201 protein-coding genes, 2 other RNA genes, 1 pseudogene and 1 riboswitch (1 of these 205 cut by a window edge) are annotated in these 226,447 nt (G+C 63.9%); of the genes and pseudogenes, 116 read left to right on the top strand and 88 right to left on the bottom strand.

The window, feature by feature from the left end; translation table 11 throughout:
* Together M2267_RS05465 and M2267_RS05470 are read right to left on the bottom strand one after the other, a co-directional pair.
* On the bottom strand, positions 1-270 hold a 270-nt coding region (locus M2267_RS05465; RefSeq protein ID WP_429113056.1), incomplete at its 3' end, for a hypothetical protein.
* A 45-nt stretch (positions 271-315) separates the two neighbouring features.
* Complete coding sequence (locus tag M2267_RS05470; RefSeq protein WP_043624604.1) at positions 316-1,599, bottom strand: cystathionine gamma-synthase family protein; 1,284 nt, start codon at positions 1,597-1,599, stop codon at positions 316-318.
* A 126-nt stretch (positions 1,600-1,725) separates the two neighbouring features.
* On the opposite strand from M2267_RS05470, the gene M2267_RS05475 reads away from it, so the two are divergent.
* From M2267_RS05475 to M2267_RS05485, 3 genes are all read left to right on the top strand, one after another.
* Positions 1,726-2,184, top strand: coding sequence for an Lrp/AsnC family transcriptional regulator (locus tag M2267_RS05475; RefSeq protein WP_043624607.1), 459 nt, complete (start codon positions 1,726-1,728; stop codon positions 2,182-2,184).
* A gap of 137 nt (positions 2,185-2,321) precedes the next feature.
* Positions 2,322-3,611, top strand: a complete 1,290-nt coding sequence (locus M2267_RS05480; RefSeq protein WP_429113059.1) for a mechanosensitive ion channel family protein — start codon at positions 2,322-2,324, stop codon at positions 3,609-3,611.
* A 255-nt stretch (positions 3,612-3,866) separates the two neighbouring features.
* Positions 3,867-5,552, top strand: a complete 1,686-nt coding sequence (locus tag M2267_RS05485; protein ID WP_429113062.1) for an alpha/beta hydrolase — start codon at positions 3,867-3,869, stop codon at positions 5,550-5,552.
* A gap of 98 nt (positions 5,553-5,650) precedes the next feature.
* On the opposite strand, the gene M2267_RS05490 is transcribed toward M2267_RS05485, so the two are convergent.
* Positions 5,651-6,562, bottom strand: a complete 912-nt coding sequence (locus M2267_RS05490) for a LysR substrate-binding domain-containing protein (RefSeq protein WP_429113065.1) — start codon at positions 6,560-6,562, stop codon at positions 5,651-5,653.
* A gap of 136 nt (positions 6,563-6,698) precedes the next feature.
* On the opposite strand from M2267_RS05490, the gene M2267_RS05495 reads away from it, so the two are divergent.
* The 4 genes from M2267_RS05495 (at position 6,699) to M2267_RS05510 (ending at position 9,245) form a co-directional block, all read left to right on the top strand.
* A complete protein-coding gene (locus M2267_RS05495) occupies positions 6,699-7,364 on the top strand; it encodes a cysteine hydrolase family protein (protein WP_429113068.1) in 666 nt (221 codons plus the stop codon).
* 62 nt (positions 7,365-7,426) lie between these two features.
* The gene (locus M2267_RS05500) at positions 7,427-7,729 is read left to right on the top strand and encodes a GYD domain-containing protein (RefSeq protein ID WP_429113069.1); all 303 of its coding nucleotides are present in this window, start codon (positions 7,427-7,429) and stop codon (positions 7,727-7,729) included.
* 11 nt (positions 7,730-7,740) lie between these two features.
* Complete coding sequence (locus M2267_RS05505; protein ID WP_429113072.1) at positions 7,741-8,556, top strand: transporter substrate-binding domain-containing protein; 816 nt, start codon at positions 7,741-7,743, stop codon at positions 8,554-8,556.
* Positions 8,557-8,573: 17 nt separating this feature from the next.
* Positions 8,574-9,245 (top strand): amino acid ABC transporter permease, encoded by a 672-nt coding sequence (locus M2267_RS05510; RefSeq protein ID WP_043624625.1) that lies wholly within the window; start codon positions 8,574-8,576, stop codon positions 9,243-9,245.
* On the opposite strand, the gene M2267_RS05515 is transcribed toward M2267_RS05510, so the two are convergent.
* Positions 9,242-10,117 (bottom strand): LysR family transcriptional regulator, encoded by an 876-nt coding sequence (locus tag M2267_RS05515; RefSeq protein WP_429113075.1) that lies wholly within the window; start codon positions 10,115-10,117, stop codon positions 9,242-9,244. The genes M2267_RS05510 and M2267_RS05515 overlap by 4 nt on opposite strands.
* Positions 10,118-10,240: 123 nt before the next feature.
* Between M2267_RS05515 and M2267_RS05520 the strand changes: the two genes are divergently transcribed.
* The 3 genes from M2267_RS05520 to M2267_RS05530 all read left to right on the top strand — a co-directional run bounded on the left by M2267_RS05520 (position 10,241) and on the right by M2267_RS05530 (position 16,618).
* Positions 10,241-12,688, top strand: a complete 2,448-nt coding sequence (locus tag M2267_RS05520; protein WP_429113078.1) for a GcvT family protein — start codon at positions 10,241-10,243, stop codon at positions 12,686-12,688.
* Positions 12,685-15,132, top strand: a complete 2,448-nt coding sequence (locus M2267_RS05525) for a GcvT family protein (protein ID WP_429113080.1) — start codon at positions 12,685-12,687, stop codon at positions 15,130-15,132. The genes M2267_RS05520 and M2267_RS05525 overlap by 4 nt, the downstream gene beginning before the upstream one ends.
* 253 nt (positions 15,133-15,385) lie before the next feature.
* Positions 15,386-16,618 carry an aromatic ring-hydroxylating oxygenase subunit alpha gene (locus tag M2267_RS05530; RefSeq protein ID WP_429113082.1) on the top strand — a complete coding sequence of 411 codons (1,233 nt, stop codon included), beginning with the start codon at positions 15,386-15,388 and terminating at the stop codon, positions 16,616-16,618.
* A 62-nt stretch (positions 16,619-16,680) separates the two neighbouring features.
* Here M2267_RS05530 and M2267_RS05535 read toward each other — a convergent pair whose 3' ends face one another.
* A complete protein-coding gene (locus M2267_RS05535) occupies positions 16,681-17,124 on the bottom strand; it encodes an Lrp/AsnC family transcriptional regulator (RefSeq protein WP_429113085.1) in 444 nt (147 codons plus the stop codon).
* 113 nt (positions 17,125-17,237) lie between these two features.
* Between M2267_RS05535 and M2267_RS05540 the strand changes: the two genes are divergently transcribed.
* On the top strand, positions 17,238-17,822 hold the full coding sequence (locus M2267_RS05540) for a cysteine hydrolase family protein (RefSeq protein WP_429113088.1): 585 nt from the start codon (positions 17,238-17,240) through the stop codon (positions 17,820-17,822).
* A 60-nt stretch (positions 17,823-17,882) separates the two neighbouring features.
* On the opposite strand, the gene M2267_RS05545 is transcribed toward M2267_RS05540, so the two are convergent.
* From M2267_RS05545 to lepB, 11 genes are all read right to left on the bottom strand, one after another.
* Positions 17,883-18,407 carry a hypothetical protein gene (locus M2267_RS05545; protein ID WP_429113089.1) on the bottom strand — a complete coding sequence of 175 codons (525 nt, stop codon included), beginning with the start codon at positions 18,405-18,407 and terminating at the stop codon, positions 17,883-17,885.
* 251 nt (positions 18,408-18,658) lie between these two features.
* Positions 18,659-19,768 (bottom strand): ABC transporter substrate-binding protein, encoded by a 1,110-nt coding sequence (locus M2267_RS05550; RefSeq protein WP_429114494.1) that lies wholly within the window; start codon positions 19,766-19,768, stop codon positions 18,659-18,661.
* Between the two features lie 32 nt (positions 19,769-19,800).
* Entirely contained in the window at positions 19,801-20,556 is a 756-nt protein-coding gene (gene fhuF, locus M2267_RS05555) for a siderophore-iron reductase FhuF (RefSeq protein ID WP_429113090.1), read from the bottom strand.
* Positions 20,557-20,773: 217 nt separating this feature from the next.
* Positions 20,774-21,268 (bottom strand): ester cyclase, encoded by a 495-nt coding sequence (locus tag M2267_RS05560; RefSeq protein ID WP_402319370.1) that lies wholly within the window; start codon positions 21,266-21,268, stop codon positions 20,774-20,776.
* Positions 21,269-21,327: 59 nt separating this feature from the next.
* Complete coding sequence (locus M2267_RS05565) at positions 21,328-22,755, bottom strand: gamma-aminobutyraldehyde dehydrogenase (RefSeq protein WP_429113092.1); 1,428 nt, start codon at positions 22,753-22,755, stop codon at positions 21,328-21,330.
* A gap of 24 nt (positions 22,756-22,779) precedes the next feature.
* Positions 22,780-23,592 carry an ABC transporter permease gene (locus tag M2267_RS05570; RefSeq protein ID WP_429113093.1) on the bottom strand — a complete coding sequence of 271 codons (813 nt, stop codon included), beginning with the start codon at positions 23,590-23,592 and terminating at the stop codon, positions 22,780-22,782.
* Positions 23,582-24,532 carry an ABC transporter permease gene (locus M2267_RS05575; RefSeq protein ID WP_429113094.1) on the bottom strand — a complete coding sequence of 317 codons (951 nt, stop codon included), beginning with the start codon at positions 24,530-24,532 and terminating at the stop codon, positions 23,582-23,584. The genes M2267_RS05570 and M2267_RS05575 overlap by 11 nt, the downstream gene beginning before the upstream one ends.
* On the bottom strand, positions 24,529-25,527 hold the full coding sequence (locus tag M2267_RS05580; RefSeq protein WP_429113096.1) for an ABC transporter ATP-binding protein: 999 nt from the start codon (positions 25,525-25,527) through the stop codon (positions 24,529-24,531). The genes M2267_RS05575 and M2267_RS05580 overlap by 4 nt, the downstream gene beginning before the upstream one ends.
* 193 nt (positions 25,528-25,720) lie before the next feature.
* Positions 25,721-26,881 carry an ABC transporter substrate-binding protein gene (locus tag M2267_RS05585; RefSeq protein WP_429113098.1) on the bottom strand — a complete coding sequence of 387 codons (1,161 nt, stop codon included), beginning with the start codon at positions 26,879-26,881 and terminating at the stop codon, positions 25,721-25,723.
* Positions 26,882-27,064: 183 nt separating this feature from the next.
* Positions 27,065-27,973, bottom strand: a complete 909-nt coding sequence (locus tag M2267_RS05590) for a LysR family transcriptional regulator (RefSeq protein ID WP_043624663.1) — start codon at positions 27,971-27,973, stop codon at positions 27,065-27,067.
* Positions 27,974-28,039: 66 nt separating this feature from the next.
* Positions 28,040-28,981, bottom strand: coding sequence for a signal peptidase I (gene lepB / locus M2267_RS05595; RefSeq protein WP_082006196.1), 942 nt, complete (start codon positions 28,979-28,981; stop codon positions 28,040-28,042).
* A 159-nt stretch (positions 28,982-29,140) separates the two neighbouring features.
* On the opposite strand from lepB, the gene M2267_RS05600 reads away from it, so the two are divergent.
* Positions 29,141-30,067 (top strand): alpha/beta hydrolase, encoded by a 927-nt coding sequence (locus M2267_RS05600; protein ID WP_429113099.1) that lies wholly within the window; start codon positions 29,141-29,143, stop codon positions 30,065-30,067.
* Positions 30,068-30,120: 53 nt separating this feature from the next.
* On the opposite strand, the gene msrA is transcribed toward M2267_RS05600, so the two are convergent.
* Entirely contained in the window at positions 30,121-30,843 is a 723-nt protein-coding gene (gene msrA / locus M2267_RS05605) for a peptide-methionine (S)-S-oxide reductase MsrA (RefSeq protein WP_429113101.1), read from the bottom strand.
* A gap of 157 nt (positions 30,844-31,000) precedes the next feature.
* Here msrA and M2267_RS05610 point away from each other — a divergent pair, with 157 nt between their 5' ends.
* The gene (locus M2267_RS05610; RefSeq protein WP_429113104.1) at positions 31,001-31,402 is read left to right on the top strand and encodes an ACT domain-containing protein; all 402 of its coding nucleotides are present in this window, start codon (positions 31,001-31,003) and stop codon (positions 31,400-31,402) included.
* A 12-nt stretch (positions 31,403-31,414) separates the two neighbouring features.
* Here M2267_RS05610 and M2267_RS05615 read toward each other — a convergent pair whose 3' ends face one another.
* From M2267_RS05615 to M2267_RS05645, 7 genes are all read right to left on the bottom strand, one after another.
* A complete protein-coding gene (locus M2267_RS05615) occupies positions 31,415-31,834 on the bottom strand; it encodes a GFA family protein (protein WP_429113106.1) in 420 nt (139 codons plus the stop codon).
* A gap of 111 nt (positions 31,835-31,945) precedes the next feature.
* Positions 31,946-33,544, bottom strand: a complete 1,599-nt coding sequence (locus M2267_RS05620) for an MFS transporter (RefSeq protein WP_429113108.1) — start codon at positions 33,542-33,544, stop codon at positions 31,946-31,948.
* Entirely contained in the window at positions 33,537-34,001 is a 465-nt protein-coding gene (locus tag M2267_RS05625; protein ID WP_192446824.1) for an SRPBCC family protein, read from the bottom strand. Before M2267_RS05625 ends, M2267_RS05620 begins: the two co-directional genes overlap by 8 nt.
* A 162-nt stretch (positions 34,002-34,163) precedes the next feature.
* Entirely contained in the window at positions 34,164-34,730 is a 567-nt protein-coding gene (locus M2267_RS05630; protein ID WP_429113110.1) for a TetR/AcrR family transcriptional regulator, read from the bottom strand.
* Complete coding sequence (locus tag M2267_RS05635; protein WP_402319331.1) at positions 34,727-35,221, bottom strand: HPP family protein; 495 nt, start codon at positions 35,219-35,221, stop codon at positions 34,727-34,729. Before M2267_RS05635 ends, M2267_RS05630 begins: the two co-directional genes overlap by 4 nt.
* A 120-nt stretch (positions 35,222-35,341) precedes the next feature.
* Positions 35,342-37,336, bottom strand: a complete 1,995-nt coding sequence (locus M2267_RS05640; protein WP_429113112.1) for a CocE/NonD family hydrolase — start codon at positions 37,334-37,336, stop codon at positions 35,342-35,344.
* 75 nt (positions 37,337-37,411) lie between these two features.
* The gene (locus M2267_RS05645; RefSeq protein WP_429113114.1) at positions 37,412-39,016 is read right to left on the bottom strand and encodes an ABC transporter substrate-binding protein; all 1,605 of its coding nucleotides are present in this window, start codon (positions 39,014-39,016) and stop codon (positions 37,412-37,414) included.
* Positions 39,017-39,179: 163 nt separating this feature from the next.
* On the opposite strand from M2267_RS05645, the gene M2267_RS05650 reads away from it, so the two are divergent.
* Together M2267_RS05650 and M2267_RS05655 are read left to right on the top strand one after the other, a co-directional pair.
* Positions 39,180-39,974: a helix-turn-helix domain-containing protein gene (locus tag M2267_RS05650; RefSeq protein ID WP_429113116.1), complete on the top strand. Its 795-nt coding sequence runs from the start codon at positions 39,180-39,182 to the stop codon at positions 39,972-39,974.
* Positions 39,975-40,033: 59 nt separating this feature from the next.
* Positions 40,034-40,375 (top strand): PAAR domain-containing protein, encoded by a 342-nt coding sequence (locus M2267_RS05655; protein ID WP_429113118.1) that lies wholly within the window; start codon positions 40,034-40,036, stop codon positions 40,373-40,375.
* Positions 40,376-40,507: 132 nt separating this feature from the next.
* Here M2267_RS05655 and M2267_RS05660 read toward each other — a convergent pair whose 3' ends face one another.
* On the bottom strand, positions 40,508-41,482 hold the full coding sequence (locus M2267_RS05660) for an alpha/beta hydrolase family protein (RefSeq protein WP_429113119.1): 975 nt from the start codon (positions 41,480-41,482) through the stop codon (positions 40,508-40,510).
* A 155-nt stretch (positions 41,483-41,637) separates the two neighbouring features.
* Between M2267_RS05660 and M2267_RS05665 the strand changes: the two genes are divergently transcribed.
* Positions 41,638-42,531 (top strand): LysR substrate-binding domain-containing protein, encoded by an 894-nt coding sequence (locus tag M2267_RS05665; RefSeq protein ID WP_429113121.1) that lies wholly within the window; start codon positions 41,638-41,640, stop codon positions 42,529-42,531.
* A 15-nt stretch (positions 42,532-42,546) separates the two neighbouring features.
* Here M2267_RS05665 and M2267_RS05670 read toward each other — a convergent pair whose 3' ends face one another.
* On the bottom strand, positions 42,547-44,022 hold the full coding sequence (locus tag M2267_RS05670; RefSeq protein ID WP_429113122.1) for a LuxR C-terminal-related transcriptional regulator: 1,476 nt from the start codon (positions 44,020-44,022) through the stop codon (positions 42,547-42,549).
* Positions 44,023-44,244: 222 nt separating this feature from the next.
* On the opposite strand from M2267_RS05670, the gene M2267_RS05675 reads away from it, so the two are divergent.
* Positions 44,245-44,499, top strand: a complete 255-nt coding sequence (locus M2267_RS05675; RefSeq protein WP_429113124.1) for a DUF1127 domain-containing protein — start codon at positions 44,245-44,247, stop codon at positions 44,497-44,499.
* Positions 44,500-44,551: 52 nt separating this feature from the next.
* On the opposite strand, the gene M2267_RS05680 is transcribed toward M2267_RS05675, so the two are convergent.
* The 9 genes from M2267_RS05680 to M2267_RS05720 form a co-directional block, all read right to left on the bottom strand.
* The gene (locus tag M2267_RS05680) at positions 44,552-46,183 is read right to left on the bottom strand and encodes an ABC transporter ATP-binding protein (protein ID WP_429113125.1); all 1,632 of its coding nucleotides are present in this window, start codon (positions 46,181-46,183) and stop codon (positions 44,552-44,554) included.
* Entirely contained in the window at positions 46,176-47,003 is an 828-nt protein-coding gene (locus tag M2267_RS05685) for an ABC transporter permease (protein ID WP_043624703.1), read from the bottom strand. The genes M2267_RS05680 and M2267_RS05685 overlap by 8 nt, the downstream gene beginning before the upstream one ends.
* Positions 47,000-48,136, bottom strand: coding sequence for an ABC transporter permease (locus tag M2267_RS05690; RefSeq protein ID WP_429113128.1), 1,137 nt, complete (start codon positions 48,134-48,136; stop codon positions 47,000-47,002). Before M2267_RS05690 ends, M2267_RS05685 begins: the two co-directional genes overlap by 4 nt.
* On the bottom strand, positions 48,121-49,710 hold the full coding sequence (locus tag M2267_RS05695) for an ABC transporter substrate-binding protein (protein ID WP_192446814.1): 1,590 nt from the start codon (positions 49,708-49,710) through the stop codon (positions 48,121-48,123). Before M2267_RS05695 ends, M2267_RS05690 begins: the two co-directional genes overlap by 16 nt.
* A gap of 349 nt (positions 49,711-50,059) precedes the next feature.
* Positions 50,060-50,842: a carnitinyl-CoA dehydratase gene (locus M2267_RS05700; protein ID WP_429113130.1), complete on the bottom strand. Its 783-nt coding sequence runs from the start codon at positions 50,840-50,842 to the stop codon at positions 50,060-50,062.
* Between the two features lie 5 nt (positions 50,843-50,847).
* Positions 50,848-52,914, bottom strand: coding sequence for an acetate--CoA ligase family protein (locus M2267_RS05705; protein ID WP_429113131.1), 2,067 nt, complete (start codon positions 52,912-52,914; stop codon positions 50,848-50,850).
* Between the two features lie 237 nt (positions 52,915-53,151).
* Positions 53,152-54,312: an acyl-CoA dehydrogenase family protein gene (locus M2267_RS05710; protein ID WP_043624712.1), complete on the bottom strand. Its 1,161-nt coding sequence runs from the start codon at positions 54,310-54,312 to the stop codon at positions 53,152-53,154.
* 281 nt (positions 54,313-54,593) lie between these two features.
* Positions 54,594-56,084 carry a carnitine 3-dehydrogenase gene (locus M2267_RS05715; RefSeq protein WP_429113133.1) on the bottom strand — a complete coding sequence of 497 codons (1,491 nt, stop codon included), beginning with the start codon at positions 56,082-56,084 and terminating at the stop codon, positions 54,594-54,596.
* A 14-nt stretch (positions 56,085-56,098) separates the two neighbouring features.
* Positions 56,099-57,001, bottom strand: coding sequence for a 3-keto-5-aminohexanoate cleavage protein (locus M2267_RS05720; RefSeq protein WP_429113136.1), 903 nt, complete (start codon positions 56,999-57,001; stop codon positions 56,099-56,101).
* Between the two features lie 108 nt (positions 57,002-57,109).
* On the opposite strand from M2267_RS05720, the gene M2267_RS05725 reads away from it, so the two are divergent.
* Positions 57,110-58,081 (top strand): GlxA family transcriptional regulator, encoded by a 972-nt coding sequence (locus M2267_RS05725; protein WP_429113137.1) that lies wholly within the window; start codon positions 57,110-57,112, stop codon positions 58,079-58,081.
* Positions 58,082-58,126: 45 nt separating this feature from the next.
* Here the strand turns inward: M2267_RS05725 and M2267_RS05730 are convergent, their stop codons facing one another.
* A complete protein-coding gene (locus M2267_RS05730) occupies positions 58,127-59,350 on the bottom strand; it encodes a LysR family transcriptional regulator (RefSeq protein WP_429113139.1) in 1,224 nt (407 codons plus the stop codon).
* 209 nt (positions 59,351-59,559) lie between these two features.
* On the opposite strand from M2267_RS05730, the gene M2267_RS05735 reads away from it, so the two are divergent.
* The 6 genes from M2267_RS05735 (at position 59,560) to M2267_RS05760 (ending at position 67,264) form a co-directional block, all read left to right on the top strand.
* Positions 59,560-61,098 (top strand): aromatic amino acid lyase, encoded by a 1,539-nt coding sequence (locus M2267_RS05735; protein WP_429114496.1) that lies wholly within the window; start codon positions 59,560-59,562, stop codon positions 61,096-61,098.
* Positions 61,099-61,116: 18 nt separating this feature from the next.
* Positions 61,117-62,496: a dihydroorotase gene (locus M2267_RS05740; protein ID WP_429113140.1), complete on the top strand. Its 1,380-nt coding sequence runs from the start codon at positions 61,117-61,119 to the stop codon at positions 62,494-62,496.
* Positions 62,493-63,773: a Zn-dependent hydrolase gene (locus M2267_RS05745; protein WP_429113142.1), complete on the top strand. Its 1,281-nt coding sequence runs from the start codon at positions 62,493-62,495 to the stop codon at positions 63,771-63,773. The genes M2267_RS05740 and M2267_RS05745 overlap by 4 nt, the downstream gene beginning before the upstream one ends.
* 1 nt (position 63,774) lies before the next feature.
* Positions 63,775-64,872, top strand: a complete 1,098-nt coding sequence (locus tag M2267_RS05750) for a DUF917 domain-containing protein (protein ID WP_429113144.1) — start codon at positions 63,775-63,777, stop codon at positions 64,870-64,872.
* A 12-nt stretch (positions 64,873-64,884) separates the two neighbouring features.
* Positions 64,885-65,214 (top strand): TfoX/Sxy family protein, encoded by a 330-nt coding sequence (locus M2267_RS05755; protein WP_429113145.1) that lies wholly within the window; start codon positions 64,885-64,887, stop codon positions 65,212-65,214.
* A 391-nt stretch (positions 65,215-65,605) separates the two neighbouring features.
* The gene (locus M2267_RS05760; protein WP_429113147.1) at positions 65,606-67,264 is read left to right on the top strand and encodes a urocanate hydratase; all 1,659 of its coding nucleotides are present in this window, start codon (positions 65,606-65,608) and stop codon (positions 67,262-67,264) included.
* Between the two features lie 36 nt (positions 67,265-67,300).
* Here the strand turns inward: M2267_RS05760 and M2267_RS05765 are convergent, their stop codons facing one another.
* Complete coding sequence (locus tag M2267_RS05765; RefSeq protein WP_429113149.1) at positions 67,301-67,744, bottom strand: cupin domain-containing protein; 444 nt, start codon at positions 67,742-67,744, stop codon at positions 67,301-67,303.
* A gap of 71 nt (positions 67,745-67,815) precedes the next feature.
* Here M2267_RS05765 and M2267_RS05770 point away from each other — a divergent pair, with 71 nt between their 5' ends.
* Together M2267_RS05770 and M2267_RS05775 are read left to right on the top strand one after the other, a co-directional pair.
* Positions 67,816-69,441 carry a winged helix-turn-helix domain-containing tetratricopeptide repeat protein gene (locus tag M2267_RS05770; protein ID WP_429113151.1) on the top strand — a complete coding sequence of 542 codons (1,626 nt, stop codon included), beginning with the start codon at positions 67,816-67,818 and terminating at the stop codon, positions 69,439-69,441.
* Positions 69,442-69,606: 165 nt separating this feature from the next.
* Positions 69,607-70,413 carry a class I SAM-dependent methyltransferase gene (locus M2267_RS05775; RefSeq protein ID WP_429113153.1) on the top strand — a complete coding sequence of 269 codons (807 nt, stop codon included), beginning with the start codon at positions 69,607-69,609 and terminating at the stop codon, positions 70,411-70,413.
* Between the two features lie 15 nt (positions 70,414-70,428).
* On the opposite strand, the gene M2267_RS05780 is transcribed toward M2267_RS05775, so the two are convergent.
* The 6 genes from M2267_RS05780 to M2267_RS05805 form a co-directional block, all read right to left on the bottom strand.
* On the bottom strand, positions 70,429-70,806 hold the full coding sequence (locus M2267_RS05780; RefSeq protein ID WP_043624748.1) for a hypothetical protein: 378 nt from the start codon (positions 70,804-70,806) through the stop codon (positions 70,429-70,431).
* Between the two features lie 129 nt (positions 70,807-70,935).
* On the bottom strand, positions 70,936-71,697 hold the full coding sequence (locus M2267_RS05785) for an SDR family NAD(P)-dependent oxidoreductase (protein WP_043624751.1): 762 nt from the start codon (positions 71,695-71,697) through the stop codon (positions 70,936-70,938).
* A 4-nt stretch (positions 71,698-71,701) separates the two neighbouring features.
* The gene (locus M2267_RS05790) at positions 71,702-72,520 is read right to left on the bottom strand and encodes an ABC transporter permease (RefSeq protein WP_429113155.1); all 819 of its coding nucleotides are present in this window, start codon (positions 72,518-72,520) and stop codon (positions 71,702-71,704) included.
* Positions 72,520-73,386 carry an ABC transporter permease gene (locus M2267_RS05795; protein ID WP_429113158.1) on the bottom strand — a complete coding sequence of 289 codons (867 nt, stop codon included), beginning with the start codon at positions 73,384-73,386 and terminating at the stop codon, positions 72,520-72,522. Before M2267_RS05795 ends, M2267_RS05790 begins: the two co-directional genes overlap by 1 nt.
* A gap of 308 nt (positions 73,387-73,694) precedes the next feature.
* Positions 73,695-74,855, bottom strand: a complete 1,161-nt coding sequence (locus M2267_RS05800; RefSeq protein ID WP_429113160.1) for a polyamine ABC transporter substrate-binding protein — start codon at positions 74,853-74,855, stop codon at positions 73,695-73,697.
* Between the two features lie 70 nt (positions 74,856-74,925).
* On the bottom strand, positions 74,926-76,008 hold the full coding sequence (locus M2267_RS05805; RefSeq protein WP_429113162.1) for an ABC transporter ATP-binding protein: 1,083 nt from the start codon (positions 76,006-76,008) through the stop codon (positions 74,926-74,928).
* Between the two features lie 245 nt (positions 76,009-76,253).
* On the opposite strand from M2267_RS05805, the gene M2267_RS05810 reads away from it, so the two are divergent.
* The 18 genes from M2267_RS05810 (at position 76,254) to M2267_RS05895 (ending at position 95,937) form a co-directional block, all read left to right on the top strand.
* On the top strand, positions 76,254-76,997 hold the full coding sequence (locus M2267_RS05810; RefSeq protein WP_429114498.1) for a helix-turn-helix transcriptional regulator: 744 nt from the start codon (positions 76,254-76,256) through the stop codon (positions 76,995-76,997).
* A 277-nt stretch (positions 76,998-77,274) separates the two neighbouring features.
* Complete coding sequence (locus tag M2267_RS05815) at positions 77,275-78,240, top strand: sugar-binding transcriptional regulator (protein ID WP_429114499.1); 966 nt, start codon at positions 77,275-77,277, stop codon at positions 78,238-78,240.
* Positions 78,241-78,357: 117 nt separating this feature from the next.
* The gene (locus M2267_RS05820) at positions 78,358-79,800 is read left to right on the top strand and encodes an extracellular solute-binding protein (RefSeq protein WP_043615733.1); all 1,443 of its coding nucleotides are present in this window, start codon (positions 78,358-78,360) and stop codon (positions 79,798-79,800) included.
* A gap of 186 nt (positions 79,801-79,986) precedes the next feature.
* Complete coding sequence (locus tag M2267_RS05825; protein ID WP_043615736.1) at positions 79,987-80,910, top strand: carbohydrate ABC transporter permease; 924 nt, start codon at positions 79,987-79,989, stop codon at positions 80,908-80,910.
* Positions 80,911-80,921: 11 nt separating this feature from the next.
* Positions 80,922-81,779, top strand: a complete 858-nt coding sequence (locus tag M2267_RS05830; RefSeq protein WP_034792198.1) for a carbohydrate ABC transporter permease — start codon at positions 80,922-80,924, stop codon at positions 81,777-81,779.
* Positions 81,780-81,782: 3 nt separating this feature from the next.
* A complete protein-coding gene (locus tag M2267_RS05835) occupies positions 81,783-82,901 on the top strand; it encodes an ABC transporter ATP-binding protein (protein WP_429113166.1) in 1,119 nt (372 codons plus the stop codon).
* Entirely contained in the window at positions 82,898-84,022 is a 1,125-nt protein-coding gene (locus M2267_RS05840) for an ABC transporter ATP-binding protein (protein ID WP_429113168.1), read from the top strand. Before M2267_RS05835 ends, M2267_RS05840 begins: the two co-directional genes overlap by 4 nt.
* Positions 84,022-85,599 carry an FGGY-family carbohydrate kinase gene (locus tag M2267_RS05845; protein ID WP_429113170.1) on the top strand — a complete coding sequence of 526 codons (1,578 nt, stop codon included), beginning with the start codon at positions 84,022-84,024 and terminating at the stop codon, positions 85,597-85,599. The genes M2267_RS05840 and M2267_RS05845 overlap by 1 nt, the downstream gene beginning before the upstream one ends.
* The gene (locus tag M2267_RS05850; protein WP_429113172.1) at positions 85,596-86,633 is read left to right on the top strand and encodes a 2-hydroxyacid dehydrogenase; all 1,038 of its coding nucleotides are present in this window, start codon (positions 85,596-85,598) and stop codon (positions 86,631-86,633) included. The genes M2267_RS05845 and M2267_RS05850 overlap by 4 nt, the downstream gene beginning before the upstream one ends.
* Positions 86,633-88,165 (top strand): glycerol-3-phosphate dehydrogenase, encoded by a 1,533-nt coding sequence (locus tag M2267_RS05855; RefSeq protein ID WP_429114501.1) that lies wholly within the window; start codon positions 86,633-86,635, stop codon positions 88,163-88,165. The genes M2267_RS05850 and M2267_RS05855 overlap by 1 nt, the downstream gene beginning before the upstream one ends.
* A 10-nt stretch (positions 88,166-88,175) precedes the next feature.
* Positions 88,176-89,228: a class II aldolase/adducin family protein gene (locus tag M2267_RS05860; protein ID WP_429113173.1), complete on the top strand. Its 1,053-nt coding sequence runs from the start codon at positions 88,176-88,178 to the stop codon at positions 89,226-89,228.
* Positions 89,225-90,511, top strand: coding sequence for an FGGY-family carbohydrate kinase (locus M2267_RS05865; protein ID WP_429113175.1), 1,287 nt, complete (start codon positions 89,225-89,227; stop codon positions 90,509-90,511). The genes M2267_RS05860 and M2267_RS05865 overlap by 4 nt, the downstream gene beginning before the upstream one ends.
* The gene (locus M2267_RS05870) at positions 90,508-91,359 is read left to right on the top strand and encodes a TIGR01459 family HAD-type hydrolase (protein ID WP_429113177.1); all 852 of its coding nucleotides are present in this window, start codon (positions 90,508-90,510) and stop codon (positions 91,357-91,359) included. Before M2267_RS05865 ends, M2267_RS05870 begins: the two co-directional genes overlap by 4 nt.
* A 14-nt stretch (positions 91,360-91,373) precedes the next feature.
* On the top strand, positions 91,374-92,312 hold the full coding sequence (locus M2267_RS05875; RefSeq protein WP_429113180.1) for a sugar phosphate isomerase/epimerase family protein: 939 nt from the start codon (positions 91,374-91,376) through the stop codon (positions 92,310-92,312).
* Between the two features lie 100 nt (positions 92,313-92,412).
* Positions 92,413-93,192 carry a DeoR/GlpR family DNA-binding transcription regulator gene (locus tag M2267_RS05880; RefSeq protein ID WP_429113182.1) on the top strand — a complete coding sequence of 260 codons (780 nt, stop codon included), beginning with the start codon at positions 92,413-92,415 and terminating at the stop codon, positions 93,190-93,192.
* A complete protein-coding gene (locus M2267_RS05885) occupies positions 93,189-93,956 on the top strand; it encodes a triose-phosphate isomerase (protein ID WP_429113183.1) in 768 nt (255 codons plus the stop codon). Before M2267_RS05880 ends, M2267_RS05885 begins: the two co-directional genes overlap by 4 nt.
* 42 nt (positions 93,957-93,998) lie before the next feature.
* Positions 93,999-94,442: an RpiB/LacA/LacB family sugar-phosphate isomerase gene (locus M2267_RS05890; RefSeq protein ID WP_043615766.1), complete on the top strand. Its 444-nt coding sequence runs from the start codon at positions 93,999-94,001 to the stop codon at positions 94,440-94,442.
* A gap of 211 nt (positions 94,443-94,653) precedes the next feature.
* Positions 94,654-95,937, top strand: a complete 1,284-nt coding sequence (locus tag M2267_RS05895) for a low temperature requirement protein A (RefSeq protein ID WP_429113185.1) — start codon at positions 94,654-94,656, stop codon at positions 95,935-95,937.
* Positions 95,938-96,292: 355 nt separating this feature from the next.
* Here M2267_RS05895 and M2267_RS05900 read toward each other — a convergent pair whose 3' ends face one another.
* From M2267_RS05900 to M2267_RS05930, 7 genes are all read right to left on the bottom strand, one after another.
* Complete coding sequence (locus tag M2267_RS05900) at positions 96,293-96,766, bottom strand: 6,7-dimethyl-8-ribityllumazine synthase (protein ID WP_205238306.1); 474 nt, start codon at positions 96,764-96,766, stop codon at positions 96,293-96,295.
* A 94-nt stretch (positions 96,767-96,860) separates the two neighbouring features.
* Positions 96,861-97,011, bottom strand: a riboswitch (FMN riboswitch).
* A gap of 155 nt (positions 97,012-97,166) precedes the next feature.
* The gene (locus M2267_RS05905; RefSeq protein WP_429113188.1) at positions 97,167-97,508 is read right to left on the bottom strand and encodes a TfoX/Sxy family protein; all 342 of its coding nucleotides are present in this window, start codon (positions 97,506-97,508) and stop codon (positions 97,167-97,169) included.
* Between the two features lie 96 nt (positions 97,509-97,604).
* Positions 97,605-98,666, bottom strand: coding sequence for an ABC transporter ATP-binding protein (locus M2267_RS05910; RefSeq protein ID WP_429113190.1), 1,062 nt, complete (start codon positions 98,664-98,666; stop codon positions 97,605-97,607).
* Positions 98,667-98,676: 10 nt separating this feature from the next.
* Positions 98,677-99,459 (bottom strand): ABC transporter permease, encoded by a 783-nt coding sequence (locus M2267_RS05915; RefSeq protein WP_043615781.1) that lies wholly within the window; start codon positions 99,457-99,459, stop codon positions 98,677-98,679.
* A complete protein-coding gene (locus M2267_RS05920; RefSeq protein ID WP_043615783.1) occupies positions 99,456-100,337 on the bottom strand; it encodes an ABC transporter permease in 882 nt (293 codons plus the stop codon). Before M2267_RS05920 ends, M2267_RS05915 begins: the two co-directional genes overlap by 4 nt.
* Before the next feature lie 184 nt (positions 100,338-100,521).
* Positions 100,522-101,628, bottom strand: a complete 1,107-nt coding sequence (locus M2267_RS05925) for an ABC transporter substrate-binding protein (protein WP_429113191.1) — start codon at positions 101,626-101,628, stop codon at positions 100,522-100,524.
* A 204-nt stretch (positions 101,629-101,832) separates the two neighbouring features.
* Positions 101,833-102,711: a MurR/RpiR family transcriptional regulator gene (locus M2267_RS05930; protein ID WP_043615788.1), complete on the bottom strand. Its 879-nt coding sequence runs from the start codon at positions 102,709-102,711 to the stop codon at positions 101,833-101,835.
* A 175-nt stretch (positions 102,712-102,886) separates the two neighbouring features.
* Here M2267_RS05930 and M2267_RS05935 point away from each other — a divergent pair, with 175 nt between their 5' ends.
* The 8 genes from M2267_RS05935 (at position 102,887) to M2267_RS05970 (ending at position 113,258) form a co-directional block, all read left to right on the top strand.
* Positions 102,887-103,660 carry an N-formylglutamate amidohydrolase gene (locus M2267_RS05935; protein WP_429113192.1) on the top strand — a complete coding sequence of 258 codons (774 nt, stop codon included), beginning with the start codon at positions 102,887-102,889 and terminating at the stop codon, positions 103,658-103,660.
* Positions 103,661-103,773: 113 nt separating this feature from the next.
* Positions 103,774-105,321: an amino acid permease gene (locus M2267_RS05940; RefSeq protein ID WP_429113194.1), complete on the top strand. Its 1,548-nt coding sequence runs from the start codon at positions 103,774-103,776 to the stop codon at positions 105,319-105,321.
* Positions 105,322-105,470: 149 nt separating this feature from the next.
* On the top strand, positions 105,471-106,835 hold the full coding sequence (locus M2267_RS05945; protein ID WP_192446777.1) for a glutamine synthetase family protein: 1,365 nt from the start codon (positions 105,471-105,473) through the stop codon (positions 106,833-106,835).
* A gap of 213 nt (positions 106,836-107,048) precedes the next feature.
* Positions 107,049-108,434: an aldehyde dehydrogenase family protein gene (locus tag M2267_RS05950; protein WP_429113195.1), complete on the top strand. Its 1,386-nt coding sequence runs from the start codon at positions 107,049-107,051 to the stop codon at positions 108,432-108,434.
* Positions 108,431-109,576, top strand: a complete 1,146-nt coding sequence (locus tag M2267_RS05955; RefSeq protein ID WP_429113197.1) for an iron-containing alcohol dehydrogenase — start codon at positions 108,431-108,433, stop codon at positions 109,574-109,576. The genes M2267_RS05950 and M2267_RS05955 overlap by 4 nt, the downstream gene beginning before the upstream one ends.
* A 238-nt stretch (positions 109,577-109,814) precedes the next feature.
* The gene (locus M2267_RS05960; protein ID WP_429113199.1) at positions 109,815-110,561 is read left to right on the top strand and encodes an AAA family ATPase; all 747 of its coding nucleotides are present in this window, start codon (positions 109,815-109,817) and stop codon (positions 110,559-110,561) included.
* Positions 110,562-110,748: 187 nt separating this feature from the next.
* Complete coding sequence (locus M2267_RS05965; RefSeq protein WP_043615969.1) at positions 110,749-111,468, top strand: ParA family protein; 720 nt, start codon at positions 110,749-110,751, stop codon at positions 111,466-111,468.
* Between the two features lie 269 nt (positions 111,469-111,737).
* Positions 111,738-113,258, top strand: coding sequence for a methyl-accepting chemotaxis protein (locus M2267_RS05970; RefSeq protein ID WP_429113201.1), 1,521 nt, complete (start codon positions 111,738-111,740; stop codon positions 113,256-113,258).
* Positions 113,259-113,381: 123 nt separating this feature from the next.
* On the opposite strand, the pseudogene M2267_RS05975 reads toward M2267_RS05970, so the two are convergent.
* The 5 genes and pseudogenes from M2267_RS05975 to M2267_RS05995 form a co-directional block, all read right to left on the bottom strand.
* Positions 113,382-113,624: pseudogene (locus M2267_RS05975) on the bottom strand (N-acetyltransferase family protein); the annotation flags it as partial.
* Positions 113,625-113,651: 27 nt separating this feature from the next.
* Positions 113,652-114,182, bottom strand: a complete 531-nt coding sequence (locus M2267_RS05980; RefSeq protein WP_429113204.1) for a dihydrofolate reductase family protein — start codon at positions 114,180-114,182, stop codon at positions 113,652-113,654.
* A gap of 150 nt (positions 114,183-114,332) precedes the next feature.
* Positions 114,333-114,698, bottom strand: coding sequence for a hypothetical protein (locus M2267_RS05985; protein ID WP_429113206.1), 366 nt, complete (start codon positions 114,696-114,698; stop codon positions 114,333-114,335).
* A gap of 194 nt (positions 114,699-114,892) precedes the next feature.
* Positions 114,893-116,182: an NAD(P)/FAD-dependent oxidoreductase gene (locus tag M2267_RS05990; RefSeq protein WP_429113208.1), complete on the bottom strand. Its 1,290-nt coding sequence runs from the start codon at positions 116,180-116,182 to the stop codon at positions 114,893-114,895.
* 383 nt (positions 116,183-116,565) lie between these two features.
* A complete protein-coding gene (locus tag M2267_RS05995) occupies positions 116,566-118,023 on the bottom strand; it encodes a L,D-transpeptidase family protein (RefSeq protein ID WP_429113210.1) in 1,458 nt (485 codons plus the stop codon).
* A gap of 164 nt (positions 118,024-118,187) precedes the next feature.
* Between M2267_RS05995 and M2267_RS06000 the strand changes: the two genes are divergently transcribed.
* The 3 genes from M2267_RS06000 (at position 118,188) to M2267_RS06010 (ending at position 119,878) form a co-directional block, all read left to right on the top strand.
* Positions 118,188-119,033 carry a DUF4432 family protein gene (locus M2267_RS06000; protein WP_429113211.1) on the top strand — a complete coding sequence of 282 codons (846 nt, stop codon included), beginning with the start codon at positions 118,188-118,190 and terminating at the stop codon, positions 119,031-119,033.
* Between the two features lie 92 nt (positions 119,034-119,125).
* The gene (locus M2267_RS06005; RefSeq protein ID WP_043615821.1) at positions 119,126-119,464 is read left to right on the top strand and encodes a TIGR01244 family sulfur transferase; all 339 of its coding nucleotides are present in this window, start codon (positions 119,126-119,128) and stop codon (positions 119,462-119,464) included.
* Positions 119,465-119,527: 63 nt separating this feature from the next.
* The gene (locus M2267_RS06010) at positions 119,528-119,878 is read left to right on the top strand and encodes a cupin domain-containing protein (protein ID WP_043615823.1); all 351 of its coding nucleotides are present in this window, start codon (positions 119,528-119,530) and stop codon (positions 119,876-119,878) included.
* Positions 119,879-120,009: 131 nt separating this feature from the next.
* On the opposite strand, the gene M2267_RS06015 is transcribed toward M2267_RS06010, so the two are convergent.
* From M2267_RS06015 to M2267_RS06025, 3 genes are all read right to left on the bottom strand, one after another.
* On the bottom strand, positions 120,010-121,656 hold the full coding sequence (locus M2267_RS06015; protein WP_429113214.1) for a thiamine pyrophosphate-binding protein: 1,647 nt from the start codon (positions 121,654-121,656) through the stop codon (positions 120,010-120,012).
* A gap of 81 nt (positions 121,657-121,737) precedes the next feature.
* Positions 121,738-122,682, bottom strand: a complete 945-nt coding sequence (locus tag M2267_RS06020; RefSeq protein WP_371742517.1) for a DMT family transporter — start codon at positions 122,680-122,682, stop codon at positions 121,738-121,740.
* 20 nt (positions 122,683-122,702) lie between these two features.
* Positions 122,703-123,638, bottom strand: a complete 936-nt coding sequence (locus M2267_RS06025; RefSeq protein WP_429113215.1) for an alpha/beta fold hydrolase — start codon at positions 123,636-123,638, stop codon at positions 122,703-122,705.
* Positions 123,639-123,826: 188 nt separating this feature from the next.
* Here M2267_RS06025 and M2267_RS06030 point away from each other — a divergent pair, with 188 nt between their 5' ends.
* The 4 genes from M2267_RS06030 to metF all read left to right on the top strand — a co-directional run bounded on the left by M2267_RS06030 (position 123,827) and on the right by metF (position 129,064).
* Positions 123,827-124,606, top strand: coding sequence for a ribonuclease T2 (locus M2267_RS06030; protein WP_429113217.1), 780 nt, complete (start codon positions 123,827-123,829; stop codon positions 124,604-124,606).
* Positions 124,607-124,813: 207 nt separating this feature from the next.
* Positions 124,814-126,463 carry an energy-dependent translational throttle protein EttA gene (ettA, locus tag M2267_RS06035; RefSeq protein WP_043615834.1) on the top strand — a complete coding sequence of 550 codons (1,650 nt, stop codon included), beginning with the start codon at positions 124,814-124,816 and terminating at the stop codon, positions 126,461-126,463.
* A 604-nt stretch (positions 126,464-127,067) separates the two neighbouring features.
* Positions 127,068-128,087 (top strand): ArsR/SmtB family transcription factor, encoded by a 1,020-nt coding sequence (locus tag M2267_RS06040; RefSeq protein ID WP_043615837.1) that lies wholly within the window; start codon positions 127,068-127,070, stop codon positions 128,085-128,087.
* A gap of 2 nt (positions 128,088-128,089) precedes the next feature.
* A complete protein-coding gene (gene metF, locus M2267_RS06045; RefSeq protein ID WP_429113220.1) occupies positions 128,090-129,064 on the top strand; it encodes a methylenetetrahydrofolate reductase [NAD(P)H] in 975 nt (324 codons plus the stop codon).
* A 694-nt stretch (positions 129,065-129,758) separates the two neighbouring features.
* On the opposite strand, the gene M2267_RS06050 is transcribed toward metF, so the two are convergent.
* The 5 genes from M2267_RS06050 to M2267_RS06070 form a co-directional block, all read right to left on the bottom strand.
* Positions 129,759-130,697: a DMT family transporter gene (locus M2267_RS06050; protein ID WP_429113223.1), complete on the bottom strand. Its 939-nt coding sequence runs from the start codon at positions 130,695-130,697 to the stop codon at positions 129,759-129,761.
* Positions 130,698-130,994: 297 nt separating this feature from the next.
* On the bottom strand, positions 130,995-132,224 hold the full coding sequence (locus M2267_RS06055; protein ID WP_429113225.1) for a lytic murein transglycosylase: 1,230 nt from the start codon (positions 132,222-132,224) through the stop codon (positions 130,995-130,997).
* Positions 132,225-132,365: 141 nt separating this feature from the next.
* On the bottom strand, positions 132,366-133,157 hold the full coding sequence (locus M2267_RS06060) for a glycoside hydrolase family 25 protein (protein WP_043615848.1): 792 nt from the start codon (positions 133,155-133,157) through the stop codon (positions 132,366-132,368).
* A gap of 240 nt (positions 133,158-133,397) precedes the next feature.
* Positions 133,398-134,033 carry a class I SAM-dependent methyltransferase gene (locus M2267_RS06065; protein ID WP_429114503.1) on the bottom strand — a complete coding sequence of 212 codons (636 nt, stop codon included), beginning with the start codon at positions 134,031-134,033 and terminating at the stop codon, positions 133,398-133,400.
* Between the two features lie 36 nt (positions 134,034-134,069).
* Positions 134,070-135,320 carry a DUF3419 family protein gene (locus tag M2267_RS06070; RefSeq protein ID WP_429113227.1) on the bottom strand — a complete coding sequence of 417 codons (1,251 nt, stop codon included), beginning with the start codon at positions 135,318-135,320 and terminating at the stop codon, positions 134,070-134,072.
* 178 nt (positions 135,321-135,498) lie between these two features.
* Here M2267_RS06070 and M2267_RS06075 point away from each other — a divergent pair, with 178 nt between their 5' ends.
* Both M2267_RS06075 and M2267_RS06080 read left to right on the top strand, forming a co-directional pair.
* The gene (locus M2267_RS06075; RefSeq protein ID WP_429113229.1) at positions 135,499-137,058 is read left to right on the top strand and encodes a putative bifunctional diguanylate cyclase/phosphodiesterase; all 1,560 of its coding nucleotides are present in this window, start codon (positions 135,499-135,501) and stop codon (positions 137,056-137,058) included.
* A 141-nt stretch (positions 137,059-137,199) separates the two neighbouring features.
* On the top strand, positions 137,200-138,552 hold the full coding sequence (locus M2267_RS06080) for a serine hydrolase domain-containing protein (RefSeq protein ID WP_429113231.1): 1,353 nt from the start codon (positions 137,200-137,202) through the stop codon (positions 138,550-138,552).
* A 67-nt stretch (positions 138,553-138,619) separates the two neighbouring features.
* On the opposite strand, the gene M2267_RS06085 is transcribed toward M2267_RS06080, so the two are convergent.
* The 3 genes from M2267_RS06085 to M2267_RS06095 form a co-directional block, all read right to left on the bottom strand.
* Positions 138,620-139,666, bottom strand: coding sequence for a transglycosylase SLT domain-containing protein (locus M2267_RS06085; protein WP_429113233.1), 1,047 nt, complete (start codon positions 139,664-139,666; stop codon positions 138,620-138,622).
* Between the two features lie 116 nt (positions 139,667-139,782).
* Positions 139,783-140,418, bottom strand: coding sequence for a LysE family translocator (locus tag M2267_RS06090; RefSeq protein ID WP_429113236.1), 636 nt, complete (start codon positions 140,416-140,418; stop codon positions 139,783-139,785).
* Between the two features lie 128 nt (positions 140,419-140,546).
* Entirely contained in the window at positions 140,547-141,764 is a 1,218-nt protein-coding gene (locus tag M2267_RS06095; RefSeq protein ID WP_043615863.1) for a pyrophosphate--fructose-6-phosphate 1-phosphotransferase, read from the bottom strand.
* 430 nt (positions 141,765-142,194) lie between these two features.
* Between M2267_RS06095 and M2267_RS06100 the strand changes: the two genes are divergently transcribed.
* From M2267_RS06100 to murB, 17 genes are all read left to right on the top strand, one after another.
* Positions 142,195-142,902: a J domain-containing protein gene (locus tag M2267_RS06100; protein ID WP_043615866.1), complete on the top strand. Its 708-nt coding sequence runs from the start codon at positions 142,195-142,197 to the stop codon at positions 142,900-142,902.
* Positions 142,899-143,663 (top strand): N-acetylmuramoyl-L-alanine amidase, encoded by a 765-nt coding sequence (locus M2267_RS06105; RefSeq protein WP_429113240.1) that lies wholly within the window; start codon positions 142,899-142,901, stop codon positions 143,661-143,663. The genes M2267_RS06100 and M2267_RS06105 overlap by 4 nt, the downstream gene beginning before the upstream one ends.
* Positions 143,664-143,886: 223 nt before the next feature.
* Positions 143,887-144,414 carry a lytic transglycosylase domain-containing protein gene (locus M2267_RS06110; protein WP_043615871.1) on the top strand — a complete coding sequence of 176 codons (528 nt, stop codon included), beginning with the start codon at positions 143,887-143,889 and terminating at the stop codon, positions 144,412-144,414.
* A 295-nt stretch (positions 144,415-144,709) separates the two neighbouring features.
* Complete coding sequence (locus tag M2267_RS06115) at positions 144,710-145,900, top strand: NAD(P)/FAD-dependent oxidoreductase (RefSeq protein WP_429113242.1); 1,191 nt, start codon at positions 144,710-144,712, stop codon at positions 145,898-145,900.
* A gap of 105 nt (positions 145,901-146,005) precedes the next feature.
* An RNA gene (gene rnpB / locus M2267_RS06120) (RNase P RNA component class A) lies at positions 146,006-146,405 on the top strand.
* Between the two features lie 605 nt (positions 146,406-147,010).
* Entirely contained in the window at positions 147,011-147,451 is a 441-nt protein-coding gene (mraZ, locus tag M2267_RS06125) for a division/cell wall cluster transcriptional repressor MraZ (protein WP_429113244.1), read from the top strand.
* A 14-nt stretch (positions 147,452-147,465) separates the two neighbouring features.
* Positions 147,466-148,491, top strand: a complete 1,026-nt coding sequence (rsmH, locus tag M2267_RS06130; protein WP_429113246.1) for a 16S rRNA (cytosine(1402)-N(4))-methyltransferase RsmH — start codon at positions 147,466-147,468, stop codon at positions 148,489-148,491.
* Positions 148,492-148,497: 6 nt separating this feature from the next.
* Positions 148,498-148,881, top strand: a complete 384-nt coding sequence (ftsL, locus tag M2267_RS06135; protein WP_043615877.1) for a cell division protein FtsL — start codon at positions 148,498-148,500, stop codon at positions 148,879-148,881.
* Complete coding sequence (locus M2267_RS06140; protein WP_429113249.1) at positions 148,881-150,629, top strand: peptidoglycan D,D-transpeptidase FtsI family protein; 1,749 nt, start codon at positions 148,881-148,883, stop codon at positions 150,627-150,629. Before ftsL ends, M2267_RS06140 begins: the two co-directional genes overlap by 1 nt.
* Before the next feature lie 66 nt (positions 150,630-150,695).
* Positions 150,696-152,159: a UDP-N-acetylmuramoyl-L-alanyl-D-glutamate--2,6-diaminopimelate ligase gene (locus M2267_RS06145; protein ID WP_429113251.1), complete on the top strand. Its 1,464-nt coding sequence runs from the start codon at positions 150,696-150,698 to the stop codon at positions 152,157-152,159.
* 1 nt (position 152,160) lies between these two features.
* On the top strand, positions 152,161-153,615 hold the full coding sequence (locus tag M2267_RS06150) for a UDP-N-acetylmuramoylalanyl-D-glutamyl-2,6-diaminopimelate--D-alanyl-D-alanine ligase (RefSeq protein WP_429113253.1): 1,455 nt from the start codon (positions 152,161-152,163) through the stop codon (positions 153,613-153,615).
* A gap of 232 nt (positions 153,616-153,847) precedes the next feature.
* Positions 153,848-154,948, top strand: a complete 1,101-nt coding sequence (mraY, locus tag M2267_RS06155; protein ID WP_043615886.1) for a phospho-N-acetylmuramoyl-pentapeptide-transferase — start codon at positions 153,848-153,850, stop codon at positions 154,946-154,948.
* A gap of 6 nt (positions 154,949-154,954) precedes the next feature.
* Complete coding sequence (murD, locus tag M2267_RS06160) at positions 154,955-156,346, top strand: UDP-N-acetylmuramoyl-L-alanine--D-glutamate ligase (RefSeq protein ID WP_429113256.1); 1,392 nt, start codon at positions 154,955-154,957, stop codon at positions 156,344-156,346.
* 96 nt (positions 156,347-156,442) lie between these two features.
* A complete protein-coding gene (gene ftsW / locus M2267_RS06165; RefSeq protein ID WP_043615892.1) occupies positions 156,443-157,597 on the top strand; it encodes a putative lipid II flippase FtsW in 1,155 nt (384 codons plus the stop codon).
* A gap of 3 nt (positions 157,598-157,600) precedes the next feature.
* Positions 157,601-158,725: an undecaprenyldiphospho-muramoylpentapeptide beta-N-acetylglucosaminyltransferase gene (gene murG / locus M2267_RS06170; RefSeq protein ID WP_429113259.1), complete on the top strand. Its 1,125-nt coding sequence runs from the start codon at positions 157,601-157,603 to the stop codon at positions 158,723-158,725.
* Complete coding sequence (murC, locus tag M2267_RS06175) at positions 158,722-160,131, top strand: UDP-N-acetylmuramate--L-alanine ligase (protein ID WP_192446742.1); 1,410 nt, start codon at positions 158,722-158,724, stop codon at positions 160,129-160,131. The genes murG and murC overlap by 4 nt, the downstream gene beginning before the upstream one ends.
* Before the next feature lie 2 nt (positions 160,132-160,133).
* Positions 160,134-161,108, top strand: a complete 975-nt coding sequence (gene murB / locus M2267_RS06180; RefSeq protein WP_429113261.1) for a UDP-N-acetylmuramate dehydrogenase — start codon at positions 160,134-160,136, stop codon at positions 161,106-161,108.
* 346 nt (positions 161,109-161,454) lie between these two features.
* On the opposite strand, the gene M2267_RS06185 is transcribed toward murB, so the two are convergent.
* Positions 161,455-162,765 carry an MFS transporter gene (locus M2267_RS06185; protein ID WP_043615905.1) on the bottom strand — a complete coding sequence of 437 codons (1,311 nt, stop codon included), beginning with the start codon at positions 162,763-162,765 and terminating at the stop codon, positions 161,455-161,457.
* Between the two features lie 324 nt (positions 162,766-163,089).
* On the opposite strand from M2267_RS06185, the gene aqpZ reads away from it, so the two are divergent.
* The 10 genes from aqpZ (at position 163,090) to ligA (ending at position 176,576) form a co-directional block, all read left to right on the top strand.
* Positions 163,090-163,776, top strand: coding sequence for an aquaporin Z (aqpZ, locus tag M2267_RS06190; RefSeq protein WP_429113263.1), 687 nt, complete (start codon positions 163,090-163,092; stop codon positions 163,774-163,776).
* A gap of 310 nt (positions 163,777-164,086) precedes the next feature.
* The gene (locus M2267_RS06195; RefSeq protein WP_429113264.1) at positions 164,087-165,013 is read left to right on the top strand and encodes a D-alanine--D-alanine ligase; all 927 of its coding nucleotides are present in this window, start codon (positions 164,087-164,089) and stop codon (positions 165,011-165,013) included.
* Positions 165,001-165,951: a cell division protein FtsQ gene (gene ftsQ, locus M2267_RS06200; RefSeq protein WP_043615914.1), complete on the top strand. Its 951-nt coding sequence runs from the start codon at positions 165,001-165,003 to the stop codon at positions 165,949-165,951. Before M2267_RS06195 ends, ftsQ begins: the two co-directional genes overlap by 13 nt.
* Positions 165,948-167,279, top strand: coding sequence for a cell division protein FtsA (gene ftsA, locus M2267_RS06205; protein ID WP_034792498.1), 1,332 nt, complete (start codon positions 165,948-165,950; stop codon positions 167,277-167,279). Before ftsQ ends, ftsA begins: the two co-directional genes overlap by 4 nt.
* 97 nt (positions 167,280-167,376) lie before the next feature.
* On the top strand, positions 167,377-169,164 hold the full coding sequence (gene ftsZ / locus M2267_RS06210) for a cell division protein FtsZ (protein ID WP_192446737.1): 1,788 nt from the start codon (positions 167,377-167,379) through the stop codon (positions 169,162-169,164).
* A gap of 334 nt (positions 169,165-169,498) precedes the next feature.
* Positions 169,499-170,452, top strand: coding sequence for a UDP-3-O-acyl-N-acetylglucosamine deacetylase (gene lpxC, locus M2267_RS06215; RefSeq protein ID WP_429113267.1), 954 nt, complete (start codon positions 169,499-169,501; stop codon positions 170,450-170,452).
* Between the two features lie 173 nt (positions 170,453-170,625).
* The gene (locus M2267_RS06220) at positions 170,626-171,492 is read left to right on the top strand and encodes an outer membrane protein assembly factor BamD (RefSeq protein WP_043615925.1); all 867 of its coding nucleotides are present in this window, start codon (positions 170,626-170,628) and stop codon (positions 171,490-171,492) included.
* A 36-nt stretch (positions 171,493-171,528) separates the two neighbouring features.
* Positions 171,529-173,202, top strand: coding sequence for a DNA repair protein RecN (gene recN / locus M2267_RS06225; RefSeq protein WP_192446735.1), 1,674 nt, complete (start codon positions 171,529-171,531; stop codon positions 173,200-173,202).
* A 155-nt stretch (positions 173,203-173,357) separates the two neighbouring features.
* The gene (locus tag M2267_RS06230; protein WP_429113270.1) at positions 173,358-174,347 is read left to right on the top strand and encodes a hypothetical protein; all 990 of its coding nucleotides are present in this window, start codon (positions 173,358-173,360) and stop codon (positions 174,345-174,347) included.
* Between the two features lie 75 nt (positions 174,348-174,422).
* Positions 174,423-176,576, top strand: coding sequence for an NAD-dependent DNA ligase LigA (ligA, locus tag M2267_RS06235; RefSeq protein WP_429113271.1), 2,154 nt, complete (start codon positions 174,423-174,425; stop codon positions 176,574-176,576).
* A 31-nt stretch (positions 176,577-176,607) separates the two neighbouring features.
* Here ligA and M2267_RS06240 read toward each other — a convergent pair whose 3' ends face one another.
* A complete protein-coding gene (locus M2267_RS06240) occupies positions 176,608-177,261 on the bottom strand; it encodes a CatB-related O-acetyltransferase (RefSeq protein WP_429113273.1) in 654 nt (217 codons plus the stop codon).
* Positions 177,262-177,463: 202 nt separating this feature from the next.
* Positions 177,464-177,874, bottom strand: coding sequence for a VOC family protein (locus M2267_RS06245; protein ID WP_429113275.1), 411 nt, complete (start codon positions 177,872-177,874; stop codon positions 177,464-177,466).
* A 324-nt stretch (positions 177,875-178,198) separates the two neighbouring features.
* Between M2267_RS06245 and M2267_RS06250 the strand changes: the two genes are divergently transcribed.
* Positions 178,199-178,555 carry a hypothetical protein gene (locus M2267_RS06250; protein ID WP_429113276.1) on the top strand — a complete coding sequence of 119 codons (357 nt, stop codon included), beginning with the start codon at positions 178,199-178,201 and terminating at the stop codon, positions 178,553-178,555.
* Between the two features lie 54 nt (positions 178,556-178,609).
* Here M2267_RS06250 and M2267_RS06255 read toward each other — a convergent pair whose 3' ends face one another.
* A complete protein-coding gene (locus M2267_RS06255) occupies positions 178,610-178,909 on the bottom strand; it encodes a hypothetical protein (RefSeq protein ID WP_429113279.1) in 300 nt (99 codons plus the stop codon).
* A 249-nt stretch (positions 178,910-179,158) separates the two neighbouring features.
* Between M2267_RS06255 and panC the strand changes: the two genes are divergently transcribed.
* The 4 genes from panC to M2267_RS06275 all read left to right on the top strand — a co-directional run bounded on the left by panC (position 179,159) and on the right by M2267_RS06275 (position 182,099).
* Positions 179,159-180,034, top strand: a complete 876-nt coding sequence (gene panC / locus M2267_RS06260; RefSeq protein WP_429113281.1) for a pantoate--beta-alanine ligase — start codon at positions 179,159-179,161, stop codon at positions 180,032-180,034.
* Between the two features lies 1 nt (position 180,035).
* Complete coding sequence (gene panB, locus M2267_RS06265) at positions 180,036-180,857, top strand: 3-methyl-2-oxobutanoate hydroxymethyltransferase (RefSeq protein ID WP_429113283.1); 822 nt, start codon at positions 180,036-180,038, stop codon at positions 180,855-180,857.
* 211 nt (positions 180,858-181,068) lie between these two features.
* Positions 181,069-181,782, top strand: coding sequence for an AzlC family ABC transporter permease (locus M2267_RS06270; RefSeq protein WP_043615959.1), 714 nt, complete (start codon positions 181,069-181,071; stop codon positions 181,780-181,782).
* A 2-nt stretch (positions 181,783-181,784) separates the two neighbouring features.
* Positions 181,785-182,099, top strand: a complete 315-nt coding sequence (locus M2267_RS06275; protein WP_043615991.1) for an AzlD family protein — start codon at positions 181,785-181,787, stop codon at positions 182,097-182,099.
* An 85-nt stretch (positions 182,100-182,184) separates the two neighbouring features.
* Here the strand turns inward: M2267_RS06275 and M2267_RS06280 are convergent, their stop codons facing one another.
* From M2267_RS06280 to M2267_RS06295, 4 genes are all read right to left on the bottom strand, one after another.
* Entirely contained in the window at positions 182,185-184,020 is a 1,836-nt protein-coding gene (locus M2267_RS06280; protein WP_429113285.1) for an aminopeptidase P family protein, read from the bottom strand.
* Positions 184,021-184,905: 885 nt separating this feature from the next.
* On the bottom strand, positions 184,906-185,781 hold the full coding sequence (locus M2267_RS06285) for a 50S ribosomal protein L11 methyltransferase (RefSeq protein WP_429113287.1): 876 nt from the start codon (positions 185,779-185,781) through the stop codon (positions 184,906-184,908).
* A gap of 161 nt (positions 185,782-185,942) precedes the next feature.
* A complete protein-coding gene (locus M2267_RS06290; protein ID WP_043626551.1) occupies positions 185,943-186,542 on the bottom strand; it encodes an SCO family protein in 600 nt (199 codons plus the stop codon).
* Positions 186,543-186,879: 337 nt separating this feature from the next.
* Positions 186,880-187,038 (bottom strand): hypothetical protein, encoded by a 159-nt coding sequence (locus M2267_RS06295; RefSeq protein WP_034792531.1) that lies wholly within the window; start codon positions 187,036-187,038, stop codon positions 186,880-186,882.
* A gap of 370 nt (positions 187,039-187,408) precedes the next feature.
* Between M2267_RS06295 and M2267_RS06300 the strand changes: the two genes are divergently transcribed.
* The 3 genes from M2267_RS06300 (at position 187,409) to M2267_RS06310 (ending at position 190,536) form a co-directional block, all read left to right on the top strand.
* The gene (locus M2267_RS06300) at positions 187,409-189,508 is read left to right on the top strand and encodes a methyl-accepting chemotaxis protein (RefSeq protein ID WP_429113289.1); all 2,100 of its coding nucleotides are present in this window, start codon (positions 187,409-187,411) and stop codon (positions 189,506-189,508) included.
* Positions 189,509-189,510: 2 nt separating this feature from the next.
* Complete coding sequence (locus M2267_RS06305; protein ID WP_034792537.1) at positions 189,511-189,975, top strand: chemotaxis protein CheW; 465 nt, start codon at positions 189,511-189,513, stop codon at positions 189,973-189,975.
* A 258-nt stretch (positions 189,976-190,233) separates the two neighbouring features.
* A complete protein-coding gene (locus M2267_RS06310) occupies positions 190,234-190,536 on the top strand; it encodes a hypothetical protein (RefSeq protein WP_043621430.1) in 303 nt (100 codons plus the stop codon).
* A 241-nt stretch (positions 190,537-190,777) separates the two neighbouring features.
* On the opposite strand, the gene M2267_RS06315 is transcribed toward M2267_RS06310, so the two are convergent.
* Both M2267_RS06315 and M2267_RS06320 read right to left on the bottom strand, forming a co-directional pair.
* Entirely contained in the window at positions 190,778-191,272 is a 495-nt protein-coding gene (locus M2267_RS06315) for a CreA family protein (protein WP_192446720.1), read from the bottom strand.
* Positions 191,273-191,425: 153 nt separating this feature from the next.
* Positions 191,426-192,670 (bottom strand): GGDEF domain-containing protein, encoded by a 1,245-nt coding sequence (locus M2267_RS06320; RefSeq protein ID WP_043621436.1) that lies wholly within the window; start codon positions 192,668-192,670, stop codon positions 191,426-191,428.
* Positions 192,671-192,999: 329 nt separating this feature from the next.
* Between M2267_RS06320 and M2267_RS06325 the strand changes: the two genes are divergently transcribed.
* The 3 genes from M2267_RS06325 to M2267_RS06335 all read left to right on the top strand — a co-directional run bounded on the left by M2267_RS06325 (position 193,000) and on the right by M2267_RS06335 (position 194,980).
* Positions 193,000-193,671: a phosphoribosyltransferase gene (locus M2267_RS06325; protein ID WP_429113293.1), complete on the top strand. Its 672-nt coding sequence runs from the start codon at positions 193,000-193,002 to the stop codon at positions 193,669-193,671.
* A 170-nt stretch (positions 193,672-193,841) separates the two neighbouring features.
* A complete protein-coding gene (locus M2267_RS06330; protein WP_429113295.1) occupies positions 193,842-194,477 on the top strand; it encodes a cysteine hydrolase family protein in 636 nt (211 codons plus the stop codon).
* A 41-nt stretch (positions 194,478-194,518) separates the two neighbouring features.
* Positions 194,519-194,980: an N-acetyltransferase family protein gene (locus M2267_RS06335; protein WP_429113297.1), complete on the top strand. Its 462-nt coding sequence runs from the start codon at positions 194,519-194,521 to the stop codon at positions 194,978-194,980.
* A 179-nt stretch (positions 194,981-195,159) separates the two neighbouring features.
* Here M2267_RS06335 and M2267_RS06340 read toward each other — a convergent pair whose 3' ends face one another.
* Both M2267_RS06340 and M2267_RS06345 read right to left on the bottom strand, forming a co-directional pair.
* A complete protein-coding gene (locus M2267_RS06340) occupies positions 195,160-197,625 on the bottom strand; it encodes an ATP-dependent helicase (protein WP_429113298.1) in 2,466 nt (821 codons plus the stop codon).
* 186 nt (positions 197,626-197,811) lie between these two features.
* Positions 197,812-198,219, bottom strand: coding sequence for a carboxymuconolactone decarboxylase family protein (locus tag M2267_RS06345; protein ID WP_043621451.1), 408 nt, complete (start codon positions 198,217-198,219; stop codon positions 197,812-197,814).
* A gap of 372 nt (positions 198,220-198,591) precedes the next feature.
* On the opposite strand from M2267_RS06345, the gene M2267_RS06350 reads away from it, so the two are divergent.
* The gene (locus tag M2267_RS06350) at positions 198,592-198,906 is read left to right on the top strand and encodes an EthD family reductase (RefSeq protein WP_043621455.1); all 315 of its coding nucleotides are present in this window, start codon (positions 198,592-198,594) and stop codon (positions 198,904-198,906) included.
* 197 nt (positions 198,907-199,103) lie between these two features.
* Here M2267_RS06350 and M2267_RS06355 read toward each other — a convergent pair whose 3' ends face one another.
* Positions 199,104-199,925, bottom strand: a complete 822-nt coding sequence (locus tag M2267_RS06355) for a cyclase family protein (RefSeq protein ID WP_429113301.1) — start codon at positions 199,923-199,925, stop codon at positions 199,104-199,106.
* 303 nt (positions 199,926-200,228) lie between these two features.
* Here M2267_RS06355 and M2267_RS06360 point away from each other — a divergent pair, with 303 nt between their 5' ends.
* Both M2267_RS06360 and M2267_RS06365 read left to right on the top strand, forming a co-directional pair.
* A complete protein-coding gene (locus M2267_RS06360) occupies positions 200,229-201,410 on the top strand; it encodes an efflux RND transporter periplasmic adaptor subunit (RefSeq protein WP_402319030.1) in 1,182 nt (393 codons plus the stop codon).
* 59 nt (positions 201,411-201,469) lie between these two features.
* Positions 201,470-204,580 carry an efflux RND transporter permease subunit gene (locus M2267_RS06365; RefSeq protein ID WP_429114505.1) on the top strand — a complete coding sequence of 1,037 codons (3,111 nt, stop codon included), beginning with the start codon at positions 201,470-201,472 and terminating at the stop codon, positions 204,578-204,580.
* Between the two features lie 24 nt (positions 204,581-204,604).
* On the opposite strand, the gene M2267_RS06370 is transcribed toward M2267_RS06365, so the two are convergent.
* A complete protein-coding gene (locus M2267_RS06370; protein WP_043621463.1) occupies positions 204,605-205,039 on the bottom strand; it encodes a DUF1772 domain-containing protein in 435 nt (144 codons plus the stop codon).
* Between the two features lie 193 nt (positions 205,040-205,232).
* The gene (locus M2267_RS06375; RefSeq protein WP_429113304.1) at positions 205,233-205,493 is read right to left on the bottom strand and encodes a hypothetical protein; all 261 of its coding nucleotides are present in this window, start codon (positions 205,491-205,493) and stop codon (positions 205,233-205,235) included.
* 315 nt (positions 205,494-205,808) lie between these two features.
* On the opposite strand from M2267_RS06375, the gene M2267_RS06380 reads away from it, so the two are divergent.
* The 3 genes from M2267_RS06380 to M2267_RS06390 all read left to right on the top strand — a co-directional run bounded on the left by M2267_RS06380 (position 205,809) and on the right by M2267_RS06390 (position 212,986).
* The gene (locus M2267_RS06380; protein ID WP_429113306.1) at positions 205,809-207,215 is read left to right on the top strand and encodes an FAD-binding oxidoreductase; all 1,407 of its coding nucleotides are present in this window, start codon (positions 205,809-205,811) and stop codon (positions 207,213-207,215) included.
* Between the two features lie 231 nt (positions 207,216-207,446).
* Complete coding sequence (locus tag M2267_RS06385) at positions 207,447-211,193, top strand: AsmA-like C-terminal region-containing protein (protein WP_429113308.1); 3,747 nt, start codon at positions 207,447-207,449, stop codon at positions 211,191-211,193.
* A 458-nt stretch (positions 211,194-211,651) separates the two neighbouring features.
* Positions 211,652-212,986 carry a TadE/TadG family type IV pilus assembly protein gene (locus M2267_RS06390; RefSeq protein ID WP_429113310.1) on the top strand — a complete coding sequence of 445 codons (1,335 nt, stop codon included), beginning with the start codon at positions 211,652-211,654 and terminating at the stop codon, positions 212,984-212,986.
* 74 nt (positions 212,987-213,060) lie between these two features.
* Here M2267_RS06390 and M2267_RS06395 read toward each other — a convergent pair whose 3' ends face one another.
* The 5 genes from M2267_RS06395 to ssrA form a co-directional block, all read right to left on the bottom strand.
* On the bottom strand, positions 213,061-213,849 hold the full coding sequence (locus M2267_RS06395; RefSeq protein WP_156134195.1) for a hypothetical protein: 789 nt from the start codon (positions 213,847-213,849) through the stop codon (positions 213,061-213,063).
* A gap of 267 nt (positions 213,850-214,116) precedes the next feature.
* Entirely contained in the window at positions 214,117-214,353 is a 237-nt protein-coding gene (locus tag M2267_RS06400) for a ribbon-helix-helix domain-containing protein (protein WP_429113312.1), read from the bottom strand.
* Positions 214,354-214,441: 88 nt separating this feature from the next.
* Complete coding sequence (locus M2267_RS06405; protein WP_043621476.1) at positions 214,442-214,654, bottom strand: DUF4169 family protein; 213 nt, start codon at positions 214,652-214,654, stop codon at positions 214,442-214,444.
* Positions 214,655-214,672: 18 nt separating this feature from the next.
* Positions 214,673-215,185 (bottom strand): SspB family protein, encoded by a 513-nt coding sequence (locus M2267_RS06410; RefSeq protein ID WP_043621479.1) that lies wholly within the window; start codon positions 215,183-215,185, stop codon positions 214,673-214,675.
* A gap of 139 nt (positions 215,186-215,324) precedes the next feature.
* Positions 215,325-215,683: a transfer-messenger RNA gene (gene ssrA / locus M2267_RS06415) on the bottom strand.
* A gap of 146 nt (positions 215,684-215,829) precedes the next feature.
* Here ssrA and M2267_RS06420 point away from each other — a divergent pair.
* The 10 genes from M2267_RS06420 (at position 215,830) to M2267_RS06465 (ending at position 224,401) form a co-directional block, all read left to right on the top strand.
* The gene (locus tag M2267_RS06420; protein WP_043621481.1) at positions 215,830-216,138 is read left to right on the top strand and encodes a DUF2853 family protein; all 309 of its coding nucleotides are present in this window, start codon (positions 215,830-215,832) and stop codon (positions 216,136-216,138) included.
* A gap of 99 nt (positions 216,139-216,237) precedes the next feature.
* Entirely contained in the window at positions 216,238-217,032 is a 795-nt protein-coding gene (locus M2267_RS06425; RefSeq protein ID WP_060515960.1) for a thymidylate synthase, read from the top strand.
* A 169-nt stretch (positions 217,033-217,201) separates the two neighbouring features.
* Complete coding sequence (locus tag M2267_RS06430; RefSeq protein ID WP_192446702.1) at positions 217,202-217,807, top strand: glutathione S-transferase; 606 nt, start codon at positions 217,202-217,204, stop codon at positions 217,805-217,807.
* Entirely contained in the window at positions 217,800-218,336 is a 537-nt protein-coding gene (locus tag M2267_RS06435) for a dihydrofolate reductase (protein WP_043621490.1), read from the top strand. The genes M2267_RS06430 and M2267_RS06435 overlap by 8 nt, the downstream gene beginning before the upstream one ends.
* 156 nt (positions 218,337-218,492) lie before the next feature.
* Positions 218,493-219,611 (top strand): FtsH protease activity modulator HflK, encoded by a 1,119-nt coding sequence (gene hflK / locus M2267_RS06440; RefSeq protein WP_034792611.1) that lies wholly within the window; start codon positions 218,493-218,495, stop codon positions 219,609-219,611.
* Complete coding sequence (hflC, locus tag M2267_RS06445) at positions 219,608-220,528, top strand: protease modulator HflC (protein ID WP_043621493.1); 921 nt, start codon at positions 219,608-219,610, stop codon at positions 220,526-220,528. Before hflK ends, hflC begins: the two co-directional genes overlap by 4 nt.
* A gap of 7 nt (positions 220,529-220,535) precedes the next feature.
* A complete protein-coding gene (locus tag M2267_RS06450) occupies positions 220,536-220,721 on the top strand; it encodes a DUF2065 domain-containing protein (RefSeq protein ID WP_034792618.1) in 186 nt (61 codons plus the stop codon).
* Between the two features lie 6 nt (positions 220,722-220,727).
* Positions 220,728-221,114, top strand: coding sequence for an ACT domain-containing protein (locus M2267_RS06455; protein WP_043621496.1), 387 nt, complete (start codon positions 220,728-220,730; stop codon positions 221,112-221,114).
* A 271-nt stretch (positions 221,115-221,385) separates the two neighbouring features.
* Positions 221,386-222,906, top strand: a complete 1,521-nt coding sequence (locus M2267_RS06460; protein WP_082006127.1) for a DegQ family serine endoprotease — start codon at positions 221,386-221,388, stop codon at positions 222,904-222,906.
* Positions 222,907-223,495: 589 nt separating this feature from the next.
* The gene (locus tag M2267_RS06465) at positions 223,496-224,401 is read left to right on the top strand and encodes a LysR substrate-binding domain-containing protein (protein ID WP_429113319.1); all 906 of its coding nucleotides are present in this window, start codon (positions 223,496-223,498) and stop codon (positions 224,399-224,401) included.
* A 79-nt stretch (positions 224,402-224,480) separates the two neighbouring features.
* Here the strand turns inward: M2267_RS06465 and M2267_RS06470 are convergent, their stop codons facing one another.
* Positions 224,481-225,056: a GNAT family N-acetyltransferase gene (locus tag M2267_RS06470; RefSeq protein ID WP_429113322.1), complete on the bottom strand. Its 576-nt coding sequence runs from the start codon at positions 225,054-225,056 to the stop codon at positions 224,481-224,483.
* On the bottom strand, positions 225,053-225,940 hold the full coding sequence (serB, locus tag M2267_RS06475; RefSeq protein WP_429113325.1) for a phosphoserine phosphatase SerB: 888 nt from the start codon (positions 225,938-225,940) through the stop codon (positions 225,053-225,055). Before serB ends, M2267_RS06470 begins: the two co-directional genes overlap by 4 nt.
* Here serB and miaA point away from each other — a divergent pair.
* Positions 225,939-226,447, top strand: the 5' portion of a protein-coding gene (gene miaA / locus M2267_RS06480; protein ID WP_429113328.1) for a tRNA (adenosine(37)-N6)-dimethylallyltransferase MiaA. The gene runs 403 nt beyond the window's last position; only the first 509 of its 912 coding nucleotides appear in the window; its start codon is at positions 225,939-225,941; its stop codon lies off the right edge, out of view. The two genes, serB and miaA, sit on opposite strands and share 2 nt — an antisense overlap.

Here is a 226,447-nt window from a genome sequence, read left to right on the forward strand (position 1 = left end):
AAAAGTGCGCAGCGGTTTTCCGTCCGGAATTGCGCCAGTCAAGCGAGCCAATTCCAGGAAAAGTGCGTAGCGGTTTTCCGTCCGGAATTGCGCCAGCCAAGCGAGCCAATTCCAGGAAAAGTGCGCAGCGGTTTTCCGTCCGGAATTGCGCCAGCCAAGCGAGCCAATTCCAGGAAAAGTGCGCAGCGGTTTTCCGTCCGGAATTGCGCCAGTCAAGCGAGCCAATTCCAGGAAAAGTGCGTAGCGGTTTTCCGTCCGGAATTGCGCCATTTGAATCAGCGAAGAGGCCGCCGGCTGGACCGGCGGCCGATTGCATCAGGCGAGTGACAGCGCGTTTGAAAGATCGGCGACGAGGTCGTCGGGATGCTCGATGCCGATCGACAGGCGGATGGTCGATTCGAGCACGCCGATGCGGTGGCGCACCTCGATAGGCACGCCGGAATGGGTCATCGCCGCCGGGTGGCTGGCGAGCGATTCCGTGCCGCCGAGGCTGACGGCAAGCTTGAAGATCTGCAGCGCATTGAGGAAGCGGAAGGCCGCCTCCTGGCCGCCCGCGATGTCGAAGGAGAAGGTCGAGCCGGCGCCGGTGCACTGCGCCTTGAAGGTGCGGCCGACCGGCGTGTCCTCGCCGTGGAAGGGCAGGTAGTGGATGCGCTCGACCTTCGGGTGGTCGCGCAGGAATTCGGCGACGATGCGGGCGTTGTCGTCGGCCTTCTGCATGCGCACAGACAGCGTTTCCAGCGAACGGCCGAGCATCCAGCAGGAGTGCGGATCGAGCTGGGTGCCGATTGCGCCGCGCAGCGCCTTCACCTGCTTCATCACCGCCTTGGAGCCGAGCGCGGCACCGGCGATGAGGTCGGAATGGCCGCCGACATATTTGGTCAGCGAATAGAGCGAGATGTCGGCGCCGTGCTCGATCGGCCGCTGGAAGACCGGACCGAGCAGCGTGTTGTCGCAGGCGACCACAGGGGTGTGGCCCTGCTTCCTGCCGATCGCATCGGCAACGCGGCGGATCATGGCGACGTCGACGAGGCTATTGGTCGGGTTCGCGGGCGTCTCGACCAGGATCACCGAGACCCGGCCCTTGGCCATCGCCTCTTCGGCGGCGGCTGATACGGCCGCTTCGTTGACGCCATCGGCAAAGCCGACGGCCGCGACGCCGAGATTGAGGAAGGTGCGGGCAAGCAGCGTTTCGGTGCCGCCATAGAGCGGCTGGCTGTGCAGCACCGCGTCACCGGGCTTGACGAAGGCGAGCAGCGTCGTGGCGATCGCCGACATGCCCGACGAGAACAATGCGCAGCTTTCGGTGCGCTCGTAGACGGCGAGGCGGTCCTCGACGATCTCGCTGTTCGGGTGGTTGAAGCGCGAATAAACGAGGCCGGCACCGACACCCGCCGGCGGCTCCTTGCGGCCGGAGACGAAGTCGAAGAAGTCGCGGCCCTCTTCGGCGGAGCGGAAGACAAAGGTGGAGGTCAGAAAGACCGGCGGTTTGACCGCGCCCTCCGACAGTTCCGGATCGTAGCCATAATTCAGCATCTGCGTTTCAGGATGCAGCTTGTGGTTTCCGATGTGGGTTTTGGAGGGATGCGGTGCGGTCATGGCTTGTCTCCTCAAGCGAAGCGGACTCGACTGACAGGCAAATTATATCAGATGCTTGGGCCGATCCTTGCTATTTCCGGCCGGATCGCCTTGAGTTGCGCAAAGATTTGGCTGAGTTGGAAAGATATGGCACAGAAAATTGCCGACGAGACGGATCGCAGGATTTTGAAGGAGCTGGTGGCGGATGCCCGGCTGACCAACAACGAGCTCGCCGAGCGGGTGGGGCTCTCGGCGTCGCCTTGTCTGCGCCGGCTGCGGCGGCTGGAAGAGACCGGTGTCATCCGCGGCTATACGGCGCTGGTCGATCCCGCAGTCGACGGCTGGACGATGACGGCGATTGCGACCGTCACGCTCAGCCGCCAGCACGAGGACGAGATCGTCATGTTCGAAGAGGCGGTGCGCGGCTGGGACGAGGTGCTCGAATGCCATCTGGTGACCGGCTCGCGCGACTACGTGCTGAAGGTGATGAGCGCCGGCCTCGATCAATACGAGCGCTTCATCAAGGAAAAGATTGCGAGGCTCAAATGCGTCGCCTCGATCGAGACGAGCTTCGTGATGAACACGATCAAGGAGCGGCGGATCTAGCGCCCACCCCTCCATTAAGCCTCTGGAGCGCTTCGATAATCGTCGATCGGCTTTGAAACCGTCAGGGATGCCCTACATTCGCGTTAGGAGGGCGTCCCACACGCTCGGCGGGCGCCTCGATCTCTCGGAGAGAGACGATGGATTTCGCAACAGCGCTCGATGCCGCCGCTTCGTGGCTGCAGACGGTCTTTTTGAACGCATGGACCTATTACCAGCTCGCCATCATCGCCGCCGGTTACCTGGTCTGCGGCGCGCTGGCAAAGCGGATAGAGCCGCGGGTCGAAGCCCGAGCCCGCACGATCAAGGGCAATCCGGATCTGCTGCGCGTCATCATCGCTTTCATGCGCCGGTTGCGCTGGCTGTTTCTGATCGTGTGGCTCTGGATCGCCGACGGGATGATCCTGCGCTTCGGCTGGCCGTCCTATCGCTGGCTGGTGGCGACCGCGCTGACGCTGACGGCGGCGTGGTTCGTCATCTCGGTGCTCACACGCATTATCCGCAACCAGATGCTGGCGCGCGTCACCGCCGTCGTCGGCTGGATCTATTTTGCGCTCTATGCGGTCGGGCTCGACCGGGTGATCCTGACGACGCTCGACGGCGTTGCCATCAATCTCGGCGCGGTTCGCCTGTCGCTGCTGCTCGTCCTCAAAGCCATCGTGCTTTCCTCCGCGCTGATCTGGCTTGCGGTTTTGATCGGCAATGTCTCGTCGCACTGGATCCAGCGGTCAGCAGACCTGACGCCCTCCTTCAAGGTGCTGATCAGCAAGCTGGTGAAGATCGCGCTGATCGGCTTTGCCGGCGCAATCGCGCTCTCGGCCACCGGCATCGACCTGACGGCGCTGACGGTGTTTTCCGGGGCGGTCGGCGTCGGCATCGGTTTCGGTCTGCAGAAGGTGGTTTCCAACTTTATCTCCGGCATCATCATCCTGCTCGACAAGTCGATCAAGCCGGGCGACACGATCACGCTCGGCGATACCTTCGGGTCCGTGCGCGACCTGCGCTCCCGCTTCGTCTCCGTCATCACCCGGGACGGCAAGGAATACCTCATTCCGAACGAGGACTTCATCTCGCAGCAGGTGGTGAACTGGTCGTTCTCCAGCGACTTCGTGCGCATCGAGATCGATTTCGGCACCTCCTATGACAGCGACCCGCACGAGGTGGCGCGCATCGCCATCGAGACCGCCGCATCGCTGCCGCGGGTTGCGAGCAGCTATGCCCAGCCGGTCTGCTGGATGACCGGCTTCGGCGCATCGTCGCTCGACTTCAAGCTAAGGTTCTGGATCTCCGATCCGAGCAACGGGCTCACCAACATTCGCGGCCAGGTGCTGATGGCGCTCTGGGATGCGTTCAAGGCGGCAGGCGTTTCGATCCCGTTCCCGCACCGCGAAATCATCATGAAGACGCCGGTCGAGGTGACACGCGCGTGAGGGCGAGCATGTCGCTCAAACGTCAGGAACCAAGCGTCTTGCGGTTGCGGCAATTGACTGGGCGCGAGGGGAAGGCGACATTGCAGCCAACGCCTGCTGCATGTTTCGTCAAATCGTCGCCGATTGGGGGATAAATGTGCAGCAATTCAACGTGATAAAGCGACCTTCGGCCGGCTGATAAGCCGCGGGCTCGAGGGTTGGCCCGGACGGCCTCCGACCGTTCCGGCGACAGGACTGCATGAGGTGGGACCGGCCATGGAAAATCTTCAACGGACGCGACTGTCGAGACTGCCGGTGCCGCGTTTCGTCTCCGCGCTTCTGGCTTCGTTTTCGACCACCGGCCTGATCGTCGGCGTCTTCTTCTTCGCCATGTCGCTGACGCCGAGCCTGATCCCGCGGCCCTATGTGGTACAGGCGGTAATCTCCGGTCTGTCGCTGTCCGCCGGCTATGCGATCGGCGTGCTCATGCGCTGGCTATGGTCCTTGCTCGACCTGCCGGAGATCCACGGGCGCACCGGTTTCACCGTGAAGGTGGTGGCGGCGTTCGGCTGTATCGCGGTTGCGCTCACCTTCCTTTGGCGCACCGCCTACTGGCAGAACACGGTGCGCGAAATCATGGGCATGCACCCGGTCGAAAGCGCCGAGCCGTTCAAGCTCGGCCTGATCGCGGCGCTCGTCTTCGTCGTCATCGTGCTGCTTGCGCGGCTCTTCCGGCTGACCTTCCAGTTTCTGACCCGGCGGTTCGAATATGTGCTGACGCGACCGATGGCGAAGCTCGCCGGCGTGGTTGCGGCGCTCGCGCTCTTCTGGTCGGCCGCCGATGGCGTCATCTTCCGCTTTGTGCTGCACGCTGCCGACAGCTCTTTCCAGCGGCTCGATGCCTTGATCGACCCCGATGTCGCGCCGCCGAGCGATCCTTCAAAGACCGGCAGTAGCGCCTCGCTGATGCGCTGGGACGAGCTTGGCCGACAAGGCCGCCAGTTCATCGCCTCCGGCCCGGCGGCAAAGGACATCGGCGGCTTCTTCAGCGGAGAGGCGAAGGAGCCCTTGCGCGTCTATGCCGGCCTCAACTCGGCCGAAACCGCCAAGGAACGGGCGAAGCTGGCGCTGGAGGAGTTGAAGCGCGTCGGCGGTTTCGAGCGCTCGAACCTCCTGATCGTGGTTCCGACCGGGACCGGCTGGATCGATCCGCCGGGCCTCGATTCACTCGAATATCTGCTGAAGGGCGATGTCGCGAGCGTCGCGGTGCAGTACTCCTACCTCACGAGTTGGCTGTCGCTGCTGGTCGAGCCGGAATATGGCGCCGAGACCGCCGATGCGCTGTTCGATGCCGTCTACGGCTACTGGACGACGCTGCCGAAGGACAAAAGGCCGAAGCTCTATCTCTATGGTCTCAGCCTCGGCTCGATGAATTCGCAAGGCTCGGTCGATCCCTTCGACATCATCAGCGATCCGTTCCAGGGCGCACTCTGGGTCGGGTCGCCGTTCCCGACGAAGACATGGCTGCAGATCACCCGAAACCGCAATCCGGGCTCGCCGGAATGGCGGCCGCTCTACCGCGACGGCTCGGTGATCCGTTTCACCAACCAGGAGAATGCGCTGAACATTCCGGGCGCGACCTGGGGCAATGTCCGCATCGTCTACCTGCAATATGCCAGTGACCCGATCACCTTCTTCGATCCCCATTCCTTCTACCGCGAACCGGACTGGATGAAGGCGCCGCGCGGAGCGGACGTCTCTCCGGCGCTTCGCTGGTTCCCGGTTGTCACCATGTTCCAGCTGCTCGCCGACATGGCGCTCGCGACCACCTCGCCGATCGGCTTCGGCCATGTCTACGCGCCGGAACACTATATCGACGCATGGATGCAGGTGATGGCACCGCCCGGTGTGACCGAAGCGGATGCCGAGCGGCTGAAGACGATGCTCAAGGGGCGCTACTAGAGCAATTCCAGGAAAAGTGTGAAACGGGTTTCCGCACGGAATTGCGTAATTTCAAAGAGTTAGATAATTTCATCCTTTCAAGGAAACGATGAAATGATCTAGGCCTGCTTGTCGCCGGATCGTTCGCCGCGCAGGTGTGCGGCGATCTGGTTGGCGAAGGCCTGGATCAGCGGCTCCTCCGCCTTTTCCGTCGGGCAGAGCAGGTAGTAGCCGGCCGACGCCGGTATCGCCGTCGGGAAGGGCTGGATCAGCCGGCCCTCGTAGAGATAGGAACGCGTCAGCACGTCGGAGACGAGCGCGATGCCCTGACCCTGCAGGGCCGATGCGACGGCGATCGCGACCGATTGCACGCGCACGCTGCGGCTGCCTTCGAGCGAGATGCGCGCGGCGGCCGACCAGCGCGTCCATTCCCGGCCGTCATCCTCATGCAGCAGCGTGACGTCGCGCAGCTTGCGCTCGCGCAGCGGCCCTTCGAGCCTGGGGAAGAGCAGCGGCGAACAGACCGTGCGCAGTTTGACGTCGCTGACTGCCTGCCACCACAGGCCGTCGAAGGGCGGGTTGTCGTAGACGACGGCGAGGTCGACATCGTCCCAGACCACGTCGCTGGCGCGGATGCAATTGCGCATCGAAAGATCGGTGACGCCGCGCGCACCTGCGAACTGCACGAGGAGGCCGGCCATCCAGGCAATCGCCAGTGCCGGCGGTAGGCCGACCGTCAGCTTGCGCTGGTGGCTTTCGAGCCTTCGGTCGGTGCCGTCCTCGACGGCTGCGGCAAGATTGCCGATCGCGTGGGAGACCGTCTGCGCGAATTCGCGGCCGGCGGCCGTGAGCTTGATGTTGCGCCCGGATTTCTCAAGCAGCGTCAGTCCCGTCGTTTCCGAGAGCCGGCGCAATTGCAGCGAAACGGCGCCGGGGCTGAGGCCCAGTTCGTCCGCCGCCTGGCGCACGGAACCGATGCGCGCGACCGCTTCGAACGCCCGGATATAGGGCAGGAAATGCAAAGCCTTCACGTGAGTTCTCCTGCTCTGATCGCGCCCTCATGGCGTGAAATCGTTTAGCCAGACTGCACAATATCAAGCATAAAAAATCGCTATTCCCAATCGATATTTGTTCCTATGACTCTGTGCGGAGAGAGGGAGAACGATGATGATCGAGGCACAACCGTTTGATTTTCCTTATGATGGAAAGCTGGTACCGGCGCAGACTGCGCTGATGGTGATTGACCTGCAGATCGACTTCTGCTCGCCCAACGGCTACTTCGCGTCGATGGGCTACGATCCGGCGCCGCTGGCGGCCATCGTGCCTGCGGTCAACCGGGTGATTGCGGCGGCACGTCAAGCCGGCTGCCTGATCATCCACACGCGCCAGGGCTACCGCGCAGATCTCGCCGACATGACGCCTTACGAGAAATGGCGCCGCAAGCGCTCCGGCCTTGAGAACACGCAGGTGCTGTTGCGCTCGAGCCCGGGGTTCCAGCTCTTGCCCGAACTCGATGTCGCCGACACCGACGTCATCATCGACAAGACCTGCAACAGCTCCTTCACCTATACGGATCTCGAGCACGTGCTGAGATCGCAAGGCATCACCCACATGCTTCTTACCGGCTGCACCACCGATGTCTGCGTGCACACGACGCTGCGCGAAGCCTGCGATCGCAATTTCCAATGCCTGACGATTTCGGACTGCTGCGCCAGCGGCGAGCAGTGGGCGCATGAGGCGGCGATCAACATGATCTCGATCGAGAACGGCATCTTCGGCACGGTCTCGACCAGCGATGCGGTCATCGCGGGTCTTGCGAGAGCAGCGCGCTAAGCGCGACGCCAACTTCACATCGTCAAAGCCTTTTGCCAACCGTTTCAACGGAATGATGCCCCATGCAACGATATATCTCGCTGATGCGCCTGACCTCCAAGGGACTGGCCGAGCTCTCCGACAGCGGCGCCCGGCGCAAGGTGAGCGAGGATCGGGTCGCCGCACTCGGCGGCCGCTCGGTCGCCTTCTATGCCACGCTCGGGACCTATGACTTCGTCCAGGTTTTCGAGATGCCGGACAATGCGTCGATGATGCAATACGTGCTGACGGCACGGCGCGACGGCTTCGTGGATCCGCTTATCCTTCCTGCCTTCGACAGCCAGACCTATGGCGACATCGTCGGCCGCGTTTCACCAGCACAATGAGGGGAATGAAGATGATCAGACTGGTATCCTGCGCAACCCTTCTTGCAACCGTCGTGCTTTCTGCCGGCGTCGCACAGGCCGAGCCGCCGGCTTTCGCCGCCGATGGCGAGGTCGGTGTCTGCACCACAGCGGCCTTTCCGCCGCTTTCGTTCAAGGAACATCCGGCCGATGCCGCACCGACCGGCATCGACATCGAGATCGCCGAAGCGCTGGCAGCGCAATGGAACGCGAAGGTGAACTACACCGTCACCGAATTCGCCGGCCTGTTGCCGACGCTTGGGGCAGGGCGCTGCGACGTCATCGTCAGCGGTATCTACATCAACGCCAAGCGGCGCGAGACCTATGACGGCGTGCCCTACATGAAGTCGGCGACGGCGATGGTCACCAAGGCGGGCAGCGATACGATCAAGGTGCCGGAGGACCTGAGCGGCAAGGTGATCGCGCTCGAAGCCGGTGCCTACTACAAGGAAGAGCGGATCGGGCCCTTAAACGAAGCGCTGACCGCCAAGGGCTTGCCGCCGGTCGAGGTGCAGGAATACCCGACCCAGCAGGCAGCCTACCAGCAGGTGCTCGTCGGCCGCGTCGATGCGACCGTGACTGAGGAGGCCGAGGGCGCCTATCGCGCGTCGCGTTCCGACGGCGCACTTACACTCCCTTACATCTGGGCTTCCGATTTCAAATACGGCATCTACAGCCGCCGCGACGGTGGCGATGCAGCCGCGGTAAAGGCAGGGCTGAAGGCGCTCAAGGAGAAGGGCTTCTTCGGCGATCTCGCCAGGAAATACGGGCTCGATCCGGCGCTCTTCGACGTCGACTACGACTCCTGATCTGAAGGAGGCGGGGCATGAACTTCGATACGAAACTGTTTTTCGATGCCCTGACCATGCCCGTCATGCTGCAGGGGGCGGGCATCGCCATCCTGCTGTCGATCCTGGTGCAGGCGGCGTCGTTTCTGCTCTGCCTGCCTCTTGCCGTCGCGCTCAACTCGATGGCAACGGTCCGGCGCACGGCAGCGCAGCTCTATGTCTGGCTGTTCCGCTCGTCACCGCTGATCCTCGTGCTGCTGATCGTCTGGAACGGCGCGCCGCAGCTTTTTCCGGGCCTGACGCGCGCACCCTGGTACACGCCCTTCGTCGCCGCCTTCATCGCCTTCACGCTGGTGACGGCCGCCTACATGGCCGAGGCGATGCGCGGCGCGCTTGCGGCGATCGGCCAGGGGCAGACGGACGCCGCCCGTGCACTCGGCCTCAACCGCTGGCAGACCTTCTTTCTGGTGGTCTTGCCGCAGGCGCTCCGGATCGTCATGCCGGTGCTGGTCAACGAGTTCATCAACCTGATCAAGCTGACGTCGCTTGCCTATGTGATTTCGATGCGCGAGATCATGGCGGTGGTCAACGACGCGATTGCGTCGAGCTTCCGCTTCGTCGAGTGGTATTCGGCAGCGCTGGTCTACTACCTCGCGATCGTTTCGATCCTGATGTTTCTGCAGCGGCTCATTCAAAGCCGCATGGCCTAACCCGTTTCCGAATTTGGCACCGGCAGCGTTGCGAGCAGATCGGCCATGGCCGCGATGATCTTGCGGTGTTGGTGGGCGTGGCGGGTGCGCAGGCTCGTGGCGGCATAGACGGTCTGCGCAATGACGGGCGCATCCTGAACGCGCGCGGCAAATCCATCGCCCGCCAGTCGCTCGGCCGTCGCGGCCGTCACATAGGCCGATCCGCCGAGTGTGGACAACAGCCGGGTGATCGCCATGTTCTGCCCGGCGGCAAGTAGCGCTGCGGAGAGATGCGGCAGCGCCAGTCGGTGGGCGCGATCGAAGCCCGGCGAATAGCTCGAGCGGATGTAGCTTTCGGAGCGGATCTCAGCGAGCGTCTGCGCCTCCGTGCTCACCATGACGTAATGCAGATCGCCGATCCGTTCGTAATAGAGATCGGGCAGGTAGTGGGGCGTATAGAGGATCGCCAGATCAAGGTCGCCGGCGCCGAGATCGCGGTTCATTTGGTTGGAGTAGTCCGCCTCCATGTAGATCTCGATGCCGGGCATCTCCCGTCGGATCGTTGCCATCCATTCCCCGGCAAAGGCTTCCGCCAGATCATGCTGGACGCCAAGCCGCATGGAGCGTTCGAGCGCGCCGGCATTGGTGACCGCGCGCGTTGCTTCATGCCATTGGTTTTGCAGGGCTTTCGCGTAATCGAGAAAACGCAGTCCGGCGGCCGTCGGCACGGTGCCGCCCTTGTTGCGGGTAAAGAGCTTGCGGTTGAACTGCGCTTCCAGTGCCTTCACCCGATGCGAGACGGTCGACTGGGTAAGGTTCAGCCGCTCGGCGGTGCGGTTGAAGGAGCGGCTCTCCATCAGGTCCAGGAAGGTTTCGATCAGCTCCACCTGCATGCCGTTCTCTCCCGCTGCGATCGCTCCAATCTAATCGAAAACATCGATCAATAAAGACTGTTTCCGTTGCTTGATGACGCCCGGCTTCAGCGGCAAGAATTCGCCAAAACGAGGGAACAGTTGATGTCGAATTTGCCGTCGCACGCGCGTGTCGTGATCATCGGTGGGGGAGCGATCGGCGCTTCCTCGCTCTACCATCTCGCCAAGGCCGGCTGGACCGATTGCGTGCTCCTGGAAAAGAACGAGCTGACGGCGGGCTCCACCTGGCATGCGGCCGGCAACGTGCCGACCTTTTCGTCCTCCTGGTCGATCATGAACATGCAGCGCTATTCGGCGTCGCTCTATCGCGATCTCGGCACGCTCGTCGACTATCCGATGAACTATCACGTCACCGGCTCGATCCGGCTTGGCCATTCGAAGGAGCGGCTGCAGGAGTTCAAGCGTGTCGTCGGTATGGGCCGCTATCAGGGCATGGATCTCGACATCCTTTCGCCCGACGAGATGCGCGCCCGCTACCCGTTCCTCGAAACGCATGAACTGACCGGCGCGCTCTATGATCCCTATGACGGCGACATCGACCCGGCGCAGCTGACGCAGGCGCTTGCAAAGGGCGCGCGCGACATGGGTGCCAAGATCATCCGTTTCTGTCCGGTCACGGGCGCGCGCCGCGAAAACGACGAATGGGTGATTTCGACGCCGCAGGGCGAGATCCGCTGCGAATATGTCGTCAACGCCGCCGGCTATTATGCCCGCGAAGTGGGCAAGATGTTCGGCCGTGACGTGCCGATGATGGTGATGAGCCACCAGTACATCCTGTTCGACGAGATCCCGGAGCTTGCCGCATGGTCGAAGGAGGCCGGCCACAAGCTGCCGCTGCTGCGCGATGTCGACAGCTCCTACTATCTCCGCCAGGAAAAGAACGGCATGAACCTCGGGCCCTACGAGCGCAATTGTCGCGCCCATTGGGTTACGCCTGACGACCCGATGCCGGAGGACTTCTCCTTCCAGCTCTTCCCCGACGATCTCGACCGGCTGGAATGGTACCTGAACGACGCCGTCGAGCGCGTGCCGATCCTGGGAACCGCCGGGCTGTCGCGCATCATCAACGGCCCGATCCCCTATGCGCCCGACGGCAACCCGCTGATCGGCCCGATGCCTGGTGTCCCCAACGCGTTCGAGGCCTGCGTCTTCACCTTCGGCATCTGCCAGGCGGGCGGCGCCGGCAAGGTGCTGGCCGAATGGATCACCGAGGGCCAGACGGAATGGGACATGTGGTCCTGCGATCCGCGCCGCTACACCGACTACACCGACCAGGACTATTGCATCGCCAAGGGCATGGAGATCTACGGCCACGAATATGCGATGCATTTTCCGAAGCATTATTGGCCCGAGGGTCGGGGCAAGAAGCTGTCGCCGATCCACGACCGGATCGCAGCGCTTGGCGCCCAGTTCAAGCCCTACAACGGCTGGGAGCGTGCCATGTGGTACGCCAAACCAGGCGACGACACCTCCGAAGAGGCGACGCAGACCTGGGGCCGCGAAGGCCCGTGGGCGGAGCGCATCAAGGAGGAGTGTCTCGCCGTTCGCGACGCTGCCGGCATTCTCGACCTGCCGGGCTTCTCGCGCTTCCGGGTGAAGGGCGAGGGCGCGACCGAATGGCTGTCCAGCCTCATCACCGGCCGCGTGCCGAAGCCAGGGCGCATCGGCCTTGCCTATTTCGCCGACGACAAGGGGCGGATCGTCACCGAAATGTCGGTCATGATGCTGGACGAGGACTTCTTCTTCCTGATCACCGCCGCGACGGCGCAGTGGCATGATCTTGAATGGCTGCGCAAGCATGTGCCCGGCAACGCCGCCTTCAGCATCGACGACGTCACCACCTCCTTCTCCTGCCAGATCCTCACCGGGCCGAAATCGCGCGCGATCCTTTCCGACGTCAGCGAGGCCGACCTCGCCAAGGGCTGGCTTACCCATCAGACGACGCAGATCGCAGGGCGCTACTGCCAGCTGGTGCGCGTCTCCTTCGCCGGAGAACTCGGCTGGGAGATCCACACGAAGGTCGAGGACACGGCCATCATCTTCGACGCCGTCTGGGCGGCCGGGCAGAAGCACGGGCTCAAGCCCTTCGGCATGGAGGCGCTCGACAGCCTGCGCATCGAGAAGGGCTACCGCGCCTGGAAGGGCGATCTTTCCACCGATTACACCATCCTGCAGGGCGGACTTGAGCGCTTCGTCGATTGGGGCAAGCCTGGCTTCAAGGGCAAGGCGGCGCTGGAGCGTGAAAAGCAGCAGGGCGTTTCCAAGCGCTTCGTCACGCTGACGGTTGCCGCCGACGGCTGCGACGCGCCTTACATGTCGACGCTCTGGTCGGGCGGAGAGGTGGTCGGCGAGACGACGTCGGGTAACTGGGGCCACCGCGTCGGCAAGTCGATCGCGCTCGGCATGCTCAGGGCCGATCTCGCCGTGCCCGGCAAGGAAATCGAGGTCGAGATCTTCGGCGACCGCTTCAAGGCGACGGTCGAAGCGGACCAGCCGCTCTGGGATCCCTCCAACGAAAGACTGCGCGCATGACCAAGCCCATTCCCTTGAAAGCCCGTGCGGTCATCATCGGCGGCGGCGTCTCCGGCTGTTCGGTCGCCTATCACCTGGCCAAGCTCGGCTGGACCGACGTGGTGCTGCTCGAGCGCAAGCAGTTGACGTCGGGCACCACCTGGCATGCGGCTGGGCTCATCGGCCAGTTGCGCGCCTCGCAAAACATGACGCGGCTCGCGAAATACTCGGCCGACCTCTACGTCAAGCTCGAGGCCGAGACCGGCATTTCCACCGGCATGCGCCAGAACGGCTCGATCACCGTGGCGCTGACCGAGGAGCGCAAGGAAGAGATCTATCGCCAGGCTTCCTTGGCGCGCGCCTTCAATGTCGACGTGCGCGAGATCACGCCTGACGAGGTGAAGGCGATGTATCCGCACCTCAACACCTCTGATGTGAAGGCGGCGGTGCATCTGCCGCTCGACGGCCAGTGCGACCCGGCCAACATTGCTATGGCGCTTGCCAAGGGCGCGCGCCAGAACGGAGCAACGATCCTCGAAGGCGTCAAGGTCACGTCCGTCCTGAAGAAGGACGGCCGGGTCACCGGCGTTACCTGCGAGCAGAACGGCGAGACCTATACGATCGAGACCGATCATGTCGTCAACTGCGCCGGCATGTGGGGCAGGGAGTTTGCGCGGCAATCGGGCGTCACCGTGCCGCTGCACGCCTGCGAGCATTTCTACATCGTCACCGAGGCGATCCCGGAGCTGAAGCGTCTGCCGGTGCTGCGCGTGCCGGACGAGTGTACCTACTACAAGGAAGACGCCGGCAAGATGCTGATCGGCGCCTTCGAGCTGAAAGCCAAGCCCTGGGGCATGGAGGGCATCCGCGAGGACTTCTGTTTCGACCAGTTGCCCGACGATTTCGACCACTTCGCGCCGATCCTCGAAATGGCGGTCAACCGCATGCCGATGCTGGAAACCGCTGGTATCCACACCTTCTTCAACGGCCCGGAAAGCTTTACCCCAGACGACCGCTACTATCTCGGCGAAGCGCCTGAGGTGAAGGGCTACTGGGTCGCGGCCGGCTACAACTCGATCGGCATCGTTTCCTCCGGCGGCGCCGGCATGGCGCTCGCGCAATGGATGAACGACGGCGAGCCGCCCTTCGATCTCTGGGAGGTGGATATCCGCCGCGCGCAGCCATTCCAGAAGAACCGTGCCTATCTGAAAGACCGCGTCTCCGAGACGCTCGGCCTGCTCTATGCCGACCATTTTCCCTATCGCCAGATGGCGACGGCCCGCGGCGTCCGCCGTTCGCCGCTGCATGAGCACCTGAAGGCCCGCGGCGCCGTCTTCGGCGAAGTGGCGGGCTGGGAGCGTGCCAACTGGTTTGCGAGGGAGGGCCAGGAGCGCGAGTACCGCTATTCCTGGAAGCGGCAGAACTGGTTCGAGAACCAGAGGGATGAGCATCTGGCGGTCAGGAACGGCGTCGGCCTGTTCGACATGACCTCCTTCGGCAAGATCCGGGTCGAAGGGCGCGACGCGCTTACCTTCCTGCAGCGGCTCTGCGCCAACGATATGAACGTCGAGCCCGGCCGCATCGTCTATACCCAGATGCTGAACGCCCGCGGCGGCATCGAGAGCGACCTGACGGTGACCCGTCTTTCGGAAACCGCCTTTCTGCTGGTGGTGCCCGGCGCGACGCTGCAGCGTGATCTCGCCTGGCTGCGCAAGCATCTGACCGACGAGTTCGTGGTCATCACCGATGTCGGCGCCGGCGAAAGCGTGCTTTGCGTCATGGGGCCGAAGGCGCGCGAATTGATGCAGAAGGTCAGCCCCAACGACTTCTCGAACGCCGGGCATCCCTTCGGTACCGCGCGCGAGATCGAGGTCGGCATGGGTCTCGCCCGCGCGCACCGCGTCACCTATGTCGGCGAACTCGGCTGGGAACTCTATGTCCCGACCGACCAGACGGCGCATGTGTTCGAGGCGCTGGAGGCGGCGGGCGAGGGGCTCGGCCTCAAGCTCTGCGGCATCCACACGCTCGACAGCTGCCGCATCGAAAAGGCCTTCCGCCATTTCGGCCACGACATCACCGACGAGGACCACGTGCTCGAAGCCGGGCTCGGCTTTGCGGTCAAGGCCGACAAGGGCGATTTCATCGGCCGCGAGGCGGTGCTTGCCAAGCACAATCGCGGTCTGTCGCGCCGGCTGGTGCAGTTCCGCCTTACGGAACCCGAGCCGCTGCTCTTCCACAACGAGGCGATCGTGCGCGACGGCAAGATCGTGGGCACGATCACATCGGGCAATTACGGCCACCATCTCGGCGGCGCCATCGGGCTTGGCTACGTGCCCTCGGAAGGCGAGAGCGCAGGGGACGTGCTCGGATCAAGCTTCGAGATCGAGATTGCCGGAACGCGGGTGAAGGCGGAGGCGTCGCTGAAGCCGATGTACGACCCGCGGGCGGAGCGGGTGCGCATGTAGGCGGGCGTTTGAGGCTGCCCCTCACCCAAACCCTCTCCCCGCAGGCGGGGCGAGGGGACCTGCCATACCGATGGTTCAGGCAATGGCGAGACGGTGCCGCATATCCCTTCTCCCCGTCAAACGGGGAGAAGGTGCCGGCAGGCGGATGAGGGGCAGCGCCTCGCTGCGCGCATGAGGGGCCGTTCCGGGCCTAGAACAGGACAATACGCGTGCCGGATCGCGGGTTTCCGGTCTTCTTTCTGGAGTTCAGTCCATGCTCGCATCGGAGCTTAAGGATACGACAGTTGCGGGCGACCGCATCGATCAGCTCGTCGCCGGCCATCGTCCCGGTCATGGGCTTGCCCGCGCCTTCTATCTCGACCCGGAGATCTATGAGCGGGACCTGGAGCGGGTGTTCCGGCGCCACTGGCATTGCGTCGCCCATGAAAGCGCGATCCCCAACGCCAATGATTTCGAGGTCTTCCGCATGGCGTCCGAGCAGGTGATCGTCACCCGGACGGCGAGCGGCGAGATCCACGCGATGCTGAACGTCTGCCGTCACCGCGGCGCCGAGGTCTGCACCAAGGACAAGGGCAATGCCCGCGCCTTCGTCTGTCCCTACCACGCCTGGACCTACGGCAATGACGGCGCGCTGAAGGCAGCAAGGCTGATGCCCAAGGACTTCAAGCGCGAGGACCACGGGCTGAAGAAACTCAACGTGCGTGTCGTCGAGGGCCTGATCTTCATCTCGTTCGCCGCCGATCCGCTCGATTTCTCCGAGGTCGAGCGGCTGCTGCACGCGACCTGTGGCCAATATGGCTGGGGCTCGGCGAAGATCGCCCATCGTCAGTCCTATCCGGTTGACGCCAACTGGAAGCTTGCGGTCGAGAATTACGTCGAGTGCTACCATTGCGGGCCGGCGCATCCGGAATATTCCGAAACCCATGCGTTGGAACAGCCGCTGCACCTGATCGAGGAACTGAACGCCAAGATGGAGGCGCGCACCTGCGCGCTCGGCATCGAGGTCGCCTCCGGCAATCACTGGCAGAATTCCACTGGCGGCAAGGAGACAATCCATGCCTTCCGCTACGCGCTCTATGATGGCGTCCAGACCGGCAGCAAGGACGGGCAAGCGCTGAGCACGCTGATGGGCCGCTTCACCGATTTCGACGGCGGCGTCACCTCGATCCATCTGGGCGGCACCACCTTCCTCGTCTGCTATCCGGACCACGGCATGATCTACCGCTTCATACCGAAGACGGCCGAAACCTCGGAGATGGAGCTGATCTGGCTCGTCGACGGCAAGGCCGAGGAGGGGCGCGACTACGACCTGGAAAAGCTCACCTGGCTCTGGAAGGTGACGACCGACGAGGACAAGGCGATCATCGAACACACGTCGCGCGGCGTGCGCTCGCACTATTTCGTGCCGGGCCCGATCGCGCCGATGGAGCAGAACGAGCTGCGCTACATCAACTGGTATCTCGACGAGATCAGCCGGCCTGCCTGAGCGTCAAGCTGCAGGCAAATCGCGTCGCCGGTGCAAGCGTGCCGGCGACGCATTTCGTTTGCCTAGTCCCGCCGGTTGAAATGCGTCCTTAGCGCCACATGCGTCTGCACCGTCGCGACGCCCGGGATGATCGATATCTGCCGGCGGATGGTGTCGAGATCGCCGTTGGAGGCGCATTCGACCAGCACCATCAGGTCGGTGGCGCCGGCGAGCGACCAGCAGGTGACGATGGGCGGCATGGCGGAGAGATGCGGCACGATGTGGTCGCAGTTCTTGCCGGGCTGGAAGGTGATGGCGATCAGCGATTTGACCGTCGGGCTCTGGTCTTCGATGCCGAGGCGGATGGTGTAGCCGGCAATCACGCCCTTCGATTCCAGCCGCCGCAGCCGGTCATGGGCCGCGCTGCGCGAAAGGCCGCTGTGGCGGGCCAGTGCCACCAGGCTCTGGCGCGAATCCTGTCTGAGAGCCGACAAGAGCAGGCGATCCTTTTCATCGATTTCCGTCAAAACGTCGCCTCCATGTCGCCATTTCCGGACATATGTCCGGTCAGGCGTCATCATGTCCAGTGAAACCGGACGATAGGCAAGATAGCGTCTCCCTGCAACAACGGAGCCTTTCCATGCCCAAACTGAATATCCCCGACAACGCCGTGCTGCTGCCGATCGACATGCAGCAGGCCTTTGACAGCGCCCCCTGGCCGCGCCGCTGGAACGACGCGGTCGATGAAAACGGCCTTGCGCTCCTTGCCGCCTGGCGGGCGAGCGGTCGGCCGATCATTCACGTGCGCCACGACAGCGTCATGCCCGGTTCGACGCTTTCGCTGGGCGCCCCCGGCAATGGTTTCAGGCCCGGTTTCGGACCGATGGGAGACGAGGCGCTCGTCACCAAGGGCGTCAATGCTGCCTTTATCGGCACGGATCTCGATCTGCGCCTTCGTCGTCTCGGCGTCGACACGGTCGTCGCCTTCGGTATTTCCACCGACATGTGCGTCTCGACCTCGGTGCGCGTCGGCGCCAATCTAGGCTACCGCATGATGCTCGTCGAGGATGCCTGCGACTGCTTCGACCAGCCGGACGGCGAAGGCGGAGTGATTTCGGCGCGCGACATCCACCGTGCCCATGTGGCGACATTGCGGGCGGAATTTGCCGAGGTGCAGTCGACGGCGAAGCTCATCGAGGCGTTGCGGCGCCCCGCAGCGGCTTGACGGTCGGGCGCGGGCAGACGTTGGCTAACGCTTGGCTGCTTGTCTCTCCCGCGCCACCGACTAACGGTTGGCGCCGCGGACTTCCCGGATCTCGGTCGTCCATTTCGGCGCCGTCAGGCTTTCGCCCTCGCGGTTGGGGAAGGTGAGGAAGGTTTCGAACGAACGGCTCTGACCCGCCGGTACGCGGGCGAGGATCAGTGCTGTGTCGTTGCCGATCGTCTCGCAATTGCCGTCGGGGCAGTTTTCGAGCGTGACCGCGAGGCGGAAATATTCGAGCAGCTGCGGCCCTTTGTTCGTCACCGTGCCGCGCAGCCGGAAGCTTCTTTCCGGCTGACTCTGCTCGAAGGTCAGGCCTTCCAGGGCGACATCGGAGGCCGTGAGGCCGGCCGGTTGCGTCGTCTCAGCGGGCTGTGGCGCAGGGGGCGTGCGGCCGTCGCGGTCGACAAACCAGATGATGAAGGCGACGAGCAGGCCGAGCGCCACGGCGACGGAAAGGATCGGTTCGGCCCAATGACGAAAGCGGCTGAAGCGCGCTGCCAGATACACGACGACAAGACCCAGCGGTAACGCAATCAACCACAGCATCAAGATCCTCCTCAACCCCGCATCATTCCTTGGTCCGGAATCGACGCAACTGAGAAATCGTGCAGCCGATCAACGTGTTACAGCGATGCTCGCCTTCTCGGAACGGCGCGCTACACCACCTGGCCTTTATATAGGGTGGGCGCCGACTGGCAACACGCCGGGGCGTCGGACGAAAGGAAGCACCCTGACGAATTGGTGAACACGCGTGACCAGGTCATGCGCTCCCGCGCTTACGTGTGCAGGACGCCTCCCTATCTGGCGGGTGTCAGATCCACCCAGTAGGTGCCTTCGAAGGGCACCGCGGCGAAGCGAGCGTTGATCTCGGCGAGGCTCTTTTGCGGATCGAGATCGCCGAACAGATCCGGCCGGATCCAGGTGGCGAAGGCTTCGGCGGCGATGATGTTGAGCGGGATCGCGTTGAAGAAGTTCCAGAGACCGTGCACGCGCTTTTCCTCGATGGCGCGGATGGTCTTCAGCGCCGGCGCTTCGATGGTGCGGGCGAGCGTCTCGCGGGCTTCGTCCTCGCTGACGCCGGGGCCGATCGAGAGCGTGCCGTATTTGCCGCCGGGCGAGGAGGTGGCGATATAGATTTCCGGATTGGCGGCCATGATCGCCTCGGCGTTGACGGTGCCGCCCGGCCTCGGCAGCACGCCTTCGGCAAAGTTGCGGCCGCCGGCCACCGTCAGGAATTCGCCGAGACCGCCGGTGCCATAGGCCCAGCAACAGCGGTCGGGTTGGGGGAAGGCGTCCATCAGCACCAGCGGGCGCGGTTCCGGCTTGGCGGCGATGCGGTCGCGGATCAGCTTGAGCTTGTCCTCGTAGAACCGGGCGAAGGCCTCGGCCTGTTCGTCCCGTTCGAGGATCCGGCCGAGCAGACGCATCATGCGCGGGGTGCCGGTCAGCGCGTCGTTGTTGAAATCGACCACCACCACCGGCACGCCGATGCCGGTCAGGTATTCGATGGCGCGCCTGCCGGACTCAGTGTCGGATTGCCAGTTGTTGAGCAGCGCGAGATCGGCCTTCACCGTCAGCAGCGTCTCGAAGGAAAGGCCGGGGCCGGTGCCGTCGTCGATCTGCGGCACGTCGGCGATATCAGGGAATTTCCGCCGGAAGCTCTCGTAGATCTCGGGGTTGTCGGTCTTCATGTCGCCGGACCAGGCGGCAAGCAGGCTGACGGGATCGGGATGGATGAGCGACAGGGCGACGAGATTGAAGCCGCTTCCAAGTAGGATCGCCTTCGGCTTTGCCGGTATCGTCACCTCGCGGCCGACCGCGTCGGTGACGGTCATCGGCCAGATGCCTTCGGCGCGGGCGGAGACGGCAAAAAGCAGGGCGGCGATGACAACGATCGTCAGCCGCAGAGCGGCCGGGAAGGGGAAGCGGGAAGACAAACCTATTGGTTCCTTTGGCTGGGGAGGGCGCAGAGGCTGCCGCAGCTCGGGACCCCGGGCAGCAGATAGCGCAGGCAGCAGATCTTGCGCCGGCAGACACGCGCGCCGTCTTCCTCCTCGTGCCGCAGGCAATCGAAGAAGGGGTTGGGCGTGCCATCCGGCAGGGACTTGCTGCCGATCAGCGCGTCGGCCTGCGCGTTCAGCGGCTCGATGCCGGAGGCGCGCAGCGTATAGTCGATATAGACGAGCGCATTGTTCCAGGCGAGCTTCGGGGCGATGCCGCCGACGGATTTGAGGTGGCCGACGACCTCGCGCAGATGCCCCTGCATCAGGGGAGCAAGCGTCGCGAAAACGTCGCTGTCGTCTCCCTCCTGCCAATCGCCCGAGGTCGCGACGCCGAAGGCTCGGGGCAGGCCGTCCTCGGCAAGCGCCACCTTCATGCGATCGAAGGAGACGGGAAGGACATGGTGATCGAGAACGCGCGCCACCAGATAGGGGATGGTGAGGGCCGAGAAGTAATAAAGCGACCACATGGAGGCGACGGCGCGCCGGTCGCTGGCGCCGGACTTTTCCGTGTAGATATCGAGCGCCCGATCGAAGACGCCGGAGGAAAAGAAATCCGTCAACGCCACGCCGTCGGACAGTTCGTCCGCGAGCATCATCTTCTCGTTGCACCAGGCATGGGGGCCGGCAAAGGCGGCCGACAATGCCTTGGGACCACCGGTCGCCATGACCTGTTCGGAAACAGCAGCCGTCATCGCGTCACCCGCACATGGGCAAGCCCGATCGGAACTACAGCCGTAGACGAACGCCGTCCTGCAAGCATTGGACACCTTCTGAGCGTGGTCAGAAACTCATAAGGTGATCGTGTTACTCATGATTTCGTGCTGTGCAAGTCATTTATGAGTTTTATGCTCATGATTTCAGGCGCGGATGCGATGGCTGCAAGCCGGAGCCTGCAGCCATCGGGCTCGCCTATTGCATCAGGCCGAGCTGCTTGTAGAAGCCGAGCGCGTCGTAATAGTCGTTCTGGGTGGCGATCTTGCCATCCTTGACGGTGAAGACCGAGGCGCCGGTGAACTTGAAGCTCTTGTTGGTCGCAGCCGTGCCATCGGCCCAGGCACCGGAGTTGGTGCCGGAGAACTCCCATTCGAAAGAGACCTTGTCGCCGCTGGCGATCGGGTCGCCCTTCATGGTCCAGACGGCATCGGGAGCGGCGTTCAGGAAATTGTCGATGACGCCGGTCTTGGCGGCATCCTTGCCGGTCACTGGCGTGCCGACCGACGCGTCGTAATAGGTGACGTCGTCGGCAAAGTAAGATGCGGCCTTGCCTGAGTCATGGGCATTCCAGGCCGCGACATAGGCCGCGACCACATCGGGCGCCGCGTCGGCGGCAAAGGCCGCCGGCGTGAGCACGAGGGCGCTGAGGCCGAGAGCCCCAGCCGCAACAAGCAATTGACGACGGTACATCGCAAACTCCTCCCGTTTGTTTCGTTTGCATGCATTCTCCGCGTCCGGGGCGGTGAGCCTCAGCCGTGGTTGATCATGATGTGGCGAACGGCGGTGTAGTCCTCGAGCGCGTAGACCGACATGTCCTTGCCGTAGCCCGACTGCTTGACGCCGCCATGCGGCATCTCGTTGGTCAGCATGAAGTGGGTGTTGATCCAGGTGCAGCCGTATTGCAGCCGGGACGCGGCCTTCATCGCCCGGGAGATATCCTTGGTCCAGACCGAGGAGGCGAGACCGTAATCGCTGTCGTTGGCCCAGGCGACCGCATCGTCCTTGCCGGTGAAGCGGGTGACGGAGACAACCGGGCCGAAGACTTCGCGCCGCACGATCTCGTCCTCCTGTGTGGCGCCGGCCACAACCGTCGGCTGGAAGAAGAAGCCGTCGGCGCTGCCGGCGGCCCCGCCGGTAGTGATCTCGATGTGCTTCTGGTCGGCGGCGCGCTCGACGAAGCTGGCGACACGGTCGCGCTGGCGACGCGAGATCAACGGGCCGATCTCGTTTTCGGTGTCGTCGGCGAGATTGTAGCGGATGGTGGAGACGGCCGAGGTGAGGTCGGCGACGAGCTTTTCGTAGATGCCGGCCTCGGCATAGATGCGGCAGGCGGCGGTGCAGTCCTGGCCGGCGTTGTAATAGCCGAAGGTGCGGATGCCGTTGACGACCGCTTCCAGATCGGCGTCGTCATAGACGATAACAGGGGCCTTGCCGCCGAGTTCCAGATGGGTGCGCTTGACGGTCTTGGCGGCGGCCGCCAGCACCTTCTTGCCGGTGGCGATGTCGCCGGTGATCGAGACCATCGAGATCTTCGGGTGGTTGATCAGCGCGTTGCCGACGGTTTCGCCGCGGCCGGAAACGACATTGACCACGCCTTCGGGCAGGATGTCGGCGAGCACGCGGGCAAGCTTCAGCGCCGTCAGCGGCGTCTGTTCTGAGGGCTTGAACACGACGGTGTTGCCGCCGGCGATCGCCGGCGCCAGCTTCCAGGCCATCATCATCAGCGGATAGTTCCACGGCGCGATCGAGCCGACGATTCCGATCGGATCGCGGCGGATCATGGAGGTATGACCGGGCAGGTATTCGCCCGCGGTCGGCGCATGCAGGTTGCGCACGGCGCCGGCAAAGAAACGCCAGCAGTCGACGATCGCCGGAATTTCGTCGTTCCTCACCGCGTTGATCGGCTTGCCGCAGTTGAGCGCTTCAAGCGCTGCAAAGCCGTCGGCATCCTTCTCGATCGCGTCGGCGATCTTCAGGAGATAGTTGGAGCGCTCGGCCGGTGTGGTCTGCGACCAGTTGGTGAAGGCGCTCTCGGCGGCGTCGACGGCTGCCTCGACCTGGGCGTGTGAAGCTTCCGGCAGATCGACGATCTTGCCGCCCGTCCGCGGGTTCAGGATGTGTTCGTCGGCCTCGGTGCCGGCCTCGAAGCGCGATCCGATCAGCAGTTGGGTGTCCATGTCTGTTCTCCCTTGAAAGTCGAGTTACTTGCCGGCGCCGGCTATCTGGTCGCCGTCGCGGGTGAGGTAGTAGGCGCCGAGGATCGGCAGGAAGGTGACGAGCACCACGACCATGGCGACCACATTGGTCACCGGGCGCTGGCGCGGGCGGATCAGCTCTTCGAGCATCCAGATCGGCAGCGTCGATTGCTGGCCGGCGGTAAAGGTGGTGACGATCACCTCGTCGAAGGACAGCGCGAAGGCGAGCATGCCGCCGGCGAGCAGAGCCGTGCCGATGTTCGGCAGGATGATGTGGCGGAAGGTCTGGACGCCGTCGGCGCCGAGGTCCATCGAGGCCTCGATCAGCGAGCCGGAAATCCGCCGGAAGCGGGCGACCGCATTGTTGTAAACGACGACGATGCAGAAGGTCGCGTGGCCGAGAACGATGGTCCAGAAGGAGAAGGGGATGTCGGCCATCGAGAAGGCGGAGCGAAGCGCAATGCCGGTGATGATGCCGGGCAGCGCGATCGGCAGGATGACGAGCAGCGAGACCGTCTCGCGACCGAAGAAGCGCGTCTGGCTGACGGCGGCCGCACAGAGCGTGCCGAGCACCAGCGCCACGGCGGTGGCGATCGAGGCGACCTTGACGGAGAGCGTCAGCGCCGCCCAGACGTCGGGCCGGTTCCAGGCTACGGCGAACCATTGGGTCGTCAGGCCCGGCGGCGGGAACTGGTAGCTCTTTTCCTCGGTTGTAAAGGCGTAGAGGAAGATCAAGAGGATCGGCAGGTGCAGGAAGGCGAGGCCGGCGCCGGCCGCGATCTTCAGGCCCATTGGCGAGCGGTTGCGATCAGAGCGCATCGAAGGCCCCCATGCGTTTGGCGACGAAGAGATAGGCGCCCATGATGACGATCGGCACGACGGTGAAGGCGGCGGCGAGCGGAATGTTGCCGGCGGTGCCCTGCTGGGCGTAGACGGCCTGGCCGATGAAGAGGCGCGAGGAGCCGACGATCTGCGGGATGATGTAGTCACCGAGCGTCAGCGAGAAGGTGAAGATCGATCCGGCGACGATGCCGGGCAGCGCCAGCGGAAAGAGCACGAAACGGAAGGTCTGGGCCGGCGTGCCGCCGAGGTCGGATGACGCCTCGATCAGGTTGCTGGGCACACGCTCCAGCGCTGCCTGGATCGGCAGGATCATGAAGGGCAGCCAGACATAGACGAAGACGATGAAGGTGCCGGTGTAGCTGACCGAGAGCGAGTTGCCGCCGACGACCGGCAGCGCCAACCAGGCATCGAGCAGCCAGAGCAGGTGCAGCTTGCCGAAGATCCAGGTGAGGATGCCTTCCTTGGCGAGGATCAGCTTCCAGGCGTAGATCTTGACCAGATAGCTCGACCAGAGCGGCAGCATGACGCCGAGATAGAAGAGCACCTTCCATTTTCCCTGGGCGTAACGCGCCGCGTAATAGGCGATCGGGAAGGCGATGACGGCGGAAGCGACGGTCACGGTCGCGGCCATCAAGACGGTGCGCAGGATGATGTCGAGATTGGTCTCGCTCAAGAGCTGGCGATAGGTCGCGAAGGTGAACTCGTAATTGATCACCCCTGAGAAATCGTCGATCGAGAAGAAGCTCTGCAGCAGAAGCGCAAAGAGCGAACCGAGATAGACGACGCCGAGCCAGAGCAGCGGCGGCGCGAGCATCAGCGTCAGAAGCAGGTGCGGGTGACGCCAGAAGAAATCCGACAGGCGGCCGGCGGGGCCGCGGCGTTCGGGCAAGACGAGGGGTTCGGCAAAGGCGGTCATGCGTCCTCCATCGGGTGCAGCTCGTTGGCGGCAAAGCTGATGGTGACGGGGCTGCCGAGCGCGGGCACGGCAAGGGCTGCGGGGCTGGCGACCGCGACCCGGGCGCCATCGACATCGACGACGACGCGGTTGACGGCGCCGAGGAAACTATGGGCCGAGACGGTGCCCGACAGGCTGAGCGCGCCATCTACCGGCTGGGCGAGGACGATCGCCTCGGGGCGCAGGCTGGCAAAGGGTGCCTTCAGCCCGAGCCGCTGGCAGAGCTTTTGCGGCAGCACGTTGGACGAACCGACGAAGTCTGCGACGAAGCGCGTCTTCGGCTGCTTGTAGACATCTTCCGGGCTGCCGAGCTGCTGGATGCGGCCATCGTTGAAGACGGCGATGCGGTCGGCCATCGACAGGGCCTCGCCCTGGTCGTGGGTGACGAAGACGAAGGTGATGCCGAGCGATTTCTGCAGGCTCTTCAGTTCCTCCTGCATCTGCTCGCGCAGCTTCAGATCGAGCGCGCCGAGCGGCTCGTCGAGCAGCAGCACCTTGGGCTTGTTGACGAGCGCGCGGGCAAGCGCCACGCGCTGACGCTGGCCGCCGGAGAGCTGGCCGGGGCGGCGGGAGCCGTAGCCCGGGAGCTTGACCATGGCGAGCGCGTCCTCGGCCGCCTTGCGGCGTTCCTCGCGGCCGACGCCCTTGACCATCAGCCCGTAGGCGACGTTGTCGAGGATCGAGAGATGCGGGAAGAGGGCGTAGTCCTGGAAGACGGTGTTGACGCTGCGGCGATAGGGCGGCACGCCCTCGGCGGTTTCGCCGAAGATCTCGATGTGGCCACCGGTCGGCTGCTCGAAGCCGGCCATCAGGCGCAGACACGTGGTCTTGCCGGAGCCCGAGGGGCCGAGCATGGCGAAGAACTCGCCCTCGGCAATTTCGAGGTTCACGCCATCGACGGCGCGCACGGCGCCGAAGTGGCGGGAAACATTGTCGAAGAGAACGGCGGTGGTCATTTGAATGCTCCGGAAATGTGGCCCCTCATCCGCCCTGCCGGGCACCTTCTCCCCGCAGGCGGGGCGAAGGGGATGTGCGGCGGGCGTCTTGCCTCAAGTTCACGCGCTACGGTTTGGCCGGGGGCGTTCCCTCTCCCCGCGTGCGGGGAGAGGGTCAGGGTGAGGGGCAAATGCTTGCGTTAGGTCTGACGGCTCAGCGGCCGCCGATCACGCCGATGTAGTCGGAGACCCAGCGGTGATAGGGCACGCATTCGCCCTGGCTTGCGCACTTCGTCACCGGCGTCTTCCAGAACTTGACCTTGTCGAAGTCCTCGTAGCCGTTGGTCTTGCAGCCGGCATCGGTCAGGAGTTCGTTGCCCTTGCAGGCCGCACCGACCGACGGGTTGGCGCCGAACCAGGCGGAGACGTCACCCTGGACCTTCGGCGACAGCGAGTGCTCCATCCACATATAGGCGCAGTTCGGATGCTGGCTTTCGGCATGCAGCATGGTCGTGTCGGCCCATCCTGTCACGCCTTCTTCCGGAATGGTCGAGGCGATCGGCAGCTTCTCGGCTTCCATCAGGTTGACCTGGAACGGCCAGGAGCCGGAGGCGACGACGCCTTCGTTCTTGAAGTCGTCGATCTGGATCATCGCGTCGTGCCAGTAGCGGCCGACGATCTTGCGCTGGCCGCGCAGCAGCTCAAGCGCTGCCTTGTACTGGTCTTCGTTGAGCTCGTAGGGGTCCTTGATGCCGAGTTCCGGCTTGTGCGCCATCAGGTAGTTGGCAGCGTCGGCCACGTGGATCGGGCCGTCATAGGCCTGGACGCGGCCCTTGTTGGACTTGCCGTCGGGCAGGTTCATTTCCTCGAAGACAACGTTCCAGCTCTTCGGTGCTTCGCCCTTGAAGGCATCCTTGTTGTACATCAGCACGTTCGGGCCCCAGACGTAAGGGGTGCCGTAGTGAACGCCGTTGACCGTGTACCAGGGCGCGTTCTGCATGCGCTCGTCGATGGTCTTCCAGCTGGGGATGAGGTCGGTGTTGATCGGCTGGACGCGCTTGCCGGCGACGAGGCGGAGCGACGCGTCGCCCGAGGCGGTGACGAGGTCGAAGCCGCCTTCGTTCATCAGCGCCACCATTTCGTCCGAGGTGGCGGCAGTCTTGACCGAGACCTTGCAGCCCGTTTGCTTTTCGAAATCCGTGACCCAGTCATAGGCCTTGTCAGTCTCGCCGCGCTCGATGTAGCCGGCCCAGGCGACGATAGAGAGTTCGCCTTCACCCTTGCCGAGTTCCTTCAGCGGCTCCTGCGCGAATGCCGGGGCGACAAGGCCGAGCGACAGGGTCAATGCCGTGCAGGATTTGAGCATCTGCTTCATCTGAATTCTCCCAGTTTTGAGCCGCGTTTTGCGGCTTCGTTCCCAGGATGAAGCGTGCCTTCATTTCACCGTATTCGCAAATTCATTAAACAGAATGTCGCTTTCGGTTTTTCCGATATCTATAGTCGGGAGGCACGCCAAAGGTGTGGTCAGTGGCGGGAGAAGGTTAATAAATCCAGGGAATTAGCGCGGCCTGGCGCTTCGGAGCGCCTCGGCGATGCCGACGAAATCGCGCGCCGATTGTGGCAGGCCGGAACCCTTGCGCCAGACCATGCCGACCTGCACGACGGGAAGGGCGCCGGAGACGTCCCGGCTTTCGATGCGGTCGCCTTCCAGCGACCAGGGGCGATAGACGAGGTCGGGAAGGAGCGCGATGCCGGCGCCGGTCGCGACCAGACTGCGCACCGCCTCCACCGAGCGGGTGCGGAATGCTACGTGCGGACGGGCTCCGAGCGCGGTTAGAAGCTTGCCGGTGTTCTCCTCGATTTCGTCGACTGTCAGCATGATCAGCGGTTCCTTGGCGATATCGCTGACAGAGATGATATCGGCGCTGACGAGCGGATGGCCGATCGGCAGCCACAGGCGATAGGGCGAGGTCTCGAGGATTTCCGCCTGCAGCGCCATGCGGTCGCGCAGATTGGAGATGACCATGACGGCAACGTCGAGCTCGCCGCCGATCAGGAGATGTTCGAGATAGGAGCCGTTGTCCTCGATGGCGCTGACTTCCACGCCGGGGCAGGCGCGGCGATAGCGGGCGAGCAGATCGGAAAGCACGTAGCCGGCAACCAGCGAAGTGACGCCGAGGTTGAGCTTGCCGCCGGTTTCCTCGCGGCTGTCGGAGAAACTCCGACGGGCGTCGGAGACATTGGAGAGGATCTTGGTGGCGTGGCGCAGGAACTGGTGGCCGTTATGGGTGATCGACAGGCCGCGCGGGTGCCGGTCGAAGAGTTCGACGCCGAGATCGCCTTCAAGCTCCTTGATCGCCTCGGTGATCGAGGATTGCGAGATCGACAGGTTCTGCGCCGCGCGGGTGATCGACCCCTGTTCGGCGACGGCGACGAAATACTGCAACTGTCTGAAAGTGAAGGCCATGGCGCGAGTTAATAGGTGTGGGGCGCGGCTGGCAAGCCGTTGCCGCGCCGCCGCTGTCTGCCCGGATTAGTTCACCTTTCGAAAGGCGTCGAAACCACTGCGTTTGTTGTAGAGAACCAGAACGGCTTTCCCGAAAATGTTCTCCTCCGGAACAAAGCCGACATCGTGCCGGCTGTCGGCACTTCGGTTCCTGTTGTCGCCAAGCATGAAGTAGTGGCCGTCTGGAACGGTGAATTCCTGGGTGTCGGAGACGGGCGTGTCTTCGGCCATTCGGTGAAAGCGGTCGCCGGACAGCCTTTCGCTGTAGATTGTAAAGTCACCGCCCTGATCGTCCGGATTGTGTTGTACCTCGACCTGCTCCTTCGGCGTCGGTTCGCCGTTGATGTAGAGAGTACCGCCCCTGTATTGAACGCTGTCGCCGGGCAAACCGACGACCCGCTTGACATAGGGGAGCTCCGGCTGCGGCGGGAAGGCGAAGACGACCACGTCGCCGCGTTCCGGCGCGCTCGCAAGTACCTTCGATTTCAGTCCGATGCTGAAAGGGAACGAGAACTTGCCGTAGCCATAGGCGTATTTGCTTGCGACCACATAGTCGCCGCTACGGATCGTCGGGTACATCGAAGATGCCGCTGTGCCGAAGGACTGGAACAAGAGCGACGTGAAGGCAATTGGCGCGACGAGGAAGATCAGGGCGAGGCCGTACCAACGTGCATACCAGGGAAAGCTCTGGCCAGGCGAAATGCCGCGAGCCAGCTGATAGCCGTGGTTTGATCCGAAGCAACGGAAGGCAACCAGCGCGAGATCGGCAAGCCACGTCGCGTCATGGGTACTCGTCGCTGCGGCAATCGCCCAGGAGGCGCCGAAGTACAGTGCGACCTCCGCAATGAAGTATGCCAGGGCGAGCTTCCAACGCCCAAGATAGGCCATCATCAGCGCTGGCGCGGCGAAGAAGCCGATCAATGCGGCGCAAACAGGATGGCGATTGCGAAAGGCCTGCAATACTTTCATGGAGACACCACGGGAGAGAGAATCGGAGCGGATTGTAGGTAGGAGGCCTAAATCAGTAATTGTAGGGGGTGGTGTTATCAACCCCGCAAATTCTGAGCCGACCTGCTCGCGTGACGACCTGAATGCCAGTGATACCGCTTGATCGAGCGAGGACGTGAAATGGACAACAGGGCAAGCGCCAAACCCATGCCGAGCGAGCCCGGCATCCTCGCTTTCCACCGCCGCTGCGAGGACTTCTATCCGGCCGATGCGGTCGATGCCCCGATCGAACAGCAGCGCAAATGGTATGACGCGCTCTGCGCCGAATTCGATGCGCCGAGCCCGAAAGGGCTCACCCGCGAAGACACACTTGTCAATGGTCTCATTCCGATCCGGCACTACACGCCGGCCACGGTATCGACCGAGACGCGCATCTACTACATCCACGGCGGCGGCTTTGTCGTCGGCTCGCTCGACAGCCATGATTCGATCTGCGCCGAGCTCTCCGATTTCGCCCACGCCGAACTGGTTTCGGTCGATTATCGCCTGGCCCCGGAGCATGTCTGGCCGGCCGCGTTCGACGATTGCTACGCGGTGCTGAAGGAATTGCTGTCCGATGGCTGTCCTGTTGTCGTTGCCGGCGACAGCGCCGGCGGCAACCTGACGGCGGGCATTGTTCTGAAGGCTCGGGCGGAAGGTCTCAAGGGCATTGTCGGCCAGGCGCTGATCTATCCGGGCCTTGGCGGCGATCTCGTCTCGGGATCTTACGAGGAAATGGCCGAGGCGCCGGGGCTGACGACCGCCGATGTCAGCTACTATCGCGATATCCTGAAGGCGCCGGCTGACAATCCTTTCGCCGCCCCCTTGGCCGAAACGGACCTTTCCGGCCTGCCGCCGAGCTACATCACCGGCGCCTTCTTCGATCCCTTGCGCGACGATGCGCGTCGCTATGCGGCGCGGCTTGCCGCCGCCGGCGTCAACGTCACCTTCCGCGAGGAACCGCAGATGATCCATGCCTGGCTCAGGGCGCGGCACATGAGCGAGGGCGCGCGGGACGGCTTCCGCCGGCTGGCGGAAGGGGTGGCTGTTCTCGTCGGGACGCGCTGACGCGCTGGCATCGGGCGCGGCAACGCCGAACCGTCGTGTCGGCTGGAACGGCCCTAGCTCTTCGCCTTGAACACCAGCACCGGATTTGCCTGGAAAGCGTCAGGGAACAGGGTTCTCAGGTTCTCGATCTTCGGCAAGTCGTTATAGACGATGTAGGGATGGGTCGGGTTTCGGGTCAGGAAATCCTGATGGTAGTCCTCGGCGGCGTAGAATCCCTTGAACGGCGAGACCTGCGTGACGATCCTCGCCGGGAAGGCGCCAGACTTGCCGAGCTGGTCTATATAGGCATCGGCGATCCGCTTCTGTTCATCCGTGACGGCAAAGAGCGCCGAGCGATACTGGGGACCATGATCCGGTCCCTGATAGTTGAGCTGGGTCGGATTGTGGGCGACGGAGAAGAACACCTGCAGCAGCCGGCCATAGGTCACTTCGCGTGGATCGAAGGTCACTTCCACCGATTCCGCGTGGCCGGTCTTGCCGCCGCTCACCGTCTCGTAGTCGGCGGTTGCCGCCGTGCCGCCGGCATAGCCGGAGACGGCCTTCTTCACGCCTTTGAGGTGCTGGAAGACGCCCTGAACGCCCCAGAAGCAGCCGCCGGCGAAGACGGCGATTTCCGTCGATGCGGATGATTTCTCGTCTAGCGAAGGCGGCGGAATGACGACGGCCGGTTCCTGGGCGGCGGCGATCGGCGCCGATGCCATCAGCGCGGCAAAGACTGCCGCTACCAGGTTCATGAAAGGTCTGCCTGCGATCTGTGCCGACTTGCTGCGCGCCATCGCGTCCTCCCATCGTCCGGCTTCAGCGCCGGGCGTTCGATGACCTCATGTTTTCATGGGATTGGCAACGGTCAAATCGCGATCGCGTGCTTCACGCCAACGTGACGATCCGATACCAGTGGGCAAGCACGAGGCGCCGAGAACAGGGGACGATGTCATGGTTGGAGAAACGGATCTCGCGAAACTGCTTTCGACGATGAGCCCGGTGCTGTTTCCGCAGACCTATGTCTATTGCACCGTCGCCTATCGGGACGCGGCGCGCTATGAGGCGCTGGAGCCGCTTGCCACTTATCGCGAGGACGAAGGGCTGACGCTGGTCGTTACCCGCGCTGCCGCCGACGGGGCGGGGCTCGGCTACGGCCCGTTGCTGCGCCGCATCACGCTCAACGTGCACTCGGCGCTCGAGGCCGTCGGCCTGACGGCGGCCGTTTCTGCGGCGCTGACGCGCGAAGGCATCAGCGCCAATGTGATCGCCGCCTATTACCACGACCATATCTTCGTGCCGGAAGCGGATGCCGAGCGGGCGCTCGATGCGCTCCGGGCGCTGACCGTCGCCTGACAGGCGCCACGCTTACATGAAGCGCGTGTCGGCGGGCGTGTTGAAGTGGTCGTCGTCGCGGCCGTTTTCATAGATGATCGGCGCCGCAGCGAGTTCCGCGTCGCTGACGCCATCGAGACAGGCGACATTGACCGCGTAGAAGTGGCCGATGAAATCCTTGTGGTAGCCGCGCGAAAAGGGCCGGACACCGCAGCGGCTGCAAAAGTAGTGATCGACGTCGCCTTCGATCCAGCTCGAACTGTCGGCCCGGTAGCTCGTCAGCCGGTCCTTGCCTGTGGTGATCTCGAATTCTTCGCGCAGCGCGAAGGCCTTCTGCATCCGCGTCTTGGCGCAGAAGGAGCAGTTGCAGCGGCGGATGCCCTCGGCAAGATCGAGCTGGCCTTCGAAGGTGACAGCCTTGCAATGGCAGCTGCCGCGATAGAGCTTCTTCATCGGTTTCCTCCCTGGGGTTGGGCGCAGATCACCATCCGCCGGCCGAGGCCGGTGGCGCTTGAGATTTGCGCTACTTTGCGTTTCCGGCCTGGCGCCTGGCGCCGGGCACCGTTAACCGGCGTTGCCCGAAGGCGCCGGCTGATCGGCGGCCACCTGCGCCTTGCCGTCACCGTCATCGCTGGCCTTGCGCAGGAGCAGGAAGGCGATGAGTGCGGTGCCGAGCGATAGCAGCACGCAGATCGAGGCGGTGAAGGCGAAGGACTGGGTGAAGACGTCGCGCGCCGCCGTCAGCAGCCGTTCGGCCTCTGCAGGTGGCAGGTCGGCAGCCACGGCGACAGCTCCGCCGAGTGTCTGGCGGGCGGCGGCAACGGTTTCCTCCGGCAGGCCGGTGACCACCAGCTGGTCCATGCGGCCGCGATAGGCCGAGGTCAAAAGGCTTCCGAGCACGGCAATGCCGAGCGCGCCGCCGAATTCGAAGCTGGTCTCGGAGATGGCGGACGCTGCACCGGCGCGCTCCGGTGGTGCCGAGCCGACGATCATGTCGGTCGTCAGCGTGCCGACCGGGGCAAAGCCGAGGCAGAGCACGACGAGGCCGGTCGTCACCAGCAGCGGGCTGCTTTCGGTGCCGACCTGGGTGCAGATGGCAAAGCCGATCGCCGTCAGCACGAAGCCCGCTGCAATCAGGTTTGAGGCGGCAAAACGGGTGGCAAGCATCGGCACGGTCATCGACGCGACGATCATTGCCACGCCCGTCGGCACGGACCAGAGACCGGCGACGAAGGGGGTGAGCCCGAGCACCAGCTGCAGGTACTGCGCCACGAACAGGAAGGCGCCGAAGCCGACGAACAGGCCGAGAATGTTGACGCCAAGGGCGGCGCTGAAGGCCGGCGTCCTGAACAGCGCCAGGTCGATCAGCGGGTCGGCGAGACGGAGCTGGCGCCGCGCAAACAGGATCGCGACGACGATGCCGAGCAGGATGAAGAAGGCCGCGATCGTATCGAAGCCGGCCTCGGCAACATGCTTCATGCCGTAGATCACCGAAAGCACGGCGACGAGCGACTGGGCGGCGCTGACGAGGTCGATCCGGCCGGCCTCGGGATCGCGGAATTCCGGCAGGAGGATCGGGCCGAGAATGAGGATCAGCACCATGACCGGCACGGCGAGCAGGAAGACCGAGCCCCACCAGAACTGCGACAGCATCAGCCCGCCGACCACGGGGCCGATGGCGCCGCCGGCCGAGAAACTGGCGATCCACACCCCGATCGCAAAGGTGCGCTGGCGATCGTCGAGGAACATGTTGCGGATGAGCGAGAGGGTGGAGGGCGCAAGGGTTGCCGCCGCCACGCCGAGCACGGCACGCGCGATGATCAGCGTCTCGGCATTCCAGGCAAAGGCGGCGAAGATCGACGCGAGGCCAAAGGCGACAGAGCCGATCATCAGCAGCCGCCGGCGGCCGATGCGGTCGCCGAGCGTGCCCATGGTGATCAGCGAGCCTGCGACCATGAAGCCGTAGATATCGATGATCCAGAGAAGCTGGGCGGCCGAGGGCTTGAGCTGTTCGGCAAGCTGCGGGACGGCGAGGTTCAGCACCGTCAGGTCCATGGAATAGAGCATGCAGGGCAGCGCCAGTACGGCGAGCCCGATCCATTCGCGCCGGGTCGCCTTCGGACCGGGCGCGTTTTCGGTTTCAAAGTTCGAAAGCTCAGACATGGTCGACGTAATCCCTGAGCCGCTCGAGGCACTCGCCCCAGCCATCCTGGTGCGAGTCGCGCTCTTCGACGGTCTCGAATGGTGTTTGCTGGAAGGTGAGCCGCGTCTTGCCGCCGATATCGGCAAAGGAAACGGTGATCAGCGTGTCGCTGCCGGGCTCGCCGTCTTCATCCCATGCGAAGGTGAAGACCAGCTTCTCGGGCGCGCGCACTTCGCGAAAGATGCCGCTCATCCAATAGTCCTGGCCTTCGGGCGAACGGATGCAGGCGCGCCACGCGCCGCCCGGACGGAAGTCCATGTTGACCGAATGCGGCGTGAAGTCCCGCGGGCCCCACCAGCGCAACAGGTGCTCCGGTGTCGACCAGACCTTGAAGACGAGGTTTATCGGCGCCTCGAAGTCGCGCACGATTTCCAAGCTGATATCCTTGCGTGCTGCGTTTGCGGTCGCCGCTGTCATGAATCCTCCTCCTCTGAGCGCCCCAATGCGCCCAGTCTTTAACCGTAGAGTTATTTAACTCATCGGTTAATATCCGGGCGCAGAGGCGATTGTCAAGGCTGGCTCAAGCGACGATCTGATTTTTGTCAATTTGGGCGAGGGGAGGAAGCCTGGTCGCCTGCTTTACGATGATACCGTAAGGCACCGCGCCTTGAGGCGGGTCAGCACCCGGCCGAAGGCACCGGGGTCCTCGAGGCTTCGCGCAAGGATCAGCGCGCCCTGGATGCCGCCGACGATTTCCTCGGCAAGGCCGTCGCACTCGGCAGCGGGCGTGCCGGCGCGTTCAAGGGTGACGGAAAGATCGGCGCGCCAGTCGGAGAAATAGCGGTTGAGTTCGCGGGCGAAGCGGTCGTGCGCGCCGCTGGTCGCGATCACCCCCATCAGGCAGAGGCGTCTGCCCTGGCGGAAGTAGCCGTCGACGCCGGCAAACATCGCGTCCAGCGCCGCGGCGGGATCTTCGGCATTGCGCAGCGGCTCGAAGATGTGCGTGCGGAACCAGGCGGAGATATCGCCAAGCACGGCCTCGGCCATCTCCTCCTTCCCGCTCGGGAAGAAGTGGTAGAGGCTGCCTTTGCCAAGCCCGGTCTTCTCGGTGATCAGGCTGAGGCTGGTGCCGTCGTAACCGTGCTCGCGGAAGATTTCCGCAAGCATGGAGATGACGTCCTTTCGCTCCGTGACGACGCGGCTCATGCGGGTTTCCTCGCCAGCGGATACTCGACCTTGGCGAAGCGGTGGAACAGCGCGCCAACGGCGACGAGAATAAGCGAGCCGGTCAGCACCGGGAAGAGCAGGAATTCGAAGCCGGGATCGGCGGCAAAGACGACGAGCGGGTTAGCGCCGGCCGGCGGATGGGTGATGCGCAACGCCGCCATCAGCGCGATCGCCGCACCGACGGCGATGGCGACCGCCCACCACTCGTTCGGAAAGACTGACCTGAGGACCAGGCCGACGAGCGTGGCGACGAAGTGGCCGCCGACGACGTTCGCCGGTTGCGACAGCGGGCTTGCCGTGACGGAGAAGATCAGCACGCAGCTGGCGCCGAAGGGCGCCATCAGCATGGGGTGGCCGACAAGGCCTGTCAGCGCGCCGACGGCGGCGATGGCGACGAGGCCGCCGATGCCGGCAATCAGGCCGCGGTTGATATGAACGGGAGGCTGATGACGCGAGAAGAAATGGCGCATTTGTGTACCAATCGGTCAAGTGTTTACCGATTGGTACAATGATGTGCCGACGATGTCAAGACAGGGCCGCCGGACCGGGCGTGGCGGCGGTCGGCCACCGGCCCGCTCCGTGCGCGAGGCTCACATGAAATCGCGCGGGATGCGCTTCTTGAAGTGCTTCTCGAAGATCGGCGTGTCTCCCTCGTAGGCGACGACCTCGGCCTCGGTGATCCACTCGCTCTGTGTGCAGTGGAGCGTCGAGGTCGCGACGGTGCGCACCGACCAGCCCTCGCGCTTGGCGACGCAGGTCCAGGTCGAGGTGCCGATCATCGACAGCGGGTCGTCCGGTGCGATCGACCAGGTCTCGTCGCGGACGTCCTGGGTGGCAAGGCCCGTATCCGGATGTTCGGAGAGCCCGGTGTCCTCGTAGATCCGGTAGTGGGTCATGCCGTGGGTCATGTCGCGCTCGACGGTGCGGCTCGAAACACCGCGTGTCAGCTCGCGATACTTCGGCAGCGGATCGGGGTTCTCCGGCTCGGGCACGACGATCTCCTTGTGCGCGCCGAGCAGCGGCAGGGCGAGCGACAGGCTTGCGGTGTCGATCGAAAGACCCGGGTCGGTGGGGGCGGGAAGGATCAGCGGCCAATAGGAGGTCGAGAGCGAGACGCGGATGCGATTTCCCGCGCGGAAGCGGTAGCCGCAGGCATCGAGCGTAAGCGTGATCCGCGTCTTGCGCCCGGGCTCCATGGCGCGCGGCTGGGCGTTGCCGTCGCGGTGCGCCAGGTTGAGCACGCCGAACGCGACGCGGGTGGCGGTGCCATCAGGATGCACGTCGACCAGGCGGACGGCGAGATTGGCGGTCGGTGCCTGGCAGGTGACGTCGACGGTCAGCGTCGGCTGGCCGAGATAGTCGGCGGCTTCCAGCAGCGGCGCGGTTTCGAAGACAAGCGAGCCGGCATCGTCGATGCGCTGGTCGCCGGCCATTTCGGCATCGGGCTTCAGCGTGAAGTATTCGCCGGATGCCGTGCCGGTATCGAGCGGCGATTTCAGGTAGACCTCGCCGATGCCGGTGCCGCCGGCAGATGGCGTCAGCCGGCCATCATGCGAGACGCCGAAGAGCTGCATTTCCGGTGCGGTCCAGGCGTCCTTCGCCACCCAGCGACCGGGATCGCTGTCACGCCGGAGCGACGGGCGCGGGCCGTCGAGGATATAGGCGCGCACCTGCGGCCCGCTCTCGGCGCCGTTTTCCTCGTCGCGCAGCCAGCGGTTCCACCAGAGGATCGCCTCGCCATGGAAATCGGCGCGCGGCTTTGGAAAGGCGAAATGCGGGTACTTGTGCACCCAAGGGCCGATCAGCGCCTTGGCCCTGTCGCCAAGGCCTTCGACCGCCTTCAGGGGCGTGTTGCGGTAGCCGTCGGCCCAGCCGGCGATGACCAGCGCCGGGATGCCGACCCTGTCGAAATCTTCGCAGATAGAGCCGTGCTGCCAGAATTCATCGCGACGCTGGTGCTCCAGCCACTCCTCCATGAAGAAGGGTTCTTTCTCCAGCCGCTCCATCCACATCTGCTTCCAACGGTCGCCGACGATCGCGGGATCCGGCGAGCGCGACTGGTAGCCGAGCATGGTCGCCGCCCAGGACAGCTGGGCCGAGAGATGGCAGCCGTTCTTGTAGTGGATGTCGTCGTTGTAGCGGTCGACCGTGGAGGCGATGGAGATGACGGCTTTCAGCGCCGGCGGTCTCAAGGCCGCGACCTGCAGGCAGTTGAAGCCGCCCCAGGAGATGCCCATCATGCCGACCTTGCCATTGGACCAGGGCTGGGCGGCGATCCATTCCACGATCTCGCAGCCGTCGGAAAGCTCGCGCGGCGTATATTCGCCGTCGATCACGCCTTCGCTTTCGCCGGAGCCTCTGATGTCGACGCGGACGCCGGCAATGCCGGCGGCGGCAAAGACGGGGTAGGTGGACTCGTCACGCAGGCTCGTGCCGCCCTGCTTGCGGTAGGGCAGGTATTCGAGCACGGCCGGAACCGGTTCGGCCTTAGCGCCGGCGGGCATCCAGATGCGGGCGGCAAGCTCGGTGCCGTCCTTCAGCCGGATCCATTCGTTTTCGATGACAGTGAATTCGCGTTCTGACATATGGTTCCAACGATCTCTTTTGTTCTCTCGGGAAGTGCCGGACGCGAACCCGCGTCCGGCTTTCATCGCAATGGCTTAGCTGTCGAACCAGACGCGGCTGCCGACATAGCCGTTCGAGAGGTCGTTGCCGATGTCGTCGACAAAGCCCTTGAGCGAGGCGGAGGCGGCGTTCACGTAGTCGTTGAAGACCGGCAGGATCAGGCCGCCTTCGTCGCGCACGGTCATCGCCATGGTGTGATACATTTCCTTGCGCTTGGTCTCGTCCAGTTCGGAGCGGGCCTGCAGCAGGAGCTTGTCGAAATCCTCGCGCTTGAAGCGCGTGTCGTTCCACTCGGCGGTCGAGAGGTAGGAGGTCGAGTAGCGCGAATCCTGCGTCGGTCTTCCGCCCCAATAGGAGGCGCAGAAAGGCTGCACGTTCCAGACATTGGTCCAGTAGCCGTCTTCCGGCTCGCGGCGCACTTCGATCTCGATGCCGGCCTTCTTGGCGCTTTCCTGGAAGAGCACGGCGGCGTCGGAAGCCCCGGGGAAGGCGGCGTCGGAGGTGCGCAAGAGGATCGGCCGGTCGTGGCCGGACTTCTTGAAGTGGAAGGCGGCCTTGTCCGGGTCATAGGCGCGCTGCTCGATGCCCTCAGGCGCCAGCGCATAGTTGCCGTTGACGGGATAGTCGTTGCCGAGCGTGCCGAAGCCGCCGAGCACCCGGTCGAGGATCGCCTGGCGGTCGACCGCATATTTCAGCGCCAGCCGCAGGTCGTTGTTGTCGAAGGGCGCGGTGTCGCAATGCATCAGGAAGCTGTAGAAGCCTTTGCCGGCGGTCCTGAGGATTTCGACGCGCGGCGCGCGCTTCAGGAGCGGCACGGTCTTCGGGTCGATGTTGTTGATGAAATGGACCTGACCGGAGGAAAGCGCTGCGATGCGCGCCGTCGTGTCGTTCATCACGATGATCTCGACACTGTCGACGAAGCCGCGGTCGGAACGCCAGTCGTCGGCGTTCTTCTCGAAGGTGGCGCGCAGGCCAGCCTCGTAGCTTGAAAGCTTGTAGGGACCGGTGCCGATGGGCGAGGCCGGATTGTCGACGCCGCCCTTCGGCTGAATGATCAGGTGATAGTCGGTCAGAAGCAGCGGCAGGTCGGCATTGCCTTCGGTCAACGTCAGCACCAGGCTGCCTGCCTTCTCCTCGATCGTCTTGATCGAGCGCATCAGCCCGAGCGCGCCGGACTTGGAGCCTTCGTCCGCATGGCGCTTCAGCGTGGCGACGACGTCGGCAACCGTCAGCTTGCTGCCGTCGTGGAAGCTGACGTCGCTGCGGATCTTGAAGGTCCACTCGGACGCATCGGCCGAGGGTGTCCAAGATTCGGCAAGCGCCGGCAGCGGTGCGCCGGTCTTCGGGTCGGATTCGACCAGCGTATCGCCCCAGAGGTGGCCGATCACGAAGGAGACGGAACCGCTATAGGCGGCGGGGTCGAGCGAGTCCGTCGTGGCGCCGCCCTTGAGGCCGAGCTTGAGATGGCCGCCACGCTTCGGCTCCTGAGCCCTTGCGTCGGTGGCGGCGAGCGTGCCGGCGAAACCGGCCGCGAGGCCCAATGCTGCGGTGCCGGCCAGGAAGCTGCGCCGGCTGAGGCCGGCCGAGGCAAGGCTCGCAGGGACAAGGAGGCCGTCAGGACGCTTGGTGAATTCGGTCATTCTAGGGTTCCCTTTGGAGTGATGCTTGTTAGGGAAAACCTAGCGTTTGCCGGCCGGCACACAATTTCGCGACTTGACGCTTCTTTACGCTCTTTTACGCTACCTGCGTGCTTCCTGTTCGACAGGGATTGGAAGCGCGTTGAATGGGGTTCGAAAAAGCACCGTGCAGGACATCGACATCTTCGCCGCCAATCTCAAGTTTGCCTGTGCGACGCGACGGTCGATCTCGCAAATCTGCCGCGAAATCGGTATCAACCGCCAGCAGTTCAACCGCTACATCGGCGGCGAGGCGCGGCCATCGGCGCACAATGTGGCGCGCATTGCCCGCTTCTTCGGGCTTTCTGCCGAAGACTTCGCATTGCCGGCCAAACAGTTCGAGGCGCGCATGACGCGGCCCGATCGAGACCGCTCGGACGCCGGCCTGCTGCTTGAGGGTTTCCCGGGCGACATCGCGGGCCTCAGACGCCATATCGGCTACTACCAGACCTATCACGTGTCGCTCTCCTGGCCGGGGCTGGTCGTCTGCTCCTGCGCGCGGATCTACGAGGAGGCAGGCTCGATCCGGGTGAAATCGATCGAGCGCATCCGCGATCCCGCAAACGAGATCCAGCAGTTCTCGAAATATGTCGGCCTCGTCACCTTCTGGCGAAACCGGATCTTCATCGCCGAGCGCAGCATCGGGCGCGAGCCGATGCTGGCGCAGACGATCCTTTTGCCGTTCGAAGTGCATCAGCGGGTCTATCTGCGCGGCACCACCATGGGGGTCTCCTGGCGCAAGGAGAACCTGCCTTACGCGTCGCGGATGATCTGGCGCTCGCTCGGGGAACAGCCGGACTTGCGGCAGATGCTTTCGCGCTGCGGCGTGCTGTCCTTCGGCTCGCGCCACCTGCCGCAGACGGTGCGAAACTTTCTCGAAACACCGGATGCGGAGCCGTTGACGGTACCGGCCGAATATTGAGGTGCGGGTGCGACCGTGTGATAGCTTGCGTCGGCAAGCGGGAACAGGAGGAGGGGATCATGAGATTTGTAGCGGCTGCCGTCGCCAGCCTATGGGCCTTCATGCCGGGGCCGTCGGCAATGGCGGAGGAGGGCCAAGCGCCGATCCCGTCCTGCGCGCTTTCGGGTGCGTCCAGCGTGATGATCGGCGGCCAGCCGGCGCTGCGATTGTCCGACGTCGCAAATTGCCCGCCGGAACTCTACGAGGTGGTGCCGAGCATCATGATCGAGGGGCAGCCGGTCGTGCACTTCCGCGCCGGCAGCGGCGAAAAGGGCGATTGTTCGGCCAAGGGCGAGGCGACGGTGACTTTCGAGGGCGAGGCGGCGCAGCGGGTGGGCGACGTCGATTGCCGGCAGAAATGACGGTTGCCTGGCGCTCCGATACCATTAGATTTCTCCGCGCCACGCGATGTCGCATGTCCGTTCCGACTGAACGAGCCGGAGCGCCCCTGCTGGCTATCGCCACGGTAACCGCTCCGGCTCCGCCTCAAGGCGTCAGTTCATGTATTTGGCCAGATAGGACAGCACCTTCTCGGGGTGACGGCCGAACCAGTTGTAGCCGTCCTCGAAGCGCTTGGTCGTACCCTCGATCCAGTAGAGTTCCTTGTCGTTGCTCGCCAGCGCGTCGAAGGTGCTCTCCGCGTCGCTCGGGTTGTTGATGACGGCATCGTCGAGCACTTGCCACATGAAGACCGGCAGCTTGACGTTCGGAGCCCACAATCTGCCCGACATGTCGGCGGCAGCAAAACCACCGAGCTTCAGTATCTCCAGGTCGATCAGTTCCTGGTACTGCGTGATGCCCTGGTAGCCCGAAAGCTTGGTGAAGACCGACGTCATGTTGGGAACCAGCGGGCTGAGCAGGCATTTGACGTTCTCGAACAGCTCGGGATGCTTGGTGATGGCCGCATACTGCGAAACGCCGCCCAGGCACTGGCTGAACAGTGCAACGTCCATCTTGCCCAGGCGCGGATGGGCATCGACGAATTTCTTCACGCCGACGCAGTCACGCCATTCCCACTGGCCGACGCCGCAGACGCCGCCGTTGGCAGCACCGCTCTGTCCGTGATTGCGGAAGTCGTAGGTCAGGACGTTGTAGCCGGCATCGGTCAGGTGCTTGTATTGGATGACGAAGTCGATCTCGACCGGCTCGATGAAGTTGCCCCACGGCGCGCCCATATGGCCGGGATAGCCGGCGCGGCACATCGGAAGCGCATGGTTGAAGATGACGAGCTTGTTGCTCTCGCCACCCTTGGCCGGGATGTACCAGGCTTCGAGTGGCGTGCCGTCGTCCGACGGGATGGACAGGTCGTACCATCCTTCCATGCCGTATTCGTCGGGGTTCTTGAAGATGAAGCTGCGCGGCATCTTGACCATGCCGGCCAGTGCCTTGACCTTGGCGTGATCTTCCGGGGAGATGGTTTTTTCCTGCTCCCGCGCCCTCTGCATTCTTTCCTTTGAAATTCCGGTCATAACCAAATCTCCTCTGACTGCCCTGCCGAGACACGATGTCGGTGGGTATGGGGGCATATTAGGTGAGCGAATTGATCGGATAAACCGCCTGGACATGACATCAGTGTTAAGTGATAACTGACAATATGCCTCTGGATCCTTCCTTGCTTCCTGCCATGGCGTGGTTCGTCCACGTGGCCCGCCGCCGCAGCTTCACCAAGGCCGCCATGGAAATGGAGGTGACGCGCGCAACCGTGTCGCAGCACCTGAAATCGCTGGAACGACACTTGAACGTGCGGCTCATCAACCGCACGACGCGCGACATGTCGTTGACCGAGGAGGGCCAGCGTCTGTTCGATGTGCTGCAGCCCGCCTTTGCCGCGATCGAAGGCGCGGTCACGGACCTGGGCGAGGCCGGTACGGAACCGTCGGGCACGATCCGGCTATCCGTCTCACGCGTTGCCGCGCGGTCGTTGATCGAGCCGCATATGGCGGCGTTTCTGGCGCGCTATCCGAAGCTGCGGCTGGAACTGGTGACCGACGACGGTCTCTCCAACATCGTGGCCGAAGGGCTCGACGCCGGCATCCGATTGGGCGAAAGCCTGGACGAGCACATGATTGCGGTGCCCATCACGCCGCCGCTGGAGATGGCGATCGTCGGATCGCCTCAATATTTCCAGCGCCACGGCATTCCTGAGACGCCTCAGGAGCTGAAGCAGCACAATTGCCTGTCCTATCGCTTCACCTCGAGCGGCACCATCGACCGCTGGACGTTCCTCACGCCCGACCAAGAAGCACGCGCCGTGATCTACGAACCCCAGGGCAACGCCATCTTCAACGACGACGACAGCATGTTGCGTGCGGCGCTACAGGGCGTCGGCCTGGTGCAGCACCTCGACCTCTGCGTTCGTCCGTATCTGGAGGATGGCACTTTGGCGCGTGTTCTTCTGCCGTGGGTTCATCCCCGTCCGGCGTTCTTTCTTTACGTCCCGTCGCGCGCTCAGATGCCCGCCAAGACCCGAGCGCTGATGGACTTTCTTGTCGAGCAGCGCAAAAAGCTGGCTCCATAACGTTTGGCTTGGGCTTCATGCCGTTGAAGCGGGGCCGGGTAAACCAAGCCTCGCCAGGCGCGCACCCTCCCGAACGGCCGAAAGCGCCGGCGGATTGGAGATGGGATAGCCGGCAATGAAGCCCTCGACCGTGAACGACGGGAACTGGGTGCGCAGCCGCGACACGACCTCTGCCGCTTCCTCCATCTCGCCAAGGTGCGCATGCGACATCGCCTGGAACATCAGCGTGTTGGGCGATTCCTGCGAACTTCTTTCAAGCGCGGACAAGCATTCGCGATAGCGCCCGACGACGAAGAGAACGCGCGCGAACATGCCATGGTACCAGGGCGGGCCAAGCGGGTTGAGCGAGAGTGCGCGCTCGATGAAGGGAATCCCGTCGGCGGGATCGCCGACGATCAGGGCCTTGGCTCCCGCGAGAAGCGCCAGGGTATCGGCGTTGTTCCTGCCGAATTCGAAGGCACGTGCGTGCGCCTCGGCAGCGCCGGCAAGGTCGCCGAGACACGCCTTGAGGTCGCCGAGGCAGGTGTGGCCGGCAGGGTCGGTGGGGTCCAGCCGCACGGCTTCGTCGACCGCGCGCCGCCAGTTGCGGAAGGCTTCGTCGAGGTCGTCGCCGAAGCCGTTCGCCGCCTGGATGGAATGGGCATAGGCAAGTTCGGTCCAGGCGCGTGCGCGCGTCGGATCGAGTTCGATGGAGCGGGTGAGCAACTGCATGGCGGCGGCGTTGCCGTCGGGGCTGAAGCGATTGTGCTGTTCGACGCCCAGCAGGAAATAGTCGTAGGCCTGTAGGCTGCCCGGCGGCTTCTGTCGGCTCGCCTTGCGGCCGATGGCGGCCAGCGTGCCGAAGCAGCCGGCGAGCACGTTGATGACGCTTTCGGTGAGGCTGTCCTGCAGCGTCAGTACGTCTTCCATCGTGCGCTCGTAGCGCTCACTCCAGAGCGTCATGCCGGTGCGGGTATCGGAAAGCTGGATCGTCAGGCGGACCCGCCGGTCGTCCGCGCGCAGCTGCCCGGTGATGGCATAGGTGGCGCCGACCGCCTGGACGTGGTCTTCGAAACTTTCCGGCCGGTTGCCGAGCAGCTTCATTGTGTGGAAGGCGATGACGGGGAGATCGGCGAAGCGCGCGAGGTCGACGCAGATGTCGGATGACAGCCCGTCGGCGAAACGGTGCCAGCGCTCCTCCGGATTGAGGCTTTCAATGGGAAAGACGGCGAGCGTCGGCGAAGCGGGCTCGGCGTCGCGCAACGGCGCGACCGCCTCGGTCGCCGTTTTGCCGGCCACCATCTGCGCGACCGAGGCGGCAAGCTCGATCTTGTTGCGAACGCCGAGCTTGCCGTAGATCGTCGCCAGATGCGTGCGCACCGTCGACGGCGCGATGAACAGCGCCTCGCCGATTTCGCGATAGGTCAGGCCGGCGGCAAAACGCTCGGCCACGGCGCGCTCGCGGTCTGACAAGGCTTCGGTGGCGACCTGTGGTGTCGGGATACGGTTCATGGCTGCTTCCTGCCATCTGACCGGGCCGTTTTCAATGGCGGCATACGGCAAGGTGCCACAGCGCCCCTTGCGCGTCCAACGGGACGCGCGATGCTCCCGGCAAAATACTACAAATGCAGGAGAGGAAAACACAGCAGCTGCGCGATGTGGCGCGCGTTCGACACGCCTAGAGTTCCGACAGTGTTTCAACGCCCCAAGGGGCCAGAAGAGGTGGGAACGGCGATGAGCAGCCTGCTTTCCGGAATGTCCGATTTCTATCACGCCGTCCGGCTGGATCTCAGCCAACCGGCAAGGCATCTGGCCGACAGCCTTGGCCGTCACGATCCCTTCCGCATCCTTGTCATCTGGGAGGACCGCGTTCGCGTCCGCGAGCAACTTCAGCGGATGGCCGACCAATATCCGGAGCGGCTGAGGGATATCGGGATGACCGTGGCGCAGGTGCGCGCTGAGACGAACAAGGCCTTCTGGCAACGCTGATTGATCCGGGGAGATGGGAAAGGCGGCACGCGGCGTGCCGCCTTTTCGTTTTTCAGTTGCCGGCGCTTTCCATGCGCCGTGTTTTCAGCACGCGCTCCAGCCAGCCGATCTCCATCTCCGGAACCGACTTCAGAAGCAGGTCGGTATAGTCGTCGAAGGGCGGCGACAGCACCTTCGACTTCGGACCGAAGCGCACGAGGCGGCCGCGATGCATGACTGCGACGCTGTCGGCGATCGCCCGGACGATGGCGATGTCGTGGGTGATAAAGACATAGGAAACAGCGGTTTCCTCCTGAAGCTTCAAAAGCAGATTCAGGATGCCTTCGGCGACGAGCGGATCGAGTGCGGAGGTCGGCTCGTCGCACAGGATTAGCTCCGGCTTCGCCGCCAAGGCGCGGGCGATCGCCACACGCTGCTTCTGGCCGCCCGAAAGTTCCGCCGGGTACCGATCGAGGAAGCGGCCGCCCATCTCGATCTGGTCGAGCAACTCGTTCACCCGCTCCGTCTTCTTCTGGCCATGTAGGCCGAAGTAGAAGGAGAGTGGACGCCCAACGATGTCGCGTACCGTCTGGCGCGGGTTCATCGCGGTATCGGCCATCTGGTAGATCATCTGGATGCGGCGAAGCTCGTCGTTGCTGCGGCCCTTCAAGGCGCGCGGCAGTTCCTTGCCTTCGAACGAGATGCGACCCTCGGTCGGCGGCAGAAGCCCGGTGATGACGCGGGCGAGCGTCGACTTGCCTGAACCGCTTTCGCCGACGATCGCCAGTGTCTGGCCTTTCGGCAGATGCATCGAGACATCGTGCAGGACCTTAAAGCCATTGGCATAGCCGGCACTGATATTCTCGATCTTCAGCTGCGTCCCGGTCTGGTCGGCGGCTTCCTCGCGTTTCGTCTGGCGGACGCTGACGAGTGCCCGGGTGTAGTCTTCCCGCGGCGCTTCGATGATCTGTTTCGTCGAGCCGTATTCCACCGTCTTGCCATGGCGCAGCACCATGATGTCGTCGGAGATCTGGGCAACGACCGCGAGATCGTGGGTGATGTAGAGGGCCGCTGTGTGCGTTTCCTCGATCGCGTGCTTGATTGCGGCAAGCACGTCGATCTGGGTCGTCACGTCCAGCGCCGTCGTCGGCTCGTCGAAGACGATCAGCTCCGGATTGGGGCAGAGCGCCATGGCGGTCATGGCGCGCTGCAGCTGCCCGCCGGAGACCTGATGCGGGTAGCGGTCGCCGAAGGTTTCCGGATTGGGCAGGCCGAGCACCCGGAAGAGATAGAGCGCCCGCTTCTTTGCCTCGTCGCGGCTCATGATGCCGTGGCGCAGCGACGCCTCGATCACCTGGTCGCCGAGCCTATGGGCCGGGTTGAAGGCGGCAGCGGCCGATTGGGCGACGTAGCAGACGCGGGCGCCGCGGATCGAGCGGATACCGTGTCTGTCGAGCGTCAGGATGTCCTTGCTGTCGAGCAGGACCTGGCCGCCGGTGATGCGCACGCCGCCGCGGCCGTAGGCGAGTGCCGAAAGGCCAATGGTCGACTTGCCGGCGCCGGACTCACCGATGAGCCCGAGCACCTTACCCTTCTGAACGTCGAAGGAGACGCCCTCGACGAGGGTGACGACCTTGGGCGGCTCGCCCGGCGGATAGCTGGTCGCTTCGATCTTGAGGTTCTTGACGGAAAGCATCTCAGGCATCGCCGCGTCCTCCCTTGAGGCTGGAGGTCCGTTTCATCAGCCAGTCGACGACGAGGTTGACGCAGATCGCGAGTGTCGCGATCGCCGCACCCGGGATGAGCGCTGCCGAGATACCGAAGATGATGCCGTCCTTGTTGTCCTTGACCATGCCGCCCCAGTCGGCTGCAGGCGGCTGGATGCCGAGGCCGAGGAAGGAGAGGGTGGAGAGAAACAGGATGGAGAAGGCGAAGCGCAGGCCGAATTCGGCGAGCAGCGGCGACAGCGTGTTCGGCAGGATCTCGCGGAAGATGATCCAGAGCGAACCTTCGCCGCGCAGCCTTGCGGCTTCGACGAACTCCATGACCGCGACATCGAGCGCGACGGCCCGGCCGATGCGGAAGACGCGGGTACTGTCGAGCACCGCCATCACCAGGATCAGGATCCACAGATGCTGCGGCAGCACGGCGAGAACGACGAGGGCGAAGATCAGCGTCGGGATCGCCATCATCAGGTCGTTGAAGCGAGAGAAGAGCTGATCGGTGAAGCCGCCGACGACCGCGGCCGTGAAGCTCAAAAGCATGCCCAGCGAGAAGGAGAGCACGGTTGCCGCCAGCGCCACGAAGATGGTGGTGCGGGCGCCATAGATCAGACGCGAGAGCAGGTCGCGACCGAGATTGTCGGTGCCGAGCAGGAAGTCGCCGCCGGCCGGAAGCCAGACGTCGCCGACCACGTCGCGCTCGCCGAAGGGGGCGATGACGGGTGCGAAGAGGGCGCAGAAGATCGCGATCGCGATGCCGGCGATGCCGATCCAGGCGCTGAAGGGAATGGATCTCAGGTTCATCGCGGATGCCTCAGTCTCGGGTTGGCGATGATCGCGAGAATGTCGGCCGCCATGTTCAGGAAGATGTAGAAGGCGGCAAAGATCAGGCCGCAGGCCTGAACGACCGGCATGTCGCGCACGGTCACCGCATCCACCATGTATTGGCCCATGCCGGGATAGACGAAGACCACCTCGACGACGACCACGCCGACGACGAGATAGGCAAGGTTGAGCGCAATGACGTTGATGACCGGCGCCACCGCATTGGGGGCGGCATGGCGCGCGATGATGCGGAACATGCCGAGCCCCTTCAGTTCCGCCGTCTCGACATAGGCCGACGACATGACGTTGAGGATCGCCGCGCGGGTCATGCGCATCATGTGGGCGAGAACGACGAGAACGAGGGTCGCGACGGGAAGCGCGATCGCCGAGAGCCGTTCGGTGAAGGTCATGCTGTCATAGACGGTCGCGGGGAAGGTCGCGACGCCGTATTTGACGGCAAAGAACATGATCAGCAGATAGCCGACGAAGAACTCGGGCAGGGAGATGGCCGCGAGCGAGACGACGTTGATGATCTTGTCGGGCAGCCGGTTTCGAAACTGTACCGCCAGCATGCCGAGCCCGACGGCGAGCGGCACGGAAACGAGGGCCGCGAAGAAGGCGAGGAACAGCGAGTTGCCGAGGCGCTTGGAAATCTGTTCGCCGACCGAGTTCTTGCTCGCCCAGGACGTTCCGAAGTCGCCCTGCAGGGCGCCGCCGAGCCAGGAGACGTAGCGTTCGGTCCAGGGCCTGTCGAGGCCGAGATCCTTGCGGATGTTTTCGACAGCCTGCGGCGTTGCCGACTGGCCGAGATAGGTTGTGGCGAAGTCGCCCGGAAGCGCCTCGATGCCACCGAAGATCATCAGCGATACGGCAAAGAGCAGCCCGACGCTCAGGCCGAGGCGCTGCAGGACCAGCGCCGCGAGCGGGCGGCGGAAGGTGAAGCGCCGCCAGAAGGTGCCGCCGATTTCACCATTCGAGGGATTGGCGGCAGGGTTGGGTTTTGCTGGTACTCCGGAAAGTTCGGCAGACCGCGGGTGTGTTGCACCCGCGGTTCCATCCGTCGAAACCGGACCAGTGAGCGGTCCGCTTTCCATCATCATGCGTCCAGCCATACCCGGGTTGCGACATAGCCGTTCGACATGTCGTTGCCGATATCGTGCACGTAGCCCTTCACCTGCTTGGTGGAGGCGTTCACGAAGTCGTTGAACATCGGCAGGATCAGGCCGCCTTCGTCACGCACCATCATGGCCATGGTGCGGTACATGTCCTTGCGCTTGGCCTCGTCGAGTTCGGCGCGGGCCTCGAGCAGGATCTTGTCGAAGTCCGGGCGCTTGAAGCGGGTGTCGTTCCAGTCGGCGGTGGAGAGATAGGCGGTCGAGTACATCTGGTCCTGGGTCGGGCGGCCGCCCCAGTAGGAGGTGGAGAAGGGCTGCACGTTCCAGACGTTGGTCCAGTAGCCGTCGCCCGGCTCGCGCTTGACCTCGATCTCGATGCCGGCCTTCTTGGCGCTTTCCTGGTAGAGCACGGCCGCATCGACCGCACCCGGGAAGGCGACGTCGGAGGTGCGCAGGAGCACCGGACCGCTATGGCCGGATTTCTTGTAGTGGAAGGCCGCCTTGTCCGGATCATAGGCGCGCTGCTCGATGCCCTCGGGGAAGAGGGCATAGGTGTCGTTGATCGGGAAGTCGTTGCCGACCTTGCCGTAGCCGCCGAGGATGCGCTGGACCATGGTTTCGCGGTCCATCGAATATTTCAGCGCCATGCGCAGGTCGTTGTTGTCGAAGGGTGCGGTGTTGCAATGCATGATGAACACGTAATGGCCGCGGCCGGAGGTGTTCAGGATCTCGACCGTCGGCGCCTTCTTCAGAAGGTTGACCGTCTTCGGATCGACGCGGTTGATGTAGTGCACCTGGCCGGACGAAAGGGCTGCGATGCGGGCAGTCGCGTCGTTCATGGCGATCAGCTCGACCGAGTCTACGTAGCCGCGGTCGGTGCGCCAGTCGTCGGCGTTCTTCTCGAAGGTGGCGCGAACGCCGGCTTCGAAGCTCGTCACCTTGAAGGGACCGGTGCCGATCATCGCGTCCGGTTTGTCGATGCCGCCGCCCGGCTGGATGATCAGGTGATAGTCGGTCAGAAGCAGCGGCAGGTCGGCATTGCCTTCGGTCAGCACGAGCACCAGCTTGTCGCCGTCGGCCTTGATCTCCTTGATCGACTTCATCACGCCGAGCGCGCCGGACTCCGACTTTTCGTCGGTGTGGCGCTGCAGGGTCTTGATGACGTCGTCGAGCGTCAGTTCCTTGCCGTCATGGAACTTCACGCCCTTGCGGATGGTGAAGGTCCAGGTCGAGGCATCGGCCGACGGCTCCCAGGATTCGGCCAGCGCCGGCACCGGTGCGCCTGTGGTCGGATGGCTTTCGACCAGCATGTCGCCCCAGTTGCGGCCGACGACGAACATGAACTGCGAAAGCGCCTTGGCCGGGTCCTTCGAGTCGGTGGCGGCAGCGCCTTCAAGACCGAGCTTCAGGTGGCCGCCGCGCTTCGGCTCCTGCGCCTGAGCGCTGGTGGCAAACAGCGTGCCTGCGGTCGAGGCGAGAATGCCGGCAGCGGCCGCGCGGCCCAAAAACTCGCGGCGGTTCATCTTGCCGAGCATGACCTGGCGTGTGAGGTAATCCTTGTAATCGCTCATTCCCCTGTTCCCTTCTGTTGTCGGCATTCGCCGTTCGTAGTGGTTGGTAGAGATTGCTGCGTACAGCCATTGTATCAGATGGCTTCGGATCGGCCTGACGGCCGCTTTTTCTTCTCTTTCTGTCGTCTTCTCCTTCCCCAGCCAGGGGCGTCCTTCGTTCAGATCGATAAGCGTAATCGCTGGAACTCTTCTTGTAACGCCCTAAATTACAATTTATTTCCATAAGCTTGGCTTATGGATGCGTGTTTGATGGCGCGCGGCTTTTCCCGCGCGTCTCGTCACGTCTTGGTGCCGGTCGCCCGGCTCGGTTGCCTGCGCTTTCGGTGATTTCACGCGAAAGCGGGATGCTCTAGCGACCCTTCCAGACGGGGTCGCGCTTCTCGGTGAAGGCGCGCACGCCTTCCAGCTGGTCTTCGCTCGAATAGAGGATATCGACGGTCTTGAACTGCCGTTTGGTGATCTTGTTCATCGTCCCCTGGAAGGTGTCGCCCTCGGCTGCCCGCACCACTTCCTTGATCGCGGCATAAACGAGCGGCGGGCCGCTTTCGAGCAGGCGCGCCAGTTCCCAGGCGCGGTCCATCAGCTTGCCCGCCAGCAGGATCTCGTTGACGAAACCCCAGCGGTTGGCCTCGACAGCATCGAGCCAGCGGCCGGTCAGCAACATGTCCATGGCGATGTGATAGGGGATGCGCTTCGGCAGCTTGATCGAGGCGGCGTCGGCAACGGTGCCGGAGCGGATTTCGGGCAGCGCGAAAGTCGCGTGTTCGGCGGCAAGGATCAGGTCGGTCGAAAGCGCGATCTCCAGGCCGCCGCCGCAGCAGATGCCGTTGATCGCCGCGATGATCGGCTTGTTGAGATCGCGCAGCTCCTGCATGCCGCCGAAACCGCCGACGCCATAGTCGCCGTCGACGGCGTCACCGCCGGCGGCGGCCTTCAGGTCCCACCCCGGACAGAAGAATTTTTCACCGGCGCCGGTGATGATGGCGACGCGCAAGGTGTCGTCGTCGCGGAAGTCGCGGAAGATTTCGCCCATCACCCGGCTGGTTGCCAGGTCGATGGCATTGGCCTTCGGCCGGTCGATGGTGACTTCGAGGATGCCGCCCTCGCGGCGTGTACGGATCGGTCCGGTCATCGCTGTCATTTCCTCCGGCGGATCAGGGCGTCGGCAGCAACGGCACCCTGACCGTTCGGCAACACCATCAATGGATTGATATCCAGTTCTTCGAGTTTCGAAGCGTTTGCAACGACATAGGATGCCGCTGCCGCGACAGCCGCGGTTAAAGCGGCGTAATCGGCGGCAGGCGCGCCGCGATAGCCGTCGAGCAGCTTGCGGATCTTCAGCCCGCCGATCGCTTCCCAGATCGCTTCCGGCGTCGTCGGCAGCGTCAGGATGGCGGAATCGTCGAGCAGTTCCACAAGGATGCCGCCGGCGCCAATGGTCAGAACGGGGCCGGCGACGGGGTCGCGCATGGCGCCGATGATGAGTTCGGCGACGGGCTTGCCCACCATCTTTTCGACGAGGTAGCCGGAGGCGACCCCGGCCATGGTTTTGGCCGCCGCATAGACCTCATCGCGGCTTGCAAGGTTGAGTTTCACTGCGCCCGCCTCGGTCTTGTGGGCGACGCCGAGGCCCTTCAGTACGACCGGGAAGCCGAGTGTCTCGGCAGCCGCTGCTGCCTCCTCGGCGGTTGCCGCCGTCTTGCCCTTCGGCACGGTGAGGCCTGCGGCGGCAAGCTCCACCTTCGCCTCGTGTTCGCTGAGGGTGACGGCTTCACCATCGTCGGCTTCAATACCGTCGAGCAGACGGGGCGGGGCGGGCTTTGCCCAGACAGCGCCGATATCGGCTGCCGTCTCGATCGCGTCCAGCGCCTCCTCGATGCCGAAGAAGGGGACGATGCCGGCCTTCATCAGAAAGAGCGCGGTTGCCTCCGGCATGTTTTCGCCAAGGCTTGCGACGATGCCGGCGCGGGCGCCGGTGGCTCTCGCCGCGTCGATCACCGCGTGGCAGGTGGTCTCCCAGTCGGCCGGGTCGCAGCGGTCGAGACGGGGGAAGTCGAGCACGAGCAGATTGATGGAATAGCCGCCCTTCATCATGGCGGTGAAAGCGGTCGTCTGCTTCTCGCGGTTGCCCCAGACGAAGGTGTGGTAGTCGAGCGGGTTGGCGATCGTCACCATCTCGCCGAGCGCGTCCTTCAGCGGCTTCTTCTGCTCGTCGCGCAAGGGGCGGTAGTTCACTCGGTAGCGTTCGCCGGCATCGGCCATCAGCGAGGCCTCGCCGCCGGAGCAGCTCATCGAGGAGATGTCGCGGCTGTCGAGCGGGCCTGCCACGTGCAGCAGCTTCAGGGTTTCCAGAAGTGCGGGCAGCGTGTCGACGCGGCCAATGCCGAGACGGGCCAGCAGTGCGGACGAAACACGGTCGTTGCCGGCAAGCGATGCGGTGTGCGACACCGTCGCGAGTTGGGCCGCTTCCGATTTGCCGACCTTCAGCGTTACGACCGGTTTGCCGAGTTCGCGGGCACGGGTCGCCAGCCGCTCCAGCGCCGCCATACTGTCGAAGCCCTCGATATGCAGGCCGACGGCGGTGACGCGCGGATCTTCTAGCACGGCGCATGCGATGTCGGACAGGCCCGTCTGCGCCTGGTTACCGGCGGTCATGACATAGGCGAGCGGCAGGCCGCGCGTCTGCATCGAGATGTTGCAGGCGATGTTGGAGGACTGCGTCAGGATCGCGACGCCCTTTTCGACGCGTTGCATGCCGTGCTGGTCGGGCCAGAGCAGGGCGCCGTCGAGCATGTTGATGAAGCCATAGCAATTCGGCCCGACGATCGGCATGTCGGCGGCCGCCTGCACCAGCGCCTCCTGCATGTGGTTGCCGTCGTCGAGCTCGCTTGCCGCCTCGCGGAAGCCCGAGGCATAGCAGACCGCACCGCCCGCGCCGCGGGCGGCGAGGTCACGGATGATGTCGATCGTCAGCTGCCGGTTGACGCCGACGAAGGAGGCGTCCGGTGCGCCCGGAAGCTCGGCGACCGAACGGTAGCACTTGCGGCCGAGGATTTCGGTCTCGCGCGGATGCACCGGCCAGATCTCGCCGGTAAAACCCATCTTGTCGCATTGTTCGATAACGCGCCGCGCTTCCTTGCCGCCAAAAACGGCGATGGTGCGGGGGCGGATCAGGCGGTCGAGGGAGCGGGGCGTGGCGGTCATGCCGTTTTGCACTCCCTCATGCCGACGGCCGTCGGAGCGCTCGCCATCAACGCCCTCATTCCTGTGCTTGTCACCGGAATCCAGCCGGCTTGCGTCGGCAAGCCGGTAAGGGCTCTCTTCACTTTGAAGCGCATGCGTTGTTTGCTTTGGTCGTGCGCGGCACGGACGTGCCGCTGCTGGATTCCTGTGACGAGCACAGGAATGAGGGAGGGAGAGGAAGCCTGTTCAATCATCCCGTCACGCCCCCAGCGGCCGCAAGAGGTCGCGGCTGATGATGTGGCGCTGGATTTCGGACGTACCGTCCCAGATGCGCTCGACGCGGGCGTCGCGCCAGAAGCGGGCGAGCGGCAGGTCGTCCATCAGGCCCATGCCGCCGAAAATCTGGATCGCCTCGTCGGTGACGCGGGCGAGCATTTCGGTGGCGTAGACCTTGGCGGATGCGATCTCGCGGTTTGACGGCAGGCCGTTGTCGAGCCGCCAGGCGGCCGACAGCGTCAACAGGTCGGCGGCGTCGATCTCGGTGATCATGTCGGCGAGCTTGAAGGAGACGCCCTGGTTGGCGCCGATCGGCTTGCCGAACTGCTTGCGCTCGGCGGCGTAATTCAGCGCGTAGTCGAAGGCGCGGCGCGCCCGGCCGACCGAGGTCGCCGCCACCGTCAGGCGGGTGGCGAACAGCCAGTCATTGGCGACGTCAAAGCCCTTGTGCACTTCGCCGAGGATCTGGGCGGAGGGCAGGCGGCAATCGTCGAAGGTGAGGACGCAGTTGTTGTAGCCGCGATGGGAAACGGAGTTGTAGCCCTTGCGGATCTCGAAGCCGGGCGTGCCGCGATCGACGAGAAAGCAGGTGATCTTCTTCTTCGGGCCGCGCGGCGTATCCTCTTCGCCGGTCGCGATGAAGACGATGACGAAATCGGCGATGTCGGCGTGGCTGATGAAATGCTTCGTGCCGTTGACGATCCAGTCGTCGCCGTCCTTGCGGGCAAAGCACTTCATGCCGCGCACGTCCGAGCCGGCGTCCGGTTCGGTCATCGCAAGCGCATCGAACTTGTCACCTTTGACGGCCGGCAGCAGGTACTTTTCGCGCTGCTCGGCGTTGCAGGCCATCAGGATGCCCGAGGGGCGACCGAAGAAGACGGTCAGGCCCATGGAGCCGCGGCCAAGCTCGCGCTCGACGAGCGTGAAAGAGGTGTGATCGAGGCCGGCGCCGCCCACTTCCTCCGGGAAGTTACAGCCGAAAAAGCCGATCTCCTTGCATTTGCGGGCGATCTCCTGGCCGAGTTCGCGCGGCACCACGCCGGTGCGCTCGACCTCGTCCTCGTGCGGATAGATTTCCGTTTCGACGAAGCTCCTGACCGTATCGACGATCATCTGCTGTTCTTCGGTCAGTGCGAAATTCATTGTGTTCTCCCTCGCAATTATCTGCCTGCCTGCGACCGATCTCCCCATCAGTCGCTGCATGCTCGGCTGCCCCTCACCCTAACCCTCTCCCCGCAGGCGGGGAGAGGGGACGCCTCTCGGGTATCGCACCGCCTCGGCCGTCAAAAACCGCAGCGACCTTTGAAGGAACCAGCGGTTGCGGCAGATCCCTTCTCCCCGTTTACGGGGAGAAGGTCGCGGCAGCGGGATGAGGGGCCTGACCCGGCATTGCCCGCAATCCCTCCGAAGACGGAGGGTTAGTCTCAGCGCTTCTGGCCGACGAAGCGTCCGGCACCGTCAGGCGTCGGCAGCTGCGCATGGGCTTCGGTAATCGCACGCAGCTTGCTCAGCACCTTCTCGGGTGCCGCGACCGCCTTGCCGGCCTTGCTGTCGACATGCAGCATCATTTGCTCGGCGGTGGCCACGGCCTCGTTGGTCGCGGCATTGTAGATCGTCGAGAAGATGTGCAGGCGCTTTTCGTCGGACGACAGGATCTGGCAGGTCGAATAGAGCGCTTCGCCGAGCTTGGCTTCGCCGAGGTTCCGGATATGGGTCTCGACCGTGTAGTAGCTGTGGCCGTCGCGCACGTATTCGAGGTCGACACCGATCAGGCGCAGCACGCCGTCGGAGGTGTCGCCGAAGACCTGCAGATAGCGGTGCTCGGTCATGTGGCCGTTGTAGTCGACCCAGGCGGCGCTGACCTTGGTGTCGAGGATGCGCAGCGGCTTGACGTCGCCGAGATCGGCTTCCGGCTTTTTGGCATTGGCCCAGAGCTTGGCCTCGAAATCGGCAAGCAGCTTGCCGGCACCCCAGCCTTCGCCGCCATTGCCGGATTTCAGCGCATGCATGATACCGACGAGGTTTTCGTCGCGAATGCGTTCGAGCTCACGGATCGAGCGACCGGCGGCCTGCGCGTCCGACTGGGCGCCGATCTTTTCGACCAGCGCATCGTCGAGGTCGACGACATCCGTGAACTTCGTCCAGGGCCATTTCAGGCAAGGGCCGAACTGGGCGAGGAAGTGACGCATGCCCGCTTCGCCGCCGGCGATGCGATAGGTCTCGAACAGACCCATCTGCGCCCAGCGCATGCCGAAGGAATAGCGCATGACGTTGTCGAGCGTTTCGGTATCGCAGATGTCATCCTGGATCAGCCACAGCGCCTCGCGCCAGAGCGCTTCGAGCAACCGGTCGCCGACGAAGGCCTCGATCTCCTTGGCGATGACGACGCCCTTCATGCCGATCTGCTCGACGCCCGACATGGCGCGCTCGATCGTCGCTTTCGACGTCTTCTTGCCGCCGACCAGTTCGACGAGCGGCAGGAGGTAGACGGGGTTATAGGGATGCGCCACGAACATGCGTTCCGGGTGGTGCATCTCGGCCTGGAGATCCGACGGCAGCAGACCCGAAGTGGACGAGCCGATCAGCGCATCGGGCCGTGCGGCCGCATCGATCTTGGTGATGACGCCGCGCTTCAGCTCCAGCCGCTCCGGCACGCTTTCCTGAATCCAATCAGCGTCCTGTACGGCTTCCTCAATGCTTTTGCAGAAGGTCAATTTGCCCTTCGGCGGCAGCGGCGCCATGGTCAGCATCGCGTAGGCGCGCTCGGCATTGGCCATGACTTCGCCGATGATGCGCTCGGCTTCCGGATGCGGGTCGAAGATTTTCACGTCGATACCGGCAAGCGCGAAACGCGCTACCCAGGCGCCACCGATGACGCCGCCGCCGACACAGGCTGCTTTGGTGATAGAGCTCATGGTCCCGTCCTCGCTCAGCGCTTCGTCAGCTTCAGTTTCTCGCGGACCTCTTTCGGTCCGATGATCTTGGCGCCCATACCCTCGATGACGCCGACGGCCTTTTCGACGAGCTGGCCGTTGGTGGCGAGCTGGCCCTTGCCGATATAGAGGTTGTCTTCGAGCCCGACGCGGACGTTGCCGCCGGCCAGGATCGCCGCTGCCGGGTAGGCGAGCGCGTTGCGGCCGATGGAAAACGCCGAGAAGGTCCAGTTGGCAGGCACGTTGTTGACCATGGCCATGAAGGTGTTGAGGTCGTCAGGCGCACCCCACGGAATGCCCATGCAGAGCTGGATCAGCACCGGATCCTCGATCAGGCCTTCCTCGACGAGTTGCTTGGCAAACCAGAGATGGCCGGTATCGAAGGCTTCGATTTCGGGGCGCACACCGAGCGCGGTCATCTGGCGGGCCATTTCGCGCAGCATCGACGGCGTGTTGGTCATGACGTAATCGCCAAGCGAGAAGTTCATGGTGCCGCAGTCGAGCGTGCAGATTTCCGGCAGGCATTCGGCCACATGGGCAACGCGCTCGGTGGCGCCGGCCATGTCGGTGCCTTTCTCGTTGAGCGGGAGCGGGCTTTCGACGTTGCCGAAGATCAGGTCACCGCCCATGCCGGCGGTCAGGTTCAGCACCATGTCGACATCGGCAGAACGGATACGGTCGGTCACTTCCTTGTAGAGATCGAGCCTGCGGGCCGGCGCTCCGGTCTCCGGATCGCGGACGTGGCAGTGGACCACGGCAGCGCCGGCCTTGGCCGCCTCGACCGCCGCTTCGGCGATCTGTTTCGGCGTGATTGGAACGTGGCCGGACTTTGAAACGGTGTCTCCCGAGCCGGTGACGGCACAGGTGATGAATACCTCGCGGTTCATGCTGAGCGGCATTGCTGTCTCCCTTTTATTGCGCTCATTACGAGCCAAGAAAGGTCGCTCTGCTTTTCATTATCGGCTCCATCCTATACATTATCGGCGACAGGGCGGAGAAGTTTGGACATGGATCAGAGCGTTTCGCAGGTGCAGCACGTCGATATCCTGGTGCTGCCGGAAACCAATCTGATCCTCATCGCCTCGGTGATCGAGCCGATGCGCGCCGCCAACCGCATCGCCGGGCGGCCGCTCTATGACTGGACGATCTACAGTCCGGATGGAGCTCCGATCGAGACGAAGAGCGGCATTCCCATTCCGGTCTCCGGCATCTTCCGGCCGCAGCGTGAGACGTCGCCGCTCTTCATCCTCTCGAGCTACAACTGGGAGCGCAGCGCCACCTCGCAATTGAAGATGCTGCTGTCGCAGACGGCGCGGCACCGCGAACTGATGGCCGGTATCGAATCCGGCTCCTGGCTGCTTGCCGAAACCAGCCTGCTCGACAATTTCAAGGCGACCACCCACTGGGAGGATTTCGAGGATTTCACCGCCGCTTACCCGCAGGTGACGATGGTGCGCGAGCGCTTCGTCATCGATGGCAAGCGCATCACGACGGGGGGCTCGCTGCCGACGCTCGATCTGATGCTGGAACTGATCCGCCGGGCGCACGGCTACTCGCTGGCACTCGAAGTCTCCCGCCTTTTCATCTACGAGCAGGAGCGCACCCGCGGGGATCTCCTGCAGATGCCGACGATCGGCAACATGCGCATTCTCGATCCGCGCGTCGGCGCTGCCGTCAAGCTGATGGAGGAAACGGTGGAGGCGCCCTTGACGCTGGCAAGGCTCGCCCGCCGCATCGGCGTCAGCACCCGGCACCTGCAGGATCTCTTTCGCGACACGATGGGGGTGGCGCCGCATGAACATTACCTGGCGCTCCGCCTCAACGCAGCGCGCCGCAAGGTGATCGAGACGCGGATGGAATTTGCCGACATCGCCGCGATCTCCGGCTTCAATTCGTCATCGTCCTTCTCGCGCAGCTACCGGGCGCACTACCGCGAAAGCCCGAGCGAAACCCGCAGGCGGCTGAAGCTGAAGAGCTGAGCGCGGCTTCAAGTATCGATTGAAGCGGGAATTTTCAGAGTCGTTTCAGGCGCTTGGCAGCCGACGATCAGGAACTGATTCCGCCAGCAAACTGGTCTCGGCGGTCATCTTCATCATCGAAATCATCAGCTCGCCGATCTCGGCGGCGAAGGCGCCGCGCGGCCAGACGAGTGTCAGCGACTGCCGATAGGCCGGGCCGAGCCGGATCATGGCCGGCGGGCGATGCACGCGGGCGAGTGAGGATTGCGGCAGCACCGAGAGATAGCCGTGCTGACGAACGAGGTTGATGATCACGGGGATGGAATCGACCTCGACGAGGGTGATGCGCCGCCGCTCGGCTTCATCGAGCGTGTCGTCGAGGAAGCGGGCCGCCTCGCGGCGAAGGCCGCTCCTGACGCTCGGCACCGCGATCGGGCAGGCGGCGAGCAACCGTGGCAGGTTGCCGCCCAGGTCCGAAAGCGCGGAGGCAGGGCCGGCGAGAACCAGCGGCGTCTGCGACACCAGCCGGCCGTCGCAGTCGGCCGGGATCTCGGCGACATCGAGCAGGGCAGCATCGAAGCGGCGGCTGCGCAGGCCGACAAGCAGTTCGTCGGCCGTGGTGCTGGAAATGAACAGCGGCTGACGGGGGCGGGCGCGGTGCCAGTTCGCCGTCAGTGCGGCCAGCATGCGGGCGATCTCGCTTTCCGGACCAAGCGGCATGACGGCGCCGAGCCGCCAGGTGGCGACATCGCGGCGGAAGCGATCGGCGGAGGCATGGGTCAGCCGCGCCCAGATATCGAGCAGGGCTTCGACGAGCGGGATGATCCGCTCGGCGGTCGCGGTCGAAAGGATGCCGCCATGGGAGCGCTCGAAGAGCCGGATGCCGAGATGGCGCTCGAGGTCCGCCATCTGTCGCGTCAGCTGCGGCTGGCCGAGGCCGAGCGCCTTTGCCGTGGCGCGGATGCTGCCGGAGCGGGCGACCCGGATGAAACGGTCGAGCGCGACGAGCCCGATCGGCGGCACGGGGTCGGTTGCCGCCTTGCCGGCGAGCGCCAGGATGCCGGCAATGCCTGTGGTCGCCTGCCTGACATCGGCTGCACGACTGCGCGCCTCCAGCGTCAGGACCAGTGTGGTTTCCTCGCGCCGGAAGAGCGGCATCGAGACCGCCTGTTCGAAGCGTTTGACGGCGGCGCTGACGCTCGACGGTGCGCGACCTGCAAGCGTGGCTGCGCGGCGAATGCCCCCTTCGCGCAGCACCGCATCGACCAGCACGATCGTCGCCAGATCCATAGCCAAATCCCCGGAAACCACGAACGCCGAACGGCTGTTCTCAATTCGGCATCACCCGTTCCAGATTTGGGATATAGCATGGACGTGCGATAAGCGCATAGCATGCATCCTGCGAACCGGCATTTTCGAGCGTCGGTTGCGAGACACCAGAGCATCCGCGCACCCCATCGAAAGCTTAGGCGGCCATGCGCGGGAGGATCCGTATCGGCATGCTGCACCAGGTCAAGACCATCGTTCTCTGCGGAAAACCGCTGGATTTCGCGACGCTCGAGGATATCGGGGCGGGGCGGGTGCGGCTGGTGGCGGATGGCGGCGGCATGGAGCGGGTGGCGGCCGCCCACAAGGTGATCGCCGACCGCATCGCGATGGGACTGCCGGTCTACGGCTCCAACACCGGCGTCGGCTCGATGAAGGATCGGCTGTGGACGGCCGACGATCTTGCCGAGTTCAACAACTCGCTGGTGCGCGCCCATCACTTCGGTACCGGCGAGTTCTTTGCGCCGGCGATCGTGCGCATGGCGATCGCCATCCGCGTCAACACCGCCATGCGAGGCCATACCGGCTGCAGCCCGGACCTGATCCGGGCGTTTCTGGCCCTCAGCGAACACGATATCATTCCGGCGGTGCGTCGCCACGGATCGATGGGCTGCGCCGATATCGGCCTGATGGGCCAGATCGCCTCGGTGCTGACGGGCGTCGGCGAGGCCTATTACCAGGGGCGGCTCGTCTCAGCCGAGACGGCGCTTGCCGAAGCCAGCCTGGAGCCCTTTGTGATGCAGCCGCGCGATGCGCTGGCGGCGCTCAGCGTCAACGCCATCGCCTTTTCGGCCGCCGCCAATGTGCTGCGCGAAGCGGCTTCGGCCATCCGCGTGCTGCTCGTCACCGGGGTCATGTCGTCGCAAGCGCTCGGAGCATCTGCGGATCCCTGGCGGGTGGCAGCAACACTCTCGACCCGCGGCGAGGCGGTGGTCGGCTCATGGCTCTATGGCCAATCCGGCATCTCCGACTGGCCGGTGCCGACGGCGATCCACGATCCCTTGAGCCTGCGCATGACCGCCCAGGTGTTCGGCGCGGTGGTCGATACGCTGCTGGTTGCGGCCGGCCGGCTGGTGGAACAGACCTATCTCTCCGACGACAACCCTGTTGTCATCGGCGGACAGGTGCATTCCTCCGGCGCGTCGCTGCCGCTGACGACGACGCTTTACATCGAGGCGGCGCAGATCGCCTTTTCGCATGCGGCGCGCAACGTCTTGAACCGCTGCATCCTTCTTGCGAATGGCGGCCGCCGCAATCTCTCGGTCAATCTGGTGGCGCCAGGCGAGGTCGCGACCGGGCTCGGGCCGCTGATGAAGCTTGCGGTCGAACTTTACATGCGCGTGCAGTCGCTCGCGGTGCCGCTCTCGGCGCAGTCGATCGTGGTGGCGGGCGGGCTCGAGGAGGAGGCGACCTTCTTGCCGCTGATCGTCGAGCGCATGGAAACGCAGGTGCGGGACCTGCGCCAACTGGCGGCGATCGAGGCGATGCTTTCGGCGCAGGCGATCGACCTCGTCGGCGACCAGCCGCAGGGGATCGTCAAGCGGGCCTACGACCAGACCCGCTCCGTCAGCGCGATCTATCTGAAGGACCGGCCACTCTCGAAGGAGATCGAGGCGCTGCAGACTGCCTTCACCTGCCACGATCTCCTGCGCTCCTTCGTCGCCTCTGCGCCGATGCCGGAGTTCGACGACTTCTTCGCGCTCGACAAATAATCCGATTGGGAGAGCAGCATGTCCGATTTCGATCTCGTTCTGAAAGGCACCGTTGTTCTCCCCGAAAGGATCGTCGAGGGCGGCCACGTGGCGGTGCGCGACGGCAAGGTGGTGCATGTCGGGCAGGGTGCGGCACCGGCTGCGCGGGAGCGGCATGATCTCGGCAACGCGCTGATCCTGCCGGGCGCCGTCGACGCGCAGGTGCATTCGCTGTCGCAGAAGAACCAGGAAGATTTCATCTGGTCGACCCGCTCGGCGGCGGCCGGCGGCGTCACCACTATCGTCGATATGCCCTATGACGAAGGCAATCTCGTCTGCTCGGCCGACGCGCTGCGTCGCAAGATCGACCATGCGGGACCGCAGGCGCGCGTCGATTTCGCGCTTTATGGCACGGTCGATCCGGAGGAGGGACCGGCGCGCATTCTCGAAATGGTGGAGGGCGGTGTCGCTGCCTTCAAGTTCTCGACCTTCGGCACCGATCCCAAACGCTTCCCCCGCATTCCGGCAGCTTTGCTCGAAGACTGCTTCCGCGCCATCGCGCCGACGGGGCTTGCTGCCGGCGTGCACAACGAGGACGACGAGGCGGTGCGCGCGGCGATCGACAAGGTCAAGGCAGCCGGTATCACCGACTACCGCGCCCACGGGCTGTCGCGCCCGCCGCTGACGGAGCTGCTTGCGACCAACCAGATTTACGAGACGGGGGCGGCTACCGGCTGCCCGGCGCATGTGGTGCACTGCTCGCTCGGACGCGGTTATGAGATTGCCGCCGCCTATCGCGCCCAGGGCTACAAAGCGACGATCGAGTGCTGCATCCACTACCTGACGCTCGACGAGGAGAACGATGTCCGCCGTCTCGGCGGCAAGGCCAAGATCAATCCGCCGATCCGCCCGCGCGCCGAGGTGGAAAAGCTCTGGCGGCACGTGGCCGACGGCACGGTGACGATGGTCTCGACCGATCACGTCAGCTGGTCTGAGGATCGCAAGACCAATCCGGACATGCTGGCGAACGCATCTGGCGTGCCGGGGCTGGAAGTCATGGTGCCGCTCTTCGTCAAGGGCGCGCTGGAGCGTGGCATTCCCTTGACGCGCGCAGCCGAGCTGATGACGCTGAACCCGGCCCGGCATTTCCGCCTCGACCATCAGAAGGGCGCGCTCGAAGCGGGCAAGGATGCGGATATCATCGTCATGACGCCGGAGCCCTATGTCTATGATGCGGCGGCAAGCGGTCACAACGTTGTCGGCTGGTCGCCCTATAACGGCATCCGGCTGCCCTGGCGTGTCTCTGCCTCCTATCTGCGCGGCAGGCTCGCCTTCGATGGTCGCCAGGTGTTGGCCGAACCGGGTGTCGGACGGTTTGTCCGGCCGCTGCCGACCTTGGCGCTTCAGGAGGCGAAATGAGCAAGACCGCCCACAAAGTTCCAGCCAATCTGCCCGTCAATGCGAGCCGTATTGCCGGGATCGTCAACGGTCTCGCCGGGATCACCGAGCCGGACCGGCCCTATACGCGTCGCGCCTTCACGCCGCTGTTCCTCGAAGGGCGGGCCTTTCTCGATCGGCGTTTTCGTGCGGCCGGGCTTGAAACCCGCATCGACGCCGCTGGCAACCTGATCGGCCGGCGCAAGGGGAAAAAGTCGGCGCTCGGCACCATCCTGCTCGGCTCCCATTCCGACACGGTGCCGGATGGCGGCCGTTTCGACGGCATCGCCGGTGTTGCGGCCGCGCTCGAAGTGGCGCGCGCACTTTCCGACAACGGCATCGAGCTCGACCACGATCTGGAGATCGTCGATTTCCTGGCGGAGGAAGTGTCGATCTTCGGCGTCTCCTGTGTTGGCAGCCGCGGCATGGCGGGCGTGCTGCCGGACGGCTGGCTTAGCCGCACGCAAGGGGACTTGAGCCTCAGGCAGGGTATCGTCGAGGTCGGCGGTGATCCCTCCAGGCTTTCCGGCTCGAAACGCTCCGACATCAAGGCGTTCCTCGAACTGCACATCGAACAGGGGCCGGTGCTGGAGACTGGCCGGCTCGATGTCGGAGTCGTGACCGCAATCTCGGGCATCACCCGCATCGAGATCATCGTCGAGGGACAGGCGGATCACGCCGGCACGACGCCGATGGGGCATCGGCGCGATGCGCTGGTCGCTGCCTCGCATCTGGTGCTGGAGATCGAGCGGCTGGCGACAGAATTTTCTCGCGGCGACGGGCATTTCACCGCGACGGTCGGCGAATTCTCGATCGAGCCGAATGCAGCCAATGTCGTGCCGTCGAGGGTGCGACTGCTGATCGATGCGCGTGCCGAGCTGCGGCCGCAGATGGAGCGGTTCCTGGCAACGCTCGGCTCCCTTTGCCAGGGCGTCGCCGAGGCATCGGGCGTGACGATTCCGCCCGCCAATGTGATCTCGGACAACCACCCGACGCCGGGCGATCCGCTCCTGCTCTCGACGCTCGAAGAAAGCTGCGATGCGATCGGCGCCAAGCATCGGCGCATGGCCTCCGGCGCCGGTCACGACACCGCCTGGATGGGACGCATCACCCGTTCGGCGATGATCTTTATTCCCTGCCTCGGCGGGCGCTCGCATGCGCCGGAGGAGTGGGCCGAAAACGACGATATCGCGCTCGGCGCGGCCGTTCTCTTCGATGCGGTGAAGCGGCTCGACAAGAAATTGCAGGAGAAGATGTGAGATGGGCCGGATACTGAAGGAAAAGGACGTCGAGGCAGCGGTCAAGGGCGGTTCGGTCTATGCGGCCGGCGGCGGTGGCTGGGCTGATCATGGCCGCATGCTCGGCTATGCCGCGGTGTCGATCGGCAAGCCCGAGCTGGTGTCGATCGACGAACTCGATGCGCAGGACTGGGTGGCGACGGCGGCGGCGATCGGCGCGCCGGCCTCGACCACGCCCTGGGAGATGCGCGGCGTCGACTACGTCAAGGCCGTGCAGCTCTTGCAGGAGGCGCTCGGCGAGAAGCTTTCGGGCCTGATCATCGGCCAGAACGGCAAGTCTTCGACACTGAACGGCTGGCTGCCCTCGGCGATCCTCGGCACCAAGGTGGTCGACGCGGTCGGCGACATTCGCGCGCATCCGACCGGCGACATGGGCTCGATCGGCCTTGCCGGTTCGCCCGAGCCGATGATCCAGACAGCGGTCGGGGGAAACCGCGAGGAGAACCGCTACATCGAACTGGTGGTGCGCGGCGCCACGGCCAAGGTCTCGCCGGTTTTGCGCACCGCCTCCGACATGTCCGGTGGCTTCATTGCGTCCTGCCGCAATCCGGTCAGGGCATCCTATGTGAAAGCCAATGCGGCGCTGGGCGGTATTTCACTGGCGCTGGCGCTCGGCGAGGCGATCATTTCGGCGGAAGCGAAGGGCGGCAGCGCGGTGATCGATGCCATCGTCAAGACGACCAACGGCGCGATCCTCGCCGAAGGCACGATCACCGACAAATCCGTCGTCTATACCAAGGAAGCCTTCGATATAGGCACGGTGACGCTGGGGAAGGGCGCTGACTCAACGGTATTGCACGTGATGAACGAGTATATGGCGATTGACTCTGCGGAAGGCACGCGGCTTGCAACCTTCCCCGACGTCATCACCACGCTGTCGCCGGAGGGTGAGCCTTTGAGCGTCGGCCAGCTGCAAGTGGGCATGAGGATCTTTGTGCTGCATGTGCCGAAGACCGTGATCCCGCTGTCTTCCAGCGTGCTCGACCCGACGGTTTATCCCTCGGTCGAAAAGGCAATGGGCATCGAGCTTGCGCGCTATGCGCTTTCCGGTCGGACCTGACGGAGGACGCTCATGGCGCGCGATGCCGGACTGGAAGAACTGATCCGCGAAGAGCTCGGCGACCGCGCCGGGCTCTCGGAAAAGGCGATGTTCGGCGGTTGGGCTTACCTGCTTCACGGCAACCTTCTGCTTGGCGCCCGCGAGGGTTCGCTGCTCGTCCGGCTCGGCAAGGGCAATGACGGCTGGGCGCTTGCGCTGCCCGATATCGAGCTGATGGTGATGAACGGGCGGGCGATGCATGGCTGGGTGCGCGTAGGGGCGGATGCCTATGGCGATGATGCGCTGCGTCGGCGGTTGCTGGATGGGGCGCTAGCGTTCGTCGAGACGTTGCCGCCGAAGTGAGAGGGGGTGGGTCTGCCCTGACCTTGAGTTTAGCGATCTGCCCCTCACCCTAACCCTCTCCCCGCAGGCGGGGAGAGGGGACGAGATCGACAGGCAGCCGCGGTGTGTGTGGCAAGCGCTGAGCGGTTTGCGCAGCCACTGCGTGTACGTGGCCGTGGCATGGGCCGGCAAGGCAAGCACAACGCGTCCCCTCTCCCCGCGAGCGGGGAGAGGGCTAGGGTGAGGGGCCGTTGCCGTCCGTCACCACGAACGTGAGGCGCGGCGACCTGCGGCGCCACGAATGCGAGGCGGCGGCAAGCTTCCGCCGCCGTAAACAAGAGGTGGCAGCGACCTCGTCGCAGCGAATGATTGGGGCAAGTACCCCGCCGACACAACAAAGAGGAACGAGACTATGCCCAAGGCCAACCCCCGTCATCCAGGTTTCCCCATTCCCGGCGGGCCCGAGCTGCGCGCCAAGGGCTGGCGGCAGGAGGCGCTGCTGCGCCTCCTCGAAAACGTGCTCTCGGTCGGCGAGGATCCGGACAATCTTGTCGTCTACGCAGCGCTCGGCAAGGCGGCGCGCAACTGGCCGGCGCATCGGGCGATCGTGAAAACGCTCATCGAAATGGACGAGGACCAGACGCTGATCATCCAATCCGGCAAGCCGGTGGGGCTCTTGAAGACCCATGCCAAGGCGCCGCTCGTCATCATGGCCAATTGCAACATTGTCGGGCAGTGGGCCAAGGCGGAGGTGTTCTATGATTTGCAGCGAAAAGGGCTGATCTGCTGGGGCGGCCTGACCGCCGGCGCCTGGCAATATATCGGCAGCCAGGGCGTGATCCAGGGTACCTACGAGATCTTCATGCGCATCGCCGAGCGCCGCTTCGGCGGCGATCTCTCCGGCCGCTTCGTGCTGACCGCCGGCCTCGGCGGCATGGGCGGCGCCCAGCCGCTTGCCGGACGGATGGCGGGGGCGGCGATCCTCTGTATCGATATCGACGCGGAGCGCGCGAAGAAGCGCCGGGAGATCGGCTATCTGCAGGAGATCGCGCCCGATCTCGATACGGCGCTCTCGATGATCGACGCGGCTGTGAGGGACAAGCGGGCACTCTCCGTCGGCCTCGTCGGCAATGCGGCGGAGATCTATCCGGAGATCGCCCGGCGCGGCATTGTGCCCGACGTGGTGACCGATCAGACCTCGGCGCACGACCTTGTCTACGGTTACGTGCCGAAGGGCATGAGCCTCGATCAGGTGAAGTCGCTGCGCGACGACGGCCAGGGACAGTTGATGGCGGCAAGCCGCGCCTCGATCGTCGAGCACGTCAAGGCGATGCTCGACTTCCAGCAGAAGGGCGCGGAAGTCTTCGACAACGGCAACCTGATCCGCACCCAGGCGCGCGAGGGCGGCGTTGCCAATGCCTTCGACATCCCGATCTTCACCGAGGCCTATCTGCGTCCGCTCTTTGCCCGCGCCATCGGCCCCTTCCGCTGGATGGCGCTTTCCGGCGAGGAGAGCGACATCGCCCGGATCGACGATCTGCTGCTCGACATGTTTCCGCACAACCGCATCGTCACCAACTGGATCAGGCTGGCGCGCCAGCATATTCCCTTCGAGGGCCTGCCGGCCCGCATCGCCTGGCTCGGCCACGGCGAACGCACGGAACTGGCGCGGCGCGTCAACGAACTGGTGGCGTCTGGCGAACTCAAAGGCCCGATCGCGTTCTCCCGCGACCATCTCGATGCCGGCGCCATGGCGCATCCCAACATCATGACCGAGCGGATGAAGGACGGATCGGACGCGATCGCCGACTGGCCGCTGCTCGACGCCATGCTGCTCTGCTCGTCAATGGCCGACCTCGTCGTCGTCCATTCCGGCGGCGGCGGTTATGCCGGCTACATGACCAGCTGCGGCGTGACCGTTGTTGCCGACGGCACGGTCGAGGCCGACGAGCGCCTCGACTATGCGCTCACCAACGACACCTCGCTTGGCGTCATCCGCTATGCCGATGCCGGCTATGACGAGAGCTTCGAGGAGATCGCCGCCAAGGGCATCGGGCATGTGAAGGTGTGAGAAGCTGCGGCTTTGCCATAGGCAGCCTCACACCTGTCATGGCACGCGGGAATCCATTTCAGGATAGAGAACAAGGCTTTCCTGCGCGGTGGGCTCGTTGCGCGCCCCGACAAAGACGGCTGGTTGATCTCCCCGATTAACGGCCACGTGCAAGACGTTGGCGGGGATGTAGAGATAATCTCCCGGGTGCATCACATCCCGGTGCTGGAGTTCGTCGCCACTCCACAGTTCCAACTCTTCGCCGCTCAACATGTAGAAGGCCGTCTCGTGGCGCTCATGCACATGCGCCTTGGTGCGCTTTCCAGGCGGGATCGTCGCGATACCGAGCCACAGTGTGGTGGAGCCAACGGACTCCGCACTGACGCCGGGCAGGTAATCGGACCCCTGTTCGGCGCGGTAACCGGCGTCTCCTTTGGAAACGAGGGCCTTGGCCCCCGAGAAGCCTGGTCGCGCGTCGGTTCGTTCTTCTGAAATCGTCATGTTTCGGCCTCCTCTGTGGTAGTCTGGTGACCTGCGCAAAAGGATCGCAAGAAGACCGGCTGGAGTCCTGAATGGAAGGGCGAAAACTTCCGAATTCTTCCGAAGAAGTCGTGGCCGATAGCGTCGAGCCGCAACTGTTCGCGTTTGGGACATTCATCCTTGACATGCAGCGCGGCGCACTGACGCTTGAAGGGCGGCGGGTCGCCATTGGCCATAAGGGCTTGCTGCTGCTGCACGCGCTGGTGCGAACGCCGATGCAGGTTGTGAGCAAGTCCGCGCTGATGGAGGCAGCCTGGCCCGCGGCCATCGTCGAGGAGAGCAATCTCACGGTTCAGATCGCTGCCTTGCGCAAAATGCTGGGCCCTCAACCGGAGGGCAGCGAATGGATCGCCACCGTGCCGCGCGCGGGGTATCGTTTTGCCGGCCGGGTGAATAGCCTGCATCCTGCCCCTGATGCGCCGCCGGCGTTGCCAGGGTCGCCCGCGGACCCGGGCCGGCCATCGATCGCGGTCCTGCCGTTTGCAAATCTGAGCAGCGACAAGCAACAGTCCTATCTGGTCGATGGCATCACCGAAGACGTGATCACAGCGCTTACGCGATTTCGGTGGTTTCGGGTTATCGGGCGCAATTCAAGTTTTGTCTACAAGCACAGGTCGGTGAGTGCCAAGCAGGTGGGCCGAGACCTGGATGTAGATTACGTGCTCGAAGGAAGCGTGCGCCGCTCCGGCGGCCGTCTTCGGGTCTCCACGCAACTGGTCGAAACCAGCTGCGCCAGCCAGGTCTGGGCCGAACGGTATGACCTGGAAATGGAAGAGGCATTCGCAGTTCAAGACGCCATCGCAGAGAGAGTTGCAGGCGCAATAGAACCGGAATTGTTGAAGACGGCATCATTCCCCGCGGCGTCGCGGCACACGGGAAATTTGACGGCGTGGGAGATCGTGCGGCAGGGGACCTGGTATTTTCACCAGGTTGGCCGGCGGACCCACCTGATGGCGCGAGAGCTGTTCAGGGAGGCGTGTCGGCTTGATCCCGAGCTTGCCGAAGCGCATCTCTGGCTTGGTCGCGTGAGCGCAGGCATCGTCGCGTATGGGTGGAGCGAGCATCCTTCCAAGGACATCCGGGAGGGTTTGGACGCAGCCCTGGCGGCCGTTCGGCTCGACGAAAAGAACCCGTACACACACTATGCGCTGGCAATCTGCAGCGCGTATGCGAATGCGCCCGAGCAGGCGGTTCTTGCCGCCGAAAGGGCGATCGAGATCAGCCCGAGTTTCGCCCTCGGCCACCTTGTCCTCGGAATGGCGGAGCTGTTCAGGGGAAACGCGTCCGGTGCCATAGCGCCGCTGGAGCACGGCCTCATGTTGAACGCCAACGACCCGCAGAACTTCGTCTGGCTGAATTTTCTGGCGCTCGCCCACCTGTTTGCAGGCGACGGAACGAACGCGCTCGCTGCTGCCGTGAAGGCCCAAAAAGTGCGCCCTGCATGGCGACCGGTCCAGGAAACGCTGGCCTGCTGTTATGCGGCTGCCGGGCGTCTTGCAGAAGCTCGCTCATCGCGCGCATTGACGAGCGAAATGGAAAACGCGTCAGGCGATGCTTTAGGGCCGCTGAGACAGCGCAATCCGCATTGGCAGGAACGATTGGCAGGATTGTTGCAGCAGATCCCGGGCGACCTGCTTCCGACGCCTCAATCTTCCTGACTTCCTTGCCGCTTTGGCCATTCTCGAAATCACGCCCGCTCACGCAGGCGACCTGACAATCGTTGCTCCCACCGTTGCTGCTGACGGCGCTCGAGAGGTACGCCGGTGTCTTGGTGTCGCGCTTGCACCACGTTACAATGCAAACCTCACTGCCCGGAGGCGATCATGACATCGAGCTTCAATGTGCAGAGTGCTGCCGGCTACGAACAGTTGATGGGCCGGTGGAGCCGGCAGCTTGCGCCGCTGTTCATCGATTTTGCGGGCGTTGCCGACGGCGAGCGGGTGCTGGACGTCGGTTGCGGCACGGGAAGCCTGACGTTTGCGCTGCCGCGTGCGGCCGATGTCAGCGAGATTACCGCGATCGACTTCTCGCCCGTCTTCGTCGAGGCGACGAACAAGGCGAATTCCGATCCGCGGATCAAGGTCCAGCAGGCCGATGCCTGCGCGCTGCCCTTTGCCGACGCATCCTTCGATCGGGCACTGGCGCTGCTGGTGCTGCATTTCGTCCCGGAATCGGGGAAAGCGGTCGCCGAGATGCGCCGAGTCGTGCGGCCGGGCGGCGTCGTTGCCGCCGCTGTCTGGGATCACTTCGGCGGCATGCCGGGCATGCGCATGGTGCTCGATGTGGCGGCGATGCTTGACGCCAATGCCGAGCAGGTGCGCAGTCGCTATTGTTTTCAGCCGATGATGCGGCCGGGTGAGATGATGCAGAGTTTTGCCGCACATGGGCTTGCAAACGTCGAGCAGACGTCGCTGACGATCCGCATGGACTATCTGTCTTTCGACGATTTCTGGCGGCCGATTTCGGCGGGCGAGGGACCGCTCGGCAAATATATCGGCGGGTTGGATGCCGCGCAGCGGGCGAAGATCGACGCGGCGGTCAGGGCGGCCTACCAGGCCGGCCAGCCGGATGGGCCGCGGTCGTTTGCGGCGGTCGCTTGGGCGTGCCGGGGCGTGGTTCCGGGGGCGTGATGGAGCAGCGGTTCGTCACTTCTGCCTGGCCGGCTTATCGGAGCTATCGACGAGCAGCGGGACGGCGGCCACTCTGCTCTGCAAGGACAGCAAAGTGCGCGCGGCACCGCAGAATCCGTTGAGGTCGCGCTTTGCATCTTCCTGGGCCTTGTCCATTGAGTCGCCGAAGGCGCGATGAAACTCAGGCGCCACGCCAGTCGCGCGCACGTATCCGTTTGCAAACTGTTCATTGGCAGCCAAACCTGGGCAGGCGGCAGCAGCGACCGCAGCGGTTCCCAGATATGACAAGAACTGGTCCTCAGGAAGTTTCCGGCGCGGGTAATCTATGTCCTGAGCAAGAATACCGCTGGCGCTGCCGGCAGCGATCACAAGCGAGAGGCACAGTGTCTTCATGTCGGGTCCTTGTCATCGCGATAGCGCCGCGTCCACCGCCTTCGGCCCAACCTGATAGTGCCGATCTCGCCGTCAATCAATCGCAAGTATGCCCAGTCCGCCCTTCATAATGTCCTCAGCGCCCGGCAGTCACACCACCGTCTCGCCGCCATCCACCACCAGGATCTGGCCGGTCATGTAAGAGGAGCGGTCGGAAACGAGGAAGAGGATCGACTCGGCGATCTCCTCGACGCTGGCCCAGCGGCCGAGCGGGACCTTTTCGCGGATATAGGATTCGATCGCGCCGCGGCCGCCCATCTGGGCGATGAAAGGCTCGTTGAAGGGCGTGTCGACCCAGCCGGGGCAGAGCGCGTTGACGCGGATGCCGTGGCGGGCGTAGTCGCCGGCCATCTGCTTGGTCATGGCGATGACGGCATGTTTCGTCGTCGTATAGGCGATCATCTCGCGGTCGTAGAGCACGCCCGAAGATGAGGAGGTATTGAGGATGACGCCGCGGCCGGCGGCCCGCATCGACGGCATGACGAGGCGCGCGGCCATGAAATGGGCGCGGACATTGAGGTTCCAGGAACGGTCGAAACCGGCGACCTCGACCTCTTCCAGATCGCCCGCAACCTGCGCGCCGGCATGATTGTGCAGGATGTCGATGCGGCCGTGGCGATAGAGGATATCGGCAATGCCATCGGAAAGCGCCGTGTCGTCCGTCACGTCGATCGCCAACGCCTCGGCGCTGTCGCCCTTGGCGGCGATCGCCTCGACGGCGGTCGCGGCTGCCGCGAGGCTGCGGTCGACGACGACGACATGGGCGCCTTCGCGCGCCATGATGGCCGCACCCGCCTGACCGATCCCGGAGCCCGCTCCGGTCACGATCGCGACCCGGTCTTTCAGGATCATGGTTTCACTCCCCGGATTTCGTTTTCTTTTCCCGCATCAGGATGCGGGCGGTCAGGATCAGAAGCAGCGAGGCGACGAGCACCAGCGTCGCGATCGCGTTGATTTCGGGCGTCACGCCGCGGCGGATCGAGGCAAAGACGTAGATCGGCAGCGTGGTCTTCGAGCCCGCGACGAAGAAGGCGATGATGAAATCGTCGAAGGAGAAGGTGAAGGCGAGCAGGAAGCCCGCGAGGATCGACGGCAGGATCTGCGGCAGCACGATCAGCCGGAAGGTGGTGAGCGGCGTCGCGTAAAGGTCGCTCGATGCCTCGACGATATCGCGGCCGAGGCTCGCGATGCGGGCCTTCACGATCATCGTCACCAGCGCCATGGAAAACAGGCCGTGGGCGGCGATGATCGAGCCGTAACCGAGCCCCAGCTGCGGCGGCTGTTCGCCCGGCCAGATGGTGGCGAGCGCCGGGTTGACGAAGGAGAAGACGGCGACGAGCGCCACCAGCGTCGCAATGCCGATGACGACGCCGGGCACGACAATGGCAGCGGCAAAGAGCGCATCGAAGATCGCGCGGTTGCGCGGCGCCAGCCGCTCCATGCCAAGGGCTGCCATGGTGCCGAAGATCGCGGCGAGCGTGGCGCTGGTAAAGGCGATCAACAGGCTGTTCTGGAGGGCCGAGACCAGGAAGGTGTTGCCAAGCGCCTTGCCGTACCAGGCGGTCGAAAAGCCGGTGAACTCGCTCGCGTTGCGCCCCGCGTTGAAGGAGAACAGCACGACGAGCGCGATCGGCGCATAGAGGAAGAGATAAACGGAGGAGATGAAAGCGCGCATCAGACGAGATCCACCTGTCTTGTGCCGGCGACGCGGAAAGCGATGCGCATGGCCACCATCAGGATCACCACGACGACGGCAACCAGCGTGACGGCGATCGCCGAGCCGAAGGGCCAGTTTCGCGATTGCAGGAAGAGATCGACCAGCGCATTGCCGATGAAGAAGACCTTGCCGCCGCCCAAGAGCTGCGGGATCAGGTATTCGCCGAGCAGCAGGATCGTCACCAGCGCGACGCCGGTCATGACCCCCGGCAGCGACAAGGGCAGGGTGACGCCGAAGAAGGTCGACACCGGCCTCCCGCCGAGGTCGGCGGAGGCTTCGAGCAGGCGGCGGTCGAGTTTTTCGAGGCTCACATAGATCGGCATGATCATCAGCGGCAGGTAGCCGTAGACGATGCCGAGCAGGACTGCACCCGGCGTGTTCAGCATCCTCACGTCCTCGATGCCGATCATCGAAAGCAGGTTCGGGATGCCGCGGGAGCCGAGGATGTACATCCAAGCATAGGTGCGCACGAGCAGGCTGGTCCAGAAGGGCACGACCACGAGCGACACGAGGATCAGCCGGTAGCGCGGGTTTGCCTTGACCGCGAGGTAGTAGGCGACCGGATAGGCGATCAGCAGGCAGGCAAGCGCGCCGATCGGCGCCAGGATCAGCGTGTTCCAGAAGGCCGCCGCTCGCGTCGGCAGATTGGCAAATTGCGCAAAGGTGAAGGCCGCCTGATAGCCGCCTTCCGGTGCGCGCTCGCCAAAGGCGAAGACCAGCATGGCGATGAAGGGCAGCACGAGGAAGATCATCAACCAGGCCGCGGCCGGCGCCACCAGCGCCGCCGTCACCAGGTTTCTCTTCGTGTTCGTCGCTGCTGGCATGAAATGGTATCCGTTTGGTTTCAGTCGTTTTTTCGGGCTGCTGGGTGCGCGGCGAGGGAAGCCCCTCATCCGTGCTGGGTCGGGAAGCCCCTCATCCGCCTGCCGGCACCTTCTCCCCGCAGGCGGGGCGAAGGGGACTTGTGGCACCCTCTCGGCCCCTCTCTTCCGACAGGGGCAAGGGCGGGAGCTTGCAGCTTGTCCCTTCTCCCCGTCAGAACGGGGAGAAGGTGCCGGCAGGCGGATGAGGGGCAATTTCCTCACGGCGCAGTCGAAGGGGCGCCCCTCCACCTGGGGTCGTCACGTTCCCATCAAGCCGACTTGAAGCGCGCCATCAGTTCGGCGCGGCCGGGGTCGGTGAGGGTCACGGCGGCGCCGAATTCGAGCGGCGTTAGCGATGCCTCGTCCGGGTAGACGATCTTGTTGGATGTCACGTCGACGGGCAGCAGCTTCAGGACGCGGCTGTCTGTGGTCGGCGCACCGTTGGCGATGTGCTCCTTCATGGCGTTTTCCGGCGCCATCAGGTAGTTGAGCAGCGCATAGCCGGCCGCCTTGTTGGCGGCGCTTTTCGGGATCGCGTAGAAGTCCGACCAGATCTCGCCGCCATCCTTGCCGAGCGTGAACAGGATTTCCGGCATGTCGCGGTTGAGCTGGGCGCCGTCATTGGTCCAGCACATGGTCATCCAGGCATCGGTCGCGCGCATCGACGGCTGGTAGTCGCTGTTGATGGCGTAGAGATGCGGCTTGACCTTGATCAGCAGTTCCTCGGCCTTGGCGAGTTCTTCCGGCTTGATCGAGTTGAAGGAATAGCCGAGCGACACCAGCGCGTTGCCGATGGTGGTGAGCTGGTAGTCGTGCACCATGGCGCGGCCGTCGCCGTCGGTCATGGCGATCTCGAAGAATTCCTTCCAGCTGGTGACCGGTTTCTTGATCTTCGCCGAATTGACCGCGATGCCGGTCGTCCCCCAGTTCTTCGGCACCGCATAGGTCTTGCCGTCGACGGTGCCCTCGTTGGTGAAGCGCGCGGTCTCGGTTGCGGCGTCGTAGTTCGGCAGCTTCGCCATATCGAGCTCGTCGATGAGGCCGAGCTTCACATAGGTCGAGATCGTATAGTTGGTGGGAACGAAGAGGTCCCAGCCGGTGCCGCCGGCCTGGAGCTTGGCGAGCATCTCTTCGTTGGAGCCGAAGACGTTGACCTCGACGGCAACGCCGGTTGCCGCCTGGAAGGCCTCGAAGGTCGCCGGGTCATGATAGTTCGGCCAGGTGGCGATCGACATCTGCGTGCCGAGATCGCCGGCAAAGGCGGTGGAATTGAAGAGGCCCGGCTGGCGAGCAAGCACGGCGGTTGCAAGGCCGAGGCCGGTGACGCCGAGGAAATGGCGTCGCGTGACCGAGCCGCGCTTCAGGCGCATCAGTTCGTCCGCGAGCTGGTCGGCGGTGATAGGGGCATTTTCTCTGTACCATTTGCTCATGACGCTGTTCCCTTTATCGTTTGACGTTCATGCGTAGGCGGCAGAACCGGCTTTTCGAAGCCGGGCGATGTCAGGCTGGAAAGACGTGAAGCGCGTTCGGGTCGAAGGCGAGGCCGACCTTTTCGCCGGGTTCGACGAGTTCGCTGTCGCCGAGCGTGCGGCGGTCGGCCGTGACAAGGAAATCGCCAAGACCGTCGACCGCGACGGAATATTCGACCGCTGAGCCCAGGAAGATCCGGTGCGTGACCGTGCCGGCCAATGCTTCAGCGCTTGCCGCGCCGTTGCGGGCGAGCCGGATCGCCTCGGGTCTCAGCGCCACCGTTGCTGCACCTTTTGTGCCGTTGACGGCGGAGGTGGCGAAGCGGGCGCCATTGGCAAGGACGAGCGACGAGGCGCCGTCGACGGTGGCATCGATGCGGTTGGTCTTGCCGACGAAATCGGCGACGAAAAGGCTTGCGGGCTTGTCGTAGATTTCCTGCGGCGGGCCGACCTGGACGATGCGACCGGCATTCATGACGCAGACGAAATCGCTCATCGACAGCGCTTCTTCCTGGTCGTGGGTGACGAGCACGAAGGTAATGCCGAGTTCGCGCTGCAGCGTCTGCAGCTCGATCTGCATGGCGGTGCGCAACTTCTTGTCGAGGGCTGCCAGCGGTTCGTCGAGCAGAAGCACCTTCGGCTTGTTGACGATGGCGCGGGCGAGCGCCACGCGCTGCTGCTGGCCACCGGACATTTCGTGGATGCGGCGTTTGCCGAAGCCGCCGAGCCGCACCATTTCCAGCGCCTCCTGGGCGCGGCGGGCGATCTCGGCGCTGGCGATGCGCGGCCGCATCTGCCTCAGGCCGTAGGAGACGTTGGCTTCGACGTCGAGATGGGGGAATAGCGCATAGTGCTGGAACACCATGTTGACCGGGCGGCGATAGGCGGCAACCCCGTTCATCGGCTCGCCGCTGATGAAGACCGTGCCTTCGCTCGGCTGCTCGAAGCCGCCGATCATGCGCAGGCAGGTGGTCTTGCCGCAGCCCGACGGCCCGAGAAGCGCCATGAAGGCGCCGCGCGGCACCTCGAGATTGATGTCGGAAACGGCCGTCACGGCGCCATAACGTTTGGCGACCGAACGGAACTCGATGTCGTTCGTCGAAGCGGATGTCACGTCTGTTCCCTGCGGTTGTTTTCGGATGTCGCCAGGATCTCGTATCCCGGCACTCCACCGTCATTGACACGCAGCCTAGTCACCACATGCCTTGCCGGTATATACCCCGAGAGAGGTATTTCAACGCGGATTGCTCTGTGTGAGGAGTATACCCCAGAGCAGGAAACACCGGCCGGGAGGGCGGTTTGAGCGTCGATCTCGAAGGACTTTTTCAGGTCATGGCGCCGCTGGTGGCGGGTGCCGCGATGGACGACGATGCCGTCGGCTCCACCTATCGGCGGCTGATGTCGACGCTGATGACCTTCGACTACGTGGTTGTCTTTGCCTATCGCGGCAAGGAACGGCCGATCGATCTCTACAGCACCTTTAACGCCAGGGATCACGTGCTCTTCGTCAGCCTCTACCAGGCTGGACCGTATCTGCTCGACCCGTTCTACCACGCGGCGATCAAGAGTGAGCCCGGCGTCTGGCGGATGCGGGAGCTGGCGCCCGACCGGTTCTTCTCCTCGGAGTATTATCGCACCTATTATGTGCAGACGGGGCTTGCCGAAGAGGTTGGCTTCTTCGTGCCGGTCGACGAGCAGATCACCGTCGTGCTTTCGCTGATGCGGCGCGAGGCGACGGGGACTTTCAGCGCTGCTGAGTTCGCGCTTCTGAAAAAGGTGGAGCCGCTGGTCTCCGGCCTGGTGCGCCATCATTGGGCCGATCTCGGTCGACGGTTCGATGCGGCGCTGGCCAAAACCGGGCGCAGCAAGCGCAAGGCAACGCATCCGCCGGCCGACGGCGTCTGGCAGCATCTCAATCTGACGGAGCGCGAAGCCTCGATCATCGAACTGGTGCTGCAGGGGCATTCGTCAGAATCGATCGGTCTGAGGCTCGGCATCTCCACCGGCACGGTGAAGGTCCACCGCCGCAACGTCTACCGCAAGCTCGGCATTTCCTCGCAGACGCAATTGCTGTCGCTCTACCTCCGAAACCTCGGACAATAATCCGGCGACCCGTGCACCGCTGACGGTCGGTTGATCGTCTGTCGAGCGGCGCCTTTCCCAGTTTTCAAGAAACTCCCGATCTCCGTTGCCTGCCGAGGGCCGCTGCCATTGCGTGCAGCCGCTGCGACCGCTCAACCACCTCTTCACAAACGTGATCGCTCATTTGTCAAACGCTATTGACATTTTTTTCACGCCATGAAATTTCTTTCATTAACGGATAAAAATATCACGCGGTGCAAAAAATATCATGCAGCGCAACAAGAGCCGGGTGGAGACAATGACGATTGGCGGGACGGGCATTCGTGATGACGAAACCAGCATGGCGACACGGGCGGCCTGGCTGCACTATGCCGGCGGCCTGACCCAGGCGGAGGTCGCCAAGCGTCTGGGGCTGACCTCGCTGAAAGCCCACCGGCTGATCATGAAGGCCAACCAGGAAGGGCTGGTGAAGGTCTATATCGACGGTGAAGTCTCGGAATGCGTCGAACTCGAGCAAGCGCTTTCGGCCCGCTTTGGCCTCGACTATTGCGAGGTCGTGCCGGACTTCGACGCCGACGATCTGCCTTTGAAGGCGCTCGGCATTTCCGGTGCGCAGTTCCTGAAGCGCGAGATCGAGCGCGGCGAGACCGCGCTGGTCGGCGTCGGCCACGGCCGCACACTCGCCGCCTGTGTCGAATACCTGCCACGGATCGGAAGCGGCAACACCCGCTTCGTCTCGCTGCTCGGCGGGCTCACCCGCAAGTTCTCCGCCAACCCGCACGACGTGATCCACCGGCTCGCCGAGCGCACCGGGGCCGAGGCCTATGTCATGCCGGTGCCGTTCTTCGCCAACACGATCGAGGATCGCGACGTGCTCTTCAGCCAGCGCGGCGTGCGCGAGGTCTTCGATCTCGCCAAGACCGCCGATCTGCTGATGGTCGGCATCGGCACGGTCGAGCGCGAGGCCTCGCTGGTCTCGACCGGCATGATCGAGACCAGCGAGATCGAGGACATCCAGAAGGGCGGGGCAATGGGCGAATTGCTCGGCCATTTCTTCGACCGCGACGGCAAGCCGGTCGAGACCACGCTTTCCGACCGCACGTTTACGCTCAGCCGCGAGGACCTGAAGAACCGCCGCACGGTCGCTGTGGCCGGCGGCAAGATCAAGGTTCCGGCCATCCGGGCGGTGCTCGCCAGCGGGCATTTGCGCGGTCTCATTACCGACGAGAGGACTGCGAGGGCGCTGGCCGCCGACGGCGCATGAGGCGCTGACACATTCGAGGCCATGAGGGCAGGGAGGATCTGCCCGCGGTCTTAAAGGGAGGAATACCGGTGGGGTAGCCGGCAGTCGCAATCATACCCGCAACGGAGGAGAAGACGAATGTACGAGAAGGAGAAGGACCTCATCAGCGCATTCCTGCGTGGGGAGGTGGACCGCCGCGGCATGCTCAAGGGATTGGGGGCTGCAGGCCTGGCAGCCGGCACGGCCGGCACGTTGTTCAACATGATGTCGACGCAGGCGCTCGCCGCCGATTTCGACTGGAAAGCACACTCCGGCAAGAAGCTGAAGCTGCTTCTGAACAAGCACCCTTACGCTGATGCGATGATCGCCAACCTGCAGGCCTTCAAGGACCTGACGGGCATCGACGTGACCTATGACGTGTTCCCGGAAGACGTCTATTTCGACAAGGTGACGGCGGCGCTGTCGTCGGGCTCGGCCGAATACGATGCCTTCATGACCGGCGCCTACATGACCTGGACCTATGGCCCGGCCGGCTGGATCGCAGACCTCAACGAATGGATCAAGGACCCGGCCAAGACCAACCCCAACTACAACTGGGACGATTTCCTGGCCGGCGTGAAGAATTCCTGCGCCTGGAACGGCCAGCCGGGCGGAGCGCTCGGCTCGGAAGACGCCAAGCAGTGGTGCATTCCGTGGGCGTTCGAGCAGAACAACATCACCTATAACCGCGAGATGTTCGACAAGGCCGGCGTCGAGCTGCCGAAGAACCTCGACGACATGATCACGGTTGCGGCCAAGCTGCAGAAGGACATCGGTGGCATCTACGGCATCGGCGTTCGCGGTTCGCGCTCCTGGGCGACGATCCATCCGGGTTTCCTGTCGGGCTATGCGAACTTCAACCAGAAGGACCTGAACGTCTCGGCCGACGGCAAGCTGTCGGCGGCGATGGGCACGGCGGAATCCAAAGCCTATCACGCCAAGTTCGTGCAGATGATCCAGGAAAGCGGCCCGAAGGACTGGTCGACCTACACCTGGTACCAGGTCGGCACCGATCTTGGCGCCGGCGCCTCGGCGATGATCTTCGACGCCGATTGCCTCGGCTACTTCATGAACGGCGGCGACAACAAGATGGCCGGCAAGCTCGGCTATGCCGCCTTTGCCGCCAACCCGGAGGCCACCGCCTCGACGCCGAACATCTGGATCTGGTCGCTCGCCATGTCCAACTTCTCCAAGGACAAGGACGCCACCTGGTACTTCCTGCAATGGGCTTCCGGTCCGGAGCATGCGCTGTTCGGCGCCACCAAGATGGACTTCGTCGATCCGGTTCGCCAGTCGATCTGGAAGGACGAGATGTTCCGCGAGAAGCTGAACGGCAAGTATCCGGGTTACGTCGAAATGTTCGACGCCTCGGCCGCCGGTGCCTCCATCAAGTTCACGCCGCAGCCGCTGTTCTTCGACGTCACCACCGAATGGGCATCGACGCTGCAGAAGATGGTCGCCAAGCAGGTGCCCGTCGATGAAGGTCTCGACCAGCTCGTCGAAAGCATCAACCGCCAGCTCCAAGAGGCGGGTCTCGGCTGATAGGCCTCCCAAGCGATCCCCGGCGCTACGACGCGCCGGGGATCCCGAGATGCCGGCATCAGTCGGCCTGTTGCGACCGGTTTGAGGTCGCGCCGAAATCAACCTGAGATGCCGAGGAACTGGCGCGGCGCCTGAAGGCTGCCGCGTGCCGCGTGCTCTTTAAAGACTTCAGGAACGGAGCTCGACATGGCTTCAACAGAAACCCTCAAGAGACCAGCCTCCGGTTTCAGGATCAGCAGGAAGATGCTTCCCTATGTGCTGAGCCTGCCGGCGCTCTTGGTCTGTATCGGCATCCTCATCCCGTTCTTTACGGCGGTCATCTATTCCTTCCAGCGCTACCGGCTCAGCCAGCCCTGGGCGCGCCAGTTCAACTGGGGCGAAAACTACCTCAACTTCTTTACCGATCCGGCCTTCTGGAACACGCTGAAAGTGTCGCTGCTCTATGCCGGCCTCACCGTGACGCTGGAACTGCTGCTCGGTCTCGGCATTGCGCTGCTCCTGCAGCGGCGCTCGACGGTCAACAACTTCATCTCGATCATGCTGCTGTTGCCGCTGATGATCGCGCCGGCGCTCGCCGCCTTGATGTGGAAGCTGATGACCAATCCGAGCTTCGGCATCCTCAGCTATCTCGCAAGCCTGATCGGGCTGCATGATTTCCGCTGGGCATCCTCGCCGGACACCGCGCTACTGACCGTCGTGCTCGTCGATATCTGGGTCTATACGCCCTTCATCATGATCCTGCTTTTGGCCGGCCTGCGCTCGCTGCCGACCCAGCCCTTCGAGGCGGCTGCACTCGACGGCGTGCCGCGCAGCTTTGTCTTCTTCCGCATCACGCTGCCGATGCTCACACCCTATATCCTGACGGCGACGCTGTTCCGGTTGCTCGACAGTATCCAGCAGTTCGACATCATCTACGCGATGACGCAAGGGGGACCCGGCAATACGCTCACCGTCTTCCAGGTGGAGGCCTATCTCAACTTCTTCCAGTCGACCAATGTCGGCCGTTCGGCAGCGCTGCTGATCATCCTGTGGGCGATCACCTACACGCTGTCCAACGTCTTCATCAAGAACTGGCTGCGGCTGCGCGAACGCGCACGCGGCGAAGCGTAAAGGAGGGACCAATGGAAACCATGTCTCCGCTCGAACGGACTTTACGCGGTCTCGCCCTGACGCTTGTCGTCGTCTTCTTCATGTTCCCGATCTTCTGGATCTTTCTGATGTCGTTCCAGACGAACGAGACGATCCTGGCGATCCCGCCGTCGGTCGTGTTCTCGCCGACGCTGTCCAACTATGCGGCGTTGATCACCGGCAAGCTGCAGACGGCGGCGGGAACGCTCGACATCGCCTTCATGCGCAATCTCGGCAACTCGATCTTCCTGTCGGTCGCCTCCGTTGCCGTGGCGCTGGTGCTCGGCGTGCCGGCGGCCTACGCCTTTGCCCGTCACAAGTTCAAGGGCTCGGAAGACATCGCGTTCACGCTACTGTCCTTCCGCTTCGCGCCGCCGCTCCTGGTGCTCTTGCCGCTGACCCAGTATTTCCAGTGGCTCGGCCTCTCCAACACCTATTTCGGCCTGATCTGGGTCTACCAGTTGATCTGCCTGCCGCTGATCCTCTGGATCGTGCGCGGTTACTTCGAGGACATCTCGGCCGACGTCGAATATGCCTATCGCATCGCTGGCCATTCGTGGTTTGCGACCTTCCGCAAGATTGCCCTGCCGCTTGCCGGACCGGGCATTGCCGCTGCCGGCCTGCTTGCCTTCATCTTCGCCTGGAACAACTTCGTCTTTGCGCTGGTGCTGGCGTCCGCCGACAAGCAGCCGGTGACGGTGGGCGCACTTGCGTTCGTCACCTCCTCGGGCATCCAATACGGGCAGATCGCGGCGGCCATCGTGCTTTCGGTCACGCCGACGCTCGCACTTGCACTCTACGCCCAGCGCTACCTCGTCGAGGGCCTGTCGCTCGGCGCGGTGAAAGGGTAACTCATGACCACGCTGCAACTGAAGAATATCGTCAAGCGCTACAAGAGCCAGACGGTTCTCGACGACCTCACGCTCGATGTTGCCGATGGCGAGCGGCTGGTGCTCTTCGGCCCCTCCGGCGCCGGCAAGACCGTGCTGCTGCGCCTCGTCGCCGGCGTCATCGAGCCGGACGAGGGCCGGGTGCTGATCGGCGGCGAGGACATGACCGATGTGGACGCCGAGCACCGCGGCGTCGGCATGGCCTTCCAGAATTTCGCGCTGTTCCCGCATATGAGTGCCTTCGACAATATCGCGAGCCCGCTGACGGCGACGCGCTCGTCGAAGGAGAAGATCGCCGCCGGCGTGCAGAAGGTCGCAAAGCTCCTGAAGATCGACCATGTGCTGACGCATCACCCGAAGGCGCTGTCGAACGGCCAGAAGCAGCGCACGGCCCTTGCTCGTGCGCTCGTCGGCTCGCCGCCGCTGCTTTTGCTCGACGACCCGCTGCGCAACGTCGATGCCAAGCTGCGTTTCGAGATGCGGCTGGAACTGCCGCGGCTCCTGGCTGCGGAAGGCGCGACGGTCGTCTACGTCACCCAAGACTACAAGGAGGCGATGGCGCTCGGCGACCGGATCGCGGTGATGGCCGCTGGCCGTATTCGCCAGATCGGCACGCCGCAGGAGATCTACAACGCGCCGGCCGATATCGAGATCGCCAGGCTCTTCGGCGATCCCACCATCAACCTGCTCGATGTCACGCCGCAGCGCAGCGGTGGAGACGTCTTCGTCGAGCTTTCGAACGTCCGGGTGCGGCTTGGGGATTACGGTCCCGATGTCGTCGGCCGCCAGTGCGTGCTTGGCCTGCGTCCCGAGGCGATCAGCTTCGTCGATGCGGCAGCACCGGGTGCCATCCCTGTGACGGTGGAAGCGGAAACGCCGCTCAACGAAAAGACGGTGACGCTGGCGCTGACCGCCCGTGGCCGCGAAATCCTGGTGTCGCGGCCGGCCGGCACGCCTGGTCCAACCGCAGGACCCGCCCATATTGCCGTCAATGGCATGCAGGCTTTCCTCTTCGACAAGGCGAGCGGCGCTCTTTTGCCGCGCGCCGACCTTGCAGCCAAGCGCAATGGAGAAGCGGCATGACCGACACCGCCCTTCTGATCAAGGACGTCGACAAGTTTTATGGCCCCGTCGATTACGGCGTGCATGCCGTGAAGAAGCTGAACATGGATGTGAGGAAGGGCGAGATCATCGCGCTGCTCGGCTCGTCCGGTTGCGGCAAGACCTCGACGCTGCGCATGATCGCCGGCTTCGAGGCGGTGTCGCGCGGCACGATCTCGCTTGCCGGACGCGAGGTCCAGACCCTGCCGCCGGTGCGTCGCAACGTCGCCATGGCGTTCGAAGGTTATTCGCTCTATCCGCCGCTGACGGTGCGCGAAAACATCGCCTTCGCGCTCAAGGCCTCCAAGCTCTCGCAGAGCGTCGTCGACGAGAAGGTGGCGGGCATCGCCAAGCTGCTTGAGATCGAGGACATTCTCGGGCGTTACCCGAGCTCGATCTCTGGCGGCCAGCAGCAGCGCGCCTCGCTCGGACGAGCGTTGATCCGCGACGCCAACCTGCACCTGCTCGACGAGCCGATGGGGCAGCTGGAGCCGCAGCTTCGCGCGCTGCTTCGCGGTCGCATCAAGCACTTCATCAAGGAGCGTGGGCTGACGGCGATCCTCGTCACCCACGACCAGACCGAGGCCAACGCCCTTGCCGATCGCATCGCCGTCATGGAAGGCGGCGTGCTGCAGCAGTTCGACACGCCGCAGAAGATCAAGGAGCGGCCGGCCAATCTCTTCACCGGGACCTTCGTCGGCGAGCCGCCGATGAACGTCTTCGAGGCCAGCGTCACCGGCTCCGAAAACAAGATGGCCTTTGGCCTCAAGGACGGCGTGCGGCTCGAATATCCAGCTTCGGATTTTTCGCATGCGGTGCGCGACGAATTGATCAAAAGGCAGAAAGTCGTGCTCGGCATCAGGCCTTATTCGGTGCGCCGCAGCGCCGATGGCGTCACCGGGCGTGTCGCCGTCAACCAGTGGCTCGGCGACCAGACCCATATCGCCGCGGACTTTGCCGGTGGCACCATGGTGCTCGTCGAGCATGACCGCACGGAGCTCGATGTCGGCCAGCCGATCGGCATCCACCTCGACCCGTCGAGCCTGCACGTCTTCGACGGCGAGAGCGGGCGGGCGATCAGCCATGGACAGGAGCTCGCCTGATGCGGGACATCCTCATCGGCATCGATGCGGGAACGTCGGTCATCAAGTCGGTGGCCTTCGATCTCGCCGGCCGCCAGCTTGCCATGGCGGCGCTTCCGAACGTCTATGAGGCGGTGGGCAGGGCCGGCAGCGTCCAGGACCTCGATCGCACCTGGGCGGATGCGGCAACGACGCTTGTGCAGCTCGCCGACAAGATCGAAAACCTCTCGGGTCGCGTTGCCGCGATCGCGGTGACCGGGCAGGGCGATGGCACCTGGATGATCGACAGGGCCGGGGAGCCCGTCGGCAAGGGCTGGCTCTGGCTCGATGCGCGCGCCGGCGAGACGGTGGAGCGGCTGCGCGGCGACAGCGGGGATACCGCCCGTTTTGAAAGCACTGGCTCGGGCCTTGCCGCGTGCCAGCAGGGGCCGCAGCTTCGCTGGATGAGCGACCATGCGCCCGAGATGCTCTCGGGCGTCGCAACTACCTTCCACTGCAAGGACTGGCTTTATTTCAAGCTGACCGGCAAGCGCGCGACCGATCCCTCCGAGGCGAATTTCAGCTTCGGCAATTTTCGCACCCGCAGCTACAACGACGATGTCATCCGCTTTCTCGGGCTCGAAAAGCTGAAACATGTGCTGCCGGAGATCGTCGACGGTGCTGCGACCCATCACGCACTTTCGGCGGAAGCAGCAGGCATTACCGGCCTCACCGAGGGCACGCCGATCGTGCTCGGCTATGTCGATGTCGTTTGCACCGCGCTTGGCGCCGGGCTTTATGATCCGGGCACCGATACCGGCTGCTCGATCATCGGCTCGACCGGCATGCATATGCGGCTCGCCAACGGCGCCGACGATGTGCGGCTGAATCGGGACTTGACCGGCTACACCATGTGCATGCCGATCCCCGGCGCCTACGCGCAGATGCAGTCCAACATGGCGGCGACGCTCAACATCGACTGGATCCTGTCGCTCGCGTCCGGCCTGTTGAAGGGCATGGGGGTGGAGAAATCGAAGAGCGAGCTGCTCGCTTATGTCGATGGCTGGCTCGCGGACGCCAAGGACACGCCGCTGATCTTCCAGCCCTATATTTCGGAGGCCGGCGAGCGCGGACCTTTCGTCGACGCGACGGCGCGTGCCTCCTTCGTCGGGCTCTCGATCAACCACGGCTTTCCCGAGATGGTGAAGGCGGTCCTTGACGGGCTCGCCATGGCAGCGCGCGATTGTTACGCCGAGATGGGGCCGCTGCCCGGGCGTATTCGCCTGACGGGTGGCGCTGCCCGCAGCGGTTCGCTTCGCCGCATTCTGGGTGCTGCTCTCGGTGCCAGCGTGCAGACGAGCGAACGCGAGGAGGCCGGGGCTGCGGGTGCGGCGATGATCGCCGCCGTCTCGCTCGGCATCTATCCCTCGATGGCCGATTGCCTGGGCGATTGGGTCACGCCCTATCAACGGCCGGCCGAAGCCGCCGACCCGGCGCTTGCCCGCCGCTATGACGAACTCTTCCCCACCTACCAGCAGTCGCGCACAGCGCTCAGGCCCGTCTGGCACGCACTCTCCCAAGGTGCGGCCGCGGGAACTCAACAGGAAACATCGAAATGAAGAAGATAGCCATTATCGGCGACCGGTTCATGCTGCCGGACGTGTTTCGCGACAAGATCGTCGAGGCGACCGGCAACGGCCATGACATCCGCACGCTCGAACTGCCCTGGCCGGATGTGCCGATGGAGCACGGCTATGCCGTCGAAGGCATGGACGGTCTCAAGGAATATCTGGGCAAGCCGGAGGATATGATCGACTTCATCGGCGATGCCGAAATCCTGGTGACGCAGCTGGCGCCGCTGTCGCGCGGAATGCTCGAGGCGTTGCCCGGCCTTAAGCTCGTCGCCGTCTCGCGCGGCGGTCCTGTCAATATCGACATGGGCGCTGCGCGCGATGCGGGCGTTCGTGTCGTCAATACGCCTGGCCGAAATGCCAACGCCGTCGCCGAGTTCACGCTCGGCGCGATCCTTGCCGAAACACGGCTGATCCGCACCGGCCACGAAGCCCTGCGCAAGGGCGAGTGGCGCGGCGATCTCTACCGCGCCGACCGCACCGGCCGCGAGCTCTGCGAAATGACCGTCGGCGTCATCGGCTACGGCAATATCGGCACCAAGGTGGTGCGGCTGTTGCGGGCCTTTGGCACCAAGGTGCTGGTGCATGATCCCTATGTGCAGCTCTCGGCCGACGATCTCAACGCCGGCGTCGAGCAGGTTTCGCTCGACACGCTTCTCTCCCGCTCCGACGTCGTGACGCTGCATCCGCGGGTCACCGAGGAGACGCGCAACATGATGAACGCCGAGACCTTCGCCAAGATGAAGCCCGGCGCAATCTTCGTGAACACGGCACGCGGACCGCTCTGCGACTATGACGCGCTTTACGAGAACCTGGTGAGCGGCCACCTGTCGGCGGCGATGCTGGAGACCTTCGCGATCGAGCCGGTGCCGGAGGACTGGCCGCTGCTGCAACTGCCGAACGTGACGCTGACGCCGCATATTGCCGGCGCCTCGGTGCGCACCGTGACCTTTGCCGCCGAAATGGCGGCCGAGGAAGTCCGCCGATATATCGCCGGTCTGCCGCCGGTCAATCCGTGCTGATGACAGGAGGAACGACGTTGAGTTCCGAGACCGGAATATACGATCTGTTCGTCGTCGGCGGCGGCGTCAACGGCGCGGGCATTGCGCGCGACGCGGCAGGGCGCGGGCTCTCGGTGCTGTTGTGCGAGAAGGACGATCTGGCCCAGGGCACCAGTTCGCGCTCCGGCAAGCTGGTGCATGGCGGCCTGCGCTACCTCGAATATTACGAGTTCCGCCTGGTGCGCGAGGCGCTGATCGAGCGCGAGGTGCTGCTGCAATCCGCGCCGCACATCATCTGGCCGATGCGTTTCGTGCTGCCGCACAATCCTGAGGACCGGCCTGCGTGGCTCGTCCGGCTCGGCCTCTTCCTCTACGACCATCTCGGCGGCCGCAAGCGGTTGCCGGGTACCCGCAGCCTCAATCTTCAAACCGCGCCCGAGGGCGCGCCGATCAAGCGTGCGTATCGCAAGGCCTTCGAATATTCCGACTGTTGGGTGGACGACGCGCGTCTGGTCGTTCTGAACGCGCTCGATGCCCGTGATCGTGGTGCCCGCGTGCTGACACGCACCGCCTGCAGCGCGATCCGACGGCGCGACGGGCTCTGGTCTATCGAGATGACTGATACGCGCACCGGCGCCAAGACCGAGGCGAGGGCGCGCTGTGTGGTCAACACCGCCGGCCCCTGGGTCAACGACGTCATCGGCCGGATCGGCGGCTTGAACTCCAGCCGCAGCGTGCGCCTCGTCAAGGGTAGCCACATCGTCGTGCCGAAATTCTGGGAGGGGCGGCAGGCCTATCTGGTGCAGAACACGGACAAGCGGGTGATCTTCATCAATCCCTACCAGAACGACCTGGCGCTGATCGGCACGACCGATATCCCCTATGAAGGCCGGCCGGAGGACGTGGCCGCCGACGACAACGAGATCGCCTATCTCCTGAAATCGGTGAACCGCTACTTCAAGCAGCAACTGACGTCTGACGATATCGTCTACAGCTTCTCCGGCGTGCGGCCGCTCTATGACGACAATGCCGAAAACCCCTCGGCCGTCACCCGCGACTATATCTTCGAGGTCGATGCGGCCGACGGGCAGCCGCCGTTGCTCTCGGTCTTCGGCGGCAAGATCACCACCTTCCGCAAGCTCTCCGAACATGCGCTGGAACGGCTGAAGCCCTTCTTCCCGAGGATGGGGCCGGCCTGGACGGCGAAGGCGCATCTGCCGGGCGGCGACATGGCGGAGGCCGATTTCGATTTGTTCCTGGGCGAGCTCAAGGCGCGCTATCGCTGGTTGCCATCGGACCTCGCCAAGCACTACGCGCGCCTCTATGGCACCCGGACACATGCGTTGCTGGCTGGCGCCACGTCGCTCGAGGATCTCGGTCCGGCCTTCGGGCCGCTCTTCCATGAGTGCGAGGCGCGCTTCCTCATCGAAAACGAATGGGCGCTGGCGGTGGACGACATTCTCGACCGGCGCACCAAGCATGGCCTGCACATGACGCAGGCCGAGCGGCAGGCCTTTACCCATTGGCTGGACCGCCAGCAGGCGGCGGCCTGAAGGAGAACGGATGCGAAGTCTGGAATTCGAAGCGCTTCTCGATCTCTCGGCCCGTGTCGGCTCGGATCCGCTGCTGGTGCAGGGGGCGGGCGGCAACACCTCGATCAAGGAGGGCGGAACGCTCTGGATCAAGGCGTCTGGTCTGTGGCTGGCGCATGCCCGCCAGCGCGACGTCATGGTGCCGGTGGCGCTCGAGCCCTTGCTCGAAGCACTGGATGCGAACGACCCAGCAACCGAGAAGGCGCAGGATTTCGTGATCGCAGAGCGCAACCCCTCGGGCCTGCGCCCCTCGATTGAAACGACCGTGCATGCGCTGATGCCGCAAAAGGTGGTGGTGCATGTGCACTGCGTCGAGACGATCGCGACGGCGGTGCAGACCAACGGTGCGGCAATCGCTGCCGAGCGGCTTGCCGGCTACCCCCATGTCTTCGTGCCCTATGCTCGCCCGGGCCTGCCGCTAGCGAAAGCGATTGCCGAGCGGATGCAGGACAATACGTCGGTGCTGTTACTTGGCAATCACGGCCTGGTGGTCGCTGCTGAAACCGTGGTCGATGCCGCGATCCTGCTGACGGATATTACCCGTCGGCTGACCGGCGCACGCAGGATGGCTCCCGCCGCCGATGTGGCGGCGCTTTCGCGCCTTGCGGTCGACAGCGACTACCGTCTGCCGGAGGACGTTGCCCTGCATTCGGTCGCCGCCGATCTCGATAGCTGCCGGCTTGCCGCCGGCGGCAGCCTCTACCCCGATCACGTCATCTTCCTTGGCAAGGGCGTCGTGGTCGCCGCGCCCGGCGAGACCGCGCTTTCGATCGAGACGAAGCTGCGTGCGGGCGGCGAGAGCCTGCCCCCGTTGCTGCTCTTCCCGGGCAAGGGCGTGCTGGTGCAGAAGGAGATATCCGCTGGTGCCTTCGCCATGGCGCGATGCCTTGCGGACGTGACGGCGCGCATCCCGACGGACGCACGGCTGCGCTACCTGACGGAGGCCGAAAACGCGGAACTTCTCGGCTGGGATGCCGAGAAATACCGCCAGCAGCTCAATCGCGCCGGGCAGGTGCTGCAATGAGTGGCCAATCGGACAAGCTCGTCATCGGCATCGACCTTGGCACTTCGGGCGCCCGTGCGGTCGCCATGGCGGTGGACGGGACCGTCGTCGCATCAGGTGCGGCGAAGCTCTCGGCTTTCTCCACCGATCACCGCGATCCCGTGGGTTGGTGGAAAGCGGTGCAGGCGGCGCTTGAGGAAGCGCTTGGCTGTATCGACAGGCGGAAGGTCGTTGCAGTTTCGATCGACGGCACGTCGGGCACGATGTTGCCGGTCGATGAGAGAGGCGCGCCGCTGGCGACGCCGATGATGTACAACGATCCGGTTGTCGACCGCGCGCTGCTCGACGCGGTCGCGGCCCATGCGCCGCGCGAAAGTGCCGCCCATGGCGCCACATCCGGCCTTGCCAAGCTTCTTGCTTTCCAGACTGTGCCGGGTGTCTTCCGGGTGATCCATCAGGCCGATTGGCTGGCCGGCCATTTCACCGGGCTCTACGATGTCTCCGACGAGAACAATGCGCTGAAGACCGGCTACGATCCCGTGTCGCGGTCCTGGCCGGACTGGATGGAAAGGACCGGCGCGCTTGTCGATCTGCTGCCGGATGTGCTGCCGGCCGGTGCGCCAATCGCGACGATCTCGCCGGAAGCGGCCGAAGCCTTCGGGCTTTCGGATGATGTGGCGATCGTTGCCGGCACCACGGACGGATGCGCCTCGTTCCTGGCCACCGGCGCCGATCAGCCGGGCGACGGTGTCAGCGCGCTCGGCACGACGCTGACGGTGAAGATGCTGTCCGACCGTCCGCTGTTTGCGCCGGAATACGGGCTCTACAGCCACCGCATCGGCGAGATGTGGCTCGCGGGCGGAGCGTCCAATACGGGCGGGGTGGTTCTGGCGGAACATTTCTCAGCCGACCGGATCGCTGCACTTTCGGCCGGGATCGATCCGGCCATCGACACCGGGCTCGACTATTATCCGCTGGTGAAATCAGGCGAGCGCTTTCCGATCGTCGATCCGGATTTCGCCCCGCGCATGAGCCCACGACCGGCCGACGACGCGACCTTCCTCAAGGCGATCTTCGAGGGCATCGCCGGCGTCGAGAGCCTCGCCTATCAGCGGCTGACAGCGCTTGGCGGACCGGGGCTCCGATCGCTTCGCAGTGTCGGCGGTGGCGCAAAGAATGCGGCCTGGAGCGCTATCCGGGCGCGCAAGCTCGGCGTTCCGTTCCTGCCGGTTCTCTCCGAGGAGCCGGCGGCCGGCACGGCGCGGCTTGCTCTTGCGGGTGCCAGAAAGGCTGGTGTGTTGTGACGTTTGCTCAAACGACTGCGATCGAGGGACTTGGCGAGATTGCCGATCGCTACGACGCCTTCCTGATCGATCAGTTCGGGGTGCTGCGCGATGGCCGCGGGCCCTATCCGGGAGCGGCCGAAACGCTGGTCAAGCTGAAGGATGCGGGAAAGCGCATCATCATCCTCTCGAATTCCGGCAAGCGGTCGGCGGAAAACGATCGCCGCCTCGTCGATCTCGGTTTCGTCTCGGGGAGCTGGGATTGGTTCCTGACCTCGGGCGAGGTCGCCTGGCAGATCCTCAGGCGGGAAGGTGCGGGTGCCGTGGACAAGCGGCGCAAGTGCCTGCTGATCAGTCGCGACGGTGACGTCTCGCCGCTGACGGGGCTAGACCTCGAACGCACGGAGAGTGGTGCCGATGCCGATTTCGTGCTGCTCGCCGCGAGCGAGGGCGATGTCCATCCGCTTTCCCACTACGAGGCGCTGCTGGCGCCGGCCGCCAGACGCGGCGTGCCCTGTCTCTGCACCAATCCGGACAAGGTGATGCTGACGAAGGAAGGTACCGCCTTCGGCGCGGGCCGCATCGCCGAGCTTTACGAGGAACTCGGCGGAACCGTTCGCTGGATCGGCAAACCCTTTGCCGACATCTATGCGTCAGCGCTCGATTTCCTCGGGCAGCCCGAACCGACACGGGTCTGCGCGATCGGCGACAGCATCGAGCACGACATTGTGGGGGCGGCGGGTGCCGGGCTTCATTCCGTGCTGGTGACGACGGGCATTCTGGAACGCGCCTCCGAGGAGGAGCGTCGCAAGCTCTTTGCCGAACATGACGCCAGGCCCGACTTCATCCTTCCGAAATTCATCTGGTAGCCGGGAGTAAAGCCGTGGCCTTCACGCTGTCGCTCAACACCAATCCGCTGGTCAACCGCTTCGCCGAGCCCGATGACCTCATAGACACGATCGCCGAGAAGATCCGTATCGGCTACGTGCAGCTCACCCACGAGTTCGTCAATCCCGGCTGGCCGGCCGCAACTATCGCCAAGACCCTCAGGCAGTTTCGTCGGGCAATCGACCGCACCGGCGTGAAGGTCACCTCGGGCATGACCGGGCCCTATGGCAGGCTCAACCATTTCGGCCATCCGGACCCGGATGTCAGGCGCTACTATGTCGACTGGTTCAAGACCTTTGCCGATATCTCCGCCGAACTCGGCGCCTCCGGCATGGGCACGCAGTTCGCGATCTTCACGCTCAAGGACTACGACGACCCGGCGCGGCGCGAGGAGATGATGCGGATCGCCATCGACTGCTGGCGCGAGGTGGCCGAGCACGGCAAGGCGGCGGGGCTCGACTACGTCTTCTGGGAGCCGATGTCGGTCGGTCGCGAGTTCGGCCACACGATCGCGGAATGCCGGACGCTCGACCGGCGGCTCGCAGAAGCGCAGCTGCCGATCCCGATGAAGATGATGGTCGATATCGACCATGGCGACGTCACCTCCGACAACCCCGACGACATCGATCCCTATGCCTGGGCCGGTGCCTTCCCGGAGCGTTCCCCGATCATCCACATCAAGCAGTCGTCGATGAACAAGGGCGGCCACTGGCCGTTTACCGCCGCCTATAACCGCGACGGCCGGATCACGCCGGAGAAGCTGATCGGCGCGGTTAAGGCCGGTGGCGGCACCGACAACGAGATCTGCCTGGAGCTTTCCTTCCGTGAGCGCGAGCCGACGGATCACAACGTCGTCGAGATGATCCGGGAGTCGGTCGAATTTTGGGAGCCCCATATCGACACCGGCTTCAATCGCACAGAAAAATCACACTGAAAGATCACAAAATCACGTTGCATAAATTGAAATATCACAAATAGGTGTTATCTTCTCACGGTGAGCGCGGCCAAGGCTGCGCGCGATCGGGACCGAGACGATGAAGCCGGAAGACAGGCGACAGGCGATCATGGATGTGCTGATGGAGGCCGGAACGGCGTCCGTCGAAGACCTGTCCTTACGCTTTGGCGTCAGCAAGATGACGGTGCATCGCGACCTCGACGACCTCGAACAGGCGGGTCTGTTGCGCAAGGTGCATGGCGGCGCCTCGATCCAGTCGAGCCCGCAATTCGAAAGCGATTTCCGTTACCGCGAGAAGATCGCGATTTCGGAGAAGCGGCGCATTGCCGAACATGCGGCGAGCCTGATCGAACCGGGGCAGAGCATCCTGATCGACGACAGCTCGACGACGGGCGCGATCGCCGAGTGCATCCGCGACATCCGCCCGCTTACGGTCATCACCAACAATCTCGGCGTCATCACCAGCCTTTCAGGCGCGCCAGGCATCAATGTGATCGCGCTCGGGGGCCAGTACAGCAAGAAGTTCAACGGCTTCTTCGGCATCGTCACCGACGAGGCGCTCAGGTCGCTGCGCGTCGATGTCGCCTTTCTCTCCAGTTCTGCGATCGAGGGCACCACGGCCTTCCACCAGGACCAGGAGGTGGTGCAGGCCAAGCGCCTGATGGTGAAGGCGGCCAAGCGCAAATACCTGCTGGTGGACCACGACAAATTCGGGCGCTCGGCGCTCCATTTCCTGACCGGGCTTAATGCCTTCGACGCAGTGCTGACCGGCTCGGAAGTTTCGGCCGAACACGCAGCGCCACTCGAAGAGGCGGGCATCCGGCTGGTCAGGGTCGAAAATCGCAAGGAGAAAGCATGAAGAAGTCGGGCCTTTGGGTCGGAACCAGCTGGAAGATGAACAAGACGCTCGCCGAGGCGATGGTCTTTGCCGAGGGTCTTGCTGCGGCCGACGCGTCGCGTGACGAGCGCATCCAGCGTTTCGTCATTCCGCCGTTCACGGCCGTGCGCGAGGTCAAGGCGAGACTTTCCGGCACCAGCGTCAAGGTCGGCGCGCAGAACATGCATTGGGACGATGCCGGCGCCTGGACCGGCGAGGTGTCGCCGCTGATGCTGAGGGATTGCGACCTCGACGTGGTCGAGCTCGGCCACAGCGAGCGCCGCGAGCATTTCGGCGAGACCGACCGCACCGTCGGCCTGAAGACGGCAGCCGCCGTGCGCCATGGCCTGGTGCCGCTGATCTGCATCGGCGAGACTCTTTCCGAGCGCGAAGCGGGCGAGGCAGACCAAGTGCTGAAGCGCCAGGTCGAGGGCGCGCTGGCACTTCTCGAAGGCGAGGCGAAGACGGCGACGATCCTGCTTGCCTACGAGCCGGTCTGGGCGATCGGCGTCAACGGTATCCCGGCGACGGCTGACTATGCCGACGAGCGCCATAAGCGCATCGCCGAGGTGGCGGAAGCGACACTCGGCCGGCGCGTGCCGGTGCTCTACGGCGGCAGCGTCAATCCGGGCAATTGCGAAGAACTGATCACCCAGGCGCATATCGACGGCCTCTTCATCGGCCGCTCCGCCTGGGACGTGAATGGCTATCTCGACATTCTGCAGCGCGTCGCCAAGGCGATCTGAGCCTCCGGCCGTTGCAGCTCAAGAAGAACGAAAGGAACAATCATGAAGATTGCAATTGGAGCCGACAGCGCCGGCAAGCCCCTGCTGGATGTCATTGCCGCCCATCTGAGCGGCCGCAGCGACGTGGAAGTCGTCGACCTCAGCCAGTCCGGCTTCTATGCGGACCTCGCACAGAACCTGGCGCAGCAGGTTGTCGAGGGCAAGCATGACCGCGGCATCCTGTTCTGCGGCACCGGCATCGGCGTGTGCATCTCCGCCAACAAGGTGCCGGGCATCCGCGCGGCGTTGACGCACGACACCTATTCGGCCGAGCGTGCGGCAAAGTCGAACAACGCCCAGATCATCACCATGGGCGCCCGCGTCATCGGACCGGAACTGGCAAAGTCGATCGTCGACACCTGGCTCGCCTCCGAGTTCGACCCGAACGGCTCTTCGGCCGGCAATGTCGAGGCGATCAACCGCCTGGATGCGGCGCGAGCCGGCTGAGGAAAAGGGCGGGCGGCTTGCTGTCTGCATCCGGTTCCCGGTTCAAGGCCTACCCAATCTCGCGATGCCGTTGATCCTCCCTCAGGCATCGTGACGACACGCCCGGCAGCGATGCCGGGCGTTTTCATGTCCGGTCTTGCGCTTCGTCTTGACGAGGCTTCTGCAAATATTTGAATATTCTTGCGGATCGTCAAATGAGGGACGCTGCCGCATGAGTGAAACCACCTCGACCGAGCCGCATCAAAGCGCGCACCACCACGTGGCGCGCATGAGCGGCCGCGACACGCATGAACATCACCGGACCGCGACGACGCTCGAGCTGCTGTTCGACCTGACCTTCGTCATTGCCTTCAGCCTGGCTGCTTCGCAGCTTGCCCATTTCCTCGCCGAGGGGCACATCTTTGCCGGCCTCTTCGGCTTTGCGCTCGCGACCTTCTCGATCTGCTGGGCCTGGATCAATTTCAGCTGGTTTGCCTCCGCTTATGACACGGACGACTGGATTTTCCGCGCCGTTACCATGGTGCAGATGGTCGGCGTGCTGATCCTTGCGATCGGCCTGCCGCCGATGTTCGAGTCGATCGACAAGGGTGAGCATCTCGACAACGGCATTATGGTGCTCGGCTACGTCGTCATGCGGGTGGCGATGCTCTTCCAATGGCTGCGCGCGAGCCGCCAGGACCCGGCACGGCGCAATGCCTGCCTCACCTATGTGAAAGCGATCAGCGTCGCCCAGATCGGCTGGGTCGTGCTGATCTTCGTCGACTTCTCGCTGCTGGTGACCTTCGCCATGGTCGTCGGGCTCACGGCGATCGAGATGCTCGGCCCCTATTTCGCCGAGACGCGGGACGGCGGCACGCCCTGGCATGCGCACCACATCGCCGAGCGCTACGGGCTTCTTGCCATCATCGCCCTTGGGGAAGGGGTCGTCGGCACGGTCGCCTCGATCTCGGCCGTGGTCGAGGGGCAGGGCTGGGACCTCAATGTCGCGCTCGTCTGCCTCGCCGGCACGGGGCTCACCTTCGGGATGTGGTGGATCTATTTCCTGCTGCCGAGTGCGGAGATCCTGCACCACTACCGTCTCAAGCGGGCCTTCGTCTGGGGCTACGGCCACATGCCGATCTTCGCCTCGATCGTTGCGACCGGCGCCGGCCTGCATGTGGCGGCCTATTACATCGAGCACAAGGCGCATATCGGTTCGGTCGCGACGGTGCTGACGGTGGCGGTGCCCGTCGCGTGCTACATCGGGCTGCTCTACGCGATGTACGCCTATCTCATGCAGCAGGTGGACCGCCTGCATCTCTGGCTGCTCGCTGGCACAGCGCTGGTGCTGGCAGCGTCCGTGGTTGCGGCGATCGCCGGGCTCGACATGGCCAAGTGCCTGATCATCCTGATGCTGGCACCGGTCGTCACCATCGTCGGCTACGAGGTGGCGGGGCATCGCCACCGCATGGCGGCTCTGGAGCGCAGCCTGCACAAGGGTGATGCGGCGCATTGATTTTGCGAGTCGAAACAGCGGCTTGTCCTTTAACGCTGACGAACCGATTCAGGCGCTTCACGAATTGATTCAGGAGGGGTTGGTAGGGCGTGGCTGCCCCTCACCCTAGCCCTCTCCCCGCAGGCGGGGAGAGGGGACGAGCTCCATAGCCAACCCGTGCTTCTCAGTCCGGGCGGACCTCGTCCTCGAAGGTGAAGGGTGAGTTTAGGCGACACGAGCGCCGCGCGTGTCCTTCTCCCCGCGTGCGGGGAGAAGGTGGCGGCAGCCGGATGAGGGGCAAGCCCTCACCGTGCGGATGAGGGGCAGCCGCCATTGCGGCGCCGTCAGGCCGGCTGATGTCGGAGCCCGCAGCCGATCAGGCGTTGACGAGCGCCAGCTTGGCGCGGGCGTCGAGGATCTGGGCGCAGGCGTTGGCCGCTTCCGTGCCCTTGGTCACGAAGTGCTCGCGGAAGAAGGCGATCAGCGGTTCGCTTTCCTGGAAATTGTGCGGCGTCAGCACGGCCGAAAGCACCGGCACGTTGGTGTCGAGCTGCACGCGCATCATGCCGTCGAGTACAGTGCCGGCGACGAAATCGTGGCGGTAGATGCCGCCGTCGACGACGAAGGCGGTGCCGAGGATCGCGGCATAGCGGCCGGTCTTGGCCAGCGTCTGTGCATGCAGCGGGATTTCGAGTGCGCCCGGCACGTCGAAGATCTCGACATCGGCCGCCGAGCCGCCAAGCTTCGTCCATTGCGCGACAAAGGCATCGACGCAGCGGTCGACGATATCGGCATGCCAACGGGCACGAACGATCGCGATCTTGGCTGTGGGGTGGGAAAGAATGGTCATGGTCTCAAGCCTTTCAGGGTTTGGCGTTTTTCCAATGATCCCGTCGGGCGAACATGCATGCGCGCGAGGTCCCTTCGCGGGAACCCACGGTACTGCTTGCTCTCTTCCATCCGGACTGTGACCGTCGGCTCCGGAATCTGACCGGATCTGCTGACCCCTGGAGCGTGAGCTCCAAGGCGCTCGCGGGCTTCGGCCTTGCGACCGCTACCGCCGGTGGGGAATTTCGCCCCGCCCTGAGAACAACGCGACTATATAGGGCGACCGCGCGCGGTCAAACGCACGGTGCGACGAAAATGCCGGAAATCACGACAGGTTTTTTGCTTGTACGACGGAGCGACGGCAAATTCGTTCCCCGAAGTTGAGCCGTCTCGGCCGGTGGGCGAGAGCGGATGCGCGATGATCAGCGCAGATCGTCGTCTTCGGCGGCAAGCGCGCGATTGGCCCAATGGAGCAGTGCATCCCGGTCGTCGAGACAATCCAGAGGCGCTTCGTAGAAGCGATGCACGACCACCGTCTTTCCGCCCTTCGCGTAGCTGAAGGGCTGGCAGCCCTCGGCAACGAGCGCATCTTTCAGCGCCCGATCGACCCGGAAGTAGAGGCGATCCTTGATGCTGACGGCAAAACGCTTGTCGGCGAGGAGATAGGCCCAGCCGCCGAAGAAGCGGTCGAGCTGGACCGGCCCGATGCCGGAGAGTTCATCCTGGATATGCCGGACGAAGGCGCTGGGTTCGGCCTTGGCCATGATCGCAATCTCGCGGTTTCCGGCTTCGTACAATGAGGCGTGGAATGACCGCTGGCGCCATAGGCGCCAGCGTCAGGAGCGGTTTGCTTGGGCTTTCTATTCGCGAATGACCAACAAGTCCTTGGCGGCAAAGCGCAGCGTGACGTTGTCGCCGGAAACCGGCGGGGCCACACCCGGATTGTTGAACATGTCGAAGGAGATGACGTCGCCGCCGACGCGAAGGCGCGTGCGGATGACCGAGCCGAGGAAGCTCGTCGAGACGACCTCGCCGGCAAGCGACGTGTCGCCCGTGGCGCCCTCGGCGATCGAGCCCGCTTCAGGACGCAGCGCCAGCGAGATGCTGTCGCCGCCCTTCATGCCGGCGATCGGATCCTTCAGCGCCACCTGCTGGTTGCCGATGGTGACCGAGCCCGCGGCCGGGTCCGCAACCTTGCCTTCGATGATGCTGAGCGTGCCGACGAAGGACGCGACGAAGCGGGTCGCCGGTGTGTTGTAGATCTCGAAGGGGGTGCCGATCTGGTCGGCGCGGCCGGCATTCATGACCACGATGCGATCGGAGATCGATAGCGCCTCTTCCTGGTCGTGGGTGACGAAGACGGTGGTGATGCCGAGCTGCTGCTGGATCTGCCGGATTTCCTCGCGCAGCGACACGCGGATCTTGGCGTCGAGTGCCGAAAGCGGCTCGTCGAGCAGCAGCACCTGCGGCTTGACCGCAATGGCGCGGGCAAGCGCAACGCGCTGCTGCTGGCCGCCGGAGAGCTGGTAGGGGAAGCGGTCCGCCAGGTGCTCGAGCTTGATCAGCCCGAGCATCTGCTTCACCCTCGCGTCGATCTCCGACTTGTCAGTGCCTGCGATCTTCAGACCGAAGGCGACGTTGTCATGCACGTTCATGTTGGGAAACAGCGCATAGGCCTGGAACACCATGCCGATGTTGCGCTGGTTGGGCTTCAGCGAATTCTGGTCGCGGCCGTTGATGACGATCTGGCCGCTGGTCGGCGTCTCGAAGCCGGCGATCATGCGCAGCACCGTCGTCTTGCCGCAGCCCGATGGCCCGAGGAACGAGACGAACTCGCCCTTTTCGATGTTCATGTTGAAATCATGCACGACCTGAACCGGGCCGAAGGACTTTTTGATGCTGGTGAGTGACAGGAAACTCATGGGTCGGTCCTCAGGCCTTTGGAGGCGCGCTTTTCTGGAAGCGCGAAACGAGCTGGATGAGGCCGAGGCAGCCCCAGGTGATGCCGAATGCGATGACGGCGAGTGCGGCCGGCTCATAGGCGCGGTTGGCACCCAGAAGCTGCATGTACGGGCCGAAAGCCGGGCGGTTGAGCAGGGCGGCCATGGTGAACTCGCCGATGACGATGGCGAAGGTCAGGAAGGCGCCCGAAAGCACGGCGACGAGCACGTTCGGCAGGATGATCTTGGCAAGGATAGCCACCCAGCCGGCGCCAAGGCTCTGTGCCGCCTCGGTCAAGGTGGCGACGTCGATGGTGCGAAGACCGGTGTCGACCGCGCGGTACATGTAGGGCAGCGCAAGCGTCGCATAGCCGAACATCAGGAGGATGTTGGTGCCGGTGAGCGAGCCCGTCAGCGGCAGCCAGCTCGAGGTGTTGTAGAGCCGGATGTAGCCGAAGACGATGACGATCGCCGGGATGACCAGAGGCAAAAGCGTGATGAACTCGATGATGGGACGCAGGCGCGGCAGCTTCAGCCGCACCCAATAGGCCGTCGGCACCACGAGCAGCACGCCGAAGAGGATGGTAAAGAGCGCCTGCATCACCGAATAGGTGAAGGTCTCCTGGAAACGCGGATCGGCGAAGACCTTGGCGTAGGCGTCGAAGGAATACTCGCCGCGACGCATCTTGAGCGAGAAATTGGTCATGCCGATGAGCGGCAAGATGAAATAGAGGAGGCCGAAAACGAGGGCTCCCCACGCCCAGATCTTCTTCATTTCAGCCACCTTTCGCTGCGGCTGCGCAGCCAGATATAGATCGCGTTGGCGATGCCTGTGACGACGATCATGCCGAAGGCAAGGGCGTAGCCGAGATGAGGATTGCCGAGCACGTCGCCGCGGATCTGGGCGAAAAGCAGGATCGGCACGATCGACAGCGACGAGCCGGTGAGCGCGATCGCGGTCGCAACGGCGCCGAAGGCATTGGCAAACAGCAGCGCCAGCGTGCCGAGCAGCGACGGCAGCAGGATCGGGAAGGCGACCATGCGCCAATATTGCAGGCCGGTCGCGCCGAGGATTTCTGCGGCCTCGCGCCATTCGCGCTTCAGGCCGTCGAGCGCCGGCGTGATGATCAGGATCATCAGCGGGATCTGGAAGAACAGATAGGTGACCGTCAGCCCCCAGAAGGAGAGCAGGTTGAAGCCAAGCATCCTGAGGTCGAGACCGAAGTTCGAGCGCAGGAAGACGGTGACGATGCCGACCGGGCCGAGCGTCGCGAGAAAGGCGAAGGCGAGCGGCACGCCGGCGAAATTGGAGGCGACGCCGGAAAAGGTCAAAAGCGGCCCGCGGATCCCCTTCGGCAAGCCGCCGAAGACGATGGCTGACGCCATGGCAAAGCCGATCAGGCAGCCGAGGAGGGCGGAGGCGATGCTGATCTTGATGGAGATCCAGTAGGCGCCGAGGATCGACGGCGTGAACAGGCCGCGAATGTTGGCGAGCGTGAAGCCGCCATCGGGCGTCTGAAACGCGCCGACCACGATCTTCATCGTTGGCAGAAGCAGGAACAGCGTCACGAAGGCAGCAAAGGGCAGGATGCCCAGCCAGTGAAGCGGTAGGCGACGCGCCGGCGGGCTAGCGTCGGGTTTAGCAGATGACATTCCGTTCGCGCCCCTGAAGCCGCGTTATCGACGCGGGCGTTATAGATGCTTGCAAGTGAGGCGGGAGGCTGGCGCAAAACCGCCAAAACGTATCCTTATCCCGCTCCAAGAACTTGAATTTCTTACAAATAACGTATGCGCCCCGACCGGAAAACCGGTCGGGGCGACATGTCTGTGGAAAGACTTACTGGACGTTCGCGCCGACGACGGAATCCCAGCCGCCGGTGACGGCAGCCTTGTTGGCGTCGACTTCTTCGAGCGTCGGGAAGTAGGCCTTTTCGTAAGCCGCTGCCGGCGGCAGGGCGTCGATCAGTTCCTGCGGAACCTTGCCGGCCTTGACCATGGCGTTGAAGCGGGTCGGGTGGCAGAAGCCCTTGAGCCAGCCGAGCTGACCTTCGTCGGAATAGAGGTGCTCCATCCACAGCTTGGCAGCGTTAGGGTGCGGCGCGTAGGCCGAGATGCCCTGAACGTAGACGCCGGCGAGAACGCCGCTGGCCGGAACGACGACTTCGGTCGGCGGGTTGCCGTTGAGCGTCTTTGCCCAGCCGAGAGCGTTGTAGTCCCAGGCGACGACGATCGGGGTCGAGCCCTGGGCGAGCGTGCCGGACTTGCCGATGACAGGAACGAAGTTGCCGTTCTTGTTGAGTTCGGCGAAGTAGCCGAGACCGGCTTCACCGGCTTCCTTGCCGGACTTTGCGCCCTTGGCGAGGCCAGCGGCGAGAACGCCGAGGATCGCCTGGTTCGAGGCGCGCGGGTCACCGGCAAGAGCAACCTGACCGGCATATTCCGGCTTCAGCAGATCGGTCCAGTCTTTCGGTGCGTTCTGGACGAGGTCCTTGTTCACGAGGAAGGACATGACGCCGTAATAGTCGCCGTACCAGTAGCCTTCGGCGTCCTTGACGCTGTCCGGGATCTCGTCCCAGGTGGAGACCTTGTAGGGCTGCAGCAGGCCTTCGGCCTTCATCTGCGGACCGAAGGCGAGACCGACGTCGACAACGTCAGGCGCCTGCGGGCCCTTGTTGTCCTTGTTGGCCTTGACGGCTTCGACTTCGTCGGCCGAGCCAGCGTCCGGGTTCAGTTCGTTGACCTGGATTTCCGGATACTTGGCCTTGAAGGAGGCGATGACGTCGCCGTAGCCGCACCAGTCGTGGGGCAGGGCGATCGTCGTCAGCATGCCTTCCTTCTTGGCGGCTTCGATGAGCTCGGCGCTCGGCTCGGCAGCGGCGATTGCGGTCGTTGCCAGGAAAATGGCGGTGGAGAGCGAAAGCAGGCGTTGGGTTTTTGAAATCACTGGTGTTCTCCTTATGGGTTTAGTCAAATTCGTGGGGTTTCAGTCGATTTCGGCGAAGCTGTTAAAGAGATGCGATGAAAGTAATGTGACAGGGGTTTATCCGTTCGCGCCGCGTATGTCGTTGTAAGAACATTTCTTTTTTGGCTTCGGCGGGCCACTGTCGCATAACTGCATGAAATCCTGTGAACGTGTCGGCGAATTCTCCTAGACCGGTTTGCGAAAGATGCGGGTGGAATCGAACAGACCCTCGAGAGTTTTCATCCGATCCCGGGTCTCGTCCCAGTTCGAACTCTGTACGGCCTCGATCAAAGCCTCGATCAAGAACAGGATGACGACGGAGCTGTCCCAGGCGGATGGCACCTCGATCTGCGAGCGGAACACCCTGGAGGCGGACTTGGCGACCGGCGAACTCCAGCGATCGGTAAAAAGGATGATCTCGACGCCGCGCTCGCGGGCGGATTTGGCGAGCGTCACCATTTCCTGCTCGTAGCGGCGAATGTCGAAGAGAATCAGCACGTCGCCCTGGCGCATGTCGAGCACGTAATGCGGCCAGGCGCTGGCATTGGAGGCGATCTCGATGACACCCGGGCGGATGACCTGAAGGTGGGTGAAGAGATAGTCGGCGAGCGAGCGGGTGATGCGGCCGCCAAGCAGGTAGATGCTGCGCTTGCGGTCGGCGATGAGGGCCGCTGCCGCATCGAATTCCTGCGGCTCGATCTGGGTCAGCGTTTCGCGAAGATTGCTGGTGATCGCGTCGGCAAAGCGGTTGAGCGTGTGGGTGCCGGGCGCGTTGGCGGCCCAGCGGTCGTGCTTGGCGATCGGATTGGAAATCGTCGCTTCCAATTCCTGATGCAGCCGCGCCTGGAAATCCGGGAAACCGCGGAAGCCAAGCTTCTGCACCATGCGGGCGACCGTCGGGGTCGAAACGCCGGCGTTCTCGGCAACCGTGGTGATCGAACCGAGTCCCGAAACGGGATAATTGTCGAGAAGCGTCTCCGCCAATTGCTTCTCCGCGCGGGTCAGCACGGTGAAGTGGGCGTTGATCACATCCGACACGGTGGTGGACGTCGCCTTGCTGCTCAAATTGTCTCCCCTGAACCGATCTTAAGCCGGTTTGTGACAGATTAAACATCGCTGTCACAATTGGAGTCAATCGCAATTTTGAAGAGATCGTTTCAGATTTTGATTGACATGCGTCATCCTCTGAAGAATTCTTTTCATTAACGAACGTCTAACGGGGCAAGAGGGGATGCCGGTGTTGACGCGACTTTTGACCGAAGCAGATGGCGATCCGGTTGCGATCGAAAACGCCGCAGGCAAGGGCGATATCGTGCTCGTCTGCGAGCATGCCTCGCGCCTCGTTCCAGAACGGCTGGGCACGCTCGGTCTCAGCGAACAGGCGCTCGAAAGCCATATCGCCTGGGACCCCGGCGCGCTTGCGGTCGCCAAGCTGCTTGCGGCAAAGCTCGACGGCTCGCTGATCTACCAACGCTTCTCCCGCCTTGCCTATGACTGCAACCGCCCGCCGGAAGCGGACGCGGCGATGCCTGCCGTCAGCGAGGTCTACGAGATACCGGGAAACCGGACGATGTCGGCCGACGAACGCCAGGCGCGCGTCGATGAGATCTACCGGCCGTTCCACGATGCGGTCGCGCGGTTTGTGTCCGATCGCAAGGCCGCGGGACGCCCGCCTGTTCTCGTGACCATGCACAGTTTTACGCCCGTCTATTTCGGCAAGCAGCGCGCCGTCGAAGTGGGCGTGCTGCACGATGCCGACAGCCGGCTCGCCGACCACATGCTTGCGACCGCCACGAAAGGGCAGGTCGCCTACGATATCCGTCGCAACGAGCCCTATGGCCCGGCCGACGGCGTTACCCATAGCCTGATCGAATACGGCGTCCACAACGGACTGCCGAATGTGATGATCGAGATCCGCAACGATCTCATTCGCAATGACATCGGCCAAAGGGTCATGGCCGATTACCTGGAAGGGCTGCTGCGCAAGGGCTCGGCGGCACTTTCGGCACAATAAAAGACCCTGGGGAGCGGCGTTGCCGCGGTCCTGTTCCGGCCAGCCGGGGCAGGTGGTTGATGGGACCCTGCCGCAATGGGGCGGTGTGGTCTGAAGAAATCAGGGGAAGAAAAATGCAAGACTACAGTGATTCAGACCAAAAGCAGGACATGAGTGTCTTGCACTCGATGGGCTACGCCCAGGAGCTCGAGCGGCGCATGAGCCAGTTCTCGAACTTCGCGGTGTCGTTCTCGATCATCTGCATTCTTTCGGGCGGCATCAACTCGCTCGCCCAGGCGACCGCAGGCGCGGGGGGCGCCGCGATCGGCATCGGCTGGCCGCTCGGCTGCTTCATTTCCTTCGTTTTTGCCGTTGCCATGGCACAGATCAGCTCGGCCTACCCGACGGCTGGCGGCCTCTATCACTGGGGCTCGATCCTCGGAAACCGGTTTACCGGCTGGCTGACCGCCTGGTTCAACCTGCTCGGCCTCGTCACCGTTCTCGGCGCGATCAACGTCGGCACCTACTACTTCTTCATGGGCACCTTCGGCACGCCGTACTTCGGGCTTGCGGATACGACGCTGACGCGCATCGTCTTCCTTGCCATCATCACCGGCGGGCAGGCACTGGTGAACCATATGGGCATCGGGCTGACAGCCAAGCTCACGGACTTCTCGGGCTACCTGATCTTTGCAACCGCGATCCTGCTTGCGGTCGTCTGCCTGGCCGCAGCCGACAGCTACGATATCGCCCGTCTCTTCACCTTCTCCAACTATTCCGGTGAAGCGGGCGGCAATGTCTGGCCGGAAACCTCGGGCACCTGGGTGTTCCTGCTCGGCCTGCTGCTGCCGATCTACACGATCACCGGCTACGACGCCTCGGCGCATACGTCCGAAGAAACCGTCAAGGCCGCCCATTCGGTGCCGCGCGGCATGGTTTCCTCGGTGCTCTGGTCGGCGCTCTTCGGCTACATCATGCTGTGCTCGTTCGTACTCATGATCCCGAACATGGACGACGCCGCCAAGCAGGGCTGGAACGTCTTCTTCTGGGCGATGGAAGCGCAGGTCCACCCGATCATCAAGGACATCCTCTACCTCGCAATCCTCGTCAGCCAGTGGCTGTGCGGCCTGGCAACAGTGACCTCGGTGTCGCGCATGATCTTTGCGTTTTCGCGTGACGGCGGCCTGCCGGCCTCCAAGGCGCTCGCCAAGGTGAGCCCGACCTACCGCACGCCGGTTGCCGCGATCTGGGTCGGTTCGATCCTCGCAGTCCTGTTCGTCTGGGGCTCCTCGCTCGTCTCGATTGGCGAAACCCCGGTCTACACGATCGTCGTCTCGTGCACCGTCATCTTCCTGTTCTTCTCCTTCGCGATCCCGATCACGCTCGGCCTCTTCGCCTGGGGAACCTCGAAGTGGGACAAGATGGGCCCGTGGAACCTCGGCGAAAGCATGTTCAAGCTCTTCGCCGTCCTGTCGATCATCGCCATGGTGCTGATCTTCATCCTCGGCGTTCAGCCGCCGAACGACTGGGCGCTCTACATCACCGTGGGCTTCCTGGTGCTGACGGCGCTGATCTGGTTCGGCCTTGAAAGCCGCCGCTTCCGTGGCCCGCCGATCGGCGACGAAGTGGCACGCCGCCAGGCCGAGATCGCCGCTGCCGAAAAGGCTGTCGGCCAGGTCTAAGCGACAACAACAAGGCGGGAGCGCGACCGCGACTTCCGCCTTTTCTTTTGCCGGAACCTTTCCGGTTGGTTGAACGGATCACGTTCACGCGGCCCAAAAATATCGTCACCAAGGGAACGGCCGCGTGACCAAACATGGGATGGAAGTTGATGAGCTATACGTTTGACGAGTTGAAGGAAGACGTCGCCGCCGGGCGCATCGATACGGTGCTCGCCTGCCAGGTCGACATGCAGGGCCGGCTGATGGGCAAGCGCTTCCATGCGCAGTTCTTCGTCGATGGCGCCTGGAAGGAAACGCATAGCTGCAACTACCTGCTTGCGACCGACATGGAGATGGAGACCGTTCCCGGCTACAAGGCGACAAGCTGGGAAAAGGGCTATGGCGACTATACGATGAAGCCGGACCTTTCGACGCTTCGCCGCATCCCCTGGCTCGAAGGCACGGCGCTGGTGCTCTGCGACATGCTCGACCACCATACCCATGAGGAAGTGCCGCATTCGCCGCGCGCGATCCTGAAGAAGCAGGTGGCGCGGCTCGAGAAGATGGGCCTGAAAGCCTATATGGCGAGCGAACTCGAGTTCTTCCTGTTCGACCAGTCCTATGACGACGCCCGCCAGTCCGGCTATCGCGACCTGCAGCTCGTCAGCGGCTACAACGAGGACTACCACATCTTCCAGACGACCAAGGAAGAGGACGTGATGCGGGCGATCCGCAACGGCCTGCAGGGCGCCGATATCCCGGTCGAGAATTCCAAGGGCGAAGCATCGGCCGGCCAGGAAGAAATCAACGTTCGTTACGCCGACGCGCTGACGATGGCCGACCGGCATGCGATCATCAAGAACGGCTGCAAGGAAATCGCCTGGTCGCGCGGCAAGGCGATCACTTTCCTTGCCAAGTGGAACTATCAGGCTGCCGGTTCCTCCTCGCATATTCACCAGTCGCTCTGGAGCGCCGACGGCAAGTCGTCGAAGTTCTACGACGAGAGCGGCAAATACGGCATGTCGGAGATGATGCGCCACTATGTGGCAGGCCTTCTCACCCATGCGAGCGAGATCACATATTTCCTTGCGCCTTACATCAACTCCTACAAGCGTTTCATGGCCGGCACGTTTGCGCCGACCAAGGCGGTCTGGAGCAAGGACAACCGCACGGCCGGCTATCGCCTCTGCGGCGAGGACACCAAGGCGATCCGCATCGAATGCCGCGTCGGCGGCTCCGATCTCAATCCCTATCTCGCCTTTGCCGCTTTGATCGCGGCCGGCATTTCCGGTATCGAGAACAAGATGGAGTTGGAAGCGCCTTTCGTCGGCGACGCCTATGGCGGCAAGGATGTGCGCGAGATCCCGCGCACGCTGCGTGACGCGACGGCGGCGCTGACGGAATCGAAGATGCTGCGCGCCGCCTTTGGCGACGAGGTCATCGAGCACTATGCGCGGGCGGGGCGCTGGGAGCAGGAAGAATACGACCGCCGCGTCACCGACTGGGAGGTCGCGCGCGGTTTTGAAAGAGCGTAAGCAGGGCACCGCGCTTGCCTCCCTCCTCGGGTTTAACCCGAGGACTAACCCTCTCCCCGCATGCGGGGAGAGGGGACTTGGCCTGCGAATAGGGCTTGGCTGGGAGAAACAGTGCGGCATATTTCCTTCGCCCCGCTTGCGGGGAGAAGGTGGCCGGCAGGCCGGATGAGGGGCTGCCTCAGCAATTCGAATGGAACAAACAGGAAGACGATCATGAGCATGATCAAGTGCATTTCGCCGGTGAACGGCGAAGTCTACGCGGAACGCCCGGCGATGCCGCTGGACATGGCAAAGCAGGTGGTGTCCCGCGCCCGCCAGGCGCAGAAGGCCTGGGCGCGCCGTCCGCTCGACGAGCGCGTCAATCTGGTGTTGGCCGGTGTCGCCCGCCTCAACGAGATGGTCGACGAGGTGGTGCCGGAGCTTGCCTGGCAGATGGGCCGGCCGGTGCGCTATGGCGGCGAGTTCAAGGGCTTCAACGAGCGCTCGAACTATGTCGCGACGATCGCAGCCGATGCGCTGAAGCCTTTGGTGATCGAAGAGAGCGACCGCTTCGAGCGCCGCATCGCCCGCGAGCCGCATGGCGTTGTCTTCGTCGTGGCACCCTGGAACTACCCCTACATGACCGCGATCAACACGGTCGCTCCGGCGCTGATGGCCGGCAACACGGTGATCATCAAGCACGCGAGCCAGACGATCCTCGTCGGCGAGCGCATGGTGCGCGCCTTTGTCGAAGCCGGCGTTCCCGCCGACGTCTTCCAGAACATCTTCCTCGACCATCAAACGACGGCGGCGCTGATCGCGGCCAAAAGCTTCGACTTCGTCAACTTCACCGGTTCGGTCGAGGGCGGACGCTCGATCGAGCGCGCGGCCGCCGGCACCTTCACCGGGCTTGGCCTCGAGCTCGGCGGCAAGGATCCGGGCTACGTCATGGAAGATGCGGATCTCGACGCGGCCGTCGACACGCTGATGGACGGCGCCACCTACAATTCCGGCCAGTGCTGCTGCGGCATCGAGCGCATCTATGTGCATGAATCGCTTTATGACGCCTTCGTCGAGAAGTCGGTCGCCTGGGTTTCCAACTACAAGCTCGGCAACCCGCTCGATCCGGAAACGACGCTCGGGCCGATGGCCAACAAGCGTTTCGCCGCGACCGTGCGCGAGCAGATCGCCGACGCCGTTTCAAAGGGCGCCAAGGCTCTGATCGATCCGAAGCTTTTCCCTGCCGATGACGGCGGCGCCTATCTCGCGCCGCAGGTCCTCGTCAATGTCGACCATTCCATGGCCTTCATGCGCGAAGAGACTTTTGGTCCGGCGGTCGGCATCATGAAGGTGAAGAGCGACAGCCAGGCGATCGAACTGATGAACGACAGCCAATACGGGCTCACCGCATCGCTCTGGACCAAGGATGCCGAGCGCGCCGCTCGCATCGGCGCGGATATCGAGACCGGTACGGTGTTCATGAACCGTGCCGACTATCTCGACCCGGCGCTTTGCTGGACCGGCGTCAAGGAGACCGGCCGCGGCGGCTCGCTCTCGGTCATCGGCTTCCAGAACCTTACCCGTCCGAAATCCTACCATCTGAAGAAAGTCACCGCATGACCATCACCGCCAACTGGAGCTATCCGACGTCCATCAAGTTCGGGGCCGGCCGGATCAAGGAGCTTGCCGACCATTGCAAGGCGGTGGGCATGAAAAAGCCGCTGCTGATCACCGACCGGGGCCTCGCGCCGATGGCGATCACGCAGAACGCACTCGACATTCTCGAGTCTGCCGGCCTCGGCCGGGCGATCTTTGCGGATGTCGATCCGAACCCGAACGACGTCAACCTTGCAGCCGGCGTGAAGGCCTTCAAGGACGGCGGCCATGATGGCGTCGTCGCCTTCGGCGGCGGCTCGGGCCTCGATCTCGGCAAGTGCGTCGCCTTCATGGCCGGGCAGAGCCGCCCGGTCTGGGACTTCGAGGACATCGGCGACTGGTGGACGCGCGCGAGCGTCGAAGGCATTGCGCCGATTATCGCGGTGCCGACGACCGCCGGCACCGGCTCGGAAGTCGGCCGCGCCAGCGTCATCACCAATTCGGCAAGCCACGTGAAGAAGGTGATCTTCCATCCGAAGTTCCTGCCGGCAGTCACGATCTGCGATCCGGAACTGACGGTCGGCATGCCCAAGGTGATCACCGCCGGCACCGGCATGGATGCCTTTGCCCATTGCCTGGAAGCCTATTCCTCGCCCTTCTACCACCCGATGTCGGCCGGCATCGCGCTCGAGGGCATGCGGCTCGTCAAGGAATACCTGCCGCGCGCCTACAAGGACGGCGCCGACATCGAGGCCCGCGCCAACATGATGAGTGCGGCGGCCATGGGCGCCGTCGCGTTCCAGAAGGGCCTTGGCGCCATTCACTCGCTGTCGCATCCTGTTGGAGCGATCTACAACACCCACCACGGCATGACCAATGCTGTCGTGATGCCGCCGGTGTTGCGCTTCAACCGCCCGGCGATCGAAGACAGAATAGTGCGCGCTGCCGCCTATCTCGGCATTTCCGGCGGCTTCGACGGCTTCTACGACTACGTGCTGAAGCTGCGCGAGGAACTCGGCGTTCCGGACAAGCTCGCAGCCCTCGGCGTCGGCACCGACCGGATCGACGAGATGTCGGAAATGGCGATCGTCGATCCGACGGCTGGCGGCAACCCGGTCGAGCTTACGCTCGACGCGGCGAAGAAGCTCTTCCGCGAGTGCATCTGAACGATTTCCGACGCCTTTGCCGCCTGGCGAAGGCGTCGGACGCCCGGTTTAGTTAACCCAAAATACCACTTGCCATTGCGGGCGATCTGTCACCTAATCGTCATCGAACTGTCACGTTTCGAGCTCGCGGAGCGTTTTCTTTACGCTTTGTTTACCGCGGTCTGGAACGCTTGCATTAGGGTGTGCGTATGTATTGGCCCCGCGAAAATCCGGGCCTGCGTTGAGTTAGGGTCGACCGATGGCGATTGTATCCCTCGCGAATGCGAAGGGGGGAGCCGGCAAGACAACGGCAGCCTTGCTGCTTGCCTGCGAATTGGCACGGCGCGGCGATCGCGTTGCGGTTCTTGATTGCGATCCGCTCGCCTGCATGACCGACTGGTTCCGTCACGGCCGCAACGATGGCAATCTCTTCGTTCTCTCCGGTGTCGCGACCACCACGCTCAGCGATCATCTCCGGCGGTTGCGCGGGCAGGTCGAGCACGTGATCATCGATCTCTCCGGGGCGGCCGACGTGCTGGTGGCGCTGGCGATCGGGCTTTCGGACCTGACGCTGATCCCGGTACAGGGTTGCGTCATGGATGCGCGCGGCGCCATCCAGGTGCTGGACCTGATCCGCTACATCGAAAACAACGCGCGCGCCAACATCAACCATGCCGTGTTCCTGACCCGCGTCAACCCGATCGTCACGACGCGGGCGATGCGCCGGGTCAAGCTGCTGCTTTCGGAGAACCGCATCCGGCTCGTCGATACCCCGCTCGTCGAGCGCACCGCCTTCCGCGAACTGTTCGAACAGGGTGATACGCTCTCCTCGCTCGATCCCGCGAAGGTCAGCAATCTTGCCAAGGCGCAGGCCAACGCCCAGGCGTTTGCCAATGACGTGCTGATGCTGCTCAGCCCGGCAGGCGAGGAAGTACGGCATGGGCCGTTCTCGTCGATGTGCTATCGATCACAGCACTTAGGCGAACCGGCGGTTTTTCCGGTCTGACGGCAGAACTCCAGCGTTTTCATCATCATAGCAGTGCCGCCGCAACGCAGCTTTAAGGTCGACTGTCAGGTTTGACGTGCCGGCGTTACCGTTTCGTTAACCATCTTCTGTAAGGTTTCGTTAAGAAGCGAACCACCAGCCCTGCGCTCCGTGGTTCGCGCGAAACATGCAGAGAATGGGGAATATCATGGCGGTCATCACTTTCGCCAATGCAAAGGGTGGCGCGGGCAAGACGACCGCGGCGCTGATCCTGTCGACGGAACTGGCGCGGCAGGGGCACCGGGTGGTCGTCCTCGATGCGGATCCGCAGCGCTGGATCACCAGCTGGTCGGAGGCTTCCGGGCATATCGCCAATCTCACCGTCATCTCGCACATCACGCCCGGCTCGCTCGAATGTCATATCCGCGAGGCGAAGGACGAGGCGGATTACATCGTCATCGATCTCGCGGGCGCCAAGGACCAGATCGTAGCGCTTGCGCTTGCCATCTCCGACCAGGTGCTGATCCCGGTGCAGGGCTGTGCCATGGACGCCAAGGGTGCGGCGCAGATCCTTGAACTGATCCGCCAGATCCAGGACCGCTCGGGCCTCAGGATCAACCATTCGGTCGTGCTTACCCGCGTCAATTCGCTGGTCACCACGCGTGCGCTGCAGACAATCAAGGCGATGCTTTCCGAGCGCGGCGTCTCGGTGCTCGACACGCCGATCGTCGAGCGCGCCGCCTATCGCGAGATCTTCGACTGTGGCGGCACGCTGCAGACCATGGATGCGAACCGCGTCAGCAATCTCGACAAGGCGCGCGAAAACGCCGCAGCCCTTGCCAAGGAAGTGCAGGCGCTGATGCCGGTCAAGACGCGCCGCTCCTGGGCTGCGCGCATGCCGTCCTGGGCCTCGCGCAACGCCGCCTGATCCCCTGGCGTCCCGCCGTTTATTGCGTATCAACCGGAATTGATATTCGTCAGTTCCGGTTGAGTTGTATTTCAGGCCTCGCGAAATAGCTGTTTCGCGTAAGGCTTCCTTTACCCTGCGCTTCTATCAGTGGCACAGGATACAGCTTTCCCCTGCGATCACCGCTACGGGGCAACCAGCCGCCATGATTGCGGCCATGATCTCAGACGCTTCAGCGCCCTTGATCCTGTCTCCATGATCCAGAAATGAGCATGCAGGGAAGTTCGCGCATGAAAACGGAACACGCCGCTGCCGGCACGCAAGACGTTGCCGGTCGTCTGAATTTCATGGCGCTCGATGACGCCGCCAAGACGAGCCTGAAGGCGCTGAAGCCGATCCTGGAAAAGGAACTGAAGCCCGCGCTCGACAAGTTCTACGTCAAGGTCAAGACGACGCCCGAGACCAAGCGCTTCTTCTCCTCCGACGCTCACATCGACCGCGCCAAGGGCGCCCAGGTCGGCCACTGGGCCAATATCGTCGATGCCAATTTCAACGAGGACTACAGCGCCAAGGTTTGCACCATCGGCCTGGTGCACGCCCGCATCGGGCTCGAGCCGCGCTGGTACATCGGCGGCTATGCGTTGGTCGCCGAGCATCTGATCACCGAAATCGTCAAGGCGCATTGGCCGAAGGCCGGCCTGTTCTCGCGCAAGGGGACCTCGGCCGAGGACATGGGCGCGATGCTGTCGAGCCTGATCAAGGGCGTCTTCCTCGACATGGATCTGTCGATCTCGGTCTACATGGACGCCTCCGACGTCACCAAGCAACGGGCGGTGCAGGAAGAAGTGCTGGCCGCCGAACGCGCGCTGATCAGCAAGACCTTCGGCGCCGCGCTGAAGAAGATCGCCGATGGCGACCTGACGGCGCGCATCGGCGCCGACCTGCCGGTTGCCTATCAGGAGCTTGGCGAAAACTTCAACCACGCGATCGGCGAGTTAGCGCGCGCCATCGGCGGCATCGAGGCCGGCGCCAGCCAGATCCATACCAGCGCCAAGGAAATCGCGGCGGCGGCCGACGATCTTGCCAAGCGCACGGAGCGGCAGGCGGCCAACCTCGAAGAGACGGCAGCGGCCGTCGAGCAGGTGACGCGCACCGTCAAGCAGACGGCCGAAGGCGCCAACCAGGCGAATTCGACCGTGATTGCCGCACGCGCCAATGCCGAACAGAGCGGCGAGATCGTCAGCCACGCGATCGAGGTGATGCAGGAGATCCAGACGTCTTCCGCCAGCATCGCCCGGATCGTCGACGTCATCGACGAGATCGCCTTCCAGACCAACCTTCTGGCGCTCAACGCCGGCATCGAGGCTGCACGCGCCGGCGAGGCGGGCAGGGGCTTTGCCGTCGTCGCCTCGGAAGTGCGTGCACTGGCGCAGCGCTGCGCCGAGGCCGCCAAGGATATCCAGGGCCTGATCGCCAAGTCGCGCGGCCAGGTGGACGACGGCGTCAACTCCGTCAATCAGGTGGCGCAGTCGCTGCAGCAGATCGTCGCCCAGGTGGTGGAAGTCAGCTCCGTCTTCGGCGCCATCCGCGCCAGCACCGCCGAACAGGCAACCGGCCTGCAGGAGGTCAACACCGCCATCACCCAGATGGACCAGATCACCCAGCAGAATGCCGCGATGGTCGAGCAGGCCAATGCCGCCAGCCAGGCGCTGACGGGCGAAGCCGAACACATCGCCACCCGCCTGCGCGCCTTCCGCACGTCCGGCCAGGTGCAGGTCAGCGCCGCTTCGGGTTACCGCGCAGCGGCGTAATCGCACCGTCCGTTTGAGAGACGACGCCTCGGTTCAGGGATGATCCGGGGCGTTTTTCGTTGCGGGACTGGTGGGCCTGCCGAAAGGCATTGCAAGCTTTGCGGATTGACCGCGTGTCTTCGCCTAGAGCTTGCGAAATATCACGAAGGCATCGACGTAGCCGAGCGAAGGGTGAAGGAATGCCTTCGGAACCCGGCCGACGATCTCAAATCCGAGCGACTGCCACAGCCGCACGGCGCGTTCATTGCTGCTTACGACGACGTTGAACTGCATGGCCCGGAAGCCTCTTGCGCGAGCGTGGGCGAGAGAGTGCTCATGCATCTGGCGGGCCACGCCTCGGCCACTTGCCTTTGCGTCTGTCATGTATCAATTCGCTACGAGTGCGCCGCCAGACTATGCGGGAACGTAGGTGAGCCTCACGACATCCTCGCCGATCCGGTCATGGGAGATCAGGCGGAGCGGCGGCCGGGGGCCGGCGAAATAGGGGTTGCCGCGGCCGAGCACGACCGGGTGCAGGTAGATCCGGTACTCGTCGATCAGGCCAAGCTCGGTGAGGCAGTGCGCGAGGACGGGGCCTGCCACTTCGATCTCGCCGTCGTGTTCGGCCTTCAGCTTGCGCACTGCGCTGGCAAGATCACCATCGATGAGCCGGGCGTTGGGGCCGACTGCGGTCAGAGTGCGCGAAACCACATATTTCGGCTGCTTCCGCCACGCCGCCGCGAAGGCCTGTTCGTCCGCACCCCATTCGGCATGCTCGTCGTCCCAGTAGCGCATGATCTCGTAGATCCGCCGACCGTACAGGCTGCCAGCCTGCTCTTCGGCCTCCTTGATGAAATGGCGGAAGAGCGTGGGGCTTGGCGCAAACTCCATGTGGTCGACGTAGCCGTCCAGCGACTGGTTCATTCCGAACACGAGCTTAGCCATGGCCAGTTCCTTGTCTTGAATGGCGCGTTCTAACGGGTCTGCTTGCGATGTGCGATACGTGGAGGCTAAGCTGACTGATCTCAAGTCGCAAGCGGTTTTTGTGCTTCGACATCGAAGCGCACTGCCATGCGCCACCAGCGGCCGCTGGCGCTACTGCGAATTGGCCGCTGTCGGCAGCCTTCGCTTCGTCACGGCCTTTTCAAGGTGCTGATCGTACCAGCGATCGGGGAACTTGATGTCCCACATGTGGCGGCGCAGCGTTTCCGCCTCGATGTCCTGATATCCCAGCTCCTCCAGCCGAAGCAGAAGCAGCATATGATCGCTAATGACGATCAGCCGGGCGTGATTGCCGACCTGGAGCAGTGCCGGGCGCAATGCCGCGTAGGATTTGAAGCCGAACGAAGCGGCGATTGCCTCGTCCAGGTGCGACGACTTGATGTGAGGGTAACGATCTCGAAGGGACTTCTTCAGGGCGGCGATGTTGGACGGCGAGAACCTGAGCTGCGGGTTCAGCATGAGACGATCCGATGTTCGTGGTCGAAGTCTGCCGATTACGCTTCGACGTTGATGAACATGGTCGTCGACAAAAGTTCCGCGTCCCTTCAACCCGGCAGCAGGTTCGGATGGGCACCCGAGACGGACGCTACACCTCAGGGTTTCAATGTTCAAGATACGTCAGCATGGGCCGGAACGGCTGTTCCGTGCCCGCCTTAAAACCGCCGGTCGAAGAAATGCTTGGCCTGGGCGCCTGCGTGGTAGAAGGCGGACTTCACGCCGCGCCAGGTATCCGGGGTCACGGGCGTTTCGGCAAGCGGGATCGCCGAGGTTTCGCCGGTGACGTGGCTGGCGAGTGCGCGGCCGAAGACGGTGCCCGGTGCGATGCCGCGGCCGTTGTAGCCGCTGACGGAGACGACGTTCTCGGCGAGCGTGTGCATGGCCGGCAGGTTGTTTGTGGTCATGCCAATGCGGCCGTCCCACCAGTACTCGAAGCGGAAATCGCCGAGGAACGGGAAGAGCTTGCGCACGGAGCGGGCGGCAAAGGCGCGATGCGTACCTTCGGCCATCGCGTCGAGGCGGCCGATCGAACCGAAGATCAGCCGGTTCTGCTGGTCCATGCGGAAGGAGGTCATGACGAGGCCGGTGTCCCAGGTGCCCTGACGTTCCGGCAGGATGCGCTTGGCGATGGCGTCCGGCAGCGGATTGGTGGCGAACTGGAAATAGGGCAGGATCGTCAGTTCCTGCGTATGCGCCTGCCAGGGGCTTTCGGCGAAGAGGCCGCCATAGGCATTGGTGGCGAGGATCACCTGCCTGGCGCGCACCACGTTGTTGCCGGCCTTCAGCACCCAGCTGTCGCCCTGACGCTCGGCGCCCGTCAATGGCGTGTCGGTATAGATCTCGGCGCCGGCGGCAAGCGCCGCACGGGCAAGTCCGCGGGCATAGGCGAGCGGCTGGATGGTGCCGGCGCGGCGATCGAGCAGGGCGCCGGAAAAACCTTCAGCGCCGGTGAGCGCGTGCGCGCGTTCGGCCGAGAGCGCCTCGACCGGCGCGCCGCGCTTCTGCCACTGCGCTTCACGGTCCTTGATCTCGGTGACGCCTTCGCTGCCGACGGCCATGTGCAGGGTGCCGTTGCGCACCGCTTCGCAGACGATCCCGTGTTTTTCGACGAGCGCATAGACCATGGAGGGCCCGTCGCCGAGCTCGGTCAGCAGCCGGTTGCCGGCCTCGGGGCCGAGCGTCGAGATCAGGTCGTCGGGCTTCACCCACATGCCGGCATTGACGAGGCCGACATTGCGGCCGGAGCCGCCGAAGCCGATCATCTTGGCTTCGATGACCGTTGCCTTCACGCCTTTTTCGGCCAGGTGCAGTGCTGCGGAAAGGCCGGTGAAGCCGCCGCCGATGATCGCCACATCGGTCGTCAGGTCCTGGCCGAGAGGCCTGGTCTCAGGGGCGGCCGGTGCCGTCGCATGCCAGAGGTTGGGCAGGGTGCGCTCCGTCGCCATTCAGGCCATCCTTCAAGTGCGGCCGTAGGTCGGCCATTGTCATAGAGATATCCGGTGATAGCCGATTGCCGGAAAAATTCTCATGACAATGTTTCATGAAGTCATGATGGACGGCGAGGGCGGGAGCGGGGCGTTGCAGCCGGCGCTTGAAAAAGAACCGCAGCTGGGTCGTCGGCAGCTGCGGTCTTCGTAAATGGATAGGTCTGAAACGATTTAGCCGACGGGTCGGCACAAAGACATTTAACAAGAGTGCCTTGTCGTGGATGGTCAACCAGGCAATCCCATCATCTATGCTGCAGACGCGAAGTCACTCACCCAATTGGGGGAAACGCGCAAAAAATGCCAAAAAAACAACGCTCCGCCTGAGGGCGGCGGCCGGTTCGTCAGTCGACGAACTCGACCGTGACGCCGGTGCTCACCATCTTGGCAAGTTCGGTCGCGTCCCAGTTGGTCAGGCGCACGCATCCATGGCTCTGGGTCTTGCCGATCTTTGAGGGTTCCGGCGTGCCGTGAATGCCGTAGGTGGGCTTCGAAAGCGCGATCCAGACCGTGCCGACGGGGCCGTTCGGGCCGGGCTGCAGGGTCAGGACCTTGTCGTTGTTGCCCTGCTTGAAGTTGATCTTCGGATTGTAGGTATAGCCCGGATTGAGCGCGATGCGCTCGACATTGACCGTGCCTGACGGAGACGGCGTGTCGGAGGAGCCGATGGTCGCCGGATAGGCGGCGATCAGCTTGCCGGCGTCGTCATAGGCCAGCACCTGCTTGCGGCCCTTGTCGGCGAGGATGCGGGCGACCTTGCCGGTCTTGTTGGCGCCGGGGTTGATCACCTTGATGATCGTGCCGGGAATGGTGAAGTCGACGCCCGGGTTCAGTTCGCGTAGATACGCTTCGTCCATGTGGAATTTCTCGCCGAGCATTTCGGTCGTCGAGGTGAAGGACATGTGCGGAAGCTGCGCCTTGTGGGCGTAATCCTCGGGGATCGACGCGACATAGGGGCCAGCGGCATCGGCGGCCGTGATCGTGTAGCTGGTGATCGGCATGCCGCCGCTCATGCGCAGCCGCTCGAGAATGTCGTCGGTGTTGTTGGGGTCGAGCGTTTCGCCTGTCGACTGCTGCCAGGCCTCGATCGCCTTGGTGACGTTCGAGCCCATCTTGCCGTCGATCACGCCGGGTGAAAAACCTTCACGATCGAGGAAGACCTGCAGCGCCGTGATCTCGGCGCGCGACTTCGACTTGACCGAGATCGCCGGCGGCATCGAGGGGCCGGCCGGGCTGCTGACGTTTGGATCAATCGAGGCTTCCTGCGTGCCGTCGATCAGGCCCGGCAGGCTGTTCGGCAGCTCGTTGCCGTCGGTCGACGGCGGCACGACGTCGCGATAGTCGGGGATCGAACCGGTGGTGACCTCGCCGGGTTCGGAGTAACCGTAGCCGCGCTCGGTTTCCCGGTAGCGCCGGTTGGAATAGATATCCACGTCACCCTGGCGGCGGTAGCCGCCATAGTCACCCTGGCGGTTGCCGCCGTAGTCGCGTTGACGTCCACGATTATTGGGCACCACGGTTGCGACCACATTGCCCCAGTTGTCGATCAGAAGCGTGCGGCCGCGGCTGTCGCGCATCGTCTGCACTTCGTCGGACCGGGGCACATAGTCGAGGATCTCGCCATCGGGCGTGACCAGCATGACGTCTTCGCCATAGCGATTGTAGCCGCGATAGTCCTGTGCGAAGGCGGCCGTCAGATCCACGGCAAAAAAGCCGACTGCGGCGAGAAGCGAAAGGCCTGTGCGGGTCGCTGACGTCACGGGTAAACCTGTTTTCATTGGTGTAGATCTGGCGCGGTACATTTGGATTTCGACGTTAATGTGAAAAAAATGAATTCATCATGAACAAGCGGTTAAATTCTATCTAGGCGGACCGGCATCGGGCTTCAACCGATGAATTGTGTCTATCCTCGGGTATCATCTCTTTGTGATTGCAGTGATTCTCGACCTTTTTGAGGAGCAGCAGCATGCTGAGGACGCTTGAGGAACCAAGGGACGCCGGAGAGAATCATGTGCTGTTCGACCGGCTTTCGGCGCTCGACATCGCCGCCTTCGTCGTCGACGGCGTCGACCTGTCGCCGGGTGCTGCGATCCCGTCCGATGGCGACCCGAGGATCGACCGGGCGCTCGCCGGCTTTCTCTTTACCTGCGGGCCGGACCATATCCGCCATCCCGAGGCGATCGAAGGTGGCGCGGAGGGCGTACGCTATCCGCTGCACGGCTCACTGGCCGGGACTGCGGTCAGCCATACGGAGATGGCGGGCGACGGGGCCGAGTGTACGGCGACGATCGATGTGGCGCTTGCGGGTGGCGGGCAGGCTCGCGTCGAGCGGCGCTGGCGGATCGATGCCGCGCGGCATGAAGTGGTGCTCGAGGATCGCGTCGTCAATTCAGGCGTCATCGCCTTTCCGCCAATGATGATGTACCACCTCAATATCGGCGGCCGGCTGCTCGGGGACGAGACTCGTATCGTCAGCGCGTCGCTTGCGGGCGGTAAGAGCGTCTGGCGCTTCGGCACGGGCGAGAGCGCGCATTTCTGCCTGCCGGCGGCCATCGGTTCCGATGGCTGGTCGGAGGTCACGCTTGCAGGCCTTGACGGTCTCGCCGGGCGAAACCTGAAGGTGCGGTTCGGGGCCGAGACGCTGCCGTTCCTGCAGATGTGGCGCTGCCAGCGCGGCACGGCGGATGTGATCAGCATCGAACCGGTGTCGCACCGGATCGCCAAGCGGCCGGAGCTGGCTGCGGCCGGCGAGTTGGTTCCGCTTTCGCCGGGGGAGGCGCGGAGCTATTCCGTCGCCTTCTCGGTTGTCTGATCGGACGTCTCGACGCCTGCGGCTTTTGATTGACGGGAGCGGAGGCTGCGCCTACATCAGAGGCCGAGAAAATTGCCTCAAGGAAGACGACCATGGACATCCGCCAGATCAACGACGAATACTCGGTCACCGGCCAGATCACGGTCGAGGATCTCGACCAGGTCAAGGCGCTCGGCTTCAAGTCCATCGTCTGCCACCGCCCGGACTTCGAGGCGCCGGACCAGCCGACCTTTGATTCCATTGCCGCGCGCGCCGAAGAACTGGGCATCGAAACCAAGCACATTCCGGTCGGCCCGATGGGCGTGACCGCCGATGCCGTGAAAAGCATGGTCGACGCGCTCGACGAGTTCCAGCGGCCGATGCTCGGCTATTGCCGCTCGGGTGCGCGCTCGACGGCCGTCTACCAGCAGACCCAGCATATCCGCGGCTGAGCCACGCAAAATCCAGACTCTCGCGCTCGGCCACATCGTTCCATCTGACAGTGGAGGATCGGCATGGCCGAAGCGCATCTCGTTACGCGCGCGCAATGGGCAGACGAGCCCGACGCCTGGAAGGGCGAATTCGAGGGCGGCGCCTATGGCGCCGGCCTCTCGGTGATCTTCGTTTCAACGGATGAGATCGGCTACGGGCCGAAACTGCACCGCCATCCCTATCCCGAAACCTTCATCGTGCGCGTCGGCCGCGCCCGCTTCACCGTCGGCGACCGCATCATCGATGCCGAGGCCGGCCAGATCGTCGTGGCGCCGGCCAATGTGCCGCACAAGTTCGAGAACCTCGGGCCGGGACGGCTGGAGACGACCGACCTGCACGAGGCCGGTGCGTTTTCGACCGAGTGGCTGGAGTAGGCGGAAGTACGGTTCTCAGCCTTTGGTGGGATTCGCAGACGTGGCGCTGCTGGATTCCGGTGACGAGCACAGGAAGCCAGCCACGGCGCGTCTGCGCCGTGATCGACCATTTCATAAAGGCAGCCTTCCGCTCAGCCGTTGCGGATATCCGTCAGCGTGCGCGTCGGGGTGATCGCTTCGGGATCGAGCTTGATCTCGATGATCGCCGGCTTGCCGCTGGCGCGCGCCCTCAGGAACGCGTCGGCGAACTCTTCCGTCTTCTCGACCGTCTCGCCATGACCGCCATAGGCGCGGGCAAGGGCTGCAAAGTCAGGGTTGGTGAGGTCGGTGGCACTGACGCGGCCGGGATAATCACGCTCCTGGTGCATACGGATCGTGCCGTAGATGCCGTTGTTGACGACGACGGTGATGATCGGCAGGCGGTAGCGCACGGCGGTGGCGAATTCCTGGCCGTGCATCAGGAAGCAGCCGTCGCCGGCAAAGCAGATGACTTCGCGATCCGGATGCAGCTGCTTGGCCGCAACGGCCGCCGGCAGGCCGTAACCCATCGAGCCGGAGGCGGGGGCCGCCTGCGTGGCATAACGACGGAAGCGGTGGAAACGGTGCACCCAGGTGGCGTAGTTGCCGGCGCCGTTGGTGAAGATCGTATCCTCCGGCACATTCGCCTCGATCCAGTTCATGATCGGACCCATCTGCACGGCGCCCGGGCCGGTCTGCGGCGGGGTCGACCACTTGAGATAGGCGGCGTGCATGATCTCGGTGCGCTCCGACCAGGTCGGTTCGCTTGCCGGTGCAAGGCCTTCAAGCGCGGCGACGAAGTCGCGCGGGCTGGCGGCGATCGCCAGTTCCGGCCGGTAGACGCGGCCGAGTTCGGAACTGTCGGGATGCACATGCACCATCGTCTGGCGCGGGTAGGGGCTGTCCATCAGCGTGTAGCCGGAGGACGGCATTTCCGAGAAACGGCCGCCGACAAGCAGGATGAGATCCGCTTCCTTGACCTCCTTTGCCAGCGCGGGGTTGATGCCGATGCCGACGTCGCCGGCATAGTTCGGGTGCAAGTGATCAAACAGCATCTGGCGGCGGAAGGAGCAGCCGACCGGTAGCTTCCAGCGCTCGGCGAAGCGCTGGAATTCGGCGACGCTTTCCGAAGTCCAGCGGGTGCCGCCGAGAATGGCGATCGGACGCTTGGCCGCGCTCAGCATTTCGCCGAGCCGCTTGACCTGTGCCGGGCCCGGATGACCTTCGACCGGCTGGTAAGGCTTGGCGGCAGGCGCCTCTGCGCTGCGCGTCAGCATGTCCTCCGGCAGCGTCAGCACGACAGGGCCGGGGCGGCCTGACGTGGCGACGGCGAAGGCGCGGGTGACGAATTCCGGAATGCGGGCGGGATCGTCGATCTCGCCCACCCATTTGGCGACCTCGGTAAAGGCGCGGCGGTATTCGATTTCCTGGAAGGCCTCGCGCTCGCGCGCTTCGCTCTGCACCTGGCCGATGAAGAGGATCATCGGGATCGAATCCTGCTTGGCGACATGGAGGCCGGCCGACGCGTTGGTGGCACCTGGGCCACGGGTCACCATGCAGATGCCGGGCTCGCCGGTCAGCCGCCCCCAGGCGTCCGCCATCATCGCGGCCCCGCCTTCCTGGCGGCAGACGAGCACGTCGATGTCGGTGTCGTAGAGCGCGTCGAGCACGGCGAGATAGCTTTCCCCCGGCACGCAGGCGATGCGCTTCACCCCGTTGGCGACGAGCGCGTCGACGATGAGCTGACCTCCAGTTTTCATGATATTCCTCCCGATGGTCTTTCTTTTGTTTTCAGATTGGCTTTTGTTTTCAGATGGCTGTGTTGTCAGATAGGTCTGTTGTCAGATGGCTGGCGACACCGGAGCGACGCTCGTGTCCTTGTGCACGCGGCGCTCGCGCCAGATGATGTAGAGGCCGGAGCCGATGATGATGGCAATGCCGAGCCACTTCAGTGCGTCGGGCAGGTCTCCGAAGACAAGCCAGCCGAAGATCGTGGCAGAGACGATTTCGAGATATTGCAGCGGCGCCAGCACAGAAGCCGGGGCGGCGCGATAGGCATAGACGCCGAGCACACCTGATATGGTCGCGGTGACGCCGACGCCGAGCAGGTAATACCAGGTGTAACCTTCCGGCCAGACCGGATCGAAAATGCCGGAGCCGGTGCCTTCGCCGAAATAGAGCAGCACGAGACAGAAGAGCGCGCCCCAGACGCCGGCGTGAAACTGCATCGACCAGGGGTCCTCGTTCTGCGCCACCATGCGGGTAACGAGCAGGAACACGGCAAGGCCGAAGGCGGCAACGACAGGCAGCAGGGCAATCCAGCCGACTTCCTGCATGCTCGGCTGAATGACGAGCAGCGCGCCGAAGAAGCCGACGCCGCAGGCGGTGTAGCGCCGCCAGCCGATGGTCTCCTTCAGGAATATGCTGCCGAGGATCGTCAGGATGATCGGCTCGACGAAGAAGATCGCGATCGCATCGGCGACCTCCATGACCTTCAGCGTGGTGATGAAGGAGAGCATGGTCACCACCAGAAGCCCGCCGCGCAGCGCGTGCAGCCCGGTCTTCTTCCAGGTGAGATCGAACAGGCTGCCGCGGACAAGCACGATCGGCAGGATGAAGACGACCTGCAGCAGAAAGCGCACGGCGGTGATTTCGGCTGACGGGACGGTGGCGATCGCGAGCTTGGCGAAGATGTCGATCAGCGGCGAGAGCAACACCGAGATCACCATCAGCGTCAGCCCGAAGGAGATGCGGTTGTGGTCGGCGGCGATCCTGGGAAGCGACATGTCAGCCATGATATTTCCGGTCAGCGCCGCCCTGCGACGGCGCGCAGACACCAGGCGGCAAAGTCTGCCGTCGCCTTTTCCCGGCCGATTTCGTTCAGCGTTTCGTGGCGCATGCCGTCATAGACGGTGACGGTGACGTCGCTGAGGCCCGCCGCCTTCATCTTCGTGCCGAGCCAGCGGATGGCGTTGCCCATCTCGGTCGACGGGTCGGCGCCGCCGCCGACGAGATGGATGGGCAGGTCTTTCTTCAGCCGCGCCAGCCGCTCGGGCCGGGGGCCGTCGAAGGACAGCCGGAAGAGGTCGAGCCAGAGCGAGACGGTGGCATCGGCGCCGCACAGCGGGTCGGCGGCATATTTCGCGACCTCGGCATCGTCGCGCGACAGCCAGTCGAGATCGGTCTTGCGATCCTTGATCGCGCCGCCCCACATGCCGAAGGTGAGCTTGGTCAGGAGCGGGCTCGGCACGTCAGATCCCTTGAGCGCCTTTTCGATCTTCAGGATCGCCTGCCCGCCGCGGCCGGCAAGGCCCGGGCGAAAATTGGAGTTCCAGACGGCGAGCGCATCATAGAGGCCGGGATCGGCCTCGGCGGCGTTGAGCGCAATCAACCCGCCCATGGAATGGCCAAAGAGGATGACCGGCAGACCCGGATGGGCGGCGGTCGCGATCGCGCGAATGGCACGGATATCGGCAAACACCTTGTCGAGGCCGTCGCGGTTGGAGAACATGCCGAGCGGCGCGTCGGGCGCGCGCGTTGCACCGTGGCCGCGATGGTCGTGGGCATAGACGTGGAAGCCGTGGCCGGCCATCGCTTCGGCAAAGCGAGCATAACGACCGGAATGTTCACTTAGGCCATGGCTCAAGAGAAGAATGCCGCGGGCATCGGCTGTCGCCGGCACATGGCGCCAGCTCAAGCTGGCACCGGTCGGGCTCTGATGCGTCTTCACCTGCCCGAACATCTCTACTCCCGGAAGCAATCGACAGACCTCAGCGATTTCAAATCGATTTGCACGGCAAAGGCAATCGCCGCTTGTTGATCGTTGCGCATGAGGTCACAAGCGATTTGACGGCAAGCGCATTAGGAGTTGCAATTTTCCCGTTTTGAGCGATATTCGTTCCTGTTTTGTTTTCGCGGGAGGATGTCATGATGAGTTTCTTTAAAGCGATGTCGGGTTCTGTGGCGGGCATCGTGTCCGCATTGGTGCTGCTGCTTGCGCCCGCCGCCTTTGCTGCCGGTGAGGAAGGCGCGGATCAAGGGGCTGGCGAAGGGACTGCGAGCCGAACCCAATATGTATTGGCGATCAGCTGGCAGCCCGGTTTCTGCGAGACGCGGCCGCAGCGCAAGGAGTGCGAGAGCCAGACGGCGGAACGCTTCGATGCCACCAACCTCTCGCTGCATGGCCTGTGGCCGCTGCGCAAGAGCTATTGCGGGGTGGCGGCCGAGGTGCGGGCGACCGACCGCAAGGGCAGCTGGCTGGAGTTGCCGAAGCTTGCCATGGCCGACGACACGGCGGCGCGGCTGCTCATCGCCATGCCGGGCGTACAGTCCGGTCTCGACCGGCACCAGTGGCTGCGAAGCGGTACCTGCCAGAGCGGCTCGGTCGACGACTATTTCTCGGTGCAGCTGCGCATGCTGGAAGAGCTCAACCGCTCGGCGGTCGGGGCACTTTTCCGCCAGCGTGTCGGCGCGGAGCTCGATGAGGCGACGATCAAGCAGGCCTTCGACCAGAGCTTTGGCGCTGGCGCCGGCGACCGGGTGCGCATGCGCTGCCAGACGGTTCAGGGCCGCAGCATCATCACCGGGCTGACGATCGGGCTCACCGGTGACGTCATGAAGGCGGCGAGCCTCGGGCCGCTGATCCAGGCGGCGGGCACGACCGAGTTCAAGTGCGCCAAGGGCATCGCCGATGCCGCCGGTCGCGGGTAGGGCGTTTCGCCCGGCTGGGCATGTCAGCGCTTAAGGTGCGGCCTTCACGGAGCCGGCCTGTGGCGCCTCCCGGTGCGGCATGCCGGGCTTGCCGATTGGGATGTTCGTTTTGGGATAGGCGGGGGCGGATGCCTTTGATCATTGCCCCCTTCCACTAATTCGCCTACATAGCGGGCAAATTTCCTTATCCCTGCGGAGCATTCCCTCATGGCACGTCAGTTCATCTATCATATGGCCGGGCTTAATAAGTCCTACGGCGCGAAGAAGGTTCTCGAGAACGTTCATCTGTCGTTCTACCCGGACGCCAAGATCGGTATCCTCGGCCCGAACGGCGCCGGTAAGTCGACGGTTCTGCGCATTATGGCCGGCCTCGACAAGGAATTCACCGGTGAGGCCTGGGTCGCCGAAGGTGCGACCGTCGGCTACCTGCCGCAGGAGCCGCAGCTCGACCCGACGAAGACGGTGCTTGAAAACGCCATGGAAGGCGTTGCCAAGAAGAAGGCGATCGTCGACCGCTACAACGAACTGATGATGAACTATTCCGACGAGACGGCGGAAGAGGGCGCCAAGCTCCAGGATATCATCGACAGCCAGAACCTCTGGGATCTGGAGAGCCAGGTCGAGATGGCCATGGAAGCGCTGCGCTGCCCGCCGGGCGACGCGGAAGTCACCAACCTGTCGGGCGGTGAAAAGCGCCGCGTCGCGCTCTGCAAGCTGCTTCTGTCGCAGCCGGACCTGCTGCTCCTCGACGAACCGACCAACCACCTCGACGCCGAGACGATCGCCTGGCTCGAAAAGCACCTGCGCGAATATCCGGGCGCCGTGCTGATGATCACCCACGATCGCTACTTCCTCGACAACGTCACCGGCTGGATCCTCGAACTCGACCGCGGCCGCAGCATTCCTTACGAGGGCAACTACTCGGCCTACCTCGTCGCCAAGGCCAAGCGCATGCAGCAGGAAGGCCGCGAAGAGGCTTCGCGCCAAAAGGCGATCGCCCGCGAACAGGAATGGATCGCATCCAGCCCCAAGGCTCGCCAGGCCAAGTCCAAGGCGCGTATCCGCTCCTACGACGAGCTGGTCAACGCGGCGGAAAATCAGCGTCCCGGCGACGCGCAGATCATCATCCCGGTCGGCGAACGTCTCGGCCAGGTGGTCATCGAGATGGAAGGCGTCACCAAGGGTTATGGCGATCGCCTGCTGATCGACGGCCTGTCGCTGAAGCTGCCGCCGGGCGGCATCGTCGGCATCATCGGCCCGAACGGCGCCGGTAAGACGACGCTCTTCCGCATGATCACCGGCCAGGAACAGCCCGACAGCGGCTCGATCCGCATCGGCGACACCGTGCACCTTGGTTACGTCGACCAGAGCCGCGACGCGCTCGACGGCAACAAGACCGTCTGGGAAGAAATCTCCGGCGGTGCCGAAGTCATCAAGCTCGGCAAGCACGAGATGAACTCGCGCGCCTATTGCTCGACCTTCAACTTCAAGGGCGGCGACCAGCAGCAGAAGGTCGGCAACCTCTCGGGCGGTCAGCGCAACCGCGTTCACCTCGCCAAGATGCTGAAGGCCGGAGGCAACGTCCTGCTGCTCGACGAACCGACCAACGACCTCGACACCGAGACGCTGGCAGCGCTCGAAATCGCGCTCGAAAACTTCGCCGGCTGCGCCGTTATCATCAGCCACGACCGCATGTTCCTCGACCGCCTGGCAACGCACATCCTCGCCTTTGAAGGCGACAGCCAGGTCGAATGGTTCGAAGGCAACTTCGAAGACTACGAGAAGGACAAGATCCGCCGCCTCGGCCCGGATTCGGTCAACCCGAAGCGCGTTACCTACAAGCGCCTGACGCGCTAACACGCGATTGGTGCCGCCATGTTGCGGCGCTGGGACATGCGGCGTCCGTTAAAGCGGGCGCTGCACCAACTGTTCAAGGAACGGGCGAGGCGCAGGCTTCGCCCGTTTTCCTTTACCATCGATCGCGAGGCGAAGCCGGCCAAGGACTGTTTGCGTACAAGGTTCGTTGTCACCGCGGCCGCGCCTTGGCCGCACCTGCAGGACGCTCCGGAGGCGTAGCGAACCGCTCTCCAGTTGCCGTCCCGATGCCGGACGCGAGCGGGGCGTTTGCGGACTTTTGTGGCGGTGCGGCGAGGCGGGTAACCAAACAAGGCGCGGCGTGCCTGGGGCAGGCAGAGGCCCGGATAGCGGGGCCTCCCGCCGGAAGGGTGTCAAGTCTGTCACGAGTGCGTGGCGTTGCCCTTCTTCGGATGGTGAAGCAGACCTGTTGAGACGGCCCGTGCAGGCCTCCTGACGTGCCGTCTGAAGCATCGCTTGTGGCGCATGGCGTCCATGCACAAGCATCTGTTCCGCCAGCGCCATTGTTTGGCCTCTCCGCGCAAATCTGCTTGCGTCACCACCGCAAATCACATAAACATATCTTTATGTGTTGATGGGGATCGCTATGGCTCTGCAGAGAGAACTGGGTCTGGATGCGTTGGTAGACGTGCTGAAGGCGGCGGGTGAGCCGACCCGCATGCGTCTCGTCGCGCTTCTCGCCGCCGGCGATCTGACCGTCACCGACCTTACCGAAATTCTCGGCCAGTCGCAGCCACGTATTTCCAGGCATCTGAAGCTCTTGGCGGAGGTCGAGCTGATCGACCGCTACCAGGAGGGCGCGTGGGCTTATTTCCGCCTCCGTCAGGACGGTGCCCGGGTCGGGCTCGTGCGGGCGATGCTGGCTTCCGCTTCGGCCGACGACGCGGTGCTCGCGCGTGACGCGGCCCGGCTCACCACCTTGAAGAAGGCGCGGTCGGAAAAGGCGCAGGCCTATTTCAGCCGCAACGCGGCCGGCTGGGACGAGCTTCGCCGCCTGCATGTCAGCGAGCGTGATGTCGAGGCGAAGCTGCGCGAGATGGTGGGCGACGAGCCGGTTGAAAGCCTGCTCGACCTCGGCACCGGCACGGGTCGCATCCTGCAGCTCTTCGAGGGCCTCTATCGCCGCGGCATCGGCGTCGACGCCAGCCGCGACATGCTGGCGGTGGCGCGCTCCAATCTCGACCGCGCCGGCATCACCAAGGCGTCGATCCGCCATGGCGACATCTTCAACCTGCCGCTCGACGGCCAGACCTTTGACCTCGTCACCATTCACCAGGTGCTGCATTTCCTCGAAGAGCCGGAAGCGGCGATCGCGGAAGCCGCGCGCATGCTGATGCCGGGTGGACGGTTGGTCATCATCGACTTCGCGCCGCATGGGCTTGAGCATCTGCGTGACGAGCATGCCCATGCGCGCCTCGGCTTCTCGCACCAGGCGATGGCCGATTGGCTGGCGAAGGCCGGCCTTGTGCTCGAAAAGACCACGGATCTTTCGCCTGAGGGGGCGAATGATGGAAAACTGACGGTGACGATCTGGCTCGCGCGTGATCGGCGGGCCGTGAACGAGAATGAAACGCCGCGGCCGCGTGTCCAGGCGGGGGGAGTATGAATATGACGGCACAGACGCTTTACCCGGCCGAACGCGGCAATCTCCGGCTCTCCTTCGAATATTTCCCGCCCAAGACCGACGAAATGGAAGCGCAGCTCTTCCAGACGGCAGACGACCTTTCGGTCTTCGGCCCGGCCTTCATCACCGTCACCTACGGCGCCGGCGGCTCGACCAAGGCGCGTTCGCTGACGACGGTCCGGCGGTTGATCGCGGAAAGCGGCTTTGCCAATACGGCGGCGCACCTGACCTGCGTCGGCGCGCCGAAGGCGGAAGTCGATGCGGTGATCGACGAGTATCTCAGCTTCGGCGTCCGCCACTTCGTGGCGCTGCGTGGCGATCCGCAGGGCGGCATCGGCAGCACCTATCAGCCCCATCCAGAGGGTTACGCCAGCAGCACCGACCTCGTGCGGGCGATCCGCGCGCGTGGCGACGACATCGAGATTTCCGTCTCCTCCTATCCGGAGAAGCACCCGGAGAGCCCTGACGTGGCGGCTGACATCGACATGCTGAAGCGCAAGGTCGATGCGGGCGCAACCCGCGCGCTGACCCAGTTCTTCTTCGACAACAACGATTTCGAGCGCTACCTCGAACGGGTGCGGCGCGCCGGCGTCAACATTCCGATCGTTCCGGGCATCCTGCCGATCAACAATCTGGCGCAGGTGCAGAAGTTTGCAGGCCTCTGTGGCGCCACTGTGCCGGAGGCGATCGTCACGCGGCTCGTGCATCTCGAGGACCAGCCGGTCGAGCGCTTCAAGGAGGCGACGCACATCGCCGCCGAGCAGATCGTCGATCTCGCCCGGCGCGGTGTACGCGACTTCCATATTTATACGATGAACCGCACGCCGCTGGTGACAGCCGTGCTGGATCTCGTCGGTTTTGAGCGGGTGGCCGCAGAAGCGGTGGGCGCGATCGATGCACCGCTGATGGTGGCGGCCGGCGCGGCCCGCACTTTTGCGACGGGCGCGGCCGCTCCGTGAACTTGCGGGTGGCTGCGAAAGCGCCCTCGCGTCCTGGCGCGCCTCAAAGATCGCCGTGGCGCTTTATATGGGGCCATGCCCGTCGAGGCTTGATCGGCTGCGGGTCGCAGCAACGCGCCGCGCTACAGCATCCACCAAAAGGAAAGCGCCCGAAGATCGATCTTCAGGCGCTTTCTCGTTTGTCGCAGCGTCTAGACCTTAAGCTCTCTGGCGGTCTAACTGGCTTGGTGCTGCAAAATGGTTTCCCGGAAATTTAAGTCCCTATTCGGTTTGGACTCTCAGCGGCCGCTCCTCAGATGAAGAGCATCGTGGCCACGAATACGAACGCTGCACTGATCATGAGGACATTCAGCGAATGTGTAAGGCCCATGGAAGACCCTCCCTGCGTTAACGCGTTAAAACATAGGGCGAAATCACGACACGTTAAAGGGAAACTTGTGCTGCAGTGCGAAATGCGTGAGCCGGCGCCGCCTTATTCACAGGCCTATAGTTCTGATTTTATTTAAGTTTCCTGGCCGCCACATTTTTTTCACAATCGCTTCGGCAAGGTTAATATAAACGTTTGTAACCGTGCGTGAGTGGCCCGGAGCGGGACGAAAACGGGCCGTCGATTCCCCGCAAACCACGTCCTTTTCACGCGATGCGAAGCACTCCAGGCGTCTGGTCTTTTCTCGGATTCGGCCGCGATCAGATGTCAGGCGACCCGCCTGAACCGCAGGATCCGACCGTCGAGCACGGCGAGGCCAAGGGCGATCAGCACCATGCCGGCAAAATCGGCCGCCTGCAGCGTCTCGCCGAGGAAGAGGTAGCCGAGCAGGATCGCGCTTGGCGGCACCAGCAGCGTGACCAGCGAGGCATTGGTGGCGCCGGCCGCACGCATGATGCGGAAATAGAGGATGTAGGCATAGGCGGTCGAGACCAGCGCCAGGCCGAGGATCGAAAGGATGACCTCGACGGGTGGCATCGGCAACAGCCAGGGCGTGTCGGTAAAGGCGGCGACGGGCAGCGCGATCAGCGTCGAGGCGGTCAACTGGCCTGCGGCCGTCACGGGAGGGGCGAGATCGCGGAAGCGTTTGCCGTAGGTCGCCGCAAAACCATAGCTGATGGCGGCAAGCACCGGCAGCAGCAGCGCCCAGAGCGGCACGCTGCTTGTGGTGCCGAAGAGACCGGCAACGGCGCTCGGCCCGATCAGGACGACAGTGCCGGCGAGCCCGAGCAGGCAGCCGGCGATCTTGGCGGAACTCAGCTTCTCGTCCTCGGTCGCCATGTTGGCGATGATCACCGTCCACACCGGGGTCGTCGCGTTGAGGATCGCCGCCAGTCCGGCGCCGATATGGGTTTGTCCAAGGAAGATGAAGGCGTGCGGAATGGCGTTGTTGATCAGCCCCATCAGTGCGAATTCGCGCCAGCGGTCGGCAAGAGCCTCGTACATGCCGAAGCGGCCGCGGATATAGATATGCAGCGCCAGGGCTGCCAGGCCCAAGCGCAGGAACACCAGCGTGAAGGGCGGCACATGGGCGACGGCAACGCGGGCGAAGAAGAACGATCCGCCCCAGATCAGGCCGAGCAGGGCAAGCAGCGCCCAGGTCCCGGCGCTCATCTGATTGCCATTGACGGTGGTTCGCGCATTCATGGTGATGCCTATCCGTGCTGATTGCGTGCCGAGCGTCAGTCCTTCTCCGCGCCGGGTGGACGCTTTGGCGCAAGCGCCTGCTTGTCGCTCCCGGATCGGTTGTGTTCCGACACATGATACATAGCCCGGCACGCCCGGCGGAACCACCCAGTTCTTGCGGCGATGACGAGGGCGGCATGAGTGGGGGCGAGCCGGTGGGCACTCATCAACCGGGATCCGGTCGGTCGATGCGGCATGAAAAAACCCCGGAGATCGATCCGATCTCCGGGGCCATGATTTTTGAACGGCGGTTCGGGCTTAGAGCGCGTTCAGGAGTTCGAGCGTCGCCCAGCCGTCGGCCGGACGGCCGAGGCGGAGTTGCTCCTTCTGGAGTGCCGCGCGGGTGCCGGAGCCGAGGATGCCGTCGATCTTGCCGACATCGTGGCCGAGCGTCTGCAGCTTGGTCTGCAGCGCCTTCATGCCGGTGTCGTCGAGGCCCGGCTCCGGGTTGCCGCCCTCATAGGTCGGCGCGCCGCCGAGACGGGTCGCGAAATAAGCGGCCGACGTCGTGTAGATGAACGACTGGTTCCATTCGAGATAGACGTTGAAGTTGGGGTAGGTGAGGAAGGCGACGCCCTTGCGGCCCTGCGGCAGCACGAGCGAGGCTTCCAGATTGCCGAAGGCGGTGTCGCCGTTGCGCGGCTTGACGCCGAGCGCGAACCAGTCGCTGGCCTTCATGCCCGGCTGCAGGCCGGTCTTTTCCCAAGGCAGCTCAGCGGGAACGCTGACTTCCTGGATTACCGGCTGGCCAGCCTTGTAGCCGAGGCTCTGGATGAACTTGGCGGCGGTCAGGATCGCGTCGGGCGAGCTCTTCTTCAGGTTGACGTGGCCGTCGCCATCGCCATCGACGCCATAGGCGATGATGTCTTCTGGAAGCATCTGCACCTGGCCGATCTCGCCGGCCCAGGCGCCGGTCGTCGTTGCCGGGTCGAGGTCGCCATGCTGCACCATCTCGATCGCCGCGATCAGCTGCGGGCGGAACATTTCCGGGCGGCGGCAATCATGCGACAGCGTTACCAGCGCATCGCGGGTGTTGAAGTCGCCCTGGACGGCGCCGAAGTCGGTCTCCATCGCCCAGAAGGCGGTGATGACGGGTGCTGGGACGCCGAATTCCTTCTCGGCGCGGGCAAAGACGTCGGCATATTCCTTCATCTTCTGCTGGCCGATATCGAGGCGCGACTTGCTGACGGTGCGCTTGGAGAATTCGGTGAAGGTCTGCTTGAAGACGCCCTGGGTGCGGTCGCGGCTGAGCACCTTTTCATTGATGGCGGCACCGGCGAGCGCCCGGTCGGCGACATCGGCCGGAACGCCCTTGGCGACCGCCTCGGCCTTCACGCCCTGCAGGAAGGCTGCGAGATCGCCGCCGCAGGCGACCGCCGGGGTTGCTGCCTTCGCGCCCGTCGAGGCTGCGGTCTGGGCGGCAGCGGACGACGCGGTCAACGCCAGAAGAGCGACGGAGGCGAGCGCGCGCCGGGCTGTGCGGGTCATCATGAAATTCCTTTCTTTGCCGTGGGGCGCCTTGCACCGCCACGGGCAACCAAATCGCTACGAAATCTGTCGTTGCTCTTTCAGAGCATTATGACCGAAAGAAGAAAATGGGTTTGTCCGCCGCAGCTATCGGCAGGAATGTCAGTCCTGCTTCGGCTGTGAGACCGCGGCGACCCAGTTCTTCCAGTTTTTCGCCGAGCCGGCGAAGACATTGATATCGGTGGCGCCGTCGATGCCGGGGATGACCCCCGTGCTGGTATATTGCCAGAACGCCCAGCGGCGCTCGACATAGACCTCACCCGGATGCTTGGCGACCGAGCGCACCCAGAAGTGATGTTCCTTAAACTGGTCGACGAGATTGTCGCGGTGGAAGTCGACAGAGGTGTAGATGATCGGGCGCTTGCCGTAGTGGGCTTCGAGCCGGTCCATGAAGCGCTTCATCTCGACGCGCACTTCGTCCGGTGTCGGGCGATGGCGGCAGGTCTTCGATTCGCCGTTCCACTCGACGTCGAGAACCGGCGGCAGATAGACCGCGCTCTTCGGCACATTGGCGATGAACCAGTCGGCCTGGTCGTCGGCGGTCGAGCAGAAGTAATAGAAGTGATAGGGCGCGTAGGGGATGCCGGCGGCGCGCGCCTTCTGCCAGTATTCGGCAAAGCGCGTATCGACCCGGTCCTTGCCTTCGGTCGCCTTGATGAAGGCGAAGGAGACGCCGGAGTTCTTCACCTTCATCCAGTCGATATCGCCATTCCATTTCGAGACGTCGATGCCGTGGATGTTGTGGTGCTGCGGTGTGCGTGTGCCGAAGTTCTGCGGGTCGGTGTCCTGGAAGCGCGGCGGGATCGAAGCCGTCTGCATCAGGTCATAGTCGGTCGACGAGCAGCCCGAAAGAAGGGTGGCAAGAGGCAGCAGAGCCAGGAGAAGCCGGCGCATGATTTTCCTGTCTAGAGACAATCGATGATCCTGCCTCACACGATGGCTTCCCTGTCGGTGATTTCCCCAGTGAGGCGTGAACCTCATTTTCACCATATCATCGTAAAAATTGAGTTAGCTCAAGCGGGAATTGCGGGTGGCAGAAAAGCTAAAAAGCGCCGAAAACCAGGTGGTTTCGGCGCTCGCTGGACAGGCCGACGTCAGGCCGGGTGCAAGACCTTGCCCAAATGGCCCGCCGCCTCAGGCGGCGATCGCCACGGAAGGGCGGTGGTAGACGGCGAGCCAGGCATAGCCGCGGCCGATGGCGCGGCGCTCGAGATCGGCGCCATTTTCGCGGGCTTTCTCGCGCAACACGTCGAAAAGCCGCTCGCGCGGCGTCACGTGGAAGCGGTTGAGCCAGCCATGCAGCGCCCGGCGGAAGCTCGTTGGCAGGCGTTCCTGCTGGCCGAAATCGGCAATGTGCAGCGAGCCACCCGGGTTCAGCGCTGCGATCGCCGCGTCGATTGCCTTTTGCCAGTCGGGGATCATCGACAGCGAATAGGAGATGACGATGTGGTCGAAACCGCTTTCGTCGAAAATCGCCGGGTTGAAGTCCGTCGCGTCGGCGACGCGGAGCGTGGCGCGCCTGTTGCCGCCGCGGTTGAGCTTCGCATCGGCCGAGGTGAGCATTTCCTGGGAGATGTCGAGCCCGAACAGCCGCGCCGAGGGGAAACAGCGGCCGATCAGCGCCAGATTGCGGCCGGTGCCGCACCCGACCTCAAGCACCGAGGCGCTGGAGGCCGGGTTCATTTCGCGGATCAGCGTGTCGCGGCCGAAGAGATAGTACTTCCGCGTCAGATCGTAGAAGTGCCGCTGATAGCGGTACATGTGGTCCATGCGCCGCGCGTGGGAGATCCCGGCCTGTTGCACGTTTCAGCCCTTCTTGCGGTAGATGTGGAAGCCGCCATAGATGGCGGAGCGGTCATCGGCGCCGAGCCGCAGCGCGGTTTCGGCGTCGTAGTGCCACTGGTCCAGCAGAGCCGGGGAGACACGGCCGGGCAGGATGCTGTCTTCCGCCGCCGTGCGGAAGATCACGATGGCACCTTCATCCGCCGTGCGGGTGATCTCGGTCCAGAGGTCGTTCAGCTGCTGGTCGGTCATCCAATCCTGTGCGTCGAGCAGGATGTAGCGATCGACGGAACCGGCGGATTTTCCGGCGAGAAGCTCGGTGAAGCTTGCGTGATGCACCTCGACGCGCTCGGCATTGTTGCGGATCGCCTCATAGGCGCCGGCGTCGAGATAGGGCGGCAGGTCGCCTTCATGCGGCAGCGGGTAGCGGCGGCCGAAGGCCTGCCAGGCGAAGTAGTTTTCGCGCAGCGGGAAGTGACAGGTGAGCTTTTCCAGGCGATGGCGCAGAACGGCGGCGAGCGACTTCTCGGCACTCAGGCTTGCGAGCTCGTCGAACTGCTGCGGCGGGATGCCGAGGCCGAAGAGCGAGCTCTTGCGCCCGGTGATCCAGCGGATGACGGGACGATCGAACAGCGGCGCCAGGCGCTCGTCGAAGAACTGGCGTTGCTCGCGCATGGACCGCGCCTGGACGAAGTCTTCCGGATTGACCCCGTGCAGGCGGGCAAGCAGATGGCTGGCTGCAATGAAGCGGCCGAGCAGGCCGGTGCGGTAGATGTTGCGCCCGAAGACGCCGATGCGCCGGCGGCCGGTCATGTCGCGGCCGTTCCAGTAGCTGCGCGTGGCCGTATCGAGCTTCGGCGCGAGGAAGAGATCGAAGGCCTGGACGTTGCTCGCCGTGCCCTGGGTCGCGAGAAACCGCGTGACGTCCTTGTGGCACGGCAGATGGCGGAAAGCTGCGAGCTTCAGGCGGTTGAGCGCGATATGGTGCGGGTTGAGGTCGACGACGTCTATTCTGCGCGGGCCGGCCGACAGGTAGGTCAGCATGTTGCAGCCGCCGGAGCCGATGGTGACGATCCGGCTTTCCGGGGTCAGCTGCATCGCCTCCATGTCGACGATCGGATCCTCCCAGATCTGCGGATAGACGAGGCCCGAAAAAAGCAGGCCGAAGAGGCGTTCCGAGAGGCCCGCGAGGGAGAAGGTCTTGTGCTGGAGCAGGGCGTTTTTCAGCTTCGGATTTTTTCTGCCAAAGCCTACGTCGGGAGCGAGTTCATTCATCTCTGCCGGTCATCCAGTTGAAACTTAGGCGCTTCTAAAGTGACTCGGCTACACTTTGATGACGGGCTTTCCACAAGGGTCGGGCCGGTCTCTAGAGCCCCAATCTACAATTTTTCACCCATAAGAATTCATTAAACCCTGACGTGCTAGCACCTCCTCACATACGGGGGGCGTCGACATGATGTTAAGTACGTTTCTGCCGAAGCCCGAGCAGCGATTTGCGGCTGCCGGCGCGGCATTGGGGGCTCTGGTTTCTGCGGCGTGGCTTGCCGGTGGAACCGCTCTTCCCGGCGAGATGGCGCCGCACTGGGACGTTCCCGCCGTGCTGGCAGCCGGCGCAATGCCTTTCATCCTCGGCGGCTCCTTCTATCGCTGGCGCTATTCGCGCCGGCTCGAACTCGAGCTGCGTGCGGCGCGGCGCGCCGAGCGCCGCCTGCGCAACGAAGTTCATCGTGACAGGCTGACGGGACTTGCAAACCGCGCAGCCCTCGAAGCCGACATCAGCCAGGCGCTCTGTGCAGAAGGTACCGCGTTTGCCCGCAATGCCCTGCTTCTTCTCGACCTCGACCGCTTCAAGGTGATCAACGATACGCTGGGCCATGACGCCGGCGACCGGTTGCTGGCGCTGTTCGGCGCCCGTCTCAGGCGTGCCTTTGCCGGCGAGGCGACGATCTACCGGCTGGGCGGCGACGAGTTCGTGCTTGCGGCTGCGCACGCGCCGTCTCAAGCCGATGCCGAAATGCTCGCAACGCGGGTCGAGAAGCTGTTCGAAGCGCCGTTCGATCTCGGGGAGACGCGCATCGCGTCCGGCTGCAGCATCGGCATCGCCTTCATCGAGCGGTCGGACAAGTCGACATCCGACGTGTTGAAAAGGGCGGATCTGGCACTCTACGAGGCCAAGGCGATCAGCGGCAACAGCCATGCCTTCCACTCGGAAACCCTGAGCCATGCCGTGCGGCAGCGGGCGGAAGCCGAGCGTGATCTTACGCGCGGTTTCGAGGCGGACGAGTTCTTCCTCGCGTTCCTACCGATCCTCGGCATCGAAAGCGGCTCCATCGGCGGGTTCCAGGCGCTGCTGCGTTGGCGGCATCCGCATCTCGGCGTCATCGGCGCGGAAACGTTCGAGCCGCCGGAACAGAGCGCGATCACGCTGGCGCTGGGCGCCTGGGCGCTTCAAGCCGCCTGCAGGCAGGCGGCCGGCTGGAACGTCCCCAGGGGGCTGACGATCGCACCCTTCGTCTCGCAACTGCGCGACCGCGATTTCGTCACCCAGGTGGAGCGGTGCCTTTCGGATGCCGGACTTTTGCCGGAGCGGTTGACGATCGAGGTCGCCGAGGGCGTCTCGACCGACGATCTTGTCATCGTCACCGACAACTTGCGGGGGCTGCGCGCGCTCGGCGTTCGCGTCGCGCTTGGCGGCGGCTCCGCCTCGTCGCTGCCCCTGAACCAGATCTCCGACGTGCAGCCCGATCAGGTGACCGTCGATCTCGCCGCCGTTCGTGCCGCACATGGCAGCGAGCGCAGCGTGGCCTTGCTCGCCTGCCTGATCAAAACAGGACAGGTGCTGCGGCTTTCGATCGCCGTCAGTGGTGTCGAGAAGGAGAGCGAGGCGGATTGCGCGCGGGCCTGCGGCGCTGCCGAGATCCGCGGCCCCTGGGTTTCGCCTGTTATGGCCGACGTCTCGGTGCTCGTCGGCGACGGCGAGGCGGAAGAGTCGCGCCGCTCGGCCCGGGCTTAAGCGAGACCACGTCACGGGCAGAAAAGCGCTGCACTTTTTTCGACCGCCTGAACGTCTTTCTAATATGAAAAGTTGAGCCGGCCGGGGCTTTCCCTTGCGGCAAAATGCTGGTTCTCTTTGCGCATCAGGCCGGAGGATCGCATGAGACGTTTGTTGAAGATTTCGGGTGCTGTCCTGGCGCTGATCGTCGTCGGCCTGTTCGGCTGGCTTGCGCTGGCGCCGCCGGAACTGTTGAAGGTCGGCGACGGCTATGCCGCGAAGATCGTCTGCTCCAACGTCTTCATCGCCGGACGCGATGCCCAGGCGGTGCTCGCCGACGACGTGCAGGCCCCCGGCCATCCCTTGCTCAAGCTCGTGCGCGTCGGCGTCGACAAGGAGAAGCAACTGGTGACGGCGCGCATCCTCGGTTTTGCCGCACCCGGTTATGCGGCCTACCGTCCGGGTGCCGGCTGCGCCAGCCTGCCCGACGGCAATGCCGCGGCCCTGGCACCGATCGAAACGAAAACCGCCGCGGCAGCGCCGGTGCCGGGTGCGGCCTGGCCCGAAGGCGATGGGGCCGCGATCGAGCCGGCCTTGCAGAAGCTCATCGAGGACGCCGATCTCGCCGGGCCCGGCATGCGGGCGATCGCCGTGATCCGCGACGGGCAGCTGGTGGCGGAAACCTATGGCCAGGGTTTTAACCGTTCGACGCCGCTGCTCGGCTGGTCGATGACCAAGTCGGTGACCGCGGCGCTGATTGGCCTTCGGATCACTGACGGGCGCATGGACGCGTCGCAACGAAACCTGCTGCCGGAATGGGCCGGGGACGAGCGGTCGGCCATCACGCTTGCGGACCTGATGGGGATGCAGAGCGGGCTTTCCTTCAACGAGAATTATGGCGCCGTCACCGACGTGACGCGCATGCTCTATCTGGAAAAGGACATGGCGGGTTTTGCCGCCACGCGGACGCTGGGTGCAAAACCCGGCGCGAACTTCAGCTATTCGAGCGGCACCAGCACGCTGCTGTCGCGGATCTGGATGCGGACCTTCGACGACCCGGCGGCAGCGCTTGCCTTTCCCTATGACGCGCTGTTTGCACCGCTCGGCATGACGAGCGCCGTTCTGGAGACGGACGAGGCCGGAACCTTCGTCGGTTCCTCCTACATGTATGCGACGACGCAGGACTGGGCGCGGTTTGCGCAGTTCCTGCTGCAGGACGGCGTCTGGAAGGGGAAGGCAATGCTGCCGAAGGACTATGTCGCCTTCATGCGCACGCCGACCAAGGCATCGGGCGGGAAATACGGCCAGGGTCAGGTTTGGCTCGAGGAAAACGGGGCGCGGGCAGGAACGGGCAGTTTCCCGGCGGACGCCTTCTGGATGCTCGGCCATGACGGCCAGGCGATCATGCTCGTGCCTTCGCTGAAGCTGGCGGTCGTGCGGCTGGGCCTTACGCCCTCACGCCTTGGCTACGACGTGCAGAAGCTCAACGCCAAAATAATTGAGGCGCTCGATTGAGCGCCTCGTAAGGGAATTCCTGAACCGTCGAGAAGCAGCTTCGCTTCGGGCAAACCGGATGGCCGGCTTACTTCATGCCGAGCTCTTCGAGCAGGCCCTTGCGCTTGGCGTGGTAGTAATAGCCGCTGGCATAGAGCTTGACTGCGCCGTCATGCTGGTTGTCGGCCACCATCCAGGCGCCATGCAGATACTTGGTCGCGTATTTGAGGTTGGTTTCGGCGTCGAACAGACCTTCGGCCGGACCGTCATAGCCGAGACCCTTGGCGGTGTTGTAGCGGATCTGCATCAGGCCGTAATTGCCCTTGCTGTAGGCGCGCGGATTGTAGTTGCTCTCGCGCTTGACGACGCGGTGCACCAGTTCCACCGGAATGCCGTTGAGATCGGCATAGTACTTGATCATCTTGTCGAGTTCGGGACGCGAGCTCGTCGGCGTCTTGGTGAACTTCATCGAATCCGGAATGACGTTGGCGACTGCGGCCACCGTCGAGCCGATCACACCGGTCTTCGGGCGCTCGGTCGGAACGATCATGCGGTTGGCGACCAGCGTTTCGAGGCCGACCGGTTCGCCGGTGTCGAAGTCCGATTCCATTGCGGCCGCAACTGCGAGCGTCGAGACCGGCAGGTCCTGGACGCGCGTGGTCTTGGTTGCCGCCGGCGAAAGGGCGGCGGATGCAACTTGCGTTGCGTCGGCGGGCGAGGGGGCTTCTGCGGCGGAAATCGCCGCGCTGGCGCCGTTCTGGGTCGTCGGGGCAACCATGGCAAGCGCCATGGTGTCGCCCGGCTTGGACGCGGGAACCGCGACCAGTGCAGGGGCAGCTTCGGCGCCCTGTGCCAGATCGGTCGCGACCGGATAGGTGGCGGCGACGCCAGCGGCCTGGCCGGCCGTCTGAGCCGTCAAGGCAGCGCTCGTGGCGGTGGCCACACCATCGGGTGTGGGCAGCGCATAGGCCGTCATTTCCGTGCCGGGCTTGGCGAGGGGCGTGACCGTCTGCACGGCCGTGAGGTCTGCCAGCGACGTGTGCTCTACCGTTGAGCATCCCGAGACGATGGTCGCCGACAACAAAGCTGCCATGCCAAACGTCTGTTTGGAAAGGGAAATACGGTAATTCGCCATTCTGTCACTTTCGTGCTTCTGGGCCCCGTAGCCCCTGCAAATCAGCGGTTGCCAGCCGCCAAGCGTGAATCTCCATTAACCTATGAGGCTGGCGGCGGCAAGCGTGGGGGCGAATTTCAGGCCGTCGCCCGCTTCATCGTCGCCGTCAGAAGCCCGGCGCCGATCAGCATGGAGCCGCCGGCGCGGTTGACGATCCGGCGTACATTCGGCTTGGAAATTGTGCTGCGGGCGGCGGTCGCAAGGGCTGCATAGAGGCTGGCGTTGAGGATCGCGAGCGTCAGGAACGTCAGCTCGAAAATCGCCATCTGGGTAAAGAGCGGCTGGCCGAGATCGAGGAACTGCGGCAGGAAGGCGACGAAGAAGACGATGCTCTTCGGGTTCAGTGCGGTCACGGCATAGGTATGAAAGAAGATGCGCAGCGGGCGTTCCGTCGACGTGGTTTCGAGGTCGGCGTCGCCGCCGGCGGCCACCGGCGCGCGCCAGAGCTTGATGCCGAGCCAGATGAGATAGGCAGCGCCCACCCATTTCAACACGGTGAAGATGGCGGCGGAGGTGGCAAGCAGGGCGCCGAGGCCGAGCATGGAGGCGGTCATGGCGGTGAAATCGCCGAGCGCCACGCCGGCGACCGTCGCGCCTGCTGTTCTGCGGCCATGGCCGAGCGCATAGGAAATGACGAGGAGAATGGTGGGGCCGGGGATAGCGAGCAGCACGGCCGAGGCCGCGGCAAAGGCAAACCAGTGTTCGAACGACATGAAAAAAGCTCCGCGTTTGAGGGCGTCTCGGCAATCAATTTGCCGAGCCAGCCACGGAAACGCGGAGCCGTCAACGTCTAATCAGGCGTTGTCGGCGGATGTCCTATGCACCCGCCGGCAAGTGTCGTTCAGTGCTTCTGGGCTTTCCACTTCTGGCCGATGACGTCCATCACCTCGCCGAACCACTTGGTCGAGGTGTCGAACTGCTTGCCGCCCTTGATGCGCGGGAACTCGATGGTGCGCAGCTTGCCACCCTGGTCCTCGTCATGACCGGTGACGCCCGAGACCTTGTTGAGCGCGCTTTCAACGGCGAGATCGACCATGCTCTGGATCAGGCGCAGGTCGTCGCCGTTGGCCGGAGCCGAGCGGGCGTAGTAGCCGGACTTCTGCACCATGGAGCGCTCGGCGCCGAGAAGGGCCGCGAACTGCTTGGAGAACCAGTTGCCGACATTGATGGTGTCGATCTTCACGTGGCCGAAGGCGTCGCGCTTGACGGTCTCGCCGGCGGCTTCCCGTTCGGCGACGATGGCGTCGAGGCAGGCGCCTTCACTGACGAACAGCGTGACGAAGCCCGAGCGGTCCATGACCTGGCGCAGGCGGTCTGCTTCGGCCTGCAGGTCGAATTTCATCTCCGGCAGGTAAAGGCCGTCGATGTTCTTCATCTGCCGGTTCATCATGAAGCCGTCGACGAATTCCTTGTCGTCGGTCATCTGGATGTAGGAGCGGGCGGTGGCCGCCGTCAGCCAGCCGCAGTGGCGGCCCATGACTTCATGGACGACGAGCGTGCGCGGAGCGGCGCTCTGTTCGTTGCTGACATTGTCGAAGAAGCGGGCGCCGTATTCGGCAGCCGTCCAGGCGCCGAGCGTCTGGCGGATCGGAACGACGTCGTTGTCGACGGTCTTCGGCAGGCCGACCACGGTCAGGTCGTAGCCGTTGGCGCCGAGATAGGCGGCAAGATCGGCAGCGGTCGTGTTGGTATCGTCGCCGCCGATGGTATGCAGGATCGAGATGCCGTCCTTGGCAAGGCGTTCGGCTGCGACACGCAGCGGGTTTTCGCCTTCCTTGACCAGGCCGCGCTTGACGCAGTCGGCGGCGTTGGTGAGCTTGACGCGGCTGTTGCCGATCGGCGAGCCGCCATGGCGGTGCAGGATATGGGCCTTCTCGCGCATGTCGCGGGTGATTTCGATCTGGTCACCAAGGAGCACGCCCTGGTAACCCGAGCGGTAGGCGACCAGTTCGTATTCGGGCGCTATGTCCGTATAGCGCTCGATCAGTCCTCCAACGGCCGATGACAGACAGGGTGCGAGCCCGCCGGCCGTCAGCATTGCGACTTTTTTCTTGGCCATGTTTCCTCCTCGGGACTTTGGCATGCGATGGGTGCGGCCTCCATAGCGCAAATCGGATGGAATTTAAATGACGGCCCTGTGGATGTTGTGTCGAGGCGGGGAGGGAACGGTCGCGTCCTGCCGTCGGAGACGAAGGGCAGGCCCGGCGCCGCGCCGATTGTCGCAGGCGCCGACCGGCGATCAGAAGGCGCGGCCTTCGCAGGCGGTGCATTCGGCGCGTTTTGCGGCATAAATTTGCCGCTTCGGATCGCTAGGGTGTTCCCGAGGGAACAGCTTTCCGTCTACCAGCTGTCGCAAGTTCCAATCGATGGATTGACAATAGTGAGGTGCCATCACAAATTCGTCATCCTCGTGGTTCGGACCATCCCACCGCTTGCAATTTGCCACCACACAAGTCCATGCTATACGCTGGAGAGACAGGGATTCTCGCATGTCATTCTGGGACAGCCTCCTCAAGATCGTTACCGCCACCGGCAATGCGCTTGCCGGCGTGGTCGAGGCCGTGCGTACCCTGTTTGAGGGCGATCCGGAGACACGGCGCAAGGTCGCCTTCTCCGTCGCGATGATCGCGCTTTCGGCCAAGATGGCCAAGGCCGACGGCATCGTCAGCGAAGCCGAGGTCGCCGCCTTCCGCGACATCTTCCAGTTCCCGCCCGACCAGGCGCAGAACGTCGCGCGTCTCTATAACCTGGCGCGCCAGGACGTCGCCGGCTACGAGGCCTATGCCGAGAAGATGGCGTCGCTGTGTTCGTCCTGCGAAGAAAACTGCCCGATCCTCGAAGATATCGTCGACGGCCTGTTCCACATCGCCAAGTCCGACGGTGCGGTTCACGAGCGCGAATTGGCGTTTCTGTTGCGGGTCGGCGAGATCTTCGGCATGGACGAGGCGCATTTCGGTCGCATCATGGCCCGTCATGTGCACGGCGACGGTCGCGACCCCTATCAGGTGCTCGGCGTTTCGCGTAAGGATGATTTCGCCGACATCCGCAAGCGCTACCGTGTGCTGGTTTCCGAGAACCACCCGGACATGCTGGTTGCGCGCGGCGTACCGCAAGAATTCCACGCGATCGCCAATGATCGCATGGCGGCCCTCAATGCCGCCTATGAGGCGATCGAGAAAGAACGCCGAGCTGCATGACGTCTAAATACTGCGACTATCCGGGGGCTCGCTTCATGCCGTCGCCGAATTTCGGCGAGCGCGCTGACAAGCGGGCGCCGGATATGATCGTGTTGCACTACACCGGCATGGCGACGGGCGCTTCGGCGCTCGAATGGCTGTGTCGTGAAGAGAGCCAGGTTTCCAGCCACTATTTCGTTCACGAGGACGGGCGTGTTGACCAGCTCGTGCCTGAGACGTTGCGTGCCTGGCACGCGGGCAAGAGCTACTGGAAGGGCGAGACCGACATCAATTCCTCTTCGATCGGCATCGAGATCGCCAATCCCGGCCACCCCGGCGGACTGCCGGATTTCCCGGAAAAACAGATCGAAGCGGTCGTCGAATTGTGTCGGGACTGTGGCCAGCGGTGGTCGATCGCCCCGGAAAGGGTGCTGGCGCACAGCGATATCGCCCCCATTCGCAAGGTCGATCCGGGAGAAAAATTTCCCTGGCACGTCCTTCACCACGAAGGGGTCGGGCACTGGGTTGAGCCGGCGCCGATCGGCGGCGGGCGCTTCTTTCAGCGCGGCGACCGCGGCCAGCCGGTCGAGGCCATCCAGTCGATGCTGTCGCTCTATGGCTACGGCATTGAAGTAACTGGCGATTTCTGCGAAAAAACCGAGGGCGCCGTTGCCGCGTTCCAAAGGCATTTCCGGCAACAGAGGGTGGACGGCATCGCCGACATCTCAACCCTCGATACGCTCCATCGCCTGCTTTCCGGGCTGCCGCAATTCATCGCCTGACGCGGAAGAATTTTTCGTCCTGAAGCCAGTTTTGCGGATGTTCGTGGCATGTTTTTTTAGCTTTGCCACATGTTTACCATGATGCGCCGTTCATTTCCCGCTCATTGAAACTGCAGGAGCTTCAGGGCGCAACGCTCACTTCCTGTGAATGAAACGATCGGGACGTGAGGCTCGAAGCGGGGTGCGCTTCGGTCCAATCCCCAGACCGGAGAATTCAAACTACATGAGAATATCGTCTGTTGCTGCGGTGGCGGCATGCCTTGGCATGTCCTTCGCCGGGATGGGTACGTCGTATGCGGGGAATGTCGACAAGACCATCAAGACCTCTTCCATCCCGTCCGTCACCCGGACCACAGGCTTCCCGAAACCGGACCTTCCCAAGAACGTTCAGTATTCAGCCCTCATCAAGAGCTATGCGAAGCAGTACGGCGTACCCGTCGATCTGGCGCATGCGGTCGTCAAGGTCGAAAGCAATTTCAATCCCAAGGCACGCGGCAGCGCCGGCGAAATCGGCCTGATGCAGATCAAGCCCGCCACGGCGCGCATGATGGGCTATTCCGGCTCCTCCAAGGGTCTCTACGATCCGGAAACCAACATCAAGTTCGGCATGAAGTATCTCGCCATGGCGCACGAACTGTCGGGCGGCACCACCTGTGGCACGATCCTGAAGTACAATGCCGGCCATGGCGCCAAGCGCATGAACCCGGTTTCCAAGCGCTATTGCGGCAAGGTCCAGGACATCATCGACTAGAACACCGCGCGTTCCACTGGGCGCACGAAGAACGCACAGGCGTTCTCAGACCAGAGCATCTTTTCGCCTCGGTGGTTCCACTTGAGAGCGGGCGCTCCGGTCGATCGACAGACAAGCGTGGGTGACGCATTTGCCCGCGCGACGAGAGAGCATCATCCGCCGGCCACGCGGCCATGGCGGATGCTCCAGCCGGACAGGTCTCGCGTTCCGGCGCACCAATTAAATCCTTGAGTGGTGGTGTCCTGTCGGCGCCGATATGCTACCTCCTTCCCGTGTCAGCGGAGCGGGGATGGGCATGTCGGAAAGCTTTGATTTCATTGTCGTCGGCAAGGGCATGATGGGCGCGGCTGCTGCCCGGCACCTGGCGCTGTCGGGGGCGAACGTTGCGCTCGTCGGCCCGGACGAACCGAGCGACTGGGCTAGCCATTCCGGCGTCTTTTCCAGCCATTACGACAATGCCCGCATCACCCGCACCATCGACGACGATCCTGTCTGGGCGCGCCTTGCCCGGCGCTCGATCGAGCGCTACGACGAGATCGAGCGCGAGAGCGGCATCCGGTTCTATCATGAGGTCGGCTGCCTGATGGCCGGGCCGGCGCCGGGATCGAGCTACGACTATATCGAGCAGGTGGAAAGGGCACGGGACGCGCTCGGCGTCGAGGCTCCACTCTACGACCGCGAGACGCTGTCGCAGCGCTTTCCCTGGTTCCGTTTTCCCGAGGGAGCGGCCGGCGTTTACGAGCGCCTTGGCGCCGGTTACGTTAATCCGCGTGCGCTCGTTGCCGCACAGGTCGTCTGCGCCGAGAGGGCCGACGCGCGGATCGTGCGCGACGAGGTTCGCTCCATCGCAGAAACCGCCGGCCGGGTGATCGTTACCACGCTCAAGGGCGATCGGCTGACGGCGCCGCGGGTCATCGTCGCGGCCGGTGGCTTCTCGCTTTCCAACACGCTGCTGCCGCGGCCGATCGACCTGACGGTGAAGGCCCGCACGGTGCTGTTCGCGGAGGTGGCGGCGAGCGAGCTGCCTGACTTCGAGGGCATGCCTTCGCTGATCGGTGCGGCGCCAGAGCAGGAGAAGAGCTACTACCTGCTGCCGCCGGTCGGCTATGCCGACGGCAAGACCTACATCAAAATCGGCGGCGATCCGAGCGATAGAACGCTTGATGATGAGCCGGCGATACGGCACTGGTTCCGCGGGCCGGGCGGTGCCGCCGCAGCCGAGCATCTGCGTCGGCTGCTGGCCGAGGTGATGCCCGCTTTCAAGCCGGCCTCCACTCATTTTTCGCCCTGCGTCACCTCGTTCACCCGGCATGGCCTGCCCTATATCGGTTTTGCCGAGAGCGACCGAATCGCTGTCGTCACCGGCGGTAACGGCCAGGCGGCAAAAAGCTCCGATGAAATCGGCAGGCTCGGCGCTGTCCTCGTGCAAAACGGCCGGATCGATGAGCCCGAATACGGCGCCGATTTCGCGGTGGCCTTCCGTTAGGCGAAGGCGGCACCGCCAGGCTCCAGCCGATCTGCCTGTTGGTGGCTTTCGAAACCCTGCCGTTTTTTCTGGCGCCGGGCGGGGGCTTGCGTTAAGGAGCGCCTGCCAGTTGGCCGGGCAGCCGCTCTCCGCAAGTGCCGAAAGGCCGCGGGGGGAGGAAAGTCCGGGCTCCACGGAAGCACGGTGCCGGATAACGTCCGGCGAGGGTGACCTCAGGGAAAGTGCCACAGAAAGCAAACCGCTCCGCTTGCGGAGTAAGGGTGAAAGGGTGGGGTAAGAGCCCACCGCGGACATGGCGACATGGACGGCACGGCAAACCCCACCGGGAGCAAGACCGAATAGGGATGACGCGGACGCGCAAGCGCCCAGCCTGTTTCCGGGCCAGTCATCCGGGTGGGTTGCAAGAGGCTGCGTGCAAACGTAGTCCCAGATGAATGGCTGCCACGTTCCGTTGCCTTCGGGTGGCGGAGCCATACAGAACCCGGCTTACAGGCCAACTGGCGATTTCTCCTCCTTCTCCGGCGGTGAAGGGCGACGTCGCAGCTCCGATCCACCGTGGCAGCTGCAGGCTGTTGCGCTACGGGATGCCGTCGTCTGCCGGCGGCTTGGCCTGTGCCCGGATCCTTGCAATTGCTTGTTTGCGTCATCCTGATTTGGCCTCATGCGCCGCGGCAGTACCGGCTCAGGAAGCACCGGTTTTCTTTGTCGAGGGGTTCTTCCCGCCGCTTGGGCAATGCGCAGATTCCCTGTTCCTGCGCTTTTTCTCACATTCTGATTTTTCAACGATTTGAAGCCGTTCGACCGTCGCATTCGCGGACAGTGGGGGTCTCATCGTAACGCTTCGTTAAACTTAACAACCTATCAATATTTGATCAGCCCGACGGCTGTTTACGATCCAATCCCATTGACGCCCATATGGTCCCATGATATCCCATAATGGCACTGCGCAGGGGCTGCTTCGCGGCCCGACATCGCAAGAATCCAATGCCTTCCGGCTTCGGAAGGTGGTCGGGCATTCCACTGTTCGGCGGGGCTGTCTTGCGTGCGGAGTGACGTGTTCTCGCGGGTCGATGATCGTGGCCCGTCAGTCTTGGGCGGCCGTTTCGCGTTATGAACCGCTTCTTGTCACATGCCACCAATCGGATCGATGCGAAGGGGCGGGTCTCCGTTCCCTCGGCGTTTCGCTCCGTGCTGTCGGATGGGGGCGTTCGGGAGCTATACTGTTTTCAGGATTTCGTCTTTCCGGCGGTCAGTGTCGGCGGGCCGGAGCTCCTGGATCGGTTCGAGAAGCAGATGGCGGCCGAGGATCCATTTTCTCCGGAAGCCAACGAGATGTCGCTGCTGGTTCACGGTGGCGGCGTCTTCGTGAAGCTCGATCCGGAAGGCCGGTTGATGATGACGGATTTCATCCGCGACTTCACCGGAATCTCGACCGACGTGATGTTCGTCGGGCGGGGCGATTATTTTCAGCTCTGGGAGCCGCAGGCCTTCGTCAAGGCGCAAGCGGTGGCCCGGGAAGGGCGCAAGTCACGGGGGTTGCGTCCAGAATAGAATGGAGAGAGGGAATGGTGACGGATCAAGGCGGAGGTATTTCTGAAGCCGAAGGCGGATCGGTTCGTCACATTCCCGTTCTCTTGCCGGAAGTTCTGGCGGCCCTTGAGCCGGCGCCCGGCAAGGTGATCCTCGATGGCACCTTCGGTGCCGGTGGTTACAGCTCCGCAATCCTGAAAGCCGGTGCCGACGTGATCGCGCTCGACCGCGACCCGACGGCGATTGCCGCCGGCCAGGCGCAGGTCGCCGAGTGGGGCGGTCGGCTGAAGCTTATTCATGCGCAATTCTCCGACCTTGCCGCCCAGGCGCCCGAGGGCGGGCTTGATGGCGTCGTGCTCGATATCGGCGTTTCCTCCATGCAGATCGACGAGGCCGAGCGCGGTTTCTCCTTCCAGAAGAAGGGGCCGCTCGACATGCGCATGTCGGCGTCAGGCGTCTCTGCCGCCGACGTGGTCAACCGCGCCAAGGTCTCCGACCTCATCCGCATCTTCGGTTTTCTCGGTGAAGAGAAGCAGGCGGGCCGCATCGCCCGCGCCATCGAGAAGCGCCGGGCCGAACAGCCTTTCGAAACGACCCGCGACCTTGCCGGCCTGATCGAGGTGGTGACGCCGCGCAAGGCCAAGGACAAGATCCATCCCGCCACCCGCGTCTTCCAGGCGCTGCGCATCTTCGTCAACGACGAGCTCGGCGAACTGGCTGAGGCGCTGTTTGCGGCCGAGAAGGCGCTGAAACCGGGCGGCCGCCTCGTCGTCGTTACCTTCCATTCGCTCGAAGACCGTATCGTCAAGGCATTCTTCCAGGACCGCTCCGGCAAGGCCAGCGGTTCGCGCCACCTGCCGATGGTTTCGGCGCGGGCGGCAACCTTCACGCCAGTTGGCAAGCCTATGGTGTCGGCCAGCGAGGAAGAAGCGTCCCTCAATCCGCGTGCGCGCTCCGCCAAGCTGCGCGCCGGTATCCGCACTGAGGCTCAGTCGCCGGGAAACGATCTGTCCATTTTCAATCTGCCGGAACTGGCAAGCCTTGCACGGCTGGGGGGCTGACAAGACATGCTTCGAACGTTCGATATCGTTCTGATCGTCGTCATGACGGCCGCGGCCACGGTGACCTACACGATCAAGCATCGCGCCGAAAACAAGCTTGAGGAAGTCCGCAGGCTCGACGTGGCAATCAAGCTCGAGGAAGACACGATCGACCTGCTTCGGGCCGACTGGGCGCTTCTGACCCAGCCGAACCGGCTTGAGCGCCTCGTCGGCGCCTTCGGGGCCGACCTGCAGCTCGTTCCGACCCCCTCGACGCAGCTCGCCCAGCCGCAGGAACTGCCGATGATGAAGGCCGATCTGCCCGTGCCCGAGGACAAGTCGGCCAAGGATGGCATCGCTGCCATCATCGAAAAGACCGATAAGATCGCAACTGGCTCGGTGGCGCGCTGATGTCGTTTCTCTCCCGCATCATGGTGTTGAAAAGCAAGGCGCACTTCTCGGCGGGCGGCAACAACCGACCGGCCGAAAGCGGCGTCAACGTCACCTTCCAGGGGACACGCAAGAAGACCACGAACCAGGCGAAGAACCGGGTCGCCATCGTGATCTGCAGCTTCGGCATCGTCTATGCCGTCATCGGCGGCCGCCTGGTGCAATACGGCATGGCGGCGCCCGAGACCGTTTCCAGCATCGGCCGGGCCGACAACCTGATGGCGTCGCGCCCCGACATTCTCGACCGCAACGGCGAGATCCTCGCGACCGACATCCGCACCGTCTCGCTCTATGCCGAGCCGCACAAGATCGTCGATGCCGACGAGGCGGTCGAGCGGCTGGCGACGGTGCTGCCCGACATCAATAGCCGCGAAATCTACAACAAGCTGAAGTCGAAATCGCGCTTTCAATGGCTGCGTCGCCAGCTGACCCCGAAGCAGCAGTCGGAGATCCTGGCGCTCGGCATTCCCGGCGTCGGCTTCCGTCCGGAAAAGCGCCGCTTCTATCCCGGCGGCCACACCGCCGCGCATATCCTCGGCCACGTCAACATCGACAACCGCGGCGTTGCCGGCATGGAGCGCTACATCGACAGCCAGGGGCTGGCCGACCTTGCCGCGATCGGCATGACCAGCGACGCCAAGCTCGAGCCGGTGAAGCTCTCGATCGACGTGCGCGTGCAGAACATCGTGCGCGACGTCATCGATGCCGGCATGAAGAACTACCAGGCGCTCGCTGCCGGCGCCGTCGTGCTCGACGTGCACACCGGCGAAGTGCTGGCCATGGCGTCGGTACCCGACTACGACCCGAACAAGCCGGCCGAAGGGGCGGAAGAGGGCTGGATGAACCGCATGTCGAACGGCACGTTCGAAATGGGCTCCACCTTTAAAACCTTCACCATCGCGATGGGGCTCGATTCCGGCAAGGTGACGCTGAACGACAGCTTCGACGCCTCGGCGCCGATCCGCATCGGCGGCTTCACCATCAAGGACTTCCACGGCAAGCGCCGCGTTCTGACCGTTCCGGAAATCTTCCAGTATTCGTCCAACATCGGCACGGCGAAGATCGCCGACCTCGTCGGCATTCCCGGGCACAAGGAATTCCTGACACGCCTCGGCCTGCTTTCCAAGCTGCCGACCGAACTGCCAGAAGTGAAATCCCCGACGCAGCCGCGCGAATGGAAGAAGATCAACTCGGTCACCATTTCCTTCGGCCACGGCGTCTCGACGACGCCGCTGCAGACGGCGGTCGCGGGTGCCGCACTCGTCAACGGCGGCAAGCTGATCGAGCCGACCTTCCTGCCGCGCACCGAAGAGCAGGCCGACGCGGTCGCCACGCCGGTGGTCAAGAAGAGCACCAGCGACGACATGCGCTTCCTGCTTCGCTGGAACGGCATTGCAGGCTCCGGCAAGCGTGCACTGGTGCCGGGCTTCAACGTCGGCGGCAAGACCGGCACGGCCGACAAGGTGGTCAACGGCCGCTATGCCAGCGACCAGAACTTCAACGCCTTCCTCGCGGCCTTCCCGATCGACAACCCGAAATACATCGTGCTGACCTTCATCGACGCGCCGAAGACCGGCGAGGGTGGCGGGCGCACCGCAGGCTCGAACGCGGCTCCCATGGTTCGTGACATCATCAGCCGCTCTGCGCCGCTGCTCGGTGTCGAACCAAAGTTTGGAGAAGACGGTTCTGCCTTGCTTGTGTCTTATTAGACATGAAATGAGAAAGCGGACGATTCGCGATTCTTGCGGATCGAAATCGATGCGAGACGTGCGTTCATGAAGATCATAGACCTGGCGGGATCGAACTTCCCGGAACTTTCGGCGCAATTGAGCGGCGCTGCCGCCGATATCGACGTTGCCGGACTGACGGCCGATAGCCGGCAGGTTCAGCCAGGGGATCTCTTCGTCGCCGTTTCCGGCAGCAAGGCCAATGGCAGTACCTATGTCGCCGACGCCCTGAAGCGCGGCGCGGTCGCCGTCGTCACCGAAGCTGGCTCTGACGTCGACGCCTCGGCGGCGCCCGTGCTCAAGCTTTCCGAACCCCGCGCCTTTCTCGCCCGCGCTGCCGCTGCCTTCTATGGCCGCCAGCCCGATACCATGGTCGCCGTCACCGGGACCGCCGGCAAGACCTCGGTCGCCTCGTTTACCCGCCAGATCTGGGCCCATTCCGGTCTTGCAGCCGCGATGATCGGCACGACCGGCGTCATCGCGCCGGGGCGTAACGATTACGGTTCGCTGACGACGCCCGATCCGGTGTCGCTGCACAAGCTCTTGGCCGAACTTGCCGATGCAGGCGTCACCCATGCGGCGATGGAGGCCTCCAGCCACGGTCTCGACCAGAGCCGGCTCGACGGCGTGCGCCTTGCGGCTGCCGCCTTCACCAATCTCGGCCGCGACCACATGGACTACCACCCGACGGTGGAGCACTACATGGCCTCCAAGATGCGGCTGTTCGAGGCGCTGTTGCCGAAGGGCGCGCCGGCGGTGATCTTTGCCGACGACCAATGGTCGGACCAGGCGATCGCGGCTGCCCGCAAAGCCAAGCTCGACGTGCGCACCGTTGGCCGCAAGGGCGACTACATCTCGCTGAAGCGGGTCGAACATTTCCGCCACAAGCAGTCGGCCGAAGTGCATGTCGGCGACGACATCTTCGAAATCCACATTCCGCTCGCCGGCGACTTCCAGGTCGCCAATGCGCTCGTTGCGGCAGGCCTTGCCATGTCCACCGGCATCAGCGCCAAGGCGGCCTTCTCCGCGCTTGAAAAGCTGCAGGGTGCCTCCGGTCGTCTCGAACTGGTCGGCCAGACCCGGGACGGCGCGCTCGCCTATGTCGACTACGCCCACAAGCCGGATGCGCTGGAAAACGTGCTCGCCTCGGTGCGCCCGTTCACGACCGGCCGCGTCGTCGTGGTCTTCGGCTGCGGCGGTGACCGTGACAAGGGTAAGCGCCCGATCATGGGCGAGATCGCCACCCGGCTTGCTGACGTGACGATCGTGACCGACGACAATCCGCGCTCGGAAGTGCCGGATGTGATCCGCGCCGAAATCATGGCGGCGGCCAAGGGCGCGATCGAAATCGGCGACCGCGCCACGGCGATCCGCACGGCGGTCGGCATGCTGAAGACCGGCGACACGCTGATCGTCGCCGGCAAGGGGCACGAGGAGGGGCAGACGATCGGCTCCGTCACGCTGCCCTTCTCGGATCATGCGGAGGTCCGCAAGGCATTGGGAGGCTTGTGATTTGAACTGGCTCTGGACAAGCAGCGATCTCCTGGCCGCCATGAATGGCCGGCCTGTCGGCAATCTGCCGGAAGGCATCTCGGGGATCTCCATCGACAGCCGCTCGATCGGCAAGGGCGAAGCTTTCTTCGCGATCAAGGGTGATCGCGTGGATGGCCACGACTATGCGGGCATTGCGCTTGCCAATGGCGCCGCGGTGCTGGTCGTCAGCGAAGGCAAGCTGCCGGCGCTCGGACGGCTGAATGCGCCGATGATCGTCGTCGACGACGTGCTCGAGGCGATGATCCGGCTCGGCTGTGCCGCGCGCGACCGCAGCGCCGCCAAGATCATCGCCGTCACCGGTTCGGTCGGCAAGACAACCACCAAGGAGATGCTGCGCCACGTGCTGCAGCCGCAGGGCCGCGTGCATGCGTCGGTCGCCTCCTTCAACAATCACTGGGGCGTGCCGCTGACGCTTGCACGCATGCCCGAGGCCACCGATTTCGGCGTCTTCGAAATCGGCATGAACCATCCGGGCGAGATCCGGCCGCTGACCGCCATGGTGCGCCCGCATGTGGCCATCGTCACCAGCATCGCCGCCGCCCATCTCGGCAATTTCGAGAGCCTCGACCAGATCGCGGAGGCCAAGGCCGAGATCTTCGAAGGCGTCGTCAATGGCGGCCACGCGCTGATCATTCACGACAGCCCGCAATACAAGCTGCTCGAAGACGCCGCTGCTGCAGCCGGCGTCAGCCATATCCATTCCTTCGGCGCCAACCCGAAGGCCGAATTCCGGCTGGTCGAATTCAGCGGCGGTGCGGAGGGCTCCATTCTCTGGGCCGGCATCGGTGGTCGCACGCTCGAAGTCGCGATCGGTGCCCCCGGGCGTCACATTGCCGAAAACGCGGTTGCGGTTCTGGCAGCGGTCAAGCTTGCCGGCGGCGATCTCGACTATGCGGCTTCGGCGCTCGCAACCATGCAGGCCGAAACGGGCAGGGGCCGGCGCCATACGCTTGTCATCGGCAGCGGTACGCTGAAGCTGATCGACGAGAGCTACAACGCCAATCCGAGCTCGATGCGGGCGGCGATTTCGCTGCTGCGCGACAGCGAGCCGCCGGTCGGCGGCCGTCGCGTTGCCGTGCTCGGCGACATGCTGGAAATGGGCGAACACGCGGCCGAGGTGCATGCGGCACTTGCCCGTCCGCTCATCGAAGCCGGCATCACCGACGTCTGGCTCGCCGGGCCGCTGATGGCGCACCTGCGCGACGCGCTGCCGCCCGAAGTTTCGGTTGTTTACCGCGAGAGCGTCGAGGACCTCAAAGCCTACGCGCTGGCCGCTGTCGCGCCGGGCGACGTCGTCATGATCAAGTCGTCCAAGGGGACCGGCTGCGCCAAGATCGTGCAGGCGTTGATCGACACCTATCCGGCGGCGCAAGCCGAGGAATACGCGGCCGAGGGATCCGAAGCCGAGGGATAGCGGGCAATAAAAGAGCCGGCGGCACCGCCATGATGGCGCGGTGGATACAGTTTGAGGTTAGGCCGCGCGCCCTAACACTTTCTCATGCAAGCGCGTATCGTTTTTCAGATGATTCTGTTGGACGTGTTTCGAAATACTACGGCGCCGCGCTATTCCCGGGGCGGGAAAGCTTCGCTGTAACACTTTAAACTGCTGCATCATTGTGCAGGAAACCTTTGGGGAAAGGTCCCTTATGCTCATTTGGCTCGTGGAACTGGCGGACCACTTTCAGTTTTTCAATCTTTTTCGCTACATCACGTTCCGCACCGGTGCGGCGCTCTTCACGTCGGCCATGATCGTCTTCCTCTTCGGGCCTGCGATGATTGCCTCGCTGCGCATCCGCCAGGGCAAGGGCCAGCCGATCCGCGCCGACGGGCCGCAGACGCATTTCAAGAAGGCCGGCACGCCGACCATGGGCGGCCTGATGATCCTGGCCGGCATCGTCGTTTCGTCGCTGCTGTGGGCCGATCTGTCGAGCGTCTACGTGGTCTCGACGCTGCTCGTCACGCTCGGCTTCGGCGCCATTGGCTTCTACGATGATTACCTCAAGGTTACGAAGCAATCGGACAAGGGCTTTTCCGGCAAGGCGCGCCTCGGCATCGAGTTCGTGATCGCGGCGATCGCCGTGTTCTTCATGATGCAGGCCTCGCTTTCGAGCGGCCCGTCCGGCTCCACCTTCGGCTCCTCCGTCACTTTCCCCTTCTTCAAGGACCTGATCGTCAACCTCGGCTATTTCTTCGTGCTGTTCGGCGGCTTCGTCATCGTCGGCGCCGGCAATGCCGTGAACCTGACCGATGGTCTCGACGGTCTCGCGATCGTGCCTGTGATGATCGCCGCTGCCGCCTTCGGCCTGATCGCGTACCTTGCCGGTAACGCCGTCTTCGCCAACTACCTGCAGATCCATTTCGTGCCCGGCACCGGCGAGCTTGCCGTCATCCTCGGCGCCGTCATCGGCGCCGGCCTCGGCTTCCTCTGGTTCAATGCGCCGCCGGCCGCCATCTTCATGGGCGACACCGGGTCGCTGGCGCTCGGTGGCCTGATCGGCACCGTTGCCGTCGCCGTCAAGCACGAGATCGTCATGATCATCATCGGCGGCCTCTTCGTCATGGAGACCCTGTCGGTCATCATCCAGGTCTTCTGGTTCAAGCGCACCGGCCGCCGCGTCTTCCTGATGGCGCCGATCCACCACCACTTCGAAAAGAAGGGCTGGACCGAAAGCCAGGTCGTGATCCGATTCTGGATCATCGCCGTTATCCTGGCGATGGTCGGCCTCTCCACCCTCAAGCTGCGGTGAGCGACGATGATCCCGGTCACCTCCTTCAAGGGCAGGAAAGTCGCTCTCTTCGGTCTCGGCGGTTCGGGGCTGGCCACGGCTGAGGCGCTCGTCGCCGGTGGCGCCGCGGTCACCGCCTGGGACGACAACCCGGACAGCGTCGCCAAGGCTTCTGCTGCAGGCGTGCCGACGGCGGACCTGCGTACGGTCGACTGGGCGGCCTTTGCCGCCTTCGTGCTTTCGCCCGGCGTGCCGCTGACGCATCCGAAGCCCCACTGGGCCGTGGATCTCGCTCATGCGGCTGGTGTCGAGATCATCGGCGACGTCGAGCTTTTCGTGCGCGAGCGCCGGGCGCATGCGCCCGATTGCGCGTTCATTGCGATTACCGGCACCAACGGCAAATCGACGACGACGGCGCTGATCGCCCATATCCTGAAAGAAAGCGGTCGCGACACCCAGCTCGGCGGTAATATCGGCACGGCGGTGCTGACGCTTGACCCGCCGAAGGCCGGACGCTTCTACGTGGTCGAGTGCTCGTCCTACCAGATCGATCTCGCGCCGACGCTGAACCCGACCGCAGGCATTCTGCTCAATCTCACGCCGGATCATCTCGATCGCCACGGCACGATGCAGCATTACGCCGACATCAAGGAACGGCTGGTTGCCGGCAGCGGCACGGCGATCGTCGGTGTCGACGACAGTTTTTCGGCGCTGATCGCCGATCGCGTCGAGCGGGCCGGTACCAAGACCGTGCGCATTTCGCGCCGCCATGTGCTGGCAAGCGGCCTTTATGCCGAGGGCTCGCGCATCCTGAAGGCCGAGGGCGGCACGTCCAGCCTGTTCGTCGATCTCGACGGTATCCAGACGCTGCGTGGCGGTCACAACGCCCAGAACGCCGCAGCGGCCATCGCGGCCTGCCTTGCGGTCGGCGTCAGTGCTGCGGAAATCCACGCGGGCCTCAAGAGTTTCCCCGGTCTCAAGCACCGCATGCAGCCGGTCGGCCGCAAGGGCGCGGTGGTTTTCGTCAACGACAGCAAGGCGACCAACGCGGATGCGGCGGCGCCTGCGCTTTCGAGCTATGACCGCATCTACTGGATTGCCGGCGGCCTGCCGAAGGAAGGGGGCATCACGACGCTTTCACCCTTCTTCCCGAAGATCGCCAAGGCCTATCTGATCGGCGAGGCCGCACCGGCCTTCGCGGCGACGCTCGGCGACGCGGTGCCCTATGAGATCTCGGGCACGCTGGAGCAGGCAGTGGCGCATGCCGCGGCCGATGCCGGCAGGGACGAGACAGGCGGTTCGGCGGTGATGCTGTCACCGGCTTGCGCAAGCTTCGACCAGTATAAGAACTTCGAAGTACGCGGTGATGCCTTCGTCGGCCATGTGCGCGCGATCGAAGGCGTGACGATGCTGATTTGATCCCTCGACCGGCGCGCAGGCGTGCCGGTCGATGCGGAAGGTGGTGCGGGATTTCGGACGTGGGCGCGATGGGCGCCGGAGAAGGGGACTGACAAGATGGTAAGCCGAGCCGAACGTGGCCCCGTGGCCGACTGGTTCTGGACGATCGACAGGTTCTTTCTGGCGACCTTCATCCTGTTGATGGGCGTCGGCTTCATGCTGTCGTTTGCTGCGAGCCCCGCGGTTGCCGAGCGCATCGGCCTCGACAGCTTCCACTTCGTTCGGCGCCACGCGCTCTTCCTTCTGCCGTCGCTGGTGGTGATGGTCGGCATATCCTTCCTCTCGCCACGCCAGGTCAGGCGGGCGGCGATCCTGCTTCTTGCCGGTTCGCTCGGCATGATGGTGCTGGTGCTCTTCATCGGCGAAGAGGTGAAGGGCTCGATGCGCTGGATCTCGCTCGGCGGGATTTCGATCCAGCCGTCGGAGTTCATGAAGCCGGCCTTCGTCGTCGTCTGCGCCTGGTTGTTCTCGGAGCATGCGCGCCAGCCGGAAATCCCCGGCAATCTCTTCGCCATCCTGCTCTTCGGCATCGTGGCTGCCCTGCTTGTCGCCCAGCCTGACCTTGGCCAGACGATCCTGACGACCGCCGTCTGGGGCGGCATGTTCTTCATGGCCGGCATGCCCTGGCTCTGGATCATCCTGCTTGGAGGTGCGGCACTCGGCGGCTTCTTCGTCGCCTATACGATGCTGCCGCACGTGGCGGCCCGTATCGACAAGTTCCTGACCGGAGAAGGCGACACCTTCCAGATGGACACGGCGCGCGAGGCGATCATCCGCGGCGACTGGTTCGGCCGTGGCCCGGGTGAAGGCATCGTCAAGCGCATCATTCCGGACAGCCACACCGACTTCGTCTTCTCCGTTGCGGCCGAGGAATTCGGCATCGTCTTCTGCATGGTCATCGTCATGATCTTCGCCTTCCTGGTGATGCGCGGCCTCAACCACGCCTTCCGCGAACGCAACGACTTCAACCGGTTCGCCGTTGCCGGCCTGGTGCTCCAGATCGGCATCCAGTCGATGATCAACATCGGCGTGAACCTCGAACTGCTTCCGGCCAAGGGCATGACCCTGCCGCTGATCTCCTATGGTGGCTCGTCCATGGTGGCGATCTGCGTCACTGCCGGCTTCATCCTGGCCTTGACCCGTCACCGCCCGGAGAAGCGCGCCGTGGAGCGCAGCCTGTTTCGGTCCGGCATTGGCGTGCCGGCGGAGTAAAATATGACTAAAGGCATCATCCTGCTTGCCGCCGGCGGTACCGGCGGCCATCTCTTTCCGGCAGAAGCGCTGGCCCATGAGCTGAAGGCCATGGGCTATTCGGTGCATCTGGTCACCGACAGCCGCGCCGAGCGCTACGCCGGCAAGTTTCCGGCCGACGAGGTGCATGTCGTGCCCTCGGCGACAATCGGCTCGAAGAACCCGGTCAGTGTCGTCAAGTCGCTCTGGACGCTGTGGAGCGGCATGCGCGCTGCGCGCAAGCTGATCGCGCGGCTGAAGCCCAAGGCCGTCGTCGGCTTCGGTGGCTACCCGACCGTGCCGCCGCTGCTTGCCGCCACCGGCATGGGCGTGCCGTCGATCATCCACGAGCAGAATGCAGTCATGGGTCGCGCCAACAAGGCGCTGGCCTCACGCGTCAAGGCGATTGCCGGCGGCTTCCTGCCGGAGGGCACCGGCGCCTTTGCCGCGAAAACCGTGACGACCGGCAACCCGGTACGCCCGGCGGTGCTTGCCGCGGCCAAGACACCCTATGCGTCGGCCGTCGGCGACGCGCCGTTTCATCTCGTCGTCTTCGGCGGCAGCCAGGGCGCGCAGTATTTTTCCAAGGCGGTCCCCCAGGCGATCTGCCGTCTCGACGACGAGGTTCGCCAGCGCTTCAAGGTCACGCAGCAGGCCAGGCCGGAAGACAAGGACGGCGTGATCGCCACCTATGAGAAGCTCGGCGTGCCGGCCGAAGTCTCGCCCTTCTTTACCGACATGGCCGACCGCATCGCCGGCGCCCAACTCGTCATCTGCCGCTCCGGTGCCTCGACGGTATCGGAGCTTGCGGTCATCGGCCGGCCGGCGATCCTGGTGCCCTATCCCTATGCGCTCGACCACGACCAGGCGGCCAATGCGGCAGCGCTTGCCGCAAAGGGCGGCGCGCGCGTGATCGCTCAAGGCGAACTCACGGCCGACCGTCTCGCCGGCATCCTCAACGATGCGATCGGCAAGCCGCAATCGCTCGCCGATATGGCGGCAAATGCCCGGGAAACCGGCAAGCCGGACGCTGCAAGCTTGCTTGCATCCCTCGTAGAGGCTATTGCCAGCGGTTTGACAGTCGAGAAATTCAGGGAAACACGCTCATGAAAATGCCGAAAACCATCGGGCTGGTCCATTTCATCGGTATCGGCGGCATCGGCATGAGCGGCATCGCCGAGGTGCTGCATAATCTCGGGCACAAGGTGCAGGGCTCCGATCAGTCCGACAGCGCCAATGTGCAGCGCCTGCGCGCCAAGGGCATCGAAGTCTTCGTCGGCCACAAGGCCGAGAACCTCGGCGACGCCGAGGTGATCGTCGTTTCGACCGCGATCAAGAAGGACAATCCGGAACTGATCGCCGCGCGCGAAAAGTTCCTGCCCGTCGTGCGCCGCGCCGAGATGCTGGCCGAGCTGATGCGCTTCCGCAATGCGATCGCGATCGGCGGCACGCATGGCAAGACGACGACGACCTCGATGGTCGCAGCGCTGCTGGAAGCCGGCGGGCTCGACCCGACCGTCATCAACGGCGGCATCATCAATGCCTATGGCACCAACGCCCGCATGGGCGAGGGCGAGTGGATGGTGGTTGAGGCCGACGAATCCGACGGCACCTTCCTGAAGCTGCCGGCCGACGTTGCCATCGTCACCAACATAGACCCGGAACATCTCGACCACTACGGCAACTTCGACGCCGTGCGCGCGGCCTTCCGCCAGTTCGTCGAGAACGTGCCCTTCTACGGATTTGGCGTGCTTTGCCTCGACCATCCGGAAGTGCAGACCATGGTCGGCAAGATCGAGGACCGCAAGGTCGTCACCTACGGCGAGAACCCGCAGGCCGACGTGCGCTTCCACAACATCCGCATGGACGGCGCCACCTCCGTCTTCGACATCGAGATCCGCCGTCGCCGCACCGGCCAGGTGATCCCGATGAAGGACCTGCGCCTGCCGATGCCTGGCCGCCACAACGTATCGAACGCGACCGCAGCGATCGCCGTTGCGCAGCGCCTCGGCGTCAGCCCGGAAGCGATCGCCAGAGGGCTCGCCTCCTTCAGCGGTGTGAAGCGCCGCTTCACGCTGACCGGCGAGACGAACGGCGTGCGCGTCTATGACGACTACGGCCACCATCCGGTCGAGATCAAGGCAGTGCTGCGCGCCGCGCGCGAGGCCTGCCAGGGCCGAATCATCGCCGTGCACCAACCGCACCGCTACTCGCGCCTTTCGAGCCTGTTCCAGGAGTTCTCCGCCTGCTTCAACGATGCCGACACGATCCTGATCGCGCCGGTCTATGCGGCGGGTGAAGAGCCGATCCAGGGGGCTACGGCGGAAGAACTGGTCGATCGCATCAAGGCAGGCGGCCACCGCGACGCCCGTTTTGTTTCCGGTCCGGAAGCAATCGCGCCGGTTGTCAGCAAGATTGCACAGCCCGGCGATTTTGTGGTTCTCTTGGGCGCTGGCAGCATCACCTACTGGGCGGCTGCCCTGCCTAAGGAACTCGCGGATATTTCAGGAAATTGAGCATGAAACAGGTCAACGGTCAGAAACTACTGGAATCGCTCGGAAGTGGCGTCAGCGCTGTGCGCGGCCGCATCACGCCGGATGCGCCGATGGATCGTGTCACCTGGTTCCGCGCCGGTGGTCTTGCCGAGCTCATGTTCCAGCCGCACGACACGGACGATCTCATCACCTTCCTGAAGCTGGTGCCGGCTGAAGTGCCTGTCATGGTTGTCGGCGTCGGCTCGAACCTTCTCGTGCGCGACGGCGGCATTCCCGGCGTCGTCATCCGGCTGTCGGCCAAGGGCTTTGGCGATCTGGAACTGGTTGGCGAAAACCGCATCAAGGCCGGCGCGATCTGCCCGGACAAGAACATCGCAGCCATGGCGCTCGACCACGGCATCGGCGGCTTCTACTTCTACTACGGTATACCCGGCTCGCTCGGCGGCGCGCTGCGCATGAACGCCGGCGCCAATGGCGCGGAGACCCGCGAGCGGGTCGTCGAGGTCCATGCGGTCGACCGCCAGGGCAACCAGCATGTGCTGTCGAATGCCGACATGGGCTACGCCTACCGCCATTCCGCGGCGGCGAAGGACCTGATCTTCACCCATGCGGTGTTCGAAGGCTATGCCGAGGACAAGAACAAGATCCGCACCGACATGGACGCCGTGCGCCAGCACCGCGAAACCGTGCAGCCGATCCGCGAGAAGACCGGCGGTTCGACCTTCAAGAACCCCGACGGCCATTCGGCCTGGAAGCTGATCGACGAGGCCGGCTGCCGCGGCATGATGATCGGCAGCGCGCAGATGTCGCCGCTGCACTGCAACTTCATGATCAACACCGGCCAGGCGACCGGCTACGAGCTCGAATATCTCGGTGAAACCGTGCGCCAGCGCGTGCTCGAACATTCCGGCGTCCGGCTCGAATGGGAAATCAAGCGCATCGGCACCTTCATGCCGGGTTACGAGATCAAGGAATTCCTCGGCCGCGGCATCGCTTAAGGCGGGGTTGCGAGGGATGCTTTGGAGAGGCCGTGGCGGCGACGCTGCGGCCTCTCGCTTTTTGGGGCGATGAGGACCGAGGAGAGGCCCACATCCTCCGTCATGCTCGGGCTGGACCCGAGCATCCACGCTCCAGCTGCGACATGGGTGGCCTTGGGAATGGATCCTCGGGTCGAGCCCGAGGATGACCAGAGTTGGGGCGAGCATCGTGGCCATAGATCGATGCTCAACAGTTCTCCGCTTTCTCGCAGAGGGTTCGCATGCCCTATAAACAAAGAGCCGCAGCGTTGCCGCTGCGGCTCTCCTTGTTTGCGGTCGGCCGCGCCCCGGGGCGCAGCCAGTCGTATCAGGCCGAAACCTCGTCTTCCGTCGACAGCACCAGGCACAGAAGCGTGATGGCGGCGGCGGCGAGCAGGTAGTAGCCGACGTAGTCCAGGCTGTAGTTGGTGGCGAGCCAGGTGGCGATATAGGGCGCCAGCGACGCGCCGAAGATGCCGGCGAGGTTGAAGGTCATCGAGGCGCCGGTATAGCGCACCGAGGTCGGGAAGGGGGCGGCGAGTGCTGCGCCGATCGGGCCGTAGGTGAGGCCCATGAGGCCGAGGCCGATGATCGAGAACAGGAAGGCGCCGCCGATGCCGCCGGCAAGGAGCGGCGCCATGAACAGGCCGAAGGCGCCGATGCCGATGGTGGTGACGATCAGGATCAGGCGACGGCCGTAGCGGTCCGAGAGGATACCGGCAACCGGGATCATCAGGCCGAAGAAGACGACGCCAGTCATCTGCACGACCAGGAACTGCTCACGCGAATAGCCGAGCTTGGCCGTGCCCCAGGAGAGCGAGAAGACGGTCATCAGGTAGAACAGCACGAAGGTCGCAAGCGCCACGAAGGTGCCGAGCACCAGGCTGCGCTTGTGGAAGCGGAAGATCTCCATGATCGGCACCTGCACGCGCTCGTGCTTGTCGACGGCCTTCTGGAACTCCGGCGTTTCGGTGATCTTCAGGCGGACATAGAGACCGACGGCGACCAGCAGGATGCTGGCGATGAACGGCACGCGCCAGCCCCAGGCGAGGAAGGCTTCGTTGCTCATGACTTCGCCGAGGATGAGGAAGGTGCCGGCCGAAAGAATGAAGCCGATCGGCGCGCCGAGCTGCGGGAACATGGCGTACCAGCTTCGCTTGCCCTCAGGCGCGTTCTCGGTGGCGAGCAGCACGGCGCCGCCCCATTCGCCGCCAAGCCCGAGGCCCTGTCCGAAGCGGCAAAGGGCGAGCAGGAGCGGGGCTGCGACGCCGATCGACGCATAGGTCGGCAGAAGCCCGATGACGACCGTGGAGATGCCCATGGTCATGAGCGCCGCCACCAGGGTCGCCTTGCGGCCGACCTTGTCGCCGAAATGGCCGAAGATCACGGCGCCGAAGGGGCGGGCGAAGAAGGCGATCGAGAAGGTCGCGAAGGATTGCAGCATTGCCGAGGTCGGATCGGCGGCCGGGAAGAACAGGTGCGGGAACACCAGTACGGCGGCGGTGGCGTAAACGTAGAAGTCGAAGAATTCGATGGTCGTGCCGACGAGGCTTGCGAACAGCACCCGGGCAGGGGAGTTCACTGCCGCGTGCTTTGACGCATTGTCCTTCGGCGACAGGGAGGTTGTCGCGTCTGTCATTATCATAATTCCTGATGTGGATTTCATACCGTCTTGGGAGGCGGGTGAGGGCCTCTTAACGCAAGTTTCGGCATGGCGAAACCCTGATACCGTAAGAAGTGCGAACGATATCGCCGCCATGCGCAGCAATCTTCTGCTGCGGCGCGGCCCAGGGCCGGCCGCACGGAACCGGCTTTCCGGTTGCGCGCCAACCGGCCTGCTGCCGGCCAAGGTTCACGCTTTGCGGGTGCGTGGTGCGGCCCGACAACCCGGATTGACGGGAATCAAATTGTGGCAAACTCTGGGCAGTTGAAGCGATCGGCTTCGTTTTTCAGGAGCGAATGCATGTTCAAAAAGCTTTCAGCAGAATTTCTCGGTACATTTTGGCTCGTTTTTGGCGGTTGCGGCAGCGCGGTGCTGGCTGCTGCTCTTCCCGGCGTTGGTATTGGTTATCTTGGCGTCTCCTTCGCTTTCGGTCTCACCGTCCTGACCATGGCCTATGCGGTCGGCGGTATTTCCGGCGGTCATTTCAACCCGGCCGTTTCCGTCGGCCTGACGGTCGCGGGCAAGTTCCCGGCGTCGAACCTTGTCGGCTATGTCATCGCCCAGGTGCTGGGCGCGATTGCGGCTGCCGCCGTCCTCTATGTGATCGCCAGCGGCAAGGGCGATTTCCAGCTCGGCGGCTTTGCTGCCAACGGCTATGGCGAGCATTCACCGGGCGGCTATTCGCTGACGGCGGCGCTGGTGGCCGAAGTGGTGCTGACCTTCTTCTTCCTGTTCATCATTCTCGGCTCCACCCATGGCCGGGTGCCGGCGGGCTTCGCACCCATCGCCATCGGGCTGGCGCTGACCCTGATCCATCTCGTCTCGATCCCGGTGACGAACACCTCGGTCAATCCGGCCCGCTCGACAGGGCAGGCGCTCTTTGTCGGTGACTGGGCGCTGTCGCAACTGTGGCTGTTCTGGGTGGCGCCGATCGTCGGTGCGGCGATCGCCGGCATCGTCTGGAAGATCGTCGGCGACGACGATTGATCAAGTCAGGATACCGTCACGCATGGACCCGCCGCCGTCGATGCGGCGGGTTTTTTCATTTTTTCTTCTGTTTATGCATTAGATTCAAGATTGCTCCGCAACCCTTTGATCTCTCGCTAAAATGCCTTGTTCCACATGCGCTTGCGCCTGCAGATGGCGTTTCATTTCCTGACTGGGGTTAACGAAAGTAAACGGTTCGTTAACCTTAATGACGTTCTAGTGACCCCAATGGCACAGCTGACTCGCGAGGGCGGGAGCCAGCCAGACGCAAGGAAACCTTGCGATAGTGGCGTATTGTCTGGGGGTTTGAATGAGCGGCAAGCATGTGGCTGTCCTGATGGGCGGATTTTCTTCGGAGCGACCGGTTAGCCTGTCGTCCGGGGCTGCCTGTGCGGATGCCCTGGAAGCTGCCGGCTATCGCGTCACCCGCATCGACGTCGACCGCAAGGTCGCAGAGACGCTGGCCGCGCTGCGCCCCGACGTTGCCTTCAACGCCCTTCATGGTCCGTTCGGCGAGGACGGCACGATCCAGGGCATCCTCGAATATCTCGAGATCCCCTACACCCATTCCGGCGTGCTTGCCTCGGCGCTCGCGATGGACAAGGCGCAGGCGAAGCATGTAGCGGCTGCTTCCGGCATTCCGGTCGCCGATGCGCAAGTCATGGACCGCCATGCCTTCGGTCCGAAGCATCCGATGAAGCCGCCTTACGTCGTCAAGCCGGTTTCCGAAGGCTCGAGCTTCGGCGTCGTCATCGTCAAGGAAGATCAATCGCATCCCCCGCAGGTGGTGACGTCGAGCGAATGGCGCTACGGCGACCGAATCATGGTCGAGCGTTATGTCGCCGGCCGTGAACTGACCTGTGGCGTCATGGGCGACAAGGCGCTTGGCGTCACCGAAATCATCCCGCAGGGCCACACCTTCTACGATTATGATTCCAAATACGTAAAAGGTGGTTCGCGCCACGTCATTCCGGCACAGATTTCACCAAATATTTACCAAAAAATACAAACACTCGCTCTGAAGGCGCATCAGGCAATCGGTTGTCGGGGCGTCAGCCGATCCGACTTTCGTTTCGATGACAGTTCCTCCGCTGAGGGCGAGCTGATCTGGCTGGAGATCAACACCCAGCCCGGCATGACTCCGACCTCCCTGGTGCCCGAGATGGCCGCGCATGCCGGCTACAGCTTCGGTGAGTTTTTGAGTTGGATGGTGGAGGACGCGTCGTGTTTGCGTTGAGGGGCAAAAGGGGCAAGAGGGTTCGTCACCTCGATGGCGCCGCCGCCGCCGATGTGGACGGCGCGCGCGTACTGCCGCGTCCGCTTCGTCGTGTCGTGCGCTTCTTCGTCAGCCTCGGTGCTGGCCGCATTCGTTTTCCCGCTCATACCGGCACGCTGTCGGCAATCGCCTTTTTCGCGGCAACCGGCTTCTACGGCATGTCGCTCGGCGGCCACACGCAGAATTTCGCACAGGCCTCGACCACGGCCGCGGGCTTTGCGATCGAAGACGTCAAGGTTTCCGGCAACGACCAGACCTCGGAAATCGACATTCTCCAGCAGCTCGGCCTCGACGGCACGACGTCGCTGGTGGCGCTCGATATCGCCGAGGCGCGCAAGCTGATTGCGGAAATGCCCTGGGTGCAGGGCGTTACCGTTCGCAAGATCTATCCCGGCACCATCGAGGTCAGCCTCACCGAGCGCAAGGCCTTCGGCATCTGGCAGCACGGTTCCGACCTTTCGCTGATCGAGCGCAGCGGCAGTGTGATCGCGCCCTTGCGCGACAACAAGTTTGCGGCGCTGCCGCTCTTCGTCGGTCGTGACGCCGAAACGGCGGCTGCCGATTTCTACGACGAGTTTTCCCGCTGGCCGGAGATCCGCTCGCGGGTGAAGGCCTTCGTGCGCGTGGCCGGCCGCCGCTGGGATCTGCGCCTCGACAACGGTATCGTCGTCAAGCTGCCGGAGCACGACGTCGCCCGGGCGATGAAGGTGCTCTCCGACATGGAAAGCCAGCACCAGCTCCTCGAGCGCGACATCGCTGCCGTGGATCTGAGGCTTGAAGACAGAACAACAGTTCAGTTGACGCCGGACGCAGTGACCCGGCGCGAAGTTGCCTTGAAGGCGAGGGACAAGATGCTGAAGGCGCAGGAGACCGAAAAGAAGAAAGAAGGCCGCATATGAGTCTGTTCGGTTCCTCCAGCTTTGGCCTGCCGCGTCTGAAGCCGCTTTCCTCGAAGCGGTCTCATGTCGTCTCGGTGCTGGATATCGGTTCGACCAAGGTGGTCTGCATGATCGGCCGGCTGACGCCGCGCGCCGAGAGCCAGATCCTGCCCAACCGTACGCATAGCGTCGAAATCATCGGCATCGGCCACCAGAAGTCCCGCGGCGTCAAGAACGGCGTCGTCGCCGATCTCGATGCGGTGGAAAGCGTCGTCCGGCTCGCCGTCGACGCGGCCGAGCGCATGGCCGGTCTCACCATCGACAGTCTGATCGTCAACGTTTCAGCCGGCCGGCTGCAGAGCGACGTCTACACCGCGACGATCGATCTCGGTGGCCAGGAGGTCGACGCCAACGATCTGCGCAAGGTTCTGTCGGCTGCCGGCCAGCAGTCGCTGCGCTCCGACCGCGCCATCCTGCACTCGCTGCCGACGGGCTTCTCGCTCGATGGCGAGCGCGGCATCCGCGATCCGCTGGCCATGTTCGGCGACGTTCTCGGCGTCGACATGCATGTGCTGACGGCCGAACGGGCAGCGCTGAAGAACCTCGAACTCTGCGTCAACCGCGCTCACCTTTCGGTCGAGGGCATGGTTGCCACCCCCTATGCCAGCGGTCTTGCAGCACTCGTCGACGACGAAGTCGAGCTCGGCTGCGCGGCGATCGACATGGGCGGCGGCACGACGACGATCTCGGTCTTTGCCGAAGGAAAGCTGGTTCACGCAGACGCTGTCAGTCTCGGCGGCCATCACGTGACGACGGATCTGGCGCGTGGTCTTTCGACCCGCATCGAGGATGCCGAACGGCTGAAGGTCGTGCACGGCTCGGCCCTGCCCAACAGCGCCGACGAGCGTGATATCGTTTCGGTTCCGCCGATCGGCGAGGACGACCGCGACCAGCCGACGCATGTGCCGCGCGCCCTCGTGTCGCGCATCGTGCGCGCCCGCATCGAAGAGACGCTCGAACTCATCCGCGATCGCATCCAGCGCTCGGGCTTCAGCCCGATCGTCGGCAAGCGCATCGTACTGACGGGCGGCGCCAGCCAGCTGACCGGCCTGCCGGAAGCGGCCCGCCGCATCCTCGCCCGCAATGTTCGCATCGGTCGTCCGCTCGGGGTTTCCGGGCTGCCGGCCGCTGCCAAGGGCCCCGCCTTCTCCACGGCGGTCGGCCTGATGATCTATCCGCAGGTCGCCGACCTCGAGACGCATGCCTCCCACGGCGGCATGTTCTCGGCGCTCGGCGCCGGCAACGGCCGCATCGCCCGCATGGGCCAGTGGCTGAAAGAAAGCTTTTGAGTGACGGCTGGCTCCGAACAGGGACGGGGCCGGTGAAGACAAACTGAAAGATTTGGCCGGCTCGGCAAGGCGGCCAGAAAACAGAAGGAACGGGACTATGACTATCAACTTGCAGAAGCCGGATATCACGGAGCTGAAGCCGCGCATCACCGTCTTTGGTGTGGGCGGTGGTGGCGGCAACGCCGTCAACAACATGATCACCGCAGGCCTCCAGGGCGTCGATTTCGTCGTCGCCAACACGGATGCCCAGGCACTCACCATGACCAAGGCTGAGCGCATCATCCAGATGGGTGTCGCCGTCACCGAAGGTCTCGGCGCCGGTTCGCAGCCGGAAGTCGGCCGTGCGGCCGCCGAAGAGTGCATCGATGAGATCATCGACCACCTCAACGGCACCCATATGTGCTTCGTCACCGCCGGCATGGGCGGCGGCACCGGTACCGGTGCAGCCCCGATCGTCGCACAGGCCGCCCGCAACAAGGGCATCCTGACGGTCGGCGTCGTCACCAAGCCGTTCCATTTCGAAGGCGCGCGCCGCATGCGGCTCGCCGACCAGGGCATCGCCGAACTGCAGAAGTCGGTCGACACCCTGATCGTCATCCCGAACCAGAACCTCTTCCGCATCGCCAATGACCGCACGACCTTTGCGGACGCGTTTGCGATGGCTGACCAGGTTCTCTATTCGGGCGTTGCCTGCATCACCGACCTCATGGTCAAGGAAGGTCTCATCAACCTCGACTTCGCCGACGTCCGCTCGGTGATGCGCGAAATGGGCCGCGCCATGATGGGCACCGGCGAAGCTTCGGGCGAAGGCCGCGCACTGGCCGCAGCCGAAGCCGCGATCGCCAACCCGCTGCTCGACGAAACCTCGATGAAGGGCGCGCAGGGCCTGCTGATCTCGATCACCGGCGGCCGCGACCTCACCCTGTTCGAACTCGACGAAGCGGCAACCCGTATTCGCGAAGAAGTCGACCCGGATGCCAACATCATCCTCGGCGCGACGTTCGACGAAGACCTCGAAGGCCTCATCCGCGTCTCGGTCGTTGCCACCGGCATCGACCGTACGGCCGCGGAGGTGGCGGGTCGTTCCGCCGACTTTCGTCCGGTAGCAGCAAAGCCGGTCGTCCGTCCGTCTGCCGCCGTTCCGGCCCAGCAGCCGCAGGCCGTTGCCCAGCACCAGCCGGCCCCGGTCCACCAGCCGGTGATGCAGCAGCCGGTCGCCCAGCCGGTTCAGCAGCCGATGCAGCAGCAGGCTACCGCCGACCAGATCGCCGCCGCCATCCGCGAAGCCGAAATGGAACGCGAGCTCGACATCGCGACCCGCGCCGCCCAGGTGCAGGCACAGGCTCCGGTTCAGCAGCCGATGCACGAAGACAACTTTCGTCCCCAGAGCAAGCTTTTCGCCGGTGCTGCACCGGTAGAGGCCGCTCCGGTCATGCGCCAGCCGCAGCCGCAGATGCAGCCGGTTCAGCCCCAGCCGCAGCCGATCATGCGCCAGGAGCCCGTCGCTCCGGTCATGCGTCAGCAGCCGGAACAGGTTCGCATGCCGAAGGTCGAAGACTTCCCGCCGGTCGTAAAGGCCGAGATGGACCGCCGCGCACAGCCGGCTGCCCCGATCGCGGAAGAGCGCGGCCCGATGGGCCTGCTCAACCGCATCACCAGCTCGCTGGGCCTGCGTGAACGCGAACAGACCCCGGCAGCCGCCGACATGACGGCTTCCGCACCGACCGCTGCTTCCCAGCAGCGCCGGCCGCTCTCGCCGGAAGCGAGCCTCTATGCGCCGCGTCGCGGCCAGCTTGACGATCACGGTCGCGCTTCGCCGCAGGCGCGCCCGCAAGAAGATGATCAGCTCGAGATCCCGGCGTTCCTGCGCCGTCAATCGAACTGATTGGAAGGCCCGTTCCTTCACCTTGCCGAATGCCCGGGCAACTGCCCGGGCATTTTTGCATTTTGTTCATCATTTCAGGTGTTTGATTCCATGTTACGGACCGTCGCAAATGCGTAACAAAGCGAAACGAACAGTGATTTGGAATGGTGCCTCCAAACTCCTATTTTCAGACTCGGAATTGGGGACGCATGCGATTCGATCAAGCGCTGTCTGTTCGAAACGCAGAGGACCGGTCGTTGAGCCGGGACTCTCGGGCATCTTTCTTGTGCCCTGAAGATCGTTGCGTCCACCAGCAGGTTTTGGCCATCGGCCACAGGTATTGAAAGTGACGAGAATGGGAATCGAATTGCTCGGGTTTCAGACGACGATTGCAAGCCCGGTAACGCTCAAGGGCATCGGCGTGCATTCGGGCGCAGAAGTGTCGATCACCTTCCATCCGGCCGAAGCCGATGCGGGCATCGTTTTCCAGCGCGTCCTGTCCAACGGCCGGGTCAGCGAATACAAGGCGGTTTCCTCGCAGGTCGGCAACACTGATCTCTGCACCGTTCTCGGCATGTCGCCGGCGACCTCGATCGCCACGATCGAACATGTCATGGCTGCGATCTACGCGCTCGGCCTCGACAACCTCACGGTCGAAGTGCACGGCGCCGAAATGCCGATCATGGACGGCAGCTCCGAACCTTTCATCGACGCGATCGAGCTGGTGGGTGTTCGCGCCCTTGCGGTCAAGCGTCGCTACATCCGCATCATCAAGCCGGTGCGTATCGAATCAGGCGCCTCCTGGTCGGAGTTCACGCCCTATGACGGCATGCGCTTCGAGGTCGAGATCGATTTCGATTGCCCGCTGATCGGCCGCCAGGCCTGGAAGGGCGACATGACACCGTCCGTCTTCAAGCGCGAACTGTCGCGTGCCCGCACCTTCGGCTTCATGCGCGATGTCGAGCGCCTCTGGGCCGCCGGCTTCGCACTCGGCTCCTCGCTCGAAAACTCCGTCGTCATTTCCGACGACAACGCCGTCATCAACGTCGAGGGCCTGCGCTACACCGACGAATTCGTGCGCCACAAGACGCTGGATGCGGTTGGCGACCTCTCGCTCGCCGGCGCGCCGTTCATCGGCTGCTACCGCTCCTACCGCGGCGGCCACAAGATGAACGCCAACGCGCTGAAGGCACTGCTCAGCGACCCGACGGCCTACGAAGTCGTCGAAACGGCAACCCCGCGCCAGCGTACCCGCGCGCGCGATATGGTTGCAGTGGCAGCTCCGGGCTTCGCGCCCTGGTCCGCATAACAAAAAAAGACATCATCTCCTCCAGTCGCCGGCCGAAAGGCCGGCATTTTCATGGTAGAGCTGCCACAAATTTGCATGAATCACCGATCATGACGTTGCGGTCTCAAGGTAACTTGCTCTAAAAGCGCATGTCTGGCGGGGTCCATGCCCGCAGAGTGGAACGGGAATATCCGATGGTTCTTGCAGTTTCTGTGGATTTGAAGAAGTCAGCGCGCGTCGCCGCCGTCATTGTCGCGGCTGTTGCCGGCAGCGCCCTGATCACCGCCTGCCAGAACGATCCCGATATCGACATCACCAAGCTGACGGCCGAGACCGACCCGCCGGAAGTGCTCTACAATCAGGGCCTTGCCAACCTCAATGCCGGCAAGACGACGGAGGCGGCGCGCAAGTTCGAAGCGCTCGACCGCCAGCATCCGTTCTCGGAATATGCCCGCAAGGCGTTGGTCATGAACGCCTTCGTTTCCTATCGTAACGGTCAGTACCAGGAGGCGATCAACGCCACCGGCCGCTACCTCAATCTTTATCCGCAGTCCGAAGACGCGGCCTATGCGCAGTACATCCAGGGTCTCGCCTATACCAAGCAGATCCCGGCGGTGACGCAGGACCAGAAGCCGGCCTTCAAGGCGATCGAAGCCATGCAGGCGGTCGTCGACCGCTACCCGGACTCCGAATATGTCGACGACGCCAAGTCGAAGATCCGCTTTGCCCGCGACCAGCTGGCCGGCAAGGAAATGCAGGTCGGCCGCTACTATCTCGAGCGCAAGGAATACCTTGCCGCCGTATCGCGTTTCCGCGTCGTCATCGAACAGTACCCGAACACCAACCAGGTGGAAGAGGCGCTCGCCCGTCTGACGGAAGCCTACTTCGCGATGGGCGTGACCCAGGAGGCGCAGACCGCTGCCGCCGTTCTCGGCCACAACTATCCGGACAGCCAGTGGTATTCCGATTCGTTCAAGCTGCTGCAGTCGGGTGGCCTGGAGCCACGTGAAAGCGGCAACTCCTGGATCTCGCGTGCCGCCAAGAAACTCGTCGGCGCCTGATCTTAATCAGCGCCCTCTAGGAAGATATGACCCCGGATGCTTGCCCAGCTTTCGATCCGCGATATCGTCCTGATTGAACGGCTTGATCTCAATTTCGACGCCGGGCTCTCGGTGCTGACCGGTGAAACCGGGGCCGGCAAGTCCATCCTTCTCGACAGCCTGTCGCTCGCCCTTGGCGGGCGCGGCGACGGCTCGCTCGTGCGCCACGGTTCCGACAAGGGGCAGGTGACGGCGGTCTTCGACGTGCCGATGGGGCATTCGGCGCGGCTGATGCTCAGGGAAAACGGCATCGACGACGACGGCGACCTGATCTTCCGCCGCGTGCAGTCGGCCGACGGCCGCACCAAGGCCTATGTCAACGACCAGCCGATCAGCGTCCAACTGATGCGCCAGCTCGGGCAGACGCTCGTCGAAATCCACGGACAGCACGATGACCGCGCGCTCGTCGATATCGACGCGCACCGCACGCTGCTCGACGCTTTTGGCGGCACCGCCGACGAAGCGGCGCATGTGAGCGAACTCTATCGCGCCTGGAAGGACGCTGAGCGCGGCCTGAAGAAACACCGCGAGCGGGTCGAGGCGGCCGCGCGCGAGGCGGACTACCTGCGGTCCTCGGTCGAGGAACTGGAGAAGCTCAGCCCCCGCGACGGCGAAGAAGACGAGCTTGCCGAAAACCGGGCGCGGATGATGAAGGCCGAGCGCATTGCCGGCGACATCAACGAGGCCTCGGAGTTCCTGAACGGCAACGCTTCGCCGGTTCCGCTGATCGCCTCGCTCGTGCGCCGTCTCGAGCGCAAGAGCCAGGAGGCGCCGGGCCTGCTCGAAGAAACGGTCGAACTGCTCGATGGAGCGCTCAACCAGCTTTCGGACGCGCAGATGTCGGTCGAGCGGGCGCTGCGCAACACGGAATTCGACCCGAAGGAACTGGAGCGGGTGGAGGAGCGGCTGTTCGCGCTTCGCGCCGCCAGCCGCAAATATTCGGTACCGGTCACGGAACTGCCGGCGCTTGCCGTCCGCATGATTTCCGATCTCGCCGATCTCGATGCCGGCGAGGAAAAGCTGAAGCAACTCGATGCCCAAGTCGGCGTGGCGCGGGTGGCGTTCGACGCTTCGGCGCGCTCGCTTTCCGAAAAGCGTCGCCATACCGCGACAGCACTTTCCGACGCCGTCATGGCCGAGCTGCCGGCGCTGAAGCTCGAGCGCGCGCGCTTCATGGTCGAGGTGCAGAGCGATCCGTCGCTGCCCACGGTCGACGGTATCGACCTCGTCGAGTTCCACGTTCAGACCAACCCCGGCACGCGGCCGGGGCCGATCATGAAAGTGGCTTCGGGCGGCGAACTTTCGCGCTTCCTGCTGGCGCTTAAGGTGGCGCTTGCCGATCGCGGCTCGGCGCCGACGCTCGTCTTCGACGAAATCGACACCGGCGTCGGCGGTGCGGTGGCCGACGCCATCGGCCAGCGGCTGAAGCGGCTTTCGGCAACGGTTCAGGTGCTCTCGGTCACCCACGCGCCGCAGGTTGCCGCGCGCGCGGCAACGCATCTCCTGATCTCCAAGGGTCCTTCGGCCGAGAAGGCCGAGATGATTTCCACCCGTGTTGCCCGCATGGACGACAAGGCGCGCACCGAGGAAATCGCCCGCATGCTGGCCGGCGCCTCGATCACCGAAGAGGCGAGGGCGGCAGCTGCTCGCCTGCTTTCCGGCAACGGCTAGATCATCCAGCCGCCAAGTGGAAACATTGGCAGCTGAAATGCGATCTCCTCAGAGTGCTCATCCGAACCCACGGCTGGGCTTCCTAAGCCTTTTGGTTGAATTGTTGCGCCGCTGCACCCGTGTTCTATTTCCTCTGCGGTTGGGGCACTTCGAGCATGTGGGAGAAACTTCAGCATAAACTGGAGATCCGGTTTGCGCAGATGCGTGCGCATCCGGAACTGATCCTGCTCATCGCGCTCGCCTATGCCGGCCTTATCCTGACCATAAGGGACGCGAACCAGGAATTGGGCGGCTTCGGGGTGGTCGCGTGCGTTGCGATCGCCGTGATTGCAGCAACTCTTGTCGCAAGGCTACGACGTGCCTCACAGTTCGGGCCGGCGGAGGAGGTGGCCGATCCTCAACCGCCGAACGCGGACGAAGCCACGCCGTTGGCGCTTGTGGCGCCCTGCGCGCGTGGGGACCGTTCCTATCTTGTCCGCGTCCCGGCGCCGACGGCGGTCGCCTATGATGTGGTCCGCAAGGCACAGGATGTGTTTCGCAGCGGCGCGATCGATCCCGAAGAGGATATGAAAGCGTTCCATTCCGATCCCTACAGCCTGATTTGCCTGCAGGATCCAAACGAGAACATCTTCGGCTTCATCGACTACTACGCCTTCGAGAAGAACCACTTCAAACTGTTCCTGCAGGGCCACTATGCCTTCGACAACCTGCTGGCTAGCGGCCTGCTCGCCCATCCGCAGGCGCGAAAGGCGAAGGTCGTCTATCTCGCGACCATCCTCAACCTGAGCTTCCTGCTCGATTCCATGCGTGCCGAGCGCCGGCGGCAGAACGGCATCCTCGTCTGGGCGACGGTCTCGGCGATCCTCGAACACCACACGTTCCCGCCTGATGGCATCGACATCTACAGCATCGGCTGGGACAAGGGCGGGGCTGCGATCCTGAAGATGTTTGGCCTGCAGCCGGTCAGCCGGGTGATGCGTGGCCAGGCGAAAGGCAAATGGATATACTGCAAGCGTGGCGTCCAAAAAAAGGATCTGGAGGCCATCCGCTGCCGCTATCAGAAGCGCTATGAACGCTGGTGCGAACTGGATGTCCGGCCGCTTGCCGGGCTCGCGACAGGGAGGGCCAATGCCACTGGCGCGTGAGCCGACGGCGCCGGACGGTCTTTTCTTTCCCAGCGGTTGCTCTACAAAACGACTCCGAATCCGGAGTTGTCGCGCATGTCCCAAGAATTGAAACCCGTCGAGAATCTCAACGAAGCGGAAGCGGCCGAAGCGCTTGCCTATCTTGCGGCCGAGCTTGCGCGCCACGATGCGCTTTACCACGGCCAGGACGCGCCTGAGATTTCGGATGCGGACTATGACGCGCTGAAGCGGCGCAACGATGCGATCGAGGCGCGTTTTCCGGCCCTCATCCGCGAGGACAGCCCGTCGAGGAAGGTCGGCGCGGCGCCGTCCGTCACCTTCCAGCCGGTCGTGCACGCTCGGCCAATGCTGTCGCTCGACAACACGTTTTCCGACGAGGACGCCCGCGATTTCGTCGCCTCGGTGTATCGCTTCCTCGGGCAACTACCCGACAATTCGATCGCCTTTACCGCCGAGCCGAAGATCGACGGGCTCTCCATGTCGCTGCGCTACGAAAACCGACGGCTGGTGACGGCAGCGACCCGCGGCGACGGCACGACGGGGGAAAACGTCACCGCCAACATCCGCACCATCGGCATGATCCCGCAGACGCTGCCGGCCGGCGCGCCTGATATCGTCGAGGTGCGCGGCGAAATCTATATGGCGAAATCCGACTTTGCCGCGCTCAATGCCGAGATGGCAGCACTTGGCAAGCCGCTCTACGTCAACCCGCGCAACACGGCTTCCGGGTCGTTGCGCCAGCTCGATGCCAAGGTGACCGCGAGCCGCAAGCTGCGTTTCTTCGCCTATGCCTGGGGCGAGATTTCGGACATGCCCGCCGATACGCAGATGGGCATGGTCGAGGTCTTCAAGGCCTGGGGCTTCCCCGTCAACCCGCTGATGCAGCGGCTCTCCTCGGCCGATGCGCTGCTCGAACATTACCACCATATCGAGCGCGAACGGCCGGATCTCGACTACGACATCGACGGCGTCGTCTACAAGGTCGATCGGCTCGACTTGCAGGCCCGCCTCGGTTTCCGCTCGCGCTCGCCGCGTTGGGCGACGGCGCACAAGTTCCCGGCCGAGCAGGCCTTCACCCGGTTGACGGCGATCGACATCCAGGTGGGCCGCACCGGCGCGCTGACGCCGGTTGCTCGCCTGGAGCCGATCACCGTCGGCGGCGTCGTCGTCACCAATGCGACGCTGCACAACGAGGATTACATCAAGGGTCTCGGCAATTCGGGCGAGCCGATCCGCGAGGGCAGGGACATCCGCATTGGCGACATGGTGATCGTCCAGCGCGCCGGCGACGTCATTCCGCAGATCGTCGATGTCGTCATGGACGAGCGCAGGCAAGGCTCGGAGCCCTATCGCTTCCCAACGACATGCCCCGTCTGCGGCAGCCATGCGGTGCGAGATATCAACGAGAAGACCGGCAAGGTGGATGCCGTGCGCCGCTGCACCGGCGGCTTCGTCTGCCGCGCCCAGGCGGTCGAGCACCTGAAGCACTTCGTCTCGCGCAACGCCTATGACATCGAGGGCCTCGGCTCCAAGCAGATCGAGTTCTTCTTCGAAAGCGAGGATCCGACGCTTTCGATCCGCACGGCGCCCGATATCTTCACGCTGGAGAAGCGCCAGGAGGCGTCGCTCACCAAGCTTGAAAACATCGACGGCTTTGGCCGCGTCAGCGTGCGCAAGCTCTACGACGCCATCAACACGCGGCGCTCGATCGCACTGCAGCGGTTCATCTACGCGCTCGGCATCCGCCATGTGGGCGAGACGACGGCAAAGCTGCTCGCACGCTCCTACGGCAATTACGAGCATTTCGGCACGGCGATGAGCGAGGCATCGACCTTTACCGGCGATGCCTGGAACGAGCTCAACAGCATCGACGGCATCGGCGAGGTGGTCGCCCGCGCCATCGTCGAGTTCTACAAGGAGCCGCGCAATCTCGAAGTGGTCAACCGGCTGCTGTCCGAGGTGACGCCGGAGGCGGCGGAAGCGCCGGTCGCCAGCGACAGCCCGGTCGCCGGCAAGACGGTCGTCTTCACCGGTTCGCTCGAAAAGATGACGCGCGACGAGGCCAAGGCCAAGGCCGAAAGCCTCGGCGCCAAGGTGGCCGGATCCGTGTCGAAGAAGACCGATATCGTCGTTGCCGGCCCGGGCGCCGGCTCCAAGCTCGACAAGGCCCGCGAACTCGGTGTCGCGACCATGGACGAGGACGAGTGGCTGGCGCTGATCGGCGGGTGATCCCCGCCGGTTGGCAATCGGTGGAGAGTCGTTACGCCTGCCTGCTGTCGTACTCTTCGGAGGCGGCTTTCAGGGCGGCAATATCGTCGGCGCAGATGAAACGGCGCAACGCGTCGAACTTTGATCGTTCCCACTGGTAGATGCCGAGCGCAAGCAGCGTCTCGACATCGGCCGCGGGGAAACGCTGGCGGACGGGCCGGGCAGGGTTCCCCGCAACGATGGTGTAGGGGGCAACGTCCTTCGTGACGATGGCGCCCGACGCCACGACGGCGCCTTCACCCAGCGTCACACCCGGCATGATCATGGCCCGCATGCCGATCCAGGCGCCGTCGCCGATGACGGTGTCGCCTTTGCCGACATAGGCTTCGCCGATCACGTCGAGGAAGGGATAGAGGCTCACCCAATCGGTGCGATGGGTGTGGTTGCCACCCATGAGGATCACCGCCTCGGCGCCGATCGCGACATAGTCGCCGATCCGCAACTGGTCGATCGGCCATTGCGGCTCCCAGGCCTTGAGGCTGTAGTCGTCACCATAGAGGTAGCGAACGACACTCTCCTCGAAGGATCCGGTCCAGGCGTTGCTGTAGTAGCTGTTGCTGCCGCGCACACGGATGTTCGGATTGCGTACGGTCTCGTGCAAAAGCTCGACCTTGGACCAATGCTTGGCTTCGACCTTCGTGGACATGGGATCCCTCATTCGCAATGCTTGCAAGCGAAGCTGCGCGTCGCTCGCGATTCGTATCCCGTCCCGACTATCGGATTTACCGGTCACTTTCTTCTCAAATCGGGCGCCAACCGAAGCTTTAGCGGGCACTGCGATCATTCCATCACACAAAAACGCCCGCCGCTTTTGGCGGCAGGCGCAGAGTTCGGGGCACTGTCTGAGATCAGGAGGCCTGCTGCTGGGCTGCTTCCTGATCCATCCACATGTATTCCCAGACGTGGCCGTCGAGGTCCTGGAAGGAGATGCCGTACATGAAGCCGTAGTCGATCGCCGGCTTCCAGGGCTTGGCGCCGGCGGCAAGGGCCTTGGCGAGCACGTCGTCGCATTCGGCGCGGCTGCCGGCGGAAAGGGCGGTGATGACCTCGGTGCACTTGCGGGTGTCGCTGATCTCGCCGGTGATGAAGTCGCGGAACTTCGGCTCGGTCAAAAGCATGACGAAAATATTGTCCGAGATCACCGTGCAGGCGGCGGTGTCGTCGGAGAACTGCTCGTTGAAGGTATAGCCGAGGGCGGCGAAGAACGCGCGCGAAGCCTTCAGATCCTTGACCGGCAGGTTTACGAAAATCATGCGCATGAAATGCTCCTTGGAATGGATTTTGTGTTTTGGGGCGTCAGGCCACTCCACACCATCCGTGAAAAGGCCCAACTCTTTGAAAATGCTCAACTCCGGACGAAGGACCGATCCATGGCCTCCTGGAATTGTCCTAAGGACGTATGCCGGACGACGATCCCGACACCGGCTCAAAGATTTTTTTGAGCCGGGCTGATGTGGGGTGCAGCTTGAGGTATTCAAGCGATCCGGGCTAAGGCAAAGTTGGTTGAAAATGTGCGCGTCGCGGCCTTGATCCGGGAAATCGCGATGATCGCAAAAAAAATGCCTTGAGCTGCACGAGGTTGCATGGCCCAGCTAGAACTGTCACCTGAATACTATGCGGAATGCGATGAAGGCGCTTCGTTTCGCGAAGGGGAAGTTTTTCATCGGCTCGTCAATGCTCGTGGCGGCTCGCTCGCGACACCGGTGGCTCGGTTCTTTGCTTCGCGCCCTCGTATAGCTGCGGAGGGCTTCCATAAACACACCCGGCTCGATTGTTTCATCAATGATCGGAAACTTGTTCCGCAGCCAGAACGGCTCGCCGAACGGATACTCGCTGCATTGATCCGCAACGGCTCTATCTCGGAGCCGATCTGGCTCGGCTGGCATCGCTCCGAAGAGATCGGCGGGCGAGCCCACGGTGCTGTATTCGACTTCGATTGAACGGCAGTTTGTCCGCGCCGGAGGTCGGTGAAGAACACCAGCCAAGGCGTTCTCCTACTTCACCGTGCACACACCATTGGCGCCACCCTTGCCCGCGTAGGACACGCTCGGTGAGCCGTCGGGATTGATGCTGAGCGAGATGGTGACACCGGCGCCGTACGCCTCATAGTAGTTCTCGTTGAAGACCTTGAGCTTGGCCTCCTTGCCGTTGATGTAGATCGGGCCGCCTTCGTCGGCATGGACCTCGATCTTGCCGGGGCAGGTGGCGTTGACGAGCGGGATTTTGGCTTCGGCGGCCGCGGCGAAGGCAAGCGTCGGGACAAGAAGGCTGAGAAGGCGCAGGCAGGGTTTCATCTCGCTCTCCAGCGTGGGTTGCAGGTGGCATCGATGGCCAACCGTGACAGGCTGTCGGTGGAAGTCAAGCGCGGCCGCGCGTCATCAACCTGTCATCAATCCGATTGTTTTTTTGCGCTGCACAAGATAGAGGATTGCAGCCGAATTTTATGCAAATGCCTTTTCGTGGAGCAGGTCGCGGCCATCTCCGAAGGCAGCGCGCCAGCACCCCAAAGGGCAGGGCGCCGGCGCGGATTGGAGGGTCCGGAGATGAAGACTTTCACCACCATCGCCGAGCTGCGTGCAGCGCTTGCGGAACATCGCCGCGCAGGCAAGACCGTCGGCTTCGTGCCGACCATGGGCTACCTGCATGTCGGCCATATGGAGCTGATGCGCCGGGCCCGCGAGGAAAACGACATCGTCGTCGCCAGCATCTTTGTCAATCCGCTGCAGTTCGGCGCCAACGAGGATCTTTCCAAATATCCGCGCGATCTCGCCCGCGACCAGGCGATGCTCGAAGCGGGCAGCGTCGACTATCTGTTTGCGCCGGGTGTTGCCGACATGTATCCGCGGCCGATGGAGACGGTGGTCGACGTGCCGACGCTCGGCAGCGAGCTCGAGGGCTCGGTGCGCCCGGGCCATTTCGCCGGTGTCGCCACAGTCGTCACCAAGCTCTTCAACATCGTCGGGCCCGATCGCGCCTACTTCGGCGAGAAGGATTTCCAGCAGTTGCAGATCATCCGCCGCATGGTGGAAGACCTGGCCCAGCCGGTGACCGTCATCGGCGTGCCGACGGTGCGCGAGGCCGACGGGCTCGCCTGCTCGTCGCGCAATGTCTATCTGACGGCGGAAGAGCGGCGTGCGGCGGCGATCGTGCCGAAGGCGCTCGATGAGGCGTCTCGTCTCGTCGCATCCGGCGTCTACGATGTCGCGGCACTCGAAAAGGCCGTGACCGCGTTTCTCGCGAGCGAGCCGCTGGCGAAGCCCGAGGTCGTGGCAGTCCGCGATCCCGAGACGCTCGAGACGATCGAAACGATCGGCGACCGGCCGGTGCTGCTGCTTCTCTTCGTCCGCTTCGGCACGACGAAGCTGCTCGACAACCGTGTGATCGCCCCGAAATCCGCGTCCTTTGCAAAGGTTGCCTGACATGAGCGTGCAGTCACAGAAGCGCCGCCTCAGCCCTGCCAACATCGAAGCCCTGAAGGGCGAGCGCCCTATCGTCAGCCTGACGGCCTATACGACGCCGATTGCCCGGCTGCTCGATCCGCATGTGGATTTCCTGCTGGTGGGTGATTCCGTCGGCATGGTGCTCTATGGGCTCGACACCACCGTCGGCGTGACGCTGGAAATGATGATCGCCCATGGCCAGGCGGTCATGCGCGGGTCGCAGCAGGCTTGCGTCGTCGTCGACATGCCCTTCGGCTCCTACCAGGAATCGAAGGAGCAGGCGTTCCGCAGTGCCGCGCGGATCCTCAAGGAAACCGGCTGCAGCGCGGTGAAGCTCGAGGGTGGCGCCGAGATGGCGGAGACGGTCGAATTCCTCGTCAGCCGCGGCATTCCGGTGCTCGGCCATGTCGGACTGATGCCGCAGCTCGTCAACACGACCGGCGGCTATCGTTCGGTCGGCCGCAACGACAAGGAAGTGGCAAAGATCCGCCGCGACGCCAAGGCGATCGACGATGCCGGCGCATTCGGCATCGTGATCGAGGGCACTGTAGAGCCGGTCGCCCGCGAGATCACCGCCGAGCTGCGCTCGCCGACGATCGGCATCGGCGCATCGCCGGCCTGTGACGGCCAGATCCTCGTCTCCGACGACATGCTCGGCCTTTTCAACGACTTCAAGCCGCGCTTCGTCAAGCATTTCGCCGAACTGGCACCGGCGATCTCCAAGGCGGCCGAGGCGTATGCAAACGAGGTGAAGGCGCGTAGCTTCCCCGGCATCGAGCATACGTTCCAGGTCAAGAAGTAGGCGCTAGCTGGCCCGCGCCGGCCGCATGTTCCAAGCGACAAAGCGCACCGGTTTCTTGATCGGTGCGCCTTTTGTTCAAGCCTCGTTCGCCGAGGCATCATAAAATTCAATCATTGTATCAGCGCATTTGAATTGTTGCCGGGGGCGCAAGCGCCTATCAGTCCGGCACCGGCCGCGCGGCGCGTCATCGCCCCGGCCGGCGGAGGTTTCCATGAAAAAAGATGAATTCTGGGAAGGGGTCCGCGGCGGCTTTCCCATCATGCTGGCAGCATCGCCCTTTGGCGCGCTGTTCGGGGCGCTTGCGGTCGACAACGGCTTTACCATTGCCGATGCGGTGTTCATGAGCGCGACCGTCTATGCCGGCGCCAGCCAGATGGTCGGCATCGAGCTCTTCGGCAACCATGTCCAGCCCTGGCTGGTGGTGCTCTCGGTCTTTGCCGTCAACTTCCGCCATGTGCTCTATTCGGCCTCGATCGCCAAATATGTCCGGCACTTCACCTTCGGGCAGAAGTTCCTCGCCTTCTTCCTGCTGGTCGATCCGCAATATGCCGAGACCGAGAAGCGCGGCGAGCGCGGCTTGCCGATCACCTTTGCCTGGTATCTCGGCTTCGGGCTGATCATCTACGTTCCCTGGATCATCAACACGCTGGTCGGCGCGATCTTCGGGCAGATGATCGGCGATCCCAAGGCAATCGGCCTCGATGTCCTGCTGCCGGTCTATTTCATGGGCCTGGTCATGGGCTTCCGCAAGCGCGACCGCTTCCTGCCGATTGTCATCGTCTCGGGGCTGGCTTCCGTCGCCGGTATGCATTTCGTCGGCTCGCCCTGGCATGTCAGCATCGGCGCGCTCGCCGGCATCTTGCTTGCCGCCATCCTGCCGCCAAGCGGACAGGCTGCAGCGCCCGCTGTCGAGAAGGAGGCATGACGATGGATCCGCAGCACCTGAACCTCATCTATCTGATCGTCGCGGCGGCCGTTGCGACCTTCCTGACGCGTGTCGGCGGCTACATCCTGATCACCCAGATGAAGCAGATCCCGCCGCGGCTGGAGGCGGCGCTGAACGCCGTTCCGGCGGCCGTTCTCACCACACTCGTGGCGCCGGCCTTCGTCTATGGCGGGCTCGACGTCACGATCGCCATGTTCATCGCCTTTGCCATCGCGCTCGGGCTGAACCTCTCGACGCTGCGCATGCTCGTCATCGGCTGGGTCGTGGTGATGGTGATCCGCCACCTGGTGATGTAAGGCCAATAAGCGCCCGGTATCGGGAAAGCAAAAACGCCGCGCTCAAGGAGCGCGGCGTTTTTTATTGGGTCGTTGGGCGACTGACTCAGCGTGAGAGCGCTTCCGTTGCGGCCTTCAGCCAGGCGCGGGTCTCGTCGCTCGCCAGCAGCGGCATCAGCTTTTCGCGCGTCTCGGCGTGATAGGCGTTGAACCAGGCGAGTTCCTCGTCGGTCAACAGCGCCGGCAGCACCAGGCGACGGTCGATCGGGCAGTAGGTGATCGTGTCGAAGCCGAGCATCGGCAGGTCGCCACCGTCCACCATTGCTGCCGGCTGCACGACGATGAGGTTTTCGATGCGGATGCCGAAGGCGCCGGGGCGGTAGTAGCCGGGCTCGTTGGAGAGGATCATGCCGGCCAGCAGTTCCTGCGTCGAAAGACGGGCGATGCGCTGCGGGCCTTCATGCACCGAGAGATAGGAGCCGACGCCGTGGCCGGTGCCGTGGGCATAGTCGGCGCCCGCCTTCCAGAGCGCGATGCGGGCCAAGGGATCAAGATCGACACCGCGCGAACCCTTGGGGAAACGCGCCGTGCTGATCGCGATCATGCCCTTCAGCACCAGGGTGAAGAAGCGCTTCTGCTCTTCCGGTACCGCGCCAATGGCGACCGTACGGGTGATGTCGGTGGTGCCGTTGATGTATTGCGCGCCGGAATCGATCAGGAACATGGTGCCCGCCTCGATCGCCTGGTCGGTGGCGGTGTTGACGCGGTAGTGCATGATCGCGGCATGCGCGCCGGCGCCGGAGATCGTGTCGAAGGAGATGTCCTTCAGCGGGTTCTGCATGCGCTCGCCGACAGTGGTGCGGGCCGCTTCCAGCTGGTTGGTGGCAACGATCTCGGTCACCGTGCCCGGCTGCTGGCCGTCGAGCCAGGCGAGGAACTCGACCATGGCGGCGCCATCCTGCAGATGGGCGCGGGTCGAGCCTTCGATTTCGGCCGTGTTCTTCTGGGCGCGGGGCAGGCGGGCGGGATCGACCGCCTCGACGATCTTGCCACCCTTGGCGCGGATCAGTTCGGAAATGGCAAAGGACGCGAGGTCCGGATCGATCATGACAGACGCGCCGGCAGTGCCGAGTGCGGCCAAGCGATCGTCGAAGGTCGACGGTGCGACGATCTCGGCGATCTGGGTGAGATAGGCTTCCTGCTCGATGCCGGTCTTGCGCTTGTCGAGGAAAAGCTCGGCGCGACCGTCGGCGTGGATGATGGCGCGAGCCAGCGGATGCGGAGTGTGCGGTACGTCGGACCCGCGGATGTTGAAGGTCCAGGCGACGGAGGAGGGGTCGGTCAGCACGACGGCTTCGGCGCCCGCCTTGGAAAGGCCGGCTGCGATCGTCGCGATCTTGTCCTTGGCGAGCGTGCCCGCATGCTCGATCGGCTGGATCGTCACCTTGCCGAGCGGGGCAGCCGGACGGTTCGTCCAGATCCTGTCGAGCGGGTTGTGATCGAGGAAGACGAGCGAGCCGCCGAGGGTGGCGAGCGCCTTTTCCAGCCGGCGGACTTCCGCACCGGTGTGCACCCAGGGATCGATGCCGAGCTTGAAGCCCTTGGTTCCATGGTTTTCCAGCCAGAGATGCGGCGGCTCGCCGATGAGGTCGCCACCGGTAAAGACGGCGCCATCGACCTGTTCCTTCAATTGGGTGACGTAGCGGCCATCGACGAAGACGACGGCTTCACGTTTCGTGATGAGGGCGACGCCGGCCGAACCGGTGAAGCCGGTCAGCCAGGACAGGCGCTCGGACGAGGCCGGCACATATTCGCCCTGGAACTCGTCGGCGCGCGGCACGAGAAAGCCGTCGATGCCGAGGGCCGCGAAGGACGCGCGCAGGGCTTCGGTGCGCTCCTTGCCGAACTGCGGCGTGGAGGTGACTTCAAAAGACTGAAACATGAGGGAATTCCGGTAGATTGAGCGGCAAACCGCGGGAAAAGATGGGCCATGTTAGCGGAAACGGCCCTTTGGAGGAAAGAGGCGATATCCTGCGATGGCGGCCTGATCCGCGATTGGTGCAAAGCTGCAGTTGTGCTGCGGTAAGAGAGCAATTGCCCATTTACCATACATATGCGCTCAGCGCATGGCACCCATGCTCAGAAAACTCTTTCTCTATCGGAATAATGGTTTATAAGCCGCCTCAACGAACACGGACGAACATCCGGTGGTTCAAAAAGCTGCGGTTCCGAGAATAGTTGGTCACTCTGTTCTCCTCCTCCCTCAAGGGTGGTCAGCTTCGGAACAGTAGACGCCCGCTCGAGCACTCCTCCTCCTCAGGCTCGCGGGCATGGTTGGCCACAAGCCACCCAGCAGGCGATGCCTCTGGCATCGCCTTAGTTTCGAAAGGCCGCCCGTCATGAAGGACGAGGCGGCCTTTTCGTTTTTCCGATTTGGTTTGGCTCTTGACGGCGTTTGCCGCCCGTCTGTGCTTGACGCTTTCACGGCCCCGCAAACACTTCGTCGCAACATTTCAAGAGATTGCCCCTCACCCTAACCCTCTCCCCGCAGGCGGGGCGAGGGGACGTGCCCGGTGGCGCTGCCAGGAGCCAGGGGCTCGATCTCCGTGCGTGGCAATGCCGCAAGCCGCTTGGCACAAGGCATAGCGCAAGCACCCGACGAGAGGGCGTGCTCGATGGAGAGATTACGAATCGGAGTTGAATTGGTGGCTGAGCGGGTGCCGCAAAGTCCCTTCGCCCCGCTTGCGGGGAGAAGGTGCCGGCAGGCGGATGAGGGGCGCCTCCTAACCGCGCGGATGAGGGCAAGCCCAAGGCGCGCGCTACGCCCTCACTTCTCCAGGTGAATCGTCACCCAGCCGTTGCGCCAGATGGTGCGCACGTGGCGCAGGTGCTGGCCGTTGTAGTGGGCAAGCACCTTCCAGCGCTGTTCGGCGAGAATGCCTGAGAGAATGACCGAGCCGCCGGGGGCAAGGTTGGCGACGAGTTGCGGCGCCATCTTCATCAAGGGGCGGGCGAGGATGTTGGCGATGATGAGATCGAACGGGCCGTTGGTGCTGAAGGCTGTCGAGTGAAAGCCGGGGGCGGTCGCAAAGGTCATGCCGGTCACGACGCCGTTGACGCGGGCGTTTTCTTCGGCGACGCGGGTGGCGATCGGGTCGATGTCGGTGGCAAGCACCGGCACGTGCATCAGCTTCCAGGCGGCGATTGCGAGCACGCCGCTGCCGGTGCCAAGATCGAGCACGTTCTTCACGGTGCGGGTGCGCGCGACGGTGGCCAGCACTTCGAGGCAGCCGGCGGTGGTGCCGTGATGGCCAGTGCCGAAGGCCTGGCCGGCGTCGATCTCAATCGCGATCTCGCCGGTCTTGACCTTGTCGCGGTCATGCGAGCCATGCACGACGAAGCGGCCGGCGCGCACCGGTGCCAGACCCTCGAGCGACTTGGCGATCCAGTCGATATCCGGCAGCACTTCGCGGGTGATCGGGAGATGCGCGAAGTCCTGCGCAAGCGCATCGACCAGGCGCTCGTTCACGCTCTCCTCGTCGACCATCATCATGTAGATCGAGGCTTCCCAGATGTCGCGCTTCTCGTCGACTTCCGTCGTGCCGATGGCATAGTCCTCTTCGCCGAAGACCTCGCTCATGCGGTCGAGCACGGCTTCCGCCTGCTTCTCGGTGGTGGTGACGAAAAGTCTGATCTCGCTCAAGGGTCCGTCCTTCGGCTGGCAAATCCGCCGCCCGCACCAGACTGTGAAAGGGGTGCGCTCGAGCGTCGGCAATCGTGTGCTGTGCGCTATCACGATTGCCCTGCAAAGGCAAAGCGCCGGACGGGGCCGGCGCTTGCATCTTCAGGTCAGGATCGAAGGGCTCAGCCCTTGGTCAGGTTTTCCAGCTTCTTGACCGCCGTTTCCGGGTTCTCCTCGTAGGCGATCGTGCCGGAGAACTTGCCGTTGGCGTCGAGCAGGAACACCGATGCGGTGTGGTCCATCGTGTAGTCGCCATCGGGCTTGGCGGCGTCGACCGGCACCTTCTTGGCATAGACGCGGAAGCCCTTGACCATTTCCATGACCTTGTCGGCCGGGCCGGAAATGCCGGTGATGCGCTTGGAGACGTTGGAAACGTACTGGCCGAGGATTTCCGGCGTGTCGCGCTCGGGATCGACGGTGATGAAATAGGCCTGCAGCTTGGTGCCGTCAGGATCGACCTTTTCCAGCCAGCCGTTCAGTTCGAACAGCGTCGTCGGGCAAACCTCGGGGCAATGGGTGAAGCCGAAGAAGAGCGCCGTCGGCTTGCCGGTGAAGGCCTTCTCGGTGATTTCCTTGCCGTCCTGGGCAACCAGTGTGAAGGGAACGCCGAAGGGGCCGGATGCCGCCTGCTGCTTCGACTGGGTCATTTCATAGGTTAGCCAGCCCAGGATACCCGCCATGACGACGACGGCGGCCCAAAGGACGATGCGGATGGTTTTCATGCGTGCTACCGATGTGTTGGGGCCGAGGACGGCCGTGTCCGGTTGATCGGCCCTTGATACCGTCTTCACGGACCCCGCGCAAATGGGACAATTGCCGCAGGTTGTGACAGCGGGGTGAGCATTTTGTCGGGCGGCTGCCACTCATCCCGCTGCCGCGACCTTCCGTCGTGACGGGGAGAAGGGACCGCACGGCCACCTCCCGCTCCGACAATGAGCCTCAGTGCGCCAACCCCCACCGCAGAAGAACGGCACGGCGACGTTTCGCTCGCTCTCGTCCCTTCTTCCCGCAAGCGGGAGAGGGTTAGGGTAAAGGGTAAAACTTAGAGGCGTGGCCGCGCTAAAAACACCAGGAAAGGCCGGACTGGGCGAGCGCCAGGAACATCTCGGCGCCGTTTTCCATCCAGCCGCGGAAGGCAAGCAGCAGCACGACGGCGATCGCGGCCGCAAGGGTTGCGACGAGAGGAAGGCGGATCGAGCGCTCGGTCTTCGTGTTCATGGCGTCATCATAACAGTTCGGGCGGCAAGGGGAAGCGGGCGTGCTTGCCGACGGGCCGTGGTTCTGCACGGGCCCGACCAGACCGGGGTGAAAAGCGGCGGCCGGCGCGCCGATGGATTGTGCCCTTAAATGCCGGGAAAACCGGCGCTTGCAGCAAATATGCGCAAACTCGAAAATAAGGCGTTTTCCCTGGGGATCTATGGGGCGCCTTAGCGAATGTTTAAGGTCTGTTTGACAGTGTTTTTCCAGCGCGGGGGGAGCGTTGTGCTCCGACATGACATGAGGTCATCCGGTTTGATCGAGCCCGGTTTTCCGCATCGATCCTAACGGAGGATCCGGCCCGCGCCGGGTCCGTGAGCATGGACTGTCTATGACTGCCGCATCTTCCCCATTGAAGCGCAATCTTTCCGTAAGCCAACGGCTGGCAACGCTTGCCGGTGCCGCTTTCGTCGGTTTCGGCTCCGTGCTCGGCGTCGGCTGGTACGAGGGCCGCCAGGCCAACGATGCCCTGCAAGGCGCGCTCGCCGCGCAGAACGGGCTGACCACGGTCGACGAGGTCCGGCTTGCGACCACCAATCTCGTGCTCAATGCGATGGACAGCATCATCGACCGCGAGGAGGGCGCGATCCAGCCGGCGCGCGCCGCCAGCATCGCCGAGATCCTGAAGCTGCTCGAGACGAAATCGACCGATATCAAGGCGCTTGCCGGTCTGCTCGGCCGAAGCGATGCGCTTTCGACCTTTGACGCCGACGTGGCCGAACTGCGCCAGGCGATCGGCACGGACCTGAAGGCGCTGATCGAGGGCAAGGCTTCGGCCGACGACTTCGGCAAGATCGACGACGCGATCGACGGCGCCGGCGAACGGGTGGCTCAGGCGCTCGCCAATCTCTCCGAGGCGGCAGCCACGCTGGTTCAGACGCGCGTTGCCGAGGCGCGCGCCACCTCCGACCAGGCGTTCCAGCTTCAGCTCGCCTCTGGCCTCCTTGCCATGGCGACGCTGCTTTACCTGCTCTGGTTCCATGGCAGCACGCTTAGGCGGGGCATTCTGTCCTTGCGCGACGGCATGCAGCGGATCCAGAAAGGCGAACTTTCGACCAAGCTGGAAGCACTCGACCGTGGCGACGAAATCGGCGCGATGGCGCGCTCCGTCGACCTCTTCCGCCTGTCGGCGATCGAGAAGCAATCGCTCGAACAGAGTGCCGCACACAGCCGGCGCGAAATCGAGAAGGAACGCGAACAGCAGCAGCACGAGCGCGAGGAGGCGGTACGCCGCATCCAGGCGGCGATCGACACTCTCGGCCGCGCCCTGACGCAGCTTGCCGACGGCGATCTCGCGGTTGCCATCGACCGGCCGTTCGACGGCAATCTCGACCAGCTGCGGCAGAACTTCAACCAGACGGTCGAGCGGCTGCGCGTGGTGCTTTCGAGCGTCAAGGACAATGCGCTTTCGATCGAATCCAACGGCCGGCAGATGCGCGCGGCCGCCGACGACCTGGCGCGCCGCACGGAGCGGCAGGCCGCCTCGCTGGAGCAGACCTCGGCGGCACTCGACGAAATCACCGTCACGGTCCGCACCGCGACCCAGCGCGCCGAAGAGGCGAGCCAGATGGTCGACCAGACCCGCACCAATGCCGAGGAGTCCGGCCGCATCGTCGGCCAGGCGATCGCCGCCATGGCGCGCATCGAGGGGGCCTCGAACGAAATCGGCAAGATCATCAACGTCATCGACGAGATCGCCTTCCAGACCAACCTTCTGGCGCTGAATGCCGGCGTCGAGGCGGCACGCGCAGGTGAGGCCGGCAAGGGCTTTGCGGTCGTGGCACAGGAAGTGCGCGAGCTGGCGCAGCGGGCAGCCGGTGCTGCCAAGGACATCAAGGCACTCGTCAGCCGCTCCGGCACCGAGGTCGGCTCAGGCGTCAAGCTGGTGCAGGCGACCGGCGAGGCGCTTGGGCGGATTGGCACCGATGTCGCACGCATCAACGAATTGATGACCTCGATCGTGATGGCGGCGCGCGAACAGTCGACCGGCCTCAACGAGATCAGCACGGCCGTCGGCCAGCTCGACCAGATGACGCAGCAGAACGCAGCGATGGTCGAGCAGACCAACGCCTCCAGCCATACACTGGCGCAGGACGCGGAGCGACTGACGGACCTCGTCGGCCAGTTCCGCGAGGGGCACACGATGCAGCGCGCCATGCCGACGGCGGCGCCGACGCCCGTGACGCCGGCGGCAAGGACCGCTGCGCCGGTGCCGGCAAAAGCACCTTCGGTTTCAGCCGTTCAGCGACCGGCAGCCAAGGGCACCAGCGAAGCGGTGCCTCTGCGCAAGATCGGCGCGGCCAAAATGGCCTCGTTTCCAACTCCATCCCCCGCCAAGGCCCTGATGGGCAAGCTTGCGGGCGCATTCGGCAACAAACCGGGCTCGGTGCCGTCGACGACGGCCTCCGGTGAGAACTGGGAAGAATTCTGATCATGAGCAACGCAATCAAGCAGTCCGGTGCCTATCTCGAAATCGTGTCGTTTCACCTCGGCGACCAGGAATTCTGCATCGATATCATGGCGATCCGCGAAATCCGCGGCTGGGCGCCGGTGACGCCGATGCCGCACACGCCGCCCTACGTGCTCGGTCTCATCAACCTGCGCGGCGCGGTGATCCCGGTCATCGACATGGCGGCCCGCCTCGGCATGAAGATGACCGAGCCGTCGGAGCGCTCGGCGATCATCGTTACCGATATCGCCGGCAAGCTTGTCGGTCTGCTCGTCGAGCAGGTCTCGGACATGATGACGATCAAGAGCGAAGCTTTGCAGCCGGCGCCGGAGATCATCCCGGAAGCGCAGCGCGCCTTCTGCCGCGGCATCGTCGCGCTCGAAAAGACCATGGTCTGCTTCCTCAACCTCGACACGGTCATCGCCGACGAGCTGGCCCAGGCCGCCTGAGACAAGCTTGTTTGCCGCTTGAGAAAGCCCCGGCGCGTCGGCGCCGGGGCTTTGTTGCGTTTCGGCATGATTTCGGCCCGGTTTCGTCCGTTCCGGGACGATACGGTCAAGTTAAACTTCGGCAATGAACTTCACGCTTGGGGGATGCCATTGTGACAAAACGTCATGCGGCCGGCGACGATACTTGTACTAACTTATGATTGTTGCTGGTGCCCGAACGGAGGCCGGGTGCCTGTCTCGCAAACAGGAGTTGAACCTATGACAATCTCTCTCAGGAAACTCGCCGCCGTGCTCTCCGTTACGATGGTCATCGCCGGACCGGCTTTGGCCGATAGCTACTATCCGGGCATCGACGTCAACAACCCTCCCGGGACGATGAACACGCACAAGACGATGACGCCGATGAAGCGGCCGACCGCTTCGGTTGACACGATGTCGACGGGCAGCATCAACAGAACTGCAGCACCAACCCCGGTCTATCGCGACCGCAATCCCTATGGCCAATACCAGGGGGGCGATGGCGATTATTACCAGGGCATCGTTCCGCCGACGGCCTACTAGACTATCCCGCTCCAGTGAAAACGCTTGAAGCGGACAGACGATGTGAAATGAATGTGCCAGGAAGTCCTTGTGCGTTCGCTTGAACGCACGGCACTTCAGGCATGCACGAAAACGGAACGGGTTGCTCCCAGACTTCTCCCTGTTCCGCACCGAAGAGGTTTCGGAAGCGCCTGCGAAGGGGCAGGCGCTTTCAACCTTGACCGATCGCCTTGCGCGCCGATCCCGGCGGCAGGGGCCGCTCCTACTGCGGCTTGCCGTTCTGCCAATTGACCGTCTGGCCGTAGAGCGGAATGGTGGTGATCGACATCTTCGCCGAGCCATCCGTCAATTCGCGCGAATGCGCCAGATAGATCAGCGTGTCGTTCTTGCGGTCGTAGATCCGCGTGACGAGCAGGTTCTTCCAGACGAGCGACAAGCCGGCGCGAAACACTTCTTCGCCTTCCTTGGAAAGATCGATATCGCCGATTTCGATCGGGCCGGTCTGCCGGCAGGCGATCGAATTGTTGGACGGATCCTCGAACCAGTTGCCGTTCTTCAGCCGGTCGATGACGCTGCGGTCGAAATAGGTGACATGGCAGGTCACGCCCTTGATCTTGGGGTCGGTGACCGCATCGATCATGATGTCGTTGCCGAGCCAGTCGACCCCGACTTCGCCCACCGTTTCGGCGCGGGCAGGCAGGGCGGCGGCGGCGATGGCAAGGCCGGCAAAAAAGAGCGCACGAAGCGAACGCGACATGGATGTCCTCCTGCAGCGCCTGGCGTCTCACGCAAGGGCGCCGTATCGATATGAATTCGCGCGTGTTTTCACCGGGAGGCCCCTTAAGAAACGTGCGCGCGGGCAGCGAGGTTCACATAGGTTCGCCAGTTCGCTTTACAAGGCGCCGCCGGCTCAGGCGGTGCCGCGAAGAAGCTGCGGCTCGAGGTTTCGGGTCTCGGCGGCCCGCATCTGCGCGGCGGCGGCGGCAAGCGCCCGTGCGCTGGCCTCGGGCTGGAAGCGGCCGGCGATGGTGCAGCGGTCGCGGCCATCGGCTTTGGCGTCGTAGAGCGCCATGTCGGCGCGGATCATGATGTCGCTGATCGTATCGCCGGGCTCGGCCTCGGCAAGGCCAATGCTCACTGTCAACCGGATCGGGCGGTCGAAGCGGCCGATCGGCGTATCGCGCACGGTGCGGCCAATCTCCTCGGCCACCGCAAAGGCGGCATCTTCCGAGTGATTGGGCAGGACGATGCCGAACTCTTCGCCGCCGATGCGCCCAAGCGTGCCGCGGCCGCCGAGACAGGCGGCGACGGTGCCGGCGAAATGGCCGAGCGCCGTGTCGCCGACCGCGTGGCCGTAGCGGTCGTTGATCTGCTTGAAATAATCGAGATCGAGCAGCAGGAAGGTGACGGGCCTCTGGCGCGCGAAACCCACTGCCAGCGCCCGTTGTCCGAGGTCGAGCAAGGCACGGCGCGACAGGGCGCCCGTCAGCTCGTCGCGGGCAATGGCGCTCTTGAGGTCGGTGATCACCCGGTTCTGGATCATCAGGATCACGCCGAGGAACAGCACAGGCAGGTAGAAATATCGAAGCACGACGCAGGCGAAGTCCCAGCTGGCCGACGCCAGCGGGGTTTCGGCGGTGCCGTGCGCAATCGGCGAGAAAATCGTGACCGCGATCAGGGCGGAACAGCCGATGGCGGCGCAACCGATGACGCAGAGGCGCTCGATCGGCCCGGGTGCTGCGCGCCGATGCTGCGAGCAGACGGCGATGATCAGCACGAAGGCGGCGGCAATGCCGACGGCCGACAGCGCGTGCAATGTCGCGCTCTGCGGGCCGAAGGCGGCAATCAGCAGCGCCACGGCCGAAATCGAGGCGGCAGCGACCAGCGGCGTCGACATCGGCCGGAGGACACCGAGCGCCCGGTGAAAGCCCGAGAGCACGAAAAGACAGGCGCCGATGAGAAAGACGATGCCGATCAGCGACAGCGGCCGTAGCGCCGGGATCTCGGACAGCATCAGAAACAGCGTTGCCGCGGCTGCAATGGCGCAGGCGGCTGCGAAATCCGTGCCTCCCTCGACCATGGAGGCCCGCAGGGAAATCAGCACAGGGAGCATCGCCAGAAGAGCGATGATCGATATGGCAGGGAGAAAGCTCATTTCGAAACGGCCTGTCGTGCTAAAATCAACAAAGGCGGCTTGCGTCTCAGCCAGATATGTGACGCCAATTGGTAGCGATGGCGCCTTAACGAAACCCGGCGAAATCCGTTGCAATTTTAGCGATTGGCCGGGATTGGCGCGGTTGTTCACAGCGGCGCCGGATCAACTGGGAGAGGGCGCGCCGACAGGCGATGAGGCGCGCGCGAGCGGCGGCGCGGACAGGCCCGGTTGATGCTCTTCAGGTGGCGTAATTTGCGCCCGGGCCGGGCATTTGCGCCCCTGTTTTCAGGCCCGATGATGAAACAGGAGAACGAGCCGGGAGAGGCGACATGTTCACGGCAACGTGGCTCTTCGAGGACAGGGCGGATGCCGGGCGCCAGCTGGCGCGCGCGGTCGAAGACGAGCGCCTTGACGATCCGCTCGTGATGGCGCTGCCGCGCGGCGGCGTGCCGGTCGCCTATGAAATCGCCGTCCATATCGCCGCGCCGCTGGAAATCCTGATCGTGCGCAAGATCGGCGCGCCTGGGCATGAAGAATTCGGTCTCGGCGCGCTGGTCGACGGCGAGCAGCCGGAACTGGTGCTCAACCGCCGGGCGATCCGGCTGGTCCGCCCGGCGAAAGGCTATCTGGAGGCAGAAACCGAGCGCCAACGCGCCGAGATCCTGCGCCGCCGCACCCTCTATTTCGGCGACCGTGCGCCGACGTCGCCCCGAGACCGAGACGTGATCCTCGTCGACGACGGTATCGCCACCGGCGGCACCGTGCGCGCAGCGATCAAGGCGCTGCGGCGCATGGGGGCGGGACGCATCATGCTTGCCGTTCCGGTGGCGCCGAAAAGTGAGCTCGCGGATTTGCGCAGCGAGGTCGATCATATCGTCTGTCTCGCCACACCCTTCGCCTTCCGTGCTGTCGGGCTCTACTACCGCAATTTCGAGCAGACGGCGGACGAAGAGGTGCTGGCGCTGATGGAGAAGGCGCGGCTGCGCAACGAGCGCGATTGATCCCTGTTCCGGGCAAGCTGGGCTCCGGTTGCCGTGATTTCCGCCAGGCATCCGAATAGTTGCGCGAGGCGGCCGAAACCGTCTTGCAAGCCTCCTTCTCTCGCGCCACATTCCCGGCGCGCGATGTTGCCGGGAGAGGGACGCCGGAGGAGGCGACCGGAGGAGATGTCATGGCCGCGAAACTGGAAATCGGAAGGACGCTCGAGGATTTCTGCCGACCGGAGCGGATGGCGCTCGTCGTCTACGATATGCAGGTGGGCATCACCCAGCAGGTCAAGAATGGCCCGGCGATCCTTTCGCAGGTGCTGAAGGTATTGGACGCGGCGCGGGCCGCCGGGTTTCCGGTGATCTTCCTCAGGCATCTGTCGATGCCGAAACCGCTGATGGGCGCCTTCCAGATGCGCCAGGCGATGGCCTGGCAGCGGACGGACGATCCGGACGCGGTGCACCCCTGGTTCCTGCGTGGCGCACCCGGCTTCGAGCTGGTGCCGGAGCTTGCACCCCGTGACGACGAGGCGATCCTCGACAAGATCACGTTTTCCGCCTTCGAGGGCACGCCGCTCGCCATGATCCTGCGCGACCTCGGGCTCACCTCCTTCGCCATCTGCGGCATCGCCACCGAGATCGGCATCGACCCGACCGTGCGCCACGCGACAGACCTTGGCCTCGTCCCCGTCGTCGTGCGCGACGCCTGCGGGGCAGGGCATCGCGAGGCCGGTGAGCGGGCGATGGAGAACATCGTCTTCATGGGCGACGCGATCATGACCGACGTTCAGGCCATCACCGCGGCGATGACCAAACGCTAAGGATTGCACTGCCTTCCATTCAATCCATCACAGGACCGACTATGACCGACAATCTCCTTATCCGCCCGATAGCCCGGACCGACTACGAGCAGTGGCTGCCGCTCTGGGACGGCTACAACGCCTTTTACGGCCGGTCCGGTGAAACGGCGCTCGACCCCGCCATCACCGCGATGACCTGGTCGCGCTTCTTCGACGCCTATGAGCCCGTTCATGCGCTGGTGGCGGAAAGCGAGGGGCGGCTGATCGGGCTTACGCACTACCTCTTCCACCGCAGCACGACGATGATCCAGCCGAACTGCTACCTGCAGGACCTCTTCACCAACGCGCAAGCGCGCGGCAAGGGCGTCGGCCGGGCGCTGATCGAGGGTGTCTACGAGGCGGCGCGCGCCGTCGGCGCTCCGCGCGTCTACTGGATGACGCACGAAACCAATGAGACGGCGATGACGCTTTACGACAAGGTTGCGGAGAAGTCGGGGTTCCTGGTGTACCGGAAGGCGGTCTAAAGCTGTCCTTGCGGTTCCTCACGTCGCCCTACGTGCGCGGTCCCGGGTTCGCACGAGTGCAAGAGCTCCCATCAACCGGAGCCGGGATTTATTGACTTTAACGGTACGGGAGATGCCGGATCGGAATCCGGCACTCCAGATCGTCTTCTCGTCAACCTGTCCTAACAGGCGAAACTCACTCACGCCTTCTCGACGAACCCGTCCAGCACCCGCTTCTGGCCGGCGCGGTCGAAGTCGATGGTGAGCTTGTTGCCCTCGATCGCGGCGATGTTGCCGTTGCCGAACTTCATGTGGAAGACGCGGTCGCCGACCGAGAAGCGTGAAGGTTCGGTGGCTGTCGATTTCGCCACCAGTTCGCCGTCGATGGTGCGGCCGCGTGGGCCGCTTTCGCCGTAGCCGATGCGCTCGACCGCGTGGCCGGAGCGGGTGCCCCAGTTGTCGCGGGTGGCGTCGGAGCGGTTTTGCTGCGCGCGCTTCCAGCCGGGCGTCGAATAGTTGTTTTGGAAGGGGTCGGCCTTGTCGAAGCGCGACTGGCCGTAGCCGCCGCGACCATAGCCGCCATAGGACTGCTCGTTTTCGGCCACGTCCACATGCGCAAGCGGCAGCTCCTCGAGGAAGCGTGACGGCATGGTCGACTGCCAGAGGCCGTGGATGCGGCGGTTGGAGACAAACCAGATGTGGCAACGGTGCTTGGCGCGGGTGATGCCGACATAGGCAAGGCGGCGCTCTTCCTCAAGGCCGGAGCGGCCGCCTTCGTCAAGCGCGCGCTGGTGCGGAAACAGGCCTTCCTCCCAGCCGGGCAGGAACACGGTGTCGAACTCCAGGCCCTTGGCCGAATGCAGCGTCATGATCGAGACGGCGTCGAGGTTCTCGTTCTGCTCGGCATCCATGACCAGAGCGACGTGTTCGAGGAAGCCGCGCAGCGACTCAAACGCTTCCATCGAGCGGATCAGTTCCTTCAGGTTTTCGAGCCGGCCCGGTGCTTCCGCCGTCTTGTCGTTCTGCCACATGGCCGTATAGCCGCTCTCGTCGAGGATCTGCTCGGCAAGCTCGGTATGCACGGTGGTCTCGAGCAGGCTCTGCCAGCGGCGGAAGTCGGTGACGACGTCGAACAGGGCTTTCCGCGCCTTCGGCTTCAACTCGTCGGTCTCGATAATCTCGGAAGCGGCCGCCAGCATCGGAATGTCGCGGGCGCGGGCATAGTCGTGCAGCGTGCGCACGGTGGTGTCGCCAAGGCCACGCTTCGGCGTGTTGATGATGCGCTCGAAGGCCAAGTCGTCGGCCGGTTGGCAGACCAGGCGGAAATAGGCCATGGCATCGCGGATTTCGAGACGCTCATAGAAACGAGGCCCGCCGATGACGCGGTAGTTGAGGCCAAGCGTGACGAAGCGGTCTTCGAATTCGCGCATCTGGAACGAAGCGCGCACCAGGATCGCCATGTCGTTAAGCTTGTGGCTCTTGCGCTGCAGCTGCTCGATTTCTTCGCCGACGGCGCGGGCTTCCTCTTCCGAATCCCAGGCGGCGTGCACCTGCACCTTCTCGTCATCCGGGTCGGTTCGGTCGGTGAAAAGCGTCTTGCCGAGGCGGCCTTCATTGTGGGCGATCAGGTGGCCGGCAGCACCCAGGATATGTTCGGTCGAGCGATAGTTGCGCTCGAGCTTGATCACCTTGGCGCCCGGGAAATCCTTCTCGAAGCGCAGGATGTTGTCGACTTCCGCGCCGCGCCAGCCATAGATCGACTGGTCGTCGTCGCCGACACAGCAGACGTTCTGCGGGACGCCCTTCGGCCGCTGGGCAAGCAAGCGCAGCCACATGTACTGGGCCGTGTTGGTGTCCTGGTACTCGTCGACGAGGATGTAGCGGAACTTGTCGTGATAGTCCTTCAGCACGTCCGCGTGCATGCGGAAGATGCGGATCGGGTGTAGCAAGAGGTCGCCGAAGTCGCAGGCGTTCAGCGTCAAGAGCCGGTTCTGGTAGGCGGCGTAGAGTTCGCGGCCCTTGCCGTTGGCAAAGGCGCGGGCGTCGCCCTCGGGGATCTGGGCGGGATCGAGGCCCTTGTTCTTCCAGCCGTCGATCATGCCGGCGAACTGCTTGGCCGGCCAGCGCTTGTCGTCGATGCCTTCGGCCTGGATCAACTGCTTGATCAACCGCACCACGTCGTCGGTGTCGAGAATGGTGAAATCGGAGCGCAGGCCGACGAGTTCGGCGTGGCGGCGCAGAAGCTTGACGCCGATCGAGTGGAAGGTGCCGAGCCAGGGCATGCCTTCGACCGCATGGCCGACGAGCACGCCGATGCGCTCCTTCATCTCGCGCGCCGCCTTGTTGGTGAAGGTCACCGCGAGCATCTGCGAGGGGAAGGCGCGGCCGGTCGTCAGGATATGGGCGATGCGCGTGGTCAAGACCCGGGTCTTGCCGGTGCCGGCACCTGCGAGCACCAGCACGGGTCCGTCCAGCGTCTCGACGGCTTCGGCCTGTTCCGGGTTGAGGCCTTGGAGATAATCCGGGCGCGGCTGAGCACGATCACGCGCCGCCATGGCGCGCGCAGCAATGCCGCCAGTTGCCGGAACACCTGCGGGGGCGGGCTGCTGCTTGCGCGGCGCCGGCTCCTCGTCGAAGAAGGGAATGTCGTCGAAACCACTCATCATGCGGCTCAATGTAGTGATTCGGTGGGGAAAGGCCAGAAAGGATGTTCTTCTTTTATTCCGTTTTCTGCGCCAGCCGCACCAAGCCTGTGGAAAGACAGGCGATTTCGAGACCGCTTATTCTTGGGCCTGTTTCGTTTCTCGCATGTCGTCGCCGCAAAACCGCTTCACACTTTTGCGCGACATGCTTCACCCAGCCGTCTTGTCGAAAGCGGGATCGACAGGCACCTGCAGCGCGGTCGCAAGCTGGTTGGTGCGGGCGGCAAGCGAGATCACCCGGAGCAGGTCCGCATGCTCGGCATCGCTCATGCCCTTGGCTTTTGCCGCAGCCGTATGGGAGTGGGCGCAGTAACCGCAGCCATTGGTGACGGAAACGGCGATGTAGAGCATCTCCTTGACCAGCGGATCGAGCGCAGACGGCGTTGCCATCACCGCCTTCACGTCGCGCCAGGTCTGCTCCAGCAACTCCGGATCGAAGGCGAGCCACAGCCACATATTGTTGATGAAATCGGACTTGCGGGTGGCGCGGATGTCGTCGAACACGGCCTTGACGCGCGGATCGGCTTCCGGATTTGAGGGCGGGGTTACGGTGCTCATGGGGCTCCTTCGCTGTTGTCGTTGGTGGCGGCACGCGGGCTGGCCGGTGGCTTGATGCGACGACGATAGCCGACGTTGCAGCGATTGCCAGCGTTGCGTTTGAGGAGCCGTGGCCGATGCGTTCAATTGGGGATTTCGTTGCAGGGTTGATTGTTCGAGCCGAAGGGGCCCGATGTAAACAGCACGCCCTTGCTCGAGCCCTGACAGGCGTTGCCGTTTTGCGTGACGATGAAGACCCGGCGGCCGCAAAAGCCCGAAAACAACCTTTCTCTCGTCAAACGTGTTCCAGCCAAAAGCTGGTTGTGCTCTATAGGTCGGTGACCTAGAAGTAGCTTCGGACGCTCGAAGCGGCGTTCAGGCAGGAGCCCGACCATGATCAAGATGAGCGTCTACTATCCGGCCGATGGTGGCACGAAGTTCGACCACGACTACTACCGCACCACGCACATGCCCTTGCTCCAGGACCGGCTCGGCGATGCCTGCCTGCGCTACGAGATCGACAAGGGCCTTGCGGGGCGCGAGCCTGGAAGCGCGCCACAGTTCGTCGCGGCGTGCCACGTCTACGCGCCGAGCCTCGAGACATTCCAGGAGGCGTTAGGTCCGCACCGCGCCGAAATCTCCGCTGATGTCGCCAACTATACGGACATCGCGCCCATCGTGCAGATCAGTGAAGTCGTTGGCGGCTAGGGTGCTTCGGCGCGTCAGGCGTCGCCGTTGACCTTCCTCGATCGGCGACGTGTTGGCGCACCGTGATCCATGGTGACGCAGCCGGTGCGGAGTTGGTCGACGATCGGGAACATGTGGTTGCCGTGGACACGGAAACCACCTTGCTCCCTTTAAGCTCGCCTCAGCCAAACCCTGGTTGTGCTCTTTAGGTCCGTGACCTAGACCAGCGCAAAGACGCGGGCCGGGCCGCCGGTGCCGCCGCGGTGCTTCGGCGCGCCGAGGACGAGCGTTGCGCCCTTCACCGGCAGCTTGTCGAGATTGGCGGCGGCCTCCAGCCCCCACCGGCCCTCCGGCAGCCAGGCATAATGGGTGGCGAAATCGGGCGAGGGGCCGTGGTCGAGCGAGAGCGTATCGACGGCAATGCCGGCCGCCTTGCTCTCTTCGATCAGATATTTGGCGGCCTCGACGTGAAAGCCGGGGAAGTGCAGCTTGCCGGCGCCATCGGCATTGCGGAACTTGTCCGTGCCCATATGCGCGCTCCAGCCTGACAGCATGGCGACGCAGGCGTTTTCGGGGATTTCGCCATTGGCTGAGACCCAGGCCTTGAGATCGTCGGGCGTCACCTGCGCATCGGCATCGGCCTCAGCTTTCTTTCTGATATCGACGATCACGAGCGGCACCACCAGCTTGTCGACGGGCAGTTCGGCGACGGAGAGACCGTCGGCCGAGAAGTGCAGCGGCGCATCGACATGGGTGCCGGTGTGCTCGTTCACCCGGAGCTCGAACATGTTGAACTTGTCTTTGGCGTAGTTGAATTTCTCCTCGCGGAAGAACTGCTGCTGGCCGAAGAAGGTCGGGAAATCCTCGTGCAATTCATGGGTCAGGTCGGTGACGCTTGAATGCCCCTGCGCCAACGCCGGCGGTGCCGCGCCCACGCTTGCGGCGGCAAGGCCCGCGGTCCCGACCGCGGCTGCTTTGAAGAAGCTGCGGCGCGAGAGCATGCGCTCTTTCACCGTTTGCATGACACAGGCATCGCACATCGACTTCTCTCCCCCAAGAGGCCTGAAGACAGGCGCAAAGCCGGCCGAAAGACGCTGCCGGCGGTTGCAGGATAGCGCAGTGTCGGCGGCTGTAAATGGTAATTGTCTAGTGAATTCCTGGACAAAGCTATGATGCGTCGGTGCGTCATCATCCCGCCAACAAATTCGCTTTTATTACAATTGCGTAATGATGGTATTCTGTCATTGCCCCGACACGTGCGAACAGGGATACTCCGGGCAATCGGAACGAACCGCCGGCCGCGCCGCGCTGGGGCGTGTTTTTTGCTTAATTCGGAGACTTGAATGCGGGTTTGGAAACAGCTTGCGGTGAGCGCCGCTGTGCTTCTCGTGGGCGCAGGCGTCTGGGTGCGGTTTGTGCCCGGCGCCGGTGAAACGCTGGCGGCGATCGGTGTTTCGCACCCGCTGATCGATGCCTTGTCCAAGCCTGGTGCCGAAGGCGGCGCGGGCGGCGAACGCGGCAATGGCCGCGGGCAGGGCGGCAACAATGCGATCCTCGTCATGGTCCGGCCCTCGGGCACGTCTGTTGTCAACGACCGGCTGAACGCGATCGGCAACGGCGAGGCGATCCACTCCGTCACCGTGACGCCGACGGCGACCGGCAACCTCACCGAAATCCTCGTGCGCTCCGGCGAAAAGGTGGCGCAAGGCCAGGTGATCGCCAGGCTCGATAGCGACGACCAGAAGATTGCCGCCGACCAGGCGCGGCTGACACGCGACAGCGCCCGCGAAAAGGTCGAGCGCTACCGCAACCTCAGCACGGCGCGGGCGGTGTCGGCGGTGGATGTGCGCGACGCCGAGATCGCCATGCAGACCGCCGAACTGGCGCTGAAGACCGCCGAACTCGACCTCAAGCGCCGCGATATCGTGGCGCCGTCGAAGGGCGTCGTCGGCATCATCACCGTCAATGTCGGCGACTATGTCACGACCACGACGCCGATTGCGGTCGTCGACGACCGCTCGGAAATCCTCGTCGATTTCTGGGTGCCCGAGCGCTTCGCCAACAAGATCAGCGTCGACCAGCCGGTCACGGCCTTCGCCATCGCCCAGCCCGGCAACCAGCTCGACGGAGCGATCCATGCGATCGACAACCGCCTCGACCAGGCGAGCCGGACGCTGCGCGTGCGCGCACGGCTTGAAAACCCCGACGATAAGCTTAGGGCAGGCATGTCCTTCTCGGTCACGGTCGCCTTCGACGGCGACACCTATCCGACGGTCGATCCGCTGGCGATCCAGTGGAGCTCGGAAGGCTCCTATATCTGGCGCGTCTCGGGCGACAAGAGCGAGAAGGTGCCGGTCAAGATCATTCAGCGCAACCCGGACAAGGTGCTGGTGGACGCAGCGCTTAAGGAAGGCGACGAGGTCGTCACCGAAGGCGTGCAGCGCCTGCGCGACGGCGGCGCCGTGCGCATTGCCGGCCGCGAGAACAAGCAGGAACCGCAGAAGGTTGCGGAGGAAACCAAGTGAGCGGCGGCGACAGTCAGTCGAGCGGCCATGGTGGTGGTCACGGGGGCGGTGGCGACAAGATGTCAGCCCGCGAGCGTGGCAAGACCGGCTTTACCGCACTCTTCATCCGCCGGCCGATCTTCGCGCTGGTCGTCAACACGCTGATCGTCGTTGCCGGCCTTGCGGCCTGGAACGGCATCGAAATCCGCGAGCTGCCTCAGGTCGACCAGCCGGTGATCTCGGTAACGACGACGCTCGATGGTGCAGCACCCGAGACGATGGACCGCGAGGTCACCTCGGTGGTCGAGGGCGCCGTGTCGCGCGTGCAGGGCATCCGCGACATTTCCTCGACCTCGTCCTTCGGCCGCAGCCGCGTGACGCTGCAGTTTTCCGACACGACCGATATCGGCCAGGCTTCCAATGACATCCGCGACGCACTCGGCCGGGTGCGCAACCAGTTGCCCGACAACGTCGACGAGCCGAGTATCGTCAAGGCCGACGCCGACAGCCAGCCGATCATGCGCCTCGCGCTCACCTCCGATACCATGTCGATGGAAGACATGACGCTGCTCGTCGAAAACGAGATCAGCGACCGGCTGGCCGCCGTCGAAGGCGTTGCCGACGTTGCCGTCTATGGCGACCAGGAAAAGATCTTCCGCATCGACCTCGACCAGGCGAAGCTCGCCGGGCGCGGGGTGACGGTCGCAAACCTCAGGACAGCGCTCGCCAATGCCTCCTACGACGTGCCGGCCGGCAAGCTGACCAGCGCCAGCCAGGATATTTCCGTGCGCGCCACGGCCGACCTGCAGACACCGGAGCAGTTCGAGAACCTGATCCTCGTCAACAATGTGCGCCTGCGCGACGTCGCCACCGTCACGCTCGGTCCCGACACCGGCACGACGGCGCTGCGCTCCAACGGCCGGCAGGGCATCGGGCTTGGCATCGTGCGCCAGGCGCAGTCCAACACGGTCGATATTTCCGAGGGCGTGCGCAAGGTCGTCGAGACGATCCAGACGCAAATCCTGCCCGAGGGCACGCAGCTCAGGATCACCAGCGACGATGCCGTCTTCATCAACGGCGCCATCCATGAGGTGGAGATCGCGCTGATCGTCGCGGTGTTCATCGTGACGCTGGTCATCTACATGTTCCTGCTCGACTGGCGGGCGACGCTGATCCCGACAATCTCGATGCCGATCGCGCTGATCGGCACGGTGGCGGCGATCTACATGGCGGGCTTTTCGATCAACATTCTGACGCTGCTGGCGATCGTGCTGGCGACGGGTCTTGTGGTCGACGACGCGATCGTGGTGCTTGAAAACATCGTGCGACGGCGCGCCGAGGGCTTGGGCCCACGGGCCGCCGCCGTGCACGGCACGCTCGAAGTGTTCTTCGCGGTGCTGGCAACGACCGCGACGCTTGCCGCCGTCTTCGTGCCGCTGTCGTTCCTTCCGGGCCAGACCGGAGGCCTCTTCCGAGAGTTCGGCTTCGTGCTTGCCTTCGCGATCCTGCTCTCCTCCTTCGTGTCGCTGACGCTCTGCCCGATGCTCGCCTCGCGCATGCTGACGAAGGAGACACATACGGTGCCCGGGCCGATGGCGCGGTTCGGCGCGCGGGCGGCCGGCTTTTACCGCGTGACGCTGCGCGCCTGCCTCAACGCGCCGCTGATCGTCTTTGTCGTCGCGGGCTTCTTCACCGCCATGGGGGCTGTCGGCTTCCTGACGCTGAAATCGGAGCTGACCCCGACCGAAGACCGCTCGCAGATCATGATGCGCATCAACGCGCCGCAGGGCGTGTCGCTCGAATATGCCCAGGCCCAGATGCGACGCATCGAGGACGGCCTGCAGCCGCTGGTCAAATCCGGCGAGATCGACAATATCTTCTCGATCTCCGGGCAGGGCGGTTCGGTCAACAGCGGCTTCATGGTGCTGACGCTCGCTCCCTGGGACAAGCGTGACCGAACGCAACAGGATATTGTCGCTGACATCAACAAGGTGACCGGGCGGATCCCCTCGGTTCGCGTCTTTGCCATGCAGCCGAACAGTCTCGGCATTCGCGGCGCCGGCAGCGGCCTGCAGGTGGCGCTGGTCGGCAACGACTACAACAAGCTCGGCGATGCCGCGGCAAAGCTGGTGCGCCAGATGGAAGACACCGGCCGCTTCGAAAACGTGCGGCTCAACTACGAGGCCAACCAGGCGCAGCTGTCGATCACCATCGACCGCGAGCGTGCCTCCGACATGGGCGTCGATATCGGCGGCCTTGCCTGGGCGCTGCAGGCCATGCTCGACGGCAACAGCGTCGTCGATGTCTATGTCGACGGCGAATCCTATCCGGTGAAGCTCTTGTCCTCGACCAATCCGGTCAACGACCCAACCGATCTGCAGAACATTTTCCTCAAGGCCGGCGACGGAAAGATCGTGCCGATGTCGACGATCGCCAGTGTGGAGGAGATGGCGGTGGCGCCGCAGCTCTCACGGGAATCGCAGCTCCGCGCCGTGTCGCTCTCGGCGGGCCTGAAATCGGATCTCGCACTCGGCGAAGCGCTCACCATGGTCGAGCAGATGGCCGAGCCCTTGCTGCCGCCGGGCTCGCGCATCATGCCGCTTGCCGAAGCCGCGACGCTTAACGAAAACGCCAACGGCCTGTTCGTCACTTTCGGCTTTGCGCTCGTCATCATCTTCCTGGTACTGGCGGCCCAGTTCGAAAGCTTCGTCAGCGGCCTGATCATCATGTCGACGGTGCCGCTGGGGCTTGCCTGCGCGGTGTTTGCAATGATCATGACCGGCAACACGCTGAACATCTACAGCCAGATCGGCCTCGTGATGCTCGTCGGCATCATGGCGAAGAACGGCATCCTGATCGTCGAGTTCGCCAACCAGCTGCGCGATCGCGGCGAGGACGTGCGTTCGGCAATCGAGAATGCCGCCAACATCCGCCTGCGCCCGGTCATGATGACGATGATCGCCACCATCGTCGGCGCCGTCCCGCTGGTGCTTGCCAGCGGCGCGGGCGCCGAGGCGCGCATCGCGCTTGGCTGGGTGCTCGTCGGCGGCCTCGGGCTGGCGGTGATCGTCACGCTCTACCTGACTCCGGTCGCCTATCTCGTCATTGCCCGCTTTACCAAGCCGCATGCGGACGAGGAGCGCAAGCTGCACGAGGAGATGGACGCAGCGGCGGCCATGGAAGTGCGCTAACCGAAACGGCCGTCAGCGGGCGGCTTACAATTCGAGCCAGGCGGCAACGAGAAAGATCGCTGCCGCCAGGCCGCCAAGCGCGCTGCGCCCGGCGTGGAGCCTGCCCCAATATTTGAGCAGCTCGCGACTGTCGTTGCCGGCGTCTTCGGGCCGGACTGCCTCCAGCTGGCGGTTGACCGGCAGGACGAAGAGCAGCGTATAGGGCCAGTTGAGGATGATGATCGCGGCGCCCAGTCCCCAGAGAACATGGCCGGTCTGCCCCCAGGCGCCGGCGCCGAGCAGGCCCGAGATGAGCGCGAGCGTCGCCTGCATCTCGAAGCCGCGGCGATAGGACGGCACCCACTGCACGAGTGCGGCGCGATCGTCGAGATGCAGCCGTGCCGGCTGTTCGGCCCAGGTGATGTAGATGGCGGCGCCAAAGAAAACCGACGCGGTGAGCAAAGCGGTGAGACCCAGCATTTGCCTCTCCTTCCTTCACGCCGATATCATAGCGCAAGGCCGGGCAGACGGCAGGTGTTTTCCGCTGTTTCGCTCTCATACGTAGCAGTACCAGAGTTCGGTCGGCCTGAGGCGTTCCTTTTGCCAGTGGCAAATCTGGTGCGACGCGGTTTGCCCGTTTGCAAGGCCCTCTGTCTACCGGGCCGCCCGCGCGCTATGTGCCGTCACGCCGCACGATCAGCGCCGTCGCGCAGAGCACGACCTCCACCTCTTCTTCGAGTTCGAGACAGATTTGCCGGTATTCGTCGGCGAGATCCGGGCGGCCGCCGCCCAACACGAGTGCGTCGCGCATGTTGACCGCAAGTTCGTAACTGCAGAACAGCTCAATCATGCAATCTGACGATGCCGACGCGATGCTGCCCCTCAAGTGCGGCAACCGCATCATCAGTCGCTTTCTGCCGATCTCTCCAAGCACGTCACACGTCCTTCCGCTCGGCCTTTATACGCAAGGACTTCCCGAACGGATCACCGCGCGGCGCGGTGTGGATATGACATTTCGGCAAACGGGGACATATCGTGTCGGCTTTTCAGCGCTGGTGTTTTCCACGCTGTCATACAGTCTTGTGACACTCCGGTCTCACGTCAGGCGTTTTCCTGCGCTACTGTGAGCGGGAAGTGGGCTAGCGTCTGGACAAAGTGATTCCGATTTGCACAGTAGCGCCTTGAAATGACTGCGCTTCCCGAACATCGAAAAGGCAGCGCGGCGAATGCAAGAGGAAGGGCGTTTTCCGTGGCATTGAAGGCGATCAGGGCTGGCGCGAGAAACGAGGCGGGGATTGCAGCGGCAAAGGCGGAGCTTTCCGCCCGCTTCGGCGACCGGTTTCAGACGGGCGAGGCCATCCGCGCCCAGCACGCCCACACCACCACCTATATTCCGGCGCAGCTTCCCGATGGCGTGGCGTTTGCCGAAAGCGCCGGCGACGTGCGCGAGATCGTCCAGATCGCCGCGCGACACAAGGTGCCGCTGATCCCGTTCGGCACCGGCTCTTCGCTCGAAGGCCATATCAACGCGCCCCATGGCGGCATCTCGGTCGATCTCTCGCGCATGAACAAGGTGCTCGAGGTCAATGCCGAGGATCTCGACTGCCGCGTCGAGCCGGGCATCACGCGCGAGGAGCTCAACACCTACCTGCGCGACACCGGCCTGTTCTTCCCGATCGATCCCGGCGCCAACGCCTCGATCGGCGGGATGGCCTCGACGCGGGCGTCCGGCACCAATGCGGTGCGCTACGGCACCATGAAGGACAATGTGCTGGCGCTGACGGTGGTGACCGCTGACGGACGTGAAGTCCGCACGGCGCACCGGGCGCGCAAGTCCTCGGCCGGCTACGACCTGACGCGGCTCTTCGTCGGCGCCGAAGGCACGCTCGGCATCATCACCTCGATCACGCTTCGGCTGCAGGGCATTCCGGAGGTGATTTCCGGCGGCGTCTGCCCGTTTCCGACGATCGAAGACGCCTGCAATGCGGTGATCCTGACCATCCAGTCGGGCATTCCGGTGGCGCGCATCGAACTGCTCGATGCGCTGCAGATGAAAGCCTGCAACGGCTATTCCGGCCTTTCCTACCAGGAGACGCCGACGCTCTTCGTCGAATTCCACGGCAGCCCCGAGAGCGTCGAACTGCAGGCGCGCCAGTTTGGCGAGATCGCCTCGGAGTTCGGCGCCAGCGACTTCCTCTGGACCACCAATCCGGAGGAGCGGGCGCGGCTCTGGAAGGCCAGGCACAATGCCTACTGGGCGCAAAAGAGCCTGATCCCGGGTGCTGCAATCCTGTCGACCGATGTTTGCGTGCCGATCTCGCGGCTGGCGGAATGCGTGGCGGCAACGCAGGAAGACAGCGCCGCCCATGGGCTGACCGCGCCGATCGTCGGCCATGCCGGCGACGGCAACTTCCATGTCGGCCTGCTGTTCGACGACAAGGACCCAGCCGATGTGGCGCGGGCCGAGGCGTTCGTCGAGCGCCTCAATGCGCGGGCGCTGGCGATGGACGGGACCTGCACCGGCGAGCATGGCATCGGCCAGGGCAAGATGCCGTTCCTCGAGGCGGAACTTGGCGATGCGCTCGACCTCATGCGGCAGGTCAAGCGCTCGCTCGATCCGGACAACATCTTCAATCCCGGCAAGATTTTCGCCTGAGGCGGAGAAGGAATGCGACCGTCGGGCGTAGCGCTTTTTTGGGGCGATGCGCCGGGGCGAAAGTGTGATACTGCATAGTTCCGATGTCGGCATGGACGCCCGGCGATTTATGCGGCAAATCAAGATGCTACAGTGCTGGACACGGCGCTGTCGGCGGGCGCCAGGTCCTGGCGCTCCAATCGATGCGCGGCGCGCCATGCGCCGCTGAACTGATATGGGAATATAGGCACGGTGCTTTCGCGAATTCTGCTTGCCGTCGGTGGACTTGTGGTCGTTGCGCTCTTTGCGGCGCTGATCGCTCCGTGGTTCATTGACTGGACGGATTTCCGCAAGGAGTTCGAGCGCGAGGCAAGCCGCATCATGGGCAAGCCCGTCGTCGTGCATGGAAGCGTCGATGCGCGGCTGATCCCGTTTCCGACCGTGACGCTCAACGACGTGCGCGTCGGCGCTGCCGAGGATGGCGACCCGCTGATCCAGGTGGCGCAGTTCTCGATGAGCGCCGAACTTGCGCCGTTCCTGAGCGGCGAAGCCTTGATCTTCGACATGAAGCTTGACCGCCCGAAAGCCAAGGTGCGCCTGTTGCCCGACGGCACGCTCGACTGGGCGAGGGGCCGGCGGGCCTCGATCCCGGCCAAGACCGTCGTGCTTGAAAATGTCGAGATCACCAACGGCCAGATCGAATTCGTCGACGAGCAGACCGGCCGCACCCGCCGCGTGAGCGGACTTGCCGCAGACATTTCGGCCCGCACGCTCGCCGGGCCCTGGAAGGTCGAGGGGCGCGCCGCGCTCGATGGCGAAGCCGGCAGTTTTTCCTTGACCAGCAACGAGGTGGACGAGGCGGGTACGCTCAGCCTGAAGGCGCGCGTGACACCCGACAAGCGCCCCTTCGGCGTCGAGACCGACGGCTCGCTGCGCATCGTCGATTTCAGGCCTGTCTATAGCGGCCGTTTCACGCTGACGGAGAACCGGCCGCAGGGCGAGACGAAGGATGCGGACGGGCGGGCGCCGCTACGCATCAACGGCAACTTCCAGCTGACCAACGAGAGCATCCGCGTCCCGGAATACCGCTTCGAAATCGGCCCGTCGGACGATCCCTATGTGGTCACCGGCGAGGCAACACTCGATACCGGCAAGGACCAGAAATTCCTGCTGATCGCCGACGGCCAGCAGATCGACGTCAGCCGCATCGGCCCGAGCCGAAACAACAAGACCGGCCGCGATCCCGCGATCTCGATGCGCCAGCGGCTCGAAGCCATGCTGGCGATCGCCGCCGACATTCCCATCCCGCAGGTGCCCGGCCGCGCCAGCCTGAAACTGCCGGCGATCGTCGTTGGCGATACGACCGTGCGCGACGTGCGCATCGACGTACAGCCCGATGGCGCCGGCTGGGTGATCGACAATGTCGTGGCGCTGCTGCCGGGGCGCACGCAGCTCGAAGCCAAGGGGCGGCTGAACCTCAAGGGACAGCGCAGTTTCCGCGGCGACCTCTTGCTTGCCTCCAACCAGCCTTCAGGGCTTGCCAACTGGCTGGCGGGCTCCGTCGACCCGGCGATCCGCAAGCTCAGGACCGCCGGCTTTTCGGCCAAGGTGAATCTTACCGATACCTTGCAGCAGTTCGAGAACCTCGAAGTGGCGGCCGACGAGGCGAGCCTCAAGGGCCGGCTCGAGCGGCAGTCCTTCGCCGACCAGCAACCGAACCTCTCGCTGCAGCTGAAGGGCAACCGCATCGATTTCGAGGCGCTGCAGGCGCTGACCGGGCTGGTGGCGGGGGACGCTTCCACCGACACCTTGCTGCAGCACGCGATTGCCGCCGATCTTTCGGCCGACGAGTTTTCCGCCTTCGGCGAGGAGGCGCAGGACGTGCAAGCGGTGCTGACGCTTAAGAACGGCCAGCTCCAGGCCGAGCGCGTGGCGATCGGCTCGCTTGCCGGCGCGCAGCTCGCCTTTTCCGGGCGGGCCAGCGGCGACCTCGACAAGCCCGTCGTCTCGGCCAAGATGAAGCTTGCGGCCAAGAATCTGACGCCGTTCCTGGAAATGATCGGCCGCCACGCGGTCAATCACCCGGCGCTCAGGCAGCTGATCAAGGCCGGCCCCTATTTCAGCGACACGGCCTTCGACGTGACGCTGACGGCCGGCAACAAGGAAGGCAACGCGCCGGCGACCTTCGGCATCTTCGGGACCGCCAACGGCACCAAGATCGCCGCCAGCTACCAGGCGCCCGACATGGCGCAGGCGCTGACCGGCAAGGCGATGCTTTTGGAAGCGACGCTCGAAAACCCAGAGACGCGGCTGCTGCTTGGCCAGACGGGTTTCGATCCCTTGCCCTTCGATGCGGATGCCAACGGCATTCTCTCGGTCAAGCTGCAAAGCACCGACGGACCGACGGCGAACGGCACGGTGACCTTTACCACCGAAAAGACCTCACTTGCCGCCAAGGGCAGCGTCGATCTTTCCCGCGATCATTTCCTGGAAGGTCAGGCGAAGGTGACGCTGCAGACCCAGGACCTGGAGCCCTATCTTCTGCTCCAGGGCGTGGCCTTGCCACAGATGGGCAGCGGTCTGCCGCTGACCGTCTCTGCCGATATCGCGACGACGCCCGAAACAATCGCGCTGACCACCGTCGAGGGCAAGGCCGACCACAACGGCTTTACCGGCAATCTGACGATTGACCGCAAGACGCCGGGGGCGGCCAGCGGACAGCTGACGCTCGACACGCTCGATCTCGCCTGGCTCGGCGAGGGCATCCTCGGCCCGATCGAGGATACGAATGGGGCCTTTTCGAAGGGGGCTCTGGCGCAGCCGGCCTGGACCGGCCTCAATCTCGCGCTCGACGTGCAGGCGGGCAAATTCTGGCCGGGCGTCTATGGCGCGGTCACGAGCTTTGCCGGCAAGATGGCATGGAAGGGCGACGAGGTCGCGCTGACCGATGCGGCCGGCGACTGGCTGGGCGGCAAGCTCGCCGGGCGGGTGCAGATCGGCAATGCCAACGGCTCGGGCTTCCTGCGCTCGCGCCTGGACGTCAAGGGCGGCGACCTTGCGCAGGCGGGCTGGGCCCATGCGGGCACGCCGGTCGCGACCGGGACCTTCGATCTTTCCGTAGCGCTTGAGGCTTCGGGCGCGACGCCCGAGGCAATGGCGCATTCGGCAAGCGGCTCGGGTACGGCAACCTTCAACGGCATGACGCTTGCGGGCATCAACAGCGGGGCGCTGCCGCAGCTGATCGCAGCCGCCGATGCGCTGAAGACGCAGATCTCGGCGGACGCAATCAAGGGTGCCGCGGAGGCGACGATCTTCTCTGGCCAGTCGCTGGTCGGCGTCGTCAAGGCGCCCTTCAGCATCGCCGGCGGGGTGCTGCGGGCGCAGAACGTGACGGCCGGCGACGGCAACGCGGCGATGACCGGCGAGGCCTCGCTGGACCTTGCGGCGGGCCGTATCGACGCCGGTATCGACCTGACATTCCGGCCCGGCGACGAGGCGCTTGCGGGTGCTGAGCCGCGCGTGCGCATCGGCTATGCCGGCCTGATGGAAGATCCGGGCGTCGATCTCAACGTTGCCGATCTTGCGAACTTCCTGTCGCTGCGCGCTTTCGAGCGCGAGCGCCGGCGGGTCGAGATCCTGCAGGCAAACGTGCTGGAGAAACAGCGCCTGCGACGCGAACTCGCGCTTTACAAGGTGCGGGCCGAGGCAAGGGAACTGGAGCGCAAACGCGCTGTTGCCGAGGAACGCCGGCGGGCTGCCGGCGCTGCCGAGGCCGCCCGCCTCAAGGCGGAAGCAGATGCGCGCGCAGAGGCCGAACGGAAGGCCGAAGCGGAGCGGCAGGCGGAAGCTGCACGCCGGGCGGCAGAGGCAGCGCGCAGCGCCGTTCAGGGCCAGCCGCAGACGGGGCCGAACCCCCAGACCCAACCGGACGGAGCCACCGGCACCCCTCCCGGACAGAAGCTCAACTTCGACGTCCTGCCCGACGTCACGGTGCAGTAGCAGGCGATTGCGCGGAGCACGACGGCCCCGTGCTTTCGGGGCCGGAGATGTGCCGCCGCTTGCGCAGGCGGCCGTGATCCCATCCTTGGCTGGCGGCCGCTGAAGCCCATCGCGATCCTAGCCTCGCTCTCTGCGCTTTCGGTCTTTGATGCTTCGCATGCCGTTATCGCAAACGGCTGCGCAGCTTTGCGACATGCTTCAGCTTCAGATTTCGAAGGTGGTTCATCGAACCGGCGTTCATCCGGCGCATCGTGGCGCGCGAAGGGATCGGCAGAGTTTTAACGAATTCTGAAGCACATCCTCCACTATTGATCGCTAAATTAGCAATTTGCGTTGGATGGAGCAGGGGGCGCGGCTTGCGGGCCGCGTCGTTAATCGGCGCATGGGAAGGATGACGTCGATCGCTCCGGATTGACCTGAGCGGCGCGTCTCCGTCTGCTGAGGGGCCACGATCAGAGATGCGCTACAATTTGAGGAAGAGAGCCGCCCGCATCCTTGCGGACGAGAAGGGCAACTTTACCGTTCTGACCGCGCTGATAGCGGTGCCGCTGCTGAGCGCCGCGTCGATCGCCATCAACCTGGCGCGGATCAACCTCGAGGCCGCCAAGATGCAGACGGCGCTCGATGCCGCTGCCTTTTCGGCGGTCAAATCCTACGGCGAGGGGGAGACCGAGGCCAGTGCCAGAGATCTCGCCAACAACGTCTTTTTCGCCAATTTCGGCCAGGCGGAGGCCGTCGACCAGATCGGCGCGGAAAGCGGCGTGTCGGTGGCGGCCGCGCCGGTGCAGATCGCCTTCGGCGCCGCCGGCGTCGAGACCACGGCGACCGCGGCCTACGCGCTGAAATACAATCCGCTCTTCTTCGGGCTGCAGCCCTATACGATCGACCGGGAAAGCGTTGCCGCGCGCATGCCGGGGCGGGAGGCCTGCATCCTGGCGCTGCACCCGACGGCGAGTCGAGCCTTCGAGGTCAGCGGCGGGGCGAGCGTCGACACGTCCGGCTGTACAATCACGTCGAACTCCACCGATGCGCAGTCGATCTATCTCAGCGGCTCGGCCACGCTCAAGGCCGAGTGTCTCTATGCCGCCGGCAAGGTGTCGGCGACGCTCGCCAATCTCCAGCTTGCCTGCGGCAAGGCGGTCGAGGAGGTGGCCCCGATTCCCGACCCCTTCCGGTCGAAGAAGATGCCGACCACGGGAGGCTGGGTGAGCCTTGCCGGCTGCGGCCAGAATTTCGTCGGCGGCGGTGGCGGCAACGGCGACTGCAACGGTATCGGCAAGACACCGAACAACGCGCCCGACACCTACCGCGTCGAGTTGAAGCCCGGCACCTATGGCACGCTCGAGATCAAGGGGAGGGTTCTTCTGAGGCCCGGCAATTACATCATCGACGGCGGCAGCCTGAAATTTACCAGTCAGTCGGTGCTGAGCGCCGAAGGGGTCACCTTCTTCCTCCTGAACGGCGCCCAGCTCGACATTCACGGCGGGGCGACCTTCCAGGTCAGCGCGCCGACGACCGGCGACTGGGCCGGCTTCTCAATCGTCGCCGGGCGCAACAATACGGCCACCGCGACCATCAACGGCAACAGCGCCTCGTCGCTCGCCGGCATCATCTACATGCCGGCGTCGCGCGAGATCCAGTATGCCGGCAACGGATCGACCGGCGGTGAATGCGTGCGCATCGTCGCCCAGGAGATCACCATGATCGGCAACAGCAGCTTCAAGCTGGATTGCAAGGCGGTGCTGGCCAACACCACCATCAACAATCCAGGTGCGATCCGGCTGGTGCGATAACGACGGACGCATCTTGCCTCCGGCCGTTGGGCCGGCGGCGTGATGGCTTGCCGGTGTCCAGGCGCGCTTTGCCCTCAGAAGCGGATGGACAGTCCGAGGATTGGACCTTGCTGGACCACGTCGAAGATGAAGCCGTCATTGTCGTAGTTGACGCCCAGCGCTCGATAACCGGCAATCGCCGAGATCGTGTCGTTGAAACGGTAGCCGAGGCCAAGGCCGACGTCCCAGTCGACGTCGGCGCCGCCGCCACCGACCAGGCCCCAGCCGGTCAGGTATATTTCCGGGGTGAAGAAGTAGTTGCCGCGCACGCCCACCATGCCGTCGACCCAGGTCTTGCGGTCATCGCGGCTGATACCGTCGAGCGGGCCGCCCTGGAAGGACATGGTGGTGTTGACCGACCAGATCCTGGCGCCGCCGACCACGTCGAGATGCGAGTTCTGATCCTCAAAGACCGTGTAACCGACACCGATGAGGCCGGCGAAGGTCTCCGATTCCACATCGACGGTATCGGTGAAGATGCCACGCGCTTTGCCGTCGCCGGAGAGCTTCGTATAAATCAGGTCGCCAAAGATGCTGAACCGGTCCTTTCGCGCCTCCAGGGTTGCCATGGCGGCGAAGTCGAGATTGCTCCAGATGTCGCTGAAGCTTGAATCGATGTGAACGGTCGGGAGCCCGAATTGCGCTGTGTCGCCGGAGAGACCCGCCATCCAGAAATAGGGCGCGAAGGTGAATTGCCAGCCGCTCTCGGTTTCTTCCACGGGGGCCGCGGGCGCCATCAGCGGCGTGATATCGGCGGCATGAACAGGCAGAAAGGGAACCAGGCTCAGGCAGGCCGCAAGGCCCAGTCGCGTAGAGATACTCATGAAACGCCTCCCGCTTGCGCAGTCCCTGGGAAACGATGCGCGCGTTTTCCGTCCGGTCCTGCTTACTCATAAGAGTTGTGCGTATCGACGGCAGAAGCCGCCGCCTCCAACATGGCCATCTTTATATAAGCGATTCCGAAAACAACCAATTTCCACCGCCAGTGCAATCCTTGGCTGACGAAATGGCCCCTGCTGTTGCAGGCGCCACACAGTCGCGTGGGATCTGATGAGGCGGACTCGGGCCCGTGGTCCGGTGCTGTGGCGGGATCAGCGCGGCTCGGTAGAGAGGGCAGGCGCGTTCGATTTCAGCCATTCGAGCACATAGACGCGCAGTGCCGAGGAGAGGTTGCTGTCGGGCGTGCGCTGGTCGTCGATCTCGGCGATCAGCTGGGCGAGCGGCATCTCGCGCCTCGCGGCAATCGTCTTCAGTTCCTGCCAGAAGGCGTCTTCAAGCGAGAAGCTGGTGCGGTGGCCGTGGAGCGTCGCGGAATGCTTACGGATCATCGCCCGGCCTTAGAGATTGATTCAAGGGATTGGCATTTCGAGTCCGGACATCGCCGCAAGTCCTTGCTCCGGAATCGCTTTTGCGGGCTCAGTCCTTGCCGGCGTCGCCTTCGTCTGCGGCAGGGCGCTCGATGCGGCCCTGGTCAAGGCGGGTTTCCGCCTTGTCGTTCAGCGCCTTCGTCAGGGATTTTTCGGCCTTGGTACGGCCGAAGGAGATGCGGTTCTGCTCGGCCTGCTTTTCCTTTTCCGTGCGCTCGCGGCGCTTGCGGAACTGGCGCAGATTGACGACGTCGCCGGTCATGAGCCGCGGCTCCTCGGATCAGTTCTTCTTTCGGAAGGAATCGAGCGAGACGACGGAGCCGCCGCCGTTCTTCGGCTCGGTGGGCTTGTCGTCCTTGGCCGAGGTCTCGGCATTTTCTTCCGGAACGGGGTAGGCGGTGATCTCCGCCGATTCCTGTTCTTCCTCCTCGCCGGCCGCCACGTCGAACTCCAGTTCGAAATTGACCGACGGGTCGTAGAAGCCGCGGATGGCGTTGAACGGGATGACCAGACGTTCCGGCGTGTCGGAGAAGGAGAGGCCGATCTCGAAGCCGACGTCCGTGACCTTCAGCTCCCAGAACTGGTGCTGGACGACGATGGTCATCTGTTCGGGATACTTGGCTTTCAGGTGCTGCGAGATGCGCACGCCCGGCGCGCCGGTGAGGAAGGTGATGAAGAAATGGTGTTCGCCCGGCAGGTGGCCGGTCGTCGCGACTTCGGTCAGGACCTTGCGGATGACGCTGCGGAGCGCGTCCTGTGCCAGAATGTCGTAGCGGATGTGGTCCTGGCCCATGAGTGTCCCGTCTTTCCTCGAACTCAATCTTACTTGTCGGCTGCCGGCACGACGTCTTGCCGTCGGCTTTTCATTGCCCGTCTGAAGCAGACGAGTCAATTATTCAAGCATCTATAGACCATTTCGAAGCGGGGGAGAAGGTGAAGGCTTCTGTTGCCAGGTGCCTTCGGACCCCGCCTTACGGTGCTACCCGGAAGGACTTGATTTGAAGTGTCGCACCGCGATTAAGCAGCGAGACGTGCTTCAGCATAGTTGTCGTTTGCAACTATAAGTTTAGCCCGATAACGGTGGTACAATGCCGAGCAAAAAGTCGATCTTTACGCCCTTGTCGATCCTATTTCGCCCCCATCAAAAGCCGATCCCGGAAGATCGGTTTTTGGTGGAGGCGCCGGGTACCGCCCCCGGGTCCAATGGGTTTATTTCATCGCCCGTTTATTGCCATAGCCGCCCGAAGACGGCAGGGTTCATATAGGTCTTTCCGGGGCTCAAGAAAAGGGGGATGTGTCGGATATATGACTTTCTCCCGGACTGGCTCGCGCCGAACTGCCTTGACTTGACCGGCATCCGTGAAAAACTCCCGCTGCTGCCACGCGGCCGGCATTGCCCGGCTGCAATTTCGAAAAGCAAAGCAAGCTGGAGGACTCATGACGGACTACCTCGCAGATGTGCAGAAATACGACAGCGGCGCCGACGAAGCGATCGTCAACAAGATCGTGCGCCACCTTGGCATTGCGCTTCGCAACCGGGATTCCTCGCTCGTTTCGGCCTCGGATCCGAAGGAGCTCGAGCGGGTCAGGGAGAAATGGTGCGAAAAGAAGCTCGGCATCAGCGGCGCCGATGCGGACAGTGCGATCGACGCCACCGTCAAGGCGATGTCGGCGGACCGGTCGAAATCGCGCGTCACCTTCTATTATCTGGTGGCCAAGAACCTCGGCAAGCTGCAGACCTTGTAGCGCCCCGCCGAATTATCCGGGATAATCGTCCCGTGGTCATTGGTTCGTCGCCGGCTTCGTCCTAAATTTAGGGAAAATACGAATCGGCGGCGCCAGACCATGCAGCAATATCTCGATCTTCTCGACCATGTGATGACCAACGGATCCGACCGGGGCGACCGGACCGGAACGGGCACGCGCTCGGTCTTCGGCCACCAGATGCGCTTCGACCTTTCCGAGGGCTTCCCGGTGCTGACGACCAAGAAGCTGCACCTGCGCTCGATCATCCATGAACTGCTGTGGTTCCTGAAGGGCGATACCAATATCCGCTACCTCAAGGAAAACGGCGTCACCATCTGGGACGAATGGGCCGACGAGAACGGCGACCTCGGCCCGGTCTACGGCTACCAGTGGCGCTCCTGGCCGGCACCGGACGGACGCCACATCGACCAGATTGCCGGCCTTGTCGAAAGCCTGAAGACCAACCCGAATTCGCGCCGCCACATCGTCTCGGCCTGGAACCCGGCGCTGGTCGACGAGATGGCGCTGCCGCCCTGCCATTGCCTGTTCCAGTTCTACGTCTCCGATGGCAAACTCTCCTGCCAGCTCTACCAGCGCTCGGCCGACATCTTTCTCGGCGTGCCCTTCAACATCGCCTCCTATGCGCTTTTGACGATGATGGTGGCGCAGGTGACGGGCCTGAAGCCGGGCGATTTCGTGCACACGCTCGGCGACGCACACATCTACCACAACCATTTCGAACAGGCCCGGCTGCAGCTCACCCGCACGCCGAAGGCGCTGCCGCGGATGGAAATCAATCCAGACGTGAAAGATCTCTTTTCCTTCCGTTTCGAAGACTTTACGCTCGTCGGCTACGAAGCCGATTCATCGATCAAGGCGCCGATCGCCGTCTGACATATCCTGATGCTGCGGGTGGCCGGTCCGCATTTCTGAAGTCTTCTCGATGCCGATGCCGCGCCACCCTTCGGGCGGGGCAGGTGCTTTCGTCGCCCATAGGCGCAGGGGCCGGCAATCCAAAGCTGAAGGGGCGGCCGGGGAGGGCTGTCGTCCAAGGGAGGTATCGATGCTCACACTCGTCCATGCGCCGCTGTCGCGATCCTCGCGCATCGTCTGGCTGCTTGAGGAGCTGGGCGCGGAATACGAGATCCGCTACGTCTCGATCCGCCGCTGGGACGGTTCCGGCGCGCCCGACGACAACAATCCGCATCCGCACAAGCAGGTGCCGGCGCTCATTCATAATGGCGCGGTGATCTGGGAGTCGGCCGCGGTCGTGCAATATCTCACCGACCTTCATCCCAACAGCAGCCTCGGCCGGCCGCCCGGACACAAGGAGCGCGGCGCCTATCTCTCCTGGCTTGCCTATTATGCGGGCGTGATCGAGCCGACGGCGCTCGCCCATATCTCGGGTGCGACCATCAACAATCCGGCGCAGGCACGGCTCTATAGCGAAATGTGCGCCCATGTGATCGATGTGCTCACCCGCCAGACCTATCTGCTCGGCGAAACGATGAGCGCGGCCGATCTGCTTCTAGCAAGCGCGCTGCAGTGGATGCGCAAGTTACTGCCGGAAAGCACGGTCGTCGATCGGTACATCCGCGTCGTGACGGACCGGGCCGCCCATGACCGGGCCAGAGAAATCGACAGCAAACCGAACGGGTTCCATGACTGAAACGAAGACCACTCATCCGAAGATATCGATCGTCGTCGCCGTTGCCGCCAACGGCGTCATCGGCCGCGATGGCGATCTGCCCTGGCGGCTTTCGACCGATCTCAAGCGCTTCAAGGCGCTCACGATCGGCAAGCCCGTGATCATGGGGCGCAAGACCTGGGCCTCGCTCGGGCGCCCGCTTCCCGGCCGCGCCAACATCGTCATCACCCGCAACGCGGATTTTGTCGCGGAAGGGGCAAGCGTCGTGCCGTCGCTCGATGCGGCGATCGCGCTTGCGGGCCGAGAGGCGCAGGCTGCGGGCGTGGACGAGATCTGCGTGATCGGCGGTGGCGAGATCTACCGCCAGTCGATTGCGCTGGCCGATATCCTGCACGTGACCGAGGTCCAGGCGACCGTGGATGGCGATACGCGCTTCCCCGATATCGATCTCGGCGTGTTCGAGAAGGTGTTCGAAGAGGATCTGCCGCAGGGTGAGAAGGACAGCCACGCCATGCATTTCGTCACGTTTAAGCGGCGTGCGACAGCCTGACGCGGCGGATCGTCAACTATTTTGAACCATTTACGGTGAACTCGGGTCTATCGCGTTGAAAGCGGTGCGGGTGATACCTATAACGGTTTCACATCATAAACGACCGTGCGGTGGCGCGGCCGTTTTGCGTGGGAAGTATTCAAAAGAGAGGTTTTGATGCCCTGGAGCAATCAGAATGGCGGCGGCGGTGGCCCATGGGGCGGCGGCGGCGGTGGCGGCAATCAGGGAGGTCCCTGGGGCCAGGGGCCAAACCGGCCGCGTGGCGGCAAGGGCGGCCCGCCGGATCTGGAAGAGATCATTCGCCGTGGCCAGGACCAGCTTAAGAACGTCGTTCCCGGCGGCTTCAATGGTGGCGTCTTCGCCATTATCGGCCTGCTGATCGTCGGTTTTGTCCTGATCAATTCGATCTACACGGTGCAGCCGGACGAGCGCGGCGTCGAGATGCGCTTCGGCAAGCCGAAGGACGAGATCTCGATGCCTGGCCTGCATTATCATTTCTGGCCATTCGAGACCGTCGAATTCGTCAAGATCACCGAGCAGCAGCAGAACATCGGCGGCCGCTCCAGCGGTCAGTCGAATTCCGGCCTGATGCTGACCGGCGACCAGAACATCGTCAACGTCCAGTTCTCGGTGCTTTATTCGGTCACCGATCCGAAGGCTTACCTCTTCAACGTCGAGAACCCGTCCGACACGCTGCAGCAGGTCGCCGAAAGCGCGATGCGCGAAGTCGTCGGTCGCCGTCCGGCGCAGGACATCTTCCGTGACAACCGTCAGGCGATCGCCGCGGACGTGAAGAGCACGATCCAGGCAACGATGGACACCTACGGTACCGGCGTTTCCGTCAACACGGTCGCGATCGAGGACGCCGCACCGCCGCGCGAAGTGGCCGATGCGTTCGACGAAGTGCAGCGCGCCGAGCAGGACGAAGACCGCTTCGTCGAAGAAGCCAACCAGTATGCCAACCAGGTGCTCGGCAAGGCACGCGGTCAGGGTGCGCAGATCCGCGAAGAAGCGGCCGCCTACAAGGACCGTGTCGTCAAGGAAGCACAGGGTGAGGCGCAGCGCTTCATCTCCGTCTATGACGAGTACTCCAAGGCGCCTGACGTGACCCGCAAGCGTCTCTATCTCGAAACCATGCAGGGCGTTCTCGGCAAGTCGAAGAAGGTCATCATCGACGAGAAGAACGGGCAGGGCGTTCTGCCATATCTGCCGCTGAATGAAATCGGTCGTCCGACGACGTCGGGTGCCGCAGCAGTTTCGGGAGCCGGCCAGTGATCAACAATCGTACCTCCGTTATCCTGATCCTGCTCGCCGTCGTCTTCGTCGGCATCTATTCCTCGGTCTTCGTCGTCAACGAGCGCCAGCAGGCGATCGTCGTGCGCTTCGGTCAGATCAAGGACGTCAAGAGCCAGCCGGGCCTCTACTTCAAGCTGCCCTTCGCCTTCATGGATGCCGACCGCGTCCAGTACGTCGAAGACCAGGCGCTGCGCTTCGACCTCGACAACATCCGTGTCCAGGTCTCGGGCGGCAAGTTCTATGAAGTCGACGCCTTCGTCGTCTACAAGATCTCCGATCCCCGTCGCTTCCGCGAAACGGTCTCGGGCGACCGCGATTCCGCGGAATCGCGCCTGCGCACCCGTCTCGACGCATCGCTGCGTCGCGTCTACGGTCTGCGTGGCTTCGAGGCGGCCCTTTCGGACGAGCGCGCATCAATGATGCGTGAAGTTCGCGCCGACCTCAAGGGCGATGCCGAGTCGCTCGGCCTCAACATCGAGGACGTCCGCATCCGTCGTACCGACCTGACGCAGGAAGTTTCGCAGCAGACCTACGACCGCATGAAGGCCGAACGTCTGGCGGAAGCCGAACTGATCCGCGCCCGCGGTAACGAAGAGGGCCAGCGCCGCCGCGCCATCGCCGACCGTCAGGTCGTCGAGATCGTCGCCGACGCCCAGCGCGATTCGGAAATCCTGCGCGGTGAGGGCGAAGCCGAACGGACGAAGACCTTTGCCGACGCCTTTGCGCGCGATCCGAAGTTCTTCGAATTCTACCGTTCGATGACGGCCTATACCCAGTCGATCGGTAGCCCCGACACGACGCTGGTGCTGTCGCCGCATTCCGAATTCTTCCGTTTCTTCAATGACTCGGAAGGCACCGCACCGGCTGCACCTGCGCAGCAGCCGGCCGGAAACTAGGCGGACCATGTCAGATTTTCTGACAGGATTTGCTTTCTTCCTGATCATCGAGGGGCTGGTGTACGCACTGGCCCCTTTGGTTTTGGTGGAAATGGCGAAGCGTTTGCCGTATGTCCCCGAACATCAGCTTCGACTGGCGGGGCTCGTTTGCGTGGCTGCCGGGGTCGGACTTGTATGGTTGCTTCGAGGATAATGCGAAATGCCACATAAACTGCTGATCCGGCTGGTCGATGCCGAATACGCCATCACCCGCCTCAATATCGGTTCCATCATGCCCGAATGGCTGCCGGGGCCAGGCTTCTGGACCGTGTCTAGCTCCCGCGAGGAGATGACGCTGGTCTGCCGGGCCGCCCGCGTTCCTTCCAGCGTCCAGAGTTCGCTCGGCTGGCGCTGCTTCCGTGTCGAGCAACATTTTGCCTTTGACGTGCCCGGCGTGCTCGCCTCGGTGCTCCGGCCGCTTTCGGATGCCGGCGTCGGCGTCTTTGCCAATTCGACCTTCAGCACCGACTACATCTTCGTTGCCGGCTCCGATCTCGACAAGGCGGTGCAGGCGCTGAAAGACCACGGCCACGAGCTCACCACCTGATCAGCCACGCCCGGCCTCGACGTAACGGCTTGGCCGGGAACGCCCGTCCTTTCGCACCCTTCTGCGCAAGGATCAGGAAATCGTGTTTGGACCCTTCCGAATTCCGCCTTATCTTCAGAGGAAGGTCGGACGTTGCGGTCTTGCGGCTTGCGTTTGTCAAATCCGCCGCATAAGCCCGGCCGGCGGTTTCGGTCGAGGCGGAATTATGCGAAGAATCAAAGTGCTATGGTGTGCCGGTGTCGCCGCACACAGCCAGAGGAGCTGAAGCGAATTGTCCACGCGATCAAAATCCCGAGTACACTCGCTTGGCGCGTCCCTGGGCGTTCTGGCGCTCGCAGGCGCGCTTGCCTTCAGCAGCACCGCACTCGCGCAGAACACGGCGATCCGCCCGCCGAGCAACGGCCCGGCCTCCGTTGCCGATCTCGCCGCCGGACTGCTGGATGCCGTCGTCAACATCGCGACGTCGCAGAAGGTCAAGAACGACGACGATGCGCCGGCGCCGCAGGTGCCGGAGGGCTCGCCCTACCAGCGCTATTTCGACGAATTCTTCAAGGGCCAGGGCAATCAGGGCGGTAACCGCCAGCGCACGGTCGAATCGCTCGGCTCCGGCTTCGTCATCGATCCCTCCGGCTATATCGTCACCAACAACCACGTGATCGAGGGCGCCGACGATATCGAGATCAACTTCGCCAATGGCAGCAAGCTGAAGGCCACGCTGGTCGGCAAGGATACCCAAACCGACCTCGCCGTCCTGAAGGTCGAACCGAAAGGGCCGCTGAAGGCCGTGCCCTTCGGGGATTCGCGCAAGATGCGCATCGGTGACTGGGTAATGGCGATCGGCAACCCGTTCGGCCTCGGCGGCTCCGTTTCCGTCGGCATCATCTCGGCGCGCGGCCGCAACATCAACGCCGGCCCCTATGACAATTTCATCCAGACGGACGCTGCGATCAATCGCGGCAATTCCGGCGGGCCGCTGTTCAACATGGCCGGCGAAGTGATCGGCATCAACACGGCGATCATCTCGCCGACGGGCGGTTCGATCGGCATCGGCTTCTCCGTGCCGACCGAACTTGCCGCCAATGTGGTGCTGCAGCTCAAGGACTTCGGCGAGACGCGGCGCGGCTGGCTCGGCGTGCGGGTCCAGCCGGTGAACGACGATATCGCCGAGAGCCTGAAGATGGACGCGCCGCGCGGCGCGCTCGTTTCCGGTATCATCGAGGGTGGACCGATCACGCACGGCGAGATCAAGGCCGGCGACGTCATCGTCAAATTCGATGGCCATGATGTCGGCGAGGTGCGCGACCTGAAACGCGTGGTCGCCGAAAGCCCCGTCGGCAAGGCGGTCGATGTGGTGGTGATCCGCGACGGCAAGGAACAGACAGTCAAGGTGACGCTCGGACGCCTCGAGGATGGCGCGCTTGCAAGTGCTGACGCAGCGACCGGCGACGAGGGGGCGAAGCCCGACAAGCCGGAGGCTGCACCGCTTCCAGCGACCGATGTCGTGCTCGGCATGAAGCTTGCGACGCTCAACGAAGAGGCGCGCAAGAAATACGGCATTGCCGAAGACATCGACGGCGTCGTGATCACCGAGGTGACACCGAATTCGGTCGCGGCAGAGCGGCGCGTGGAGCCGGGCGACGTCATCGTCGAGGTCGGTCAGGAGGCGATGGAGACGCCCGCCGACGTGGTCGATCGGGTCGAGGAGCTGAAATCCAGCGGCCGTCGCCACGCGCAGCTGTTGCTCTCCAACAAGACCGGCGAACTGCGCTTCGTCAGTGTCAGGGTGGAATAGGGCGCGTCGCGCCTTCCCTGATCCTGCGGCATCGGTCGAGGCCGATTGTCTGAGTCTTTTCAGTGGTATCGCCTCTGGGGCTGAGAAGCTGAATCCACCTCCTCAGGTTTTGATTCAAGGCTGCGGTCCGCTCGACGGGCCGCAGTGCGCTTGTAATGTGTATCAGGCGCAGCCCCTCATTTCGCTGCCGGGACCTTCTCGCCGATTGCGGGAAGAAGGGACGTTGCCGCGCCCGCTCGCAGACCTGCGCCATGCAACACTCTCTGAGCGATCCCGTGACTTCTCAGATCGTGCCGCAGCAGAGCGTTCGCGGTGGCGTACGTTCCCTCTCCCGTCGGCGGGGAGAGGGCTGGGCAGAGGGGGCATTCCCGAAGCGGTGAGGTGCCTTTCCTTCAGCAGTCGTTGCTCGCTTGCGTGGGGTGCGGGGACGACTTGCGTGCCGGCTGGAAAGTCATCAGCCTGAGAGCTTCGAACAGGATTTCGATGATCGTATGCATTGCCGCACCTCCTTTCCTGCAAGCATTTCACTCCACTTGCCGGCATCCCTCAAACGAGTTTACAGTCGCCTTCAGATAACTTGAGGTTATGCATGAAGCGTGGACGACTGCCCTTGACGGCGTTGCGGAGTTTCGAGGCGGCCGGGCGGCTGGAGAGTTTCACGCTGGCCGCGGCCGAACTCTTCGTCTCTCAGGCCGCGATCAGCCGGCAGGTGCGCGAACTCGAAGAGTTGATCGGCCGGCCGCTGTTTGAGCGGCACCACCGTAGCGTGGCGCTGACTGCCGATGGCCGTGCGCTGCTTGCGACGCTGACCTTGGCTTTCGACATGGTGAGCGAAAGTCTCGATGCGCTCTCCGGACGCCGACTGTCGCAGACGCTGAAGGTGAGCGCGGAGCCATCTTTTGCCGGCTGCTGGCTGGTGCCGCACCTTCAGGAGTTCCAGCGGGAGCACCCGGACATCGATCTGGTGATCGATGCCGATCCGCGACTTGCCGAGTTTCGCAGCGGCGAGGCCGACATCGCCATTCGCCACAGCCTGGCCTCGGAACGCTGGCCGCGGGTCGAGGCGCGACCGCTGGCGCGCGTGCAGATGATCCCGGTGATCGCGCCGGCACTTGCCACGGCCGGCCAGCCGCTCGACCGGCCAGAGGACCTCTTGCAGCATGCGCTCCTGCACGAGGACAACCGTGCGCTCTGGGAGCAATGGTTCGCGGCCGCGGGCGTGGCTCCGGTCAAGCTGGAGCGTGGCGCCATCTTTGCCGATGGCGCGATGGTGCTGCAGGCGACCGTCAGAGGCAGCGGCATCGGCCTGATCGACCGTGACCACGCGCTCGATGATCTCGCGGCCGGAAGGCTGATCCAGCCCTTCAACGTCACCGTTCCCTATGGCGCATTCTTTCTGGTGACGCGGCGTTTCGATGCTTTGTCGCAGGCAGCGCGGGCTTTTGTCGACTGGGTCGAGCGAAGCTATCCGGGGGCGGGGCGGCAGGCACGGTAAGCGCCGGCGTCCGCCACTGGCGTCTCTCCCTCGGCTTGCGGGGGGGGGGGCAGCGATGGGCACGCTCGAAAGCGCCGGCTTACGTCCCAGCCTTTGAACGGTGCGCGCGCCATTCCTCGGCGCTGATGGCGTAAAGCACGTGCCGGATCAGGGCCGGCTGGTCGGTTGGGACGCGGGGGTGATCGAAGTCGCGGCTTGGGTCGCGGTGCATGCCGATCCGTTGCATCACGGCGGTCGAGCGGGTGTTGGCGGGAACCGCGAAGGAGACGACCTCGCTCAAGCCCCTGTCCTCGAAGCCATAGCGCAGCAGGGCACTGGCCGCTTCGGTCACGTAGCCCTTGCCCCAGAAGGGCGTTGCCAGCCGCCAGCCGATTTCGACCGTTCCCTTGGGCAGGTGCGGTTCCAGATCCGTCAGCGCGAGGCCGCAGAAGCCGATCGGTCGGTCGTCGGCCTTGAGCGCCACGGCGAAGAAGCCGAAGCCGGTTTCGGCGATGCCCTTGCCGACGCGCGCAAAGAGCGCATCGGCCTCTTCGCGGCTGCGGCGGAAGGGAAAGAACTCCATGACCTTGGGGTCGCTGTTGATCGTGAAGAAGAGAGCGCGGTCGCTCTCCTTCCACGTCCGAATGCGAAGCCGCTCGGTCTCGGCGATGATCATCCCGCGAAATCCGTCTTGCGATAGCCCTGCAGATAGAGAAGGGCGGTCAGGTCGCCGTGGTCGATGCGCACCTTCGCCTGCTCGGCGACCACGGGTTTGGCATGCAGCGCCACGCCGGTGCCGGCAAGCTGGATCATGCCGAGATCGTTGGCACCGTCGCCGACGGCAAGCGCATCGTCGGTGGAGATGCCGAGGCGGTCTGCGATCTCGACCAGCGAGTCGACCTTGGCCTGCTTGCCGAGGATGGGATCGGCAACTTCGCCTGTGAGGATCCCGTCTTCGGCGATCAGCGTATTGGCGCGGTTCTCGTCAAAGCCGAGCATCTCGGCGATCGGGCCGGTGAAAACGGTGAAGCCGCCGGAGACGAGCGCGGTGTAATGGCCCTTGTTCTTCATCGTCGCGATCAGTTGTTTACCGCCCGGGGTCAGCGTGATGCGCTTGGCGATGACCTCGTCGACGACACCGAGCGGCAGGCCCTTCAGCAGAGCGACGCGTTCGATCAGTGCCGGCTCGAAGGCGATCTCGCCGTTCATGGCGCGGGCGGTGATCGCTGCCACCTTGTCTTTCAGGCCGACTTCGGCGGCGAGTTCGTCGATGCATTCCTGGCCGATCATGGTCGAGTCCATGTCGGCGATGAGCAGCTTCTTGCGGCGGCTTTCGGCCTCCTGCACGGCGACATCGACCGGCGCATCGCCCATCACGCCGCGCAGCACGGCTTCGGCCGCATCCGGATCGGTGCCGTCGGTCAGCGCGATATCGCAGGCGACGCCATCGGCGAGCCAATAGAGGCCGGATGCCTTGACGGCGTCAGCGGCGGCTTCCGCCAGTGCTGGCGTCAGAACAGGATTTGACGGATTGGCGATAAGCGTGGCAACGAGAGCCATGGACAACAACCTTGATACCGAGAGCGACGCGATCCTGATAACCGGGCCGACCGCCAGCGGCAAGTCTGCGCTTGCCGTCGAATTGGCGCGCCGGCACGGCGGCGTGGTCGTCAATGCCGACAGCATGCAGGTCTACGACACGCTGCGGCTTTTGACGGCGCGGCCGGACGAGGCCGACATGGGCGGCATCGAGCACTGTCTTTACGGCCATGTGCCGGCAGCATCCGCCTATTCCACCGGCGCTTGGGCACGCGAGGCGCAGGCTCTGGTCGCGCGGCTGAAGGGCGTGGGGCGCTTGCCGGTCTTCGTCGGCGGCACGGGGCTCTATTTCAAGGCACTGACCGGCGGGCTCTCGGATATGCCGGAAATCCCGGCAGCAATCCGGGAAAGGCTTCGCGAACGGCTGAAGGCGGAAGGGCCGGAGGCGCTTTATCGCGACCTTCAAGCCAGGGATCCGGAAACGGCGGCGACACTGAAGCCCGGCGACGGCCAGCGGATCGTGCGGGC

This window comes from Ensifer sp. KUDG1, from assembly GCF_050434285.1.
Classification (GTDB): Bacteria; Pseudomonadota; Alphaproteobacteria; order Rhizobiales; family Rhizobiaceae; genus Ensifer.

What these genes read in the sequence shown, in the direction of transcription:
- M2267_RS05470 (WP_043624604.1), bottom strand. Translation starts at nt 1,599, where the DNA reads ATGACCGCACCGCATCCCTCCAAAACCCACATCGGAAACCACAAGCTG.
- M2267_RS05475 (WP_043624607.1), top strand. Translation starts at nt 1,726, where the DNA reads ATGGCACAGAAAATTGCCGACGAGACGGATCGCAGGATTTTGAAGGAG.
- M2267_RS05480 (WP_429113059.1), top strand. Translation starts at nt 2,322, where the DNA reads ATGGATTTCGCAACAGCGCTCGATGCCGCCGCTTCGTGGCTGCAGACG.
- M2267_RS05485 (WP_429113062.1), top strand. Translation starts at nt 3,867, where the DNA reads ATGGAAAATCTTCAACGGACGCGACTGTCGAGACTGCCGGTGCCGCGT.
- M2267_RS05495 (WP_429113068.1), top strand. Translation starts at nt 6,699, where the DNA reads ATGATCGAGGCACAACCGTTTGATTTTCCTTATGATGGAAAGCTGGTA.
- M2267_RS05500 (WP_429113069.1), top strand. Translation starts at nt 7,427, where the DNA reads ATGCAACGATATATCTCGCTGATGCGCCTGACCTCCAAGGGACTGGCC.
- M2267_RS05505 (WP_429113072.1), top strand. Translation starts at nt 7,741, where the DNA reads ATGATCAGACTGGTATCCTGCGCAACCCTTCTTGCAACCGTCGTGCTT.
- M2267_RS05510 (WP_043624625.1), top strand. Translation starts at nt 8,574, where the DNA reads ATGAACTTCGATACGAAACTGTTTTTCGATGCCCTGACCATGCCCGTC.
- M2267_RS05515 (WP_429113075.1), bottom strand. Translation starts at nt 10,117, where the DNA reads ATGCAGGTGGAGCTGATCGAAACCTTCCTGGACCTGATGGAGAGCCGC.
- M2267_RS05520 (WP_429113078.1), top strand. Translation starts at nt 10,241, where the DNA reads ATGTCGAATTTGCCGTCGCACGCGCGTGTCGTGATCATCGGTGGGGGA.
- M2267_RS05525 (WP_429113080.1), top strand. Translation starts at nt 12,685, where the DNA reads ATGACCAAGCCCATTCCCTTGAAAGCCCGTGCGGTCATCATCGGCGGC.
- M2267_RS05530 (WP_429113082.1), top strand. Translation starts at nt 15,386, where the DNA reads ATGCTCGCATCGGAGCTTAAGGATACGACAGTTGCGGGCGACCGCATC.
- M2267_RS05540 (WP_429113088.1), top strand. Translation starts at nt 17,238, where the DNA reads ATGCCCAAACTGAATATCCCCGACAACGCCGTGCTGCTGCCGATCGAC.
- M2267_RS05545 (WP_429113089.1), bottom strand. Translation starts at nt 18,407, where the DNA reads ATGCTGTGGTTGATTGCGTTACCGCTGGGTCTTGTCGTCGTGTATCTG.
- fhuF (WP_429113090.1), bottom strand. Translation starts at nt 20,556, where the DNA reads ATGACGGCTGCTGTTTCCGAACAGGTCATGGCGACCGGTGGTCCCAAG.
- M2267_RS05560 (WP_402319370.1), bottom strand. Translation starts at nt 21,268, where the DNA reads ATGTACCGTCGTCAATTGCTTGTTGCGGCTGGGGCTCTCGGCCTCAGC.
- M2267_RS05565 (WP_429113092.1), bottom strand. Translation starts at nt 22,755, where the DNA reads ATGGACACCCAACTGCTGATCGGATCGCGCTTCGAGGCCGGCACCGAG.
- M2267_RS05570 (WP_429113093.1), bottom strand. Translation starts at nt 23,592, where the DNA reads ATGCGCTCTGATCGCAACCGCTCGCCAATGGGCCTGAAGATCGCGGCC.
- M2267_RS05575 (WP_429113094.1), bottom strand. Translation starts at nt 24,532, where the DNA reads ATGACCGCCTTTGCCGAACCCCTCGTCTTGCCCGAACGCCGCGGCCCC.
- M2267_RS05580 (WP_429113096.1), bottom strand. Translation starts at nt 25,527, where the DNA reads ATGACCACCGCCGTTCTCTTCGACAATGTTTCCCGCCACTTCGGCGCC.
- M2267_RS05585 (WP_429113098.1), bottom strand. Translation starts at nt 26,881, where the DNA reads ATGAAGCAGATGCTCAAATCCTGCACGGCATTGACCCTGTCGCTCGGC.
- M2267_RS05590 (WP_043624663.1), bottom strand. Translation starts at nt 27,973, where the DNA reads ATGGCCTTCACTTTCAGACAGTTGCAGTATTTCGTCGCCGTCGCCGAA.
- lepB (WP_082006196.1), bottom strand. Translation starts at nt 28,981, where the DNA reads ATGAAAGTATTGCAGGCCTTTCGCAATCGCCATCCTGTTTGCGCCGCA.
- M2267_RS05600 (WP_429113099.1), top strand. Translation starts at nt 29,141, where the DNA reads ATGGACAACAGGGCAAGCGCCAAACCCATGCCGAGCGAGCCCGGCATC.
- msrA (WP_429113101.1), bottom strand. Translation starts at nt 30,843, where the DNA reads ATGGCGCGCAGCAAGTCGGCACAGATCGCAGGCAGACCTTTCATGAAC.
- M2267_RS05610 (WP_429113104.1), top strand. Translation starts at nt 31,001, where the DNA reads ATGGTTGGAGAAACGGATCTCGCGAAACTGCTTTCGACGATGAGCCCG.
- M2267_RS05615 (WP_429113106.1), bottom strand. Translation starts at nt 31,834, where the DNA reads ATGAAGAAGCTCTATCGCGGCAGCTGCCATTGCAAGGCTGTCACCTTC.
- M2267_RS05620 (WP_429113108.1), bottom strand. Translation starts at nt 33,544, where the DNA reads ATGTCTGAGCTTTCGAACTTTGAAACCGAAAACGCGCCCGGTCCGAAG.
- M2267_RS05625 (WP_192446824.1), bottom strand. Translation starts at nt 34,001, where the DNA reads ATGACAGCGGCGACCGCAAACGCAGCACGCAAGGATATCAGCTTGGAA.
- M2267_RS05630 (WP_429113110.1), bottom strand. Translation starts at nt 34,730, where the DNA reads ATGAGCCGCGTCGTCACGGAGCGAAAGGACGTCATCTCCATGCTTGCG.
- M2267_RS05635 (WP_402319331.1), bottom strand. Translation starts at nt 35,221, where the DNA reads ATGCGCCATTTCTTCTCGCGTCATCAGCCTCCCGTTCATATCAACCGC.
- M2267_RS05640 (WP_429113112.1), bottom strand. Translation starts at nt 37,336, where the DNA reads ATGTCAGAACGCGAATTCACTGTCATCGAAAACGAATGGATCCGGCTG.
- M2267_RS05645 (WP_429113114.1), bottom strand. Translation starts at nt 39,016, where the DNA reads ATGACCGAATTCACCAAGCGTCCTGACGGCCTCCTTGTCCCTGCGAGC.
- M2267_RS05655 (WP_429113118.1), top strand. Translation starts at nt 40,034, where the DNA reads ATGAGATTTGTAGCGGCTGCCGTCGCCAGCCTATGGGCCTTCATGCCG.
- M2267_RS05660 (WP_429113119.1), bottom strand. Translation starts at nt 41,482, where the DNA reads ATGACCGGAATTTCAAAGGAAAGAATGCAGAGGGCGCGGGAGCAGGAA.
- M2267_RS05665 (WP_429113121.1), top strand. Translation starts at nt 41,638, where the DNA reads ATGGCGTGGTTCGTCCACGTGGCCCGCCGCCGCAGCTTCACCAAGGCC.
- M2267_RS05670 (WP_429113122.1), bottom strand. Translation starts at nt 44,022, where the DNA reads ATGAACCGTATCCCGACACCACAGGTCGCCACCGAAGCCTTGTCAGAC.
- M2267_RS05675 (WP_429113124.1), top strand. Translation starts at nt 44,245, where the DNA reads ATGAGCAGCCTGCTTTCCGGAATGTCCGATTTCTATCACGCCGTCCGG.
- M2267_RS05680 (WP_429113125.1), bottom strand. Translation starts at nt 46,183, where the DNA reads ATGCCTGAGATGCTTTCCGTCAAGAACCTCAAGATCGAAGCGACCAGC.
- M2267_RS05685 (WP_043624703.1), bottom strand. Translation starts at nt 47,003, where the DNA reads ATGAACCTGAGATCCATTCCCTTCAGCGCCTGGATCGGCATCGCCGGC.
- M2267_RS05690 (WP_429113128.1), bottom strand. Translation starts at nt 48,136, where the DNA reads ATGGCTGGACGCATGATGATGGAAAGCGGACCGCTCACTGGTCCGGTT.
- M2267_RS05695 (WP_192446814.1), bottom strand. Translation starts at nt 49,710, where the DNA reads ATGAGCGATTACAAGGATTACCTCACACGCCAGGTCATGCTCGGCAAG.
- M2267_RS05700 (WP_429113130.1), bottom strand. Translation starts at nt 50,842, where the DNA reads ATGACCGGACCGATCCGTACACGCCGCGAGGGCGGCATCCTCGAAGTC.
- M2267_RS05705 (WP_429113131.1), bottom strand. Translation starts at nt 52,914, where the DNA reads ATGACCGCCACGCCCCGCTCCCTCGACCGCCTGATCCGCCCCCGCACC.
- M2267_RS05710 (WP_043624712.1), bottom strand. Translation starts at nt 54,312, where the DNA reads ATGAATTTCGCACTGACCGAAGAACAGCAGATGATCGTCGATACGGTC.
- M2267_RS05715 (WP_429113133.1), bottom strand. Translation starts at nt 56,084, where the DNA reads ATGAGCTCTATCACCAAAGCAGCCTGTGTCGGCGGCGGCGTCATCGGT.
- M2267_RS05720 (WP_429113136.1), bottom strand. Translation starts at nt 57,001, where the DNA reads ATGCCGCTCAGCATGAACCGCGAGGTATTCATCACCTGTGCCGTCACC.
- M2267_RS05725 (WP_429113137.1), top strand. Translation starts at nt 57,110, where the DNA reads ATGGATCAGAGCGTTTCGCAGGTGCAGCACGTCGATATCCTGGTGCTG.
- M2267_RS05730 (WP_429113139.1), bottom strand. Translation starts at nt 59,350, where the DNA reads ATGGATCTGGCGACGATCGTGCTGGTCGATGCGGTGCTGCGCGAAGGG.
- M2267_RS05735 (WP_429114496.1), top strand. Translation starts at nt 59,560, where the DNA reads ATGCTGCACCAGGTCAAGACCATCGTTCTCTGCGGAAAACCGCTGGAT.
- M2267_RS05740 (WP_429113140.1), top strand. Translation starts at nt 61,117, where the DNA reads ATGTCCGATTTCGATCTCGTTCTGAAAGGCACCGTTGTTCTCCCCGAA.
- M2267_RS05745 (WP_429113142.1), top strand. Translation starts at nt 62,493, where the DNA reads ATGAGCAAGACCGCCCACAAAGTTCCAGCCAATCTGCCCGTCAATGCG.
- M2267_RS05750 (WP_429113144.1), top strand. Translation starts at nt 63,775, where the DNA reads ATGGGCCGGATACTGAAGGAAAAGGACGTCGAGGCAGCGGTCAAGGGC.
- M2267_RS05755 (WP_429113145.1), top strand. Translation starts at nt 64,885, where the DNA reads ATGGCGCGCGATGCCGGACTGGAAGAACTGATCCGCGAAGAGCTCGGC.
- M2267_RS05760 (WP_429113147.1), top strand. Translation starts at nt 65,606, where the DNA reads ATGCCCAAGGCCAACCCCCGTCATCCAGGTTTCCCCATTCCCGGCGGG.
- M2267_RS05765 (WP_429113149.1), bottom strand. Translation starts at nt 67,744, where the DNA reads ATGACGATTTCAGAAGAACGAACCGACGCGCGACCAGGCTTCTCGGGG.
- M2267_RS05770 (WP_429113151.1), top strand. Translation starts at nt 67,816, where the DNA reads ATGGAAGGGCGAAAACTTCCGAATTCTTCCGAAGAAGTCGTGGCCGAT.
- M2267_RS05775 (WP_429113153.1), top strand. Translation starts at nt 69,607, where the DNA reads ATGACATCGAGCTTCAATGTGCAGAGTGCTGCCGGCTACGAACAGTTG.
- M2267_RS05780 (WP_043624748.1), bottom strand. Translation starts at nt 70,806, where the DNA reads ATGAAGACACTGTGCCTCTCGCTTGTGATCGCTGCCGGCAGCGCCAGC.
- M2267_RS05785 (WP_043624751.1), bottom strand. Translation starts at nt 71,697, where the DNA reads ATGATCCTGAAAGACCGGGTCGCGATCGTGACCGGAGCGGGCTCCGGG.
- M2267_RS05790 (WP_429113155.1), bottom strand. Translation starts at nt 72,520, where the DNA reads ATGCGCGCTTTCATCTCCTCCGTTTATCTCTTCCTCTATGCGCCGATC.
- M2267_RS05795 (WP_429113158.1), bottom strand. Translation starts at nt 73,386, where the DNA reads ATGCCAGCAGCGACGAACACGAAGAGAAACCTGGTGACGGCGGCGCTG.
- M2267_RS05800 (WP_429113160.1), bottom strand. Translation starts at nt 74,855, where the DNA reads ATGAGCAAATGGTACAGAGAAAATGCCCCTATCACCGCCGACCAGCTC.
- M2267_RS05810 (WP_429114498.1), top strand. Translation starts at nt 76,254, where the DNA reads ATGGACGACGATGCCGTCGGCTCCACCTATCGGCGGCTGATGTCGACG.
- M2267_RS05815 (WP_429114499.1), top strand. Translation starts at nt 77,275, where the DNA reads ATGACGATTGGCGGGACGGGCATTCGTGATGACGAAACCAGCATGGCG.
- M2267_RS05820 (WP_043615733.1), top strand. Translation starts at nt 78,358, where the DNA reads ATGTACGAGAAGGAGAAGGACCTCATCAGCGCATTCCTGCGTGGGGAG.
- M2267_RS05825 (WP_043615736.1), top strand. Translation starts at nt 79,987, where the DNA reads ATGGCTTCAACAGAAACCCTCAAGAGACCAGCCTCCGGTTTCAGGATC.
- M2267_RS05830 (WP_034792198.1), top strand. Translation starts at nt 80,922, where the DNA reads ATGGAAACCATGTCTCCGCTCGAACGGACTTTACGCGGTCTCGCCCTG.
- M2267_RS05835 (WP_429113166.1), top strand. Translation starts at nt 81,783, where the DNA reads ATGACCACGCTGCAACTGAAGAATATCGTCAAGCGCTACAAGAGCCAG.
- M2267_RS05840 (WP_429113168.1), top strand. Translation starts at nt 82,898, where the DNA reads ATGACCGACACCGCCCTTCTGATCAAGGACGTCGACAAGTTTTATGGC.
- M2267_RS05845 (WP_429113170.1), top strand. Translation starts at nt 84,022, where the DNA reads ATGCGGGACATCCTCATCGGCATCGATGCGGGAACGTCGGTCATCAAG.
- M2267_RS05850 (WP_429113172.1), top strand. Translation starts at nt 85,596, where the DNA reads ATGAAGAAGATAGCCATTATCGGCGACCGGTTCATGCTGCCGGACGTG.
- M2267_RS05855 (WP_429114501.1), top strand. Translation starts at nt 86,633, where the DNA reads ATGACAGGAGGAACGACGTTGAGTTCCGAGACCGGAATATACGATCTG.
- M2267_RS05860 (WP_429113173.1), top strand. Translation starts at nt 88,176, where the DNA reads ATGCGAAGTCTGGAATTCGAAGCGCTTCTCGATCTCTCGGCCCGTGTC.
- M2267_RS05865 (WP_429113175.1), top strand. Translation starts at nt 89,225, where the DNA reads ATGAGTGGCCAATCGGACAAGCTCGTCATCGGCATCGACCTTGGCACT.
- M2267_RS05880 (WP_429113182.1), top strand. Translation starts at nt 92,413, where the DNA reads ATGAAGCCGGAAGACAGGCGACAGGCGATCATGGATGTGCTGATGGAG.
- M2267_RS05885 (WP_429113183.1), top strand. Translation starts at nt 93,189, where the DNA reads ATGAAGAAGTCGGGCCTTTGGGTCGGAACCAGCTGGAAGATGAACAAG.
- M2267_RS05890 (WP_043615766.1), top strand. Translation starts at nt 93,999, where the DNA reads ATGAAGATTGCAATTGGAGCCGACAGCGCCGGCAAGCCCCTGCTGGAT.
- M2267_RS05895 (WP_429113185.1), top strand. Translation starts at nt 94,654, where the DNA reads ATGAGTGAAACCACCTCGACCGAGCCGCATCAAAGCGCGCACCACCAC.
- M2267_RS05900 (WP_205238306.1), bottom strand. Translation starts at nt 96,766, where the DNA reads ATGACCATTCTTTCCCACCCCACAGCCAAGATCGCGATCGTTCGTGCC.
- M2267_RS05905 (WP_429113188.1), bottom strand. Translation starts at nt 97,508, where the DNA reads ATGGCCAAGGCCGAACCCAGCGCCTTCGTCCGGCATATCCAGGATGAA.
- M2267_RS05910 (WP_429113190.1), bottom strand. Translation starts at nt 98,666, where the DNA reads ATGAGTTTCCTGTCACTCACCAGCATCAAAAAGTCCTTCGGCCCGGTT.
- M2267_RS05915 (WP_043615781.1), bottom strand. Translation starts at nt 99,459, where the DNA reads ATGAAGAAGATCTGGGCGTGGGGAGCCCTCGTTTTCGGCCTCCTCTAT.
- M2267_RS05920 (WP_043615783.1), bottom strand. Translation starts at nt 100,337, where the DNA reads ATGTCATCTGCTAAACCCGACGCTAGCCCGCCGGCGCGTCGCCTACCG.
- M2267_RS05940 (WP_429113194.1), top strand. Translation starts at nt 103,774, where the DNA reads ATGCAAGACTACAGTGATTCAGACCAAAAGCAGGACATGAGTGTCTTG.
- M2267_RS05945 (WP_192446777.1), top strand. Translation starts at nt 105,471, where the DNA reads ATGAGCTATACGTTTGACGAGTTGAAGGAAGACGTCGCCGCCGGGCGC.
- M2267_RS05950 (WP_429113195.1), top strand. Translation starts at nt 107,049, where the DNA reads ATGAGCATGATCAAGTGCATTTCGCCGGTGAACGGCGAAGTCTACGCG.
- M2267_RS05955 (WP_429113197.1), top strand. Translation starts at nt 108,431, where the DNA reads ATGACCATCACCGCCAACTGGAGCTATCCGACGTCCATCAAGTTCGGG.
- M2267_RS05960 (WP_429113199.1), top strand. Translation starts at nt 109,815, where the DNA reads ATGGCGATTGTATCCCTCGCGAATGCGAAGGGGGGAGCCGGCAAGACA.
- M2267_RS05965 (WP_043615969.1), top strand. Translation starts at nt 110,749, where the DNA reads ATGGCGGTCATCACTTTCGCCAATGCAAAGGGTGGCGCGGGCAAGACG.
- M2267_RS05970 (WP_429113201.1), top strand. Translation starts at nt 111,738, where the DNA reads ATGAAAACGGAACACGCCGCTGCCGGCACGCAAGACGTTGCCGGTCGT.
- M2267_RS05980 (WP_429113204.1), bottom strand. Translation starts at nt 114,182, where the DNA reads ATGGCTAAGCTCGTGTTCGGAATGAACCAGTCGCTGGACGGCTACGTC.
- M2267_RS05985 (WP_429113206.1), bottom strand. Translation starts at nt 114,698, where the DNA reads ATGCTGAACCCGCAGCTCAGGTTCTCGCCGTCCAACATCGCCGCCCTG.
- M2267_RS05990 (WP_429113208.1), bottom strand. Translation starts at nt 116,182, where the DNA reads ATGGCGACGGAGCGCACCCTGCCCAACCTCTGGCATGCGACGGCACCG.
- M2267_RS05995 (WP_429113210.1), bottom strand. Translation starts at nt 118,023, where the DNA reads ATGTACCGCGCCAGATCTACACCAATGAAAACAGGTTTACCCGTGACG.
- M2267_RS06000 (WP_429113211.1), top strand. Translation starts at nt 118,188, where the DNA reads ATGCTGAGGACGCTTGAGGAACCAAGGGACGCCGGAGAGAATCATGTG.
- M2267_RS06005 (WP_043615821.1), top strand. Translation starts at nt 119,126, where the DNA reads ATGGACATCCGCCAGATCAACGACGAATACTCGGTCACCGGCCAGATC.
- M2267_RS06010 (WP_043615823.1), top strand. Translation starts at nt 119,528, where the DNA reads ATGGCCGAAGCGCATCTCGTTACGCGCGCGCAATGGGCAGACGAGCCC.
- M2267_RS06015 (WP_429113214.1), bottom strand. Translation starts at nt 121,656, where the DNA reads ATGAAAACTGGAGGTCAGCTCATCGTCGACGCGCTCGTCGCCAACGGG.
- M2267_RS06020 (WP_371742517.1), bottom strand. Translation starts at nt 122,682, where the DNA reads ATGTCGCTTCCCAGGATCGCCGCCGACCACAACCGCATCTCCTTCGGG.
- M2267_RS06025 (WP_429113215.1), bottom strand. Translation starts at nt 123,638, where the DNA reads ATGTTCGGGCAGGTGAAGACGCATCAGAGCCCGACCGGTGCCAGCTTG.
- M2267_RS06030 (WP_429113217.1), top strand. Translation starts at nt 123,827, where the DNA reads ATGAGTTTCTTTAAAGCGATGTCGGGTTCTGTGGCGGGCATCGTGTCC.
- ettA (WP_043615834.1), top strand. Translation starts at nt 124,814, where the DNA reads ATGGCACGTCAGTTCATCTATCATATGGCCGGGCTTAATAAGTCCTAC.
- M2267_RS06040 (WP_043615837.1), top strand. Translation starts at nt 127,068, where the DNA reads ATGGCTCTGCAGAGAGAACTGGGTCTGGATGCGTTGGTAGACGTGCTG.
- metF (WP_429113220.1), top strand. Translation starts at nt 128,090, where the DNA reads ATGACGGCACAGACGCTTTACCCGGCCGAACGCGGCAATCTCCGGCTC.
- M2267_RS06050 (WP_429113223.1), bottom strand. Translation starts at nt 130,697, where the DNA reads ATGAATGCGCGAACCACCGTCAATGGCAATCAGATGAGCGCCGGGACC.
- M2267_RS06055 (WP_429113225.1), bottom strand. Translation starts at nt 132,224, where the DNA reads ATGACCCGCACAGCCCGGCGCGCGCTCGCCTCCGTCGCTCTTCTGGCG.
- M2267_RS06060 (WP_043615848.1), bottom strand. Translation starts at nt 133,157, where the DNA reads ATGCGCCGGCTTCTCCTGGCTCTGCTGCCTCTTGCCACCCTTCTTTCG.
- M2267_RS06065 (WP_429114503.1), bottom strand. Translation starts at nt 134,033, where the DNA reads ATGGACCACATGTACCGCTATCAGCGGCACTTCTACGATCTGACGCGG.
- M2267_RS06070 (WP_429113227.1), bottom strand. Translation starts at nt 135,320, where the DNA reads ATGAATGAACTCGCTCCCGACGTAGGCTTTGGCAGAAAAAATCCGAAG.
- M2267_RS06075 (WP_429113229.1), top strand. Translation starts at nt 135,499, where the DNA reads ATGATGTTAAGTACGTTTCTGCCGAAGCCCGAGCAGCGATTTGCGGCT.
- M2267_RS06080 (WP_429113231.1), top strand. Translation starts at nt 137,200, where the DNA reads ATGAGACGTTTGTTGAAGATTTCGGGTGCTGTCCTGGCGCTGATCGTC.
- M2267_RS06085 (WP_429113233.1), bottom strand. Translation starts at nt 139,666, where the DNA reads ATGGCGAATTACCGTATTTCCCTTTCCAAACAGACGTTTGGCATGGCA.
- M2267_RS06090 (WP_429113236.1), bottom strand. Translation starts at nt 140,418, where the DNA reads ATGTCGTTCGAACACTGGTTTGCCTTTGCCGCGGCCTCGGCCGTGCTG.
- M2267_RS06095 (WP_043615863.1), bottom strand. Translation starts at nt 141,764, where the DNA reads ATGGCCAAGAAAAAAGTCGCAATGCTGACGGCCGGCGGGCTCGCACCC.
- M2267_RS06100 (WP_043615866.1), top strand. Translation starts at nt 142,195, where the DNA reads ATGTCATTCTGGGACAGCCTCCTCAAGATCGTTACCGCCACCGGCAAT.
- M2267_RS06105 (WP_429113240.1), top strand. Translation starts at nt 142,899, where the DNA reads ATGACGTCTAAATACTGCGACTATCCGGGGGCTCGCTTCATGCCGTCG.
- M2267_RS06110 (WP_043615871.1), top strand. Translation starts at nt 143,887, where the DNA reads ATGAGAATATCGTCTGTTGCTGCGGTGGCGGCATGCCTTGGCATGTCC.
- M2267_RS06115 (WP_429113242.1), top strand. Translation starts at nt 144,710, where the DNA reads ATGTCGGAAAGCTTTGATTTCATTGTCGTCGGCAAGGGCATGATGGGC.
- mraZ (WP_429113244.1), top strand. Translation starts at nt 147,011, where the DNA reads ATGAACCGCTTCTTGTCACATGCCACCAATCGGATCGATGCGAAGGGG.
- rsmH (WP_429113246.1), top strand. Translation starts at nt 147,466, where the DNA reads ATGGTGACGGATCAAGGCGGAGGTATTTCTGAAGCCGAAGGCGGATCG.
- ftsL (WP_043615877.1), top strand. Translation starts at nt 148,498, where the DNA reads ATGCTTCGAACGTTCGATATCGTTCTGATCGTCGTCATGACGGCCGCG.
- M2267_RS06140 (WP_429113249.1), top strand. Translation starts at nt 148,881, where the DNA reads ATGTCGTTTCTCTCCCGCATCATGGTGTTGAAAAGCAAGGCGCACTTC.
- M2267_RS06145 (WP_429113251.1), top strand. Translation starts at nt 150,696, where the DNA reads ATGAAGATCATAGACCTGGCGGGATCGAACTTCCCGGAACTTTCGGCG.
- mraY (WP_043615886.1), top strand. Translation starts at nt 153,848, where the DNA reads ATGCTCATTTGGCTCGTGGAACTGGCGGACCACTTTCAGTTTTTCAAT.
- murD (WP_429113256.1), top strand. Translation starts at nt 154,955, where the DNA reads ATGATCCCGGTCACCTCCTTCAAGGGCAGGAAAGTCGCTCTCTTCGGT.
- ftsW (WP_043615892.1), top strand. Translation starts at nt 156,443, where the DNA reads ATGGTAAGCCGAGCCGAACGTGGCCCCGTGGCCGACTGGTTCTGGACG.
- murG (WP_429113259.1), top strand. Translation starts at nt 157,601, where the DNA reads ATGACTAAAGGCATCATCCTGCTTGCCGCCGGCGGTACCGGCGGCCAT.
- murC (WP_192446742.1), top strand. Translation starts at nt 158,722, where the DNA reads ATGAAAATGCCGAAAACCATCGGGCTGGTCCATTTCATCGGTATCGGC.
- murB (WP_429113261.1), top strand. Translation starts at nt 160,134, where the DNA reads ATGAAACAGGTCAACGGTCAGAAACTACTGGAATCGCTCGGAAGTGGC.
- M2267_RS06185 (WP_043615905.1), bottom strand. Translation starts at nt 162,765, where the DNA reads ATGACAGACGCGACAACCTCCCTGTCGCCGAAGGACAATGCGTCAAAG.
- aqpZ (WP_429113263.1), top strand. Translation starts at nt 163,090, where the DNA reads ATGTTCAAAAAGCTTTCAGCAGAATTTCTCGGTACATTTTGGCTCGTT.
- M2267_RS06195 (WP_429113264.1), top strand. Translation starts at nt 164,087, where the DNA reads ATGAGCGGCAAGCATGTGGCTGTCCTGATGGGCGGATTTTCTTCGGAG.
- ftsA (WP_034792498.1), top strand. Translation starts at nt 165,948, where the DNA reads ATGAGTCTGTTCGGTTCCTCCAGCTTTGGCCTGCCGCGTCTGAAGCCG.
- ftsZ (WP_192446737.1), top strand. Translation starts at nt 167,377, where the DNA reads ATGACTATCAACTTGCAGAAGCCGGATATCACGGAGCTGAAGCCGCGC.
- lpxC (WP_429113267.1), top strand. Translation starts at nt 169,499, where the DNA reads ATGGGAATCGAATTGCTCGGGTTTCAGACGACGATTGCAAGCCCGGTA.
- M2267_RS06220 (WP_043615925.1), top strand. Translation starts at nt 170,626, where the DNA reads ATGGTTCTTGCAGTTTCTGTGGATTTGAAGAAGTCAGCGCGCGTCGCC.
- recN (WP_192446735.1), top strand. Translation starts at nt 171,529, where the DNA reads ATGCTTGCCCAGCTTTCGATCCGCGATATCGTCCTGATTGAACGGCTT.
- M2267_RS06230 (WP_429113270.1), top strand. Translation starts at nt 173,358, where the DNA reads ATGTGGGAGAAACTTCAGCATAAACTGGAGATCCGGTTTGCGCAGATG.
- ligA (WP_429113271.1), top strand. Translation starts at nt 174,423, where the DNA reads ATGTCCCAAGAATTGAAACCCGTCGAGAATCTCAACGAAGCGGAAGCG.
- M2267_RS06240 (WP_429113273.1), bottom strand. Translation starts at nt 177,261, where the DNA reads ATGTCCACGAAGGTCGAAGCCAAGCATTGGTCCAAGGTCGAGCTTTTG.
- M2267_RS06245 (WP_429113275.1), bottom strand. Translation starts at nt 177,874, where the DNA reads ATGCGCATGATTTTCGTAAACCTGCCGGTCAAGGATCTGAAGGCTTCG.
- M2267_RS06250 (WP_429113276.1), top strand. Translation starts at nt 178,199, where the DNA reads ATGGCCCAGCTAGAACTGTCACCTGAATACTATGCGGAATGCGATGAA.
- M2267_RS06255 (WP_429113279.1), bottom strand. Translation starts at nt 178,909, where the DNA reads ATGAAACCCTGCCTGCGCCTTCTCAGCCTTCTTGTCCCGACGCTTGCC.
- panC (WP_429113281.1), top strand. Translation starts at nt 179,159, where the DNA reads ATGAAGACTTTCACCACCATCGCCGAGCTGCGTGCAGCGCTTGCGGAA.
- panB (WP_429113283.1), top strand. Translation starts at nt 180,036, where the DNA reads ATGAGCGTGCAGTCACAGAAGCGCCGCCTCAGCCCTGCCAACATCGAA.
- M2267_RS06270 (WP_043615959.1), top strand. Translation starts at nt 181,069, where the DNA reads ATGAAAAAAGATGAATTCTGGGAAGGGGTCCGCGGCGGCTTTCCCATC.
- M2267_RS06275 (WP_043615991.1), top strand. Translation starts at nt 181,785, where the DNA reads ATGGATCCGCAGCACCTGAACCTCATCTATCTGATCGTCGCGGCGGCC.
- M2267_RS06280 (WP_429113285.1), bottom strand. Translation starts at nt 184,020, where the DNA reads ATGTTTCAGTCTTTTGAAGTCACCTCCACGCCGCAGTTCGGCAAGGAG.
- M2267_RS06290 (WP_043626551.1), bottom strand. Translation starts at nt 186,542, where the DNA reads ATGAAAACCATCCGCATCGTCCTTTGGGCCGCCGTCGTCGTCATGGCG.
- M2267_RS06295 (WP_034792531.1), bottom strand. Translation starts at nt 187,038, where the DNA reads ATGAACACGAAGACCGAGCGCTCGATCCGCCTTCCTCTCGTCGCAACC.
- M2267_RS06300 (WP_429113289.1), top strand. Translation starts at nt 187,409, where the DNA reads ATGACTGCCGCATCTTCCCCATTGAAGCGCAATCTTTCCGTAAGCCAA.
- M2267_RS06305 (WP_034792537.1), top strand. Translation starts at nt 189,511, where the DNA reads ATGAGCAACGCAATCAAGCAGTCCGGTGCCTATCTCGAAATCGTGTCG.
- M2267_RS06310 (WP_043621430.1), top strand. Translation starts at nt 190,234, where the DNA reads ATGACAATCTCTCTCAGGAAACTCGCCGCCGTGCTCTCCGTTACGATG.
- M2267_RS06315 (WP_192446720.1), bottom strand. Translation starts at nt 191,272, where the DNA reads ATGTCGCGTTCGCTTCGTGCGCTCTTTTTTGCCGGCCTTGCCATCGCC.
- M2267_RS06320 (WP_043621436.1), bottom strand. Translation starts at nt 192,670, where the DNA reads ATGAGCTTTCTCCCTGCCATATCGATCATCGCTCTTCTGGCGATGCTC.
- M2267_RS06325 (WP_429113293.1), top strand. Translation starts at nt 193,000, where the DNA reads ATGTTCACGGCAACGTGGCTCTTCGAGGACAGGGCGGATGCCGGGCGC.
- M2267_RS06330 (WP_429113295.1), top strand. Translation starts at nt 193,842, where the DNA reads ATGGCCGCGAAACTGGAAATCGGAAGGACGCTCGAGGATTTCTGCCGA.
- M2267_RS06335 (WP_429113297.1), top strand. Translation starts at nt 194,519, where the DNA reads ATGACCGACAATCTCCTTATCCGCCCGATAGCCCGGACCGACTACGAG.
- M2267_RS06340 (WP_429113298.1), bottom strand. Translation starts at nt 197,625, where the DNA reads ATGATGAGTGGTTTCGACGACATTCCCTTCTTCGACGAGGAGCCGGCG.
- M2267_RS06345 (WP_043621451.1), bottom strand. Translation starts at nt 198,219, where the DNA reads ATGAGCACCGTAACCCCGCCCTCAAATCCGGAAGCCGATCCGCGCGTC.
- M2267_RS06350 (WP_043621455.1), top strand. Translation starts at nt 198,592, where the DNA reads ATGATCAAGATGAGCGTCTACTATCCGGCCGATGGTGGCACGAAGTTC.
- M2267_RS06355 (WP_429113301.1), bottom strand. Translation starts at nt 199,925, where the DNA reads ATGTGCGATGCCTGTGTCATGCAAACGGTGAAAGAGCGCATGCTCTCG.
- M2267_RS06360 (WP_402319030.1), top strand. Translation starts at nt 200,229, where the DNA reads ATGCGGGTTTGGAAACAGCTTGCGGTGAGCGCCGCTGTGCTTCTCGTG.
- M2267_RS06365 (WP_429114505.1), top strand. Translation starts at nt 201,470, where the DNA reads ATGTCAGCCCGCGAGCGTGGCAAGACCGGCTTTACCGCACTCTTCATC.
- M2267_RS06370 (WP_043621463.1), bottom strand. Translation starts at nt 205,039, where the DNA reads ATGCTGGGTCTCACCGCTTTGCTCACCGCGTCGGTTTTCTTTGGCGCC.
- M2267_RS06390 (WP_429113310.1), top strand. Translation starts at nt 211,652, where the DNA reads ATGCGCTACAATTTGAGGAAGAGAGCCGCCCGCATCCTTGCGGACGAG.
- M2267_RS06395 (WP_156134195.1), bottom strand. Translation starts at nt 213,849, where the DNA reads ATGAGTATCTCTACGCGACTGGGCCTTGCGGCCTGCCTGAGCCTGGTT.
- M2267_RS06400 (WP_429113312.1), bottom strand. Translation starts at nt 214,353, where the DNA reads ATGATCCGTAAGCATTCCGCGACGCTCCACGGCCACCGCACCAGCTTC.
- M2267_RS06405 (WP_043621476.1), bottom strand. Translation starts at nt 214,654, where the DNA reads ATGACCGGCGACGTCGTCAATCTGCGCCAGTTCCGCAAGCGCCGCGAG.
- M2267_RS06410 (WP_043621479.1), bottom strand. Translation starts at nt 215,185, where the DNA reads ATGGGCCAGGACCACATCCGCTACGACATTCTGGCACAGGACGCGCTC.
- M2267_RS06420 (WP_043621481.1), top strand. Translation starts at nt 215,830, where the DNA reads ATGACGGACTACCTCGCAGATGTGCAGAAATACGACAGCGGCGCCGAC.
- M2267_RS06425 (WP_060515960.1), top strand. Translation starts at nt 216,238, where the DNA reads ATGCAGCAATATCTCGATCTTCTCGACCATGTGATGACCAACGGATCC.
- M2267_RS06430 (WP_192446702.1), top strand. Translation starts at nt 217,202, where the DNA reads ATGCTCACACTCGTCCATGCGCCGCTGTCGCGATCCTCGCGCATCGTC.
- M2267_RS06435 (WP_043621490.1), top strand. Translation starts at nt 217,800, where the DNA reads ATGACTGAAACGAAGACCACTCATCCGAAGATATCGATCGTCGTCGCC.
- hflK (WP_034792611.1), top strand. Translation starts at nt 218,493, where the DNA reads ATGCCCTGGAGCAATCAGAATGGCGGCGGCGGTGGCCCATGGGGCGGC.
- M2267_RS06450 (WP_034792618.1), top strand. Translation starts at nt 220,536, where the DNA reads ATGTCAGATTTTCTGACAGGATTTGCTTTCTTCCTGATCATCGAGGGG.
- M2267_RS06455 (WP_043621496.1), top strand. Translation starts at nt 220,728, where the DNA reads ATGCCACATAAACTGCTGATCCGGCTGGTCGATGCCGAATACGCCATC.
- M2267_RS06465 (WP_429113319.1), top strand. Translation starts at nt 223,496, where the DNA reads ATGAAGCGTGGACGACTGCCCTTGACGGCGTTGCGGAGTTTCGAGGCG.
- M2267_RS06470 (WP_429113322.1), bottom strand. Translation starts at nt 225,056, where the DNA reads ATGATCATCGCCGAGACCGAGCGGCTTCGCATTCGGACGTGGAAGGAG.
- serB (WP_429113325.1), bottom strand. Translation starts at nt 225,940, where the DNA reads ATGGCTCTCGTTGCCACGCTTATCGCCAATCCGTCAAATCCTGTTCTG.